Source organism: Neobacillus sp. NRS-1170, assembly GCF_050468025.1.
Map to the genome: position 1 here is coordinate 1 of NZ_JBITPF010000066.1, position 190,657 is coordinate 190,657.

194 protein-coding genes, 2 pseudogenes, 2 riboswitches and 1 other annotated feature are annotated in these 190,657 nt (G+C 38.4%); of the genes and pseudogenes, 39 read left to right on the forward strand and 157 right to left on the reverse strand.

Going from position 1 to position 190,657, the window contains the following annotated elements:
• Positions 1-140: 140 nt before the first annotated feature.
• The 15 genes from rpe to ACIFOT_RS24095 form a co-directional block, all read right to left on the reverse strand.
• Positions 141-785 (reverse strand): ribulose-phosphate 3-epimerase, encoded by a 645-nt coding sequence (gene rpe / locus ACIFOT_RS24025; RefSeq protein ID WP_430068828.1) that lies wholly within the window; start codon positions 783-785, stop codon positions 141-143.
• Positions 786-787: 2 nt separating this feature from the next.
• Entirely contained in the window at positions 788-1,669 is an 882-nt protein-coding gene (rsgA, locus tag ACIFOT_RS24030; RefSeq protein ID WP_430068831.1) for a ribosome small subunit-dependent GTPase A, read from the reverse strand.
• A 96-nt stretch (positions 1,670-1,765) separates the two neighbouring features.
• Entirely contained in the window at positions 1,766-3,745 is a 1,980-nt protein-coding gene (pknB, locus tag ACIFOT_RS24035; protein WP_430068834.1) for a Stk1 family PASTA domain-containing Ser/Thr kinase, read from the reverse strand.
• Positions 3,746-3,751: 6 nt separating this feature from the next.
• Positions 3,752-4,501 (reverse strand): Stp1/IreP family PP2C-type Ser/Thr phosphatase, encoded by a 750-nt coding sequence (locus tag ACIFOT_RS24040; RefSeq protein WP_430068837.1) that lies wholly within the window; start codon positions 4,499-4,501, stop codon positions 3,752-3,754.
• A 6-nt stretch (positions 4,502-4,507) separates the two neighbouring features.
• Positions 4,508-5,599, reverse strand: coding sequence for a 23S rRNA (adenine(2503)-C(2))-methyltransferase RlmN (rlmN, locus tag ACIFOT_RS24045; protein WP_430068839.1), 1,092 nt, complete (start codon positions 5,597-5,599; stop codon positions 4,508-4,510).
• Between the two features lie 3 nt (positions 5,600-5,602).
• Complete coding sequence (gene rsmB / locus ACIFOT_RS24050) at positions 5,603-6,952, reverse strand: 16S rRNA (cytosine(967)-C(5))-methyltransferase RsmB (protein ID WP_430068842.1); 1,350 nt, start codon at positions 6,950-6,952, stop codon at positions 5,603-5,605.
• A 1-nt stretch (position 6,953) separates the two neighbouring features.
• Positions 6,954-7,898, reverse strand: a complete 945-nt coding sequence (fmt, locus tag ACIFOT_RS24055; protein WP_430068845.1) for a methionyl-tRNA formyltransferase — start codon at positions 7,896-7,898, stop codon at positions 6,954-6,956.
• Positions 7,895-8,380 (reverse strand): peptide deformylase, encoded by a 486-nt coding sequence (gene def, locus ACIFOT_RS24060; RefSeq protein ID WP_430068848.1) that lies wholly within the window; start codon positions 8,378-8,380, stop codon positions 7,895-7,897. Before def (ACIFOT_RS24060) ends, fmt begins: the two co-directional genes overlap by 4 nt.
• 55 nt (positions 8,381-8,435) lie before the next feature.
• Positions 8,436-10,847 carry a primosomal protein N' gene (gene priA, locus ACIFOT_RS24065; RefSeq protein WP_430068851.1) on the reverse strand — a complete coding sequence of 804 codons (2,412 nt, stop codon included), beginning with the start codon at positions 10,845-10,847 and terminating at the stop codon, positions 8,436-8,438.
• 1 nt (position 10,848) lies between these two features.
• Complete coding sequence (gene coaBC, locus ACIFOT_RS24070) at positions 10,849-12,057, reverse strand: bifunctional phosphopantothenoylcysteine decarboxylase/phosphopantothenate--cysteine ligase CoaBC (protein ID WP_430068853.1); 1,209 nt, start codon at positions 12,055-12,057, stop codon at positions 10,849-10,851.
• A 139-nt stretch (positions 12,058-12,196) separates the two neighbouring features.
• On the reverse strand, positions 12,197-12,415 hold the full coding sequence (gene rpoZ / locus ACIFOT_RS24075; protein WP_430068856.1) for a DNA-directed RNA polymerase subunit omega: 219 nt from the start codon (positions 12,413-12,415) through the stop codon (positions 12,197-12,199).
• Between the two features lies 1 nt (position 12,416).
• Positions 12,417-13,031, reverse strand: coding sequence for a guanylate kinase (gene gmk, locus ACIFOT_RS24080; RefSeq protein WP_430068860.1), 615 nt, complete (start codon positions 13,029-13,031; stop codon positions 12,417-12,419).
• A gap of 11 nt (positions 13,032-13,042) precedes the next feature.
• Positions 13,043-13,306 carry an extracellular matrix/biofilm regulator RemA gene (gene remA / locus ACIFOT_RS24085; protein ID WP_223588583.1) on the reverse strand — a complete coding sequence of 88 codons (264 nt, stop codon included), beginning with the start codon at positions 13,304-13,306 and terminating at the stop codon, positions 13,043-13,045.
• A 60-nt stretch (positions 13,307-13,366) separates the two neighbouring features.
• Entirely contained in the window at positions 13,367-14,242 is an 876-nt protein-coding gene (locus ACIFOT_RS24090; protein WP_430068863.1) for a YicC/YloC family endoribonuclease, read from the reverse strand.
• A 102-nt stretch (positions 14,243-14,344) separates the two neighbouring features.
• On the reverse strand, positions 14,345-17,023 hold the full coding sequence (locus tag ACIFOT_RS24095) for a calcium-translocating P-type ATPase, SERCA-type (RefSeq protein WP_430068866.1): 2,679 nt from the start codon (positions 17,021-17,023) through the stop codon (positions 14,345-14,347).
• A gap of 161 nt (positions 17,024-17,184) precedes the next feature.
• Between ACIFOT_RS24095 and ACIFOT_RS24100 the strand changes: the two genes are divergently transcribed.
• On the forward strand, positions 17,185-18,897 hold the full coding sequence (locus tag ACIFOT_RS24100; RefSeq protein ID WP_430068869.1) for an Rqc2 family fibronectin-binding protein: 1,713 nt from the start codon (positions 17,185-17,187) through the stop codon (positions 18,895-18,897).
• Between the two features lie 158 nt (positions 18,898-19,055).
• Here ACIFOT_RS24100 and pyrE read toward each other — a convergent pair whose 3' ends face one another.
• The 48 genes and pseudogenes from pyrE to ACIFOT_RS24340 form a co-directional block, all read right to left on the reverse strand.
• A complete protein-coding gene (gene pyrE / locus ACIFOT_RS24105; RefSeq protein WP_430068872.1) occupies positions 19,056-19,688 on the reverse strand; it encodes an orotate phosphoribosyltransferase in 633 nt (210 codons plus the stop codon).
• Positions 19,685-20,401 carry an orotidine-5'-phosphate decarboxylase gene (pyrF, locus tag ACIFOT_RS24110; protein WP_430068875.1) on the reverse strand — a complete coding sequence of 239 codons (717 nt, stop codon included), beginning with the start codon at positions 20,399-20,401 and terminating at the stop codon, positions 19,685-19,687. The genes pyrE and pyrF overlap by 4 nt, the downstream gene beginning before the upstream one ends.
• 1 nt (position 20,402) lies before the next feature.
• The gene (locus ACIFOT_RS24115; RefSeq protein WP_430068878.1) at positions 20,403-21,314 is read right to left on the reverse strand and encodes a dihydroorotate dehydrogenase; all 912 of its coding nucleotides are present in this window, start codon (positions 21,312-21,314) and stop codon (positions 20,403-20,405) included.
• Positions 21,311-22,084 carry a dihydroorotate dehydrogenase electron transfer subunit gene (locus ACIFOT_RS24120; protein WP_430068881.1) on the reverse strand — a complete coding sequence of 258 codons (774 nt, stop codon included), beginning with the start codon at positions 22,082-22,084 and terminating at the stop codon, positions 21,311-21,313. Before ACIFOT_RS24120 ends, ACIFOT_RS24115 begins: the two co-directional genes overlap by 4 nt.
• Positions 22,081-25,294 (reverse strand): annotated as a pseudogene (gene carB, locus ACIFOT_RS24125) (carbamoyl-phosphate synthase large subunit). Before carB ends, ACIFOT_RS24120 begins: the two are co-directional and overlap by 4 nt.
• Positions 25,273-26,379, reverse strand: coding sequence for a carbamoyl phosphate synthase small subunit (locus tag ACIFOT_RS24130; protein ID WP_430068885.1), 1,107 nt, complete (start codon positions 26,377-26,379; stop codon positions 25,273-25,275). The pseudogene carB and the gene ACIFOT_RS24130 overlap by 22 nt, the downstream one beginning before the upstream one ends.
• On the reverse strand, positions 26,376-27,662 hold the full coding sequence (locus ACIFOT_RS24135; protein ID WP_430068888.1) for a dihydroorotase: 1,287 nt from the start codon (positions 27,660-27,662) through the stop codon (positions 26,376-26,378). The genes ACIFOT_RS24130 and ACIFOT_RS24135 overlap by 4 nt, the downstream gene beginning before the upstream one ends.
• Positions 27,622-28,566, reverse strand: coding sequence for an aspartate carbamoyltransferase catalytic subunit (locus ACIFOT_RS24140; RefSeq protein WP_430068890.1), 945 nt, complete (start codon positions 28,564-28,566; stop codon positions 27,622-27,624). Before ACIFOT_RS24140 ends, ACIFOT_RS24135 begins: the two co-directional genes overlap by 41 nt.
• Before the next feature lie 149 nt (positions 28,567-28,715).
• The gene (locus tag ACIFOT_RS24145; protein ID WP_430068893.1) at positions 28,716-30,026 is read right to left on the reverse strand and encodes a solute carrier family 23 protein; all 1,311 of its coding nucleotides are present in this window, start codon (positions 30,024-30,026) and stop codon (positions 28,716-28,718) included.
• 169 nt (positions 30,027-30,195) lie between these two features.
• Positions 30,196-30,738 (reverse strand): bifunctional pyr operon transcriptional regulator/uracil phosphoribosyltransferase PyrR, encoded by a 543-nt coding sequence (gene pyrR, locus ACIFOT_RS24150; protein ID WP_430068896.1) that lies wholly within the window; start codon positions 30,736-30,738, stop codon positions 30,196-30,198.
• A gap of 181 nt (positions 30,739-30,919) precedes the next feature.
• Positions 30,920-31,831, reverse strand: a complete 912-nt coding sequence (locus tag ACIFOT_RS24155; RefSeq protein ID WP_430068899.1) for an RluA family pseudouridine synthase — start codon at positions 31,829-31,831, stop codon at positions 30,920-30,922.
• Positions 31,803-32,294, reverse strand: a complete 492-nt coding sequence (gene lspA, locus ACIFOT_RS24160) for a signal peptidase II (RefSeq protein ID WP_430068902.1) — start codon at positions 32,292-32,294, stop codon at positions 31,803-31,805. Before lspA ends, ACIFOT_RS24155 begins: the two co-directional genes overlap by 29 nt.
• 86 nt (positions 32,295-32,380) lie before the next feature.
• Complete coding sequence (locus ACIFOT_RS24165; RefSeq protein WP_430068905.1) at positions 32,381-32,665, reverse strand: hypothetical protein; 285 nt, start codon at positions 32,663-32,665, stop codon at positions 32,381-32,383.
• 139 nt (positions 32,666-32,804) lie between these two features.
• Entirely contained in the window at positions 32,805-35,576 is a 2,772-nt protein-coding gene (gene ileS / locus ACIFOT_RS24170) for an isoleucine--tRNA ligase (protein WP_430068908.1), read from the reverse strand.
• Positions 35,577-35,647: 71 nt separating this feature from the next.
• Positions 35,648-35,889: a binding site (T-box leader), on the reverse strand.
• Between the two features lie 54 nt (positions 35,890-35,943).
• A complete protein-coding gene (locus ACIFOT_RS24175) occupies positions 35,944-36,459 on the reverse strand; it encodes a DivIVA domain-containing protein (RefSeq protein WP_430068910.1) in 516 nt (171 codons plus the stop codon).
• Between the two features lie 82 nt (positions 36,460-36,541).
• The gene (locus ACIFOT_RS24180; protein ID WP_430068913.1) at positions 36,542-37,315 is read right to left on the reverse strand and encodes an RNA-binding protein; all 774 of its coding nucleotides are present in this window, start codon (positions 37,313-37,315) and stop codon (positions 36,542-36,544) included.
• Between the two features lie 29 nt (positions 37,316-37,344).
• Positions 37,345-37,605, reverse strand: coding sequence for a YggT family protein (locus tag ACIFOT_RS24185; RefSeq protein WP_430068915.1), 261 nt, complete (start codon positions 37,603-37,605; stop codon positions 37,345-37,347).
• Positions 37,606-37,610: 5 nt separating this feature from the next.
• Complete coding sequence (locus ACIFOT_RS24190) at positions 37,611-38,072, reverse strand: cell division protein SepF (RefSeq protein WP_430068917.1); 462 nt, start codon at positions 38,070-38,072, stop codon at positions 37,611-37,613.
• An 11-nt stretch (positions 38,073-38,083) separates the two neighbouring features.
• Positions 38,084-38,761 carry a YggS family pyridoxal phosphate-dependent enzyme gene (locus ACIFOT_RS24195; protein ID WP_430068920.1) on the reverse strand — a complete coding sequence of 226 codons (678 nt, stop codon included), beginning with the start codon at positions 38,759-38,761 and terminating at the stop codon, positions 38,084-38,086.
• Positions 38,758-39,588 (reverse strand): peptidoglycan editing factor PgeF, encoded by an 831-nt coding sequence (pgeF, locus tag ACIFOT_RS24200; RefSeq protein ID WP_430068923.1) that lies wholly within the window; start codon positions 39,586-39,588, stop codon positions 38,758-38,760. Before pgeF ends, ACIFOT_RS24195 begins: the two co-directional genes overlap by 4 nt.
• A 69-nt stretch (positions 39,589-39,657) precedes the next feature.
• Positions 39,658-39,927: a YlmC/YmxH family sporulation protein gene (locus ACIFOT_RS24205; protein ID WP_430068926.1), complete on the reverse strand. Its 270-nt coding sequence runs from the start codon at positions 39,925-39,927 to the stop codon at positions 39,658-39,660.
• 89 nt (positions 39,928-40,016) lie between these two features.
• On the reverse strand, positions 40,017-40,796 hold the full coding sequence (sigG, locus tag ACIFOT_RS24210; RefSeq protein WP_040204876.1) for an RNA polymerase sporulation sigma factor SigG: 780 nt from the start codon (positions 40,794-40,796) through the stop codon (positions 40,017-40,019).
• A gap of 156 nt (positions 40,797-40,952) precedes the next feature.
• Positions 40,953-41,672: an RNA polymerase sporulation sigma factor SigE gene (gene sigE / locus ACIFOT_RS24215; RefSeq protein ID WP_223588615.1), complete on the reverse strand. Its 720-nt coding sequence runs from the start codon at positions 41,670-41,672 to the stop codon at positions 40,953-40,955.
• Between the two features lie 44 nt (positions 41,673-41,716).
• Positions 41,717-42,655 (reverse strand): sigma-E processing peptidase SpoIIGA, encoded by a 939-nt coding sequence (spoIIGA, locus tag ACIFOT_RS24220; RefSeq protein WP_430068930.1) that lies wholly within the window; start codon positions 42,653-42,655, stop codon positions 41,717-41,719.
• Between the two features lie 265 nt (positions 42,656-42,920).
• Entirely contained in the window at positions 42,921-44,057 is a 1,137-nt protein-coding gene (gene ftsZ / locus ACIFOT_RS24225) for a cell division protein FtsZ (protein ID WP_430068933.1), read from the reverse strand.
• A gap of 42 nt (positions 44,058-44,099) precedes the next feature.
• Positions 44,100-45,395, reverse strand: coding sequence for a cell division protein FtsA (gene ftsA, locus ACIFOT_RS24230; protein WP_430068936.1), 1,296 nt, complete (start codon positions 45,393-45,395; stop codon positions 44,100-44,102).
• A 119-nt stretch (positions 45,396-45,514) separates the two neighbouring features.
• Positions 45,515-45,877 (reverse strand): small basic family protein, encoded by a 363-nt coding sequence (locus ACIFOT_RS24235; RefSeq protein WP_223596025.1) that lies wholly within the window; start codon positions 45,875-45,877, stop codon positions 45,515-45,517.
• The gene (locus tag ACIFOT_RS24240) at positions 45,877-46,608 is read right to left on the reverse strand and encodes a DUF881 domain-containing protein (RefSeq protein WP_430068939.1); all 732 of its coding nucleotides are present in this window, start codon (positions 46,606-46,608) and stop codon (positions 45,877-45,879) included. Before ACIFOT_RS24240 ends, ACIFOT_RS24235 begins: the two co-directional genes overlap by 1 nt.
• Positions 46,609-46,659: 51 nt before the next feature.
• Positions 46,660-47,361 carry a DUF881 domain-containing protein gene (locus tag ACIFOT_RS24245; protein WP_430069315.1) on the reverse strand — a complete coding sequence of 234 codons (702 nt, stop codon included), beginning with the start codon at positions 47,359-47,361 and terminating at the stop codon, positions 46,660-46,662.
• 1 nt (position 47,362) lies between these two features.
• Entirely contained in the window at positions 47,363-48,136 is a 774-nt protein-coding gene (locus ACIFOT_RS24250) for a cell division protein FtsQ/DivIB (protein WP_430068942.1), read from the reverse strand.
• A gap of 232 nt (positions 48,137-48,368) precedes the next feature.
• The gene (murB, locus tag ACIFOT_RS24255; RefSeq protein WP_430068945.1) at positions 48,369-49,277 is read right to left on the reverse strand and encodes a UDP-N-acetylmuramate dehydrogenase; all 909 of its coding nucleotides are present in this window, start codon (positions 49,275-49,277) and stop codon (positions 48,369-48,371) included.
• A 61-nt stretch (positions 49,278-49,338) separates the two neighbouring features.
• Entirely contained in the window at positions 49,339-50,442 is a 1,104-nt protein-coding gene (gene murG / locus ACIFOT_RS24260) for an undecaprenyldiphospho-muramoylpentapeptide beta-N-acetylglucosaminyltransferase (protein ID WP_430068948.1), read from the reverse strand.
• A 134-nt stretch (positions 50,443-50,576) separates the two neighbouring features.
• On the reverse strand, positions 50,577-51,641 hold the full coding sequence (gene spoVE, locus ACIFOT_RS24265) for a stage V sporulation protein E (protein ID WP_430069317.1): 1,065 nt from the start codon (positions 51,639-51,641) through the stop codon (positions 50,577-50,579).
• Positions 51,642-51,783: 142 nt separating this feature from the next.
• Positions 51,784-53,136 (reverse strand): UDP-N-acetylmuramoyl-L-alanine--D-glutamate ligase, encoded by a 1,353-nt coding sequence (murD, locus tag ACIFOT_RS24270; RefSeq protein WP_430068951.1) that lies wholly within the window; start codon positions 53,134-53,136, stop codon positions 51,784-51,786.
• Positions 53,137-54,111, reverse strand: a complete 975-nt coding sequence (gene mraY, locus ACIFOT_RS24275) for a phospho-N-acetylmuramoyl-pentapeptide-transferase (protein WP_430068954.1) — start codon at positions 54,109-54,111, stop codon at positions 53,137-53,139.
• 1 nt (position 54,112) lies between these two features.
• Entirely contained in the window at positions 54,113-54,562 is a 450-nt protein-coding gene (locus tag ACIFOT_RS24280) for a hypothetical protein (protein ID WP_430068955.1), read from the reverse strand.
• 2 nt (positions 54,563-54,564) lie between these two features.
• On the reverse strand, positions 54,565-56,031 hold the full coding sequence (locus tag ACIFOT_RS24285; protein ID WP_430068958.1) for a UDP-N-acetylmuramoyl-L-alanyl-D-glutamate--2,6-diaminopimelate ligase: 1,467 nt from the start codon (positions 56,029-56,031) through the stop codon (positions 54,565-54,567).
• A 190-nt stretch (positions 56,032-56,221) separates the two neighbouring features.
• Positions 56,222-58,141, reverse strand: a complete 1,920-nt coding sequence (locus ACIFOT_RS24290; RefSeq protein ID WP_430068960.1) for a stage V sporulation protein D — start codon at positions 58,139-58,141, stop codon at positions 56,222-56,224.
• 119 nt (positions 58,142-58,260) lie between these two features.
• Positions 58,261-60,501 carry a penicillin-binding protein gene (locus ACIFOT_RS24295; protein WP_430068963.1) on the reverse strand — a complete coding sequence of 747 codons (2,241 nt, stop codon included), beginning with the start codon at positions 60,499-60,501 and terminating at the stop codon, positions 58,261-58,263.
• Positions 60,498-60,863, reverse strand: coding sequence for a cell division protein FtsL (gene ftsL / locus ACIFOT_RS24300; RefSeq protein ID WP_430068966.1), 366 nt, complete (start codon positions 60,861-60,863; stop codon positions 60,498-60,500). The genes ACIFOT_RS24295 and ftsL overlap by 4 nt, the downstream gene beginning before the upstream one ends.
• Positions 60,864-60,897: 34 nt before the next feature.
• A complete protein-coding gene (gene rsmH / locus ACIFOT_RS24305; protein ID WP_430068969.1) occupies positions 60,898-61,830 on the reverse strand; it encodes a 16S rRNA (cytosine(1402)-N(4))-methyltransferase RsmH in 933 nt (310 codons plus the stop codon).
• 65 nt (positions 61,831-61,895) lie between these two features.
• Positions 61,896-62,327, reverse strand: coding sequence for a division/cell wall cluster transcriptional repressor MraZ (gene mraZ, locus ACIFOT_RS24310; RefSeq protein ID WP_289982362.1), 432 nt, complete (start codon positions 62,325-62,327; stop codon positions 61,896-61,898).
• A 155-nt stretch (positions 62,328-62,482) separates the two neighbouring features.
• Entirely contained in the window at positions 62,483-64,117 is a 1,635-nt protein-coding gene (bshC, locus tag ACIFOT_RS24315) for a bacillithiol biosynthesis cysteine-adding enzyme BshC (protein WP_430068972.1), read from the reverse strand.
• Positions 64,118-64,205: 88 nt separating this feature from the next.
• Complete coding sequence (locus ACIFOT_RS24320; protein ID WP_430068975.1) at positions 64,206-64,601, reverse strand: DUF3397 domain-containing protein; 396 nt, start codon at positions 64,599-64,601, stop codon at positions 64,206-64,208.
• Between the two features lies 1 nt (position 64,602).
• The gene (locus tag ACIFOT_RS24325; RefSeq protein ID WP_430068977.1) at positions 64,603-65,502 is read right to left on the reverse strand and encodes a 2-dehydropantoate 2-reductase; all 900 of its coding nucleotides are present in this window, start codon (positions 65,500-65,502) and stop codon (positions 64,603-64,605) included.
• 219 nt (positions 65,503-65,721) lie between these two features.
• Positions 65,722-67,263, reverse strand: coding sequence for an acyl-CoA carboxylase subunit beta (locus tag ACIFOT_RS24330; protein ID WP_430068979.1), 1,542 nt, complete (start codon positions 67,261-67,263; stop codon positions 65,722-65,724).
• A gap of 20 nt (positions 67,264-67,283) precedes the next feature.
• On the reverse strand, positions 67,284-67,496 hold the full coding sequence (locus ACIFOT_RS24335) for an acetyl-CoA carboxylase biotin carboxyl carrier protein subunit (protein ID WP_430068982.1): 213 nt from the start codon (positions 67,494-67,496) through the stop codon (positions 67,284-67,286).
• A gap of 13 nt (positions 67,497-67,509) precedes the next feature.
• Positions 67,510-68,847 (reverse strand): acetyl-CoA carboxylase biotin carboxylase subunit, encoded by a 1,338-nt coding sequence (locus ACIFOT_RS24340; RefSeq protein WP_430068985.1) that lies wholly within the window; start codon positions 68,845-68,847, stop codon positions 67,510-67,512.
• 236 nt (positions 68,848-69,083) lie between these two features.
• Between ACIFOT_RS24340 and ACIFOT_RS24345 the strand changes: the two genes are divergently transcribed.
• Positions 69,084-69,554 (forward strand): N-acetyltransferase, encoded by a 471-nt coding sequence (locus tag ACIFOT_RS24345; protein ID WP_430068988.1) that lies wholly within the window; start codon positions 69,084-69,086, stop codon positions 69,552-69,554.
• A gap of 27 nt (positions 69,555-69,581) precedes the next feature.
• Here ACIFOT_RS24345 and ACIFOT_RS24350 read toward each other — a convergent pair whose 3' ends face one another.
• The 4 genes from ACIFOT_RS24350 to ACIFOT_RS24365 all read right to left on the reverse strand — a co-directional run bounded on the left by ACIFOT_RS24350 (position 69,582) and on the right by ACIFOT_RS24365 (position 71,922).
• Positions 69,582-70,211, reverse strand: a complete 630-nt coding sequence (locus ACIFOT_RS24350; protein ID WP_430068991.1) for an RsfA family transcriptional regulator — start codon at positions 70,209-70,211, stop codon at positions 69,582-69,584.
• Positions 70,212-70,297: 86 nt separating this feature from the next.
• Positions 70,298-71,053: an enoyl-CoA hydratase/isomerase family protein gene (locus ACIFOT_RS24355; protein WP_430068993.1), complete on the reverse strand. Its 756-nt coding sequence runs from the start codon at positions 71,051-71,053 to the stop codon at positions 70,298-70,300.
• An 87-nt stretch (positions 71,054-71,140) separates the two neighbouring features.
• Positions 71,141-71,314 (reverse strand): 50S ribosomal protein L32, encoded by a 174-nt coding sequence (gene rpmF / locus ACIFOT_RS24360; protein ID WP_066318102.1) that lies wholly within the window; start codon positions 71,312-71,314, stop codon positions 71,141-71,143.
• An 83-nt stretch (positions 71,315-71,397) separates the two neighbouring features.
• The gene (locus tag ACIFOT_RS24365; RefSeq protein ID WP_430068995.1) at positions 71,398-71,922 is read right to left on the reverse strand and encodes a YceD family protein; all 525 of its coding nucleotides are present in this window, start codon (positions 71,920-71,922) and stop codon (positions 71,398-71,400) included.
• 317 nt (positions 71,923-72,239) lie between these two features.
• On the opposite strand from ACIFOT_RS24365, the gene ACIFOT_RS24370 reads away from it, so the two are divergent.
• The gene (locus tag ACIFOT_RS24370) at positions 72,240-73,454 is read left to right on the forward strand and encodes a nucleotidyltransferase (protein WP_430068998.1); all 1,215 of its coding nucleotides are present in this window, start codon (positions 72,240-72,242) and stop codon (positions 73,452-73,454) included.
• Between the two features lie 199 nt (positions 73,455-73,653).
• Here ACIFOT_RS24370 and ACIFOT_RS24375 read toward each other — a convergent pair whose 3' ends face one another.
• Together ACIFOT_RS24375 and ACIFOT_RS24380 are read right to left on the reverse strand one after the other, a co-directional pair.
• Positions 73,654-74,673 (reverse strand): SepM family pheromone-processing serine protease, encoded by a 1,020-nt coding sequence (locus ACIFOT_RS24375; RefSeq protein WP_430069000.1) that lies wholly within the window; start codon positions 74,671-74,673, stop codon positions 73,654-73,656.
• A gap of 7 nt (positions 74,674-74,680) precedes the next feature.
• Entirely contained in the window at positions 74,681-75,460 is a 780-nt protein-coding gene (locus tag ACIFOT_RS24380) for a patatin-like phospholipase family protein (protein ID WP_430069003.1), read from the reverse strand.
• 209 nt (positions 75,461-75,669) lie between these two features.
• On the opposite strand from ACIFOT_RS24380, the gene ylbJ reads away from it, so the two are divergent.
• Positions 75,670-76,884, forward strand: a complete 1,215-nt coding sequence (gene ylbJ, locus ACIFOT_RS24385) for a sporulation integral membrane protein YlbJ (RefSeq protein WP_430069006.1) — start codon at positions 75,670-75,672, stop codon at positions 76,882-76,884.
• A gap of 39 nt (positions 76,885-76,923) precedes the next feature.
• Here ylbJ and coaD read toward each other — a convergent pair whose 3' ends face one another.
• A complete protein-coding gene (gene coaD / locus ACIFOT_RS24390) occupies positions 76,924-77,406 on the reverse strand; it encodes a pantetheine-phosphate adenylyltransferase (RefSeq protein ID WP_430069009.1) in 483 nt (160 codons plus the stop codon).
• A 13-nt stretch (positions 77,407-77,419) separates the two neighbouring features.
• On the reverse strand, positions 77,420-77,980 hold the full coding sequence (gene rsmD / locus ACIFOT_RS24395) for a 16S rRNA (guanine(966)-N(2))-methyltransferase RsmD (RefSeq protein WP_430069012.1): 561 nt from the start codon (positions 77,978-77,980) through the stop codon (positions 77,420-77,422).
• A gap of 347 nt (positions 77,981-78,327) precedes the next feature.
• Here rsmD and ACIFOT_RS24400 point away from each other — a divergent pair, with 347 nt between their 5' ends.
• Entirely contained in the window at positions 78,328-78,717 is a 390-nt protein-coding gene (locus ACIFOT_RS24400; RefSeq protein WP_430069015.1) for a DUF7147 family protein, read from the forward strand.
• Positions 78,718-78,748: 31 nt separating this feature from the next.
• Here the strand turns inward: ACIFOT_RS24400 and ACIFOT_RS24405 are convergent, their stop codons facing one another.
• From ACIFOT_RS24405 to ACIFOT_RS24425, 5 genes are all read right to left on the reverse strand, one after another.
• Complete coding sequence (locus tag ACIFOT_RS24405) at positions 78,749-79,024, reverse strand: YlbG family protein (protein ID WP_430069017.1); 276 nt, start codon at positions 79,022-79,024, stop codon at positions 78,749-78,751.
• 131 nt (positions 79,025-79,155) lie between these two features.
• On the reverse strand, positions 79,156-79,593 hold the full coding sequence (locus ACIFOT_RS24410) for a YlbF family regulator (protein WP_430069020.1): 438 nt from the start codon (positions 79,591-79,593) through the stop codon (positions 79,156-79,158).
• Positions 79,594-79,652: 59 nt separating this feature from the next.
• Complete coding sequence (locus tag ACIFOT_RS24415; protein ID WP_430069023.1) at positions 79,653-80,003, reverse strand: hypothetical protein; 351 nt, start codon at positions 80,001-80,003, stop codon at positions 79,653-79,655.
• 99 nt (positions 80,004-80,102) lie between these two features.
• The gene (locus ACIFOT_RS24420) at positions 80,103-80,342 is read right to left on the reverse strand and encodes a YlbE-like family protein (RefSeq protein ID WP_430069026.1); all 240 of its coding nucleotides are present in this window, start codon (positions 80,340-80,342) and stop codon (positions 80,103-80,105) included.
• An 18-nt stretch (positions 80,343-80,360) separates the two neighbouring features.
• On the reverse strand, positions 80,361-80,765 hold the full coding sequence (locus tag ACIFOT_RS24425; protein WP_430069029.1) for a YlbD family protein: 405 nt from the start codon (positions 80,763-80,765) through the stop codon (positions 80,361-80,363).
• Between the two features lie 149 nt (positions 80,766-80,914).
• Between ACIFOT_RS24425 and ACIFOT_RS24430 the strand changes: the two genes are divergently transcribed.
• The gene (locus ACIFOT_RS24430) at positions 80,915-81,397 is read left to right on the forward strand and encodes a PaaI family thioesterase (RefSeq protein WP_430069032.1); all 483 of its coding nucleotides are present in this window, start codon (positions 80,915-80,917) and stop codon (positions 81,395-81,397) included.
• 23 nt (positions 81,398-81,420) lie between these two features.
• A complete protein-coding gene (locus ACIFOT_RS24435; RefSeq protein ID WP_430069035.1) occupies positions 81,421-81,786 on the forward strand; it encodes a hypothetical protein in 366 nt (121 codons plus the stop codon).
• Positions 81,787-81,814: 28 nt separating this feature from the next.
• On the opposite strand, the gene ACIFOT_RS24440 is transcribed toward ACIFOT_RS24435, so the two are convergent.
• Positions 81,815-82,864, reverse strand: coding sequence for a CAP domain-containing protein (locus ACIFOT_RS24440; RefSeq protein WP_430069319.1), 1,050 nt, complete (start codon positions 82,862-82,864; stop codon positions 81,815-81,817).
• Positions 82,865-83,075: 211 nt separating this feature from the next.
• Positions 83,076-83,510: a CBS domain-containing protein gene (locus tag ACIFOT_RS24445; protein WP_430069037.1), complete on the reverse strand. Its 435-nt coding sequence runs from the start codon at positions 83,508-83,510 to the stop codon at positions 83,076-83,078.
• A 187-nt stretch (positions 83,511-83,697) separates the two neighbouring features.
• Here ACIFOT_RS24445 and ACIFOT_RS24450 point away from each other — a divergent pair, with 187 nt between their 5' ends.
• Positions 83,698-84,057, forward strand: coding sequence for a YugN family protein (locus ACIFOT_RS24450; RefSeq protein ID WP_430069040.1), 360 nt, complete (start codon positions 83,698-83,700; stop codon positions 84,055-84,057).
• 42 nt (positions 84,058-84,099) lie between these two features.
• Here ACIFOT_RS24450 and ACIFOT_RS24455 read toward each other — a convergent pair whose 3' ends face one another.
• The 7 genes from ACIFOT_RS24455 to cyoE all read right to left on the reverse strand — a co-directional run bounded on the left by ACIFOT_RS24455 (position 84,100) and on the right by cyoE (position 90,703).
• Entirely contained in the window at positions 84,100-84,564 is a 465-nt protein-coding gene (locus ACIFOT_RS24455; protein WP_430069043.1) for a DUF420 domain-containing protein, read from the reverse strand.
• A gap of 117 nt (positions 84,565-84,681) precedes the next feature.
• Positions 84,682-85,587, reverse strand: a complete 906-nt coding sequence (gene ctaG, locus ACIFOT_RS24460) for a cytochrome c oxidase assembly factor CtaG (protein ID WP_430069046.1) — start codon at positions 85,585-85,587, stop codon at positions 84,682-84,684.
• A 133-nt stretch (positions 85,588-85,720) separates the two neighbouring features.
• Positions 85,721-86,056 carry a cytochrome c oxidase subunit IVB gene (gene ctaF / locus ACIFOT_RS24465; RefSeq protein WP_430069049.1) on the reverse strand — a complete coding sequence of 112 codons (336 nt, stop codon included), beginning with the start codon at positions 86,054-86,056 and terminating at the stop codon, positions 85,721-85,723.
• Between the two features lie 4 nt (positions 86,057-86,060).
• The gene (locus ACIFOT_RS24470; protein ID WP_430069052.1) at positions 86,061-86,687 is read right to left on the reverse strand and encodes a cytochrome (ubi)quinol oxidase subunit III; all 627 of its coding nucleotides are present in this window, start codon (positions 86,685-86,687) and stop codon (positions 86,061-86,063) included.
• Positions 86,687-88,558 carry a cytochrome c oxidase subunit I gene (gene ctaD / locus ACIFOT_RS24475; protein WP_430069055.1) on the reverse strand — a complete coding sequence of 624 codons (1,872 nt, stop codon included), beginning with the start codon at positions 88,556-88,558 and terminating at the stop codon, positions 86,687-86,689. The genes ACIFOT_RS24470 and ctaD overlap by 1 nt, the downstream gene beginning before the upstream one ends.
• 31 nt (positions 88,559-88,589) lie before the next feature.
• Positions 88,590-89,648: a cytochrome c oxidase subunit II gene (gene coxB, locus ACIFOT_RS24480; protein WP_223595944.1), complete on the reverse strand. Its 1,059-nt coding sequence runs from the start codon at positions 89,646-89,648 to the stop codon at positions 88,590-88,592.
• Between the two features lie 116 nt (positions 89,649-89,764).
• Entirely contained in the window at positions 89,765-90,703 is a 939-nt protein-coding gene (cyoE, locus tag ACIFOT_RS24485; RefSeq protein ID WP_430069058.1) for a heme o synthase, read from the reverse strand.
• Positions 90,704-91,215: 512 nt separating this feature from the next.
• Between cyoE and ACIFOT_RS24490 the strand changes: the two genes are divergently transcribed.
• A complete protein-coding gene (locus ACIFOT_RS24490; protein ID WP_430069061.1) occupies positions 91,216-92,121 on the forward strand; it encodes a COX15/CtaA family protein in 906 nt (301 codons plus the stop codon).
• 34 nt (positions 92,122-92,155) lie between these two features.
• On the opposite strand, the gene pyc is transcribed toward ACIFOT_RS24490, so the two are convergent.
• From pyc to ACIFOT_RS24505, 3 genes are all read right to left on the reverse strand, one after another.
• Positions 92,156-95,599 carry a pyruvate carboxylase gene (gene pyc, locus ACIFOT_RS24495; protein WP_430069064.1) on the reverse strand — a complete coding sequence of 1,148 codons (3,444 nt, stop codon included), beginning with the start codon at positions 95,597-95,599 and terminating at the stop codon, positions 92,156-92,158.
• Positions 95,600-95,665: 66 nt separating this feature from the next.
• On the reverse strand, positions 95,666-96,874 hold the full coding sequence (locus tag ACIFOT_RS24500) for an FtsW/RodA/SpoVE family cell cycle protein (protein ID WP_430069067.1): 1,209 nt from the start codon (positions 96,872-96,874) through the stop codon (positions 95,666-95,668).
• 173 nt (positions 96,875-97,047) lie between these two features.
• Positions 97,048-97,329, reverse strand: coding sequence for a YlaN family protein (locus tag ACIFOT_RS24505; RefSeq protein ID WP_223596031.1), 282 nt, complete (start codon positions 97,327-97,329; stop codon positions 97,048-97,050).
• 157 nt (positions 97,330-97,486) lie between these two features.
• On the opposite strand from ACIFOT_RS24505, the gene ACIFOT_RS24510 reads away from it, so the two are divergent.
• Positions 97,487-97,984, forward strand: a complete 498-nt coding sequence (locus ACIFOT_RS24510; protein WP_430069070.1) for a peptidyl-prolyl cis-trans isomerase — start codon at positions 97,487-97,489, stop codon at positions 97,982-97,984.
• Between the two features lie 39 nt (positions 97,985-98,023).
• Here ACIFOT_RS24510 and ACIFOT_RS24515 read toward each other — a convergent pair whose 3' ends face one another.
• A complete protein-coding gene (locus ACIFOT_RS24515) occupies positions 98,024-99,352 on the reverse strand; it encodes a PhoH family protein (RefSeq protein ID WP_430069072.1) in 1,329 nt (442 codons plus the stop codon).
• A 160-nt stretch (positions 99,353-99,512) separates the two neighbouring features.
• Between ACIFOT_RS24515 and ACIFOT_RS24520 the strand changes: the two genes are divergently transcribed.
• Positions 99,513-100,103 carry a YhcN/YlaJ family sporulation lipoprotein gene (locus tag ACIFOT_RS24520; protein ID WP_430069075.1) on the forward strand — a complete coding sequence of 197 codons (591 nt, stop codon included), beginning with the start codon at positions 99,513-99,515 and terminating at the stop codon, positions 100,101-100,103.
• Positions 100,104-100,120: 17 nt separating this feature from the next.
• On the opposite strand, the gene ACIFOT_RS24525 is transcribed toward ACIFOT_RS24520, so the two are convergent.
• A complete protein-coding gene (locus tag ACIFOT_RS24525; RefSeq protein WP_430069078.1) occupies positions 100,121-100,576 on the reverse strand; it encodes a pyridoxamine 5'-phosphate oxidase family protein in 456 nt (151 codons plus the stop codon).
• 170 nt (positions 100,577-100,746) lie between these two features.
• On the opposite strand from ACIFOT_RS24525, the gene ACIFOT_RS24530 reads away from it, so the two are divergent.
• Positions 100,747-100,947, forward strand: a complete 201-nt coding sequence (locus tag ACIFOT_RS24530) for a YlaI family protein (protein ID WP_430069081.1) — start codon at positions 100,747-100,749, stop codon at positions 100,945-100,947.
• 41 nt (positions 100,948-100,988) lie between these two features.
• On the opposite strand, the gene ACIFOT_RS24535 is transcribed toward ACIFOT_RS24530, so the two are convergent.
• Genes ACIFOT_RS24535 through typA form a run of 3 tightly spaced genes read right to left on the reverse strand, consistent with a single transcriptional unit; the run spans position 100,989 to position 103,466 of the window.
• Positions 100,989-101,282: a hypothetical protein gene (locus ACIFOT_RS24535; RefSeq protein ID WP_430069084.1), complete on the reverse strand. Its 294-nt coding sequence runs from the start codon at positions 101,280-101,282 to the stop codon at positions 100,989-100,991.
• A gap of 15 nt (positions 101,283-101,297) precedes the next feature.
• A complete protein-coding gene (locus tag ACIFOT_RS24540; RefSeq protein WP_430069086.1) occupies positions 101,298-101,612 on the reverse strand; it encodes a YlaH-like family protein in 315 nt (104 codons plus the stop codon).
• A gap of 15 nt (positions 101,613-101,627) precedes the next feature.
• Entirely contained in the window at positions 101,628-103,466 is a 1,839-nt protein-coding gene (typA, locus tag ACIFOT_RS24545; protein ID WP_430069089.1) for a translational GTPase TypA, read from the reverse strand.
• A gap of 148 nt (positions 103,467-103,614) precedes the next feature.
• Between typA and ACIFOT_RS24550 the strand changes: the two genes are divergently transcribed.
• Positions 103,615-103,800 carry a YlaF family protein gene (locus ACIFOT_RS24550; protein ID WP_430069091.1) on the forward strand — a complete coding sequence of 62 codons (186 nt, stop codon included), beginning with the start codon at positions 103,615-103,617 and terminating at the stop codon, positions 103,798-103,800.
• 187 nt (positions 103,801-103,987) lie between these two features.
• On the opposite strand, the gene ACIFOT_RS24555 is transcribed toward ACIFOT_RS24550, so the two are convergent.
• Both ACIFOT_RS24555 and ACIFOT_RS24560 read right to left on the reverse strand, forming a co-directional pair.
• Complete coding sequence (locus ACIFOT_RS24555) at positions 103,988-104,788, reverse strand: inositol monophosphatase family protein (RefSeq protein WP_430069322.1); 801 nt, start codon at positions 104,786-104,788, stop codon at positions 103,988-103,990.
• A gap of 219 nt (positions 104,789-105,007) precedes the next feature.
• On the reverse strand, positions 105,008-105,202 hold the full coding sequence (locus ACIFOT_RS24560) for a hypothetical protein (RefSeq protein WP_430069094.1): 195 nt from the start codon (positions 105,200-105,202) through the stop codon (positions 105,008-105,010).
• Between the two features lie 179 nt (positions 105,203-105,381).
• Between ACIFOT_RS24560 and ACIFOT_RS24565 the strand changes: the two genes are divergently transcribed.
• Positions 105,382-106,017 (forward strand): YktB family protein, encoded by a 636-nt coding sequence (locus tag ACIFOT_RS24565; protein ID WP_430069097.1) that lies wholly within the window; start codon positions 105,382-105,384, stop codon positions 106,015-106,017.
• Between the two features lie 38 nt (positions 106,018-106,055).
• Here the strand turns inward: ACIFOT_RS24565 and ACIFOT_RS24570 are convergent, their stop codons facing one another.
• Positions 106,056-106,328 (reverse strand): UPF0223 family protein, encoded by a 273-nt coding sequence (locus ACIFOT_RS24570; protein ID WP_430069100.1) that lies wholly within the window; start codon positions 106,326-106,328, stop codon positions 106,056-106,058.
• A gap of 39 nt (positions 106,329-106,367) precedes the next feature.
• Complete coding sequence (locus tag ACIFOT_RS24575) at positions 106,368-107,327, reverse strand: NAD(P)H-dependent flavin oxidoreductase (RefSeq protein WP_430069103.1); 960 nt, start codon at positions 107,325-107,327, stop codon at positions 106,368-106,370.
• 186 nt (positions 107,328-107,513) lie between these two features.
• On the opposite strand from ACIFOT_RS24575, the gene ACIFOT_RS24580 reads away from it, so the two are divergent.
• Positions 107,514-108,986 carry an aminotransferase class I/II-fold pyridoxal phosphate-dependent enzyme gene (locus ACIFOT_RS24580; protein ID WP_430069106.1) on the forward strand — a complete coding sequence of 491 codons (1,473 nt, stop codon included), beginning with the start codon at positions 107,514-107,516 and terminating at the stop codon, positions 108,984-108,986.
• 53 nt (positions 108,987-109,039) lie between these two features.
• On the opposite strand, the gene ACIFOT_RS24585 is transcribed toward ACIFOT_RS24580, so the two are convergent.
• Both ACIFOT_RS24585 and ACIFOT_RS24590 read right to left on the reverse strand, forming a co-directional pair.
• Complete coding sequence (locus tag ACIFOT_RS24585; protein ID WP_223595202.1) at positions 109,040-109,162, reverse strand: GapA-binding peptide SR1P; 123 nt, start codon at positions 109,160-109,162, stop codon at positions 109,040-109,042.
• A gap of 165 nt (positions 109,163-109,327) precedes the next feature.
• Positions 109,328-109,627, reverse strand: coding sequence for a DUF3055 domain-containing protein (locus ACIFOT_RS24590; protein ID WP_430069109.1), 300 nt, complete (start codon positions 109,625-109,627; stop codon positions 109,328-109,330).
• A gap of 162 nt (positions 109,628-109,789) precedes the next feature.
• Between ACIFOT_RS24590 and ACIFOT_RS24595 the strand changes: the two genes are divergently transcribed.
• Positions 109,790-110,224, forward strand: coding sequence for a DUF1885 family protein (locus ACIFOT_RS24595; protein ID WP_430069113.1), 435 nt, complete (start codon positions 109,790-109,792; stop codon positions 110,222-110,224).
• A 30-nt stretch (positions 110,225-110,254) separates the two neighbouring features.
• Here ACIFOT_RS24595 and ACIFOT_RS24600 read toward each other — a convergent pair whose 3' ends face one another.
• The 6 genes from ACIFOT_RS24600 to ACIFOT_RS24625 form a co-directional block, all read right to left on the reverse strand.
• Positions 110,255-110,497 carry a hypothetical protein gene (locus ACIFOT_RS24600; RefSeq protein WP_430069116.1) on the reverse strand — a complete coding sequence of 81 codons (243 nt, stop codon included), beginning with the start codon at positions 110,495-110,497 and terminating at the stop codon, positions 110,255-110,257.
• 99 nt (positions 110,498-110,596) lie between these two features.
• Positions 110,597-112,012: a dihydrolipoyl dehydrogenase gene (gene lpdA, locus ACIFOT_RS24605; protein ID WP_430069119.1), complete on the reverse strand. Its 1,416-nt coding sequence runs from the start codon at positions 112,010-112,012 to the stop codon at positions 110,597-110,599.
• 3 nt (positions 112,013-112,015) lie between these two features.
• Positions 112,016-113,347 carry a dihydrolipoamide acetyltransferase family protein gene (locus ACIFOT_RS24610; RefSeq protein WP_430069325.1) on the reverse strand — a complete coding sequence of 444 codons (1,332 nt, stop codon included), beginning with the start codon at positions 113,345-113,347 and terminating at the stop codon, positions 112,016-112,018.
• 77 nt (positions 113,348-113,424) lie between these two features.
• Positions 113,425-114,402, reverse strand: coding sequence for an alpha-ketoacid dehydrogenase subunit beta (locus ACIFOT_RS24615; RefSeq protein ID WP_430069122.1), 978 nt, complete (start codon positions 114,400-114,402; stop codon positions 113,425-113,427).
• A 3-nt stretch (positions 114,403-114,405) separates the two neighbouring features.
• The gene (pdhA, locus tag ACIFOT_RS24620; RefSeq protein WP_430069125.1) at positions 114,406-115,521 is read right to left on the reverse strand and encodes a pyruvate dehydrogenase (acetyl-transferring) E1 component subunit alpha; all 1,116 of its coding nucleotides are present in this window, start codon (positions 115,519-115,521) and stop codon (positions 114,406-114,408) included.
• Between the two features lie 380 nt (positions 115,522-115,901).
• Entirely contained in the window at positions 115,902-116,561 is a 660-nt protein-coding gene (locus tag ACIFOT_RS24625; RefSeq protein WP_430069128.1) for a YkyA family protein, read from the reverse strand.
• Between the two features lie 158 nt (positions 116,562-116,719).
• Between ACIFOT_RS24625 and def (ACIFOT_RS24630) the strand changes: the two genes are divergently transcribed.
• Both def (ACIFOT_RS24630) and ACIFOT_RS24635 read left to right on the forward strand, forming a co-directional pair.
• The gene (gene def, locus ACIFOT_RS24630) at positions 116,720-117,274 is read left to right on the forward strand and encodes a peptide deformylase (RefSeq protein ID WP_430069131.1); all 555 of its coding nucleotides are present in this window, start codon (positions 116,720-116,722) and stop codon (positions 117,272-117,274) included.
• A 786-nt stretch (positions 117,275-118,060) separates the two neighbouring features.
• Positions 118,061-119,431, forward strand: a complete 1,371-nt coding sequence (locus ACIFOT_RS24635; protein ID WP_430069134.1) for an IS1182 family transposase — start codon at positions 118,061-118,063, stop codon at positions 119,429-119,431.
• A gap of 119 nt (positions 119,432-119,550) precedes the next feature.
• On the opposite strand, the gene ACIFOT_RS24640 is transcribed toward ACIFOT_RS24635, so the two are convergent.
• The gene (locus ACIFOT_RS24640; protein WP_430069136.1) at positions 119,551-120,321 is read right to left on the reverse strand and encodes a Cof-type HAD-IIB family hydrolase; all 771 of its coding nucleotides are present in this window, start codon (positions 120,319-120,321) and stop codon (positions 119,551-119,553) included.
• 27 nt (positions 120,322-120,348) lie between these two features.
• Positions 120,349-121,245: a DMT family transporter gene (locus ACIFOT_RS24645; protein ID WP_430069140.1), complete on the reverse strand. Its 897-nt coding sequence runs from the start codon at positions 121,243-121,245 to the stop codon at positions 120,349-120,351.
• 493 nt (positions 121,246-121,738) lie between these two features.
• On the opposite strand from ACIFOT_RS24645, the gene ACIFOT_RS24650 reads away from it, so the two are divergent.
• Positions 121,739-121,948, forward strand: a complete 210-nt coding sequence (locus tag ACIFOT_RS24650) for a DNA-dependent RNA polymerase subunit epsilon (protein WP_430069143.1) — start codon at positions 121,739-121,741, stop codon at positions 121,946-121,948.
• 3 nt (positions 121,949-121,951) lie between these two features.
• On the forward strand, positions 121,952-123,619 hold the full coding sequence (rnjA, locus tag ACIFOT_RS24655) for a ribonuclease J1 (protein ID WP_430069147.1): 1,668 nt from the start codon (positions 121,952-121,954) through the stop codon (positions 123,617-123,619).
• Between the two features lie 42 nt (positions 123,620-123,661).
• On the opposite strand, the gene ACIFOT_RS24660 is transcribed toward rnjA, so the two are convergent.
• The 9 genes from ACIFOT_RS24660 to ACIFOT_RS24700 all read right to left on the reverse strand — a co-directional run bounded on the left by ACIFOT_RS24660 (position 123,662) and on the right by ACIFOT_RS24700 (position 130,500).
• Positions 123,662-124,321, reverse strand: coding sequence for a potassium channel family protein (locus tag ACIFOT_RS24660; RefSeq protein WP_430069150.1), 660 nt, complete (start codon positions 124,319-124,321; stop codon positions 123,662-123,664).
• An 83-nt stretch (positions 124,322-124,404) separates the two neighbouring features.
• Positions 124,405-125,313 (reverse strand): DUF4349 domain-containing protein, encoded by a 909-nt coding sequence (locus ACIFOT_RS24665; protein WP_430069153.1) that lies wholly within the window; start codon positions 125,311-125,313, stop codon positions 124,405-124,407.
• Between the two features lie 111 nt (positions 125,314-125,424).
• Positions 125,425-125,880, reverse strand: a complete 456-nt coding sequence (locus ACIFOT_RS24670) for a TlpA disulfide reductase family protein (RefSeq protein WP_430069155.1) — start codon at positions 125,878-125,880, stop codon at positions 125,425-125,427.
• A 68-nt stretch (positions 125,881-125,948) separates the two neighbouring features.
• Complete coding sequence (locus ACIFOT_RS24675; RefSeq protein WP_430069158.1) at positions 125,949-126,497, reverse strand: peroxiredoxin; 549 nt, start codon at positions 126,495-126,497, stop codon at positions 125,949-125,951.
• Positions 126,498-126,776: 279 nt separating this feature from the next.
• Positions 126,777-127,901 (reverse strand): N-acetyldiaminopimelate deacetylase, encoded by a 1,125-nt coding sequence (locus ACIFOT_RS24680; protein WP_430069161.1) that lies wholly within the window; start codon positions 127,899-127,901, stop codon positions 126,777-126,779.
• Between the two features lie 58 nt (positions 127,902-127,959).
• Positions 127,960-128,670: a 2,3,4,5-tetrahydropyridine-2,6-dicarboxylate N-acetyltransferase gene (gene dapD / locus ACIFOT_RS24685; protein WP_430069164.1), complete on the reverse strand. Its 711-nt coding sequence runs from the start codon at positions 128,668-128,670 to the stop codon at positions 127,960-127,962.
• Between the two features lie 85 nt (positions 128,671-128,755).
• Positions 128,756-129,634 carry a LysR family transcriptional regulator gene (locus ACIFOT_RS24690; protein ID WP_430069328.1) on the reverse strand — a complete coding sequence of 293 codons (879 nt, stop codon included), beginning with the start codon at positions 129,632-129,634 and terminating at the stop codon, positions 128,756-128,758.
• 61 nt (positions 129,635-129,695) lie between these two features.
• Positions 129,696-130,148, reverse strand: coding sequence for a cyclic-di-AMP-binding protein CbpB (gene cbpB, locus ACIFOT_RS24695; protein WP_430069166.1), 453 nt, complete (start codon positions 130,146-130,148; stop codon positions 129,696-129,698).
• Positions 130,149-130,263: 115 nt separating this feature from the next.
• The gene (locus ACIFOT_RS24700) at positions 130,264-130,500 is read right to left on the reverse strand and encodes a YkuJ family protein (RefSeq protein WP_223595177.1); all 237 of its coding nucleotides are present in this window, start codon (positions 130,498-130,500) and stop codon (positions 130,264-130,266) included.
• Positions 130,501-130,543: 43 nt separating this feature from the next.
• Here ACIFOT_RS24700 and ACIFOT_RS24705 point away from each other — a divergent pair, with 43 nt between their 5' ends.
• Positions 130,544-130,633 carry a hypothetical protein gene (locus tag ACIFOT_RS24705; protein ID WP_430069331.1) on the forward strand — a complete coding sequence of 30 codons (90 nt, stop codon included), beginning with the start codon at positions 130,544-130,546 and terminating at the stop codon, positions 130,631-130,633.
• A 71-nt stretch (positions 130,634-130,704) separates the two neighbouring features.
• On the opposite strand, the gene ACIFOT_RS24710 is transcribed toward ACIFOT_RS24705, so the two are convergent.
• Positions 130,705-131,919, reverse strand: coding sequence for an EAL-associated domain-containing protein (locus ACIFOT_RS24710; protein ID WP_430069170.1), 1,215 nt, complete (start codon positions 131,917-131,919; stop codon positions 130,705-130,707).
• A 146-nt stretch (positions 131,920-132,065) separates the two neighbouring features.
• Between ACIFOT_RS24710 and ACIFOT_RS24715 the strand changes: the two genes are divergently transcribed.
• Together ACIFOT_RS24715 and ACIFOT_RS24720 are read left to right on the forward strand one after the other, a co-directional pair.
• On the forward strand, positions 132,066-132,893 hold the full coding sequence (locus ACIFOT_RS24715) for a C39 family peptidase (protein ID WP_430069172.1): 828 nt from the start codon (positions 132,066-132,068) through the stop codon (positions 132,891-132,893).
• Positions 132,894-133,040: 147 nt separating this feature from the next.
• Positions 133,041-133,916: a metallophosphoesterase gene (locus ACIFOT_RS24720; protein WP_430069174.1), complete on the forward strand. Its 876-nt coding sequence runs from the start codon at positions 133,041-133,043 to the stop codon at positions 133,914-133,916.
• A 37-nt stretch (positions 133,917-133,953) separates the two neighbouring features.
• Here the strand turns inward: ACIFOT_RS24720 and ACIFOT_RS24725 are convergent, their stop codons facing one another.
• Positions 133,954-135,876, reverse strand: coding sequence for a sensor domain-containing protein (locus tag ACIFOT_RS24725; protein WP_430069177.1), 1,923 nt, complete (start codon positions 135,874-135,876; stop codon positions 133,954-133,956).
• Complete coding sequence (locus tag ACIFOT_RS24730; protein ID WP_430069180.1) at positions 135,873-136,046, reverse strand: hypothetical protein; 174 nt, start codon at positions 136,044-136,046, stop codon at positions 135,873-135,875. The genes ACIFOT_RS24725 and ACIFOT_RS24730 overlap by 4 nt, the downstream gene beginning before the upstream one ends.
• A 262-nt stretch (positions 136,047-136,308) precedes the next feature.
• Here ACIFOT_RS24730 and ACIFOT_RS24735 point away from each other — a divergent pair, with 262 nt between their 5' ends.
• Positions 136,309-136,788 carry a YkyB family protein gene (locus tag ACIFOT_RS24735; RefSeq protein ID WP_430069182.1) on the forward strand — a complete coding sequence of 160 codons (480 nt, stop codon included), beginning with the start codon at positions 136,309-136,311 and terminating at the stop codon, positions 136,786-136,788.
• A 20-nt stretch (positions 136,789-136,808) separates the two neighbouring features.
• Positions 136,809-137,957 (forward strand): aminotransferase A, encoded by a 1,149-nt coding sequence (locus ACIFOT_RS24740; protein WP_430069185.1) that lies wholly within the window; start codon positions 136,809-136,811, stop codon positions 137,955-137,957.
• A 39-nt stretch (positions 137,958-137,996) separates the two neighbouring features.
• Here the strand turns inward: ACIFOT_RS24740 and ACIFOT_RS24745 are convergent, their stop codons facing one another.
• The 14 genes from ACIFOT_RS24745 to ACIFOT_RS24810 all read right to left on the reverse strand — a co-directional run bounded on the left by ACIFOT_RS24745 (position 137,997) and on the right by ACIFOT_RS24810 (position 151,379).
• Positions 137,997-138,176, reverse strand: a complete 180-nt coding sequence (locus ACIFOT_RS24745) for a hypothetical protein (RefSeq protein ID WP_430069334.1) — start codon at positions 138,174-138,176, stop codon at positions 137,997-137,999.
• Positions 138,177-138,237: 61 nt separating this feature from the next.
• Positions 138,238-139,134 carry an NAD(P)-dependent oxidoreductase gene (locus ACIFOT_RS24750; protein WP_430069187.1) on the reverse strand — a complete coding sequence of 299 codons (897 nt, stop codon included), beginning with the start codon at positions 139,132-139,134 and terminating at the stop codon, positions 138,238-138,240.
• Between the two features lie 158 nt (positions 139,135-139,292).
• Positions 139,293-139,766, reverse strand: a complete 474-nt coding sequence (locus ACIFOT_RS24755; RefSeq protein WP_430069190.1) for a hypothetical protein — start codon at positions 139,764-139,766, stop codon at positions 139,293-139,295.
• A gap of 89 nt (positions 139,767-139,855) precedes the next feature.
• Positions 139,856-140,641 carry an SDR family oxidoreductase gene (locus tag ACIFOT_RS24760; protein WP_430069193.1) on the reverse strand — a complete coding sequence of 262 codons (786 nt, stop codon included), beginning with the start codon at positions 140,639-140,641 and terminating at the stop codon, positions 139,856-139,858.
• A gap of 285 nt (positions 140,642-140,926) precedes the next feature.
• The gene (locus ACIFOT_RS24765) at positions 140,927-141,562 is read right to left on the reverse strand and encodes an FMN-dependent NADH-azoreductase (protein WP_430069196.1); all 636 of its coding nucleotides are present in this window, start codon (positions 141,560-141,562) and stop codon (positions 140,927-140,929) included.
• 110 nt (positions 141,563-141,672) lie between these two features.
• Positions 141,673-141,819, reverse strand: a complete 147-nt coding sequence (locus tag ACIFOT_RS24770; RefSeq protein WP_430069199.1) for a hypothetical protein — start codon at positions 141,817-141,819, stop codon at positions 141,673-141,675.
• A gap of 290 nt (positions 141,820-142,109) precedes the next feature.
• The gene (gene ptsP / locus ACIFOT_RS24775) at positions 142,110-143,822 is read right to left on the reverse strand and encodes a phosphoenolpyruvate--protein phosphotransferase (protein ID WP_430069201.1); all 1,713 of its coding nucleotides are present in this window, start codon (positions 143,820-143,822) and stop codon (positions 142,110-142,112) included.
• Entirely contained in the window at positions 143,822-144,088 is a 267-nt protein-coding gene (locus ACIFOT_RS24780) for a phosphocarrier protein HPr (RefSeq protein WP_223595154.1), read from the reverse strand. The genes ptsP and ACIFOT_RS24780 overlap by 1 nt, the downstream gene beginning before the upstream one ends.
• 310 nt (positions 144,089-144,398) lie before the next feature.
• Entirely contained in the window at positions 144,399-146,090 is a 1,692-nt protein-coding gene (locus ACIFOT_RS24785) for a glycerol-3-phosphate dehydrogenase/oxidase (RefSeq protein WP_430069204.1), read from the reverse strand.
• Positions 146,091-146,214: 124 nt separating this feature from the next.
• Positions 146,215-147,705, reverse strand: a complete 1,491-nt coding sequence (glpK, locus tag ACIFOT_RS24790) for a glycerol kinase GlpK (protein ID WP_430069207.1) — start codon at positions 147,703-147,705, stop codon at positions 146,215-146,217.
• A 65-nt stretch (positions 147,706-147,770) separates the two neighbouring features.
• Entirely contained in the window at positions 147,771-148,655 is an 885-nt protein-coding gene (locus ACIFOT_RS24795; RefSeq protein ID WP_430069209.1) for a hypothetical protein, read from the reverse strand.
• A gap of 341 nt (positions 148,656-148,996) precedes the next feature.
• Positions 148,997-150,193: a DUF58 domain-containing protein gene (locus ACIFOT_RS24800; RefSeq protein ID WP_430069212.1), complete on the reverse strand. Its 1,197-nt coding sequence runs from the start codon at positions 150,191-150,193 to the stop codon at positions 148,997-148,999.
• Entirely contained in the window at positions 150,190-151,140 is a 951-nt protein-coding gene (locus ACIFOT_RS24805; RefSeq protein ID WP_430069215.1) for an AAA family ATPase, read from the reverse strand. The genes ACIFOT_RS24800 and ACIFOT_RS24805 overlap by 4 nt, the downstream gene beginning before the upstream one ends.
• Positions 151,141-151,184: 44 nt before the next feature.
• Positions 151,185-151,379 (reverse strand): hypothetical protein, encoded by a 195-nt coding sequence (locus ACIFOT_RS24810; protein ID WP_430069218.1) that lies wholly within the window; start codon positions 151,377-151,379, stop codon positions 151,185-151,187.
• A 230-nt stretch (positions 151,380-151,609) separates the two neighbouring features.
• On the opposite strand from ACIFOT_RS24810, the gene ACIFOT_RS24815 reads away from it, so the two are divergent.
• A complete protein-coding gene (locus tag ACIFOT_RS24815) occupies positions 151,610-151,798 on the forward strand; it encodes a YkvS family protein (protein WP_289982512.1) in 189 nt (62 codons plus the stop codon).
• 52 nt (positions 151,799-151,850) lie between these two features.
• Here ACIFOT_RS24815 and ACIFOT_RS24820 read toward each other — a convergent pair whose 3' ends face one another.
• Positions 151,851-151,970 carry a DUF6254 family protein gene (locus ACIFOT_RS24820; RefSeq protein ID WP_430069221.1) on the reverse strand — a complete coding sequence of 40 codons (120 nt, stop codon included), beginning with the start codon at positions 151,968-151,970 and terminating at the stop codon, positions 151,851-151,853.
• Positions 151,971-152,080: 110 nt separating this feature from the next.
• On the opposite strand from ACIFOT_RS24820, the gene ACIFOT_RS24825 reads away from it, so the two are divergent.
• Complete coding sequence (locus tag ACIFOT_RS24825; protein WP_430069225.1) at positions 152,081-152,695, forward strand: CPBP family intramembrane glutamic endopeptidase; 615 nt, start codon at positions 152,081-152,083, stop codon at positions 152,693-152,695.
• A 30-nt stretch (positions 152,696-152,725) separates the two neighbouring features.
• Here the strand turns inward: ACIFOT_RS24825 and ACIFOT_RS24830 are convergent, their stop codons facing one another.
• The gene (locus ACIFOT_RS24830; RefSeq protein WP_430069228.1) at positions 152,726-153,775 is read right to left on the reverse strand and encodes a YkvI family membrane protein; all 1,050 of its coding nucleotides are present in this window, start codon (positions 153,773-153,775) and stop codon (positions 152,726-152,728) included.
• A gap of 189 nt (positions 153,776-153,964) precedes the next feature.
• Between ACIFOT_RS24830 and ACIFOT_RS24835 the strand changes: the two genes are divergently transcribed.
• Positions 153,965-156,115 (forward strand): AAA family ATPase, encoded by a 2,151-nt coding sequence (locus tag ACIFOT_RS24835; protein WP_430069231.1) that lies wholly within the window; start codon positions 153,965-153,967, stop codon positions 156,113-156,115.
• A 130-nt stretch (positions 156,116-156,245) separates the two neighbouring features.
• Here the strand turns inward: ACIFOT_RS24835 and ACIFOT_RS24840 are convergent, their stop codons facing one another.
• Together ACIFOT_RS24840 and ACIFOT_RS24845 are read right to left on the reverse strand one after the other, a co-directional pair.
• Positions 156,246-157,940 carry a M3 family oligoendopeptidase gene (locus ACIFOT_RS24840; RefSeq protein WP_430069234.1) on the reverse strand — a complete coding sequence of 565 codons (1,695 nt, stop codon included), beginning with the start codon at positions 157,938-157,940 and terminating at the stop codon, positions 156,246-156,248.
• Positions 157,941-158,035: 95 nt separating this feature from the next.
• Positions 158,036-158,476 (reverse strand): MarR family winged helix-turn-helix transcriptional regulator, encoded by a 441-nt coding sequence (locus ACIFOT_RS24845; protein WP_430069237.1) that lies wholly within the window; start codon positions 158,474-158,476, stop codon positions 158,036-158,038.
• Positions 158,477-158,606: 130 nt separating this feature from the next.
• Here ACIFOT_RS24845 and ACIFOT_RS24850 point away from each other — a divergent pair, with 130 nt between their 5' ends.
• Positions 158,607-160,115: an ATP-binding protein gene (locus tag ACIFOT_RS24850; protein WP_430069240.1), complete on the forward strand. Its 1,509-nt coding sequence runs from the start codon at positions 158,607-158,609 to the stop codon at positions 160,113-160,115.
• Between the two features lie 842 nt (positions 160,116-160,957).
• On the opposite strand, the gene ACIFOT_RS24855 is transcribed toward ACIFOT_RS24850, so the two are convergent.
• Positions 160,958-161,482 (reverse strand): hemerythrin domain-containing protein, encoded by a 525-nt coding sequence (locus tag ACIFOT_RS24855; RefSeq protein ID WP_430069243.1) that lies wholly within the window; start codon positions 161,480-161,482, stop codon positions 160,958-160,960.
• Positions 161,483-161,707: 225 nt separating this feature from the next.
• Here ACIFOT_RS24855 and ACIFOT_RS24860 point away from each other — a divergent pair, with 225 nt between their 5' ends.
• Positions 161,708-162,055 carry a hypothetical protein gene (locus ACIFOT_RS24860; RefSeq protein ID WP_430069245.1) on the forward strand — a complete coding sequence of 116 codons (348 nt, stop codon included), beginning with the start codon at positions 161,708-161,710 and terminating at the stop codon, positions 162,053-162,055.
• Positions 162,056-162,188: 133 nt separating this feature from the next.
• Here ACIFOT_RS24860 and ACIFOT_RS24865 read toward each other — a convergent pair whose 3' ends face one another.
• The 4 genes from ACIFOT_RS24865 to ACIFOT_RS24880 are packed head-to-tail and all read right to left on the reverse strand — an operon-like array spanning position 162,189 to position 165,651.
• The gene (locus ACIFOT_RS24865; protein ID WP_098526926.1) at positions 162,189-162,473 is read right to left on the reverse strand and encodes a ferredoxin family protein; all 285 of its coding nucleotides are present in this window, start codon (positions 162,471-162,473) and stop codon (positions 162,189-162,191) included.
• A complete protein-coding gene (locus tag ACIFOT_RS24870; protein WP_430069248.1) occupies positions 162,473-163,768 on the reverse strand; it encodes an FAD-dependent oxidoreductase in 1,296 nt (431 codons plus the stop codon). Before ACIFOT_RS24870 ends, ACIFOT_RS24865 begins: the two co-directional genes overlap by 1 nt.
• Entirely contained in the window at positions 163,761-164,789 is a 1,029-nt protein-coding gene (locus tag ACIFOT_RS24875; protein WP_430069251.1) for an electron transfer flavoprotein subunit alpha/FixB family protein, read from the reverse strand. The genes ACIFOT_RS24870 and ACIFOT_RS24875 overlap by 8 nt, the downstream gene beginning before the upstream one ends.
• A 37-nt stretch (positions 164,790-164,826) precedes the next feature.
• Positions 164,827-165,651, reverse strand: coding sequence for an electron transfer flavoprotein subunit beta/FixA family protein (locus ACIFOT_RS24880; RefSeq protein WP_430069254.1), 825 nt, complete (start codon positions 165,649-165,651; stop codon positions 164,827-164,829).
• 501 nt (positions 165,652-166,152) lie between these two features.
• Here ACIFOT_RS24880 and ACIFOT_RS24885 point away from each other — a divergent pair.
• Positions 166,153-166,382: pseudogene (locus ACIFOT_RS24885) on the forward strand (ZIP family metal transporter); the annotation flags it as partial.
• Here the strand turns inward: ACIFOT_RS24885 and ACIFOT_RS24890 are convergent.
• The 6 genes from ACIFOT_RS24890 to ACIFOT_RS24915 form a co-directional block, all read right to left on the reverse strand.
• Positions 166,372-166,614 carry a Spo0E family sporulation regulatory protein-aspartic acid phosphatase gene (locus tag ACIFOT_RS24890; protein ID WP_430069256.1) on the reverse strand — a complete coding sequence of 81 codons (243 nt, stop codon included), beginning with the start codon at positions 166,612-166,614 and terminating at the stop codon, positions 166,372-166,374. The pseudogene ACIFOT_RS24885 and the gene ACIFOT_RS24890 overlap by 11 nt on opposite strands.
• 366 nt (positions 166,615-166,980) lie before the next feature.
• A complete protein-coding gene (locus tag ACIFOT_RS24895; protein ID WP_430069259.1) occupies positions 166,981-167,514 on the reverse strand; it encodes a 1,2-dihydroxy-3-keto-5-methylthiopentene dioxygenase in 534 nt (177 codons plus the stop codon).
• A gap of 107 nt (positions 167,515-167,621) precedes the next feature.
• On the reverse strand, positions 167,622-168,251 hold the full coding sequence (locus tag ACIFOT_RS24900) for a methylthioribulose 1-phosphate dehydratase (RefSeq protein WP_430069262.1): 630 nt from the start codon (positions 168,249-168,251) through the stop codon (positions 167,622-167,624).
• Positions 168,245-168,916, reverse strand: a complete 672-nt coding sequence (locus tag ACIFOT_RS24905) for a 2-hydroxy-3-keto-5-methylthiopentenyl-1-phosphate phosphatase (RefSeq protein WP_430069265.1) — start codon at positions 168,914-168,916, stop codon at positions 168,245-168,247. Before ACIFOT_RS24905 ends, ACIFOT_RS24900 begins: the two co-directional genes overlap by 7 nt.
• A complete protein-coding gene (gene mtnW, locus ACIFOT_RS24910; protein WP_430069268.1) occupies positions 168,917-170,128 on the reverse strand; it encodes a 2,3-diketo-5-methylthiopentyl-1-phosphate enolase in 1,212 nt (403 codons plus the stop codon).
• 74 nt (positions 170,129-170,202) lie between these two features.
• A riboswitch (SAM riboswitch) is annotated at positions 170,203-170,311 on the reverse strand.
• A 78-nt stretch (positions 170,312-170,389) separates the two neighbouring features.
• On the reverse strand, positions 170,390-171,568 hold the full coding sequence (locus ACIFOT_RS24915) for a pyridoxal phosphate-dependent aminotransferase (RefSeq protein WP_430069270.1): 1,179 nt from the start codon (positions 171,566-171,568) through the stop codon (positions 170,390-170,392).
• Between the two features lie 195 nt (positions 171,569-171,763).
• Positions 171,764-171,920, forward strand: a riboswitch (SAM riboswitch).
• A 100-nt stretch (positions 171,921-172,020) separates the two neighbouring features.
• On the opposite strand from ACIFOT_RS24915, the gene mtnK reads away from it, so the two are divergent.
• Positions 172,021-173,205 (forward strand): S-methyl-5-thioribose kinase, encoded by a 1,185-nt coding sequence (gene mtnK / locus ACIFOT_RS24920; RefSeq protein WP_430069273.1) that lies wholly within the window; start codon positions 172,021-172,023, stop codon positions 173,203-173,205.
• A 36-nt stretch (positions 173,206-173,241) separates the two neighbouring features.
• Here mtnK and ACIFOT_RS24925 read toward each other — a convergent pair whose 3' ends face one another.
• The 7 genes from ACIFOT_RS24925 to ACIFOT_RS24955 all read right to left on the reverse strand — a co-directional run bounded on the left by ACIFOT_RS24925 (position 173,242) and on the right by ACIFOT_RS24955 (position 181,562).
• Complete coding sequence (locus tag ACIFOT_RS24925; protein WP_430069337.1) at positions 173,242-173,826, reverse strand: metalloregulator ArsR/SmtB family transcription factor; 585 nt, start codon at positions 173,824-173,826, stop codon at positions 173,242-173,244.
• Positions 173,827-173,997: 171 nt separating this feature from the next.
• On the reverse strand, positions 173,998-176,292 hold the full coding sequence (locus ACIFOT_RS24930) for a thiamine pyrophosphate-dependent enzyme (RefSeq protein ID WP_430069276.1): 2,295 nt from the start codon (positions 176,290-176,292) through the stop codon (positions 173,998-174,000).
• A complete protein-coding gene (locus ACIFOT_RS24935; protein ID WP_430069278.1) occupies positions 176,292-177,305 on the reverse strand; it encodes a 2-oxoacid:acceptor oxidoreductase family protein in 1,014 nt (337 codons plus the stop codon). The genes ACIFOT_RS24930 and ACIFOT_RS24935 overlap by 1 nt, the downstream gene beginning before the upstream one ends.
• Before the next feature lie 414 nt (positions 177,306-177,719).
• Positions 177,720-178,439, reverse strand: coding sequence for a LutC/YkgG family protein (locus tag ACIFOT_RS24940; protein WP_430069281.1), 720 nt, complete (start codon positions 178,437-178,439; stop codon positions 177,720-177,722).
• Positions 178,440-178,441: 2 nt separating this feature from the next.
• A complete protein-coding gene (locus tag ACIFOT_RS24945; protein WP_430069284.1) occupies positions 178,442-179,866 on the reverse strand; it encodes a LutB/LldF family L-lactate oxidation iron-sulfur protein in 1,425 nt (474 codons plus the stop codon).
• Between the two features lie 51 nt (positions 179,867-179,917).
• On the reverse strand, positions 179,918-180,634 hold the full coding sequence (locus ACIFOT_RS24950) for a (Fe-S)-binding protein (protein WP_430069287.1): 717 nt from the start codon (positions 180,632-180,634) through the stop codon (positions 179,918-179,920).
• A gap of 199 nt (positions 180,635-180,833) precedes the next feature.
• Positions 180,834-181,562: a FadR/GntR family transcriptional regulator gene (locus ACIFOT_RS24955; protein WP_430069290.1), complete on the reverse strand. Its 729-nt coding sequence runs from the start codon at positions 181,560-181,562 to the stop codon at positions 180,834-180,836.
• Between the two features lie 318 nt (positions 181,563-181,880).
• On the opposite strand from ACIFOT_RS24955, the gene ACIFOT_RS24960 reads away from it, so the two are divergent.
• Both ACIFOT_RS24960 and ACIFOT_RS24965 read left to right on the forward strand, forming a co-directional pair.
• Positions 181,881-183,575 (forward strand): L-lactate permease, encoded by a 1,695-nt coding sequence (locus tag ACIFOT_RS24960; protein ID WP_430069293.1) that lies wholly within the window; start codon positions 181,881-181,883, stop codon positions 183,573-183,575.
• A gap of 125 nt (positions 183,576-183,700) precedes the next feature.
• Positions 183,701-185,440 carry a B12-binding domain-containing radical SAM protein gene (locus ACIFOT_RS24965; RefSeq protein WP_430069296.1) on the forward strand — a complete coding sequence of 580 codons (1,740 nt, stop codon included), beginning with the start codon at positions 183,701-183,703 and terminating at the stop codon, positions 185,438-185,440.
• Between the two features lie 27 nt (positions 185,441-185,467).
• Here the strand turns inward: ACIFOT_RS24965 and ACIFOT_RS24970 are convergent, their stop codons facing one another.
• Together ACIFOT_RS24970 and ACIFOT_RS24975 are read right to left on the reverse strand one after the other, a co-directional pair.
• Positions 185,468-185,602: a hypothetical protein gene (locus ACIFOT_RS24970; RefSeq protein WP_430069299.1), complete on the reverse strand. Its 135-nt coding sequence runs from the start codon at positions 185,600-185,602 to the stop codon at positions 185,468-185,470.
• A gap of 1 nt (position 185,603) precedes the next feature.
• Entirely contained in the window at positions 185,604-185,765 is a 162-nt protein-coding gene (locus ACIFOT_RS24975) for a hypothetical protein (protein ID WP_166257651.1), read from the reverse strand.
• Between the two features lie 134 nt (positions 185,766-185,899).
• Here ACIFOT_RS24975 and ACIFOT_RS24980 point away from each other — a divergent pair, with 134 nt between their 5' ends.
• The 5 genes from ACIFOT_RS24980 (at position 185,900) to ACIFOT_RS25000 (ending at position 190,606) form a co-directional block, all read left to right on the forward strand.
• Positions 185,900-186,241 carry a DUF3905 domain-containing protein gene (locus ACIFOT_RS24980; RefSeq protein ID WP_430069302.1) on the forward strand — a complete coding sequence of 114 codons (342 nt, stop codon included), beginning with the start codon at positions 185,900-185,902 and terminating at the stop codon, positions 186,239-186,241.
• Between the two features lie 86 nt (positions 186,242-186,327).
• The gene (locus ACIFOT_RS24985) at positions 186,328-187,449 is read left to right on the forward strand and encodes a CdaR family transcriptional regulator (RefSeq protein WP_430069304.1); all 1,122 of its coding nucleotides are present in this window, start codon (positions 186,328-186,330) and stop codon (positions 187,447-187,449) included.
• A 103-nt stretch (positions 187,450-187,552) separates the two neighbouring features.
• Positions 187,553-188,965: a glycolate oxidase subunit GlcD gene (gene glcD / locus ACIFOT_RS24990; RefSeq protein WP_430069307.1), complete on the forward strand. Its 1,413-nt coding sequence runs from the start codon at positions 187,553-187,555 to the stop codon at positions 188,963-188,965.
• The gene (locus ACIFOT_RS24995) at positions 188,962-190,287 is read left to right on the forward strand and encodes a (Fe-S)-binding protein (protein ID WP_430069310.1); all 1,326 of its coding nucleotides are present in this window, start codon (positions 188,962-188,964) and stop codon (positions 190,285-190,287) included. Before glcD ends, ACIFOT_RS24995 begins: the two co-directional genes overlap by 4 nt.
• Positions 190,288-190,402: 115 nt before the next feature.
• Entirely contained in the window at positions 190,403-190,606 is a 204-nt protein-coding gene (locus ACIFOT_RS25000) for a small, acid-soluble spore protein, alpha/beta type (RefSeq protein ID WP_430069313.1), read from the forward strand.
• Positions 190,607-190,657: the final 51 nt, after the last annotated feature.

A 190,657-nucleotide genomic window follows, 5' to 3' on the forward strand; every position in this document is an offset into this window, starting at 1 on the left:
TTGGCGCCTGCGGGGTCTCCCCTGCCCCGTACTCCCGCAGGAGTCTTCGTGCCTTCCGCTCCAATCAACCGTGTTAAAAATCATTTACAAAGCCTTACAATAAGCAAAAAGCCGACTGAAATGAGCCGGCTTGTCTTTTATTATCCTCTTATTAATGAGATGGCTTTTGCGTAATCACTTTCATTGTAGATTGCGGAGCCTGCAACTAATACATTGGCCCCTGCTTCCATACATTGTTTTGCGGTTTCCGGATTTACACCACCATCGATTTCAATCTCGATACTTAAACCTTTTTGCTCAGCCATTTCTTTCACTTTTCTTATTTTTGGAAGGACTTCTGGAATGAATTTTTGTCCTCCAAACCCAGGATTAACAGACATTAATAATACCATATCAATATCCCCAATGATATGTTGGATCGTTTCAACTGGTGTAGCTGGATTTAAGACCACCCCTGCCTTTATACCTAACGATTTAATAGCTTGAATGGTTCTGTGCAAATGACGGCAAGCTTCCACATGGACTGTGATATAATCTGCTCCTGCCTTGGCAAAAGCCTCAATATATTGATCAGGATTTTCAATCATTAAATGCACATCAAGCGGCAGTTTAGTAATGGGACGAATGGCCTCAACAATGAGCGGTCCAATAGTAATATTGGGAACAAAATGGCCATCCATAACATCAACATGTATGTAGTCTGCTCCTCCTTTTTCAACTGCTATAATCTCTTCCCCCAATTTTGAAAAATCGGCTGAAAGAATTGAAGGTGCTATTTTCACCATGTTTAGTACCTCGGCTTTCTATCTTTTATTTCTTGGAGGAAATCAACATAATGTTCATAACGATATGCTGGAATTTCCCCAGATTCAACAGCTTGCTTCACACCGCATTTAGGTTCACTGATATGGAGGCAGCCGCGAAATTTACAATTTTCACTTGCCCGCTGTAATTCCGGAAAGCAGGATGTTAAATCCTCTGCTTCAATATTAATAAATTCCAAGGAGCTAAATCCTGGTGTATCGGCAACAAGACCATTTCCAATTTCAATGAGCTCCACATGCCTTGTCGTATGCTTCCCTCGACCTAAATGTGATGAGATATCATTTGTTTTTAATTCAAGATCGGGTCTAAGAACATTCAGTAATGAGGACTTCCCCACTCCAGACTGCCCGGCAAAAACAGAAATTTTATTTTCAAGGTGCGGATTTAGTTGTTCAATTCCTGTTTCTGTTTCTGAAGATGTAAGAATGACTTCATAACCAGCAGCCTGATATTCTGCTGCGTATTCACTAATTAAATTGTTTTGTTCACTGTTGGTCAAATCCATTTTGGTAATACAAATAAGCGGCTCAATATGATTAAATTCAACCAAAACAAGAAATCGGTCTAAAAGCACAGTACTGAAATCTGGTTCTACAGCTGAAAAAACAAGGATGGCCTGATCGACATTCGCTATTGGCGGACGGACCAATTCATTTTTCCGTTCTTTTACTTCAAGAATATAGCCTTCCAATTCATTTTCAGCTTGAAAAACAACCTCATCTCCAACCAGAGGGGTTACTTTATTCTTTCTGAAAACCCCTCTGCCACGGCATTGAATTAACTCATCATTATGAAGAACATAATAAAAACCACTTAACGCCTTAACAATTTTTCCTTCAGGCATAGTCACACTCCTTGCCCTTTAACTTACCAAACCAATTGCTTCTATTAAAATTTTTACGAGTGTCCTCATTTTTATGCAAATCGAAGCACCCATCGATTATTCGGTATCATCATAACTTATCGTTTCATCCGCGATAACCTGCAAATCACGCATAACTTTATAGCCGGCCTTTTTTCCGTATGGAATCAACAATTTAATTTGCTTTTTCGTCGTCTGGGTAATGGTGAATTTTTCAGCCGGATCAGTCATACTGTGCGTCATATCCTCTATATAGATTATGACCTCTTGTTTTTGGCCTGGCTCACCAGGTAAAGGTGGTTCATATTCGATGGTAATTTCTTTAATTACCTCTTTTGGCGGTTTTTGCTCTTTTCCTTTCGAAATAACGACCCTAACCTTGTCACCTTTATTCAATTCGGTTCCCTGTGCAGGTGATTGAGATATAACCATGCCTGCAGGTATATTTTCATCATATTGTTCTTGAGAGGCATCTAAGGTAAGACCCACTAAGGATGCATAATCCTGAGCGCCCTTTAGATTATATTGGGTTAGGTCCTTTAAGACAATTTTTTCAGGCCCCTTACTGACCTCAAATTCTAATTCAGTATCTTCTGGAACCACTTTTGTACCTCCAGGTGGGTTCTGGCTTAAAATAGTACCTGGTTCACTATCGTCATTTTTCTCTACTTTATTGATAGCTTTAAAGTTCTCCTGCTCTAATAAACGGACCACATCATCATATTGACGGTCAACATAATCAGAAAGATCATATTTTTCTTTTCCAGAGCTGATGTATATTGTAATCCCGGCATTTTCCTTAACTGTGGTCCCGGCCTCAGGGTCTGTTTTAATTACTTTCCCTTTTTTAATATCCTCATCTGGTATTTCAATTTGGTCGCTGACCTCAAGTCCTTTTAATTTTAGCTTAGATATCGCGTCATCTACATTCATTCTGCTTACATCTGGAACTTTGACGTCCTTTGCAGACAATAAATCAGGTAAAAATGTAAAAGTTAATATTCCTAGAATGGCAAGGATAAGAAAGGTAGATATTAAGATTATCGGCCACTTTTTCCGTTTTTTACTTGTTTTCTTTTCTTTATTTACTGTATTCTCTTGTTTAATTACTGGCTTTTCATTGCTGTGAACTAACGTTTCATCAAGGTTTTTTAACGGCTTATCATTCGTGATAACTGGAATTGCTTTTGTTGCCTCGTCGTCAATCGGTATAGAAAATTTAGGTTCATCCATCCTCTCAGGGTCGAGAGCTGTTCGCAAGTCCTCCTCCATTTCATCAACAGAGTTATAGCGATGGAATGGATCTTTGGCAGTTGCCTTTAGAACAATATTTTCGACACTTTGCGGAATTTTTGGGTTCCACCTTCTTACAGAAGGTGTTTCTGATTGCAGATGCTTCAAAGCAATCGAAACGGCGGATTCCCCTGAAAACGGAAGCCGGCCTGTCAATAGCTCAAACATAACAATCCCCGAAGAATAAATATCTGATTTTCGATTGGCCATTCCCCCGCGGGCTTGCTCAGGTGATAAATAATGGACAGAACCCAGGACGGAATTTGTCTGCGTGATGCTTGTTGCACTGAGTGCCATTGCGATACCAAAATCAGTAATTTTCACGTATCCCTCTCGGTCAATTAAAATATTATGAGGCTTTATATCACGATGGATAATATGATTTTGATGTGCATGGGAAATGGCAGATGTTAATTGCATCATTATGTCTAGCGCTTCTTCCACTCGAAGTGGTGATTGCTGCTGTATGTATTGTTTTAAGGTTTGCCCATTTACATATTCCATAACAATATAATATAGGGAATCCTCTTCACCAACATCGTAAATGCTAACTATATTCGGGTGAGCAAGACTAGTAGCTGATTGAGCCTCTCTATGAAAGCGTTTAATAAACTCCTCATCATTTACAAAATCAAGCCGAAGCATTTTTACGGCAACATCTCTATCTAAAATCATATCATGGGCTAGATATACATTTGCCATACCGCCTCCGCCAATCATTTCGAGGATTTTATAGCGGCCGCTTATTCTTTTCCCAATGATCATTTTTCATCACCCTCTTTCATTTTCATTAGCAAACTCTAGAATGATTAGGGTAATGTTGTCTTCACCGCCATTATCATTTGCCATGATAATGAGTGATTGAGCTTTTTGTTCAAGCGTAGTTTCATTCTGAAGGATTTGAACCATTTCTGTGTCACTAACTTTATTTGATAGCCCATCTGAGCAAATAAGGAGATAGTCTCCTTCCTCGAACATAATGGTTTTAATATCAATCTTTACATCCTGTTCAGTCCCTAAGGCTCGTAATATCCAATTTTTCCTTGGATGATGCTCCGCATCCTCTTTCGAAATTTGTCCTGTACGGACTAATTCATTAACCCAGGTATGGTCTTCCGTTAGCTGTTGAAAGCCGGTATCATTTAAAATGTAGCAGCGAGAATCGCCAACATGTGCAATCGATGTAAAATTGTCTGTAGCAATTACCGCTTCAATTGTTGTACCCATCCCTTCACATTCCTCATTGCTCCTAGCATGTTCATACAACAATCGATTAACCTCAAGGATGTTTGCTTTCAACCATTCTTCAGCTTGATCAGCAGTAGTTAACCCTATAGTCTGCTCCCATTTTTCCTGTAAATATGTAACGGTCATTTTACTTGCAACATCACCGGCACGGTGACCGCCCATACCATCTGCTACAATGGCCAGGCGATGTCCGTCCCGATTGACAAAAGTTCCACCATTATCTTCGTTATTTTGGCGAACTCTTCCTTGGTCCGTTTTAAAAACAGCCTTCACTATCTGTCACCTCGTCTCTTCCTTCCGCTCCTTTGCACGAAGTTGTCCACATGCTGCATCAATATCATGACCGTGCTCTCGGCGAATTGTCACATTAATTCCACGTTTCTTTAGGGTTTTTTCAAAAGCAAAAATTTTGTCTTTTGGTGTTCGGACATAATCTCTTTCGGGTACATAATTTACCGGTATAAGATTCACGTGGCATTTAATTCCTTTTAATAGGACTGCTAATTCCTCAGCATGCTCAGTTGAATCATTTACACCGCCAAAAAGACCATATTCAAAGCTTATGCGCCTTCCTGTCTTATCGATATAATACCGCACTGCTTTCATTAAGTCATCAAGTTTATAGGCTTTGTTGATCGGCATCAGCCTTGATCTTATTTCTGTATTTGGAGCATGCAGTGAAATCGCGAAATTGATTTGCATATTTTCATCAGCAAATTGATAAATCTTCGGAATGATTCCGCTAGTCGAGACGGTAATATGGCGGGCACCGATATTCAGCCCTTTATCATGATTAATAATTTTTAAAAATGAAAGCATATTATCGTAGTTATCGAACGGTTCCCCTATCCCCATAATGACAACAGAACTTACACGCTCTTCCGTTTCATCAAGGGCTTGCTGAACTTTGACCACTTGCGCTACAATTTCCCCTGCCTCGAGATGTCTTTTCAAACCACCTAGGGTTGAAGCACAGAAGGTACAGCCAATTCTGCAGCCAACCTGTGTTGTTACACACACCGAATTTCCATAATCATGGCGCATGAGAACGGTTTCGATTGAATAGCCATCATGAAGCTCAAAGAGAAACTTAATTGTGCCATCGGATGAAGTTTGTTGGATGACCGTCTTTAAGGGTGTAAGTTGAAAATGGCTTGATAGTTTGTCACGAAGGCCTTTAGAAACATTACTCATATCCTCAAAAGAGGTAATTCTTTTTTTATAAAGCCAATCAAAAATCTGCTCAGCCCGAAATGGCTTTTCACCATTCTCCGACAGCCATTCCTTTAATTCATGAAGCTCTAATGAATAAATAGAGCGCAGTTTTTCTTCTATTGTTGCGTTTGTCTCAGTTGTGTTTAATTGTTCCAACACTTACCCCTTCTTTCTTAATGCTGCAATATAAAATCCATCAGACCCAAAATCCTGAGGGAAAATTTGTAAATCAAAACCTGTAATCAACGGCTGGACGGCTTCAGGCATCCTATTTTTAAAAGAAAGATCCCCTTCGAATTCCGTATTATTTTCTAAAAATGTTTTGACTGTATTTTCATTTTCTTCCTTATCAACAGTGCATGTACTATATACCAGAATGCCGCCTTTTTTCAATAAAGGTGCAACGGATGTTAACAGATTTTGTTGAATGGTACTTAACCGTTCTAAATCTTTTTCGGTTTTCGTATATTTCATATCTGGTTTTCTTCTCATCACCCCAAGGCCAGAGCAAGGTGCATCGAGTAGAATTCGATGAAAGGATTCATCATTAAACTTTTCTTGTAAATGTCTTGAATCAGAGACATTTGTTTTTATATTTGATAACCCTAAACGGCGTGCATTTTCATTGATCAATTTCACTTTGTGCTGGTGAAGATCAACTGAAATCACTTCACCAGTATTATTCAACCTTTCAGCAATATGCGTACTTTTTCCGCCAGGGGCTGCACAAGCATCAAGGATAGATTCTCCTTCTGTTGCACCTAATGCATAGGTGGAGAGCATTGAGCTCTCGTCTTGTATCGTTAACATTCCATATTTAAAGGCAATGGTAGAAGCTAAGTTTCCCTTTAATGACCTGATCGCCTCAGGAATGATTGGGCTTTTTTCGATTTGAAACCCATCTTCCTCAAGGATTGAAACACATTCATCTCGAGAAATTTTTGTAAGATTAACTCGTGCTGTTTGCATTGGCGCCGTTAAGTTAATTTCACACATTTCTTTTGTTTTATCATAACCAAATTGATTCACCCATCTATTCACAAGCCAAAGTGGGTGGCTAGTTTCGAGTGAAAGACGTTCAATTGGATCAGCCACGTCACTTAATGCAGGGATTCCTTCTCTTTGAATGCTGCGGAGCACTCCGTTTACTAAACTGGCAATCCCTTTATGTCCGCGTTTTTTAGCAATTTCTACGGCCTCAAAGATTGCAGCTCGATCAGGAATTTTATCAAGATAAACCATTTGATAAAGAGTCATTCTGAGTAAATGATGAATCCAATCCGCTAATTTCTTGTTATCTTTGATAAATGGCTTTAAAAAGTAATCCAGGGCCATTCTTCTTTGCAATGTACCATATGTCAATTCAGTTAGTAATCCGACATCTTTAGGAGATAATTCATTTTTTACAATGGTGGTGTTTAGTAGCAAATTGCTATATGAATGATTTTTCTCAATGGATGTCAAAAGATCCATAGCGGTTTCGCGAACATTGTTTTTCTTTGATGTCATATTAATCTCCCAGTATGCTGCCTATTGAAATTTTTGAACCTGCTCCTCTTAAAAATTGTTCACTCATCATTTTCGTTTTTCCGGAAGGCTGAAGTTCAAGAATTTTTATAGAGGTATCATTCCCAGAACTCACTGTAATACCATCTGATTCTATATTTACTATGGTTCCAGGCACTTGGCTCTTTAAACCAAATACCTTTTCGGCACGCCAAATTTTTAATACTTGTCCATCCATCGTGCTAAAAGCAACAGGCCAAGGGTTTAACCCCCGAATATGATTATATATATCTTCCCCGGTTTTTCCCCAGTCAATCTTTTCCTGTTCCCGTTTAATGTTAGCAGCAAAAGTCGCTTCTGCATCATTTTGCGGAATTGGTTTAAGTTTTCCATCTAATAATAATGGTAATGTTTCTGAGAGAAGCTTTGCTCCCGCCTTACTTAACTTATCATGGAGCGTACCAACATTGTCATCTTCCGCGATGGGTACTTCGACTGACGTTAAAATATCTCCTGCATCTAGCTTCTCTGCCATATACATGATGGTTATTCCTGTTTTCTTTTTCCCTTGAATAATCGCATAGTGGATTGGCGCTCCGCCGCGCAATTCTGGAAGAAGGGAAGCATGAACATTAATACAGCCATGAGCAGGGGCTTCTAACAGCTTCTTTGGCAGAATTTGACCAAAAGCAGCCGTAACAATTAAATCTGGGTTTAGTGAGAGGATCTTTTGAAGCTCTTCTTCCTGACGGATTTTTTCCGGCTGAAAGACGGGAATTCCTTGTTTTAAGGCTTCCACCTTTACTGGAGGAGGTGTTAAAACTTTTTTTCTTCCTACCGGCCGATCTGGCTGGGTCACAACACCAATTACCTCATACCCATCCGCTAGTATTTGTCTAAGTACGGGAACGGAAAAATCGGGTGTCCCCATAAAAACAATCTTGGTCATTCACTTTCTACTCCTTTTAACTCATCTTCCTCAAGATATCTCGATACTTTTGTGGTGAATAGAATCCCGTCAAGATGGTCGATTTCATGTTGAATGGCTCTTGCAAGAAATTCCTCTGCTTCAAGAGTGTATTGTCTCCCTTTCCGATCGAGAGCTTCTATTTTTACATAATTTGGCCTGGTAACTTCACCATATAATCCTGGAAAGCTTAGACATCCTTCTGGTCCTGTTTGCTCTCCTGAGGTAGATAAAATCCGAGGATTAATCATTTCAATGGTTCCTAATTCATCATCAATATCAACGATAGCAATTCTAGCATTTAAACCAATTTGGGGGGCGGCAAGTCCTACCCCATCATATTCAATCATCGTGTCGTACATATCATCAAGTAATTTCGCCAGCTTTCGATCAAACTTGTCTACTTCCTGGCATTTTTGCTCGAGAATTTCGGCAGGATGAGTCACAATTTTTCGTATTGCCAAAGCTTTTCCTCCAATATTTATCATGGTTATGGTTTTTATTTTATTTTCGCCACTATTACATTAAGATAAACGGATTTACGTCAATCGAAACCTGAAGCCCTTTTACTGCATCTTTTTGATGCTGGTCAAGAACAATTTTTAGTGCCGCACTCAGGTTCGGTTCCCGCTTGTATTTTATCAGACATTGATAGCGATATCTATTATTTATCCTTGGTATTGGCGATGCTGCCGGCCCAAGTACAACTGCTTCTCTTGAAACCTGTGAACGGACATAGTTCACGATATTTTCCGTCGCTGATACGACAGTCATAAGCTGCTCATGACTGACAGTTATCAATGACAGATAATAAAAGGGCGGATAATGATGCATTTTTCGAATCATCATTTCACGTTGATAAAAAAGGTCATAATCTTGCTTACCGGCAAGTTCGATACTATAATGCTCAGGGGTATAGGTTTGAATAATTACTTCACCAGGCAATTGATGCCGGCCAGCCCTTCCGCTGACTTGTGTTAACAATTGGAATGTTTTTTCCGAGGATCTAAAATCCGGTAAATGGAGCATCGTATCGGCGGAAAGAACCCCTACAAGTGTTATATTGGGAAAATCTAACCCTTTGGCAATCATTTGGGTCCCTAGTAAAATATCGGCCTTCCCATCCTGAAAGTCCTTTAGTAACCGTTCATGCGACCCTTTTTTCCCAGTTGTATCGACATCCATGCGAATGACCTTTGCTTCAGGCAATATTTTCCCCAGTTCATCCTCAACCTTTTGTGTCCCTGTTCCAAAATAGCGGATGTACTCACTTGAGCACTCAGGACAGACCTTTGGGACATAGGTTTCATAACCACAGTAATGACATTTCATTTGTCCGCCGGCACGATGGTAGGTAAGGGAGATGTCACAGTTCGGGCAATTAACCACATATCCGCAATCCCTGCACATAACGAAGGAGGAATGTCCGCGTTTATTTAAAAATAAAACAGACTGCTGTTTTTTCTCGATTCGGTCTTTTAACATCTCAAAAAGCTTTCGAGAAAACATCGAACGATTCCCTGCACGAAGCTCTTCCCGCATATCAATGATCTCAACAGAAGGCAGTGTCTGCTTATTCATGCGATTTGGAAGCGTTAAAAGCTGGTACACCTTTTTTTGCGACCTGGCAAACGATTCGAGAGACGGAGTGGCGCTTCCTAATACGACTGGACAGTTATAGGTTTTTGCCCTTTCGATTGCCACTTCCTTGGCATGATAACGCGGCATTTCCTCTTGTTTATAGCTCGTCTCATGTTCTTCATCAATAATAATGATGCCAAGATTTTCAAAAGGAGCAAAAATGGCTGACCTCGCTCCGACCACCACCTTTACTTCTTTACGCTGAATTTTTCGCCATTCATCATATTTTTCCCCGGCAGACAACCCGCTGTGCAATACTGCAACCAAATCGCCAAATCTTCCTTTAAACCGATTTACCATTTGCGGTGTGAGAGATATTTCCGGGACAAGAACAATTGCTTCCTGACCCTTTTCTATTACCTGCTGAATCGATTGAAGGTATATTTCTGTCTTGCCGCTCCCAGTTACACCATAAAGTAAAAATACGTCATGGCTATTTGTTTCGATAGCATTCAGAACCGGTGTAATGGCCATCGCTTGATCCTCTGTTAATGGCAAGGGTTGAGTCCGTTCAAAAATTCGATTTTCATAAGGGTCACGATACACCTCCATCTCACTCTCAGTCAGCAGCTTTTTATCAATCAAGGCCTTGACAGTTGCGGATGAGATTTTAAGGTTCGCAACAAGTTGGTTTAATTCGATTGTCTTATTCTGTTCTAGAAAAAAGGCCAGCACTTGTTTTTGTTTTTCTGCATTACCAGGCAAACGGTCCATTTCTTCCTTTAATCTATCGGGGGGAACAAGTGGTTGAACATATTTCACTTGTTTTTTCTTGATCCTTTCCTTTACCTCATAAATAACCTCGAGATGCCTCTTTGCCGATTCCCGTTGAAGAATTGAAACGATTCCACTTTTTAAAGCTTCTTCCCAATTCAGCATTCCTTTATGTTCAAAATACGATTGAAGCCCTTCTGGTAAATCTGATAATATTACACCCGGAGCGAGCTTTACTTTTTTTTCATATTTGGCTTTTAATGCCGCTGGCAGCATGGCCTGATAGGCGAATATTTTAAAGCAAAGCGTATTTTCGGTTAACCAGTTTCCAAGCTCTAATAATTCTTGATTTAAAACGGGCTCCAGATCCATGGGCTCAATGATTTCCCGTAGCTGCTTAAATTCTGATTCAGCTTTTATTTCCGTAACAAAACCTTGAATATTCCTTGGTCCAAACGGAACAATGACTCTCATCCCAGGCCGGATTGTTTCCCTCCATCGCTCTGGAATCAGATAATCGAAGGATTTATCCGTTTGTTTAGTTGGAACATCAACGATTACACCAGCAATTTCCATTTCATTTCATATCCTTCAGAAGTGAAGTCGTTTCTTCAATAATTTTTTCGGCCACCGCTGTTTTTGTCATCATCGGTAATGTTGCAACTGAACCATCACGTTTGAATAATGTAACAATGTTGGTATCCGTTCCAAAACCGGCGCCTTCTGTTTTGACATTATTGGCAACAATCATATCCGCATTTTTCGTCGCTAATTTCTTGCGTGCATACTCTTCTACGTTATCTGTTTCAGCAGCAAACCCAATCAGCAATTGATGCTTCTTCCTTTGGCCGAGCTCAAATAATATATCCTTCGTTCTCTCTAATTCAATGCTCGTGTCTCCTGCCTTCTTTTTTACCTTATGGTCAAATGTGGTCTTAGGGCGATAGTCAGCAACTGCTGCTGTTTTAATTACGATATCTGCACGATCATAGAGGCTTATGACAGCCTCGTACATTTCTTCGGCACTTTCTACCTTGACTAAATTTACGCCAATTGGCGCTGATATTTGAACGGGCCCTGAAACTAAAATAACTTCGGCACCTTGTTTTCTTGCTTCTTCAGCAAGAGCGTATCCCATTTTACCACTTGAATGGTTTGAGATAAACCGGACAGGATCAATTTTCTCTCGTGTGGGTCCTGCCGTTACGATAACTGTCTTACCCCTAAGTGGTTTCACTTCTTTGTTTGTAAAAAACGCCCGAATCAATTCAACAATTTTCTCTGGCTCCTCTAGACGCCCTTTTCCTATGTAACCGCAGGCAAGATAGCCTTCACTTGGTTCAATAAATTGATAGCCGAATTCGGCTAATATCGATAGATTATTTTTCACCGCCGGATGGTCATACATATGTACATTCATGGCTGGGGCAATCCAGACTGGTGCCGTTGCAGCAAGCAGTGTAGTCGTAATCATATTATCGGCTATACCACTTGCAAGTTTTGCAATCGTATTAGCTGTTGCCGGAGCAACAAGGATAAGATCCGCCCAGTCAGCGAGGTCAATATGGGCGATTACTTGCGGATTTTTTTCGTCAAAAGTATCAGTATAAACCTCATTTCGTGATAATGCCTGAAAGGTTAATGGTGTAACAAATTTAGAAGCTGATTCGCTTATAATCACTTTTACTTGCGCCCCTGCTTGTACTAGCTTACTGGTCAACGCCGCTGCCTTATAGACTGCGATACCTCCGGTCACACATAATAGTATTTTTTTATCATTTACCACGTTTTAACCCCCACTTCTAATCCAACACATTTCATCTCTTTCATTATGCTAGAATATAAGCCATTTTTCAAAATAAAAAAGGCTGACCGTTAAGGTGTTAGCCCTTCCAAAGTCACGCCTTCATTGAAGTCTTCATTTTTTACTCAGCAGTTGTTTCCGCCTTCTTCGCAATCCGATAAGTCAGCTCGCCGCTGTAAATTTCCTCTAGTGCTTTTCCAACATGTTTATAGGAAACATACTTCGGTAATCTTTCATCTCTTGCTTGGGACATCGCGCGGGCACGCTTCGCGGCAACCGATACAAGAGAGTATTTTGAATCAATTTTTTCAAGCAATGAATCAATAGAAGGATATAACATTTTATTCAACCTCCAGTAATTTTTTATAGCGATGTTCGACTCGTTCTCTGCGGCAATGTTCGGCTATGACAATAGCTTTAACCCGTTCACAGGCAAGTTCAACTTGATCATTTTCAACAACATAATCGTATAATTCCATCATTTCAATTTCTTCTCGGGCAGACAGCATCCGATTTTGAATAATGTCTTCCGTTTCAGTTCCTCTTGTCACAATCCGGTTTTTTAACTCCGACAAGCTTGGGGGCATCAAGAAGATGAATAACCCTTCTGGAAATTTTTCGCGGACTTGCCGAGCCCCTTTAACTTCTATTTCCAAAAATACATCTTTTCCGGCATCCAAGGTTTCACGAACATAATCAACAGGAGTGCCATAATAATTTCCAACAAATTCGGCATACTCCAATAGCTTTCCTTGCTCAATTAAAGTTTCAAATTCTTCTCTTGATTTAAAAAAATAATCTACCCCATCGATTTCACCAGTGCGCGGCTTTCGGGTGGTCATCGAAATAGAATACTCAAATGCCGTATCCGGATGGGAAAAAATCTCTTTGCGAACCGTTCCTTTACCAACACCGGATGGCCCTGAAAGCACAATCAATAATCCTTTTTCCTTCATTAGCAAAAATCCTACCCTTCCTCAATTGATTCATCACGGTCCGTTAACCGATGTGCAACCGTTTCTGGCTGTACGGCAGATAAAATGACATGGTCACTATCCATTACAATCACTGCACGGGTACGTCTTCCGTATGTTGCGTCTATCAAAGACCCCCGATCCCTGGCATCTTGAATGATTCTTTTTATAGGAGCAGATTCCGGGCTTACAATGGAAATAATTCGATTTGCCGAAACGATATTTCCAAATCCAATATTAATTAACTTAATCGACATGGTAATCATCCAATCATCAATAATATATTTTGGCCGTGTCATACTGTTTCTAAACAAGGCCTATTCGATATTTTGAACCTGCTCTTTTAACTTCTCGAGTAAGCTTTTCATTTCAACAACCATTTTGGCAATATTTGAATCATTTGCCTTCGATCCAATTGTATTTGCTTCTCTGTTCATCTCCTGAACAAGAAAATCCAGTTTTCTGCCGATGGGTTCCTGTTCGGTTAAGGCTTGCAAAAATTGCTGGATATGACTTTTTAATCTTGTGATTTCCTCATTAATGTCAGCCTTATCAGCAAAAACAGCAACTTCCGTTAAAATCCTCGTTTCATCTAATTGTCCATTCACGAACTCCGCCATTCTTTTTGTTAAGCGCTCTTTAAACGACTGAACAACAAGCGGTGCAAATTTCTGAATTTCAAAAACAATTGATTCTAATTGGGAAATGATAGCAATTAAATCCTTTTTTATTTCTTCCCCTTCTGAAGTCCGCATTTGTTTTAGTAAAATTACGGCTTCCTCCGTTGCGGCAAGGACTAAATTTTCTAATTCCTCATTCCCAGCTTCACTTTCTTCAATATGTATAAGATCTTTACGATTTAGCAAATCCTGAAGTGTTACAGTACCTTCGATTCCATATTTTCCATGTGCTTCCTTGATAAATTGATAATATTCTTCAATTAGGTTCCAATCAACATGGAGTTTCCTGGTTACAGCACCCTCGCCCTCTAAGCTTACATAAACTTCTACTCTTCCACGGCGAATTTGCTGATTGAGCCTCTTCTTGATTTTATCTTCTATTTTTAAAAGCTGTCTTGGCATGCGAATATTCATTTCACAAAAACGATGATTTACCGTTTTTACCTCAACGTTCACTGAGAATGAACCTGAATCAGCCTTCCCTCTTCCAAAGCCTGTCATACTTATTACCATCAGTTGCACATCCAATCTTTGAAAAAATGATCGGTTCTATAAACTAGAATAAACACAAAAGGTAATAGAGGGATTCTATTACCTTTTGGATTATAACATACTTTATTTTGTTTTTCTTAACAAAAATGATCCGGCTAGTAAAAAAGTTGGTATTGATGATAACCCGACAATCAGCAGCCAGTCTTTTGCCGCGATCGGCAGCGTATGGAAAATTGGCTGCAATGGCGGATAGTAAATAACCACAAACATGAGGGCTAGAGAAGAAATGACTGCCCATACTAAATATTTATTTCCAAACGGGTTTCTTGATAGTACTGATTTTTCGCTGCGGCAATCAAAAACATGGATTAACTGTGCCATAACAAGTGTCGCAAAAGCTACCGTTTGTGCATATTTCAATTGGCTTGGATCATTATGATAAACAACGATAAAGGCAAGTAAGGTCACAAGACCAATCAGAAATCCACGAGAAACAACCTTCCATCCCAACCCGCGGGAAAAGACCCCTTCATTCGGGCTCCGCGGCCTCCGCTTCATCACATTTTCTTCCGGGCGGTCAAGACCTAGGGCCATGGCTGGCAATCCATCAGTCACCAAATTTACCCAAAGAATTTGAATAGGTACTAACGGCAAAGGCAGTGCTAAGATCATCGCAAACAACATGACCAATATTTCACCGACATTGGAGGCCAGCAAATAGCGGACAAACTTTCGAATATTCTCGTAGATATTTCGGCCTTCTTTAATGGCTGCTTTAATCGTAGCAAAATTATCATCCAATAAGACAAGTGCCGAAGCTTCTTTCGCTACATCAGTCCCGGTTATCCCCATGGCCACACCAATATCTGCTGCTTTGATAGCAGGCGCATCGTTTACCCCGTCGCCTGTCATTGCAACTATATGCCCTCTATTTTGCAAGGCTTTTACAATTTTCAATTTATGTTCTGGTGAAACCCTGGCAAAGACTGATACATCCTCGACGATGTCCTCGAGCTCCTCAACGGACATATCAGACAATGCTTTCCCTTCAAGAACCTTGCTTTTCTTCGTAAGGATTCCTAACTGTGAAGCAATCGCTTTTGCTGTGATAACATGGTCTCCGGTAATCATCACCGTTTTTATTCCAGCTTCTTTACATTCTTTTACGGCTGCTTTAACCTCAGGTCTTGGCGGATCGATCATTCCCTGAACACCGATAAAAGTTAATTTTTTCTCTGCTTCCTTTTCACTTAAGATAAGTGTATTGGCTGAAACGGGCTTAAAGGCAATGGCGATTGTCCGCAGTGCCTGAGAGGCAAGTCCATTAATAGCATCTTGGACCTTTACTTGCGTCTCCTTATTTAAATATTGAGTCCGCTCGTCCCAAAGAATGGATTCACTAATTCCTAAAATGACATCAGGCGCTCCTTTCGTGACGATGAAATGCCGCCCCTGTTTGTCCTTTACGTGAATACTCATCATTTTTCTGGCCGAATCAAACGGAAATTCGTTAATGATAGTAAATTCATCTAATAACTTCTTTCTTGCAAAGCCTGCTTTCATTGCACTAACGAGCAATGCTCCTTCAGTTGGATCCCCGTCAAGAATGTAATCATCATCCTTCATTACTAAATCCGAATGATTGCACAGCATTCCGAAAATCAGCATTTGCTGCAGGGCTCGCTCGTCTTTTGGGTGAACGGTTCTATCATTCCGATAAAAATTCCCTTGCGGCTGATAGCCCACTCCATCTACTGTCCAGGTATTTCCCCCGCTCCATAAGTGGGTAACCGTCATTTTGTTTTGCGTCATGGTTCCCGTTTTATCGGAACAAATAACCGAAGCACAGCCAAGTGTTTCGACCGCAGGCAGCTTCCTGACAATGGCATTTTTCTTTATCATTTTTTGCACACCAAGAGATAAGGCTACCGTCACAATAGCAGGCAATCCTTCCGGTATAGCCGCAACTGCCAAGGATACTCCAGCTAAAAACATCGTGTAGATGTCATGTCCCTGGATTACACCGACCGCCACTACAAGCACGGTCAAAGCTAGGGCAACTGTTATCAATATTTTTCCAAGCTGCTCCAATCGGCGCTGGAGTGGTGTTTCTTGTGATTCCGCATTCTGCAGTAAATTAGCAATTTGCCCCATTGCCGTTTTCATACCTGTTGCAATGACAACCCCGATTCCGCTTCCCCTGGTTATCATCGTTCCCATAAAGGCAATATTCTCCATATCCCCAATACCAGGGTTAGGATTCGTTAAACTCTCTATATGCTTGGAAACAGGCACTGACTCACCAGTAAGTGCTGATTCTTCAATTTCTAAGCTTTTTGATTCAATGATTCGTACGTCGGCGCCAATCCGGTCACCGCTTGAGAACTTTAAAATATCTCCGTTGACAATTTCTTTCGAAGGTAATTTAATCCACTGGCCCTCTCTGAGGACTGAAACTTGCGGCGCGGACAATTCCTTTAATGCCTCTAGCGATTTTTCCGCCCGCCTTTCCTGGAAAAATCCAAGAAAGCCATTTATGATCACGATTGCTATAATGGCAATTGCGTCAATATATTCACCTAACAATCCGGAAATCAGGGTCGCTGCAAGCAGCACTAAGACCATAAAATCTTTAAATTGACTAAAAAATAAGAGTAAAGCCGATTGCTTTTCTCCTTCTTCCAATTCGTTTAGTCCATACTCTGCGATTCTCCTTTTGGCATCTTCCTTTGATAATCCAGTTGAAAAGTCGGTTTCTAAGGCCTTTTCTACTTGTTTTATCTCCATCTCATGGAACTTCATCCGACCATCTCACTTCCCCCTTGTATAACATGTCTAAAGAAATCTTATTCAGGGTCGTCCAAAAAAATGCTATTATTAACATTCTTGCAAGGGGAAAATAAGACAGTTTTTATAGAAGTAGGATATAATTAAACATATGTTTGAAGAAAAGGATGTTTTCCATGTCATTTGATGGTCTATTTACGAAAGCAATGGTCGATGAACTTTCCCGTTCTTTAAAGGGCGGTCGAATAAATAAAGTTCACCAGCCCTATAAAAATGAAGTCATTTTAACAATTAGGGCAAATGGGGTAAATCAAAAGTTGTTATTATCTGCCCATCCCAGCTATGCAAGGGTGCAGTTAACGAATGAAGCATACGAAAATCCTAGTGAACCGCCAATGTTCTGTATGCTGCTGCGAAAGCATATTGAAGGCTATATATTGGAGGATTTATATCAAGTTGAAAATGACCGGATGATTATTTTTGAAATTAAAGGAAGAAATGAAATCGGTGATATCAGCTACAAGCAGCTCATTATTGAAATTATGGGCAGACATAGCAATATCGTATTAGTTGATAAAACGCGCAATGTTATTCTTGATAGCATCAAGCATATTAGTTTTGCTGTTAACAGTCATAGAGCGATTATGCCGGGCCAGCCATATATTTTCCCGCCTGAACAAAATAAATCTAATCCTTTTTTTATTTCTGAAGAAGATGTTTTAAAGAGAATTGATTTTAATAGCGGGAAACTGGATCGTCAGTTGGTCGAGCATTTTGCCGGCACTTCTCCGCTGTTTGCAAAGGAAGTCATTTTTCAAAGCGGGCTCGCGAACCGAACGACCGTTCCTCAGACTTTTGTTGGTTTGGTTACGAAAATCAAGCATAGCGAGCTATCTCCTTCTATCATGTCAGCAGGTGGCAAGGAAGCTTTTTATTTATTTCCGCTTGAGCATTTAAAAGGAGAAGTAAAAAGCTTTGAGAACCTCAGTGAAATGCTGGACCGTTATTATTTTGGCAAGGCTGAACGAGACCGGGTTAAGCAGCAAGGAAATGATATTGAACGGTTCATTTTGAATGAAAAAGAAAAAAATGAAAAGAAAATCGAAAAGTTGGAGAATACCTTAAAGGAAGCGGAAAAGGCAGAGCAATTTCAGCGTTATGGTGAGCTGTTAACGGCTAACCTTTATGCCGCAAAGAAAGGTATGAAGGAAATAGAGGTTCTCAATTATTACGATGAATTGGGTGGAACGATTACCATACCTCTTGATCCGCGTAAAACTCCATCAGAAAATGCGCAAAAATATTTTTCTAAATACCAAAAAGCTAAAAATTCTGTTGCCGTTGTGATGGAGCAAATTGAAAAGGCTCAGCTTGAAGTGGAATATTTTGATAATTTATTGCAACAGGTAGTGTCTGCGTCACCGAAGGATATTCAAGAAATTCGTGAGGAACTTGTCGAGGGCGCCTATATCCGCGAACGTCAAAAAAGGAATGGGAAAAAGATTCAAAACGCCAAACCGGTCCTAGACCACTTTTTATCCACTGATGGGACCGATATTATTGTCGGAAAAAACAATAAACAGAATGATTATTTAACCAATAAACTTGCAGCGAGAGATGAGATTTGGCTCCATACGAAGGATATTCCTGGTTCACACGTGGTCATACGAAGTAAGGAGCCATCGGAAGAAACCGTTCTTGAAGCCGCCAATTTAGCTGCTTACTATAGCAAGGCGCGGAATTCCAGCTCGGTTCCTGTTGACTTTACAAAGGTTCGACACGTTAAAAAACCGAGTGGTTCCAAGCCTGGGTTTGTGATTTATGATAATCAGCAGACTGTTTATGTTACTCCGGATGAGGAACTCGTGCTTAATTTGAAGAAAAATTAGTCAAGCCCCGGGGGTTCCGGGGCTTTTTTTTAGGTATTCTACAAATTTTAGGATGTTATCTACAAAATTTAGGACGTTATCTACAAATTATTGGATGTTATCTACAAATTTTATTAATTTATCTACAATTCATAGAAAAAATTGGAAACTACTCAATTTTATTCCCACTTCTTGCTCCATTCACCAGGATCCTTGCTCCAAGAAAGCAGACTCTCTTGATCATTTTGACCAATATATCCTTTTTCAATAGCCGACTCCACTAACGCAGCAAAATCAGTTAATGAAAAACTCGAAATTCCTTCCTGCTCAAAAGCCGCTTTTCCTTTATCCAGCCCATATGTAAAGATGGATACGACACCAAGTACTTCACAGCCAGCCTCTCTTAATGCCTGAACAGCTGTGATCACACTTCCGCCAGTTGAAATTAAATCTTCGACCACCACTACCCTTTGGCCTTGCTCTACTTTACCTTCGATCTGATTTCCTTTCCCGTGCCCTTTTGCTTTTGAGCGGACATAGCACATAGGCAAATCCATTAACTCGCTCACCCAGGCTGCATGAGGAATACCAGCCGTGGCAGTCCCGGCAATTACATCCACCGTACCAAAGTGTTCAACAATAAGCTTTTGTAAGCCGCTGGCAATTTCCCGCCGAACTGCAGGAAAAGATAATGTTAAGCGATTATCACAATAAATCGGAGAACGAAGACCAGAGGTCCACGTAAACGGATCTTGTGGTCTTAACGCAACCGCGCGTACTTCTAATAATTTTTCAGCAATTAAGTGTTTCATTGATGTTCTCCTCTCCATGCTTTCATCCAATCAATATAGCTTTTCAACGGGTCAGCGGACCTTGTTATCGAACGGCCGACTACTATCGAACTGACACCTGTAATCCTCGCAAATGCAGGGGTAGCAACCCGTTTTTGATCCCCTATATTATCTGCCTCCATTCGAATTCCAGGCGTTACAGTTAAAAAGTCAGATCCTAATTGTTCTCGAATTGCGTGAGCCTCCCAGGCTGAGCACACAACACCATCTAAACCAGCAGTTTTTGTTAACGAAGCATAGTGAAGAACGGACTCATTTAAGGTAACAGGAATCAGCTGTTCCTTGTTCATTTGCTCTTCAGATGTACTTGTAAGCTGCGTAACAGCGATACATTTAGGACGGTTCCGGCCGGCAGCAGTTCCAGCGTCTAATCCTTCAAGAGCAGCCTCCATCATTTCTTTACCACCAGCCGCATGAACATTAACAAGATCACATTCCAGTTTCGCAAGCCCCTTCATGGCACTCTTCACCGTGTTTGGGATATCGTGAAGCTTCAAATCAAGAAAAATCTGATGTCCCTGCTCTTTTAACATATGAATGATGGAAGGACCTTCCTGGTAAAATAGCTCCATACCAACTTTTACAAAAAGCTGCTCACCTGAAAATGGCTGTAAAAAACGACCTACTTCTGCTCCGTCAGCAAAATCAAGCGCGATGATAAGCGAGTTGTTCATGCTACTTCCAGCTCCTTCCTGTGCATTCGCTGATATGTTCAAAACCTAATTTTTCTAATAAAATCGGCAATTCTTCAATAATCGTCGGACAAACAAAAGGATCTACAAAATTAGCTGTTCCCACGGCTACTGCACTAGCCCCTGCATAAAAGAATTCAATTACATCTTCTGCCGACTGAATGCCGCCCATTCCAATGATCGGAATATTTACTGCTTGACTAACTTCATAAATCATCCGTATGGCAACCGGTTTAATCGCCGGGCCGGATAATCCGCCCGTACGGTTGGCCAAAATAGGTTTCCCTGTTTTTAAATCAAGGCGCATGCCAACGAGCGTGTTTATCATCGTCAAACCATCGGCACCGCCCTCTTCAACAGCCTTTGCCATTTCAACGATATTGGTTACATTCGGCGATAGTTTCACATAAACAGGAACTTCAGAAACTTCTTTAACCTTTCTGGTAAGTTGCTTTGCTACCTCTGGGACCGTTCCAAAGGCGATACCGCCGGTTTTAACGTTTGGACAAGAGATGTTAAGTTCAAGTGCATGAACGTTTGGAGCTTTAGATATTTCTTGTGCAACTTGTACATAATCTTCTTCTAAAGATCCAGCAACATTCGCGATAATCGGTACATCATATTGGGAAAGCCATGGAAGTTCCTCGGACATGACTTTGTGTAAGCCAGGATTTTGCAGGCCGATGGCATTTAACATTCCAGCACGTGTTTCCGCTACACGAGGTGTAGGATTGCCAAACCTAGGCTCTACGGTTGTTGCCTTAATCATAATCGCCCCAAGCTCACTCAAATCATAAAATTTGCTATACTCTCTGCCAAATCCGAAACAACCGGAAGCTGGCATGATTGGATTCTTTAAATTTAAGCCCGGTAAAGAAACTGTTAAACGGCTCATATCAGCACCTCCCCAGCACGGAAAACAGGCCCATCACTGCATACTTTTTTATAAGAAACTCCGGATGGATCATCTGCACTTCTACACACACAAGCAAAGCATGCACCCACACCGCAGCCCATCCGTTCCTCTAAAGATAAAAATACTTTTTTGTCCTGATATGTTTGTTCGATTGCCTTTAGCATCGGAGTGGGGCCGCATGTATAAATACAATCAAAACTTAAGTCCTTCATAACATCTGTAACAAAACCTTTTTTTCCATAAGATCCGTCGACTGTCGTAACATAGGTTTCGCCATTTTTCATGAATTCTTTTTCGTAAAAAACAGCAGACTTTGTTTGAAAGCCTAGCACATGGATGACCTTGACACCTTTAGCCGTCAATTGATTGGATAGTTCATAGAGCGGCGGTACACCGATTCCCCCGCCGACGAGGAGAGCCGTATCACCGGTTCTCACTTCCTCAACAGGAAACCCATTTCCTAATGGACCAAGAATATCTACTTCCATGCCTGCTTCCATTTTTGCAAGCAGGGAAGTTCCCTGCCCCTCTTTCCGGTAAATCATCGTAAATTCTTCGTTCGATTTATCATAAGAAGAAATGCTAATCGGCCTTCTTAAAAGGGGGTCCCAGGAATTTGAGATCCGAAGATGAACGAATTGTCCTGGTGCTTGTATGTCATGGGTGAAGCTTGCTTTTACAGTAAGCTCGAATATATCTTCAGCAATTTCGTGTTGCGCGACTATTTTGCACAATTCTTTGCGTATCATACAAAAACCGCCTCCTTTTCCGGAGCTTTCATCGCTTCAGCAGAAAAGTTCATCGATTCAATCACTTTGAGAATTGCATCTGCCGTATCCAGGGAAGTTAAACATGGCACCCCATTTTCAACGGCTTCACGGCGAATTCGGAATCCATCACTTTCCGGCTGTTTGCCTTTTGTTAAGGTATTGATGATAAACTGAGCTTCGCCTCCATGGATGACATCTAATAAGGTAGCACCCTCTGAGCCGATTTTACCGACAACTTTTACAGGAAGGCCTGCAGCTTCTAAGACAGATGCTGTTCCGCTCGTCGCCATTAATCGGTAGCCGATGGCGGCAAACCTTTTCGCAAGCTTTAAGCTTTAAGCTTTCAGCTTTATCCTTATCAGCAACCGTGAATAACACGGTTCCAAACTTGTGAATGTTCATTCCTGATGCAACTAAGCCTTTGTATAACGCTTTTTCAAGGGTGATATCCTTACCCATTACTTCACCAGTCGATTTCATTTCAGGTCCAAGGCTGATATCTACACTTTTCAGTTTGGCAAAGGAGAACACTGGAACTTTAACAAACACGCCATCCTTTTCAGGAATTATGCCTGCCCTGTATCCTTGGTCCAGTATAGACACTCCCAAAATAGCTTTTGTCGCAATTTTGGCCATAGGAACATTGGTTATTTTACTTAAAAATGGAACGGTTCGGCTTGAACGCGGATTTACTTCAAGAACATATACTTGATTCTCAGATATGACATATTGAATGTTTAATAGTCCGACAATATTTAAGCCAATCGCTAATTTCTCCGTGTATTCTACTAACTTTTGTTTAATTTCTGCTGATAAGGTTTGCGGCGGATAAACTGCAATGGAATCCCCTGAGTGAACTCCAGCGCGCTCAATATGTTCCATAATTCCTGGAATTAACACATTCTTGCCATCACAAATCGCATCAACTTCAATTTCTTTACCTGTTAGGTATCGATCGATTAAGACTGGATGTTCAGGATTGATTTTCACGGCGTTTTCCATATAACGGAGCAGTTCATTTTCTTCGTAGACAATTTCCATTGCCCGGCCGCCTAACACATAGGAAGGACGAATCAGAACTGGATAGCCGATTTCCTCTGCAATCAAACGGGCTTCCTCAACAGATAAAGCCGTTTTACCAAGCGGCTGAGGAATATTTAATTGCTGCAGGGCATATTCAAATTTATCTCTATCCTCTGCGCGATCTAAATCCTCAAGGCTGGTTCCTAAAATTTTTACGCCATATTCAGCTAGCTTTCCAGCTAGATTAATCGCAGTCTGCCCGCCAAATTGCACGACCACTCCGATTGGCTTTTCCAGGTCAATGATAGCCATAACATCCTCGATGGTCAGCGGTTCAAAATAAAGCTTATCAGAGATACTGAAATCCGTTGAAACGGTTTCTGGGTTATTGTTGATAATAATCGCTTCATATCCAGCTTCTTTAATCGCTTTGACAGAGTGAACAGTTGCATAATCAAACTCAATCCCCTGACCGATGCGGATTGGACCAGAACCTAGGACAACCACACTTTGTCTGTCGGTAACGATGGACTCATTTTCTTCCTCATATGTTCCATAGTAATATGGCGTTTCTGATTCAAATTCAGCTGCGCACGTATCAACCATTTTATAAACTGGAATAATTTGATTGTTTTTTCGATAGGTGTAAAGTTCTGTCTCCGTCATTCCCCATAGCTCTGCAATCTTTTGATCTGTAAATCCCTTTTGCTTTGCTTCCAATAAAATTTCAGCGTTTAAGGGATTTTCTAATAAAGTTTCTTCTAGTTTAATTATTCCTTCTAGCTTTTTAAGGAAAAATAAATCTATTTTACTCCATTCGTGAATCGTCTCAATCGAGGTTCCTCTTCTTAAACTTTCGGCAATGTAGAAGAGTCTCTCATCTCCAGCTTTACGAATTCGCTTCTCGACAAGCTCATCGGCGAATTCATTGGCACCATTCAACTCAAAGTTATAGACACCTGCCTCAAGTGAGCGGATTGCTTTTAATAATGACTCTTCAAAATTACGGCCAATCGCCATAACCTCGCCCGTTGCTTTCATTTGGGTGCCGAGTGAGCGATTTCCGGATTCAAATTTATCAAATGGCCATCTCGGTATTTTTGTCACAATATAATCAAGGGCTGGTTCAAAGCTTGCGTAAGTTTTTCCGGTAACAGGGTTTTTCATTTCATCAAGTGTAAGTCCAACGGCAATCTTTGCTGCAAGCTTCGCAATCGGATACCCTGTTGCCTTTGATGCAAGTGCAGATGAACGGCTTACGCGCGGATTCACTTCGATAATGTAATAATTAAAGCTATATGGGTCAAGGGCAAGCTGTACATTACAGCCGCCTTCAATTTTTAATGCACGAATAATTTTTAAAGATACATTTCTCAACAGCTGGTACTCTCGGTCGCTTAATGTTTGACTTGGTGCTACAACAATGGAGTCACCAGTATGAACTCCAACAGGATCAATGTTTTCCATATTACACACAACAATTGCACTATCATTAGCATCACGCATGACTTCATATTCAATTTCCTTGAAACCGGCAATACTTTTCTCCAGCAAACATTGGTGAACAGGACTATTCTTTAAACCGCTCGTCACGATTTCTTCTAATTCTTCTTGATTGTGGCATATACCGCCGCCCGTTCCGCCAAGAGTAAAGGCTGGACGGACAATTACTGGGAATCCAACCTTTTCTACGAAGGTTTTTGCTTCCTCTAATTCATGAATGATTTCACTGTCAGGTACAGGCTCCCCTAATTCATTCATTAAATTGCGGAATAATTCCCGGTCCTCAGCTTGTTTGATTGCTGAAAGCTTTGTTCCAAGAATTTCAACTCCACACTCTGCCAAAACGCCGGAATTCGCTAATTCCACAGCTAAGTTAAGCCCTGTTTGCCCGCCAAGAGTGGCTAATAAGGCATCAGGTCGTTCTTTTCGGATGATTTTGCTGACAAACTCCAGTGTCAAAGGCTCGATGTAAACGGCGTCGGCCATTTCTGTGTCCGTCATAATGGTTGCTGGATTTGAATTGATCAGAATAACACGGTAGCCTTCTTCTTTCAAAGCTATACAAGCTTGTGCACCCGCATAGTCGAACTCTGCTGCCTGCCCAATGACGATTGGTCCTGATCCGATTACTAAAATGGAGTTTATATCTGTACGTTTTGGCATGCTGCTGTTCCCTCCTGTTTTTCCGATTCAATCATGTTTAGAAACTGTTCAAATAAGCCGTTTGCATCCTCTGGCCCAGGGGATGCCTCTGGGTGATATTGAACTGTGAATGCTGGATAATCTATATGCTTCAAGCCTTCAATCGTATCATCATTTAATGCAATATGAGTTACCGCAAGCCTAGTATTTTTAAGTGATTTACTATCAACCGTATACCCGTGGTTTTGGGAGGTTATCGACACTTTCCCAGTTGAAAGTTCTTTTACTGGATGATTGGAACCACGGTGGCCGAACTTCATTTTGACGGTATCGGCACCGCAGGCAAGTGCAAATAGTTGATGGCCAAGGCAGATGCCGAAAAGCGGTACTTTCCCAAGCACTTCTTTAATCATATGAATGCCTTCTGGAACATCTTTCGGATCTCCAGGTCCATTTGAAAGCATGATTCCATCAGGACGCAGCTGGAGAATTTCTTCAGCGGTTGTATGGTAAGGGACGACGACAACATCACAGCCGCGTTTATTTAACTCCCTTAAAATACCGTGTTTCATCCCAAAATCAACGAGGACAATTCTCTTGCCTCTTCCTGGGCTCGGATAAGCATTTTTAGTGGAAACTCTTCTTACTTGGTCAATAGGGAGCCGCGTTTGTCTTAATTTCCTCAACACTTCATCCGCATCATTTTCAATGCTGCAAATAGCTCCTTTTAATGTACCTGTCTTTCGGATAATCCTCGCTAATTTACGTGTATCGATTCCGGCAATGCCAGGGATTTTTTTCATTTTAAAGTATTCGTCGATGGTAAATTCACTTCTCCAGTTTGAAGGGAAATCTGCGGCTTCTTTGACAATGAATCCTTTAACTGCTGGATTAATCGATTCAAAATCATCGCGGTTAATCCCGTAATTTCCGATTAAAGGATAGGTTAACATGACAATTTGTCCACAGTAGGATGGATCGGAAAGAATTTCTTGATAACCAGTCATACCTGTGTTAAAAACCACTTCACCAAAGGTGTCCATATGGCTTCCAAAACCTTCTCCGATAAAAATCGTTCCATCTTCTAAAATTAGCTGTGCTTTCATGCTGTTACACATCCTTTTTCCCAAACTATATTTCCAGCTGCGATCGTTAACTCTGGCCAGCCTTTACATTTCCAGCCGCCAAATGGAGTGTTTTTCCCTTTGGATAAAAACTCATCAGGATTTATTTCACGTTCTTCATTTAAGTTTAATAAAATGATATCTGCCGTCGCCCCTACCTCAATTTTCCCAAATGGAAGTGCAAAGGTTTCTGCAGGCTTTTGCGTCATATAACCAATAAGCTGCTCAAGTGAGATGATATTTTTTAGCACCAAGTTTGTATAGAGGAGTGGGAAGGCTGTTTCTAAGCCCACAATTCCAAAAGGTGCTAATTCCATGCCTTCACTTTTTTCTTCCTGTGTATGTGGTGCATGATCGGTTGCAATAAAATCAAGTGTTCCATCTAGAAGCCCTTCAAGTAAGGCCAACTTGTCTTCTGCATCCCTTAATGGAGGGTTCATTTTATAATTGGCATCAAGCCCTGGAATATCATCCTGAGTTAGTAATAAGTGGTGCGGCGTCACTTCCGCCGTTACCTTAATACCTGCTCGTTTTGCATCTCTAATTACGCGTACTGATTCTTTCGTACTGACATGGCAGACATGGTAATGACAGCCTGCTGCCTCAGCGAGCAGTACGTCTCTTGCAATTTGTACAGACTCACAAATGGAAGGAATGCCGTTTAATCCATTTCTTTTCGAAAAGCTGCCTTCGTGTACACAGCCTTTGTTGATAAGTGAATTTTCTTCACAGTGGGCAACAATCGCCATATTTAAATCTGCAGCTTTTTGCATGGCTTCAAGCATCATACTGGCCGTTTGGACCCCTACGCCGTCATCGGTAAAGGCAAAAGCACCAGCGTTTTTTAGCCCCTCGAAGTCCGTTAGTTCCTGTCCTAGCAATCTAGTTGTGATTGAGGCATATGGTAAAACTCTAACCTTTGCCGTTTCTTGAATTCGCCTTTGCACGTCCGCCATAATTTCTACATTGTCAGGGACAGGTCGAGTATTTGGCATGGCTGCTACCGTAGTGAAACCGCCTTTTGCTGCGGCAAGCGTTCCGGTTGCGATGGTTTCCTTTTTCTCGCCGCCTGGCTCACGAAGATGAACATGCAGGTCGATAAATCCAGGTGATACAAAGAGACCTGCTGCATCCACTTTACGATTTACGGATTCTTCAATCTTTTCCTCGATTTTCGTAATAATCCCATTTTCTATTAAAATATCAGATTGTTTATTTTCGCCATTAGATGCTGTGTAATTGGCGTTCTGAATAAGTATTTTCATTTGTATAGCCTCCCTTTATGCTTTCGATTGATCTTTTTAAAACCGCCATTCTGACATAAACACCGTTTTCCATCTGCTTAAAAATTCTTGAACGTTCACATTCTATCAGACTGTCAGCAATCTCTACGTTTCTGTTTACCGGTGCGGGATGCATAATAATGCTTTCTGGTTTCATTTTCTTTTCCCGCTCAAGTGTAAGGCCATATTTTTGATGATATTCAGAGGAAGTATAGCTTCCCTTTTTCTGGTGACGTTCATGCTGGACACGTAGGAGCATCACAACATCAGCCTCCTGAATTGCCTGATCAATCGGAATAAATCTTGTTGCATGAAGGCTATGATTATCAAACCATTCTTCTGGACCCGAGAATACAACTTCTGCTCCCAGCCTTGTTAAGGTGTCAGCATTTGAACGTGCCACCCTGCTATGCCGAATGTCACCGATGATGGCTATTTTTAATCCTGTAAAACGTCCATATTCTTGATAGATGGTTAGCAGATCCAAAAGGGATTGTGTTGGGTGGTGGCCGCAGCCATCTCCGCCATTGATAATCGGTACATTCACTTTTCCAACAAGTTCGTCAAAATAACGATCCTGGCCATGTCGAATGACAATGGTATTCACTCCGATAGATTCAAGCGTTTTTACTGTATCGTATAAGGTTTCTCCCTTTTGAACACTTGAGGTTTGCACTTCAAATGGGATGACACTTAATCCTAATTTTCTTTCAGCCAACTCGAAGCTGCATTTCGTTCTTGTGCTATTTTCAAAAAATAAGTTGGCTGAAAATAATTGTCCGTCCGGGCGCCATTCCATGCCATCAGCAAACCGCTGTGCATCGTTTAAGATTTGATAAATCTCTTCCACTTTTAATTCGTTCGTGGTAAGTAAATGATTTAGCAACTCGTTCCCCACCTTTTCCTATTTTTGCAAAAAAACACCCTGACTAAATGATCAGGGTGCATTAATTCCACACTTTATCCGCGCTAAATGCGATTCAAGTGATAACACCCTTATAAGCCTCTCTGGACTTCTTTTAAAAGGTTTATTTATTATGCAATTTTCTTGGTATCATTCGTTTGTTCAACTTCAAACATATTTTCATCGGCTTCTTGTCTTCCTGGTAGGATTAGATTTAACAACACTCCAATGATGGCGGCTAAAGCCATACCCTGAATTTGGATATTGAATGGAAGTTTTACAATGGCTCCTCCAATGCCCATAACCAAAATGACGGATGAAATGACAAGATTGCGTTTATCCCCAAAATCAATTTTGCTGTCTACTAACATTCTCAAGCCTGATGAAGCTATGATTCCAAACAATAGGATTGAAACTCCACCCATGACCGGTGTTGGTATAGTTTGGATTAAAGCTGTTACTTTCCCAATAAATCCGAAGATGATGGCAAGTACAGCGGCGCCAGCGATGACATACACACTGTAAACCCGCGTGATGGCCAAGACGCCGATATTTTCACCATAGGTTGTTTTTGGCGGGCCGCCAATTAGAGCTGAGATCATTGTTGCGGTTCCATCACCTAGAATCGAACGATGTAAACCAGGTTCTTTAATGTAGTCACGGCCTACAACTTTGCTTAATACTAGCTGGTGGCCAATATGCTCCGATAGAGTAACAACTGCAACTGGAATCATTAATGCGGCTAAATCCCATGTGAATTTCACTTTGTAGCTTACAAATGGAATAATGAATTCCGGCATTTCAAACCAATTTGCTTTCAATACTGGACTGAAATCAACAATCCCGACCATTAATGCGTAGAGATAACCAACTACAATTCCACCTAAGATAGGAATGATACTTAAGATTTTTTTTGCGTAGATGGAGAAGATAATCGTTGCTGCTAAGGTAACTAGCGCTACCGAGAAATGAAGCATGCTGTATTTTCCAGCCGGATTATTCATTGCCATACCTACGGCAGTACTTGATAGGGCTAAACCAATTACCATAATAACGGGACCTACTACAATTGGCGGGAGCAGATTCATAATCCAGCGATGTCCTGCTTTGCTAATGACAAGCGCTACAATCCCATAAACAAGGCCTGCTGTAAAAGTTCCAACCATCGCTGCGCCAGGGCCCCCTGCAGCTTTTGCAGCTATTACTGGAGCGATAAAGGCAAACGAAGATCCGAGATATGCGGGAACTTGAAATTTTGTAATTAGGAGAAATGCCAGTGTTCCAAGACCGCTTGATATTAACGCAATGGCTGGGCTTAATCCAACCAGATATGGTACAAGAATTGTTGCACCAAACATCGCGAACAAATGCTGCAAGCTTAAGGTAAGCCACTGGGCGGGTTTTGGAGTATCTTTTACGTCTAGGATAGGTTTGTTATTCATTTGATTTCCCCCAATTGTCTATATAAGTTATTAATATTTTTTGCGCATTTTCATAAAAAAACCCTCTAAGTCCATGGCAGGACAAAGAGGGTATGGAAAAGCCGTAAAATAATCCCGGCCTTTTCCCCTTTGTCAGCCTCACAGGACTGCATTTAAAAGGGCAAGCTATTTATTTGTCATATATGCTGACTTGATCAATCTGGTCCACTTCTACAAGCTCGACTACAATTTTTTCATCACTTGATGTTGGGATGTTTTTTCCAACATAATCGGCGCGAATCGGTAGTTCTCGATGGCCCCGATCCACTAATACGGCAAGCTGGATGGTTGCTGGCCGCCCTATGTCCATTAAGGCATCAAGTCCTGAGCGGACCGTACGTCCTGTATATAAAACATCATCAACTAGAATGACTTTTTTATCACTTATGCTAACTGGAATATCCGATCCTTTAACAAGCGGCTCTTGATTTTCCGTTTTCTTCGATAAATCGTCTCGATATAAAGTGATATCAATTTCCCCAACAGGTATTGGGCTTCCCTCGATTTCCTCGATTCTTGAAGCAAGCCGCTGGGCTATATAGATGCCTCTTGTACGGATACCGACAAGAATACACTCTTCAATACCTTTATTTTTTTCAATAATTTGATGGGCAATCCTTGTTAATGCACGGCCAATTGCCTGCTCATCTAGAACAAGAGCTTTTTGGTTCATAAGACACCTGCTTTTTATAAAATAAAAACCTCTCACCGATTTGGCGAGAGGTAAACGAGTCATTTCAACTAATAAGGGTATAGATTTCCCCTTAGTAGTTATCCGTTCCTTCTCAGCCTCACGGGACTGAATTTAAAGGCTTATTCAACTATAGTCATCTTACAATAATACTAATATAATGTCAACGGTTATTTCGAAGCAGGTCAAGCAGCCTTTCGAAATCTTCAGGAAGTGGTGCTTCAAACTCTAAATATTCATTTGTTCTCGGATGAGTAAAGCCAAGCACCCCGGCGTGCAGTGCCTGTCCATCAATATTAAGCGTTTTTTTCGGTCCATACTTAGGATCACCTGCAAGCGGGTAGCCGATATATTTCATATGAACTCGAATTTGGTGGGTTCTTCCCGTTTCTAATTGACACTCAACAAAGGTAAAATCTTTAAAGCGCTCGATCACATGAAAATGCGTAACCGCATGCTTCCCATTATCAACCACTGCCATACTTTGTCTGTCCTTTGTATCTCTTCCCAGCGGGGCATCAATCGTTCCAAAATCATGGGGAATAACACCATGAACAATTGCTTTATATTTACGAGTTACTGTTTTCTCAACTAATTGATTCACTAGGCTTTCATGAGCCATATCGTTTTTGGCGACCATTAATAGTCCGGAAGTATCTTTATCAATCCGGTGTACAATCCCCGGTCTTAACACTCCATTAATACCGGATAAATCTTTACAATGGGCCATTAAACCATTCACCAATGTCCCAGTCATATGTCCTGGGGCTGGGTGAACAACCATACCTCTAGGCTTATTTACCACTAGAACATCTTTATCTTCGTAATAAATTTCCAGGTCTAATTCTTCCGGAATAACATCCAGTTCTTCAGGTTCGGGAATGGTGATTTCAATTTCATCGTTCATACCGCATTTATAATTTGTTTTTACTTTTTGTCCGTTCACTAAGACATTTCCATCTTTAATCCATAGCTGGACTTGTGTTCTTGACCATTCTTCATTTAGAGTCGAGATGACTTTATCAATTCGATCCCCTTTTTGCATTTCAAGAATGGTGTGTTCCATTTTCTCCATAAGACTTCTCCTTCGATTCCTTCTCTTCTCGAAGCATTTGAATCATTAATAAAATTACTCCTATTACTAATGCTGAATCTGCAATATTGAAGACAGGAAAATTATAGCTAAAAATATAAGTATGGATAAAATCGACAACTTCTTTTCGAATTAATCGATCAATAAAGTTACCGATAGCCCCACCAAGCATAAATGCAAGTGAAACTCCCAATAGCCATTTACCTTTAGCTGCTTTGTAAAGATAATACATAATGCCGGCAATAACAAGAAGGGTTATTACATAAAAAAGCCACATCTGACCTTGCAAAATCCCCCATGCCGCTCCGCGATTGCGGTGGGATGTAATATACAAAATATTATCAATGATTGGTATGCTTTCTCCTAAGTACATATTTTTTACAATTAACCATTTGGTAAACTGGTCTAAAATAATTACAAAAAAAGCGATTAAGTAATAAAACACTAAAATCCCCCACATTTCGCCTAGACTTATCCTTAGAATTTTAGCATACTTAATCGTAAAACGACAATGTAACATCATAAAAATGACTAATGAATTGTTTTTTTACAAAATATCTCTAATAACTCTGAATCTTTTACTGTCTTTAAGGTAGGAATCATTTTTAATAAATCTTCCGGTATAAATTCCCCTGAAATTTCACATTGACCAAAAATTCCATCCTTTAGCTTCTGAATAGCACAATTAATGTCAGCCAATTCTTGTTCAAAAATGTTTGTTAACCAATCTTTATTCTGTTTGTTTTTTAATGAATTTTCAATTTCTTCTTTCGTTTGACGGAGTTCCAAAAACAGCTGTTCCTGCATTGCATTCATAGTTGTTACCTCCGTTTGGTCATTTGTTATATTATTTCCGCAAGCATTTTTCTGACACGGACAAACATTTGTCACAAACAACAACAATTAACGGAGAAGGAAAATATTAAAAGCCCCGTTTCCACGGGGCTTCATAATTTTATGCTAAATGTGAATAGTTTTCTTTAACAACTTGTGCACAGCGAGGGCAAAGTGTTTTATGCTCTTGGTCTTGACCTACTTCCGGTGTTACCACCCAGCAGCGTTCACAGGTTTCACCTTCTGCCTTGGTGACGACAATAGCAGCTGTTTCTAATTTCAGCGCATTTTCAGGTGCCTGATCGTATGCACCTGCAACTTCAAAGCCTGAAACAATAAATAATTGCTGCAGGTTTTCTTCAATCGAATCTAGAAGGGCTTTTGTATTATCATTAACGTACAAAGTCACCTTAGCCGTTAACGATTTACCAATAACCTTTTCATTTCGAGCTTCTTCTAATGCCTTTAGAACATCATCACGCAGCTTCATAAATGCCGTCCATTTTTCTTCTAAGCCCTTCGCCCCTGGAAGATCCACATATTCCGGAAAATCTGTTAATTGAACACTTTCCTCCTGAACTGCCGGAATGAATTTCCATACTTCATCAGCTGTATGAGAAAGGATAGGAGAAACCAGCTTTGAAAGCGCAAGCAAGGATTCATATAAAACAGTTTGAATCGCTCTGCGGTCTTGATGGTCAGAAGCCTCAATGTATAGAACATCCTTTGCAAAATCTAAATAGAAAGCACTTAAATCAAGGGTACAGAAATTATTAACTGCATGGTAAATCCCAGCAAACTCATAATTTTCATAAGCCTTATGAACATATTTGATGAGTTTATTTAATTTAACAAGCATGAATTGATCAACTTCACGCAAGTTTTCATAAGCAACTTTATTCACTGCTGGATCAAAATCTGCTAAGTTTCCTAATAGGAAACGGAAAGTATTACGGATTTTTCGGTAAACTTCAGCAACCTGCTTCAAAATTGCATCGGAGACCCTAACGTCTGATTGATAATCAACAGAAGCAACCCATAGACGAAGGATATCAGCACCTAGTTGATTCATGACCTTTGCTGGCACGACAACATTACCTAATGATTTACTCATTTTTCTGCCTTCACCATCTAGTGCAAACCCATGGCTTAATACCCCTTTATATGGTGCCTTGCCGGTCACAGCTACAGCTGTTGATAAGGAAGAGTTAAACCAGCCGCGATATTGGTCAGATCCTTCTAAATACAAATCAGCCGGACGAACTAAATCTTCCCGCTCAAGGAGAACGGCTTGGTGGGAAGAACCCGAATCAAACCAAACATCCATGATATCCGTTTCTTTTGTGAAGGTTCCATTTGGACTACCTGGATGAGTAAAGCCCGCTGGAAGTAAATCTTTTGCCTCACGCTCAAACCAGATATTTGATCCAAGTTCACGGAAAAGGTTAGATACATGATCAATTGTTTCATCGGTGATAATCTCCACACCATTTTCTGCATAGAAAACAGGAATTGGAACACCCCAGACGCGCTGACGGGAAATACACCAGTCGCCACGGTCACGAACCATATTGAATAGTCGTGTTTCTCCCCATGCTGGAACCCACTTTGTTTCCTTTACCGCTACTAAAAGTTCATTGCGGAAGTCTTTAATAGAAGCAAACCATTGAGCTGTAGCACGGAAAATAACCGGCTTTTTTGTTCTCCAATCGTGCGGGTATGAGTGGGTAATAAAAGTTAGCTTTAATAATGCTCCTGCTTCCTCCAGAGCCTGACCAATTGGCTTATTGGCCTCTTCGTAAAATAAACCTTCGAATCCAGGAGCTTCGCTCGTCATATAGCCTTTGTCATCAACTGGACAAAGCACATCTAAACCGTACTTTTGACCAACATGGAAATCATCTTCCCCATGGCCTGGTGCAGTATGAACGCAGCCAGTACCAGCATCAGTTGTAACATGTTCCCCTAACATGACTAAAGAATCACGGCCGTACAACGGATGAGAGGCAACAATATTTTCCAACTCCATTCCTTTGACCTTTTGGACTGTGGTGACATTTTCCCAGCCAATTTCTTTTGAAACAGCCTCTAAAAGGGCTTCAGCCACTAAATACTTGTTCCCATTAGTTGAAACCACTACATAGGCTAGGTCCGGATGAACTGAGATTCCAAGGTTTGCAGGAATGGTCCAAGGAGTTGTTGTCCAGATCACAATTTGTGTATCAGTATCAATGACGCCTTTTCCATCTTTGACTTTGAAACCAACATAGATGGAAGGGGAACGCTTATCCTGGTACTCAATTTCTGCTTCCGCTAAGGCCGATTCACTTGATGGAGACCAATAAACCGGCTTAAGACCTTTATAGATATAGCCCTTTTTCGCCATTTCTCCGAATACCTTAATTTGTTGGGCTTCGTATTCCGGCTTAAGAGTAATATATGGATTTTCCCAGTCTCCACGAACACCTAGACGTTTAAATTGTGTCCGCTGATTATCAATTTGCTCTAAGGCATAAGTAGTACATAACTGACGGAATTCAGCTACGGTCATTTCTTTACGCTTAACACCTTTATTGGTTAATGCCTGCTCAATCGGCAGTCCATGTGTATCCCATCCAGGTACATACGGAGCGTGATAGCCGCTCATTGATTTATAACGGACAATCATATCTTTTAAGATTTTATTAAGAGCATGCCCCATATGGATATCACCATTCGCATATGGAGGTCCATCATGCAAGACGAACATTGGCCGACCCTTAGTGCGCTCCTGGACTTTTTTATAAATATTCATCTCTTCCCATTTTGCCTGGATATCCGGCTCTCTTTGCGGAAGATTGCCCCGCATTGGAAATTCCGTTTGCGGCATCAATAACGTATCTTTAAATTCCATTTTCTTTTCCTCCTGATACTTTCATAAAAACAGAATAGCCAAATGACCAATAAAAAAACCCTCTCATCCCAAATAGGGACGAGAAGGTTTGATTCCCGCGGTACCACCCTGATAAATAGAACGAGTAAATTCGTTCTATCCTCTTTAGATTCGTAACGTGAATAACACGCCAAGATCTACTTTTCCATTAGAAGTTCGACCTTAGGACTCGAGGGTGATTTTCCAATTTTTCTGCTTTACCGGGCTTTCACCATCCCCGACTCGCTTAAAACAGCCTCATGAAAAATTGTACTGTCCCTTTCATCGTCAATTGCCATCTATTCAGTATAATCTGTTAAAAAATTATATGCTAATTTAACATCTTTCGTCAAGCTAATGAATCTTCTTCTTCATGGATTTTTAATTCTGTGGCATCCACTTCATATTCTAATAAGTGATCCCAATCATCTGTATTCAACATATCGAGCTGCGCTTCGATTAACATCTTAAAACGAGTTCGAAATACCTTAGACTGCTTTTTTAAATCCTCAATTTCAAGTGCAATCTTTCTTGCTTTTGAAAGGGATTCGTTCACGATTCTGTCCGCATTTTTCTCGGCTTCCTTAATAATGAGCTTCGCTTCTTTTTGAGCGTTACGTTTTACTTCTTCACCAGCTTCTTGAGCAATAATGATAGATTTATTAAGCGTCTCTTCAATATTTGTAAAATGGCCTAGCCGCTCTTTCATATCATTTAATCGTTCTTCCATCTCTTTTTTCTCTCTGAGAACTAATTCATAATCTTTGATCACTTGATCCAAAAATTCATTAACCTCGTCCTCATCGTAGCCTCTAAACCCTTTATTAAATTCCTTATTATGAATATCTAACGGCGTTAACGGCATGATGCCACCTCCATAAATCTGTTCTAATATATGTATAAGGAAGTATTCGACATGTTTTTCAAAAATCCTGCAAAAAAATGAATTATTTTTGTTTTCCGGCAGTAATTCGCCATTTCTCTTTTTTTGTTTTTCCGTCTAAAGACATAATTTTTACTCGTCCATATCCTCGAACCGAAATCATATCACCGGCTTGACATTCAAATGAAGTATTTTCGATTAAAGACCAATTAACTTTAACAAGCCCTTGTTGTATAAAAAGTTGTGATTTTTGCCGGGAGAGATGATGAATACTAGAAATAACCGTATCCAGTCGTAATGAAGATACAGTTAACTCCATTTTTTCCCAAAGTTCTTGAAGGCTAAGGGCATTTTCGAGCTTTGTTTCCACCAATTTTACCCCAGCCCTGCCAATTGTTTGCAGATTACTCTTAATATATTCGCTGATTTCCGTAGCAGCGAAAAATTGAATCTGGTCATTATTGGTTAAGATGTCACCAAATTTACCGCGCTTTAACCCTAAGGACATTAAGGTTCCTAACACCTGCCGATGCTCGATTGTGACAAACTTTTTCGGATAATCAATTTCAAACAGGCTGATCTGAAAATCAGCTTGTTCGGCAGTTAAATAATCAGGCAGTAATAACGCTCTTTTTCTTTCCACTCCATTGCTGCCCCCAAAAAGGGTATATTTTACATCGTTATTTTCGCCAATTAACATGGTTAAAATATACTGTTCTCTCGGGTCAAGAAAATCCGTTAGCTTTGGAGTATATTGTGTTTCCACATAATTTTTCCATTGTAATACCTGATCGATAAAGTCCCGTTCTTCTGGACGGAAATGCTGATAAATGTTCATTCTTGTTTACACAACCTATGGTACAGTATTTAAAAAAATGAAGATAAATATCGGAGTCCGCTTTGCGCAAAATTTAGGACTAAGAAAGCAACAATTGGCGAAATGTCCATCATCCCAATGGGAGGAATTATCTTTCTAAACGGCACTAAATATGGTTCACAAATGTTGGTGAGTATTCGGCCAATTGTTGTCTCCCTTGCATTTGGAAACCAGGACATCAATATATAAATAATTAATGCCCACGAATAAATCGATAATAACTGTGAAAGGAGACTAAAAATAAAATCCATTTATTTTACCACCTCGTTATTTGATTTTCAGAGTCAGGAAAAAGCTCCGATATATTTCCTGAAACCTCCACATTATCAGGGGTACATAAAAAAATGCATGTGCCGATTTTCTGGATATCCCCGCCAATGGCATAAACGGCACCGCTTAAAAAATCGATAATTTGTCTGCCTTGTTCATTATCGATGCGCTGCAAGTTTACCACTACCGCACGGCGATTTTTTATATGGTCCGCAATCTCGGTTGACTCAGCATAAGTATGAGGTTCAACTAATATTACTTTTGATCCTTTTGAAGGAGTGCTGGAACTAACAGGTTTTTGGACACTTTGCAGACTGACAACATTTTGAGGTTTAACAGGCTGCTTTTTTTGTTTTACTGGTTCAACTGCTTCTACATAATCTTCATTGTTATCATCATATTGTTCATCTAAAAAGAAAAATGTTTTTAATTTTGATTTAATCGTCATTTTTTTCTCTCCTAACCATCTTCACCGACAAGTGCTGTGCCAATTCTTACCATTGTTGCCCCTTCTTCAATCGCAATTGTAAAATCATTGGACATTCCCATTGAAAGCTCTGTGCATGGAGCAAATTCTAAATTGTATGCCTGAATTTGATCCTGAAGTTCTCTTAGTTTTCGAAAGCAATCACGCAGAACCATTTCATCATCCGTAAATGGCGCCATCGTCATTAAACCCTCTACAATTATATTTTCATATGGTCGGAGGGATTCAATAAACTCAATTGCCTCATCGGCAGTTAATCCATGTTTTGATTCCTCCTGTGACACATTTACTTGAACAAGACACTTTATTTTCCGTTTCGCACGTTTATTAATTTCTTCAGCCAGCGAAAGTCTGTCCAATGAATGAATATATTCAACCTTATCAATAATATTTTTCACCTTACGAGTCTGAAGTGTTCCAATAAAATGCCAAATAGGCTTGTCCTGAAGCACATCCCACTTTGCAAGAAGTCCTTCATCACGATTTTCACCCAGATTATAAATACCCGCATCTAATGCTTCTTTCGCTCTTTCCGTGCTGACATATTTCGTTACGGCAATCAGCTTTATTTCTTCGGGATCCCTATTTGCTTTTAGGCATGCCTCATTTATTTGTTGTCTTATTTGTTCTAACTTTGCTGCTACCTTCATAAATGATCGTTAGTCTCCTTCCAGCCAATAAAACTTAACATTCTTCCAGTTCTGCCTTGATCACGGCGATGGGAAAAAAATAAATCATGGTGACAGCTTGAGCAAAATCTTGTTACGCTAATATTTTTATCGGGAATACCTGCATTTAGAAGGATTTTCCGATTCACTTCACGTAAATCTAAAGAATATTGACCATCACTAATTAGATTATATGGTTTTCCTTCGACATCTTCTAGTGTATTTTCAACTAAGTTAATGACACGATCATCCACAATATAACATTTTTCGCAAATAGATGGCCCGACTGCGACAAATATCTGTTCAGGGTCTATCCCTTCTTTTTTCCAAGCTTCAATCATCTTTCCCCCTATTTTTCCAACTGTTCCCTTCCAGCCAGCATGAGCTGCCCCTATCATACGTGCTTCTGGAGCAATAAAAAAAAGAGGGACACAGTCAGCAAAGCAAAGAGTTAAAAGAATTCCCTCTTCATTTGTATAAAAACCATCCGTACCCTTGAAAGACTGTTCATAGGAAACAGCACCTAAACCACGATCTGCTTTTGAAACTTTTTTAATAAAAGTATCATGAGTCTGTTCGGCACCCACCCAATTATTTATTGAGAAATCAAGCAGGTCAGAAACTATTTCTCGGTTCGAACCTACATCATTAATATTATCGTTAACATGAAAGCCGAGATTTAATGTTTCAAAATCCCCTTTACTCGTCCCCCCGATCTTCGTTGTCATTCCTGCAACAAGTCCTGGATAATGCTCGGTCCAAGTGTCTATTAACAAAATTGAATTATTTTTTAAAACAAAAGGTTCCATGTTCATACCTCTAATGTTTTTCTTTAGTTTATCATGAATTGAAAAATTGGTCACCGCTAATGACAAAGCTCAAACTTCTGCTTCTTCAGAAATTCTTTCTACACTTCCTTTATGCCTTACCAAAATGACATCCTCACCAATTTTAATGATATTTTTCCATGGGATGACGATGTCTTCATCCTTCCCAAAAAAACCTAGTACTCGGCCGCTGCCAGAAATCACCACTGCTTCTATTTTTCCAGTGGTTAAGTTAATCTCAATATCGCCAATATTGCCCAATCTTTTACCATCGGCTACATTTACGACATCTTTTATCTGGAAATCCGAAATTTTAACCATACACATACCACTCCCAGTTCCTGTACTATAAAGAATATATGATTGTGATGGTCGATTTAGTAACAGAAAAAGCTGCCCCATTGGACAGCTTAGCTTTGGATATTCTTATTCATTTGTCTTATCGCTGCTTTTTCTAATCGGGAAACCTGCGCTTGGGAAATTCCGATTTCATCAGCGACTTCCATTTGTGTTTTACCCTGAAAGAATCTTTTACGCAAAATTAATTTTTCACGCTCGTTTAATCGACGCATTCCTTCTTTTAAAGCAATTTCCTCAATCCAGTGAATATCTTTATTTTTCTCATCACTTAATTGATCCATGACATAAATAGGGTCGCCGCCATCATTGTATATTGGCTCAAATAGGGACACTGGGTCCTGTATGGCATCGAGGGCGAAGACAATCTCTTCATGTGGCACCTCTAAAACCTTCGCGATTTCTTCAGCAGTCGGTTCACGTGAGGTTTCGCTCATGAGTCGTTCCCTAACCTGAAGGGCTTTATAAGCGATATCCCTTAAGGAGCGGGACACACGAATAGGGTTATTATCTCGCAAATATCTTCTTATTTCTCCAATAATCATTGGTACGGCATAAGTGGAAAACTTTACGTTTTGACCTAAATCAAAGTTATCAATCGATTTCATTAGTCCAATACAGCCTACCTGAAATAGATCGTCAACAAATTCACCTCGGTTGTTAAAACGTTGAATCACGCTTAATACAAGGCGCAAATTTCCATTTACGAGCTTTTCTCTAGCGGATATATCGCCCTCTTGCATTTGCTTGAAGAGAATTCTCATTTCTTCGTTTTTTAATACAGGAAGTTTTGATGTGTCCACACCGCAAATTTCAACTTTATTTCGAGTCAATTCTTTTCCCTCCTCACAGGAGCTGCTGTACAAAAAACAGTATTTCCTTGAGGAGGAAAAATATGCACCTATCCATACGAGTGGACAGGTGCATATTTGTCGAAAATTGCAATAAAATCACGAAACGATAGGGTTTTTTTGGTAGAAAAAAATTTCTTAAACCATCTTATTGAACTCTTTTCGTAATCTTTTAATAATTCTTTTTTCTAACCGTGAAATATAGGATTGGGAAATTCCAAGCATATCGGCAACATCCTTTTGCGTTTTTTCCTCGCCATTTGTTAAACCAAAGCGAAGCTCCATGATTTGTTTTTCACGATCGGTTAGCTGATGTAAAGCTTTAGTGAGCAGCTTCCGATCAACATTCGCTTCTAAGTCTTTGGTAATGATATCATCATCGGTGCCCAGTACATCTGATAACAAAAGCTCATTCCCATCCCAATCGATATTCAATGGTTCGTCGAACGAAACTTCTGACCTGATTTTATTATTTCTCCTTAAGTACATCAGGATTTCATTTTCAATACATCTGGAAGCGTATGTAGCAAGTTTTATTTTCTTTTCTGGATTGAAGGTATTAACCGCCTTAATTAAACCAATTGTCCCAATACTGATTAAATCTTCAATATTTATCCCTGTGTTTTCAAATTTTCTGGCAATATAAACAACTAGACGAAGGTTTCGTTCAATTAATATCGACCTTGCTGCCTTGTCACCGCCAGGCAGTTTTTTTAAGAGCATTTCTTCTTCATCTTTACTTAAAGGAGGCGGCAATGCTTCGCTTCCGCCAATATAATATACTTCATCTGTTTTTAAACCTAATTTTATTAAAATTTTATACCAATAGTAGGATAAGCGAAGTTTCCACTTTTTCATTCATGTTCCTCCTTCTAAAATATGTTTTTCTGAGTATAGTAATATTAACTTACCTTCACAGAACCTCCTTGCTGCTTCGGTCCTGTCAGCATTTTCGGATGGACAATACATTGAAAGGCATCATCAGCCGAAAGCTGCTGCATGGTGAAGGATACAAGACCCTTTTCGCATAAATACTGGTCACCATTTTGTTCGATTAATATTTTATCGGGCTTAATGGCCACAATGAGCTGATGCTCTTGTCCCACTACCCGGCAAGGAACAATTCTTAGTCTATTTTGCCATTCATCCGAAACCTCCCCGCTCCCCATTATCAGCGGTTCTGGGTCTGCGGCAATTTTCTTAATTTGCTCGGGATAAGCATCCAATTGATTTTTTATGGATACAAACATTACCGGGAGCCTTGACAACGGGTCATAAAGTTGATTGCCGCTATCAATTAATCCTTTAAAAACAAATGTTTCACTTCCGATTTTCAAGTTGACATTGACGATTTGTTCAAATTGGATTTTCGTCATTTCCATACCTTCTATATTTTTCTTTGAAAAGTGCCAGGCAACCGGGAAACCAATTAGGACGAATAACCAGCTGACTGGGTCACCAAAACCCTTCACACCCGACATTAACACCTTTGTGGTTAACTCCGGATCGTATTGGATGAAATAATGGGCACCTAATAAGGCCCCGCCAATTAAAAAGGTAGCAACATATAACGTCATTAACGCTTTGAGAAAATAAGACAACCGTTTATATCCAAAAGCTGCAAGTACCATCATGACGGAGCAAAACAGTTTTGCGATTGGATGATTTGAGTAGACATTTAATGGTGTAAAGGCTAATAGAATAATTAGTGAGCCAATAAATCCCCCAGCCAATAATCTCCAGATTCGTATGCTCCTTTTTAGAAAAATAGCTGTTAAATAAAGAAGAAGGCTATCAAAGAACAAATTAAGAGCCCAGATCACATCTAAATAAACAACCAAATAGCTTCCTCCTTATTGGCAGTTCTATTAATCTGTTACGAAAAAGTATAACGTAGTAGAGGACTAAAAGTGTGTCACTTTCTGTAATCAAAAAAACAGAAATTTTCACTATTCATTAAGGAATTTGTCAGATAATATTTTGAATAAATGTTCTTTTAATATGGCTGTTGATTTGCGCTCCAATCAACAGAGTTATATAATCAACATTTTTCTTTAACAGAGCAAAAAAAAAAGCATTGCCCAGAAAGGACAATACTTTTTTATATTAACGTCTACGATTCCGGTTACGAAGGAATGTAGGAATATCAAGTGTTTCTTCTTGAGAAGAGCTGTTATTGCGAACTGGTTCTTGATGGACTTCTTCGCGCTTTGGCTGTTCCCTCTTAATCGGATTTACGGGAGCTTTATTCTGTCCAAAAGTAGGACGGGTTACCTTTGGCTGAATGACTTCTTCATTAAAGCCAGTTGCAATAACGGTAACGATAATTTCATCTTTTAAATTTTCGTTGATAACAGAACCGAAAATCATGTTTACTTCCTGATCTGTTGCCGTTGCAACGATATCAGCTGCTTCCTGAACTTCGTAAAGGCTTAAGTTCGTCCCGCCAGTAATGTTCATTAAAACACCTTGTGCTCCATCGATTGATGTTTCTAATAAAGGTGAATTAATGGCTTTTTTTGCAGCTTCAGTGGCGCGACTCTCACCGGAAGCTACACCAATACCCATTAACGCTGAGCCCTTATTTGACATAATCGTTTTTACATCAGCAAAATCAAGGTTAATAAGACCAGGTGTTGCAATTAAATCGGAAATACCTTGAACCCCTTGACGAAGAACATTGTCTGCTTCACGGAAAGCCTCAAGCATCGGAGTGCTCTTATCAACAATTTCAAGAAGCCGGTCATTTGGAATTACAATCAAAGTATCGACTGCCTCTTTCATAGATCCAATTCCGCCAGAAGCTTGATTTGAACGTTTTTTGCCTTCAAAAGTAAATGGACGGGTAACAACACCCACTGTTAAAGCACCAAGGTCGCGAGCAATCTGGGCAATAACTGGTGCTGCACCTGTACCAGTTCCTCCGCCCATACCTGCAGTTACGAATACCATATCCGCACCACGCAATGCTTCCTCGATTTGCTCCTTACTTTCCTCTGCGGCTTTTTTTCCAACCTCTGGGTTCGCACCAGCTCCAAGACCTCTGGTCAGCTTTGCACCAATCTGCATTTTCACTTCAGCTTTTGAAAGATTCAATGCTTGTGCATCAGTATTTACTGCGATAAATTCTACACCTTGTACGCCATGCTCAATCATTCTGTTTACGGCGTTATTACCACCACCGCCAACTCCGATTACTTTTATGGTTGCAAGAGAATCTAAATTTGTATCAAATTCTAACATGACAAATCCTCCTAATTCGTCGATATTCCTTTTCGATTATGCCTATTCGAAAAAGTAACCAAGGAATTTTTTTACTTTTGATGACATCTTTTCTTCCGGATGTTTTTCTACTTTTGCTTTTGGTTGATGTTGTTTTGGTACTCTCTTTTCAATTGGCTCAGATACTGCTGATGAAGAGCTAATCGTACCACCTGGTAATCTAGCATTCTTATAGGCATATTTTATTAAGCCAACCGCTGCTGTATATTGAGGTTCTCTTACACCAATGTAATCTGGTACTGCAATCCGTACTGGATTTTGAAACATATCTTGAGCAAGCTCCAAAACGCCTTGCATATTGGCACCGCCGCCCGTTAAAACAAAACCTCCCGGCAGACTGGTTACGCCCAATCGCTTTAATTCATGGGCAACCAATTCAAAAATTTCTTCCATTCTCGCTTCAACAATATCAGAAATTTCCAATTGGTTGAATTGTTGGTGCTGATCACTGCCAATAATCGGAACACTGAACACTTCATCTTCTGATGCCTCATCATAAAAGGCATGTCCATGCTTCATCTTTATTTTTTCAGCGTCCTCAGTAGAAGTTCGAAGTCCGACAGATATATCTTTTGTGATATGGTCACCGCCAACTGGAATGACACTAGTTGCAGTAATAAAACCATCTTGAAAAACAGAGATGTTAGTGGAACCGCCTCCTAGGTCAATCAAAGCGACACCAAGGTTTTTTTCATCTTTGGATAAAGCATACTCGCCTGCTGCCAGCGGCTGAAGGATAATATCAGAAAAACTAAGACCAGCGCGTTCGACACAGCGGATTGTATTGGCTAAAACGGAATTTGAACCTGTAATCAGCGTTCCATCCATCTCCAAACGGACACCAATCATTCCCCGCGGGTCATTAATTTCATCTTTACCATCTAGGATAAATTGCCTTTGGATAACTCCCATGTTTCCTCGCTCTGGAGGGATAGATCCGACATGTGAAGCCTCAATGACACGAATAACATCTTCATTTGTAATTTCTCGATTTTGGCCAGAAACAGCTACAATACCGTGACAAGGTTGAAGCATAACATGGTGTCCTGGAATTCCAACGACAACTTCCCTGATTTCCATTCCCACCATTCTTTCCGCCTGCTCAATTGCCCGCTTAATAGAATGAACCGTATCATCCATATCGACAATCGAACCTTTACGAAGCCCTTCAGATTTTACATTTCCGACACCTATAATATTTAACGAGCCTTTTCCTGAATCATGAACCATTTCACCAATGATTACTTTTACACTGGATGTACCGATGTCAAGGCTAACATATATTTCATTGCTGTTCATTCTCTGGCACCTCCTTTAATTTCCTAAAATAGAACAACAATTTTCTTTGTCCAATTAATGTTCAAGTCATATCTTATAAAAATATTCGTCACAACTAAAATGATTCCCTTTAAAAATTTTCAACTTTTTTCTAATTTTTCTTTGTTTGTTGACCATTTCGTCAATAATATTCGACGAATTACAGCAATATTCTGAAACAATCTGACACCAAACGCAAAAACTGCTGCTAAATACAAGTCTACACCAAGATGAACACCGAGAAAAGCTAAACTTGCAGCAAGCAAAATATTAAAAAAGAAGCCCGATACAAACACCTTTTCATCATAGATATTTTGCAAATATGCGCGAATTCCACCAAATAACGTGTCGAATGCCGCTAAGACAGCAATCGACAAATAATTCGAATATTCTTCTGGAATTCGGATCTCAGTCAATAAACCAAGAATGATTCCAATTACAAGTCCCATAAACGGAAGCCACATTAGGTACCGACCCCTTCTTTAATCGGTTCCAAAAACCGAATACGAATTGGATTATCATAGGCAGGCACCTTAATGTTCGGAATAGGCGCCGAGACATTCAGCCTCAAGCCTTCAGTAAAAAATTCATCCCTTGCTTTTGATACTTTCATACGATTATATAATTTTTCAGCCGTGTTTGAATCAGCAACAGCTACCTTTACTTCGATTGGTAAACTTTTAATGGAATGGCCATCAATTTTTGTCTCTCTATTGATATCCCTGATAACGGTTGTATTAATTATTCGTTGACCGTCAATGGATACATATTTCGCTTCATACATATTTAATTCGTTCAATAATCTCTTTAACAATTCTGGTGAAACAACCCTCGTGACAGGATCTCCTAATTGAATATCTTCAACAACAGGTTCAATCTCTAATGTAATTCCAGGTCCTGTTACCTCGGTTAAACCAGCCTCAATCTTTAATTCCTGCAATGTATCCCTTAAGGCCTGTTCCTTGCTTTGCTTTCGCTTAGATTCATAGGCTGATAGTTTTTCTTCATTAGAACGAATTTCAGTCAATAAATTAGACTGCAGCTCTTTTTCTTGCAGCAGGGCTTCCCGGAGCTGCCAAATATCTCTAGTATCCCGTTCTTCAGGTTTTTTCACGGTTTGAAATTGAATCGCAATCATAAAACCCACAACCGCTGCTACCAAGGTAAAACTAATACTTAATTTTTGTTTGTCCACTTTTTTCACCTTACCTTTTTTGTTTTTCGTGGACAGCAAAATCCTGTTAAATCAGCTTCCTAAAATTGGATTGAGCGTAATGTCACTTTCTTTTTCTAAAGAAAAAATAATATTATCATTAACCAATTGATCCTTTACTCCGCCGGTAAGATTTAATGAAGACGAGAGCACATCTGGGTCGCCGATTGCTGTAATAATAAAAGGTGCAGGATGCTGAATCCCATCTACTGTAATAACCGGGCCATTACACACAATATAAGAATGACTTGTAAGTCTTTGCCCATTTATCGCAACTGCATCTGCGCCAGATATATAAAGTTCATTGACTACTTTAAATACATGATGCTCATGGACGAGATAATTATTAATGTTATCTTCTTTAGGGTCGTAAGCCCCGTCGCTAAGGGTAACCTTTACCCCGCTGCCTTTTACTTTTACCTTACCAAGATACATCCTGTATTTTTCAGCATCTTCTGCTAAATTTTGAAACACCTGGGCCTCTTTTGCGAGATTTTTTTCATTTTTTTGTACTTTATCCTGCTTTTGATTTAATTCCTTTTGCAGTTTTCGATTGGTCTCCTCTTGGGCAATCAATTGATTTCTAAGTGTAAGTGTTTTTTCATATTGCTTTCCTGATAAATTGGGCTTTTCTTTTTGTTTTTCGATTTGCGTCAAATGATAGGAGAAAGCAAGCATAAATCCTAAAACAAGGCAGACAAAAGACAGTATAACGTGTTTACCCTTCACCTTCATCCTATTCAACTTTCTTTTCCTCCACTTCTGCTTCAAAAGCCCTAAAATAAGACCCTACCTCTAAGTCGATAATTCCTTTTTTATTAGGATCTAATTGGCCAATAATAGAAGGATAGTGCACCATCTTTTCTGAAAAGCTTTTTAATGTGGCACTAACCTCAAAGCCATCATTCATAAATAAGGAAACGTGGTACCGGTCTGTTTTTTTGGGAGTGTAATGAATTTCAGAAATGGAGTTTGCTATTTCAATTGGAAGACTTTTCAGCTCCTTTACCATCTCGTTCATGGCTGCGCCTTCTTTAAAATCGAAAAGAATCGGAGAATCAACTGGGATCATTTCCGTTTTTCTATTTTTAAGTATCTGACCATTCTCCATTACTGGTAAGTAGGATTTATCCTTTTTTAAATAAGCGATTCTTTTATGCTCTTCTACTTGGATAAGAATCGTGTTTGGCCACTTTCTCTTTACATCAGCTTTCTTAATTTCAGTAAGCTGCTCCACTTTTGAAGCGACAGTATCCTTTCTAACTTTCCAAATATTCGTATTATTTGAAAGGCCGCTTTTTCGGATGATTTCATCTTTAGAATATATCTCATTACCTTTAATTGTAATCGTCTTAACATGACTTAATGGTGATTGTGTATAGGCTACCGCAACGATCATGATAAAAAACAAAATCAGCAAAAGCACAAGCCGTCTGTTTGCTTTACGCCTTCTTTGTTCTTTTAGTTTTGGAATACGATCCTCAAGAGCAACGATTTTACCATTTTCCATTCATAATTCCCCCAACATAAAAGCAGCTGCCCTAAAATAACAACAAATAAGCTTGTCCATTACTTCTTTAAATGATACCTTGAAAAGAGAAACAACGGCACGAAAAATCATGCCGTCATTCGTTTACTTAGAGAGTTCGCACCTATAATATTATCAGTAATTATACCACAATATTTGTCATTCGTAAGAAATTTATTACTATAAAAGTAAGGATAAATTTAGCATTTAATTTCTATTTTCTTCCAACTATTTCTACTTCTGTTTCCATTCTAATTTCATAAAGGTTATAGATGGTGTCCTTCACATGCTGGATCAATGCCAGCACATCTCCTGCTGTTGCATTGCCTGCATTGATAATAAAATTACCATGCATTTCAGAGATTTTTGCTCCGCCAATACTGAAGCCTTTTAATCCGGCTACTTCCACTAATTTTCCTGCATAATTGGGAAGAGGGTTTCGAAAAATACTTCCTGCACATGGGTAATTCCAAGGCTGCGTTTCTTTTCGATAATCCTTATTTTTTTGCATCTGCGCTACAATATTTCCCTTTTCACCTTCATCAAGCTGAAAAACAGCTTCGACAACTATGCCGGGACGCTTTTTCTGCAAGACAGAGGTCCTGTAGGAGAAATCCATTTCTTCATTTGACAGCCATTCCATTGTTCCATCTTCAAACAAAATATGGGCTTTCGTGAGGATTTTACTAATATCTGATCCATGTGCCCCTGCATTCATATAAACAGCTCCGCCGACTGACCCCGGGATGCCGCTTGCGAACTCAAGGCCCGAAAGCCCTTTTTTACTTATAAGTGTAGATAAACTAACAAGGGAATGACCACCGCCTACTGTGATTTCCGAACCATTTATATCAAGATGATCAATTCCTGATCCGAGTTTTATTATGGCTCCTTCAATCCCTTTATCAGAGACTAAAAGATTCGATCCTCTCCCTATGGCTCGCCAATTTACCTGATGCTTCTTTATAATATCCATTACTTTTTCTAAGTTTGTTACAGATGTTGGCTCTATAAAAATATCGGCAGGTCCGCCAATCTTAATTGTGGTGTGATGGGCAAGAGGTTCATTTTCCTTTACTTTCCCAATTTTTGAAGCTTGCAATTCCGCGACGATTCCGTCCAAATTTACCACCTAACTTTCCAAACATACGTATATTTTAGTCTATGCAAAAAATGAATACGGGCTACTTTTGTACACCCTTAACTAGCTGATCCATAACCTGGAACAGCCTGTTAGCGGAGTCAGGAACACCCATTTTTTTAGCTTTTAATTTCATTTCTTTAAGATTTTCGCTATTTAAAAGGATTCGATCAATATGTCCAATTAAACTTTTACTGTTTAACTCTTTTTCTAATAAAAGTTGTGCTGCTCCATGGTCACTTAATGAGCGGGCATTTTTTTCTTGATGATTATTTGTCACGTATGGGCTTGGTATTAGGATGCTTGGAATACCCAGTGAAGTAATTTCGGCTAAAGATGTTGCTCCTGCCCTTGAGACTACTAAATCAATACCGGCCAAAACTTCTGGCATATTATGAATAAACGGCTTTATCACGACATTTTGGGGATTCCCAACTAACTCCACTTCTTTTTTAACATCTTCAAAATGGACATCTCCAGTAACATAGAGAATCTGGTAAGGTTTTTCAGCAAAGTCCGATAAAGACTTGACAACAGCTTCATTGATTGGACGTGCACCGCGGCTGCCGCCAAAGATGAGCACTGCCGGCTTAGTTGTACTTAGTCCAACAGAAAGCCTCCCTTTAATTCCATCCTTGCCAATCACCTCAGAAGCACGGGGATTCCCAGTAAAAACGACCTTTTCCTTTGGAAAAAATTCTTTTGCTTCATCAAAACATATTGCTACCTTGTTTACATAGCGGCTTAAGAATTTATTCGTCAGACCAGGGACACTATTTTGTTCGTGAATAATCGTTGGAATACGCAGCTTAGAAGCAGCATAAACGACAGGTCCACACACATACCCGCCAGTCCCAATGACAATGTCCGGTTTAAACTCTTTTAAAATTTTTTTACTGTCCTGAACCCCTTTAAGAAATCGAATAACCGTTTTAACATTTTCAAAGGAAAGCTTCCTTTTAAAACCCGTAATATGGATGGATTTAAAAGCAATATTTTCTCTTGGAACAATTTTACTTTCCAAACCATTAATAGTGCCTATGTATAAAAACTCAGCTTCTTTGTTTTCTTTTTGGATTTCTCTAATGAGGGCGAGTGCAGGATAGATATGTCCGCCAGTTCCCCCGCCGCTTACTACTATTTTCATTTTTCCACCTCATTAACGATTTAAAACCTGAATGCATACCTATCTTACTATAAAAACCGAATAAAGAAAGCAAATGACAAAAGAATGTTATCTAATTGTAAAATAAAAAGAACCCTGCCACCACAGGGTATCCTTTAATATCTAGAATAGCGGCTAATATTTAAGAGAACACCTATTGCCATCAGCATCAAGGTAAGTGAGGATCCTCCATAGCTTAAAAATGGCAAGGTAATGCCTGTAACCGGCATCAGACCTGTCACAACCCCGATATTGATCATGACTTGAATGGCTACCATTGCAATAATCCCCACCGCGAGAAAGCTGCCGTATAAATCAGGTGCCCCTAAAGCGATTCGGATTCCTCTCCATAATAAAAGGGCAAATAAAAGCAAGATAAATGAGCCGCCAATAAAGCCTAATTCTTCTGAAAGAATCGCAAAGATAAAATCCGTTTGCGGTTCAGGTAAGTAAAAAAACTTTTGCCTGCTTTCACCAAGTCCGAGTCCGAATAAACCTCCAGGACCTATCGCATAAAGTGATTGGATAATTTGAAACCCGCTCCCCAGCGGGTCAGACCAAGGATCTAAGAAAGAAGTAATCCTTTTAATACGATACGGTGCGGAGGCAATCAAACCAACAAACCCTGCCACCCCTAATAATCCCAAAAAGGCAAAATGGCTTACCCTGGCACCTGCAATAAAAATCATCACCACGCAAGTACCAATCATTACTGTTCCAGTGCCCAGATCAGGCTGCAGCATAATCATTGCAAATGCGACAAAGGCAAGTCCTAATGAGGGCACAAGCCCTTTTTTAAAGGAGGTAATCAATTTCTGCCGTTCAGACAAATACTTGGCTAAAAAGGCAATCATCGCAAGTTTCATAAATTCAGAAGGCTGGATGGAAAATGCGCCAACTCCTATCCAGCTACGTGAACCATTTCGTACATTTCCGATTCCCGGAATTAAAACCAAAATTAACAAAACGAAACAAACAATTAAAATTGTTTTCGCCCATGTTCTCCATGTCCAATAGTTAATGTTCATAATAAAAAACATGGCTGCAATCCCTACCCCTGCAAACAGGGTCTGCCTTTTGGCAAAGAAAAAGGAATCATTGAATTTATACTCCGCCCAAATAGCGCTTGCACTGTATACCATAATAAGCCCAATTGCCAGCAGTGTAAATGTAACAATCATTAGAATAAAATCAGGAGTCGTTCTCTTTGTCGGCACCACTAAACACCTCAACTGCAAGTTTTAGGGCATTTTGTTGAGTCAGAAATAATTGTGTCCAGCTATAGCGCCAAGGCGCTTCCGCTTTTCTTTGTAAGACAAGCCCTTACTTAAGCTTATGCACCGCTTCGATAAAAATGTCTCCCCTGACTTCAAAAGTTTTGTATTGATCCCAGCTGGCACAAGCAGGAGATAACAGGATGACATCACCTGAATTTGATAAACCAAATGCTTCAGGCACGGCCTTAGCCACATTATCGACATGCTTGATTACTTTTATTCCTGCCTCACGGCCAACCCGTTCAAGCTTCTTTGCTGTTTGCCCGAAGGTGATTAATGCTTTTACATTGTTTAGATACGGCTTGAGTTCATCAAACTCGTTGCCGCGATCAAGCCCGCCTGCAAGTAAAACAATTGGCGCTTCAAAGGCAGCCAAAGCATTAATAGTTGCTAAAATATTAGTAGCTTTTGAGTCGTTATAAAATTTTCTGCCTTCAACTTCGTTAACATATTGTAAACGATGCCTTACCCCGGTAAAGGTTCGAAGTACTTCCTGAATCGCACTATTCTCCACACCGGAAAGCTTTGCAGCAGCCATTGCACATAAAATATTTTCTAAATTGTGTACTCCAGGTAAAGCAATTTGATCAATTCGCATTACTTTTTCATCATTAAAGTTAATCCATCCGTCACGGATAAAGGCACCTTCAGCCAATTCCTTCTTCGTGGAAAAAGGAATTATTTTTGCCTTAGACTCACGGGCAATTTCAAAGGTTTCATCCTGATCGGCATTGATAATCAAATATTCCAGTTCAGTTTGGTTTTTCGTGATATTCGCCTTCGCTGCTATATATTCTTCCCTAGTCCCATGATAATCCAAGTGGGCATCATAAAGATTGGTAATAATCGCAATTTTAGGCTTAAAAGTTTCAATCCCCATAAGCTGAAAAGAGGATAACTCGATCACGATTGTATTATCCTTCGTTGCCTTTTGAGCAACACCTGACGCAACTGTTCCAATATTTCCGGCAATTAATGGCTTTTTGCTGCCTTCATTCAACATCTCATAAACTAGTGTTGTCGTCGTTGTTTTACCATTTGTACCGGTAATTCCAATAAAGGAAGCTTCAGAGATTTCATAAGCAAGCTCAACCTCTGTAATAACCGGAATTCCCATATTAACTGCCCCTTCAATCATCGGGTTGTTATAAGGAATCCCTGGATTTTTTACAATCAACTCAAAACCCTCATCAAGGAGCTCAACAGGATGATCCCCGCAAATCACCTTAATCCCCTGTTCAAGTAAGCCCTGTGCTTCCGGATTTTCTGATAGCGGCTTTTTATCATTCACCGTTACAAATGCTCCAAGCTTATGTAATAAAGCTGCAGCGGTAACCCCGCTTTTTGCCAAACCAAGAACAAGAATTTTTTTATGATGATATTTTTCAATCTGCTTCACTTACAACCACACCTCTATATAGATTCCTAGTATTGCAAGTATTAATCCAACACTCCAAAAGGTTACAACAACTCTCCATTCGGACCAGCCGACTAATTCATAATGATGATGAAGCGGGCTCATTCGGAAGATTCGTTTACCAGTTGTTTTAAAGGAAGCTACTTGCAGAATAACTGATAATGTTTCAATCACAAATACTCCACCAATAATAACAAGCAATAATTCAAGCTTTGTCAGAATCGCAATGGTGGCAATCGCACCGCCAAGAGCAAGCGAACCTGTATCTCCCATGAAAACCTTTGCTGGATGGGCATTAAAAACGAGGAATCCTAAAACAGCACCCACAACAGCCACAGAAAATATCGCTATTTCCATTTGGGATTGATTCCATGCAAGTACAGCAAAAGCACCAAATGCAACGGCTGCCGTTCCTGATACTAAGCCATCAAGTCCATCTGTTAAGTTGACAGCATTGGAGAATCCGACAAGCCAAAATATAATGAAAATGATGAAAAACCACCCTAAATCAATGGAAGCGTCCGTAAATGGAATACTTACTTCAGTCGAAAAACCATTTTGTTTATAAACTAAATAAAAAATGACGGAAATGATAATTTGACCTAAAAGCTTTTGTTTAGAAGTTAATCCTAAATTCCGTTTCAATGCCACTTTGATAAAATCGTCTAAGAAGCCTAGTAATCCAAATCCAAGGGTTACAAGCAAAAGCAAATAGGTTTTTACGGTTGGCTCAGAAAATTTCCCGGTCATGACGATTGTTGTGATGACTATCGAAAATAAAATCATAATTCCGCCCATTGTCGGCGTACCGGTTTTCTTTTGGTGTGATTTAGGACCTTCTTCCCGAATGCTTTGTCCAAATTTCAACCTTCGTAAGAAGGGAATAAAAATTGGAGAAAGCAATACGGTAACGAGAAAGCCCATTATGATTGTGAAAAAAATAACTTGCTCCAGCATTTTATTCCCTCCCTTCAGAATCAGTATCATGTTGTTTTGTTAACTTTTTTAGCATCACAGCAATATCATATGTTTCTCTATTTTTATTAAGAAGTTCTTTATTTGAAAATTTAAAGTTAGTTATCTCCATTGTCGCTTCTATTTCTCCATTTATTTTTTCAAGATAGTGTTGTAATAGTTTTTGTATTGCTTCAACACTATCAGAAGTAAAGAATACCGGAAAATGATTGGGTGTATAATGCGGCAGTCTTTTTCCACGCTCCCAAATAGCTGCTATTGCGCCATTTGCAATTGCTTCCGAAAGTTCCTCAGCCCCGTCATTTACCGGAACGAACAGGCCTTTTGGCTGAATGACATTCGCTTGGTCTGTAACCGTATAAATCAAATGTTCATCCTGCACGCCTTGATGATCTATAAACAGACCGGACAAGTCAGTTAAAGCTAAAAACATACTTATCTCCCCTTAATTGCATCAAGTGCCACTAGCCGGTCATCAAAATCATAAACATGTGTTCCAATGATTTGATAGGTTTCGTGGCCCTTCCCGGCAATTAAGACCACATCACCAGCATCTGCCTGCTGTATTGCACTTTTTATTGCTTCTTTTCGATCAGGTTGGATGGTATAGGAGTATTGGGCATGCTGAACCCCTGCTTCCATATCTTTTAAGATAGCAAGCGGATCTTCACTCCTCGGATTATCTGAAGTAAAAATGGGGTCCGTTGCCAATTTACACGCAATCTCTGCCATTAAAGGGCGTTTTGTCCGATCCCTGTCTCCACCACAGCCAACTATAACGAAAATCTTTTTCTTTGCAAAGTGCTGAATTGTTTTTAATACATTCTCAAGGCTGTCTGGTGTGTGGGCATAGTCTACAATGACCGTAAAATCCTGCCCGGCATTGACCAGCTCAAATCTTCCGGAAACGCCTTCTACATTCTCAATTGACTGTATGATTTCACCTAATGGTATTCTTGAAACGTAACCTGCTGCAATGCTCGCCAAAACATTATAAACACTGAATTTACCGATTAACTTCATGTTAATCGAATATTTGCTCATCCCTATTACAAGTTCAAAATTTGTACCAGCAGATGTCATCTGAATGTTTATTGCCTGGAAATCTGCTTTTTCCTCAATACCATATGTTATAACATGAGCAGCCGTTGACCTTCTAAACATATCTGAAGCCGGATCATCTGCATTCAAGACTGCAAATTTAGGCTTATCGCATTCATATGTATTGCCCAGCTGAGCAAACAATAAGCTTTTTGAACGCTGATATTCTTCCATTGTTTTATGATAATCCAGATGGTCTTGTGTTAAATTGGTGAATACCGCCACATTATAGTCACAGCCATGGACCCTCCCTAAATCAAGCGCATGGGAAGAAACCTCCATTACTGCTGCTTCGACACCCTCATCAGCCATATGCTGAAACGTCTTTTGCAGTGTTAAACTTTCCGGTGTGGTATTTTTTGTCTCGATTACCTTATCAGCGATCTTGGTATACATTGTTCCAATCAGGCCTGTTTTCTTCTTTTGGTCTGAAAATATTTTTTCAATTAAATGACTTGTCGTTGTTTTTCCATTCGTTCCTGTTATACCAATCAAATGCAGTTTTTTTGTCGGCTGGCCGTAAAAGGCATCAGCAAGTACTGCCATTGCTCTGGTTGTATCCTGAACAACGATTACTGGAACTTTTAATGGCAATGGACGTTCAGCAAGTATGGCCACTGCTCCTTTTTCTACAGCCGATTCCGCAAAATCATGACCGTCCACGGTGTAGCCTTTAATACAAATAAATAAGCTCCCGTTTTGCACCTTACGATTATCATTTTCAATTGAAATAATATCCGGGTTTTCACCCTTAATAGGGTTTAATAGGTGCAAATTTTCAAGTAGCTTGTGTAACTTCATTGATCTCAAATCCTCTCATGCCCCTGTATACAATTTTGCCAGTATTTATTTCGTTTAACCTACTGACGAAAGTTCCATCTTATTTTACATTAAAATATTTTATTTTGCTATTTAGTAATCAAAGCGTAAAGAAAAATTAGGCGGCGGAAAATTTTCCGGCCGCCCAAAGGGTTGGTTTTCAATCTTCCTATTATTCTTCCTTACCAAAGTAAAGTCGAATTTTTGACCCTTCTTTTACTTTAGTTCCTGGTGCAGGAGACTGCCTGACAACCACATCCCCTTCACCGCTGGCATCAACTCTTAAATTAATAAGCTGCTCATTGAGTTCTAATTTGGATAATCCTACAAAATCAGGCAGTTTTATTAATGGGGTATCCGGCCATTTTATTTTTTTTTCTATTTGATCTTTTCGTGGAGGCACTCCCAAGGCAGTTAATCCATCTTTCATTATATTTCCCACAATTGGCGCACTAACGGTTCCACCAAAAGCTGTTACTCCTTTTGGGTTATCGACTGCTACATAAACAACAATCTGCGGGTCATCGGCTGGAGCAAAACCAATAAACGAAACGATAAAGTTATTTTCTAAGTACCTTCCGTTTTGTGCTTTTTGGGCAGTACCTGTTTTTCCCCCGACACGATATCCATCTACAAATGCCCTGCCGCCAGTACCTTGTGCAACAACACTCTCTAGGGCTTGGCGAATTTCTTTCGATGTTTTTTCAGAAATGACCCGTCTTTTTTCAACCGGAGAATTCCTCATTACAACTTCTTTTGTAACAGGGTCAATTAACTCCTTTGCAATAAAAGGCTTGTATAAAATACCGCCATTGACAGCCGCTGAGACAGCAGTAACCTGTTGAATTGGTGTAACGGACACACCCTGTCCAAAAGCAGTGGTCGCTTGTTCAACAGGGCCAACACGGTCTAAGTTAAATAAAATCCCGGTACCTTCTCCCTGCAAATCGATCCCTGTTTTTTGCCCGAAGCCAAAATCCTTAACATATTTAAAAAGCTTTTCTTTTCCTAACCGTTCCCCTAATTCCACAAATCCAGGGTTACAGGAGTTTTGTACAACCTCTAGAAAAGTTTGGCTGCCATGACCTCCTCTTTTCCAGCATTTTAATCTTGCTCCTGCAATTTGGACAGATCCAGAATCATGAAAATGTTCTTTTTCTAAATTCACTTTACCTTCATTTAATGCGGCAGCCAAGGTGATGATTTTAAAGGTGGAACCGGGCTCATAGGTTGACCAAACAGGCAGATTGCGATTGTACACTTCTTGCGGTACATTCCGGAAATTAGCAGGGTCAAACGTTGGTCTGCTTGACATCCCTAGGATTTCCCCATTATTGGGGTTCATGGCAATCGCTATAATGCCATCCGGATTATATTTAGCCTGGGCGTTATCTAATTCCCTTTCCATTATGGTTTGGATTTTTGAATCGATTGTCAGCTTTAAATCTAAACCGTTAACAGGGTGCTCATAATCATCCGCCATGCTATTCATTCGTTCACCTTTAGCATTCGCGTAAAATTTAACTGCTCCACGTTCACCACTTAGTTCTTTATCATAATATTGTTCTAAACCCATTAATCCCTGGTTGTCCACTCCAGTAAAACCTAAAACATGAGAAAGATAGCTTCCATATGGATAATAACGTTTGGAATCTTCACCAATATATACACCTTCAAGACCTAAAGCTCTGATTTCCTTTGCCTTTTCATGCGAAATTTTTCTTCCTTCTTTAATCCGGACCGACGAGGCTTTTTTGGTAATTTCCCGATAGGCATTTTCTTTTGGCATATTCAACACCGTAGCAAGCTTTTCTGCCGTTGTTGCCGGATCTTTGATTTGTCTAGGGATTACATAAACGGTTGGTGCACTGATATTGGTTGCAAGTGGTACCCCATTGCGGTCGACAATTTGGCCCCGTTCGGGTTCAAAGGGGATATTCCTGCTCCAGGACCCTTTTGCTCTGTCAGTCAACGTATCGCCTAGAAAAAATTGAACATATCCAAGCCGGACATCAATAATTAAGAAGGTTAGAATCCCAATGAATAGTGCAATCATTAGTCGTTTTCGAACAGTTACATTTGACACACGCATAGTATGAACGATCCTCCTTTTCTTATCGTTCATTTATATGCTTGTACTTATATGATTAGACCGCCAGACAGACATGATTTCGAGAGTCAAAAATCCCGCTTTATTAGCGGGATTTAAAGCTAATCCTTTACCTTTTCTTCTGGTTTTTCCTCTTTTGTTCCTTGCTCGTCTTTTTTAGCGTTTTCCTCAGATTCCCATTGTTCTTCTGGTGTTTTTAAATCCACAATAAGGAAATCGCCCTTTTTCAGTGGGGTTTTTGGTTTGATATTTTGCTGGTCGACATAACCTTTGCCCTTCGAATTTAGTTTCAACCCAGCAATGTTGGCTATTTTCATTACATCTCTTAAGGACCAGCCTAGCATATCTGGTGCCATAGACTCCCCATCCGTTTGAATAATAATTTTCTCACCTTCTAAAATAGTGGTTCCTTCCTGAGGCATTTGATTGACCACTTCATTGCCATTGCCTATAACAACGGGTTCTAGCCCTTGTGATTTGAGCGCTTTTACCGCTTCATCAACCGTCTGACCCTTGAGGTTTGTTATCTTATTGACAGTGGTTTTTTCAACTGTGGATGGCTGGATATTTAAATAGTGCAGACTATTTTTCATAACTGGGTTAAAAATCTCAGATACAGGCAAAGCCCCTTGACCGGTTCCATCAAGATCCGGCTGCTGAACAGCCACATAAACAATGAGCTTTGGATCATCCTTTGGTGCCATTCCTAAAAACGAGAACATATAATTGTCTGCACCTTTTAAATATTTCCCGTCTGGACCAGGGATATTGGCAGTCCCTGTTTTTCCGGCAACATCGTACCCATCTATTTTATAGCGAACTCCTGTACCTTTAGGTGATGTTACAACCGTTTCCAGAATGTCGCGGACCTTTTTTGCTGTTTCTGCAGAAATAGGAGTTGACACCACTTCCGGAGATTCCTGTTTAATTGTTTCTCCTGTATCATGATTGACAATTTTTTCGATTACATGCGGCTTCATCATTTTCCCGTTATTGGCGATTGCTGTAGCTGCTTGAATTTGTTGAATCGGTGTAATTGCTGTTCCCTGCCCATATGCCGTTGTAATCTTTTCAATTGGATAAGTGTATTGAATTTTCCCTGAAGTTTCATCCGGCAATTCAATACCTGTTGGTTTATCGAAGCCAAATTTCGTTAAGTATTCTCTAAACTTTTCAAAACCCAATTTTTCCTTTGCTATTTTTGCAAAGGCAACGTTTGATGAACGCTGGACACCTTCAAGGTATGTGATTGTCCCCCACCCTGACCCATTATGGTCGTGGATGGCCTTATCTTTGTTGGTTACCTGATAGGAACCAGACTTATATTGTTCATTAGGATTAAATTTATTTTCCTGAACAGCAGCTGCGAGTGTAAAAATTTTCATCGTGGATCCAGGTTCAAAGGAAGTTTCAACGGCTTCATTATGCCATCCATCCTCAATTCCTTCTTTTGTTTTTGGCTGGAACGATGGCCGTTGACCCATCGCTAGAATTTCTCCAGTTTTCGGATCAGCGACAATTGCAATAATTTTTTTGGGTTTATAATCTTTAGCTGCTTTATTCATCGCATCTTCTAAAAAGGTTTGAATCTTTTGATCGATGGTTAAATAAATATCATTTCCATTTTGTGCAGCTTTGATTTTTTCTTTCCCATCCGGGAGTATATATCCCCACAAATCGCTTTCATAATTGATTTCGCCATTTTCCCCGGTCAAATTCTCATTATATTCTTTTTCAATCCCCATTTTCCCAATCGATTTATACGTCCCATCCTTCTGCTCAATCCGGTCAGTATATCCAACTAGATGTGAAGCAAATACTCCGTTAGGATAAAATCGTTTCGAATCGCGGGTAAAAGTAATTCCCGGAAGTTTTAAAGCTTCAATTTTTTTCTTTGTTTCATGGGAAATATCTTTTCCGTACCGGCCAAACTCCACCTGAAACCGTTTCTTTTTTTTCCCGTCCGCTAAAATCTGATAAATATCTGATTCATCCAAGTTAATGTATTTAGCCAGTTCCTCTGCTGTTTTATTAAGATCTTTTACATGTTTCGGTTCTTTTGGATTCGTAGTCATTTTTTTATCGAGAATGGCAATTAATTTATAAGCATTCGTATCTTCAGCAACAACCTCACCATTGCGGTCAAATATAGTTCCCCTTGAAGCTTGTAAAATTCCATTCCGGCTATATTTTTGCTCCGCCTTTGCGGCGAGAGCTTGACCATCCACTTCTCCGGTAATTTGAATTGAAAAGAACCTGAATAATAATACAAAAAAGAGCAGGCCGAAGAATGCAAACAAACAGGCTGCTCCTAAATTCATATATGGCTGTTTTTTGTTCATTTATTCTGCACAACCTTGACGTCATTTTCATTTATTAAAAGACCCATTTTCTTTGCCTTTTCAAAAATCCGTTCGTATGAACTTAATTCACTGACTTGGTCCTGTAGATCTCTGTTTACCTTTTGCTGCTCTTCTACTTTCGTTTCAACCTTTTGAATATCCTGATTAATATCGTAAATTTTAGCTTGGTTTGAAATGAGGTGGACGGCACCGAAACACACTAACCCTGCAAAAGCCACCCCAATAATTTTTTCCCCTGGGGTGAGCCAGGATTTTTTTATTTTTATTTTTATTTGACTCCTGTCTTGGACTGTTTTTTCGACACGCTGCTGTTGCTCTAAACTCCTGGCAAGATTACTCATTCTTTCCCCTCCGGATTATTTTTTGTAAGTTTCTTTATAGTTTCTCTGCAATACGAAGCTTTGCAGACCTGGCACGATTATTTTGTTCTAATTCTTCATCTGATGGAAGAGTTGGTTTTCGAGTAACCAGCTTTAAAATGGGCTTGTACTCTTCTGGAATAATTGGTAAGCCTGGAGGTAAATCAGGGGTTTCACTTGCCTTTTTAAAGGCGGCCTTGCAAATCCTGTCCTCTAGGGAGTGAAAAGTAATGACACTTATTCTCCCTTCAGGGTTTAACAATTCTATCGCTTGGTTAAGTGATTTCTCAAAGACAGCCAATTCATCATTTACTGCAATTCTGATTGCTTGAAAAATTCGCTTGGCAGGATGACCGCCTTTTCTTCTGGCAGGTGCAGGGATTGCATCTTTAATCAGTTCAACCAACTCTGAAGTTGTTTCAATTGGTTTTACCATTCGGGCAGCTTCGATTTTTCGAGCAATTTGCTTAGAGAATTTTTCCTCTCCATATCGAAAAAAGATGCGAACCAAATCTTCATATGACCAGTGATTTACGACATCATAAGCTGATACTTCAGCTTCATTGTCCATCCTCATATCTAACGGGGCATCATGGTGGTAGCTAAAGCCTCTTTCCGGTGTATCCAGCTGTGGTGAGGACACTCCTAAATCGTAAAGAACTCCATCTACTTTATCGATCCCACGACTTTCTAGTTCTTCCTGTAAATACAAGAAATTGCTTTTAATAATGGTTAATTGTTCCCCGTATTGGGACAGCTTCTCTTTTGCATTTGCTATCGCTATATCATCCTGATCAAATGCAAACAGCCTGCCTCCTGCTTCAAGTCTTGAAAGAATAAGAGAGCTATGGCCTGCCCCGCCTAAAGTACAATCAACATAAATACCATTTGGCTTAATGTTTAAGCCGTCAACAGCTTCATCTAATAACACAGTTGTATGTTTAAACATATACGTACCACCTTTTCCAATCAAACGATTATCTGGACAGAAAATATATTAATATAACTTATCCATTATATATCAAAGCCAATCATATTTTCTGCAATTTCCGCAAAAGATTCTTCTGATTCTGAAAAATAATCTTCCCAAATCTGCTTGCTCCAAATTTCAATTCGATTGGAAACACCCAAAATCACACATTCTTTTTCCAGCTTCGCATATTGCAAAAGTGGTGCAGGGATATTGATTCTTCCTTGTTTATCCAATTCACTCTCGGTTGCACCAGAAAAGAAGAATCTAGTAAAAGCACGGGCATCTTTTTTTGTAAGTGGCAAGCCTTTCAGCTTTTCTTCAATCAGCTCCCACTCCGATAATGGGTATCCAAACAAACATTGATCCAAACCTCTCGTGATGATAAACATTTCACCTAGTTCATCACGAAATTTGGAGGGCACGATAAGTCTGCCTTTGTTATCAATGCTGTGATGGTATTCACCCATGAACATACCCATTACCCCCACTTTCTATAAAAAATGTACCACATTCCCCCACTTTTCACCACCTATTTTTAACTATTCGTTTTAAAATCATGAAATTCCTTTTTAATCCAATTAATTTTTTACAAAAAAAAAGAAAAACCCCACAAAAGAGTGAGGTTCTTCTACATTCTAATAACCTTATGGGTGCCGTCAAATACAAAATAGCCTGTCATGAGGTCATTAATAAAGTTCATACCATATCGATTTAAATAATAAAAAACATTCCAAACTCGTTCCTGAGGGTGGCCATCCGGTCTTAATGCAAGGTCGACACGAGTAAATTTATTTAAAATAACTTCATGTTTTAATTTAATGGCGTCTTCTAGTCTAGCTTGCATAAAACTAATTTCTTTTAACAAGTAATTTTCATTTTTCTTAAGGAGCGGCAGAAGGCCGCGATCCAGCTCAACTGTTTTCTCTTCTATTAACTGATATTGATTTTTTAGCTGTTCCATTGTTTGTAAAAATAATTCATCCATCTCTTTGTCTTTAATGGAAGAGAGAAAATGATCTTTTTCAAAACCTGTTCCACGCTGTAATATATCAATTAAATTTAATTTTAAATCTTCTAAATCAGTTTCAACAGAACGATCTAACAAGGTTAAATTCAATCTTGGAACAATAGGCGGCATTTTAATATTAAAATGCTCGAAAACAAGCTTCAATTCTGCCCAATAGGAAATTTCACCAGGGCCAGCAATGAAAGCAAGAGTTGGAAAAAGCCATTCCTGCATTAGGGGCCTCGTCACCACATTATTGCTTAATTTTTCAGGATTTAGAGCAGCAATCTCCATTAATTCTTCTCTTGAAAATGAAATTCCGCCACTTTTCCCCACAAATCGGTCTGCTCCACAATCAAATTCAAGCAAAATCCGTTCAGTTAATTTTTGATCATAGTAAAACAGATTAGCGTTATCTTCACCAGCTTCAATGGTAATCGGATACCCTTTTTTTCCAATTTCTCTTTGCTGTTCCAATAAAGAGAAAGTAATTGAATCATGATGAACGATTTGATTTTTAAAGAATTCTTTCTGCAGCATGCGAAAATCCTTGTCACCGGAATCGACTATGAGCAGTCCAAAATCCTTAAATAATTCCATGATAATTTGAGCAAAGAAATCGACAAAAGTTGTTGACTTCCTAATTTTTTCTTCCGCAAAGGCCAATAAATCATTACTATGATCCGTTTCACCGAAGTTCTCAATTAAATTCTTAACCCATTCAAGACAAGTATCCCTGTTTAATTGGATATCAGACACCATTTTCTTTTGAATTACTTTTTCCGGGTAGGTCCATTTATCCGCTTTTTGGTTAACTTGAACATACACATGGTTTACTTCTTGGAAATCATGGTCCTCTCCAGCAATCCAAAATACAGGAATAACAGGAATGCCAAGCTGCCTTTCCTTTTGCTCCGCCAATTTTATAATGGAAATGACTTTATGTATTGAATAGAGCGGTCCAGTAAGGATTCCGGCTTGCTGACCTCCAATAACCACTACGCTTTCATTTTGCTTCAGCTTTTCAATAGAGCTTTTAACCGCATCTGAAGATGGAAAACGCTCCATAAAGCTCTCAATATGAGCAGCAACCAGATGACGGGGGAATGACCTGTTCCTTAATTCATCTACCCTTCTCTCATCATCGCTTGATTCATTATACCGATAATGGAAAAATGGCTGAATCTCAGCAGATTGTTCCAAATAATTTGAAGCAAAGCGATTGGTTGCTGGTAAAGAGAGATTTAAAATCTCCATTTATGTACTCCCTTTCTGATCATCCAAATTCATTCTTTTACGAGTATACCACTTCCCACCATAATAAAAAAAAATATTTGCTTAATCTTTAGGTAGAAAAAGTAAATGTCAAGGCACGATGAATTAGCCCATATAATGTTAAGCTGATATAAAAAAAGAAAAATAAAATAAAATTAAAACGCCAAAAACCCTTCATTACTTTTTTGATGATAATTTCTTCCTTTACTTTCCAATGAACAAGAACAAACATCATCGCAATGACTATCATTAACAGTATTATTAACCAAAACAGTGATTTTCCCCAGATTGTTATGATTAAAAAATGGACTGAAAAGATGAATAATATGGTTGTATAATCCAATGCTTTATGTACTGATTTCCGCGTGTTTTTTGTCACCAATTTAAAAATTAAAAAAGTGAGCAAAAAACCTAAAAACGGCAGAGTAATGAAAAGGGTTAATATTGTTGAAATGATGCTGCTCAAATTAACACTCTCCTTTTTTCAATTCTTTCCCTTTAATCAAATAATATAAAATCTCTACTTGTGGGGCCGTCTTATTTTGTCTTTTCGCTTCCTCTAATAGATACCCTAGAATGGCATCAATCTCTGTCGGCCTGCCGGCTTCAATATCTTTTAGCATCGAGGAACGATTATTGGCGGTATTCTTACAAATATTAATGATTTGTTCGAAATATGGTTCTTGTTTTTCTATATTCAAAATTGATGTGACTTCTGTTAAAAGGTTTTTCATTGTCATATAAAAAAAATGATTTTGAATTAATTCTCCGTTTTTGACTCGCAAGATGGCTGTTAAGGGATTGACCACCACGTTTACAATTAATTTTTTTAAGAGCATATCGTGGTAATTTCTCTTCATGACCAGAGGAAAATCCTCTGGGGCAGTCTCTATTAATAAACCTAATGGTTCTGAATTCCCGTTGTATACAGCAACATTTGTTACACCATCACCATTATGTGTGACTGTATGTGAATTTTCTCTTAAGGCTCCATGCTCAATAGAACCGACAAAAATATTATGAGCACGAACTTGATCAAGCAGCTTTAAATGCCCCATCCCATTTTGAAGGAATAAAAGGTTTTTGGGGGTTTCTGGTAATTGATTAACTTTTAAAATAAGCTCAGGAAGTTGATATTGTTTCACAGTAATAATGGTAAAATCCTCTAATCCGCTCCATTCATCTATAGGAAAGGCTGGAACGAAAGACACCTTTCGTTCAAATCCTTTTTGAACTTCAATACCAAATTTGTTTATCTCAAATGCTTGCTCAGGTGTTCTTGTGTAAATTTTCACCTCAAAACTTTTGTTTAAGGAAGCAGCAAATAACAATCCAATTGATCCCGCACCGATTATTCCAATTTTCATAAGAATCCCTCTTTTTATCTTCTTTATCCAATTTTATCAGATACTGATGAAAGTCTGTTAGTAGCATTTTAAAAAAATTGGCGCTATTAACTTGGCTGTTGATTTGCGCTCCAGGCGCGAGCGGTTCGCTACAATCACCAGTCACAAAAACAACAATCCTTTAACAGAACATAAAAAAATAAACCCCTTTTCGACATTAATAGAAAAGGGGTTTATTTTTTATACAGGGTAAACAGGATGCTTACGCACGCTAAAGGTTAATTCTTTCGTTTCATAGTACGCAAAGCGTTGAATCAGAACATCTCTTAATTCTGACGGCGCCACGATTTCATCGACTATCAACTCGGAAGCAAGCTTATAAATATCAATATGCTCTTTATATTCTTTGTGTTTCTCTTGGACGTAAGCGATTCTTTCTTTTGGATCAGCAATTTCATTAATCTTATTGGAGTATACAGCATTAACGGCTGCTTCAGGCCCCATGACGGCAATTTGTGCTGTTGGCAAAGCAATACAGCAATCTGGTTCAAACGCCGGGCCCGCCATCGCATAAAGACCTGCTCCATAAGCCTTACGAACAATGACTGAGATTTTCGGAACAGTGGCAGAGCTCATTGCAGCAATCAATTTAGCGCCATGGCGGATAATGCCTGCACGTTCTACTTTTGTGCCAATCATGAATCCAGGTACATCTGCCAGGAACAATAGTGGAATATGGAAAGCATCGCAAAGCTGAATGAATTTTGCCGCCTTATCCGCAGAATCGACAAATAGAACTCCGCCCTTCACCTTCGGCTGATTGGCAATAATACCGACAGCTCTTCCATCAATTCTAGCTAATCCAGTTATAAGCTCAGGTGCAAATAACTTTTTAATTTCATAAAAACTAGCATTATCAACTAGTCTATCAATACACTCGTACATATCAAACGGGGCATTTTGGTTTTCCGGAATAATCGCTTCAAGTTTACGGCCTTCCTTCGCTTCAGTTCCATTCACCAATTTTGTTTTTTCTTTGAAGCTTGCCGGAAAATAGCTGATGTATTTCTTGGCAGATTCAATCGCCTCTTCTTCACTATATGCCAGGACATCACCGCAGCCGCTTACAGAACAGTGCATCCGGGCTCCGCCCATTTCCTCAAGTGTAACCTTTTCCCCAATTACTTTTTCCGCCATTCTAGGTGATCCAAGGTACATTGAAGCATTTTGATCAACCATGATGACGATATCGCAAAAGGCTGGAATATACGCTCCACCCGCAGCAGATGGCCCAAACAAAATACAAACCTGAGGAATCATCCCGGAAAGCTTTACTTGATTATAAAAAATCCTTCCAGCTCCGCGGCGGTTCGGGAACATTTCTAATTGATCAGTGATTCTCGCCCCAGCGGAATCGACAAGATAGAATAGTGGGACTTTCAACTTTTCAGCTGTTTCTTGAATACGAATAATTTTTTCTACTGTACGCGCTCCCCAAGAACCTGCCTTGATGGTAGAATCATTGGCCATAACACATACAGTCTGACCATGAATTTTTCCGATCGCTGTAACAACACCATCTGCTGGAAGATCTCCTGCTTTAAAATTAGCGAACTTCCCATCTTCTTCATACTTTCCGTCATCAAACAATAAAGCCAAGCGGTCGCGGACAAAAAGCTTTTTTTGCTCTTTGGCCTTCTCATGATATTTCGGATGGCCGCCAGCTTCGATTCTTTTTCGATTTTCATTTAATTGCTCATTTAACGTATTCGTTGTTGTCATTTAAGCTCCCCCTTAGAACCCTATTCTAGGACGATTAAAACGTCGCCTTCATTTACAAAGTCACCGATATTTACCTTTAATTCCTGAACTGTACCAGCTGATTCGCTCTCAATTGGGATTTCCATTTTCATCGATTCAAGCATTAATACCTCCTGGCCGGCATTAACCTGATCTCCTGAAGAGACAAAAACATTTAATACTGTACCTGCCATTGATGCTGTGATTTCTTTCATTCTCTAACACTCCTTATTTGACTAATTTTTTTGTTAAAAAGCTTGTGGTATAAGAACCATTTTGAAAATCTTCATTTGCGAGAATATTTAAGAATAAAGGGGCATTCGTTTTAATCCCTTCAATTTGTACGTGTTTAAAAAAGTTTTCCGCTGAAGCTAATGCTTCTTGACGGGTGTCTCCATGGAAAATACATTTTGCAATCATGGGATCGTAAAATGGGGTAACCGTACCGCCTTCCTCATAGCCTGAATCGACCCTCACATCTTCTGTTTCATTCCAGTTTAAAGTAGTAATTTTCCCTGGTGAAGGCAAAAAGCGAACAGGATCTTCAGCATACAATCGGAATTCAATCGCATTTCCTGACGAGTTAATTTCAGTTTGCATTAGCGGCAAAGTCTCACCTCTAGCGACGAGAATTTGCCATTTAACTAAATCAAGTCCTGTGATCATTTCGGTAACAGGATGCTCTACCTGCAGACGAGTATTCATTTCAAGGAAGTAGAAATTTTCCTGCTCATCAACAATGAATTCAATCGTACCTGCATTTACATAGTCTACAGCCCGAGCAGCTTTTACAGCTGTTTCAAACATTTTATTACGAACCTCGTCTGAAAGGAATGGCGATGGTGACTCTTCAACAACCTTTTGGTGCCTTCTTTGAATCGAACAATCCCTTTCAAAGAGATGAACAATGTTCCCAGTCTGGTCGCCAAACACTTGTACCTCGACATGGCGGCTCTCTGCAATATATTTTTCTATAAATACTTCTTCTGAACCAAAATAGGCCATTGCCCTTGATTTTGTCGAATCATAGGACCTAATGAGCGCTTGCTCATTTTCACACATCACCATGCCAATTCCGCCGCCGCCGCCGCTCGCTTTTAGCATAACAGGGTAGCCAATTTCATCAGCAAGTTTACATGCTTCATCAACCGTCTTAAGACCAAAACTGCTTCCAGGGACGACAGGAACACCTGCCTTCTCCATCGTTTGACGGGAAACAATTTTATCACCCATTAATTCGATTGTCTTTGACTTGGGTCCAATAAAAATAATTCCTTCATTCATTGCCTGTTCTGCAAATTTGGCATTTTCAGACAAAAAACCATAACCAGGATGAATCGCATCTACTTTTTCACTTTTCGCGATTTCTAAAATTTTATCAGCCTGTAAATAGGATTTGTTGACAGGAGGTTCTCCAACGCATACTGCTTTAGTTGCCGCTTTTACGAAAGGCATTTCTTTATCGGCATCGGAATAGATTGCTATCGTTTCAATGCCCATCTCATGGCAGGTTTTAATAATGCGAAGTGCAATTTCTCCCCTATTAGCAATTAATATTTTTCGCACATTTTTTCCCCTTTCATACCCCTATTCTTCCTCCAGTTATTAAATTTCTACATCATTCTCTGTTTTTCCTGCAAATTATGAAAACGGTTTCTCGTGTTTCTTAGAAGAATTTTTTTGATTTTTGTTATATAATGAGATTAACTCATTTGAATAATGCAAAAATTATTACCCTTTGTGTGTTCAGATATTATTGAATGTATACGAAATAGACGGTTATCATTTTAGGAGGTACGACGATGGCAGCAAAAGTGGAAAGACTAAAAGTTAATTTTAAAACGCTAGAAGAGTTTAAAAAATTTAAAGAGTATGGGATTCAAGAGTTATCCATGTTTGAAGACCTTGAAGCGAATATGGTTGATAATGATAGTGACTCACCATTTTACGGTATATATTATGGGGACAAACTAGTAGCCCGAATGAGCCTATATCAAATAGATGCTAAATTTGACCGCTATTTCTATCCGCCGCAGAATTATTTAGAATTATGGAAACTAGAGGTCTTACCTGATTATCAAAGTAAAGGCTATGGAAAACTTTTAGTTGAGTTTGCCAAAAACTTCGGTTTGCCAATTAAAACGAATCCAAGAGTAAAATCCAGCGGATTTTGGGAAAAAATGAACTTCAAAAATGTAGAATATGATATGGAACGTGACCGCGGAGAAAATCCATTAGTTTGGTACCCGGAAGGCGTAGAGGCGCAACATTAATAAAAGCGGACGTGTAGTCCGCTTTCTCTATTTTTCAATTCTTTCTAGATTACCGTTTTTGTCCATTTGAAATTTCACTTTTTGCTGGCGGTCCTCATCCTGTAATACAACCATTTTACGAGCTCTTTCCATAATTTCAATTAAAGAACGGTAGTCCTCTTCAATTGCCTTCAAATTTTTTGACAGTCTTTCATTTTCCGCAGCCAAATAATAAGTTTTCTTTTCCAACTCTTTGATTTTTTCAATAGATTTGTTTCTATCCTCTTCTACAGAGGATGATTGCTCCACTTTATTATGGAGTTCCTCTAAGAAATGAATCACTGCTGAAAAGGTAATCGGACTTTCTTGTTCGTTACTATGCGCTGATGATACGCTTTCGACTAGATCGAGATCCTGAATTGGCGTACCTTCACTTTCGACAGCTTGTATTTTCATTTCTTTTCTCTGTTTCTTCGCAAGCTCAATACCAGTTTTATATTGCTTTCGAACATACGAATTCCAGCGGAAACCACAGGCTGCTGAGGTCCTGGTAAGCTGTTTTCCTACCTCTTCAAACGCTTGCAGCTGTGTACCGCCTTCACGAATATGTCTTAACACCACTTCTGCGAGCAGCAAATCCTCGTCCTGAGACCACGCATCTTGTCGAGTTGGTGACATCAGAATCCCTCCTAGTGTTTTTATAATACATATGCATCTACTAGAAAAGATAGACTTAACAAGAGTGGTGTTTTATTCTTTATTTATTATTTTTTCCTTAAAAATTTTTGTACATATTCAAGATGGGCATCACTTTCCCATAGTACAGCACAATTTTTAACTTCTTCCTCTATTCTTTCTCGAAGATTAGTTTCCTCCCACTTCCTAGTCCACACTCTTTTATACGATTGTAATACCTTCCCTTCGTTGGATAATAGCTTATCTAGGAAGCGTTCACAAGCCACTAGCGGATCATTTTCAAAAAGCGCATCTATAAAACCATGATTGTTAAGATATTCTGCTGTTTGGAGCTCTGCCTCCATTAATAATTTCATGGCAAATGAGGCTGGAAGCTTTTCCGCAAGTATAGTTCCACCTCCCCAACCGGTGGTGATGGCCTGCTTCCCTTGAACAAACCCTGCTTTAACCCCTTTACGTGCCAATCGAAAATCACAGGCTGTTGCAAGCTCCATACCGCCGCCTACAGAGGACCCATTCATTAAAGCGACTGTCGGAATCGGCAAACTTAGCAATGAATAGAGAATATTGGACATTTTTGAAAGCATTGGATAGGCTTCCTCCTTGGTATGAAGAGAATGAAAGACCGATAAATCCCCTCCTGAACAAAAAGCGCGTTCACCATCACCAGTGATAACTAATGCCTTTATATCCCCCTGCATGGATTTTTTTATTGCTTCAGCTAACCCGTCCATTACTTCAAAATTTATGGCATTTCTTTTTTCATTTCTTGTAATGGTAAATAATAAATAACCCTTTGCCTGTTTTTCAATTATGTATGACATCTACAACATCCCTTCTTTGGAGGTAAGCTTGAAATGACAAAAGCACAAGGGCATGAGCGCTCCTTGTGCTTTTTATCGAAGTTGTAATTAGTCGTTAACTACGTCTTTTCCTTTGTATGTTCCGCAAGCTTTACATACGCGGTGAGCAAGTTTCATTTCACCACAGTTTGGGCAAGCTACCATACCAGGTACGTTTAATTTAAAATGAGTACGACGCTTTCTTTTTGCAGTTTTAGAAGTTCTTCTAAAAGGTACAGCCATTCTTCCCACCTCCTTAAAGAGTAATAAGAAAGTAATGAAGGCCAGGAATGCTGGTTCTTCACTTTGCTTCTTAGATTTGCCGATTATGAATCGGAAGAATTGTTTTCGTCAAAAAACTTGGCAAGCCCTGCTAGTCTCGGATCAATCTTTTTAGTCTGATCTTCTTCGTGAATAACTTCCCAATCCTTACCGGATTGAGGGGCAGCTTCATCACTATCGACATCATCACAGAAAACTTGCATTGGAACCTCAAGTAACAGGATTTCGCGAATGATTGGTTTTATATCAATCATATCACCCTTTACTTGATGTGATTCCTCTTCGGTTTCATATTCTGATCCTTGCAAGAGGAACGTTTCAGTTGTTTCGACATTAATCGGGAGTTTTACATCCACTAAAGTACGAGAACAAGGAAGAATTAAGTAACCATCTATTTTTAAATGAAAGGTCACTTTCGTTGAATCAATATCCCCCCGACCAGTAATATGCATCGGTGAGACTTCTCGAATGGATGGATCTGTTTCTTTAATCTCATCTACCCGAATAATTTCATCAATCAGAAAATCCTTGTTTCGATATTTTTGTAACTGACTTAATGTCCATTTCAAATGAATCACCCCAAGGCAACAAAGGTAATTATAGCCTTCGATAATATTTTTGTCAATGTTTTTTCTTTACACCTTATTAGGTGATTTTTACTAATAAGAATTTATCTTTACTAGTGTGTCCATTACTGCTTTTTACAAACGTCTTCACCATCTTAACATAATATTTGATTGGTTTCCTTATAATTTTGCTATAATGATAATAAATTTGTTATTAAGAATTTAGCTGTGTTAAACTTCTCTGTTGATTTGCGCACTAATCAACAGAGTTTCAAAAACACAATAACCTTTAACACAGCCAAGAATTTAGGTGGAATCAGATGAAAGCTGTTGGCTTAATTGTCGAGTATAATCCTTTCCATAATGGGCATGCCTTTCATTTACAGGCTGCTAAGGAAGCTTCGGAGGCGGATGTGGTGATTGCTGTTATGAGCGGGGATTTTTTACAAAGAGGAGAACCTGCTCTAGTATCAAAATGGCACCGAACACAAATGGCTCTCTTAAATGGAGTTGATCTCGTTTTTGAACTTCCTTACCGTTTTGCCGTACAAAAGGCTGAAACTTTTGCAAACGGTGCAGTCTCTATTTTGGATGCAACTGGCTGTGAGTCGCTATGCTTTGGAAGTGAAAGCGGAGATATTACTTTATTTCATCAAACAGTTGATTTCCTTGAAGAAAATCAAAAGGTCTTTGATGAAAATATAAAACGTTTTATCAATACTGGTGTCAGTTATCCAAAGGCTTTAGCAATGGCATTTGGGCATTTATCAGATTCAGAAAGTTATTTAGATTTGGCAAAGCCAAATAATATTCTCGGATTTCAATACATAAAAGCGATTCATAATCAAAAAAGTTCAATTAGACCGTTAACTGTGGCTCGAAAAAATGCTGACTATCATGACGAACATTTTGCTTCTGAAACGATAGCCAGTGCAACGAGTATAAGAAAGGCGATTTTTTCAGAAGAAGTCCGTAAGGCGGATATCAGTCAATATGTACCATTACCCACAAAACAGCTGTTAATCGACTATTTTCAAAAATATCGCCTGTTTCATCAATGGGAGAATTACTGGAGCTATCTGCAATTTCAGCTTATTCAAGTTACACCTGAACAGCTAAAAGAAATATATGAGGTAGAAGAAGGGCTTGAAAACCGACTGATTTCTGCAGCGATAGAATCCAATAGTTTCCATGAATTTATGCAAAAAATAAAAACTAAGCGTTATACATGGACAAGACTTCAAAGGCTTTGCGTCCATATTTTAACCAATACAAAAAAGACAGAAATCGCTGGACTATCAGATAAAGCACAATATTTAAGGCTCTTAGGCATGACGGAAACAGGAAAAGAATATTTAAATAGGAAGAAAAAACAATTCAGCCTCCCCCTTGTTTCTAAACTATCTTCCTATAAGGATAAAAACATAATTAATGATATTAAAGCAGCCCGTATTTACTCCATGGTGATTCCTGATTTCAACAAAAGTGAGCTGTTCCACGAAGAATTTAAAAAGCCGCCAATCTACATTAAATAGGCTGTTGATTTGCGCTCCAGGCACTTCGCTTTCCGCGGGCGGTCCGGGGAGACTCCTCGGCGTTAAAACGCCTGCGGGGTCTCCCCTGCCCCGTCCTCCCGCAGGAGTCTCGTGCCTTCCGCTCCAATCAACATCGTTTTTATTCAACAACGCCCTTTAATATGGCGAAATATAAAAAAGATGGTTTTCACCATCTTTTTTACTTTTCTGGAAGCTTTTCTAAAAAGGCAACGGCTTGATCAAATGTATCTATTGGAACTATTTTCATTTTGGTATGGATATCACGCGCTGTTTTTACTGCCGCTTTATAATTAGAATCTTTTGCACCTTTTTCATTCGGGGCTAAAAAGATTTCAGCACCAGCCTTGTCGGCAGCTACAATTTTTTGTTCAATTCCGCCGATCGGACCAACAGTTCCATCAACATCAATTGTCCCTGTTCCTGCTATTTGGTACCCTTTGGTTAAGTCTTCTTTCGTTAACTGGTTATATATTTCCAATGAAAACATCAGTCCTGCAGATGGACCGCCAATTTCGTCTGTTCTTACCTTTACATTTGGATTGACCTTAATTTCTTTATCATCCACAAGAGAAATTCCGATGCCTATTTTTTTCGGGTCCTCTTTAAATGGCTGCAGACCCACTTTTGCTGTTTTCGTTTCTTTGTTTCTTAAAAAGGTTACGGTAATCTCTTCCCCAGCAACTTTTTTACCCACATAATCAATAAATTTTTCCGATGATGAAAACTCGTGCCCATCCACCTTAAATATCCGGTCTCCAGCCTGTAATTTTCCTTCAGCAGGCATACCTGGCAGGACTTGCATAACATAAATCCCTTTATATTTATAATGTACTGGTAATTTAGCTTTACGGTATGCCACTTCAATGGCATTCAATTTCGAACCAGCCATTAAATGAAGCTGTCTTATATTATATTCCTCTTCTGTTTCTTTTTTGTTTAAAATCAAATCCACAGGGTAAATTTCTTCATATTTTCTGATTTTTGCCTCTAAATAAGAGTAAATATTAGCCCGGCCCATCCTAACCGTAGTCAGCATGAAGTTTCCTTCATCCTTATAACCATTATCAACCGATATGATTGGAGCAAGTTCTTTAGCCATCCCAGGCTTTGAAACATAATAAGGTAATGAATAATACATACCACCAATTAATATAAAAATAAGCAATAAGAACGATCCAATATATATTTTTTTACGCAAGCCAAATTCACCCCTTCCATTGTTCAATTTCAGTTTTAATTTGGTGTAGATGCTTTTTTGTTTCTTCTTCTCCCATTTTAATAATCTCTTCGATGTTGGTAAATGCACGGGAACTGTAATTTTCGACGGGCGGGCGAATCATAATAGTCGCAGCAATCTCTCGGCTGTTGACAATTTCAGCCTGCATAATATCAATACTTTGCATGATTACATCATAAATAGAGGTTATTTCAGCGTTACGCTTTACTCTTGAAACATCGACAGCAATGACGATATCTGCCCCCATTTCTTTAGCTACAGAAACCGGAACACGGTCAGAAACTCCGCCATCGACAAAGATTCTTCCATTATATTTTTCAGGGACGAAGATTCCCGGAATAGAAATGCTGGCTCTTACGGCTTCAGCGACTGCTCCCTGCTTGAAAACAACTTTTTCACCAGTTAATAAATCAGTTGCAACAATACCAATCGGTATCGATAATTCCTCAATATTTTTTCCATGAGTAAAAAGCCTGATAAATTCCTTTACTTTCTTTCCTGAGATTAAGCCCATTTTCGGAACGGTAAAATCTAAAAAATATTTCCGCTTAAATGCGGTTGATATTTTAAATAAACGGTCCAGGTCAATTCCAGCCCCATAAAAACTGGCGACAAGAGCACCCATACTGCTGCCTGCAATCAAATGAATGGGAATGCCAGCCTCTTTTAATGCCATAATGACGCCTAAATGAGCAAACCCACGCGCACCACCTGAACCCAGTGCCAAGCCTATTTTCGGGTGCTCCATATCCGTACCTCCTATATAAAAAAATGAATAATTTCAATGACCATAAAAATAGAAACTCGTTCAATCTTATGGTCTAAATTAGCGTTCTATGAGTATATTTGAGTTATATGGGACAAGGCATTTAAGAAGGAATTATTCCTATTTTATCATTCAAATCCTGGATTGGACAGTATGAGCATAAACAAACTCAGGGAAGGAGGGCCATACCATTGTTTCGTTCGAAACTTAAAACAGTCTTTTTATCTGTTTCAGTTACTATATTAGCAGCTTCACTTATTTCTTTCCCACAAGAATCCTTTGACGCCTCCATTCGCGGACTTAATATGTGGTGGGAAATTGTCTTTCCATCGCTTTTACCCTTTTTTATTGTTTCTGAAATGTTGATTGGTTTTGGGGTTGTTAAATTTATTGGAGTACTGCTGGAGCCCCTGATGAGACCGCTTTTTAAGGTACCGGGTGTTGGCGGTTTTGTCTGGGCAATGGGAATGGCCTCAGGATTTCCTGCCGGGGCAAAATTTACGGCAAGGTTACGCCAGGAAGGGCAGTTAACACAAATTGAAGCAGAAAGACTTGTTAGTTTCACAAATTCATCTAATCCATTATTTATCTTTGGAGCCGTTTCAATTGGCTTTTTTCATAATACCCATTTGGGAATTCTACTTGCACTCGCTCATTATTTAGGAAATATTTGTGTCGGGCTTATCATGCGCTTTTACGGAAATGAAACACCTGAGGAGGAAGCGAAGAAACGGAATAGCTCTAAAATAAGATCAGCTCTTTCCGCCCTGCATCAAACAAGGTTAAAAGATAATCGGCCCATTGGTAAACTTCTTGGTGATGCCGTCAATTCTTCCATTCAAACCCTTTTAATGGTGGGGGGCTTTATTATATTATTTTCCGTGGTCAATAAACTGCTTTATCATTTACATATTACTGCGGTACTGGCAAAAACGGTTGAGTTTCTTCTTTCCTCATTGTCTTTCCCGGAAATGCTAAGCATCCCGTTTATCTCAGGAATATTTGAAATCACCTTAGGAAGTCAGCTTACTAGCCTTGTTCATGAGTCAACATTACTGCAAAAGGCAATGATAACTAGCTTTATTCTTGCTTTTAGCGGTTTTAGTGTACAGGCACAGGTTGCCAGTATTCTTGCTCAAACCGATATCAGATTTAAACCATTTTTTATGGCTAGAATCCTTCAAGGAGTATTCGCAAGTATGTTTGCACTTGTTTTATGGAAACCCATCTATATCCGTTTTACAAATAACGAGCAGCCCTCCAACGCTTTACCAGTAGCTTTCTTCGGTGAAGGTACATGGACAAATCATTTTTACCATCGTTTAATAGAAATTGGACCGTTAATTACTATTTTTTCCCTTCTATTATATGTTTTGCTATTATTTTTCAGATTAAAGAAAAATTAATAATTAAGAGCTAGGCAAAGCCCAGCTCTTTTAATTTAGTTAAGCATTAAATTTTTTGTGCAATTCTTTTTCAACGATGGGCGGGACAAGCTCGGTAATCTTGCCATTGTATTTGGCTACCTCTTTCACAATACTCGAGCTTAAGAAGGAATATTGGTTGTTCGTCATAACAAAAAAGGTTTCAATATCCTCATTCAATACCCGGTTCATCGAGGTTATTTGCATCTCATATTCAAAGTCTGAAACCGCACGTAAGCCGCGAAGAATAGCGTTTGCATTTACGTTTTTTGCATAGTCTATGAGTAATCCCGAAAATTCTTCTACTTGTACGTTTGGTATATCCTTTGTAACTTCTCGGATTAGCTCAATCCGTTCCTTAACAGTAAATAGCGGATGTTTTGCTATGTTATTTAATACTACTACATAAACCTTGTCAAAAACTTTTGCCCCTCTGCGAATAATATCTAAATGGCCATATGTAATTGGATCAAAACTTCCTGGACAAACGGCAATACTTGCCAAAATGAATCCCCCTTCACTCTTCATTAATTTTTGAATAAATCGTCACTGCAATAATCCCATATTTTTCATGTTTAATTTGTGTAAAACTCCCTACCTTTTGAGGTAATTCTACGTCAAAACTATGCTCACAAATAATATTTCCATTTGTTTTGACTAATTCCTGCTCATCCATTTTTTCCATTAAACTGACAAGCTGCTGTTTTTTGTAGGGCGGGTCTAAAAATATATAATCAAAGCTGATTTCTCTTTTTATTAGGGCTTTCATAGCTCTATCTGCATCATTTCGATAGACCTCAGCTTTTTCTTCAAATTTACATGCCTTAATATTTTCGTGAATAACTTGGATTGCTTTCGACTCTCGGTCAATAAAGATAACCTTGTCCAATCCCCTGCTAAGCGCTTCCAAACCTAATCCACCGCTCCCTGCAAAAAGATCCAATCCCATACCACCGTCGAAATAAGGACCAATCATATTGAATATTGCTTCTTTGACCTTATCCGTAGTCGGTCTGGTTGAACTACCTGGAACTGCCTTCAAGGGTCTTCCTTTACAACTGCCTGACACCACTCTCACAAATATATCACCACATTTTTATCAGATAAATAATCTTTTTCCATCCTATCATATTTTTTGCCTGAATTGAAATTTTATAAAATAATACGTATAAGCTTTTTGGTGTTGGAAATAATGATATTAACAACATCAATTCGAGGATGTTGTTGCCAACCGCGGAGAAGACTTACGTTTCCCCATAAGTTCTTCCTCCGGTTTCTCCTCTCCCTTTGCCTTCTATCCTATTGTTAGGATATAGAAGGACCCTGTAGAATTTTTTCTACAGGGTTTTTTTCTTTTATCATTCAAAAAATAGACAAGAAGTGATAAAGTATTGATGAAATTAATTGTATAAAGGAGAGTTTTTATTGATTCAGCGCTTTATTGAACTTGGTGAAGGGTATTCTGATTTATATGAACTAATAGAGCTTGCCAAAGCAAATCAGCATCGCCTGCAGCTTATGATGGCACTCCACACTAAAATTGAAGATAAGGAAGTTACCTCCTTGGTTGTTGGATTAAAACCTACAGACCCAGGAAAATTTCAAGCACTTTATATCTGCCGGGAAGGAATCCCCAATCCCAACTATACAGAAAACAAAAGATATAATCTTTTTGCACAAACGGCTAGGGAAATTGGTAAAGAAATATATCAATTGTCAGTAAAACCTTCTTCTCTATTTCATGAAAAAGATTTATTCTATCAGTATTTAATTGGAATCCTTAGATTGAATCATTATATCGTTCCACTTCAATAAGAAAGGTGAGGCAAACTAATGCCTCACCTTTTTAAATGCCCATTTTATAATCATACTCTTTTGCTTTATCTGGAGAAGAATTCTCAAATTCCATTTTTAAAAATGGCTTATAAGAAGGTTCTACCCGCTTTACAAATGAAAAAGAATTCAGCTTTTCCATAATTCCTTCTACATCTTCTAGATTGCAATATAGGACGACATATTTAAGCTTCTTTGAAACGTAATGTACATTTCCGAAGCGTCTTAGCATTTTAGCCTGTTTTAAAGAGTATAGCCAAACCACTAATCCTTGTCTTTGAACAAACATACTTTTTACCCCTTCAGATAAACCATCATTTTACATAAGTCTAGCATATTAAAACATTATATTTCAATTTAAACTTTTCAAAAAGCTTTGTAAAAGGGAAAAAAAATCAGCTCCATACAAAGCTGATTTTTTCATCCGCAACCACAGCTTCCTCCGCCGCCGCAGCCGCTGCCATGGCCGCTATCAAAAAACGGATTGCCTGTCGGTACCTTGATATGTTTGGACACTGAACCGCCAATTAACATGCTAATTTCATCCAAAATAGCTTGCAAATCATTCTCTGCTAACTTGAATTCTGCAACCAGCGGGTCTAAATCCATTTCCCTTTTGTATTCACGAATTTGGGTCATGACCCTTTTATAGTCAGGATGGTATTTCCCAAATCGCTGTACCTCTTCATATAGCTCCTTTAAGTTGACAAAGCGATTAATTTTCCGCTGTGTCTCCTTATTGTTTTGCATTTTATATAAACAAATCTGATAATGTTCTACAATTTCGGATTCTAACACCATTTTGGCTAACTGGTCTGCTTGATCCAATAATTCAATTCTCTCTAAAGTAGCAAGCATTTACGCTCACCTCCAAAGCCATTTTACCATGAATGATTGGAGAAAGACAAAATTTCCGTTTATTTAGGGATATTTACCATAAATTCCTTGTCTAAACCGTATGGATCATTATTTAATTTAACGACTTCAAGCTTAAATGTATGGCTGCCAGGAGAAAGATTTTTTATGATAAAGGCTGCAGAGGCGATTTCTAAATTCTTTTTTCCATCAACCCAAACCACCATTTTGCCCACTTTTTGCTTCTTATGGTCTGATTCTCGAAAACTAATTCCTGTCACGATACACTCGACCATAACTTGATTTCCTTTTGTATGGTGCTTGACATAAAGGGATGGAATTTCTTGTTTATTAAACCCTAGTATAAATACGCTCAATAACATAATTAGTCCTAGTGGAATAAATCTTTTCACGCCTATCACTCCTTCTATTCCTGTATTTTTCGCCTTCTTATCATTTTTTAGTCTTGAAGTAGAAAATAAAAAAACCACACCATTTGCATGTGGTCTTTGTTAGTTTTGATTTTTCATTGCCTGAAACATGTTATACATCATTGAAGCCATTTGTACACTGTTCGAAAACTTTTCAACCTGGTCAGGAATCGTCTTTCTAAAATAATGTAATGACGCCACCTCAAGTGCCTGCACGTCATAAGGATTTCTTGACAGCTTTCGGTACCATTGCGGCTGCTCTCTAACAAATCGTTTTAAATCCTTTTGACTTTCTAAGTATTCAAGAACATCTTTACGCATACCTTATCGTCACTTCCTTTAATCTTTTCTAAATGAAAACGGATGTTTAGGACCTTCTGAAGGCTTCGCTGAACCAGCTGCAGAACCATTTCCTTGGAATTGTGAAATTACACCTTGAATCGCACCGAGTGCCTGACTTAAGTTATTAATGTGATTTTGCATTTGATTTGGATCCATTTTCTTCACCATGCCGATAACACTTGACATCCAGTCCCCCTTGGAATCCGAACTTGCTTCAGGTTCGGGGCTTTTTTCTATACCAGATGTTTCCCACCGTTTATCTTCTTCGCCCAATAAGTACCAGTCTTCATATAACTCCTGCCAAGTTGCTTTCCCATTCCTTACCTCTTGAATGATATTTGGATTGTTTTTAACAAATTCTTTAAATTTTAATACGGATGGGTGCAAATTTTTTTGCGTCATATTTCTCACCTCTGCCCATAATCATCGCCAATAATACAATATGAAAAATAATTTAAAATGTGAAACCTCTTATCAAGGTGAAAATATTTATTAATATGCTTGTAAGTGGTAATATGACTTAAGAAAAAGATTTGAAAGAGGTAACAAGTATGAAAGATGAACTGCGTCAACTTTTAGAAAACTGCATCGAAACGGGATCAGAGGAAGATTTAAAAGCACTGTCTTTCCTAATGGAAGGAGTTCAACGGAAGATTAATCGCCAAAACAAAATCTATCTGGATGGGATTCTTCATATGGAAAGGAAAATAGACAATCAATCTTGTGAAATAACTATTCCACTTAATCCTACGCTACATAATAACCTGGAAATTGTCCATGGCGGAATAACTGCCACTGTAATAGACACTTCGATGGGAACCTTGGCAAATTATCTTCTCCCTGATGGATATGGTGCTGTGACCAATCAGCTTAACATCCATTATATTGCTCCAGGTCTCGGTGAACAGCTTCGCTGCAGAGCCGAAATTGTTCACTATGGAACAAAAACAATAGTGATTTCGGGAGAGGCTTACCGTAGTGATGGAAAAAAAATTGCCCATGCTACAGGGACCTTTTTTATTATTAAAAAATAATCGTGTGGGGAGATTGATTAAAAATGGTTACCGCCATTCTCATTCCGATTATTTGCCTTTATTTTTATTGGCTTACACGGAAAGAAAGGAAAGAGCATGACAAAAAATGGCTTTCCATGAGCCATGTGCATCCAGAAGCGGTTATAACGGGGAAAATTAAAAGCATTGTTGAGGAGAAACAGCGCTTTTATTACCACAGATACATTTTTGTACAGATCCTTCAAATCCAAACAGATACAAAATTAATTACGGCTAAAAAAATAACCCCCATTACACAAAGTGTCATTACCGAATCATCTTTTCAAATTGGAGAAAAAATTCGTGTATTTGGAAAATGGGACGGGAATAAATTTTTATTTAGTCAATTTGAGAAACATGAAGAAAGGTGACAAGCGATTGTCACCTTTTTTTGGTAGTTTATTGTTCAACCTTTTGAATAAAGTTTTGGGTATAGTATTTCTTATAAACACCTACTCCAAGATGTGTATAGTCTTTATTTAATAATGATTCACGATGTCCCTTACTATTAAGCCAGCCTTCCACTACTGCAGGTCCATCTGTATAATTGAAAGCAATATTTTCTCCAGCCGATTGGTAGGCAACTTTTGCGGTTTTAAGCCGATTAGAAAGGTCTCCGAATTTCTTGGATGTATGGGAGAAATCATTGTTATCCGACATATCCTTACTATGACCAAAAGCCACCTCTGCCGTCGGAGTATCCCATTTTAAAGGTTTTAATTTGTGTCTTAAGCGCAATACATTGGTAAGATCAAAGATCTCTTGTTCATTACCGCGTTCGATCTCTTTCCACTTGTTTTCATCAGGTGTTGGAGGTTCGATTAACTGCCCGCGGTAAACAAGTTCATAAGGACGCTGCTTTATAAGCGTGTCCGCATTTATAAACCTTACACTTGAAAGATTTCCTGTAAACTTATCGATATATAGTTGGGCATAGACATTCCCTAACTGAACAATGGGCCTTAGATTTAAATCTGTATCATTTAATTCGAAACGGTATGAATTTCCATTTAGATCGATATTAATATTTGTATCAATATATTGGGTATTAAATATTTCCTCTACTGGCTGACCTATCTCAAAAGGAGCGACATCCAGATTTTCACCAATTGCATAGATGGTCACAACTTGTTGATTTTCAACACCTATTTGTAAATACTTATTATAATCCTGGTTATAGATATACCATTGATAGCCATACAGTGTTTCATCAATTCGAGCTGGTTTCCCTAATTCATTTTCAAGGGAAGAAATATCCTTGCCTATTAATAATGCCAATCCTTGTTTAGGCATTTCAGAAGCTGTTTTATTACTTGGCTTAGTATCAGGATTCTGTTGTAACCCCGATTGTTTCATTTCAGATGTATGATCTTCTTTTATCAGAACCTTATCTTTAGGTTTATCATTAATACTGGCATAGAATCCAATTGTTAAGAACACTGCTGACAGTACTAAGATCCTTAACAGAGCTTTCAGAGGCTTTCACCCTCTCTATTACTTTTTCTATCATTATATGTATTGATAAAATAATTATATCATCAATAACATGTTAAGTAATAGTTATTATCATAAATGTCTGATAAATGAACATTAAAATAAATAAAACAGGTACAATAGTACCTGTTTTATTATCAAATTTCTATTTTTGAAAATAATATTTTTAATGCTGTACCCCGTTATAGTTTTGTTCGGAAATTTGCGTGAGAGCTTCCTTCGCCTGATCATCCGTTAATGCATGAATAGCAAAATCCCCTAGTGAGACAATTCCGACTAGTTTTCCATCCTCAACCACTGGAAGCCGGCGTATTTGATTCTCCGCCATTAACTTAGCCGCATCATTGCTGGAGGTTTCCGGAGATACAGTGATAAGCTTGTCGCTCATGATATCTTCCACTTTAGTTGAGCCCGGGTGCTTTTCTGCTACTCCCCGAATTACAATATCACGGTCTGTAATCATACCGACAAGTTTTTCTTGATCCACAATTGGAATGGCTCCAACATTTAGTTCTTTCATTTTTACCGCAACTTCAAAGATGTTATCTAATAATGTACAGCATTCAATTTCATCTGTCATAATATCACGTATTTTTTCCATTTTCTCGCCCCCATGTATTTTTGCTCGGAACATAATGTAGGTTGTCCAATAGAGAATGATTTATTCGTTGAATGTATCCATTGCAAGTTATCTGATTTTCCTCTATTATTAAGAATGAATTAAACTTGCTATAATACCAATACTGAATCTATAGGGGCATGGCATTGTTTTTTAGGAGGGATTAATTGTGAAATTCGAGAACACTGGAATTGAAAAATTTAAAGCTGAAATTAACCGTTTGGATGAAGTTATGCATGATCACGGTTTAATTCGCGCTGGTCAATGGGACTACGACCGTGTTACATATGACCGCAAGTTTGAAATGAAGGAAGGGGTTTTTTACCTTCGTGTTCAAGGCTATGCGGTTGAAGGTGATGTCGATACTTTTAAGGCAACTATTCAATTAATGACACCACTATTAGGTAAACATTATTATCCTCATGGGGTAGAATATGGCGAGGGTGAAAACTTCCCAGCTTCCCTTGTTACCCAGTGCAAAAAAATTCTTGATGAAGTAAAGAATGAAATTAGTAAATTTGCTGAGTAAATAAGATAAGACGCGTGAAAATATTCACGCGTCTTTCTTTGTTTAAAATCCAAGAATTGCTTTTATCATGGAAGTGGTTTCTCCACCGCGATAAAAAACGTAAAGTAACAAGTAAACTGCTACACCAGTAATCGAAGTAAAGAACCAAACAATACTTGTAATAGGGCCTAACCGGCGATGAAGAGCAAGCTTATTTTTATTACCCGTTATTAAAGAAATAACACCTAATACTGCACCAACGGTGGCTAATGTGATATGAAATATTAAAAAAACAGTGTAATAAATTTTAATATTATCTGGGCCGCCAAATGAAGTATTCCCTATAAAAATGGTTCTAGAAGCATAAATAATAAAGAAAATTAGGGCAAATAAGCTCGCCATGAACATTGTCTTTTTGTGAGCCTCTATTTTTTTTTGCTTTATTTGCCACCAGCCGATAGCAACTGTAATCCCGCTTAAAACAATAAAGGTTGTACTTATTGTTGGTAAAATCGGTAAGGAATTCATAAACAATCCTCTCTTTTAACATTTTTCTATAATAATAGTAGTGTATTTCCCCATTGTTTTCAATCTAAATCCATTATTGAAGCCTTCCATAAAAAAATCTCCCAAGTTTTTGGGAGATTATTTAATCAGCGATGGATTCAACGATTGCTTCAATTCCCGGTCAGATTCAGCCTGGTCTTTTCGGTACCATTCAAAGAAAACATGCCCAAGCATCAAGCCATAAATGATTTCTTGAATAATTTTCATTAACACCCCGCCAAGCTGTTGGTCATGAAGTAATGACATCGAACTAAACAGCTCAGGACCGCTTAAATTTAAGCTATCAAAGTTGGCGGTTCCCACACATAGGCTCATGACCTGTCCCCAAACATGCGGATCAGAATAAGTAGCATAAATAGGTGTATCAGCAAAAATAATAAGCGCACATGCAGGGGTTAATAGAATACCATCCGCAAATATATAGCCGACCTTTTTCAAACCACTTAAGTTTTGATGTTCTGGCATTTGGTTAATTAATGGCCACCACATAAAAATGGCAACAACAAACAAAAGAATGGAATAACCCGCATGCAGCCAAATATTCTGCATAACATGATCGAAAATAATCGGAACATGGTAAAACGAAAAGAATCCATTAAATAGGATTAAAGCAATAAGTGGTTTTGTAAAAATCTTAAACAAAGAGTTGATTACTCTAACACTAAATAGCTTCCTCCAAACCCAAGTAGGTACACCATAGATAAAAATGGGCGGCACGATTAATACTAGGGCAGCCATTTGAATCATATGCACCCAAAACATTAGATGGGCAAGTAAATCAATAGGAGAACCTTTGATGGCATAAAGAAGAACCATCGATACAAAAAATAATAAACCCTGTTTCTTTGATAAGGGTTCACTGCCAGGAAATAAACTCCTGAATTTAGTAGTCAGGATAAAAAATCCCGCAGTTAAAACCGCCAATATTACTAAAAAATAAGGGCTCCAAAGTGCTTTAAAACCAAATATGTCTAAAGAAAGCACTGCATATCACCTCAGTATAAATTAAAAATAGTACAGCTTCATTATACCCTTGGCCTAATTGAGAAGCAAAGCGATGATATTTTCCAATTTTAAAAAAGAAAATCGGCCAAAGCCGATTTTCCTTTTTGTTTATTTACCACCAAATAATTGTTGAAAAAGCTAATACAGTTATCGCTCCTACTAATACACCTGAATACAAGAAAAGCGATGGAGCTTCATGGCCTTTATGGCTCATATGCATGAAATAATAAAGCTGAAAAATTACTTGAACAACAGCTAAAAGGATAATAAATGGAACTGTAAACCAAGAAGTAAATCCTTTAATAGCTACAGCCGCAAATGCAATTAAAGTCAAGAAAATCATTAACGCAAAGGAAACTACCTGATATCTCATCTCTTCTGCACTTTTCCGGCGTCGATATTCAATGTCAACTCTTGGATTACCAGAATTTAATTGTGGATTTGCCATCTTTTTATCCCACCATTCCCATTAAATATACTACGGTAAAGATAAAGACCCAAACAACGTCGATAAAGTGCCAGTATAAACTAAATACATAGAACTTTGGCGCATTGTAAAGGTTTAAACCGCGTTTTGCATTGCGCATCATTAGGGTAATACACCATAACAAACCAAATGCAACGTGTCCTCCGTGGAAGCCAACTAATGTATAGAAGGCAGATCCAAACGCACTGCTTGTGAATTTATGACCTTCATGAACATAATGGCTAAATTCATAAACCTCTAGGCCTAGGAATCCGGCGCCTAATAAAGCCGTAATTCCAAGCCAAACCATCATTTTGCTAAAAGCAAAGTTTTTCATGTGATACATTGCGTAAACGCTTGTTAATGAACTCGTTAATAACAGCATAGTAGCCACAAATGTCAGCGGTAACTCAAATAAATCCTTTGCTAAAGGCATGTTTGTATTAGGTACTTTATCCTTCAATGCAAGATAAGTTGCAAAGAGTGAGGCAAAAAGAACTGTCTCTCCTCCTAAGAAGAACCAAAAACCTAAGAATTTATTTTTTGCTTCAAGGGTTGATTTTTCCGGCGCAGCAGGCCATGTTTCATATGTGAATTTTTCTTCAGCGTGCATTATGCCTTAACCCCCTTATCATCTTCGTCTAAAAGCTCTTCCTTGTGAATATGGAAACCATGATCATCTTTAACTGAACGCATGAACATTGCTCCAAAAGTAATAAGTAAGCCTAAAATCATCACTGGCAAAGCCCATGATTCTTTATCAACATGATACATTGCACCAAATGCGGCAATGAATAATCCTAAAGCCATAACAAACGGTAAAAATGATGAATTAGGCATATGGATATCACCAAGCGGTTCTGCTGGTGTCATACCATTTTTACCTTCCATTTTTTCGATCCAGTAAGCATCTAAACCACGTACCAGTGGAAGCTGTTTAAAGTTATAGAATGGTGGAGGTGAAGGAATCGCCCATTCAAGCGTTCTGCCGTCTCCCCATGGGTCATTTCCAACTCGAACATTTTTAACTGAAGTCATGATGATATTGATTAACATAACAATAACACCTACAGACATAAAGGCTGCTCCAAGTGAACTAACCGCGTTCGCTGTCTCGAACCCTTGACCTGGAAGGTATGTGAATACACGTCGTGGCATACCCCATAGGCCTAAAAAGTGCTGGATAAAGAATGTCATATGGAAACCAATGAAGAAAGTCCAGAATGTAATCTTACCCATAGTTTCATTCAACATTGTACCAAACATTTTTGGCCAATAAAGATGTGTACCAGCCAGTAATGCAAACACTACACCACCGACAATAACGTAGTGGAAGTGAGCGACAACAAAATAAGTATCATGATATTGATAGTCAGCTGCTGCAGCGGCAAGCATTACACCTGTTACCCCACCGGCAACAAAGGAAGGTATAAAGGCAAATGCATAGTGCATTGGAGTCGTGAATTTCACACTTCCTCCCCACATTGTAAACAGCCAGTTAAAGATTTTAATACCAGTCGGTACACCAATTGCCATTGTTGCTACAGCGAAGATGGCATTGGCAACTGGTCCTAAACCTGTTGTGAACATATGGTGTGCCCAAACCATGAATCCTAAGAAACCGATTAACACGGTTGCGAACACCATTGAGGAATAACCGAATAAACGTTTTCTTGAAAACATCGAAAAGATTTCCGAGAAAATACCGAACGCTGGAAGTATTAAGATATAAACTTCAGGGTGTCCGAAAATCCAGAAAAGATGTTCCCAAATAACTGTATTACCACCCATTGAAGCTTCAAAGAAATGGGATCCAAACATACGGTCGAACATCATTAACACAAGTCCTACTGTTAACGGCGGGAAAGCAAATAAAATAAGCGCTGAGGTTACAAATGTTGTCCATGTAAACAATGGCATCCTCATATAGGTCATACCAGGTGCGCGCATATTAATGATGGTTACTAGGAAATTAATACCACCCATCAACGTTCCAAAACCTGAAATCTGCAAACCTAAAATATAGAAGTCAACACCATGCCCTTTTGAAGCAATGGCAAGTGATGCATATGATGTCCACCCTGCATCAGGTGCGCCTCCTAAAAACCAAGAAAGGTTAAGAAACACTCCTCCGAAGAAGAACAACCAAAAACTAACGGCATTAACAAATGGAAATGCAACGTCACGTGCGCCAATTTGAAGCGGCATTACCGCATTCATAAAGGCGAATACCAATGGCATGGCAGCTAAGAATATCATCGTAGTACCGTGCATGGTAATAATTTCATTAAATAATCCTGCACTTACAAAATCATTGTTTGGCACTGCAAGCTGGATGCGGATAAATACTGCCTCAAGTCCGCCAACTAAGAAGAATAATCCACCAGCAATGAGATATAGGATGGCAATTTTTTTATGGTCAACTGTTGTTAAATAGTCCCATAAAGTTGCGCCAAATCCCTTTTTTTGAGCATAGGTACTCACAATTTTACCTCCCTTTCAACCAATTCCCCTTTTATTCCTGAACCTTTAATCCCATTAAGTAGTCTGCTAAAGCATCAATTTGATCATCGGACAGGTTACCATATTTACCAGTCATCAAGTTACCTGGCTTATACGTTTCAGGATTTTCAATCCACTTTTTCACATTTTCTTTATTATGTTCCATAATACCCGCTACGCGAGAACGGTCACCAAAGTTTGATAAGTTAGGTGCGATTCGTGCAGTATCAGGCATTTTGTTAGCAGGTGTAACGGCGTGACAGCCGATACAGCTCTTATTAAAAATTTCTTGTCCTTCTGAAGCTGCTGCAGTTGACGCTTTTAACGGTTCTTTTACATCTTGCATTGCCGTTACCCAAGCATCGAACTTATCCTTGCTAATTGCTTTTACTTTAAAGTCCATTAAAGCATGGGATGGACCGCAAAGCTCCGCACATTTACCATAGAAAAGATTTCCTGCATCGTTTGCTTTTTTATCATCGAACTCAAGCCAGAATTTATTGACATTTTCAGTATTGACATCCATCTTTCCGCCAACAGCTGGAATCCAGAATGCGTGTTTAACATCTGCTGACTTTAAGTTGAAATATACTTTTTCATTAGTAGGAACAACAAGTTCATTACTTGTTACAATTTTCTGTCCTGGGTATTCAAAATCCCACCAGTATAAATGCGCACGAACGTTAACCACAAGTGCCTTAGAATTCTTCTTGTCCATCGGTGATACATCTGCAAGCTTAAATGTTGCTGCCACAGTTGGAACAGCGAGAACTAAAAGTAAGAGAATCGGAATAACTGTCCAAATAATTTCTAATTTATGACTACCTTCAACTTGCTTTGGAATTGTCTCGTCCTTTCTTCTAAAACGGATAAAAACCAAAACGAAAATAACCATTACTACAATGATTACCCCAACCATTATCAATGTACTAAGCTTCATTAAATCATATTGCATGTCTGCAACTTCACCGGCAGGATTCAACGTAGAAAGGTACGGTTCACCACATCCGGAGAGTACAAGCGCTAAAATCGCAAACAACGATATCAAACGCCACTTTGCAAGCCTTTTCATAGCTTAATCAAACCCCTCTTTCGCTTATAAATTCTTAAATTTTTTTTTGACCAAAGAAGTATGTAGGATGATTCTTCCCTATTTAATTGTTCACAGGAAAGAATCGTTTAGCAAAACTAAATTAATGTAACTAAAACCATCGCTACAAAAATAATAGTTAAATATTGCAATGAATAAACAAACATTAGTTTTGCCCACTTTATGTCATCTTTGATCTTATATCCATAAATCCCTAACACCAGCCAGCCAATATTTAATATGGTAGCTAGAATTAGAAATGGGATTCCTAATTTAGTTAGAAAAATTGGGATTGGCAATAAAAGAGCCACCCAGATTAAAATATGAATTTTTGTGGTCTTAAAACCTTTAACCACAGGAAGCATTGGAATTCCCGCTGCTCTGTACTCCTCAACCCTTCTCATGGCAAGTGCATAAAAGTGTGGCGGCTGCCAAACAAACATAAGGACAAATAAGGCCCATGCCATTGGATCAAGATTTCCATCTACTGCTGCCCAACCAATTAATGGCGGAACTGCTCCTGAGATACTCCCGATTATTGTGTTCGATACCAATTGGCGTTTTGACCACAGTGTATAGAGGCAAACATAACTAAAAACTCCAAGCAGTCCAATTACTGTTGCAGTCCAGGTAGTAAAGAATAAAAACAGTGTTCCCAGTCCAATAAGTAAAATACCCAAGCCAAGAACTTTTATCGGAAGTACCTTCCCTGTTACTGTAGGCCTAGCCTTTGTTCTATCCATCAAATGGTCAATATCCCGATCCACGTAATTATTAATTGCACATGAACCAGCAATAATGAGTGAGGAACCTGCTACTGTAAAAAATACAATATCAAGGTTATTTAAAAAGCTTTGCCCTGAAAAATGCAGCGCCAGCCATAAACCCGAAAAGGTGGTAATAAGATTAGAATTCACAATTCCAATTTTTATTAGTGCCATAAAATCTTTCCAAACAGAAGTTTTTTCTGTATCAGCATGAAGGCTTGAAGTACCATTCTCAAGGGTGGCATCTCCATAAGCCTTTGGGTTGGACATATTTTTTCCTCCTAATCCTTAATAACCAATATTCACTAACAGAAGCGTATCAATTCTACTTTTATTTTTTCTATTTCCATTAATTTCATTTTAACAACACTTTCTCTGTATATTAAATCACACTTTGCGATATTTTTGTGAACTTTTTTTGAATAATTTTTGACTAATTTGTGTCAATGGCAATTCACTACTTATTATACTGCACTTTTTAAAATCTAGTTAAAAAATAATATGTATTTTATATGTATTTTCTAATCCTCCATTATAGTTCTAACAGACTCCAAATAGAGTTTCAACGTTTTTCACTATAATAATAGTGTAAAATAAAAATTATTTATTAGGATACTTAGAATAAAAAATTTACCTTAAAAATCTTGACTGAAATTCTGTTCTTTTTCCTATTTATTCGTTATGATGGGATAGGTACTTTTAATCTTTCTACTTTTTTCATTCATTATACTGTCAAGGAAATTCTTTGACAAATGTTTGAACTTTCTTAAGAGGTGAATTTTTTGCGACGCTCTTTGAAGTGGTTGGCTGTAGCCACTACAATCGGAATGATCTTTATATTAATTGGAGGAGCCTTAGTTACAAAAACTGGTTCAGGAATGGGATGCGGCCACTCTTGGCCATTATGTCATGGGAAATTTCTCCCTTTAGAAATATCTCCCAAATTAATCATTGAACTTGCCCATAGGCTTGTCTCAGGTGTAGTTGGAATCATGGTGTTAGTTCTTTCTATTTGGGCATGGAAGGAAATTGGTGATATAAGGGAAACAAAATTTCTTTCTTTTCTTTCATTCTTCTTTTTACTTCTGCAGGGATTAATTGGCGCTGCCGCTGTGAAATGGGGCCAATCTGATTTTGTGCTTGCCTTGCATTTTGGGATTTCACTCATTTCGTTCGCATCTGTATTTTTGTTAACACTGCTTATTTTTGAGGTTGATAAAAAATTTGAAGCAGATAAACTGGTAATTGACAAGCGAATGAGATTCCATATTGTAGCTGTATCTATTTATAGTTACCTGGTGATTTATTCCGGAGCTCTAGTACGCCATACAAAATCAAGCCTTGTTTGCCGGGATTGGCCTTTATGCTTAAATGATGCCCCTGCCCTTCCTAGTAATATGTACGAATGGGTGCAAATGGGACATAGGGCAGCAGCAGGAATCATTTTTATCTGGATTGCCTACATTACTCTTTTCGCCGTTCGCCATTATAAGGACCAAAAAGTTCTATATTGGGGTTGGATTATTGCCTTCGTCCTTGTTTGCTTACAAGTGATTGCAGGAGCATTGATTATTTTTACCAGCTTAAATCTTTATATCGCTTTGCTGCATGCCTTCTTTATTACGTGCCTGTTTGGCGTTTTAAGTTACTTTATCCTTCTATATTCTAGGACTAAAAGGGACCACTAAAAGAGTTGCCGAAATCTTTTCGGCAACTCTTTTTTTAAGCCTTATTTAGTTCAAGCAATAAATCACCTGTCTGAATTGCATCTCCGTTTACTACATAAATATCCTTTAATACCCCTGTAAATGGTGCTTGCACAGTTGTTTCCATTTTCATCGCTTCCGTAATCATTAAATGATCACCGCGTTCTACCCTTTCCCCCTTCTCCACTAGTACCTTAATAACTGTTCCTGGCATAGAGGCTGAAAGATGGAGTTCATTTTTTGGATCGGCTTTTAACCTCGATAATACCGTGGCTTTAATACTTTCATCTTTAATAACCACTTCACGGGACTGTCCATTCAATTCAAAATAAACAATTCTTGTTCCATCTGCTTGGGGCTGACCAATCGAGACAAGCTTTACAATCAGTGTTTTTCCTGTTTCGATCTCCACTTCAATTTCTTCACCCAGGCGCATACCATATAAAAATGTTGGGGTGTCTAGTACAGAAATATCTCCGAATTGTTCAACCGTCTTGGTATATTCCATTAATACCTTTGGATACAGTGCATAAGAGATAATTTCAAAGGTAGTAACTTGTCTGCCGAGTTCTTGAAATAACTCATTCTTAAGCTGTTCAAAATCAATTGATTCTAATAGCTCACCCGGTCTGACCTCTAAAGGTTTTTTTCCTTTTAAAATCACTTTTTGCAATTCCTCAGGAAAACCTCCATGAGGCTGACCTAGATATCCCTCAAATAACTCAATAACAGAATCAGGAAAATCAAGCGACTGCCCCTTTTGTAACACATCTTCCTCTGTCAGCTCATTTTGCACCATGAATAATGCCATATCTCCGACAACCTTTGAGGAAGGCGTAACCTTTACAATGTCACCAAACATTTTATTTACTCGGGTGTACATGTTTTTAACTTCATCCCAATGTTCTCCCAGCCCGACTGCTTTTGCCTGCTGCTGAAGATTACTGTATTGCCCCCCTGGCATTTCATGCTGATAGACTTCAGAATGCGGAGATAATATCCCACTCTCAAAATCCTGATAATACTTGCGGACATCCTCCCAGTAATAGGATAATTTTTCAAGTGCTTTGATATTAACAGCCGGTTTCCTGTTTGACCCTTCTAGAGCGTAATGTAAAGAATTAGCACTTGGCTGGGAGGTTAAGCCCGCCATTGTACTTAGGGCCGTATCCACGATATCTACACCACCATCTATGGCACGTGCATAAGTGAAAATTCCGTTTCCACTGGTATCATGTGTATGGAGATGGATTGGAATATCAACCGCTTCTTTTAATTCTGATACTAGCCTATAGGCTGCTTCCGGCTTCAATAAGCCTGCCATATCCTTTATTCCTAAAATATGAGCCCCCTGCTTCTCTAGTTCTTTTGCCAATGTTTTATAATAGGCCAGATTATATTTGGTTCTTGTTGGGTCCAAAATATCACCGGTGTAACAAATGGATGCCTCCGCAATTTTTCCTGTTTGTCTAACGGCATCAATAGCCGTTTCCATTCCTTTAACCCAGTTTAAGCTGTCGAAAATCCGAAACACATCAATTCCGGCAGAAGCCGATTGCTGAACAAACTCTTTTATTAAGTTGTCAGGGTAGTTTTTATAGCCGACGGCATTAGCACCGCGTATCAACATTTGAAACAAAACATTCGGAATTTTTTCACGTAGTGTTAATAAACGATTCCAAGGATCCTCTTTTAAGAAACGATAAGAAACATCAAATGTGGCACCGCCCCACATTTCAAAAGAAAATAACTCTGGTAAAAGTTTTGCTGCAGGTTCGGCAATTTGAACAATATCTGTTGTCCTCATGCGAGTCGCTAATAAGGATTGATGAGCGTCCCTAAAGGTCGTATCCGTTAGTAAGACCTGCTTTTGATTTTTAACCCAATCCATCAGCCCTTGTGCACCATACTTATCTAGTATTTGCTTGGTTCCTTCTTGGAAAGGCATGTCATATGGTAAGGCTGGGATTCTTGGCTTCGAAAATACGGGTCTTTTCTTTTTTTCAATGCCAGGAAAGCCATTTACGGTAACTGTTCCAATATAGCTAAGCATTTTCGTTCCACGGTCTTTACGTACCGGAAACATAAACAGCTCAGGGGTCGTGTCAATAAAAGACGTATCATATTCACCATTTCTAAACTTCTCATGTTTGACGACATTTTCTAAAAAGGGAATATTTGTTTTAATTCCTCTTATTCTAAATTCCTGTAAATTCCGAACCATTTTAGATGCAGCTTGTTCAAAAGATAATGCCCATGTTGAGAGCTTAACAAGCAATGAATCGTAATATGGTGTAATTACCGCACCTTGAAAGCCATTACCAGCATCTAATCGTACTCCAAATCCTCCTCCAGAACGGTAAGCCATTATTTTTCCTGTATCTGGCATAAAATTATTTAGGGGATCTTCTGTGGTAACACGTGACTGAATGGCATATCCATTCAGCTGGATTTTATCCTGCTCAGGAATCCCAATAATCGGACCATGGAGGTCATGACCCTCGGAAACTAAAACCTGCGTTTGCACGATATCAATCCCTGTTACCATTTCCGTTACGGTGTGTTCAACTTGTACGCGCGGGTTTACCTCAATAAAATAAAAGTCATTTCCTGCGACAAGAAATTCTACAGTACCAGCATTTATATAGGAAACATTGTTCATTAATTTTACGGCTGCATCGCATATCCTGCCCCGCAATTCATTAGAAATGGAGACACTTGGAGCAACCTCGACTACTTTTTGGTGTCGCCTTTGTACAGAGCAATCCCTGTCAAATAGATGGACTATATTCCCGTGTTTGTCACCAATGATTTGCACTTCAATATGCTTCGGTTTTTCAATTAATTTTTCCACATATACTTCGTCATTCCCAAATGCTGCTTTCGCTTCAGATTTAGCACGGTTAAATGCTTCCTTAACCTCTTCATGGCTCCTGACGATTCTCATCCCGCGGCCACCACCGCCGAGTGAAGCTTTAATAATAATCGGATATCCATGCCTCTCTGCAAAATCCTCTACTTCGGCAAGATTATTTACAGGACCATCACTTCCCGGAATGACGGGAATTTCCGCTAACTCTGCCTGCTGTCTTGCTTTAACCTTATCGCCAAACATATCAAGGTGTTTCGAGGTCGGACCAATAAAAATGATCCCTTCTTCTTCACATCGTTTGGCAAAATGAATATTTTCAGACAAAAATCCATAGCCCGGATGAATGGCATTGGCTCCACTTTTTTTAGCAATAGCAATGATGCCATTAATATCCAAATAGGCGTCAATTGGTTTTTTGCCTTCTCCAACTAAATAAGCTTCATCTGCCTTATAACGATGATACGCACCAGAATCTTCCTTTGAATAAATCGCAACAGTCCGAATATTCAGTTCTGTACAAGCGCGAAAAACCCTAATTGCTATTTCTCCCCTGTTGGCAACCAACACTTTATTGATTTGTCTAGTCACTAGTAGCACCTCAAATTCTATGTATTTTTAAAAACGCGAGGATCTTAAAAGGCCCCCGCGTTTTGATTAAAGATAAAAAACATTTCCATCACGATTCTGTTGTTTTTTGTCAGCTTGTTCTTGCTTATTTTTATATTTTTTTTCATATTTGACAAACATCGAAACATTAACAAGTATTCCAGTGGCGGCAGCAAGCATTAACAGGGATGAACCGCCGTAGCTAATATATGGCAGCGGCACACCAGTAAGCGGTATAATTCCTGATACACCAGCTAAATTGATAAAGGATTGGATCCCAATCATGCTGGATATCCCAATAGCAAGCAGACTTCCAAATGGGTCTTTACATTGTACACCAATATAAATTCCTCTCAATACCACATAGGCCAATAATAGAATGACGAAGCCCACACCCCAAATTCCTAGTTCTTCTGCAATAATAGCCATAATAAAATCTGTATGTGATTCCGGTAAATAGCCGAGTTTTTGAATACTCTTTCCTAAACCAAGTCCATTAACCCCTCCAGAGCCAATGGCTATGTATGAGTTTGCTAAATGAAAACCAGCATCCTGGGCATCAGCAAAGGGATTTTTTAGAACGTGAAAACGGCTCATTTGCTCCGCAGAAAATAATCTTCCAGTAGCCCATAAGACTAAAATCACCGGAATAAGAATGATAAGAGCCGATATTACTAATTTACCGATACTTTTAGGACTCATCCCAGAGGATAAAATGATAGTAGCTGCAATAAGAGCAATGATAAATGCCGTACCAAAGTCTGGCTGAATTATAATAAGAAAACATACTACAAACAGATATACCAAGGGCGGAAGGACACCCTTATTAAATTGATTGATATAGGCTTGCTTTTTTGCATAAACACTCGCTAAATAAATAATCACAGCCAGCTTTACAAACTCAGCGGGTTGAAATAAAAAACTCCCTAGTTGGTACCAGCTCTGTGCATTGTTCTTTGTTTGTCCAAATACAAATAAACCAAGCAGGGTAATTATTGAAGCAAATACCATTGGCACCTGAAACCATTTGGTAAACTGCATCATTTTATATGGAATGATAGCTGAAATAATAAAGATCAAAGCAAAAACTAGCAAAAATATTTTTTGTCTTTGATAGAAAAAATCGCTGGCAACTTCATATCTTTGGACCGCATAAGCCATACTTGCACTATAAATCATAACCAGACCAAAAGCACATAATAGGATTATGGCAATTATCAATGTATAATCATAGGATTTTAATATCTTTTTAACCATTTTATATTTCCTCATTTTCAAAATTAATTTACACATATTATTATAATGGATTCTGCAGTTCATTACTTGAGGAAATGTTACCGTTAAGATATTCATTCAATAGAGAATATTCTGAATAGGTTAATTAATAAAAAACCCAAACAATTCCACTCCATTGTTTGAGTTAATGACGTTTATTTTCTTAAAGATGCGTCATGCAAGGCAGATAATTCTCTTTCTAATTTATCTAAGATCGCCTTTCCATCCTTACCATCTATTAAGCCTAATCGAACAGCAAAGTCTATTTCTCTTGAAAGGCCAAACATTTGCGTATCCAACACCTCTTCATATAGAGGGCATTGAGGGGCCGTAAGATTGTCCATTTGCACTTTGATAAGCTTTAAAATTTTTTCAGCGTCAGCCTGCAATAAAGCAAAGGCTTTTTCCTGGTGATTCACGATCATTTCAGACGCCAACATTCATCCCCCCAATTCAGAGCGATTATACAACTTATCTATAAATTTTACCTTTTACTATCGAAAATTGCAAGAACAATAAGGTGTACTGCATGGATTATGACATTCCTATAAAAAAAAGCTATACTTAGTATTGTGAACTTTAGGGGGTAAAACAATGGAAAATATTATAATGATTACAGGAAAAGTGAAATATACGATAACTCTTGATCCTAGTGTCTGGATTTTCGACGACCGCCGCGTTGATTTAAACACGTATTTTTCGAATGAAAAAGAGAATGTGAATGCATTGGAAGAGTATACAAAAACTGTTTCAAAGCATTGGGATCGTGAAATTACTGAAGGAGCAATCTATCCGCCCACTTTAAAGACAGAGAAGAACTTTGAAAAAGTAAAAGTTATGACTGGCACCTTTGGAATTCCTTTTAAGCCATTCTTGCAAAATGCCGAACCAGCTGATGATGCCAGGGCTCTTGTCGTGCAATGTTCTGACAAGGACTATGAGTTTCCTCTAGATGAGGCCTATGAGTTAATCCTGGGCTTTTCTAAAAACGGGAAACCATTATCCCTTGATGGTCCTGTTCATGTATATTTAGGAAATGGCTCTAATCAGGAAAATCCTATTAAAGATGTAACAAAGTTCAAGGTTAAATAATAAAACGGGTGCCAAAGGGCGCCCGTTTTATTTTTTTAATTATAGTAAATCCGCGGCAAGCCTTGCTAAACCTGATCTTTCCCCTTTTAATAGTTTCACATGGCCTGATATGACCTGGTCTTTAAACCGTTCCACAACATACGTAAGACCATTGTTATAGGCATCAAGATAGGGATGATCGATTTGTTCCGGGTCACCCATTAAGACAATTTTACTTCCCTCTCCTACACGAGTTAAAATCGTTTTTACTTCATGTTTTGTCAGGTTCTGCGCTTCGTCAATGATAATAAACTGTTTTGGTAAACTTCTGCCGCGAATATATGTTAACGCCTCAACCTCAATTGAGCCCATCCCTGCTAAAATTGCATCTAATTCACCTGGTTTTTTTGTATTAAATAGAAATTCTAAATTGTCGTAAATAGGCTGCATCCACGGCCGCAGCTTTTCCTGCTTTTCTCCCGGCAAAAACCCCAAATCCTTTCCAACCGGTACGATGGGCCTCGCGACCAAGAGCTTTTTATATTCCCGGAAATCCTCTGTCTGCATTAAACCAGCAGCAAGGGCCAGCAAGGTTTTTCCAGTTCCTGCCTTTCCAATTAAGGTGACAAGTGGTACATCCTTTCGCAACAATAGTTCAATTGCCATCGTTTGCTGGACATTCCTTGGATGAATTCCCCAAACATGTTCTTGATTTAAAACCAATTTCTTCACTTTTTTACTGGTTTTATCGACCATCCCTATTGCTGAAGCTGAAGTGCCATTGGAATCTTTCATGATGAGAAACTGATTTGGATAAAAAGGATGATTCGCTATTTCTGAAAGAATTAATTCTCCTTTTTCATAATAGCGGCCCAATAACTCAATTGGTATAAATACCTCATAGAAACCCGTATATATATGGTCGATTTCCACAACACGGTCATTTAAAAAATCCTCTGCATCTAAGCCAATCGCATCTGCTTTTACCCTGACAAGAGCATCTTTACTGACAAGAATTACCGGTTTTCCATTTTCCTTTGTTTGCTCTTCTAAGTATAAATTTTTGGCCACCGCAAGGATGCGGTTGTCATTTGTTTTTTCGATAAAAATGTCTTGAAGCTCATGAAAGGTGCGATGATTTAACTCGATTCTGATTGTCCCCCCATTTTCGAGTGGAATCTTTTCATGAAGCTTGCCTGAGGCCCTAAGACCATCAATTAATCTTGATACATGTCTTGCATTTCTCCCGACTTCATCCATGTACCTCTTCTTTGAGTCCACTTCTTCGAGAACGACTGCAGGAATAACAACTTCATTGTCTTCAAAGGAGAAAATGGAATACGGGTCTTGTAGCAAGACATTTGTATCTAACACGTATATTTTGCTCAAAGCGACGCCTCCGCTTCACTTGGTGTAAGGCTTGTTAAATATGGATTAAACAAACCTTTTGCTAGATTGGACTTTGGTAAAATATATGTTTATTGGAATAAAGATAGAAGACGTTCCGCACAATAAATGTTAACAAGACTTTCTTTAAGGTGGGGTTAAAATGAAGTATTTTTTGATGACATTTACTATCTGTTTACTTCTTGGCGGCTGTAATCCCGATAATAATAAAGAAACAGCAAAAAACGGAAATCAGTCGTTAGTAAATGTTAAAAACAGTTATATTGAAAATGTTGATCGTAAAACAGGACAGCAAATATCCAAGCGGTTGGTCAAGTTGGCAACCAGTATACCTAATGTAAATGATGCAACTGCCGTTGTTTTGGGTAAATATGCGATTGTCGGAATTGACGTGAATTCAAAAATTGATCGTTCTCAGGTAGGCTCCATTAAATATTCCGTTGCTGAGAGCTTAAAAAAGGATCCTTATGGGGCGAATGCGGTTGTCGTGGCTGACGCTGATACAACCCAGCGCATAAAAGAAATACAAGCAGATATAAATAAAGGAAGACCTGTTCAAGGTATTATGGAGGAGCTGGCAGATGTTGCAGGCCGGCTAATGCCAGAGATACCAGGAGACTTAATTACACCAAGTCCGAAAAACGCAACGGATAAACCGGACAAAAAGTTGCCATCAGACGAAGAAAAAAAGCTTAACAAGGAACAGGAAGATCAATCCAATCATTATAAATGAAAAAAGCTTAGGATTTCCTAAGCTTTTTTCATTGCTTCCATAACCTGTCGATCTAATTTTTCTGCTGCATTTTTATCATATGTTTTATCGTATTGTACTTCTGTGACTATTTTTGATCCGTAAAACATTACATCTCTTACTTCTTTAATAGTTATTTCCACCAAAGCCAATTTTAACGGGACATCAGGAAGTCTTTCTTCTTTAATGATTGCTTCTCCCTGAATCGAATATGTAGATTCGTTAGCAATTAAATTAATGACTGCTTTGTTATTATTTTTAATATTCTCGAGAATTCTCGAACGGTTATCGACTGCAAAGTAAATCGTACCTTCATCTTTCGCTAGTACCCAGGAAATTGCACTAACATTAGGGCCTCCCGTTTCATGATCAATTGTGGCTAATGTAACGAATCTTTCCTTTTGCAGTTCATCATATAAAGGCTTTATTAGTCTTTCTTCAACCTGATTTGCCATTCTTACAACCCCTTCATTATTTCCAAATATCTATTTTAAAACAGATATTCTCATATTACTACTATCCCTTTTTTTTAACAACCTAAACACTTATTTTACGTAACGCCCTTTGAACTGGTATAGTATAATAAAATTATTCCATTTTGATAAATAAATTAAGAGGTGCTTTAATGAGAGTTAAATGTGTAATTTGCGATAAAATTGAAGCGATTGAAGATGAGTCATTAGCCGCAAAGAGGCTCCGAAATCGACCAATCCATACATACATGTGTAAAAGCTGCAGCGAGAGAATTGCTAAGAAGACAAATGCCAGAATAGATACAGGTAATTTTAAGTTCTATAGGGCAAAATCCGAGAAAGATGAATGGTAAAAAGGATGAAGGCATATCCCTTTCGGGATATGCCTTCTTTTTTATTCTTCGGTTGGGTAGTTCTCATACTTTTCTGGCTCTTGATTAATTTGATTGAGCATTACCTCAATTAATTCACGGGGATACCGTGTTTTTTTATTTTCCCCGTTTTGTTGATAAGACAAATAGTACATCATATCATCGGTTGTGATTTCTATATTCGATACATGATGCTGTGAGGTTAAAATATCATCAAAAAGATCTAGCGTTTCTTTAGCGGCTGAATCATCGGGACGCGCATCGCTGACAATCTTTATCGTAAGCCAATTATACAGTTCATCCTGTAAGGATTTCATTACTTTTAACCCCCGTTACTTTGCTTCTGTCTGCTGTTTCTTCGATTGGTGTAAGCGGATTTTATATATAATTAATATTAAAGCCGCAACAACAAGTCCTTCGGCAACAGGCAAAAAGATGCCCAAAAAAGTAAGAATTGTACATCCTACACATAAAAAGATGTAAATGATAATTGATTTACCAAGCGGCAGCTTTTTGGCAAAACCCAGTTTATATACAACAATCGAAAGTGCAACAATTGTTAGATATAAAAGCCACATTCCCACTTTGGGCTGTTCGCTTACCTTATAGAGTGCAGCAAAGAATGAGAGGCGTTCTGCAACATCCACGATAAAACCTCCTAATTAACTCATTTCAGCGTATTTCTTCTTTTTCGCCATTTTTTCACGTTCATTTTTATCAAGAATCTTCTTCCGAAGTCGGATTGATTCAGGAGTTACTTCGCAATATTCGTCATCATTTAAATACTCTAATGATTCCTCTAATGTCATGATTCGAGGTTTCTTAATGACAGATGTTTGGTCTTTATTAGCAGAACGAACATTCGTTGCTTGTTTCATCTTCGTAATATTGACAGTTAAGTCATTTTCACGAGTGTGCTCTCCGACGATCATGCCTTCGTAAATTTCTGTACCTGGTTCAACGAAAATCGTGCCACGGTCTTCAACCTGCATGATACCATAGGTGGAAGCTTTTCCAGATTCCATGGAAACAAGTACACCTTGATGTCTGCCGCCAACATTCCCTTGAACCATCGGCTGATAGCTATCGAAGGTATGATTAATAATTCCATAACCGCGTGTCATTGTTAAGAACTCTGTAGTATAGCCAATTAAACCTCGAGCAGGAACATTAAAGATCAAGCGAACCTGTCCAGTACCGTTATTTATCATATCAAGCATTTCACCTTTACGGGCACCGATGGATTCCATCACTGCACCGGTATGCTCTTCTGGAACATCGATTTGAACTCTCTCAATCGGTTCGCATCGAACGCCATCAATCTCCTTCACAATTACTTCTGGTTTAGAAACCTGAAGCTCATACCCTTCACGGCGCATATTTTCAATCAAGATAGATAAATGCAGCTCTCCACGGCCTGAGACAATCCAAGCATCCGGTGAATCGGTATTATCAACACGCAAGCTAACATCTGTTTGTAATTGAGCACGAAGTCTTTCCTCAATTTTTCTCGAGGTTAAATACTTACCTTCTCTTCCAGCAAATGGGCTGTTATTAACTACAAAAGTCATTTGAAGTGTCGGTTCATCGATTCTTAAAATCGGTAATGCGTCCTGATGTTCAACAGGACAAACCGTTTCACCAACATTAATATCTTCCATACCGGAAACAGCAATTAAATCTCCAGCTTTTGCTTCTTGAACTTCTTCGCGTTTTAAACCAAAGAAACCAAAAATTTTGGTAACACGGAATTGTTTTACAGATCCGTCTAATTTCATCAATGCAACTTGCTGTCCAACCTTCATTGTTCCACGGAAAACGCGGCCAATTCCAATTCTTCCAACATAGTCATTATAGTCTAGAAGTGCTACCTGGAATTGAAGCGGCTCGTCGCGGTTATCAATCGGTGCTGGGATATGTTCAACAATGGCATCATACAAGGATTGCATGTTTTCGTCTTGTTTGTCTGAATCAGTGCTGGCAGTACCATTTATAGCTGAAGCATAGATAACTGGGAACTCAAGTTGGTCCTCTGTTGCATCAAGCTCGATAAATAAATCAATTACTTCATCGATTACTTCTGCAGGACGCGCAAAATCACGGTCAATTTTATTGACCACAACAATTGGAGTTAAGTTTTGCTCTAATGCTTTCTTAAGAACAAAACGAGTTTGCGGCATACATCCTTCGTAGGCGTCAACCACAAGCAATACCCCATCAACCATTTTCATAATACGCTCAACTTCTCCTCCGAAGTCTGCGTGTCCAGGTGTATCTAAAATATTGATTCGGGTATCTTTATATTGAATCGCCGTATTTTTCGCAAGGATAGTTATTCCGCGCTCTCTTTCCAAATCATTCGAGTCCATCGCACGCTCTTCCACGTGTTCATTCGAACGGAATGTACCTGATTGTTTTAACAATTGGTCAACCAACGTTGTTTTTCCATGGTCAACGTGGGCTATTATCGCAATATTACGAATATCTTCTCTAATTTTCAAAAATTTCCACTCCTGCCTATATTCTATAAAAAATAAAACTATTTATAGTTTCCCATTTACAACTAAAACATTATACCATAATTAAAGTGGAAACCTAATAGCATTTTATGTAGAATGAAAATAAATATAAATTTGAGGGGCAAAAATAATGAAAAACATTAAATGGCCATTACTGATTTATGCGATTTTAGCTGCAGCAAGTATTATGGGGATTGGCGTTGCCATAAGTGAAAAAAGCTTGCTTGGGATTATCGGCTGTATACTGGCAGTGATTGTTATAATGGGACTAGGTTTTTCCACAAAAAAAAGAATGCGCGAAAACGGTAAACTATAAGCAAAGCGCAAGCGCCTTGGTCAGCCCCGACAAGCATAAGACGGTCCCAAAAGGAAGGCGCTTTTTGCCTTCATTTTGGGAGTGGCTTATGACCTCGAGGGGCTAGGCGCTGGAGCTAGACAATTCTCGAAGACGAAATATTTACTTTCTTATCAATTAAAAAAGAAGCCATTTGTTTTGGCTTCTTTTACCATTTTCCATCCTTTAAATATTCCTTCAGTATCGTCTGGTGGAGACCTGCTTTGGCAGCGAAAAGGGAATCCTGGGTTAGAAAATCCAGCTTTTCTCCTCTTAAATTTGTAACAATCCCGCCTAATTCCTCTATTATGACCACTCCAGCAGCATAATCCCATGGCGATAACCTCATGGAAAGGTATGCATCCACTCTTCCCGTAGCCACAAACACCAGTTCAAGGGCAGCTGTCCCATATGACCTTGTTCCTCGGGCAGCCCGTACTAATGGTATCATTAAATTATGATCGATTCGACGATTCTCCATAACCCATGTCGCATTCAAGGCAATAATCGATTCTTGTACGGTCGTTTCCTCTAAGGGAGGAATAGGGATTTCATTTAAATAAGCCCCTTTGCCATTAAATGCATGATATAACTCATTATGGACCACATCATAAATAATCCCAATTTTTCCTATACCGTTTTCATATATACCAAGGGAAATGGCGAAATTCCTTTGCTGATGAATAAAGTTCATCGTTCCATCAATGGGGTCAATGATCCAAACGATACCTTCAAGGCTTGTCAGTTTGTCTCCAAAACCCTCTTCCCCCATGATTTTATCCTCAGGGTAAACCTCTTTTATTTTCGCAATAAAAAATTGTTCAATTTCCTTGTCCATATTCGTGACTAGATCATTGGGGTTTGATTTCGACTGAATATTTAAAGTTTTATCAAAGGAGGAACGGATCCTGTCACCAGCTTCTAATACCCATTCCTTTGCGTTGGCATAAATGCTTTCCCAATTCATGATTCCCCTCCAAAAATAAATGGATTATTTTTCGAAATTCCTATGTAGTAGTAGTATTTATAGCTTAATCAAAATAGTCATGCATATCAACTTTTGTTCCGAATTTTATTATCGCTGCACAATAACAAACGAACTCCCCTCACTGTTTGGAGTTCGTTTTAAATAAGTAGTATTTCAATCTTCATTCTAACTTGTTACCCCTTAGAAATAGATTAATCCCAATTAAAATGCTTTTAATCGTAATAATTCTTGGCGGATTTTTTCTAACTTTTGTTTACATTCCTTCATTTTCTTTTCATTTTTTTCTTCGATTGCCTCAAATAATACAGCTAATTCATAATCCATTTCCAATCTTAACACTGCTGCTCTTTCTTTATCGCTTGCTTTTTTTAATGAAGTATTCATCAATTGTTTCACACTTCTCCTCCCCTTCCGAAGATTTTTTTCAATTTTTCAGATTATTTTTTACTGTATAATATGAGCCAGATTGTTATGTTGCAACAAATATGTGCTTTAACCTAGAAATGCTTCAAATTTCTTGTCTTTTCCCTGATATGCTACAATAAATGACAAATGGCTGGTTGGGGGTAAAAGAAATGGTGGATTTCAAAGGATTTACAAATGAAGATTTTGATGTCTTTTTAATAGATGGTTTAGAGGCTAGAATGGAGGCACTAAAAGAAACTATTCGTCCTAAATTAGAAAAATTAGGAGAATATTTCGCACCAACGTTATCACAAGTAACAGGGGATGAAATGTTTGTCCATGTTGCAAAGCATGCCAGAAGGACAATCAATCCGCCAAAGGACACTTGGGTCGCCTTCGCAAATAATTCCCGCGGTTATAAAATGCTTCCCCATTTTCAAATAGGCTTATGGAACACTCATTTATTCATTTGGTTTGCAGTTATTTATGAAGCTCCACAAAAAGAAGTGATTGGGGCTAGGCTTGCTAAAAAGATAAATAAACTTTTCAAAGAAACTCCTAAAGACTATGTATGGTCAGGTGATCATATGAAACCCGATGTTGTTATACATGGGGACATGACAAAAAAGGATCTGCAATCCTTATTCGACCGTTTTCAAAACATAAAAAAGGCAGAATTATTATGTGGGTATACAATTGGCAGAGAAGCTGTAATCGAAATGGGGTCAGATGGACTATTACAAAAAATTGATGAAGTTTTTAATCAAGTGGCCCCGCTTTATAAAATCGCACAAAACATTAAATAAGAAAAAGCTCCTGAACAAAATTCAGGAGCTTTTCCTATTTACCTCATTAATATACGTTCTCCAGATGGTGCTTCTTTTGCCTTTTTTATAGTACGGTAGGATGAATAACCGCTTATTTCTTCAAATTCTCCACAAAGCGTTTTCTCCTGCGCTTTGCTTGGGACAATCTCTTTAAAACGGCGGTAAATCATCATTACCTCATCGCGTTCAATTCCTTTTTCATAAGCCCTCTCAATTGCTTCAAAAAAGTTAATGACCTCGACGATTTCATCAGTTGTCCAGCTATAATCAATCGGGTATTGGTACTCCATTTCTTCACCTTCTTACTAATCATTCAAGAGTATCATACCTTATTTTCCCCATTTGGTACGAATTTGTTCCGCATCGTTAATCATTATCTCGAAAAGTTCTGCTACTGTTGGTACATCCTTTATAAGGCCCATTACCTGTCCAGCCCATGCAAAGCCTTCATCAACAGTACCCTCATAAATATACCGTTTATTAGCCATTCCACTAATAAAATCTTTTAACTTATCATAATCACCCTTATTTTTTTCAATTTCGAGGATTTTTTCAGTCCAGCTGTTCGCTAGCGCCCGGGCAGGTGCGCCTAAGGTACGTTTAATAACCACCGTATCGGTTTCTGTTCCTTCTACTAGTGCTTGTTTATATACCTCATTTGCATGAATACATTCTTTTGTGGCAATAAACCTTGTTCCCATTTCAATTCCTTCTGCCCCTAAACTTAGTGCTGCCATCAACCCTCTGCCATCACCTATACCCCCGGAAGCAATAACCGGGATAGAAACACTATCAACAACTTGTGGAATTAGCACCATTGTACCGATGTCGTCACGTCCAAGATGCCCTCCGCCTTCCTGCCCCACTACCATGACCGCATCGGCTCCCAGCTCTTCCGCTTTAACCGCTTGTCTCCTTGCTGCCACAAGTACGAGTGTTTTTATAGATGTTCCTTTTAATTGTTCAAAAATAGGCGCTGGATTGCCGCCTGTCATCGAAATGACCGGTACTTCTTCATCAATGGCAACCTTCAGGAAGTCAGAGAATGGTCTGCCATGCTGACCAATGGCAAAATTAACCCCAAACGGATTATTAGTTAATTGCTTTACCTTCCTTATTTCTTCCCTAAGCTGCTCTGGATTAGCTAAAGACATCCCGGTGATTTGACCAAGTCCCCCAGCATTTGAAACCGCTGCTGCTAAATCGGAATACGCTAAGTATGCAAGTCCCCCTTGAATAATGGGATAGCGAATGTTAAGTATATCTGTAACCCTTGTTTGCCACTTCAATTTAATTTCCTCCTAAAAATTTTCATTCTTTCTTATTTCGTTATAAAAGGGTAATTTTCCTGTTAAAAAGGAAAACTAAAACAAATAAACCTATGCAAGGTAAACGATTAGTGCTATAATGCTTTTGTTTTATGTTTATAAAATGATAAAATGAGTATTTTTTTCATAAAGAGGTGTGGTTATAAATTGTCGCAAAATCAAACACCGTTATTTAGCGGGTTATTAGAGCATGCAAAAAGAAATCCAATACAATTCCATATTCCTGGCCATAAAAAAGGGGCTGGAATTGATCCAGAATTTCGAAATTTTATCGGTGACAATGCACTGTCTATTGACTTAATTAATATAGGACCGCTTGATGATTTGCATTCACCAAAGGGGATGATCAAAGAAGCTCAGAATTTAGCAGCTGAGGCCTTTGGGGCAGATCATACTTTTTTCTCAGTACAAGGTACAAGCGGGGCCATCATGACCATGGTTATGGCCGTATGTGGTCCAGGTGAAAAAATTATCGTTCCTAGAAACGTCCATAAATCCGTCATGTCTGCAATCGTTTTTTCTGGGGCTATTCCAGTATTTATACATCCAGAAATCGACATAGAACTAGGTATCTCCCATGGAATAACAACTGAGTCTGTTGAAAGAGCTCTCGAGCAGCACCCTGATGCAAAAGGGGTTCTCGTTATAAATCCGACCTACTTCGGCATTTCTGCTGATTTAAAGAAAATAGTTGAGATTGCCCATTCTTATGATGTTCCTGTCCTTGTTGATGAAGCACATGGCGTCCATATTCATTTTCATGATGAACTGCCGCTTTCCGCTATGCAGGCTGGCGCGGATATGGCAGCCACTAGTGTCCATAAACTGGGCGGCTCACTGACTCAAAGCTCCATCTTGAATGTAAAAGAAGGTCTAGTTTCAGTTAAACATGTTCAATCCATTTTAAGTATGCTGACAACAACCTCAACATCCTATCTATTGCTTGCTTCACTTGACGTGGCACGAAAGCAGTTAGCAACAAAAGGAAAAGAATTAATTGATAAGACAATTAGTCTAGCCCAGTCGATACGAAAAAGCATTAACGAAATTGACCATATATATTGCGTCGGCGAAGAAATATTGGGTTCAAAAGCCACCTATGATTATGATCCGACTAAGTTGATTATTTCTGTAAAGGATTTAGGTTTAACGGGTTTTGATGTTGAAAAATGGCTTAGAGAAAAACATAACATTGAAGTTGAATTATCAGACCTATATAATATCCTTTGCATCATTACATTAGGGGACACCGAGTACGAAGCAGATCTTCTAGTTACTGCCTTAAAAGATTTAGCTGAAGAATGCGCACACCGTGCTGAAAAAGTAGAACCGCTAGAAGTCCTGCTGCCTGAGATCCCTGTGCTTGCTTTAACACCAAGAGATGCCTTTTATGCGGATACTGAAGTGATTCCATTTGCAGAATCAGAAGGAAGAATCATTGCGGAATTTGTTATGGTCTACCCACCTGGTATCCCAATTTTTATTCCTGGTGAAATAATTACAGAAGAAAACCTTTATTATATCAAGAAAAACCTAGAAGTTGGCCTGCCTGTTCAGGGACCAGAAGACGATGAACTAAAAACGATTCACGTAATAAAAGAATATAAAGCCATAAAATAAAAAGACAGGATTCCAAATACGGAATCCTGTTTTAATTTTATAAGGACAATTATTTATACTTCTTCGTGGCTGTGCTGGTCTTCGCAGCAATTGCACTTAGAATAAAGCACTGTTACTTTTTCATCTTCAAAATGATCAATAGTAGAGTTACAAGTTTGGCATACTAGAGTACCCATCTTTTCAATCCCCTTTTCATTAATTGAATAATTAACATTTTGAAAGCGTTTAAATATCCCTTAAGACAATAATAATATATCACATTTAAATTTTCAAGCCCAAATTGTATGTCACATTTAAAAAAATAAACATAAAAAAGACCCCTAGAGGCCTTTTTTATTTCTTTATTCATACTGGGTGATGAAAGGAATAGCCGGTAATGCTTCACTAAAAAATTCAGCCAAATCAGTCGCTTGTTGTTTGTCAGGGATACGGAATACGGTTTGAAGGTAATCAATATCTTCAATATCTTTGGGGTCGAGGAGAGTTGAACGGCCAGTTTGCATGCAGATGACCAGAGGTTTTCCGAAAAACATATTTGTGTAAATAATGCCAAAGTCGTAGCGGGTATGTTCTGTTGTAAAGCCGATAAACCTCACTTTTGCATTTTCGTGCTCATCATAGAGCTTGTCAAATAACTCCATTTGACTCCTCCTTTTTCTTAGAATATTTAGAATATTATTATAATTTATTTTTGGTAAATTGACAAGAATTCTTGACATTTTATTTGTAAGTGTTGTCATCACTTTTTGTTCAGTGCTAGAATAGAAGGGCATATATTAACGGACTAGTGAGGGGGAATGATGATGGCTGAAAATGCATTTATTAAACTTGTGCCTTCATCTGCGAAACAAACTATATCTATTGAAGAGGTAAAGGAATTATTTCATTTTTATAAAGACATTACAGCTAAAACAGGGGATCAACTAAACTGGCAATATGGCGAATCTGCTTTCCCATATGAAATAAAGGAAACCGAAGAAGGGAAAGGCTTCTGGTTTTATTTACATTCTGACAATGACCGTTACAAGGCTATTTTATTGGGTATCGACAAGGAAACCATTCGAGAGGAAAATGGGCAAGAACGAGAACAATCTTACATACAAGTGACTCTGCCTGAACAATCCACCTTCGGAGATAAAGGGAAGGCTAATGAATTTTGTAAATTCCTTGCAAAAAAGCTTCAAGGTGAACTGCATCTTTTTAATGAAAGAATCATGTATTATTATCCTAGGAAATAAACTATGAAAGCTCCATTATGGGGGCTTTTTTTAATGGATAAAAAGAGCCATTGTATAGTGAATGGAAGTATAAATGACTAAGCTTAAGGTTGTAATGAAGAGCGTTTTCCGTGCTGATCTTGTTACTTGATTGCCAATTAAATATGCTAAATAAAAAAATATAAAGAACATTATAACCTTATAAATTAATTGATCATGTTTTGATAACCATTCAATAAAGGTATATCCACTCCAAATGATAAATTGCAGCATCATGACAATATAGACCCTCACATTTATCACCACACCAAATGCATTTATCTATATATTTATTCGCTAAAAAAAAATAAAGTCCTTTCCTTTATGACAAGGAGAAGGACTTTATTTATACTTTTACTTCATAATATGGATTGGGCTTCCAAGTGCAACCTCAGCTGCTTCCATTGTTATTTCACCAAGTGTAGGATGCGCATGAATGGTCATTGCAAGGTCTTCAGCAGTCATTCCTGCTTCAATTGCCAGACCAAGCTCGGCAATCATATCTGACGCACTTGCACCAGCAATTTGTGCACCAATGACAAGGCCGTCTTCTTTACGTGTAATTAATTTTAAGAAACCATCACTGCTATCGAGTGATAAAGCACGTCCGTTTGCCGCAAATGGGAATTTTGCCGCAATCACTTCAATGCCTTCTTCTTTAGCCTGTGATTCAGTGTATCCTACTGAAGCCAATTCAGGATCAGAGAAAACAACTGCTGGAATTCCTAAGTAATCAATTTCAGAAGGGTGACCGGCAATCGCTTCAGCCGCAATTTTTGCTTCATATGATGCCTTATGTGCTAGTTGAGGTCCGGCAACAACATCACCAATCGCATAGATATTACTAATATTAGTACGGCATTGCTTGTCAATTTCAATAAGGCCGCGGTCAGATAATTGTACACCAACTTGTTCAAGTCCCATTTCATCTGTGTTAGGACGTCGCCCAACCATGACAAATACATAATCAGCTTCAATTTTCTTTTCTTCACCTTTTGTTTCAAAAGTGACAACCACACCAGTTTCAGTTTCTTCTACACCCTTGGCTAACGCTTTCGTATAGAATTCTGCACCCTTTTTCTTCATGGTGCGCTTAACAAGTGCTGCCATTTGCTTATCAAATGTGCCGAGACCTAGAATTTCTTCAGCACCTTCTAATACTGTTACTTGACTGCCAAAGTTTGCATAGGCTCCACCAAGTTCGATTCCAATGACACCGCCGCCAATGACAACGATTTTTTCTGGAATTTCATTTAAATTTAAAGCACCCGTTGAGTTAAGAATACGTTTTGAATATTTAAATGCTGGCAGCTCAATAGGACGGGAACCAGTTGCAATAATCGCATTCTTAAAGGTATATGTTTGAGCTGAATCTTCATTAATTACCCGTAGTGTATTGGCATCAACAAAATACGCTTCACCACGGACAATGTCAGCCTTATTACCTTTTAATAGTCCTTCTACACCGCCAGTTAACTTTTTCACGATTCCTGCTTTAAATTCTTGAACCTTTGAAAAGTCAACCTTAACATTTTCAGCAGTTATTCCAAAGCCTTCTGAATGTTTGGCTGTTTCATAACGGTGTCCTGCAGCGATTAATGCTTTAGAAGGAATACATCCTACATTCAGGCATACCCCGCCGACATATTCTTTCTCAACAATCGTTACTTTTTGTCCCAGTTGAGCAGCACGAATGGCTGCGACATATCCCCCTGGGCCTGCTCCGATGACTATAGTATCTGTTTCAATTGGGAAATCTCCAACTACCATTTATTACGCCTCCATTAATAATAGTTCTGGATCGTTCAACAATCGTTTGATGTGATTTAGAGCACTTTGTGCTGTAGCACCGTCAATCATACGGTGGTCAAAGCTTAATGAAAGTGCCAATACAGGTGCAGCAACAATTTCACCATCTCTTACAATCGGCTTTTCAGCAATTCTGCCTACACCAAGGATGGCTACTTCAGGGTGATTGATTACCGGAGTAAACCATTGCCCGCCTGCAGAACCAATATTAGAAATCGTGCATGATGCGCCCTTCATTTCGTTTGGAGCAAGCTTTCCATCTCGCGCTTTTGTTGCCAATTCGTTAATATCATTTGAAATGGAGAAAACTGACTTCCGATCTGCGTCTTTAACGACAGGAACCATCAAGCCCTTTTCTGTATCTGCAGCAATTCCGATATTATAGTAATGCTTATGAATAATCTCGCTTGTTGCATCATCCAGAGATGTATTTAATGCTGGGAATTCACGCAATGCGCTCGTTAAAGCTTTTACGATATATGGTAAGAAAGTCAGCTTGATACCTTTTGCTGCCGCAACTTCTTTGAATTTCTTACGATGTGATACAAGCTTTGTAACATCCACTTCATCCATTAACGTTACGTGTGGAGCAGTATGCTTGGAATTCACCATTGCTTTGGCAATAGCTTTTCGGATTCCGCTCATTTTTTCACGAGTTTCAGGGTATTCTCCCTGTGGAATTGGAGCTGCTGCTTTTGGTGCTTCTGCTGCCTGAGTTTCTGCTTGAACAGGAGCCGCTACGGCAGCTTGTGGTGCTGGTGCTGCTGCTTGTGCGCCGCCAGATAAGAAAGTTTCAATATCTGCTTTCATAATCCGCCCATTTTTTCCTGATCCTGCAACTAAAGCAATGTCCACACCTTTATCACGTGCAAATTTTCGAACAGATGGCATCGCAATAATACGGCGGTTTGGATCTACTTCTACTTGTGGCTGAGCTGGAACTGGTGCCGCAGCAGGAGCAGCTTGAGGTGCAGCTTCAGCCTTTGCTTCTGGCGCAGGCGCCGGTACTGCCGGTGTTTCCGCTGGAGCAGGTGCTTCATCACCATGATCGCCCTTAAATTGTAAGTTTTCATATCCAGGTGCATCAAAAGTTACAAGGACCTGTCCAACAGTTGCTACAGTTCCCTCTCCAACTAATACTTCTAAAACAGTTCCCTCAACAGGCGAAGGAATTTCAACGACTGCTTTATCATTTTGGATTTCACAAAGAACATCATCTTCCTGAACTTTATCACCTGGTTTAATAAACCATTTGACAATTTCCCCTTCGTGAATACCCTCACCAATGTCAGGCATTTTAAATTGAAATGTGGTTGCGGTTGCGCTCACTTGGATTCATCCTCCTATTTTAGTTAGATTTCTGTAGAACAGAATTAGAATGATAAAACTTTTTTCGCTGTCTCAATAACGTCTTTATAATTTGGCAGCCAAACAGATTCTGCTTGAGAGAAAGGATAAATCGTATCTGCTGCAGCAACACGTAATACAGGAGCTTCTAAGCTTAAAATAGCCCGATCATTGATTTCAGCAACCACGTTTGCTGCTACTCCCGCTTGCTTTTGTGCTTCTTGAACCACAATTGCCCGTCCTGTTTTTTCAACCGACGCAATAATTGTGTCAATATCAAGAGGACTAATTGTTCTTAGGTCAATAACTTCGACAGAATGCCCCTCTTTTGCTAATTCATCCGCTGCCTTTAATGATTCATGAACCATTGCTCCGTAAGTAACAATGGATAGATCTGTACCTTCACGCTTTACATCAGCCTTCCCAAGAGGAATTGTATACTCTTCTTCAGGAACCTCTTGACGGAATGCACGATATAATTTTAAATGCTCAAGGAAAATAACTGGGTCATTATCACGAATGGCAGACAACAATAATCCTTTAGCATCATATGGTGTGGATGGAACAACGACTTTTAAACCGGGTGTTTGGGCCATTAAACCTTCTAAACTGTCTGAATGAAGCTCAGGTGTATGAACACCCCCGCCAAATGGAGAACGAACAGTTATTGGCATATTATAGCGGCCGCCTGAACGGTAGCGCATACGAGACATTTGACCGGCAATGGAGTCCATAACTTCAAAAACAAATCCAAAGAATTGAATTTCAGGGACTGGACGGAAGCCTGTCAGCGCCAAACCGATCGCCAATCCTCCAATTCCAGATTCAGCAAGAGGAGTGTCAAATACACGGTCCTCTGTAAATTCTTTTTGCAAGCCTTCAGTTGCACGGAATACACCGCCGTTTACACCAACGTCTTCACCAAAAACCAATGTATTTGGATCATTCCGAAGCTCCGTACGCAGTGCATCGGTTATAGCTTGAATCATTGTCATTTGAGCCATGACTTACTTCGACTCCTTTGCTTTATAGATTTCATATTGCTCTTTCAAGTTATAAGGCATTTCTTCAAACATCATGGACATAAGGTCAGTAACCTTTTGCTTTGGAGCAGCGTCAGCTTTTTTGATTGCTTCTTTAATATCCTCTTTTGCTTGTTCGATTACTTGATTTTCCTTCTCTTCATTCCATAATCCTTTCTTCTCAAGGAACTTACGGAAACGTACTAAAGGATCTTTCTTTTCCCATTCATTATCAAGATCAGCCGTACGATAACGGGTAGGGTCATCACCGGCCATAGTATGTGGACCATAGCGATAAGTTAAAGTTTCGATTAAAGTTGGCCCTTCACCGTTGACAGCACGTTCACGTGCATCACGAACTGCTGCATAGACAGCTAATGGATCCATTCCGTCAACTTGAATGCCAGGGATACCTGCCGCAACCGCTTTTTGAGCAATTGTTTTTGCAGCTGATTGTTTTTCAACTGGAGTCGAAATAGCAAAACGATTATTTTGCACAATAAAAATCGCTGGTGCTTTAAACGCGCCTGCAAAGTTAATTCCTTCATAGAAATCCCCTTGAGAAGCACCGCCGTCACCAGTGTAGGTAATAGCAACAGCTTTCTTGCCACTCTTTTTATATCCTAAGGCAACTCCTGCAGCTTGAATATACTGTGCGCCAATAATAATTTGCGGTGATAGGACATTCACACCCTCAGGAATTTGGTTACCTTGGAAGTGTCCACGTGAGAATAAAAATGCTTGGTATAACGGCAGTCCATGCCAAATTAATTGTGGTACATCACGGTATCCAGGTAATATAAAATCTTCTTTTTCAAGAGCGAATTGAGATGCTAATTGTGATGCTTCCTGCCCTGCGGTTGGTGCATAAAATCCTAGTCTGCCTTGACGGTTTAGAGAAATCGAACGTTGATCAAGGATACGTGTATATACCATGCGGCGCATTAGTTCCTGAAGCTGGTCATCCGTTAGTTCCGGCATTGCCGCTTCGTTAACAACTTCGCCTTCTTCATTTAAAATTTGAAGAGTTTCAAATTGATTTTCGACAGTCTCCAGTGCGTTCTTCGCATTGAGCTCTGCATTCTTAAGTTTTGAAGCCATTTGATCACATCTTCCTTTCTAATCAAAAGATAAAATAAAAATAAAATCCACTAAGTTAGATTACCCAAAAAACACGAATAAAAGCCTGATGTGTATTTGACATCATTTTTTTATTCTCTAATATCTTATTCTGTATCAGTTTTTTATGTAACTATAATAATACAACAACTCAACCCATATTCGAGTTTACACCATTCATATAAACCCGTCAAATCCTTTGCGTAATAATTTTTCACCATCAAGATAATACTAATTACAATCACTCTAATTACCACTGTACTAATATTTCAACTGTATCTGTTATATAAAATTCCACCATTTTCAACCGTGTTATAATATAGAAAAAAATCGGCCCATGGCCGATTTATAGGATGATAATGTTATTTTGTTATTAATTCAGCCTTTTTATAAAAGGTAAGTTTCTTGTCATTATATTGTTCGGTTAGCTTATTAAAACTTTCATTGGCCTCAAAAACTTTTTTATATGAATCATTTAGTTTAACTACCTGTCCTTCTAGATCCTCCAGCTGCAGGTTCTTATTTTTAAACATTTCATATAATTGTTGGTCACTTTTTAACGCCTCAGTATAGGCAGTGTACAGCACATCATGGGCCTGATATCTTTCCATCATAATATCATAAAGTTCATTTGCTAATTTTTTTAGTGACGGATCATCGATCTGTCCTTTTATTTCAGCTATTTTTTTAAATTCTTTTTCAGATTCCTTAATGCTTTTTGTTTCTTGTTCCATATGCTCTTGTCGTTGATTTGCCAGGTCCAGCGCTTCATCTGAAAGCTTAACAATCTCGTCATATTCCTTCATCCCAAGGCCGATTATTTGGTCATATAATCCTTTTTCTTTCTTCTCTAATGTTACTAGTGGTTCTTGCTGCTCTTCAAACACCTTTTCTTTAGCTGCTACATTTTCTAGAGTTTCATACATTTTTTCGAGAGAAGACTTTTTATTATTACATCCTGTTAAAATTACGAACATTGCTAAACAAAATAAAAGTAACCTTTTCTTACTGGTAAAAAACATTAATGAAACCTCCTATCCATAACAATTCCTACTATATCTGTACTTTTTTGGTTTGACAATATAAATGGATGTTTCGGTAAACAATTGTTAACATTTTATACATTGTTTGATAGACTATTGTTACACTTAATTACATTTAGATTCAGGAGTGAATGTTCATGTTAACGATGGAGGATATCATTCGAGATGGCCATCCTACTCTTAGAAAAGTGGCTGCAGAAGTACATATGCCGCCATCAGAAGAGGATGCACAAATTTTAAGAAGCTTATTAGAATACGTTATTAACAGCCAAAATCCCGAAATCGCGTACCAGTATGGCCTGCGGCCAGGAATTGGGTTAGCTGCCCCACAGATTAATGTATCTAAACGGATGCTTGCAGTTCATTTAACGGACGACAAAGGGGTTCTTTACAGTTATGCCTTGTTTAATCCGAAAATAATTAGTCACTCTGTAGAAATGGCTTATTTAACCTCAGGCGAAGGCTGTCTTTCAGTGGACGAACCCATACCAGGTTATGTTCCGAGATATGCGCGAATCACTCTTAAAGGAATAAACCTTGATGGTGAAGAGATAAAGCTTCGTTTAAAAGGACTGCCTGCTATTTGCTTTCAACATGAAATTGATCATTTAAATGGTGTAATGTTCTATGATCATATCGATAAGCAGGAACCGTTAAAAGAAATCCAAGGAGCAATACCAATCGAAAGATAAAGAAACTCGCCACATGGCCAGTCAGGCTGTCGAAAAACTCTTTCGATGGCCTTTTATTTTACCCATTACTTTTAACTACACAGCGTTAATTCATTTATAATATTATTTATATTTAGGTCTTTCAACATGTCTGTTGATTTGCGCTCCAGGCGCTTCGCTTTCCGCGGGCGTGCCGGGGAGCCTCCTCGTCGCTTCGCTCCTGCGGGGTCTCCCCTGCCCCGTACTCCCGCAGGAGTCTTCGCGCCTTCCGCTCCAATCAACAGAGTGTTTTTCAATAAAGAACTTCTAATATTTTTTAATAATATAAATATGTGGTGAATTCAATGGTTTAAGCCAACAGAAACTAGCCAAAGTGAATATGAAATAGTTCCAGATAACGGACGCCATACTGATCCACTTATTCTTTTAAAAATTATCATTATTGGTTATCTTTATTAAAAAGATTGCCACTCATTTTTCGATGCTATTGTGTGTTGCACTTCTTTAAGTTAATTTGCCTCCCTGTTGATTGGAGAGGAGGGCACTCGACTCCTGCGGGATAGAGAGGTCACTGGAGACCCCCCAGCGCCAAAGCGCCGAGGAGGCTCCAGGACCTACCCGCGGAAAGCGAGTGCCCGGAGCGGAAATCAACAGGCCAGATAGCAGAACACAATCAATTAATTAAACATCAGTATAGATTCAGACAAAAAAAACTCGCCACATAGGGGCTGTTGACAATCTAATAGGAATTTTGAAAACCTGTGTAGAATTTTAATCTATACAGGTTTTTTATTGGGGGAATTTCTTATGATGGGTCGTAAAGATGATTATCAAAGTAAAATGGAGTTTATTGACTTAAATACCTTTGTTCCTTCAAATCATATTCTCCGCCAAATTAATGAAAAAATTGATTTTTCTTTTATATATAACAAAATGGAAATGTATTATTCAAAACTTGGCAGGAAATCCATTGATCCTGTGCTTTTGTATAAGATGTTACTCATTGGTTATCTTTTTAATGTTGATTCCGAACGAGAGCTGGAACAAGAGGTTAATTTAAATATTGCTTATCGATGGTTTTTGGGGCTTGACCTAACTGACCCTGTACCTGACCACTCTACATTTAGTCAGAATCGACGTAGAAGATTTAAGGATAGTACAGTTTTCCAAGAAATTTTTGATCATATAGTAAAACTTTGTATGGAGAAAGGATTAGTTACTGGAGAATTCATAGTAACTGATTCTACTCATATCAAAGCTAGTGCTTCAAAGAGTAAAGTTGAAAAAGTAACTGTGGAAAAGACACCATCTCAATATTTAAATACACTTGAATTGGAAGCAAAGAAAATTGAAGAAGAATTAGAGAAAAAAAGGAAAGAAACTGGAACGAAAAAACGGGGACGAAAGCCAAAAGGTCCACCGACTGAAATAATCTCCGTTGTAAAAACGGATCCTGATGCTGGTGTGTTAAGTCGTCCTGGAAAGCCGAATGGTCCCCACTACTTAGCTCACACCAGTATTGATACAAAAATCGGAATTATAGTAGATATTCATCCAACCCCAGGAAACATAAATGATTGTGAGCCCTTCGTTGAAAGATTAAAAGTTATCCAAGACAAATTTGATTTAAATATTAAAAGTGTTGGAGCCGACCGAGGATACGACACAACTCCAATTCATCATGGATTAAAAACTCTTGAAATAACTGGCTATATAAGTCCAATAAAGTATGACACTGCTTTTGATACAACTTCCTACCGTGATTTTATTTATGACAGAGAAACGGATACATATACTTGCCCTAATCAAAAAGAGCTTACCTTTACTCATTTAATGAGTAAGGGAGAACATTATTATAAGACATATTCTGCGAAAACCAAAGACTGCAAAGTCTGCCCTTTTAGAGAAAAATGTTTTGGAAAGACTGCAAGTAGAAGAACCATTTCTCGTCCGATTGCACATGAGTTATTAGAGGAAAATATACAGAGGACAAAAACAAACGAATACAAACTTGTTCAAAAGTTAAGAAGAGTTTGGTGCGAAGGTTCCTTCGGAACCATGAAAATTAAACACAATCTTTATAAAACCAATAAAAGGGGCATTGAAAAAATTCACGAGCAATGTCTCTTTTCCGCGTTGGCATTAAACCTAAAACGGATTATAAAGGTAATGAATTAGTATCAAAAGTTGAAAATAAAGTGGGAGATAAACTAATAAATATTGATTAAATAGACAAAATGGGGAGGGAGCGAAGCTCCTTCCCCGTTTTGTCAACAACCCCACATAGCGAGTTTTTTTTAAATGAGCTGTAATTCTTTTAAACCATTCCAAATACCATCTTTGGCGACATCCGTTGTAATTAAATCGGCATGCTGTTTTGCTTCTGGAACACCATTACCCATTGCCACACCTGTCCCTACTTCCCTCAGCATTTCTAAATCGTTTAAACCATCGCCAAATGCATAGACATCCTTTAGTTCAAACCCTAATTGATCAATCATTTTTTTAATTCCCTCTGCTTTTGATCCGCCTTTTGGCAGGACATCAACAGAATATGGATGCCATCTAATAAAATCAAAATCCGGGAAAGCATCTAAGTATAATTGTTCATCATGGCTCTCACAAAAAAGAAGCGACTGATACAATTTTCGATTCACATAAAAATGCGAATCCTCTTCCGGATGTAAAAAATTTAGGCTTCCCATACTGGTTTCAATAAATGGATGATGTTTTACACTCGACTTCATGGTTTTTTCGGTCATAAATACTAAAGGGTGCTTATTGATCTCTGCTTTTTGATAAAGTTTTTCCATCCCGCTTTCATTCAATGGATTCTCGTATATCGCCTTTTTTTCAAAGACCACATATTGACCATTGAAGCTTACGAAGGAATCTATATCAAGCTCCTCACGCAGCCCTTCGAACATGAATGGAGCCCTTCCTGTAGCAATTGCGACAAAAACTCCATTTTCCTTTAGTAATTGAATGGCATTTTTCGTACTGACCGGAAGCTTCTTTTCATGATCTAGCAAAGTTCCATCAATATCAAAAAAGACAATTTTTTTCATATTCCATATTCTCCTTTAATCAAACACTTATGCGGCATGTGTTACATTTGATTTTTCTTTTGGTTTGATAGAGGCAATATAAACGCCAATAAAAATCACTGCTAAGCCAATGATCATTGATAGATGAATTTCCTCTCTTAAAGCAATTGCTCCCCAAAATAGAGCAGAAATTGGTACCAGATAGGTAACAAGTGAAGCAAATTCAGGGCTTCCTTTTTTAACGAGATAATAAAACAATAGATAGGCTATCCCTGAACCAAGTGCTCCTAAGCCAATAAAAGGGCCCAATGTCTCAGTAGTTATAATAGAGGCAATAGATCTTGGATTCGCAAACAAAACAATAATAAAGCTCATTATAGTGGAAATTAATAGCGTTAAGAATGAAGTTTCCAACACCGTTAATTGGGCTAAATGTTTTTTCGTTAAGTGTGATGCCAACCCATAACAAAATGTGGCACCGGTCATTAGCAAAATACCTGTTAAATTACCTGAATATAGATCACCTAATTTGACATCAGATAAAATAAAAATCCCTATAAAGCCAACGAAAATGCCAAACCATTGACTTTTTCTTAACGTGGAAGAAAACAAGAAAAAACCAATAATCAATGTCCAAATAGGTGTAGTTGCATTAATAATTGAGGCCATACTCGAGGTGAGTTTCGTTTCACTTGAACAAATTAACAACCATGGAAGCACGTTATTAGTTAAGGCAATAAGGACCAGCTTAAACCAAGGCATTTTCTTAAGGTTTATTTTTTTCTTTTTCACGATAATAATAGCAAAAAGCATTATCGTTCCAAAAAGGCAGCGGCCAAGTACTATTGAAATCGGCTCCAAAGAAGTTAATAGCACTTTAATAAATAAAAAGGATGTTCCCCAAATAAGGCTTAATCCAATTAAAGCAGTATATAATTTTCCCATTCCCCTTAATTCCTTTTCCTTTATCTCTTTCATTTATTCCTTTAAAACACTAAACCTTCTCAAAGTAAATGTCAATTTGTTTCAACTTTTGTAATTCCATGTTTAACCATGAAAGAATCAGCATTTTCATCATATAATAATAGTAAAAAAACTATCATTTAAAAAAATTTCAATTATCTGCCATTGCTTGCTTTACTTTGGACAAGGAATGTTTAAAATAAGTATTAAGGAGATGATCCACTATGTTAAAGAAGCTAAGGAAAAAGCTTTTAAAACAGTGGAAAGATTTGCTGCGAAAAAAATCCATTGCCTAAATTTTTTTTGAGCCCTTCTAACTTGCGGAGGGCTCCTTCGTTATTGTAAATTGTAAAAACAGATTCTTTTTTTTACATACTTTTCACATTAGCCCATGCTTTCTAAGAAAATAAATGAAAAAGATGAAAATGTTTTATATAATAGAAAAAGTTATGATTTAGTGAGGAGCGATTTTATTATGCTATTTAAAGTTTACTATCAGGAAAGCATTAAAGAAGTCCCAGTCAGAGAGAAAACAAAAACTCTCTATATTGAGGGAGAGTCCGTACGTGACGTCCGTACAAAAATTGCCGACCGCGGCTATAATGTTGAATTTGTACAAGAAGTTAAAGGCGCCTATTTAGAATATGAAAAACAAAATGAAGACTTTAAAGTATTGGAGATATAATTTATGAAATTTGTAAAAAATGATCAAACTGCTGTTTTTGCCCTGGGAGGTTTAGGGGAAATTGGCAAAAACACATATGCAGTTCAATTCCAGGATGAGATTATTTTAATTGATGCTGGAATCAAATTCCCTGAGGATGAACTATTAGGTATTGATTATGTCATTCCTGATTATACCTATTTAGTTAAAAATGAAGAAAAAATTAAGGGGTTATTCGTTACACACGGACACGAAGACCACATCGGCGGTATTCCTTATTTATTACGTGAAGTCAATATCCCTATTTATGGAGGAAAACTGGCACTCGGTTTAATAAAAAATAAATTAGAAGAGCATGGTTTATTAAGGAATGCCAAATTAATTGAGATAAAAGAAGATGATGTGATTAAGTTCCGAAAAACATCGGTGACATTTTTCCGAACTACCCACAGCATTCCTGACTCCTATGGTATAGTCGTTAAAACTCCTCCGGGTCAAATCGTTCATACGGGGGACTTTAAATTTGATTTTACTCCTGTAGGTGAACCTGCTAATTTGACGAAAATGGCCGAAATTGGAAAAGAAGGTGTACTTTGTCTACTTTCTGACAGTACAAATAGTGAAATTCCGGATTTTACGATGTCGGAACGCAGAGTAGGTGAAAGCATTCACGATATTTTCCGAAAAGTCGATGGCCGAATTATTTTTGCAACGTTTGCTTCGAATATTCATAGGCTGCAGCAAGTTGTAGAGGCAGCTGTGGAAAATGACAGAAAAGTAGCTGTATTTGGTCGAAGCATGGAAGCAGCCATTAATATAGGCCTTGAATTAGGATATGTTAATGCACCAAAAGAAACATTTATTGAAGCCAATCAAATTAATCGCTTACCTGCCGACAAAGTTACAATTCTTTGTACCGGAAGCCAAGGTGAACCAATGGCAGCTCTCTCAAGAATTGCAAATGGCACACACAGACAAATTCAAATAATACCTGGGGATACTGTTGTATTTTCTTCATCACCTATTCCTGGTAACACGATAAGTGTCAGCCGAACAATTAACATGTTGTATAGAGCCGGTGCGGACGTCATTCACGGAAAACTAAGTAATATTCATACCTCTGGACATGGTGGACAAGAAGAACAAAAATTGATGCTGCGACTAATTAAACCTAAATTCTTTATGCCAATCCACGGTGAGTACCGGATGCAGCGCATGCACTCAAAACTTGCAGTGGACTGTGGTGTCGATGAGGAAAATTGCTTTATTATGGACAATGGTGAAGTACTAGCTCTTTCGGAAAATTCAGCGCAGGTAGCTGGGAAAATTCCATCAGGATCTGTCTACATTGACGGCAGTGGTGTAGGGGATATTGGAAATATCGTCTTACGTGACCGTCGAATTCTTTCTGAGGAAGGGTTAGTTGTTGTGGTTGTCAGCATTAATATGAAGGAATTCAAAATTGCTTCTGGACCAGACCTTATTTCACGCGGCTTTGTTTATATGAGAGAATCAGGTGATTTAATCAATGATGCACAAAATTTAATTACAAAGCATTTAAATAAGGTTATGGAGCGAAAGACAAGCCAGTGGTCAGAAATTAAAAATGAAATTACTGATACATTAGCACCTTTCCTTTACGAAAAAACAAAACGCCGTCCAATGATTTTACCTATCATTATGGAAGTTTAATTTTAACAAAGCGGAAGCACCTTTAGGAGCTTCCGCTTTTCTTTAATCCAATACCTTTTTTTCAAACCTGCTGATGTCGTTAGTGTTTCCAATTACTATTAATACATCTCCAGTATGAATCGTTTCTTTTGCCTGAGGAGAAACTATGATTTCTTCACCTCTTTTTATCGCCACGATATTTAATCCATACTTTTTACGAACATCCAAATCCATGATTGTATTGCCGCCAAGTTTTCCATTACCCACAATTTCAACGATACTATGTTCATCTGAGAGCTGAAGATAATCAACAACATTACTGGATGTCATATTAATAGCAATCCTTTTCCCCATATCTCTTTCAGGATGTACAACGTGATCTGCTCCAATCTTTCGCAGAACCTTTTCATGATAATCATTTTGTGCTTTGGAGGTAATTTGCCCAACCCCTAATTCCTTTAAAATTAGCGTTGTTAAAATGCTGGATTGAATATCATCGCCAATCGCCACAATCACATGATCGAAATTGCGAATCCCTAAACTTTTCAAGACATTTTCGTCTGTTGAATCTCCCACAACTGCATGGGAGGCAATCATGGCATATTCATTAACACGCTCTTCATTTACATCAATAGCTAAAACTTCCATTCCCTCATCTGTCAGTGTACGGCAAATACTGCCCCCAAAACGGCCTAACCCAATGACTGCAAAGCTTTTCTTCACAAAAACTCCCCCAGCAAATACAATTTCTGATATGCCCCCATTTTAGCATTGATAACCGTTATATATATAGTATGAAATACCGCTTATTCACCATTTCTATTTTTCTTCTTTCGATATATTAGAACTCCTACAAAACCTAAAATAGCTAGTATCACAAGAATCGGAAGGTTCCCTATTATAAAGACTACTAAACCGGACACAACGCTTATTAACATGTTTATACTTTTCATAAATTGCTTTTTCGTTTTTTCCCATGTATTAAGTTTGTCTCTCTCGATATCGGGAACAATTACCTTATTTTCATAAAGAGTAATCGTTATGGTTGAAAAGGAAGTTTGATTTTCTAAAAATTTCATTTTCCCCTCGATTGTTTCTATTTCTTCTTGTACGGTGGCTAAATCGGCGGAAATTTTTAATAGATCCTCCGTTTTCGTTGCGGTTTTCATAAATGATAATAATCGTTCTTCTACAACCCGTTTAGATTTTAATCTAGATTCAAGATCGACATATTCCTCTGTTACATCCTGCCCTGTAATATTCCGCTGCAGGACTTCGGCAGCCTGCCCCTCTGCATCATGCAAAAAAGCCTGAAAATTCTTTTGCGGTATTCGGATGGTAATACTGCCACTGACCTGCTCTTTTCCTTCCCTGGTTACATTAGATGAAGCAATATACCCTCCATATGTCTCTGCCTTTTCTTCAAGTTTTTTGACCGTTTGTTCAAACTTTTTGACCCTCAGGCGCAAATCCGCTTGATAGATAACCATCTTGTTAGGTACTTTCAGTATTGATTGCTCCTTTGGAGCGCTCGAATTATCTGTTTCACCAGAGTATACTGAGGCCTTCTCTCCATTACTCGACGTTGAAGAATCCATTGCAGCTGTATTGTCCTTACTCATTTTTGCGTCCTCATTACTACTTGAACTACATCCTGTAAAACCCAGCATTAAAACAATGAAAAAAATAGGGAACACTTTTTTTACCTTTTTCAATCCATGACACCCCTTTTTCTCTCTTTATAAATACGGACGATTAAATGAATACAAGGTTACAAAGAAGCAATAAAAAACTGCTCGCCCATAAAGACGAACAGTTTTTATTAATTATTCCGTTTTTTCCAATTCATCTAAAACACGGTTTACTCGCTTTTCAAGCATTTTCATGCCGCTGCCGCCTGCTTGGAAATGACGAAGCTTTCCCTCACGGTCAAAAACATAGTAAGCAGGTACATACTGATTTTCAAATGCTTCTGTTAGCTTATGGTCGCTGTCAACAAAAATAGGCTGGTTAATTCCATGCTCTGCAGCCACTTGCTTGATCTCTTCTAAATTCAGATCGTTTTCCGATCTTGGCATATGAACTGCAACCACGTTTAATTTGTCTTTAAAATCATCACGAAATTGGTTAACTTGAGGCATTGCCTCTTTACAGAGATGACAGCTGATCGACCAAAAATGAATCAAAGTTGGTTTTTCACCAATTAATTCATCTCTAGTTACTTCACCGTTTAACCATTCCGTTGCACCGGTTAATTCTGGCATTGACTCACGTAATTTCACCCGAGATTCCTCCTATTAAAAAGACCTAACGCTTTTAAAGAGTTAGGTCTATCTTGTTTGATTAATAATTATACGTTAAGCGTAGCTTGTCCAGGCTTCCAGTTAGCTGGGCAAAGGCCGCCAGTTTGTAAGGCTTGAAGGACGCGTAGAGTTTCATCTACATCACGGCCGATGTTGTTGTGGTTAACAACAGAATACATTAATTCACCTTCAGGGCTAATGATGAATAGTCCGCGCAGAGCAATTCCTTCTTCTTCAATTAAAACGCCATAATCACGAGAAACCACGTGATTTGTGTCAGCTGCTAATGCATATTTCAAATCACCAAGGCCATTTTCTTTGCGATCTGTTTTAATCCATGCTAAGTGAGTATGAATTGTGTCAGTTGAAACACCGATAACCTCTGCATCAAGGTCTTCAAACTCATCGTAACGGTCAGATAAAGCAGTAATTTCAGTTGGACAAACAAACGTGAAGTCCATTGGGTAGAAGAATAATACTGTCCATTTATCGTTTTTCATATTTTCTTCAAGGCTTACTTTCTTAAATTCTTTGTTTGGCATAACTGCATCCATTTCAAAGCGTGGAGCTTGCTTACCTACCATACGTTCTGGCATTTGAATCCCTCCAAAATAATCAATAATTAGTAATAGCAATTCTCATTTGCTATCCTTCTGACAGTTCTCATTATAGGACAAATCTACTTTTGAGTCAATATTAAATTATAATTAATTTAAATAAATATTAATTATCAATTATAACCTAAATTTCCCCTTAATAAGTTTCTCCCTAAATAATCTAGAATAAACGACAATATGTAACAATATTCCTTTAATTCACTATAATTTTACCATGATTATCCTTAGTAATAAAATAATAAGCATTTTCATTACAGCTTACATATTATTACCTTTATACGTTAAATAGCTCGTTATCACCTTAACGGCCACGTCAATTGCCTCTTCTTTTGGATTCAGCATGGCATGATGCAGACCATATGGGGAATCGACACCGAGCCAAAACATCAATCCGGGTATTTCCTTAAGCATATACCCATAATCCTCACCAGTCATCGCTTCCTTGCATTCAATCACCTGAACATCTGTATCTTGTTGGATATAATTGATAAAATCTCTGGTAATAGATTCTGTGTTATAAACTTGATGGTACATTGAACCATAATCAATCACAGCTTCACATTCGTAGCCTGCTTCAATTCCTCTTACCAACGCCTCAATGCGGTGCTTTACCTTCTTCATCGATTCCGGCGACAAAGTGCGTATCGTCCCTTCGAGCTTTGCTTTTTCAGCAATGATATTCTGAACAGTTCCACCGGTAATTTTTCCAATTGTAATTACAGCACTATCTAACGGGTCCACATTCCTCGAAATAATCGATTGCAGCTGCGTGACAAGTGTACATGCCGCAATCACCATATCATTCGTTTCGTGAGGTCTTGCCGCATGACCGCCTTTCCCCTTCAAATCGATGAACAACTCCGATGTATTAGCAAATAAAAGACCTTCTTTCACTGCGATTGCCCCAACAGGGTACTCTGGAGCAATGTGCAGGGCAAAGATTAAATCCGGCATCCATGCCTGCATTTCAGCTGATTTCAACATTGGTTCGGCTCCGCCTGGCCCCTCTTCGGCAGGCTGGAAAATAAATAATAGATCATCCTTGATTGGATTTTCTACAAAATAGGTGAGCACACCTAGAGCAATGGTCATATGGAAATCATGGCCGCAGGCATGCATTCTTTCCTCATGGGTTGACGAAAAAGAAAAGCCAGTTTCTTCAGTAATCGGCAAACCATCTATATCCGTTCTGTACCCAATAGTTTTTTCAGGCATTAACCCATGAACCTTGACAAATAACCCTGTTTTCCATTTTTTAATTGACAGCCGTTCTTGATGCAGCCCTTCTAAATAAGCCAATAAATAGGCCTGCGTTTTAAACTCTTGAAAACCCAGTTCAGGAATTTGATGAAGGTCGCGGCGAATTTTGATTAATGAGTCCATCTAAAGACTCTCCTTTCTATAAAACAAGCGTGGAAAAGGCTCCACGCTTTTACATTTCTTATAGTTGACGTAACTCTTGCATAATCTCAGTTTTTGACTTTGTCTTTTCATCAATATCTTTAATTTTACGTGCTGGCATGCCGGCTACGACCGTATATGGCGCTACGTCCTGAGTAACCACTGCTCCTGCAGCGACGACGGAGCCTTTACCGATAGTTACTCCTTCTAAAACAACGGCGTTCGCACCAATTAGAACATCATCTTCAACGACTACTGGTTTTGCGGATGGCGGTTCAATAACGCCTGCTAAAACGGTTCCTGCGCCGATGTGACAGTTCTTCCCTACTGTTGCTCTTCCGCCAAGGACAACACCCATATCAATCATCGTTTTTTCGCCGATAACAGCTCCGATATTGATAACTGCCCCCATCATAATGACGGCATTGTCGCCAATTTCCACTTGATCACGGATTGTTACCCCTGGTTCAATACGGGCATTAATATGCTTAGTGTCAAGTAACGGAATAGCAGAATTACGTCGGTCATTTTCAACTACAAAATCTTCAATTTTACCCTTGTTTGCCTCTAGAGCTTCACTAATTTCTGCCCATTCTCCGAAAACAACACCAGTATTTCCATTAACAAATGCCTTAGCACTTGCCCCAAAATTGATTCCTTCTAATTCTCCCTTTAAATAAACTTTAACCGGAGTAGATTTTTTACTATTTTGAATAAAGGAAATAATTTCATGTGCATCCATCATTTTCATAACTGTTTACCCCCTAATTGTATGTACTAAAAAATAATTTACCAAACAAAGTAACTGAAAACAAGCAAAACAAGCGTAATACTTCCTAAGATTCAGAAATATGTTCTTTAATGAGTTCGACAAACGCCTGAACCTGTTTTAATTTAAAGGAAGACTCATACCCTAATAGCCAGGTATCCCGCTTTAGCGGTTCATTATTCTCATCTAAAAGGGGTATTTTGAAAATATCCCGTTCTGCTTTTGTTAACGTAATTCCAGGCAATATGGCATAACCAATACCATTAAAGGCCATCTGTTTACATGTCTCAATTTGGTCAACAAGCACTGTCCTTTTCGGTGAGGTTTTAAAGTTCCGCATCCACCAATCTTGTATTTCTTGATAATAATTCGAGTCACTTTTAAATTGGATAAAAGGCCGGTCAACTTCTAAGACTTGTTCCGGTCTCATAATTTCTCGATCAACCAAATAAAGCGGATCATCAAAAAGATGGACCTTTACCCCCTTCCAATCAGGAGTGCCGCGGATAATTCCAATATGTACCTGATCATCATATAAGCATTTTAGGATTTCACTGCTCCAGCCAGTAATAAGTGAAATCTTTGCTTGTGGATACTTATCAATAAATTTCTTTAATACTTGAGGAAGCCAGTTTTGACCCACGATTGAGGCTACTGCTATTTTTAAGGTACCCGACACCCCGGATTGCAGCGAATAAATCGTTTCGCGAACCTTTTCTTGCTTATTGAGTACGTCATTAACAAATTCAATAACATGTTCTCCAGCGGGAGTGAGGGCAAGCCCTTTTTGCGAACGAATAAATAACTTTGTTCCCCAATCTTTTTCAATGGTCTGTAAGCGCTGAGAAAGGGCCGGCTGTGACACAAACAACCGTTCCGATGCTTTACGCATATTCATTTCCTGAGCTAAGACTGATAATAATTGATATTCCGATAATGAGGACATGTCATCACCACCTTCAAAAATATCCAAAAAAATATGCCCCCATTTAGGGAGCCTGGTGCAATCATTTATTATTTTTTTTAAATCGTTTTACTTGTTTATTTAATTGATTTAATACTGTGCTTCTTGGCACTATCCCCTCAAAAAAGCCTTCTTCCGTCTCAACACATAAAAAGGGATGATTGACAAGTATTTCCAAACACATATTAAGTGAGGCCGAAATTTTAACCCGTGGAATCGTCTTTTTCATAACTTCTTCTACACGTTTTTTTTCAAGGGTTTCAAACTCTATTCTTTCGAGACCGAGGATAGAGTCCATGATAATTGGAGTGCTAATCAGCCCATGGAGCTTATAATGCGGGTCTAGAACTGGAATGGCGGTATAGCCGCTTTTTGTTAACACTAATAAGGCATGCTCTAGATTGTTGCCAATTTGCACATGTGCCACCCGTTCGGATGGGATCATTAACTCTTTAATGGTTAATTCTAAAAATTCCCCACTGGGAAGACTAATCATCGCCGAAAACTCCTCAATGTATGTTTTTCTACAGACTTATTCTATCATAGTTTTCGGAGGTCTGTGTGAATTTAAATACCGTTTTCACAAGGAAAAGAAAGGAACCAATTGGTTCCTACTGAATTAAATCAAAAATTTCAATTGTGATCATATCAATATTATCAAATTGATATCGTTTAGGTTTTTCCTTTTCATTATAAACCTCTAATTCATACGTTACCGTCTTTGGATGAAATGTTACTTGACACTTTCTCTCTCCATTAACTTCAAAATAACGTTGAGCTGGCTCACCGCTGTTAGCTTGTTCCTGAAGATTTTTTAATCTTGTTAATATACCTTGAAGCTGTGACATCCGTTTTATCTCCTTTCAAACACAAAAAAACTTCTACTTTTATATTTCACAATTGGCCTGTTTCTATCCTTATTGGATTATTTACCTAAAAAAAATCCAATTTTCTTATGCCAATATTAAAAGAATAAAATAACTGAAACTATTTGTCCAAGCAAAAATGAAAAAATTGACTATTTTTTTTAAAATGCCAATCCAAAACCTAAACTACAGTAATTGCTCGTGTTCGAATAAGTATTGGTAAGAAATGTCGATAAACAAATAATCATTTCCGTTAATTGGATAGGAGAAGGTTCTAATATTCTCCCCTGTTTCAATATCACGATATAAATCAGATAAAATTCCTTTTCTCTCGTTTCTCATTTTGATAATATTTTCTAAAAAATATGGCCGCCAACTCCAGTTCTTGTTTTTATATTCAGCTTGAATATTCCAGCCATTTTTTTCTTTAAAAATGTTTGCTGATTTTTGAACCCCATCTTCATCACAAATATACATACGAAAAGCAATATGCTCCAGTTCTTTTACTAACGTTTGCAAAAGCTCTTCAAATCCTGCCTTTTTATTTTTCATGACAATTTCTTGAACCATTGAATGGAAAAATTCTGAAGCTAAATAAACACCCTCTAATTTTCTTTTTTCATAAGAAATAAAATCGTGAAACTTTTCTTTTAATCGGTGTTTTAAAAAATCTCTTTGAATAAATTCTGCTGCAGGGGGATATAAATAAAACCCTTGATAATAGCGGCCTCCGTTCTTCCAGGCAAACTGCAGCTGATAACTCATTTCAATATTTTCAAACATAAGGGTTGCTCCAATTTTTCTTGCTAAAAGGGACAGGGTAAATAAAACATCATGGAAGTTCATTCCAGTTGCCGTAGATTTAAGCGGTTCTAAATTTATTTTTAAAATATCCGGCTCAAGCTGTCCAATTCTCTCAAAATGATAACTTTCACTGTCTATGCTAGAAACAGCAATTTTGATCCCAAATGTCCGATAATATTGTAGCAGGTGATCAAATTGATCGATATCACCTAGATATTTCCTCTCCGAAATTTCAAGGACAATTCTGCTTAAATTAAACCCTTTTTTTTCAAATTCTAAAAGCTCCTGCAAAAAGGGCTCACCATGCCCATACATTAATAACTCGGCATTACGATTCAAAAATATACAAATATCATCATCGTCAAGCTTAATTGCTTTTTCAAGGGCTTTCCTAACTAACAGCAAATCAACCTCAAATTTATACTCATCAGGAATTTGATCATCTTGAAAAAAGGGCCCTAAGCTTAGGATAATATCCCCGGTCTTATATCTTCCCAAAACTTTATAAGCAATGACCTGTTGTTCATCCGCACTAAAAATCGGTTGGAAATAAGGAAAAACATGTTCAAGATCCGATAGAATTTCCAAGGCATCCATCGAAGTACCTCCAAAAAAAGATTTACTCATAATACCATACGTTTACTTGCCGCAGCCCGTTCGTTCATTACCAAAAGGATACCATTATAGCCCCTAAGAAACAATCAAACAATATGGTTAAGCTCTAATCAAAGGGGGAAAAGTTTTTGAGAAAACTTTGCTTATTAGCCTCGATCCTTCCCATGTTTGGATGCAGCCACTTTAATGATGATTCAGATGCCAGTTCAAATCTTATTCAAAACAAGCCCGCTTCATCATATCGAGTGGAAGATAAGCCTAAAAACACAAACTACAACATAAACGATCTTACTGATCAGGTGATTTACGATAAAAAAATAACCAACCAAGGTAGTCATGTAAGTACAACTGCCAAGAAAAATTCTGCTATGCTAAATGTAATCCTAATTAGACAAAACCCGGAGCTGCGATATGGTTGTGAAGTGACCAGCCTAGCCATGATGTTAAATTACGCGGGTGTCAAAACGAGCAAAATGGATTTATACAGGCTGATTCAAAAGGATCCCGATCCGCTCATCAAATCTCCAAAGGGAGATATTTTACGATGGGGCAATCCTGCAGATGGATTCGTTGGGGATATGACAGGAAGACGAGCTGGGTATGCTGTTTTTGATAAGCCGATGATAGCATTAATTAATCAAAAGCTTCCAGGCAGAGCTGTCAATTTAACCAATCAGCCATTTGACCGTGTATTGGAGCACGTTTCAGCAGGGCATCCTGTTGTTGTCTGGACAACTGGGGATTATCGCCTTCCTGACCGCTGGGAATCCTGGTATCACGGAAAACAATATATTAAAACCCCCTTGGATTTACACGCCGTCGTTCTTGTTGGATTCGACTCCAATCATGTTTACTTAAATGATCCACTTTCAGGCAGAAAACAAGTAAGAGTAGACAAACAACAATTTATCGCTTCCTGGAATGCACTAAAGAACCGCGCAGTGAGCTATCGTTAACATAAGCAGCCCTACAAAGGCTGCTTTTTCATGAATTTTTTTAAACTTTTTCGAATAAAAATTAATAATAACATTTTACTTGCAAAAAGTGCTTTTTTTACCGAAAATACATATGGAAAGTAATTCAAAGATAGGTTGGTAGAAAATATGCCTAAAAAACTAAAAAGGAGAACATTTCTGAAACGAACAATTGGTTCATTTCTAACCGTTCTCGGATTAAGTTCGGGGGGCTACTTTTATGCCAATCGTATTGAGCCCTCATTACTCGATATTCAAGATCTTGAAATTAAGCACCCTTTAATACCCAAAAGTTTTAACGGTATAAAAATCATCCAGTTCTCTGACACCCATTTAGGTTTTCATTATAACCTTACCCAATTTTCCAAACTAGTCGAAAAGATCAATGACTTAAAACCAGACATCATTTTTTTTACAGGCGATTTAATAGATGAACCAAATAAATATTCAGAAATTAATAAACTGATTCCCCTTTTAGAATCCTTACGCCCCCCTCTTGGTAAATTCTGCATTTTCGGTAACCATGATCACGGAGGCTATGGTTCAGACATTTACCGAAATATTATGGAAGCAACCAATTTCACTGTTCTACTAAATGAATCGGCCCCAATCAAATTAAAAGACGGGAGCAGGATTCATTTATTAGGGATTGATGATGCAATGTTAGGAAAACCGGATTTGCCCTTGGCCTTAAAAAATGTCCCGCAAAACCATTTTAAAATTTTATTATCCCATGCACCAGATCTTGCTGATGATGCATCAAGATACCCAATTGAATGGCAAATAAGCGGTCATAGCCATGGTGGACAAGTAAAATTACCTTTTATTGGTGCCCTTGTCATTCCTCCTTTTGCCAAAAATTATCCTGAAGGTCTTTATTCTATCGGTGACCAAAATCCATTAACCCTATATGTTAATAGAGGAATCGGAACTACCCGTTTGCCTTTTCGATTTATGGCAAAGCCAGAATTAACAGTCTATACTCTAAGACCTGAAACAATATAAAAAAATCCTTATCCAATTTTAAAAGATAAGGATTTTTTTATTTAAAAAAGCGATTTTGGAGTTCGTTGACTGGAATTGGCTTTGAGTAGTAAAAGCCCTGTATTTTATGGCAATTGGCATTAATAAGAAATTCAACTTGTTCTTTTGTTTCTACACCTTCAGCTATCACTTCAAGGCCCAGGCTTTTACCTAGATGGATAATTGTGGTTGTAATGGCTGCGTCCTTTTCATCAACCATGATATCTCTAATAAAGGATTTATCAATTTTTAAAACATCAATAGGAAGCTGTTTTAAATAATTCAATGATGAGTAACCGGTTCCAAAATCATCCACTGAAATAGAAATCCCTAATTCCTTTATTTTCCTTATAAGAGGGATTGTTTCTTTCGTATCACTCATGACACCTTCCGTAATTTCAATTTCTAAGGAAGCTGGATTAATTTTATACTTATCGATCATTGATTTAATGAACTGGACAAGATTTGGCTGCTGAAATTGCTTTGGAGAAATGTTTATAGCAACTCTAATATCATCATAACCCCTATCATTCCATTTCTTTATTTGACGGCACGCATGTTCAAACACCCAATGACCAATTGATATAATAAGACCTGTATCCTCGGCCAAAGGAATGAAGTCACTTGGTGGAATATTGCCAAATTCGGAATTTTTCCATCGGAGCAGCGCTTCGAAGCTTTTCGCTTTTCCAGTTCCAAGATCAATTTGCGGTTGATAAAACAAGGAAAGCTCCTTCTTGTCGATTGCCTTCCGTAGATGAGTTTCCAATGTAACTGAATTGGAATAAACATTATTCATTTCTGACCGATAAAATTGAAAATGTGCCTTTCCTCTCTCCTTTACTCGAAAAAGAGCCTCATCAGCATTTTTAATTAACATTTCTGCATCCTTTCCATCATGAGGATACATACTTATTCCAATACTGGGCGAGATAAAATACTCATGTGAATTAAAGTAAAAGGAATGTGAAAACGCTGAAAACATCTTGCGAACAAATGTACTTGCTGCTTTTCGGTCTGACTTTAGCAGCAATATATTGAACTCGTCTCCTCCTAATCGATAAATAAAGCAGTTTTCGTTTTGAAACTGCAAAAGGCGGCGGGCAACCTGTTTTAATATTTCATCTCCTACCAAATGCCCGAGTGTGTCGTTTAAATGTTTAAACCGATCCAAATCAATAGAAATGAGAGCAAAATATGTCTTTGAAGGGGAATAAATGTGTTCGTTTAAATGATCTATTAATGATCTCCTATTTAATAATCCAGTTAGTTGATCATGGAAAGCCATAAATTTTAACATTTCCATATTTTTTGCCTGTTCCGATAAATCCTTTATAATCACATAAAGACCTATTATTTCTCCATGTATCACAATGGGCACCGTTTTAATATGAACAAACAAAAGTTGTCCTTTATTATGAATAAGCTTACAATCTAACGTTTCTAATGCATATCCTGAACATGTTTTTTCTAGAAGTTCTTTAAATTTTTCTAAATCAGGATCATTAATTAAATCGTAAATGGATCTATTTGACATTTGCTTTTCCGAGTGCCCAGTCAGCATTGCTGCAGCAGGGTTTGCTTCAAGTATTTTCCCTTCTGGACTAATCGTAAAAATAGCATCCAAATTATTATCCACAATAGAACGATACTTTTGTTCACTTTCGATTATCCTTTTTTTCTCTATGTACCACTCTGTTACGTCCCTTGTTACGGCAACAATGTAACCTACCGTATTATTTTCAGAAAAAATCGGGGTTAATATCGTTTCACCATAGACTTCAAACTCATTATCGAAGGTAAAATGATCGTCATACATCACAATATCTTTTCTTCTTAATAATTTCACATACTCCCGTTGGAGTGCTTTAGCAACATCAGCAGGCAGGACTTCTTGAAGTGTTTTTCCAAGAGCATATGGAGAAAGTTTAGCTTTCCTCATCCCCGATTCATTGACAAACAAATTCGAAAGCTTGGTCCTTTTTCGACCTTCATCACATAAACCATATCTTGAACATGTTGAAAAATGATATCGAAGATTATTTTTTGTATTTTGTTACTGGCTTTGCCAGAAGCTAGCTCGCTGGCCAATAAATTACGTAAATGATTCATTACATCATCCTTCAGACCAAAAAGTTCTCAATTTTTTAAAATAATGTTTTTCAATCTATCATTTCTATTTTACAATGAAATTAACTGAAAGGAAGCAATTTATTGAAAATAATGATTATTTCACCAAAATTTTCTTTCATAGTATAGCCGAAAACTAAAGTCGTCTCGCATTTAAGAATTAATAGATTTTATGTTATATTTTAATTTCAGTTAATAAAAGGTATAATGGAGATGTTCGAAAAGATAGAAAGGAGAACATATTTTGAATCCCGATCAGAAAAATCCCCAAAGAAATGGAAATTTAACCATTGAAAACCTCGCTCAAGCAGTCTTTATTGTGAATCGCCATGCAAAGACAGCGACTAACCCCAAATTTTTGTACAAATTAAAACAAGAATCATTAAAAAAATTAATTGAAGAAGGTAAAGCCAAGAAAGTAGGTCTTCATTTTTCTGAAAACCCAAGAAATAGTCAACAGCAATCCGACGTCCTAGTGGAATGCGGCAGATTTACATTCCATATTCCTCCTACCAAATTGGACTTTCATCAACTTCCGCACTTGGGTAAATTAGATAATCATATAAGAAACCCTAAAGCCGTACTTTCACTTAATGCTGCAAAAGCAATATTACAGTCCTATACAGGAATTTCCGAGGAAGGACCTCCTCCCTCAAATCAACGAAGAAACCAACGAACTTATCAAAAACCGATATTCAAAAAATTAGGTGAAAGATATTCTTAAATGTGGAAGGAAGAACATAAGTGGAGCATTTGATTAATCAACGAGTTAAAGATATCGAGATTTCAGGAATCAGGAAATTCTTTAATATGGTATCCCATATAGATGACCTAATTTCTTTTACCATAGGTCAGCCTGATTTTCCCACCCCCGAACATGTGAAACAAGCGGGAGTAAATGCAATTGAAAAGGACTTTACCTCTTATACTCATAATGCTGGGACGATTGAATTAAGGAAGGCAGCAAGTGAATTTGTCGGAAAGAAATATGGTTTACACTACAAACCTGATTCAGAGGTAATCGTTACTATGGGGGCCAGTGAAGCCATTGATATCACCTTTAGGACTATTCTCACTGAAGGCACTGAGGTTATTTTACCTGGCCCAATTTATCCTGGCTATGAACCAATTATTCGGATGATGGGGGCAGTCCCTGTCCATGTAGACATTAGAGAAAACCAATTTCGGTTTACCTTAGAGATGATAAAACCCTTTATTACTGAAAAAACCCGCTGTATAGTCCTTCCATACCCTTCAAACCCTACAGGCGTAAGTCTTTCAGAAATGGAGTTAAAGGAAATTGCCGACTTTTTAAGTGATAAGGAAATTTTTGTTCTTGCCGATGAAATTTACAGTGAGCTTACTTTTGACCGGAGCCATAAATCAATTGCAAGCTTTTTAAAGGAAAAAACAATCGTTATTAATGGGTTATCAAAATCTCACTCGATGACAGGATGGAGAATTGGCTTTTTATTTGCACCAGAATCCATTACCAAACATATTCTAAAGGTCCATCAATATAATGTTTCATGTGCAAACTCAATCGCCCAAAAAGCGGCTTTTGAAGCCTTAACGGTGGGAATTGATGATGCTCAAAATATGAAAAAAGAATACGAACGCCGAAGGGACTATGTTTATGAGCGATTGACAACAATGGGGCTTGAGGCCGTGAAGCCTGATGGCGCATTCTATTTCTTTGTCAAAATACCCGCCACCATTCCATTGAATAGCTTTGAATTCGCTTTGGAGCTTGTTCAAAAAACAAAAGTTGCCGTTGTTCCCGGCAGTGCATTTTCTGACTATGGGGAAGGTTATTTCCGTTTATCTTTTGCCTGTTCAATGGAAACTTTAGAACTAGGACTTAACCGTATTGAAGAATTTTTAATAAAATAAACGAAGCCCTCACCATGTAGCAGGTGAGGGTTTCGTTTTTTATTGACCTTGATATTTTCCGTTGTTTTTAGGGGCTTTTTCTTTTTTAGCCTTATCCTTATGGATTTTATTTGTAGCTGCAGAACCGATTTCATGAGCAAATTCTTCATTTAACTTTGAAGAATCAAAACCCTTCTTGTTTTTTTGCTCCGCATCATTCTTTTTCGTACGTTTCGCCATCAAAAATTCCTCCCATCAATTTTTCTATTTTAGTTTCTGATGAAGAGAGGAAATTATTCGATTAGTTATTCCAATATTTATAAAGCGCCTGAGTCCCGCTATTTCCTTCGCCTTTTTCTGCCAATAGATAATAAAGTGATTTGGCTAAAGACAATCCCGGAAACTCTATTCCCATTAGCTCTGCTTCGTCCAAGGCGATTTTCATATCCTTAATAAAATGCTTTATGTAAAAGCCAGGTTCAAAATCCCCATGTAACATTCTTGGTGCAAGATTACTTAATGACCAGCTGCCAGCTGCCCCGGTAGTAATGCTTTTTAACACCTTTTCAGGATCTAGGCCAGCTTTTTCTGCATAAACGATGGCTTCACATACCCCCATCATATTAGAAGCGATTGCGATTTGATTACACATTTTTGTATGCTGACCAGCTCCTGGATTCCCTTGATAGACAATATTAGTCCCAAGATACCCAAGCAACGGCCGCACCGCTTCAAAAGTCTCCTTCGCACCGCCAGCCATAATTGAAAGCTTGGCCTCCCTGGCGCCTATATCACCACCCGAAACAGGTGCATCGATAACGTGAATTTCATGTTTTAAAGCCTCTTCATAGATTTTTACTGCAAGAGACGGTGCAGAAGTGGTCATATCAATAAAAAAGCTTCCCCGCTGGCCATGTCTAATTAAACCGTCTTCACCAAGATATATTTCTTCTACATCGTTTGGGTAACCTACCATCGTAAAAATAACTGAAGCCTTTTCCGCCATTTCCTTTGGTGAATTAGCCCACATAGCCCCACTCTCTAGTAATTCAGCTGCCTTTTCTTTGGTCCTGGAATATACCATTAAAGGGTATCCTGCCTTTAATAAATGCCCGGCCATACTTTTACCCATAACACCTGTTCCAATAAAACCAATAACCGTATTTTCTGGAGTAAGCAAAATGATCGTTCCTCTCATTTTTATTTACCTTTATTTTAGCACTATCGTATTATATATTGGGGGAATTTACAAAAAAAGACCGAAACGTCTCAGTCGTTCCGGTCCTTTGTGCTCCATCTCCAAATTTATGCACATACTAATGTTGTCCATTTACTTGAAAAAAACTCACTTTATTTTTACAATTCAGATGAAAAATTTGTCAAGTATACTCTTCCAAATACTTCCTTATCATTAAATACTTCAATCGAAACGGCGTTGTTTTGCTCAATCATTTTTTTTAGTTCTTCAATATGTAAATCCTGTTGTAATGGTATGGGATCCATAAAAATATATTTCTCACTTTTTCCTTTTACTTCTAAATATTCTCCGTTTAGTACTTGGTCTTCACCATATATGATTTCCCTTTTTCCGATTGCTGCAGCTAATTTGTCATCGTGAATGGTTACTTTTACCTTATATAATTGGTGAGCTTCAAGGATTTCATTGTTAATCCTGAAACGAAATTGTAGTTCATTATTTTTCGTCAGCAGCGCATCCGCATAACGATTAACGATTAGTTCATTAGAAAACAAAATTCCACAACCGCTTAGTAGAAATGAACAAAAAATTCCTATAACCAAAACAAATATCATTCGAGTATTCCTGCGCATCTGTAACACTCCTTTATATTTTTTACCATAACCAAAAATTCGTGGTAATAAACGTAAAGAAAGGTTAATTAAGGGAATTAATATTCTAGTTAAATTGATTTTATCATGCCGCCGTCGACAAGAAATGAACTGCCTGTCATATAAGAATTTGCGTCTGACAGCAAGAAAACAGCTACATTGGCAAATTCTTCAGGTGTTCCATATCTCTTCAAAGGAATCCCCGCTTTAGCCTGTAATTCAACGGTTTCTCTGTCCAGTCCCAGCTTATCTGCGTTTATTTGATCCAGGTGCTTTACACGGTCAGTCGCAATTCGGCCGGGCGCAATTGTATTAATAATAATGTTATCGGGAGCAAGCTCAGATGCCAGAGTTTTTGATAGTCCGATAATCCCAGTCCTGAAGGTGTTTGAAAGTATTAATCCTGGTATTGGTTCCTTTATCGAAGAAGATGCAATGTTAAGGATTTTCCCTCCCTGTTGTTTTAAATATGGTAAAACTTCGCGGATCATTCTCACATAGGATAATAGATTTAATTCAAATGCTGCTTGCCATGCTTCATCGGTTAAATCCTCAAAAGAACCAGCTGGAGGTCCACCAGCATTATTTACAAGCATGTTTATTCCGCCAAAGGTTTCTGCTGTTACTGATACAAGCTGCTTAATGTCTGCATGTTTAGTAATATCAGCTTTTTGGTAGGCCACTTTTCCAGTTCCAATTACTTCTAGTTCATAAGCTTTTTGTTTTAGTTTTTCATCGTCCCGGCCGGAAATCATCACATTGGCCCCTTCTCTTACAAGCCGCTCCGCAATTGCAAACCCTAATCCTTGGCTGGAAGCAGCAATTAGCGCTGTTTTACCATATAAATTCAATTCCATTATTTGTTCATCCCCTTCTTGAAGTTCTATTTCTATTATACAAAAAATAAGTAGAAAAAGTTGGTAATGTATTTTGACAAAAAAAGAGTCAATTTTTATTTTGTCTGAATCTAAATTAACGATGTTGATTGTCTTTGCTATCTGGCCTGTTGATTTCCGCCCAAACAACAGGGAGGCAAATTGACATAAAGAATTGCTAATTAATAAAGAAAATAAATAAAAGGCTGTCGAAAGTTTTTCGACAGCCTTAGGCAGACCATCTGCCTCATTAATTGCTTGTTTCATTTAGAATGTATGTGCAAAATCCTTTGCACGCGCTATTGCATTTTCTTTGATTTCATTGGCTTTATCAGGCATCGCATTATGGCCTTCAACAAATAGTCCTTCCAATGTCGGAACTCCAAAAAAGCTCATCATCACACTAATATATCGGTGCCCCATTTCCATTTGGGCGGCTGGTCCCTCAGAATAAAATCCACCACGTGCTTGTATGTGCAAGGCTTTTTTATCCGTTAAGAGACCGATTGGGCCATTCTCAGAATATTTAAAGGTTTTTCCGGCAACGGAAACAGAATCCAAATAAGCTTTCATGACAGGAGGAAAAGAGAAGTTCCATAATGGTGTGACAAACACATATTTATCAGCTGCCACAAACTGTTCACTTAATTCACCAAGACGGCTTACTTTTGCCTTTTCTTCAGAAGTCAGCTCATCGAATGCTTGGCCGGAGCGAAGCTTTCCCCACCCACTAAATACATCCGCATCAATATGGGGGATGTTTTCTTTGTATAAATCTAAATGAACAACCTCATCATTCGGATTAACCTGTTTATAGCTCTCAATAAAGGCTTTACCAACTGCCATACTATACGACATTGTTTCATTATGAGGGTGGGCTGTAATATATAAGACCTGTGCCATTTTAATCACCTTTCTTTTTACAAATATATGACATTTTAGTTTTAGTCAAAAAGCCCTAAAATAATCAAAAAGGATTTGTCAATTTGACAAATCCTTTTACTACCTTTTTATTATTCGTTTGAATCTAGTGAATAAGGATTGCGACCAATGCTTTTTCTCATTTCATCAGTCATTAGGAATGGTTCATTTACCACTGACTCATCTGCTGCCTGACTTGTTAGAGAACTGCCATCATAATGTACAGGTTTTTGTTCCATAATTCCTTTCACCTCCACCAATTCCTACTTTTTAGTTATTCGCATATGTAATCCAGGTCTTTCTGACTATTATTGTACCAAATATTTCATAAATTTTACATAATAATATGAATAAAATATTAGTAAAATTTACACAAAAAAAGGTTCTGTTAAACTTAGCTGTTGATTTACGCTCCAGGCGCGAGCGGTTCGCGCAATCCGCTTCAATCAACAGTGTTAAAAATCAACAATACCCTTTAACATAGCCAAAAAAACCGACTATTTTTAAAGTCGGTTTTTTTTAATGTTTATTATTTAGTTGCCGCGTTTACCGCATCTATTACCTGACTGGTTGTTTGCATATTTAAAACTTCACTTGCAAGCTTTTCCATGTCAGATTTTTTCAAATTCTTAATGAGAGAGCGAGCCTTTAATATTGAGGTTGCACTCATGGAGAATTCATCAAGCCCTAGACCTAATAGAACTGGAATTGCTGTTTCATCCCCTGACATTTCACCGCACATACCTGCCCATTTTCCTTCTGCATGTGCTGCATCAATCACCATTTTTACTAAGCGTAAAATCGATGGGCTATAAGGCTGATAGAGGTATGAAACCTGCTGGTTCATGCGGTCTGCAGCCATCGTATATTGAATTAAATCGTTTGTGCCGATACTGAAGAAGTCAACTTCCTTTGCAAATTGATCAGCAAGTACAGCAGTAGATGGAATCTCTACCATAATCCCAAGTTCAATCTTTTCTGCTACTTTTTGACCTTCAGTAACAAGCTTTTGTTTCTCATCTTCAAGAATTGCCTTTGCTTCACGGAATTCATCCAAAGTAGCAATCATTGGGAACATAATTTTGAGGTTTCCATAGCTGCTTGCTCTTAAAAGGGCTCGAAGCTGGGTACGGAAAATCCCTTGTTCCTCCAAACATAAACGAATCGCACGGAAGCCTAGGAAAGGATTCATTTCCTTAGGTAGGTCTAAATAAGGCAGTTCTTTATCGCCGCCGATATCTAAGGTACGAACAACGACAGGTTTTCCGGCCATACCTTCTAAAACAGCTTTATACGCTTCAAACTGCTCATCCTCTGTTGGAAGCTGATCCCTGCCCATGTAAAGGAATTCGGTTCTATATAAACCTACACCTTCGCCGCCATTTTCAATTACTCCTTTTAAATCATTAGGAGTTCCGATATTAGCAGCGAGTTCAACGTGGTGTTCATCAGCAGAAACGGTAGGCTCATTGACAAGCTTGGCCCATTCCGATTTTTGAACTTCATATTCTTCATGTGTTTTACGGTATTCAGCAACAAGTTCTGGCGTTGGGTTAATATGTACTTCCCCTTTGAGTCCATCGACAATAACTAAGTCGCCATTATTAATTTCCTCAGTAGCAGTTTTTGTACCAACTACAGCTGGAATTTCCATCGACCGAGCCATAATCGCGGAATGGGATGTACGGCCGCCAATATTAGTTGTAAAACCTTTGACAAATTGGCGGTTCAATTGTGCTGTATCAGACGGTGTTAAATCCTCTGCTACAATGATTACTTCTTCGGCAATCATGCTCGGATTAACCAATTGAACTCCTAGTAAATGCGCTAATACACGTTTTGTTACATCGCGGATATCAGCAGCACGTTCCTTCATGTATTCATTATCCATTTGTTCAAACATCATAACGAACATATCCGCCGTTTCTTTAAGAGCAGACTCTGCATTTACTTTTTCAGACTGAATTTTATCCTCGATTGGTGCATTAAGCTCAGGGTCACTTAGGACAAGTAAATGCGCTTCAAAGATTGCGGCTTTATCTTCACCAAGGTCAACCTTCGCCCGGTCCCGAATTGCTTCCAGTTCAGACTTAGATTTAGACATAGCCTGACGGAATCGTTCAATCTCAGCAGACGGTTCGTCAATTGTCTTTTTCTCAAAATTCAAATCCGGTTCAACCAGTCGGTATGCTTTTGCAATCGCAATACCGTTTGATGCTGCAATACCATTTAAAAAAGTCATTATTCTGCCAATCCTTCTTTTTTCAATGTCTCTTCAAGGCTATTTAGAGCATCTGCAGCGTCGCTGCCTTCAGCTGAAATTTTTATGTCTGAACCTTGACCGATTCCTAAGGACATAACACCCATAATTGATTTTAAATTAACAGTTTTTCCTTTGTATTCTAAATTGATTTCTGAATCAAATCTGCTTGCAGTTTGCACTAAAAGTGTTGCTGGTCTTGCATGAATTCCTGTTTCTGCTGTTACTTTAAATTGTTTTTCTGCCATTTAAAATCAAACTCCTTTTAGTTTAAATGTAGTAAAATGATGCTTATGATAACCCTTACAATATATTCCTTTTAGTCATTTTTCTTACAAATAGACCTGTTATATTTTCCCCTAAAAGGAATTTTAGTATGTAAGCTTTAAGCCTCATTTATGGTTAATAATCTTAATACAATTGCTAGAATAACACGTTCAAACAATACAGACAACTTATAAACTAGAATGTAAGCGCATTAAAAAATGATAATTTAATTTTTTTTACAAATTTCATGAAATAGACATAAAAAGCTGTCATACTAGACAGCTTTCATGCTCAATTTCCATTTACTGCATGTGGATATTCTTCTTGATCGTCAACAGGAATAACAGTATTTCTTAATGCATCTTCTAAGGATAATTGATATTTTTTCTTTAGTTCCTCTGTCCAGGAAAATTTGTCTGCCATATATTCGATTACTTGGTTCTTCCACATTTCGACTAATCTGATATTAAATAAAATTGCGCTGGTTCTACGATTAAAGAAATCCAATGGTGTTGCTGCCATTTCGCCCTCAATTGCATAAACCAATTTGGCAAATAAATCTATTGGGAGTTTATATTTCACCAAATCTTCCTTGTTCTTTTTTAAAAGTTGATAAACAGAATTTATGTTTGAGCCGTACATTTTTGCTAACTGTTCTGCTTCCTTATGGGTTAATCCCGCTTCAACACCCTTGTTGATTTGATTCGTTACAAAGGCAGCGAATTTCTTTGAACCCCCGACATTACCGCCAGAAATTGGTAAATTCTTCGTTTGTGATAAAGGAAAGCTTCGGTTTTCTTCAAATTGAAATTTTTCAACTAATAAATCAACAATGGATTCTGCCATTTTTCGATATCCTGTTAATTTACCTCCCGCAATGGTAATTAAACCCGAATGAGACTCCCAAATTTCATCCTTCCGGGAAATTTCTGAAGGGTCTTTCCCTTCTTCGTAAATAAGCGGCCGAACCCCAGCCCAGCTGGATTCAATGTCTTTTTCCGTAATTTGGACATCGGGGAACATATAATTGATTGCACTAATAATATAATTTCTATCACTAACTGTCATGTTTGGATTGACAGCATCTTCATTGTAGAAGGTATCTGTTGTTCCTACATAAGTTTTTTTGTCCCGTGGGATAGCAAAAACCATACGTCCATCTTGAGTATCAAAATAAATGGCTTGTTTCAAAGGAAATCGTGATTGGTCGATGACTAAATGGACTCCTTTTGATAGCTGCAGTGTTTTTCCCTTTTTTGATTTGTCCATTTCACGAATCGTATCAACCCATGGGCCGGCGGCATTCACAATTTTTTTCGCATGGACTTCATATTGTTCTCCCGTTAACTGATCTTCGACAAGAATACCAACCACCCTGCCATTTTTGTAAATAAGTTTTATGACCTTTGTATAATTTAAAGCGATTGCTCCTTTTTCGACAGCCGCCTTCATGACTTCAATAGTCAAACGGGCATCATCTGTCCGGTATTCCACATAATAGCCCCCTCCTATTAAACCATCTTTTTTAACTAGAGGTTCCTTTGCTAACGTCTCTTCTAGGGACAGCATAGTACGCCGTTCAGAATTCTTTACACCGGCCAAAAAGTCATATACCCATAACCCAATTGAAGTACTAAATTTACCGAAGGATCCGCCTTTGTGCATTGGGAGCAGCATCCACTCCGGTGTTGTTACGTGCGGCCCATTTTCAAAAAGAATAGCCCGCTCCTTTCCAACCTCAGCTACCATTTTTACCTCTAACTGTTTTAAATAACGCAGTCCCCCATGGACTAATTTAGTTGATCTGCTTGAAGTCCCAGCCGCAAAATCCTGCATTTCAACAAGTGCTGTACTCATGCCGCGGACTGCAGCATCAAAGGCAACGCCGGCACCTGTGATACCTCCGCCGATAATTAAAACGTCAAATTGGTCGTTTTTTAGCTTATTAACAATTCTGTTACGATATAAATTTGAAAATTTCATTTGAAATACCTCCTAAAAAAGAGCCGTATTATTAAATATGCAACTAGGGTTTAAGAGGAAATAAAAAAAGACCACAAAAGCCATTACCTTTAAATGATAATGTTTTTTGTGGTCTTTTCGAGTTTTATTTAAAAACGATTGCCGCTTTAACTGCTTTTTTCCAGCCATCATACAAATTTGAGCGGGTCTCTTCGGTCATTGTCGCATTAAATTGCCGCTCTATCGCCCATTGCTTTGAAATTTCTTCTTGGTTTTTCCAATATCCTACCGCAAGCCCTGCTAAATAGGCAGCTCCCAAGGCAGTAGTTTCATTAATAATAGGTCTTTCAACTGGAACATTTAGAATATCGCTTTGGAAATTCATTAAGAAATTATTTTTCACTGCCCCGCCATCTACTCGTAGTGTTTTCAGGTCAATACCAGAATCGGCCTCCATGGCAGATAAAACATCTTTTGTTTGATAAGCTAGTGATTCTAGCGTTGCCCGAACGAAATGTTCCTTTGAAGTTCCGCGCGTTAAACCAAAGACGGCACCACGGACATCACTATCCCAGTATGGTGTACCTAATCCAACAAAGGCGGGAACCACATATACCCCATCTGTAGATTCAACTTTTTCAGCATACCCCTCACTGTCCTTCGCGTCCTTCAATATTCTTAAGCCGTCACGAAGCCATTGAATTGCTGAGCCTGCTACGAAAATACTTCCCTCTAATGCGTATTCAATCTTGCCATTAAAACCCCAGGCAATCGTTGTAAGTAATCCATGTTCCGATCGGACTGCTTTTTCACCTGTATTCATTAGCATAAAGCACCCAGTGCCATAAGTATTTTTCGCCATTCCTTTTTCAAAACATGCCTGGCCGAATAATGCCGCCTGCTGATCGCCCGCAGCACCGGCAATAGGCACTTCCTTACCAAAGAAATGATAATCTATTGTGCTGGCGTATATTTCTGACGAAGGACGAACCACAGGGAGCATTGATTTTGGTACTCCCAGGATTTCTAATAATTCGTCATCCCATTTAAGCTCATGAATATTAAACATTAATGTACGGGAAGCATTCGAATAATCAGTGACATGGGCAACTCCCCCAGAAAGCTTCCAAATTAACCAAGTATCAATTGTGCCAAACAATAGTTTCCCTTGTTCAGCTTTTGCACGCGCCCCGTCTACATGATCCAATATCCATTTCACTTTTGTCCCTGAGAAATAGGCATCAATTAATAAGCCTGTCTTTTCACGGAATAATGGATCATGGCCTTTTTCTTTGAGAGCATCACAAATTTCGCTAGTTTGTCTAGACTGCCAAACAATGGCATTGTACACTGGTATTCCTGTTTCTCTATCCCATACTACTGTTGTTTCTCTTTGATTAGTGATTCCAATCCCCGCTATTTGGTCTGCATTTATGCCCGATTCGGATAGCACCACAGCAATGACTGATAAAATGGAACCCCAAATTTCATTTGCATTATGCTCAACCCAGCCAGGTTTCGGAAAATGCTGTGTAAATTCCTTTTGTGCAGTATGGACAATTTCCCCGCTTTTATTAAAAAGAATGGCTCGAGAGCTGGTTGTTCCTTGGTCTAAAGATAAAATATACTTTTCCATTTATATACACCCCTAGAAAGCGCATTCATTAAATATTATAACAGAAGCAGGTAATATATTCTGATTCATTGCCTCCGAACCCTTTCCTTTGCTTTCAGCCCATTTTTATGAATTTCTTTCAGTTTCTGCTTTATCCGGTGAACATCATTTCTTATCGTGTTTTGGTCCTCCATTGAAGATAAAAGCCCCCCATAGCGGACTTTTTCATAGATTTCGATTATTTCATTTGATTCTGTTATGCCCGTTCTATTAAACCATTCCTGTATGTTTTCAAAAGGAAATCTTCCTAACTGGAGCTTTTGGGCAAATTTCTCTAATTCAAATATTTCCTTTCTTATAATATCCTCTGGCGGTCTCTCCCTCTTGCGAAGAAAAGATGTAAGCTTTCGCGAAAACACACCTTCAGAAACTTCTACTAAATTCGAGGGATTTCCTGAAAATGTTTGTAATTTTAATTTTCTTTTATAAATGAGATAAAAAATAAACCCAAGTAAAGCTAATATGAGAATGAGATACAATATATTTTCTGTCATTCCAAATGTCTGCTCTTGATATTTGCCTGAATCAAGCTCGATTTTGATTTCTTTATTATTTGGTTTATACTGTTTATTTTCATATGAACTTAAAAGATATTGGAACAAATTTAATAAAGGTTCTGCCATCCTGCTAAACATCAAAATGCTTAAATGTAAAATACCAAAAAAAGCTTCTTGAATATATTTCAGTAAAAAAGTAAGTATGAAACCTCCTAAAGAAAGCCCAGCGAGAATTTTTATATAATATAATGCAAACCTCAATTTATCCCCATGAATCGCATTCCATTTCCTAAATAAGTTGGCAGCTAGCACTAAAAAAAACTTAACTATAAGAAGAATGATAATTTGATTTTGATAAGCATAGTGGCTCATAGCTGAGTAAATTATAGCAACTATTCCGATAAAAAATGACAACAGTAACATAAGAACGTCCGAACGGCCAGAAAAATCATCATATAAGATAATCCCGCGCCAAAAAATAAACACACTCATAACCATCCATAAAGAAATTGGCAGCCCTGTTTGATAGCCAACGATTAACAATAAAGGAAAAACGGTTAAAAAATAAATCCATTTTCCTTTATTTTGGTATTGATGGAGGAGAATAATAAAAAAGACTATGCCCCCTAAACAAATTGGAAACAAAAAGAAAAAAGGAGGTAACTCTTGTTTATTTATAAAGTATAAAAATACTAAAAGCATTCCCAGCATTAATTCCAACGTAAAATGGTAAGAGACAGCCACTACACGATTAATCATATCGAAAGCCTTCTCTCATTCCTATTATCCAATCCCCTTAATACGCCCTGATCATCCTCAATAAATAGTTCAAACAATCGTATCCCTCTTTTGCTCATATTAAACAACAATCTATTCGTAGTATCCTTCCGAATTCCTGCATGAATAAAAAAGGGTTGTTCTGTTAAATGGTTATTGAAAAACGAAAGCAATTGGTCATAAGGCAAGCTTGTATTTTGCAGACTTATCGAAGAAAGTGTTTCTAATACCTTTTGCAAATGCTCTTTACCTGCTCCTTTTGCAAGATATAGAAAAGGGGTGTTTCCGGCTGTTCGAACGTTAATGCATATAGAATAGGGGATATTCCTTTTATATGCATGATAGGCAAACTCCGTTATACCACTGAGCAATTTTTCAAGGTTGCCTGTAATGGAATGCCCATCAGAAACATTTAAGGCAATATTCCAACCTATTTCCGAGATGGTTTCATAGATTTTAGTTTGTAATGTTTGGTTTTTTGCACTGGCTTTCCAATGGATCTTGTTAAAGCTGTCAGTTGGTGCATAATCCCTTGTTCCAACCGGTCCGAGGCGGTCCTCATAAAGTGATTGAGGTAGAGCATTTGTCCCTTGAAGAATGGACATTTGCTCAATTAGGCCCTTTACTGGTATTGGTTCTGGATAAACAATTGCCAGCTGTTTGAGAAAATACTTGGATTCCATGATAGATTCCCCGAAACCAAAAAGGCTTGGTATATGTATTTCAAGCTTCCGAATTTTTGCTATACCTCTCATTTTCGCCGTATAAGGGATCCTAATTTGTTTGGTATTCTGCATGTAGATGGAAAAAGGGACAGAAATTTCATATATATAAAGATTGGATTCTAACTGGCTGCTCTCCGGTGCAACAAAATGATCGAAGAAAACCTTTAACTCCCCTTTTAAAATGGGAAACCCGTCGTTTTGAATGGTTATTGTCCATTCGCCTTTTCCATTAACAAATAGTCGTTTTTTTTCGGGTATATTATCGATTGAAAGCCCTTCCCCAACTCTTTTTAAATAAAACTGATTAGCAATGCTGACAGCTAAAAAAAAGACCGCTAAAAACAATACTAATTTTGACTGCATATAAAGGCTCACAAAGATTAATATAATGGCTGCTCCGTTAATACCCTGAATTTTCCGTTCTTCCACTAGATGCTTGTTCCAAATCATCCATTAGCCCCCGCTTCAACTGGAACAGGAGTTGAATCAAGAATATCCGCAATAATAGTTTCAGGTGTTTTGGTTAATGACCCTTCAATGGACAAGTAAATCCGATGACCTAGCACAAACGGTGCTACTTGCTTCACATCCAAAGGGGTAACATATGTACGGCCGTTCAACAATGCTTTTCCCTGCGATGCCCTCATTAAGGCTAAGGTTCCTCTTGGGCTCACTCCTAGTTCAATACTATTATTCTCTCTCGTTTTTAGTATAATTTTAAGTAAATAATCCTCCATTTCACTTGATATATGGACTTTATTGATGGACACCTTTAATTCTTCTATTTCTTCATTTGAAAAAACTTGTTCAATAGCGTTTAGTTTCTTATCGCCACGATGAATGTGCATGATTCTTTTTTCATCTTCATAGTCAGGGTAACCGATTTTTATTTTGATAAAAAACCGGTCCATTTGCGCAACAGGCAATGCAAAAGTTCCTTGTTGTGATTCGACTGGATTTTGTGTAGCAATGACCATGAAGGGCTCCGGTAATGGAACCGTTTCACCATCGATTGTTACCTGTCTCTCTTCCATTACTTCTAATAAACTGGACTGTGTTCTTGGTGTTGCTCGATTAATTTCATCGGCTAAGACGATATTCGCCTTTATAGGACCATGACGTAATTCAAACTCTTGCACCTTCGGATTGAAAAATTGAATCCCAGTTACATCACTTGGTAAAACATCCGGGGTAAATTGAATTCGAGAAAATTCCCCGCCAATTGCTGTTGCGAAACTCTTAGCAAGCAATGTTTTACCAGTCCCAGGCACACTTTCAAGCAAAATATGCCCATTAAATAATAAAGATATGGCCATTAATTCTATTTCCATATCCTTTCCAACAATCACTTTGCTGATTTCATTTTTTAATTGACCTATTTTTTCAGTTAAAGCCATTCCTGTCTCTCCTAAAAAATCTCTGTATTTTTTGAATCTCCTGCTTAACTTCTTGGTTCTTTTAAATATTGATATAAAACATCCCCGCCTCTTTGGCCAATGCCGCGGAAATGTTTAAAATCCTTCCGTTTTACGAGGACTTGGCGAAATTCCATAAAATCTTCATTTTTGACGTAGTACTCAGACAAATCTCCTGTCATCAAGCGATCTAAAATTTCAGTAATCATTTCATCCTTCATTTCAAAATACACCACCTTTTATCTCTATCTATTTTATCGTATCTGGGATTTATTAAGTCAAAATTGAGAGCGTTTTCAATTATTTTTTCAAATTTTTCTAGATATAATCAAATACTTACAAAGAATTAACGAAATTGTCAAATAAAGGGCTTTACGAATTAAGGAAAGTAGTGCAAACTGTTATTTAAATGGATTTCATATAACGCTTTTAGGCAAAGGAGAGAGACTAAATGAAGAAAGCAGAAGTAGGAAATATTATTGAATTCCGTGGTGGTTTACAAGGAATAGTAGAAAAAGTAAATGAAAATTCTGTTATAGTCGACCTAACATATATGGATAATTACCGTGATTTAGAATTAGACCAACGTACCGTTGTCAATCATAAAAATTATAAAGTTGTAAAAGAAAGCGCTTTTTAATTTGATATTTTAGTAGAAAAGGCAGTCTACCCACTGCCTTTTCTTTTTTGTACTATTTACCCTGTCCTGTTTCTTTCGATAATTGTTTTAATGATTTTACTTTTCCGTGAGGATTTTGATCCTGTTTTCTAACAGTCCATTCCCTCTCTTGCTGACTTTGCGATTTACTCATATCTCTCACTCCTTTCCTGATTATTTTTTTCAATTTTTTATGTTCTTATTATAGGATTTGGATAAAATGTTTAATGATAATAAATTTATTGAAGATCAAAGGAGTTTACAATGATTAAGAACATCTTCTCGGACATGCGCCTCGTGATTGGAATATTAATCGCTCATTTACTTATTTTCTTTTCTTTCCACGATAAAGCAATATTTTGGTATATCTTTTCTGGTTCTTTACTAATATTAATTGTTTATGCAATGTTTCAAGGAGATGTTGATGATAAAGCATCCTTTATTAAATATATCTTTTTTGGCGCCGTATCTGGGGTTCTATTATATGCTGTTTTTTGGCTGGGTTATCACACCCTTGACTTCTTACATTTTCCTTTTAAAAAAGGATTGAATAAACTCTATAAATGGTTTGCCCCTTCATTATTTTGGCAATATCTTGCCCTGGTTTTCGTTGCTGCACCAGGAGAGGAATATTTTTGGCGTGGATTTGTTCAAAAAAGATTATCGAAGCATTTAGGACCGATTATCAGTATTTTAACAGCCTCTTTATTGTATGCCTCTGTACATATTTATTCAGGGTCCTTTTTATTAGTTTTTGCCGCATTTATAACTGGATTTGTTTGGGGCTGCTTATATTTTTGGAAAAAAAGCATGCCACTGGTAATTGTATCGCATATCATTTTTGATATAATGATTTTCATTATTTTTCCCCTGCAATAGGAAGACAGCTATTCAGTGTCGAATAGCTGTCTATTTTCTTTCATTTGCCGTAAATGGCTTCATCCAAAGTAATACAAAAAAGGTCATACAAATATACCCAAACAATGGATATAGATATGATAACAGCGTACTGTAATTTACCAGACTTATGAGATAAGAAATGGCAAAAATGCCGGAAACTGATGCAATTGTGGGAATATTCATATATTGTTTCAGTTGACGGTCAAGACCAAAGACATTTCCAATGACCGAAGTAAAAATTTCTCCGTAGATAACGACAACAAAAATCCAATAAAAAAACGGGGCTAAATTTTTCATGATAATCGCCATCGGGATGTCATACAATTCAAGGTTTGGCAGCATGATCAACGTAAAATGGCTTGCTATTAATATTAGAGTCAGCGCAAGACCACCAAGAATTCCTCCCCATTTAATCGTCCAATCATCTTTTATCTCAGTTGCTACTGGCACCAACACAGCCTGGGCTAACCCCAGATTCAAAGCCACATACGAAAATGGAGCCACGACACTCTTCCAGCCATCGTCAGCATGGGGAATAAATAAAAATTGACTCAAAAAATTCGGCATTCGTAATGAATAAACCATTAATATTAAGCTGAAGGAAATCATTAACGGAACGACAAATGTATTCACAGCAAAAAGACCCTTTGTGCCAATTAACATGACCATAAAGGAGAGAAAAATCGTTAGAAATACCCCAACTGTTTTAGGAATCCCCAGCTGTTCCTCAAATACTGCCCCAGCCCCTGCGAGCATAACCGCACTTACCCCAAGCAGCATCAATAGCATAAAAACATTGATGAGCCGGCTCGGCCATTTACCAAATAGGTATTCATTAAACTCCTGGTAGGATTTTGCCTCAATCTGAGCAGCCATTCGCATCATCTTAGAGCCAATTGCCACAAAGAAATAACCGCTCATTAATATACTTATAAAGCCAAAGAAACCAAATCGAGAAAAAAATTCTACGATTTCTTTTCCTGTGGCGAAACCTGCACCAACAACAGTCCCTACATAGACCGCTGCAATTTGAAAGGCCGCTGCCCAATTCCGCTTCACACCATCCCCCCCTTATCACCAATATATGTATGGAGGGACAAACTAAGACGAGCTTTTTCTGCAATTGTTAACATTTACTATAAGCAAACATCTTGAAAGTCAAAAATGGTCAGAGTATACTATGCTCATAAGGTCAAAGATAGTCAAAGTCAAATTGGTAAAAGCTAAATAACAAGGAGGTTATTACTTATGCTTTGTCAACGATGCAATCAAAACAACGCAAACGTACAATTATCTCTTAATATTAATGGACAACGTAAGGATATGAAGCTCTGTCACGAATGTTATGCAACTGAGAAAAAGGCAATTGGGGCAGGCTTTGGGCCGAATATGAATGCTTTCCCAGGTTTCTCAATTGAAGATTTGTTTAAGGCTAAAAACTTCTCACAAAATTTAAATTCAAATGGTCAATTTGCGACCCAAAGTACAAGAAAACATAACGGTTTTATTGATCAATTTGGGCGAAATTTAACGCAAATGGCTAAAGCCGATTTAATTGACCCAGTAATCGGCCGTAATGACGAAGTTAAGCGCGTCATTGAAATTTTAAACAGAAGAAATAAAAATAATCCTGTATTAATCGGGGAACCCGGTGTCGGTAAAACGGCCATAGCTGAAGGTCTTGCCCTTAAGATTGCTGAAGGAAATGTACCAGGAAAGTTACAAAATAAAGAGGTTTATCTACTTGATGTTGCTTCCCTTGTAGCTAATACGGGTATACGTGGTCAATTCGAGGAACGAATGAAACAGTTAATTACAGAATTACAAGAAAGAAAAAATATTATCCTGTTCATCGATGAAATACATCTACTTGTTGGCGCCGGTTCTGCTGAAGGATCAATGGACGCTGGCAACATTTTAAAGCCTGCCCTTGCCCGTGGTGAGTTGCAAGTGGTCGGTGCTACAACATTAAAAGAATATCGTCAAATCGAAAAGGATTCCGCATTAGAGCGTCGTTTTCAGCCAGTCCATGTTCTAGAGCCTGATAACGAAGCCGCTATTAATATCCTAAAAGGAATCCAAAAGAAATACGAAGACTACCATGAAGTAACCTATACTGATGAAGCAATCCATGCTTGTGTCCAATTATCACAGCGCTATATTCAAGACCGCTTTTTACCTGATAAAGCGATTGACGTATTGGATGAAGCCGGTTCAAAATTAAATCTTGCTTCTGAATACAAAAGCACTGACCAAATTGAAGCACGTCTAAAAGAACTTGCTGCTGAGAAGGAACATGCTTTAAAAAATGAACATTATGAAACAGCAGCCAAGCTTCGTGATGAAGAAGCAAAACTTGAAAAGGCATTAAATACTGCAGCAAGTACAGAAAGACCCGTTGTCACTGTTTCACATATCCAAGAAATCATTGAACAAAAAACAGGTATTCCTGTTGGAAAACTGCAAGAAGATGAACAGCTAAAAATGAAAAATTTAGAAGTAAATCTAAATCATAAAGTTATCGGACAAGAAAAAGCCGTCCAAAAAGTGGCAAAAGCGATTAGACGCAGCCGTGCCGGCTTAAAATCAAAACACCGTCCAATAGGTTCCTTCCTATTTGTGGGTCCGACAGGTGTCGGTAAAACAGAATTAACGAAAACTTTAGCAGAAGAATTATTCGGCACGAAAGAATCGATGATCCGCCTTGATATGAGCGAATATATGGAGAAACACAGTGTCTCAAAATTGATTGGTTCACCTCCAGGCTATATTGGTCACGATGAAGCAGGACAGCTTACTGAAAAGGTCCGCCGAAACTCGTACAGCATTATTCTGTTGGACGAAATAGAAAAGGCGCATCCAGATGTCCAGCATATTTTCCTGCAAATTCTCGAGGATGGCCGTTTAACAGACAGTCAAGGCAGAATCGTAAGCTTTAAAGACACTGTAATTATTATGACAAGTAATGCCGGGGTCGGACACAAAACGGTTCATGTCGGCTTTGGTACAAATGAAGCGGTTGAAGAGGCAAGTATTCTTGATTCACTGGGAAGCTTCTTTAAGCCTGAATTCTTGAATCGTTTTGATGGGATCATTGAATTTAATTCATTGGGCAGACAACACATTTTGACTATCGTTGACCTAATGATTAATGAATTACTAGAAACACTAAAAGAACAAGACATGGAATTAACGATTACCACTGACGTTAAAGAAAAATTAGCTGAGTTAGGCTACCACCCTTCTTTCGGAGCTCGTCCACTTCGCCGGGCCATTCAAGAACAGCTGGAGGATAAAATTGCAGATTATATTCTTGAACAGCCTGATGCGAAAAAGTTAACAGCAGTAATGGAGGGTGCAGAATTACGTGTTGTGTCAACAGTGAATGCAGTTTCTTAATGAAAAACCTGTGTTAAATGGTATTGTTGTTTTTTATACTCTGTTGATTGGAGCGGAAATCAACAGACAAGTTAAACAGAGCCAATGACAAAAGCGAAGCCCTAACACGGCTTCGCTTTTTAACGTAAAATTAAAGCTTTTTATCTTCAATAGAATTCAACCATTTTTCAATTTCACTAACGACAGATTCCACACAGCCGTTTTCAAATGGTGAAATTAAATGAGCAGCCTCGACAAGCTTAGTAAAAGACATGCTTCCGCCAAGCTTACAAAGGTTTACATAATCTTCCCAGGCTTCTTCTTGATTTTCTCTAGAACGCTTCCAGAATTGGAACGCACAAATTTGTGCAAGAGTATAATCGATATAATAGAAAGGTGAATTATAAATATGACTCTGACGCTGCCAGAAGCCGCCCTTTTCTAAATATTCTTGACCATCATAATCTTTATGCGGCGTATATTTTTTCTCAATTTCCCGCCATGCCTGCTTCCTTTCATCTGGTGAAGCTGTCGGATTTTCATATACCCAATGCTGGAATTCATCCACGGAAACACCATAAGGCAGGAATAATAATGCATCACTTAAATGAGAAAACTTATACTTATCGGTATCTTCTTTAAAGAATAGCTCCATCCACGGCCAGGTGAAAAATTCCATACTCATCGAATGAATTTCACATGCTTCGTAGGTTGGCCAATAATATTCAGGTATTTCAAAATGACGGCTTGAATAAACCTGAAAGGCATGGCCTGCTTCATGTGTTAGAACATCAATATCCCCTGAGGTTCCATTGAAATTAGAAAAGATAAACGGCGCCTTATAATTTTCTATATACGTGCAATAGCCCCCGCCTGCTTTCCCTTTCTTAGCAACAAGGTCCATTAAATTATTTTCCTGCATAAAGCTGAAAAATTCTCCCGTTTCTTTCGAAAGGTCTTCATACATTTTTTGCCCGTTTTCGATAATCCATTCCGGGCTTCCTTTTGGTTTTGCATTTCCTGTTTGATAAATGAAATTTTCATCATAATATTTTAATTGTTCAAGACCAAGACGCTCCTGCTGTCGCTTTTTCAATTTAGTTGCGATTGGAACAATAAAATCTTTTACTTGATCACGGAAATTTGCAACCATCTCCGCGTTATAATCGGTTCTCATCATTCGATAATATCCAAGTTCAACAAAGTTCTTATAGCCCAGTGTTTGGGCAATTTCTGTTCTTACCTTTACAAGATCATCAAAAATGCGGTCTAATTCAGCTTCATGTTCAGCTAAAAAACTAAATTTCGCTTCATTGGCCTCTTTTCTCGTCTCGCGGTCCGTAACCTGAGTAAAAGGCTCCAACTGAGCAAGTGTTCTTTCTTCCCCATCAAAAACAATTTTTGCGGAAGCTATTAGCTTCGTATATTCAGTTGAAAGTCGATTTTCCTTCTGAAGCAGTGAAACAATTTCAGGTTTAAAAGTCTTAAGCTGGCCTTCAGCAAGTGCAAAAAGCTGTTCACCAAGTTTTTCTTCAAGCTCTGTTCGGAATTTGGAATCCACTAATGCCTTATAATACTTGGATACCAAACCTTCAACCTCAGGCTGAACTTCATCCATAAAATCCTGTTCTGCCTTATAGTATTCGTCATCTGTATCAATCGAATGGCGGATATAACAAAGATTGAACATCGTTCCCAGGTCATTTCTTAATTGATTAATGTTGTTCATTTCCTTGATTTGTTCTTCGGCAGACACAGCATTTTTGAAGCGCGCCAACACAGTATCAAATTTTACTGTTACTTCTTCTAAGTTCGGACGAACATATGTATAATTTTCAAAACTCATTGAAACATCTCCTTTGTACTAATTTTCCAGCAATATTCAATTCGACACTATTCAATAATATTCCTTTATAAAAAAAAAATACGGCAATAGCCGTATTAAAATTTCCCTGCAGGGATTCCTAATTTTTTCAAGAGTTCAATTGCTTGAAGTTTCTCTTCACCAGAAAGACTAGACATAAGCTTATCAATTTCCTGTGCATGCTCAGGAAAAATATCTTGAATAAATTTTTTCCCTTCATCCGTTATTTGTGCATAGGTGACACGTCTGTCCTTGGGACAAGCAATTCTTTTCAGCAATCCTTTTTGTTCAAGTTTATCAACTACATAGGTAATGCTTCCGCTCGCAAGTAGAATTTTCCCGCCAATTTGCTGCATAGGCTGATCGCCTTTATGATATAGAAGCTCTAAAACAGCAAATTCTGTTGGATTTAAACCATTTGCTTGTATAGCCTTATTAACATGCTCATTTATAGCTTTATAGGCTCTTGAAAGAACAATAAATAATTTTAATGAAGTAGAAACTGAATCGTTTTCCATAGAAACTCATCCTTTTAAATTATCTCGATTTCAAAATTATTATAAAAAATTTTTGAGGTACTGTCAAATTCCCTTTTAATGGTATAATGATTTCGTTAAGAAAGATAACTGAATTATTTGAGGTACATTCATGAAAATTCACAAAAGCAATTTACTTACTTATTTAATCGTTGTGGTTATTCCAGTTTTCCTTTTTTGTTTATATTTTTATAATGATATTTTAAAAGAAATTGATAGCAGCAGAAAAGAGAATGCTAGTTGGATCGCATCTATTTACCAGAAAAACTGGGACCAATTCATTAGCGAAACCGTGACTAGTTTAAAAATATTGTCGCTATCAGCCGAGGATACCCTGTTCACACCACAGAAAATGGAACCGCTCCTCAATAAAGTGAACCAAAACGATCCAAGGTACAGTGGACTCTATTTACTTGATACGACTGGAAAAATTTTAACAGGTACGGTTTCATTACGAAATGAAGCTGATTTTTCCAAATTAGACTTTATTCAAGAAGTAATCAAAACGAAGGACATTATTATTTCTGAACATGAGGAAATTCTAAAAAATAACCAAAGAGTCATCGGGTTAGCAACACCAGTTCTTGATGCAGATCACAATTTAAAGGCCATTCTTGTTGCTGACCTCAGGATTGATTATATGAGGAACGTGATGAAGGTTCTTACTCCGGATACCAAACTTTATGTTGTGAATGGTGCCGAAAATCCCCTCATTGAAATAAATGTGAAGCGAAAAGATATGATAGATACCACAAACTGGGTCACTACACCAATGGATCGTTTGCCATGGAGCATAAAAGTGAAAATGGCCGACCGAAATGGAAAACAGATTGTCAATGAAATAGGAGAAAATTTATTTTTCATTCTTATCATCACACATATTCTCTTTTTGCTAATCAAATATATCTTGTTAAGAATTCATACCGGTCGAGAAAGAAAACAGAATGAACTCCAGAAGCTTGAATTAGTGGGTACATTGGCTGCTAGTACTGCACATGAAATCCGGAATCCACTTACAGGTGTTAAAGGGTTAATACAACTTCTAAGTGAAAAATATACGGAACCCCATGACCGCTATTATTTTAATGTTATTAACTCTGAGCTTAAACGAATAAATGAAATCGTCAGCGAGTTTTTAATATTAGGTAAGCCGACTGCACAACTTATCGATAATGTAAATATAAATGAAATCATTCATGAACTGAGTCCATTAATAGTATCTGAAGCAAATTCTCATAATATAGAGTGTATATGGCGGATTTCAGAGCAACCGGTGATAGTAAAATGTGTAAAGGACCAAATTAAACAGGTAATCTTAAATATTACCAAAAATGCCTTAGAATCATTTGAAAGCACTGGGACGCTTGAAATTGCACTACAAAAAATGGCAGATGTTTGCAAAATTAAGATTATTGATAATGGTAAAGGGATTCCAAAGGATGAGTTAGAAAAAATATTTCGTCCGTTTTATACCTCCAAAGAAACAGGTACAGGTCTTGGCTTGGTTATCTGTAAACGAATCATCAACTCTTTCGAAGGGACTATCGAGATAACCAGCGCAGAAAAAATAGGCACTACGGTTGAAATAACATTGCCGATAGCAAAGGAAAAACGAGACTAATCCGTCTCGTCAGATTGTCGAGAAAGGTAATTTTTCTCGGCAATTTTATTTTGTCTGAATCAAAATTATTGATTTTTTATGAATTGATTGACTCTGCTAACTGGCCTGTTGATTTCCGCTCCGGGCACTCGCTTTCCGCGGGGAGGTCCTAGAGCCTCCTCGGCGCTATGGCGCCTGCGGGGTCTCTAGTGACCTCTATATCCCGCAGGAGTCGAGTGCCCTCCGCTCCAATCAACAGGGAGGTAGATAATCCAAAATTATAGCAACACACCTTTTCCAACCTTGCTAAATGCGGTGCAACCTAATTTGTATAAAGGTAAGGTTAAATGTTTATCTAAATCGGGAAAATGCTTTATAAATTTATAAAGGGGAAAATTGAGCGAAGATTCACCGACTCAAAAGAGCTACACAGGCTTCGGGGATTAAAAAATGTGGTTCTCCTGAATTCAGCATGCAAAAATACACAAATTCATATTCATTTGGCTAGTTTCTTTTGGCTTAAATTAACCAATTTTTCATATTATTTAATAGGTTAGTAAGTTCTTTATTGAATAACACTCTGTTGATTGGAGCGGAAGGCGCGAAGACTCCTGCGGGAGTACGGGGCAGGGGAGACCCCGCAGGAGCGAAGCGACGAGGAGGCTCCCCTGCACGTCCGCGGAAAGCGAAGCGCCTGGAGCGCAAATCAACAGACCAGTTTAATAGCCTATATTATAATACTATTATAACGAATTAATACAGTGAATTATTAAAGGGAACAAATGAAATAAAAGGCTATCGAAAGTTTTTCGACAGCCTGATGAGACTAATCCGTCTCGTTTTTTTGCTCTATTTGTTCCCATTTACTTAATTTCTTGAATTTTACGGTATAATTCTAATTTTTCTTCATCAGAAAGCATTCTCTCTGCTATGGGGAATAGTACATTTTCTTCTTTCGCAAAATGTTCTGTTAAAATGTAGTATGCGTTTTGTATTAGTTTGGCAAATGTTTTCATTTCTGAAGATGATGACGGCACGTTTAACGATTTTTCAAGAAATGCTTTGATATTTGCTTTCGCCTGATCATGCTCATATTCCATGACCGCAATTGGACCGGATGTTGTACCAATATAAACACCCATCATTGGAAAAAGAATTCCTTCTTCCCGTTCTGAATGAGGATCTAATGCTGCTTTAAATTCCTTTACTTTCGTAATTAATTCATTAAAATTCTTTTCAAGCTCTATTTCTTGATCAATTTTTTGTGTTAAAGTAAATAATCCCTCTAATTGTGCTAATAATGGGGGATGTTCACCCTTTAATTGTTTAAGTCCTTCACTTAATTCAGCCTGCGGCATTCCTCCGAAAGCACTCATACATCCACTCATAATCTTTTTCACCTCTAACCAATTTATTGCCTTAAGTATAAAAAGAAATAACCGTTTATGTAGTGACTAAGGTCACATCTAATAATTTTCCAGGTTGATCCGTCATTTTTTTGTCGAATTTATGAAAACGTTTTATATTTTTTAAAAATTTTAACATTTATCACTCAAAAATCGTTAATAGTTTCATATAATATAGTTAAGAAAGACAAAGGAGGGCAAAATCCCATGAAAACGCCAAATTATCACGATTTTTACGAAAAGGCATTAATCCCGATTGGTTTGAATGACCTTAGCTCCCTAAAGGATACGGAAGCTCATTGCCCTATTTCCCCCTCAACTCACTGGCTCATTGCAGTAGAAGGAGTGCAGCTGGCACAGCCAAAGATATATTATCATTGGAAAGTGAGTGTTTATCCTGCTGACTGCGAAGGGGATTTCAATTGGAAAACGCCATATTATTGTTCTGCAAACATGGAGTCTATAGACTCTGCAATAGCTTTTGCCAGCTCATTAATAAGTTCTGGCAAAAAAGATGAACTTACCTCCTCCACGATATTAGAGAAAATCAGCTAATCCTCATAAATTTCTTCCTTAAGCTTCACCTTCTTTTTATCCCTACTTGTGAAATAACATACATATAGTGTTTTTCTATATCTTTCAAAATAAAAAAGTGCTGTTTGCAATGTTTGCATACAGCACTTTTTTATTAGGCTAAACGGAAGACAATACCGTGTCCGCCCTTCGGATATTCCCATTTAATGTTCTGGTATGGACATCCGATACGGCAGCTACCGCACTCATGGCAGCCTTCATAGCCCACTTGCATCCTGGTCCCTTCCCATTTGTATACCTCGGCAGGACAAAAGACGGTACAAATTTTGTCAGGACATTTCGTCATGCAAATATCATGATCAAGTACGGTCAAATGAGATTTCGTGTCACACTTAAAACGGAGAAGATACTGTTTTTCTTCGATATTTTTAGTTGACATTATTTCACCGCCTTCCAAGCTCGATAAATATCTTGAATTACCCGAAGCGTTCCTCTTTCTGATGTCACACTCTTCATGATTTGTTTCTGTTTATCGCGTTTTGGTGTTCCATCTACAGTAAAGAATTTGCTCATTGCTTTGTTCATCATTGGTACATACTCTTTGAAGTATTGTGGATATTTTTCAAATGTGTGGGCAGCATCTTTATATTTCTCTAAATCTTTAATAATAAAACTATCATAAAGCTTCTCACGATAGAGATTTAAACTGGCTTCAGAAAAGTCTCCCCGATGTTTAGCCTCGATAATGGATTCTGCTGCTAATAATCCTGAATGCATCGCCATGTTCGAACCTTCACGATGAATGGCATTGACAAGCTGTGCTGCATCACCTACAACAATAACACCATTACCTGCCACCTTTGGTACAGAACGATAGCCTCCTTCAGGAATGAGATGGGCAAGATATTCGGCTGATTCACCGCCGGTAATCAACGGTTTTACCATTGGGTGATTTTTCAGGTAATCAAGCAGCTCATATGGCTTCATTTTCGCATTAATCATACTAGATAGGGTCGTTCCTACTCCGATATTTAAGCTATCCTTATTGGTATAAAGGAATGCAGTTCCAAGGTTCCCCTTAGTGGAGTCACCAAATATTTCAATCGTACAGCCTTGATTATCTTCTAAATTAAATCGGTCATTAATTTTTTCTTTTGGCAGATTAATAACTTCCATGACTGTTAAAGCTACTTCATCGGGACGGAATTCTTTATGGAACCCCAACTGTTTGGATAGCAGCGAGTTTACACCATCCGCAAGGACAACGACATCTGCGTAGACCTCACCATTCGGACGGTCGGTGCGAACTCCAATCACCTTACCATTTTCAACTATACATTCGGTTACAACGGTTTCGTTGATAAGCAGTGCACCTGCTTCAACAGCTTTCCCAGCAAACCATTGGTCAAACTGTGCCCGAAGTACGGTAAAGTTATTATATGGCTCTACTGCCCATTCAAGACCTTTATAGCCAAAGGAAACAACAGATTCCTTATCCATCATCCAAAAACGCTGTTCTATTACAGGTCTTTCAAGTGGAGCTTCCTTCCAAAATTCAGGGATGAGCTCTTCCATTTGCTTACGATATAATACACCGCCCATGACGTTTTTAGCTCCAGGGTATTCCCCTCTTTCAATAAGCAATACGTTTAAGCCGCTTTTTGCACAAGTATAGGCACAAGAAGTACCCGCTGGGCCTGCGCCGACAACGATAACATCAAATTTTTCAGACATAGACCATTTCACCGCCTTTTTCCGCTTTAAGCTTCTTAAATTGTGCGATTAGTTTAGGGACAATTTCCATTGCGTCCCCAACAATCCCATAGGTTGCGACATCAAATATCGGTGCATTCGGATCCTTATTAATGGCAATGATGAACTCAGAATTTTTCATACCAACCACATGCTGAATGGCCCCTGATATTCCGATTGCAAAATAAATTTTCGGTGTAACCGTTTCCCCTGTTTGACCAACCTGCTGTTCGTGCCTTAGCCATCCGGCTTCGACCACGTCACGTGTACCCCCAACACTTGCACCTATCGTGTCAGCCAATTCATGAATGAGCTGGAAATTTTGCAGATCCCCCATTCCTTTTCCGCCGCAAACGATTACGTGTGCATCGGCTAAATTGGCTTTTTTTGTTACATCATTCACAATTTGAAGGACTTTTGTCCTAATTTCTTCTTCTACGGTAATTTTCTCTTCGATAATTTTACCAAGCCTGCTTGCTTCTGGCTCTAATGCCTTCATGACCTTTGGTCTCACTGTTGCCATTTGTGGGCGGTGCTTTTTACAAAGAATGGTTGCCATAATATTACCGCCGAACGCAGGTCGGCTTGCTTCTAGTAATCTGCTATCTATATCTACATCCAGCATGGTAGTATCTGCGGTTAATCCGGTGCTTAAGTCAGTTGCCACCGCGCTTGCTAAGTCTTTACCGTTTGGTGTCGCTCCATATAGGATGATTTCAGGCTTATATTTTTTAGCTAAGTGCATAACACCCTTCATATATGACTCTGTTCGGTAATGTTTTAAGACTGGATGATCAATAAGATACACGGTATCTGCGCCGTAAGCTATAACCTCTTGGGCTAAAGGCTTAACTTCATGGCCAAGCAAGAATCCCGCCAATGGAACTTGCAATTTATCAGCAAGCTTTCGCCCGGCACCAAGCAGTTCAAGTGATACACCTTCAATTTTTCCGTCATTTTGTTCGATAAATACCCAGACACCACGATAATCGTCCAGATTCATGTAAACCCCTCCCTGCGGCAAAAAGATTTAGTCTTTGTTATTTGGATGGTTGTAATGTAAACAGGTCTTTTTTCTCCATTAATACTTCCATGAGCTGGCTAACTTGGTCATCAGAAGAACCTTCAAGTTTTTTTCCACCTTCAGGTCGTGGGGGTGTAAACATTTTTCCAACGATTGTTGGAGAACCCTTCAGTCCCAGCTGTGCCAGGTCAACATTTTCTAGGTCGCTAACTGCCCAAATAGTTGGCTCATACCTAGCGGCTTCAATCATGTTAGGCATTGGCGAATATTCGATATCATTAATTTCCTTTTCAATAGTTAACAGGCAAGGAAGCTGCGACTGAATTAATTCATAACCGTTTGTCAGTTTCCGTTTTATCAAAACCGTTTTTTCCTTCTGATTAACTTCCGTAACTTCGATAACATTTGTTACAGGCGGGATATCCATTCTTCTGGCAATCCCGGGCCCAACTTGTCCTGTATCACCATCGATGGCATGTTTGCCACAAATAATCATATCTACAGGGTGATCCTTGTTGATTCTTTCTAATGCTTTTGATAAGGCGTAACTGGTTGCTAGAGTATCTGCTCCTGCAAAGGCACGGTCAGTAATTAAATACCCTCTATCTGCACCTATTTCAATACTCTTTTTAATCACTGCAGTTGCTTGCGGCGGCCCCATTGATAACACTGAAATCGAACCGCCTGTTATTTCCTTAATTTTCACAGCTTCTTGAACCGCATGTGCATCGTAAGGGTTTAAGATTGCCGGGGCACTGCGCCGGTCGAGTGTGTTTGTTTTTGGATTAATTTTAATGATTTTTGTATCGGGTACTTGTTTGACACATACGACAATGTGCATGTAGGACTTTCCCTCCTCCATATAGTCTAAGAATGTTGAAAGCGTTTGCCTTCTTTGGTTATTTAAAATGCTTTTATTAACGATATATGTATCGAAATAGAAGCATATTACCCAAGTTTGATAGTTTTCTTTTTTTCCTACATGTTTAAACTAAATTTTAAAGTCATTTGGACAGTTTTCTAGGGAGTAATAACAAAAGCAGATGAAGACTTATAGATGCAGTAATGTGTGTAGAGAGTCATGATGAAAGTGTTTATTACAAAATAGTACTAATTTAACTATAAGAAATATTGAGATATAGACAATGATAAAAATCACATTAACCGTCTAATATTGTAGAAATAAATGGTTTCTTTTTTATGGGATTTTTGTTAGGAGGATTTTATGTTTGAAGTTTTTTTTGGCAGCGTTCTTTCTGCTTTATACTTCATAATAAATCTGAAGGATTATCAAGGGCTTTAGCTGCGCCTCTTTAGGAAGGAGATACCGGGAAATTAATTGTTGGCAATTGGCGCACAAAATGCGCCCGAAGGCCTTCTTGCCGCATTATTTTTAATCAATCAGCGAATTAGTAAACTGAAGGCCTTCCTTCTAGCAACCTTAACAGGTGCAATTGAAATTGTTGCTTCCTTTTTATGATATTTATTGACTTCTGTTGTTAAAGGCTTGTCCTATAGGGTTTATCATTTTCCGCAAGAGCTATGTTGTATAATATATTCTTTATACTAATACTCTTGGCCAAATCATGATCATTTGTTGAAAGGCAAATTTAACCTCTTCATTTGGCCGTGGAGTTTTTCCCATGATTTTTTGGTACTCATTGATCAATTCATCTAGTTCCTGGCTGTATTTTATCGTTTCTTCACTAGTAAAGCCCTGTGTATTGGCACTATTTATCATTAATTCCCTTTTTGCTTTGATTTCCTCAATCATGTCGGATTGATTATTACTATACTTGTACAATGTTATCCCCCTGCCTCTTACATTATTACTGTAAACTGCTAAAAAAGTAGACTACTTGAAGAATTATGACAAGAATTTTTATAAAAGTAAATACATTCGCAAAAGTAGACAAAACAATCTATTTATCTTGATATTCGACATGATTCTCGATTGATTTCTCCTTTTTTCGACAATTTACTCCACAAACGACCAGGAAATGATTCAGTTTATTCAAAAAAATCAAAGTACCTTTTTTCCTATTTTTCTAACATTTTCTATTTGTTTAATATTGAAAGGGTTTTCATTATTTTATCAAGATATTTTTTAGTATATAATTCCTATTTTATTTCATAAAAAAACTGGCTCGCTGCAGCCAGTTTTTTAACATTATTTATTTACTTTTATTTTTTCATAAATTGGCACCCAGCCTTCAGTTGTCACAAAGATACGCACCGCGACTACTTTACGATCTGCCTCTAAAGTAAAATAATGTCTTGTATTTTCAGGAACTGAAATCAAGTCTCCTGGATTCAAATGGACTTCAAAAAACTCACCATCTTTTCCTTGGATGACAAAAACACCATGCCCGCTAACAATGAAGCGGACTTCATCATCTGTATGATGGTGCTCGTTCTTAAAGTTTGTCAACAATACATCAAGATTAGGTGTATGTTCTGATAAGGAGATGACATCCTGAGCTTTATAGCCTCTTCTCGTGGAAATATCAGCAATTTCTCCTACAAAGGTATTTAAAATTTCTTCTTTTTCTTCATCACTTAATAAATACTTTTCCACTAGTGATGAAGGAAGTTTGCTAATATCCCAATTTTCATAAATTACTTCCTGAGACGCAAGAAAGCTTGAGACCTCCTCATGTTCGCGAAGTTGGTCCAGTTTGTTTTGAAATGTAATATATGCCATTTTTCATCTCTCCCCTTTAAAATATTGGCAGTGTTAAACTAGTCTGTTGATTTCCGCTCCAATCAACTGGGTAAAAAATCAACAGGAACCTTTAACACTGCTAAATATTAAACGACTTTAAATAATTGATATGGTTTATGTTCTAGCAAGCGTAATTGATAGCGAAATAAGAATTCGGAGGCTTCAAGTATTTTCTTAGCTTCAAAAGCGTTTCTTCCCCAAACTGTAATGCCATGGTTTCGGATTAAGACGGCGCCAGTATCGCCGGAAACATGTTCGGAAAATTCATTTGCAAGCATTGGGATATGGGCATAATTCCGAATAATCGGTATTTTCAGGACAGCATCCTCTTCCCATTTATCAAAAGCCTTTATCAGTTCTTGCCCTTTTAAGGTTACTTCGCCATTGTCACCATATACTTCTGAAATGACATTATTATCAATCGTATGGACATGGAGACTGCAGCCTGCATTAGTCTTACGGTATATCTCAACATGAAGCAAGGTTTCCGCGGAAGGCTTTAAATGGTTTTCTTCTACTGCATGGCCAAATTCGTCAACGAGTAAGAAATCCTCGTCTGTCCGCTTGCGCTTATCTTTCCCACTTGCTGTTACCAAAAATCGAAGCGGGTGATCACTAACCTTAATTGCCAGGTTTCCACTTGTCCCCATAAACCAATCCCGCTCAGCTAATTCATCCTTTACATCAGCTAATTCATTCCATCTTTCCTTTAGCATGATATTTCACCCACCTCAATTCTTTTTTTTATCTCCTCAATACAATCAAAGAACGTATGAAATTCCCGGTGGTTTATCCCCCACTCTAGGCATTTCTCCTGTAACAAATCTCTTGCCAATACAAAATCGGCATGCTTTGCAGCTTCAAGATCCGTTACGGAGTCTCCGATGACAATCCTAAAGCTATTTTTATGATTCAAATGACGAATGATGCTCGGTTTACAGCAGCCGCAATCATTTTTACATAAAGGATCACAAGTATGCGGCCAAAGAATCTGAATTCCTTCTTCAGAAAAATCAGATTTGTTGCAATATACTCCTGTAAATGGCCCATAATCAGCTAGAATTGGATAAATAAAGAAGTCGATTCCACCACTTACAATATAGAGGGGAATTCCTTCCTCATGTGCAAATGCAACAAACTCTTTAAAACCTGCACGAATTTTCGCATTTTCAATCGCAAATTTTGTTATTTCATCTTTTCTATCACTTGGTAACAGAGAAAATAACTTACCTACACCTTTGCAAATTGAAAATTGACGGGATAGAATCTGATTTTTTATTTCCTCCCATCCTGGAGGTGCAAATTTTTCCATGATGGCAATGATATTATCACTTTCCGTTATCGTCCCATCAAAATCACAATAAATGACTGGCATGGCCATTTACACTGTCACCTCGGCATTCCCCCATAACTGCAATGCCTTTTTGAGTTCTGGGAACTGTTCAGCTCCTTGGGCTAACAGTTTCCCTTGGAGGTTTGTTTCGATTGCCTGACGGAATGCTAAGCCTCCGCCACGTGCACCATCTGGATGACCATGGACGCCGCCGCCTGCGTTAATGACTGAATCGATACCAAAGTCACGAATTAATAATGGAACGAGTCCTGGGTGGATTCCAGCGGAAGGAACCGGGAATGCCCTTATGAAGGTATCCTCTTGCGTTAATTCGCTGGCAATCGCGAGCGCAGATTTTTTTTCCAATGCTACAGTTCCATATGGAGATGGAAATAGTGATAAATCTGCACCCGCATACCTTAGCAGCTTACCAAGCAGCAAGGAATGGGATAATCCATATTCAAGAGACGATGTTAAAGCCCCGCTGACTGCTGGATGGGCCATAAGCGGAAGACCTATTTCATCGTCCTCTCTTAATTCTTGAAGAACATCGAGCCCATATGAAAACACATTAAAAAGTAAAAGGTCTGCTCCAAGTTCTGCTGCCTTCCTTGCTTTATCCCTTAACTGAGAAGTTCTGCCTGTCAGATTAACAGCGTAAAGCGTTTTTTGGCCCGTCTCATCATAGACCTCTTTTAACACCTCTTTCCCTGCAGCGATTCTTTTTTCAAATGGTGTTAGTGTATTTTCAAAAAGAATTTCGTCATCTTTAACAAAATCGACACCACCAAGTGCCTGCTGCCTAAGCTGTTCGGCTAAAAAAGAAAGATCTTTACCAAGAACTCCTTTAAAGATGCTCATTAATAGCGGTCTATCATATACGTTTAATTTCGATCTAATCCCCTCAATCCCAAATTTCGGTCCTGGGAATAAACGCTTTATATTTTCGGCAAACTCTAAATCCAGTAATTTTATTTTTCCATCCAAAGAAAGTTTTCCAAAAACAGTTGTTAAAATCGCCGGTATATCATTTGAAAAATTAAGTGTCGGATAGGCAATACGAATCAAGGATTGATTTTCTTTTTCCGAGTGAATTCCCTCGATGGAAACGACCCTTCCCTTATGCTTTCGTAATTGGTTTTGTTCGAGTTCGGGCAAATTTGTCCATGAACCCACTGTCAGTCCTAGAGCAATTTCCTCTGCCTTTTTGTCTGGATTTTTTTCATCATGCAGTAAATATTTAGCGATTAATTCGGACATTATTACACTTCCTTTCGTAAAAACATAAAAAACCTCTTCGAAAAGAAGAGGTTAGCGGTTACCAAACTAACATCTTCTCATCTATCAGCTGCTCGCTGCAAGAATTAGCACCGTGCTTAAAAATGATTTAAGTCGGTTGCCGGGCTTCATTGGGCTAGTCCCTCCGCCTGCTCTTGATAAGAAAACGATTCGTAATATTCATTATTTTCACATTGGTTAACTTTAGTTTGGATTATCCCAAGAAAGAAATAAAATGTCAACCTATTTTTCAAAAATTTCTAAACAACTAATTCTTCTGACAGCTTCCCTTAGCCGCTCCTCCGTTGATAATAGTCCAACACGGACAAAACCTTCTCCATATTGACCGAAGCCAATACCTGGAGCAACCATAATATGTGCCTGTTCTAGAAGAATGTTAGCGAATTCCTCTGATGTTAGTCCATTGGGGACCTTTAACCATGCAAAAAAGGAGCCTTTAGGTGCGGTAACATCCCAGCCTAGTGATCGCAATCCGTCAATTAGGACATTCCTTCTTCTCTCATAAAGCTGATTTAATTCCTTTACACAATCTTGTGATGCAGTTAAGGCTTCAGCTGCAGCCTCCTGGACAGCACCAAATAAACTTACATATAGATGATCCTGCAAAAGCTCGATGGCCGAAATAACACTTTCATTTCCTACAGCAAACCCTACTCGCCAGCCGGCCATATTATAGGTTTTGGAAAGTGTATAAATTTCGATACCCACATCTTTTGCTCCTTCCACCTGCAGAAAGCTGATTGGTTTTTTTCCGTCAAAACCTATTGCCCCATAGGCAAAGTCATGGACAACGCAAATATCATTTTTACTGGCAAGCTTAACTGTGTCCTCAAAAAATTCAGCCGTAGCAGTTGCTCCTGTCGGATTATTAGGATAATTGAGGAACATTAATTTAGCACGAGATAATATTTCCGATGACAGTTCCTCATAATCTGGTAAGAAATGATTACTCTCTCTTAATGGCATCATCGCCATTTCAGCTTGGGCAAGGGCAACACCAGACCAATAATCGGGATAGCCTGGATCTGGGACCAGAATGGTATCACCAGGGTTTAACAAACACTGAGGTGTTTCTACCAGGCCAGCTTTGCCACCAAAAAGAATGGCGACTTCTTTATCGGGATTAAGGGTAACTCCATATTCTCTCAAATAATATTCTGCGGCAGCCTGTTTTAAATATTGATGTCCTTGGAAGGGCGAATATTTATGGTTGATGGGATTGGCTGCTGCTTCCTGAAGCTTCGCAACAATATGCCCGGGTGTAGGCTGGTCAGGATTTCCTTGTCCTAAATTAATAACATCATAGCCTTGTTCAAGATATTGACCAACTTTTTTCACAAGGGAGGCAAAAAATTGTTTTGGCAGACTATTTAAAAGATTTGATGACGGAAATTGTTTCAATACTCTCACCTGCTCTAACTAATTCAATTTTAGTTTGAAATTCTAGTCACAAATGATATAACTTTTATATTTACTTGTAAAGTAAAAATTCCGAACTTTTCAAAGGGCAATACAAATAATTTTCAAAAAATATTGACACTTATCTTTTTATCCTGTTATAGTACTTATCAGAATTATAAAATTTAAAAGTAGATACTCTTATCATGAGCTGGCTGAGGGATTTGGCCCTTTGAAGCCCAGCAACCGACCATAATGCCATTATAAAATGGGGCGGATTTTTTCGCCGGGTAAAAACCCTACTAAGGCACGGTGCTAATTCCAACAGAAGGATAGTCTTTCTGAAAGATAAGAGGTGCGAGAGACAAATATTGTCTTCAAAGCCTCTTTCAAAAAAGAAAGAGGCTTTTTGTGCTCCAAGCACAGCCAAGCCTCCGAAAAAGGAGAATAAAATAATGAGCCTATTAAAACAACAAACCTATCAACCATTAACCGAAGCTGCAGCAATTGATCTAGCATTAAGCTTAAATGTATTGCCTAAAAATGCGGACCTTACCTGCAAGGAAATTGGTGATGGCAACTTAAACCTTGTTTTTCATATTGTCGATAAACAGTATGATAAAGGCATCATTATCAAACAGGCCCTTCCTTACGCAAAGGTAGTTGGGGAAAGCTGGCCTTTAACCCTAAAAAGAGCAAAGATTGAAGCAGACGCCTTAAAAATTTTTGGACAAATTGCCCCTGATTTTGTACCTAGGGTTTATTACACTGATGATGTACTCGCAGTAACGGTCATGGAGGATTTGTCTCACCTTTTGATTGCGAGAACAGGCTTTATCAAAGGAGAAGCCTATCCATTAATTTCTCAGCATCTTGGAGAATATCTCGCTAAAACTTTATTTTACACCTCAGATTATGGTTTAGGTCCTGCAGTTAAAAAAGAACGGGTAAAGCAGTTTATCAATCCTGAACTGTGCAAAATTACAGAGGATTTAATCTTCACCGATCCATTCTATGATGCAGAGACAAATAATTTTGAAGCTGAATTAAGGTCGGCTGTTGAAAAACTTTGGCAGGATGAGGTATTGAAGCATCATGTTAATATTTTGAAAAAAAGCTTTTTAACCGATGCAGAAGTTCTCCTTCATGGTGACCTCCATACTGGAAGCGTTTTTGCCGATCATTCGGAAACAAAAGTAATTGACCCTGAATTTGCTTTTTATGGTCCTGCCGGATTTGATATCGGACAAGTATTTGCCAACCTTCTCTTCCAGGTCATTGTGAATGATAAAAACCGTGATATCTTTATCAAGCATATTGAAACAGTTTGGAATGTATTTGAAAATCAATTTTCTCATTTGTGGGAACGAGAGAATAAGGAACCTCTAGCAAAAACATCTGAATTCTTGGAATATAATTTATCTAAATTTTTCGATGACTCTCTAGGTTTTGCCGGCTGTGAATTAATTAGAAGAACAATCGGTCTTGCACATGTTGCTGATTTGGATTCAATCGAAAATAAAGAAATACGAATAGCTGCTAAACTAAAGGCATTGGAACTTGGTAAAAACCTTATAAAACTTCGAAAAGAAATCAAAGACCTGAAAGAGTTTATTCATGTAGTTGAAACGGTAATTTAGTAATGAAAAAGCAATCCGAAGGTTCGGATTGCTTTTTCATTCAGGCTTTGCCCACATTTCTTCTGGATTTAATTCATAAATTCCATTTTCCCGATACATATAATGATTAATGATGAATTCCCGGCGGATGGTCGCATAATCCTCGTGAAATTGTTTAATATACTCATTTATTTCTTTTTCTTCATATTTTTTTCCTTTTTTTAATCCCTGTACCATATGCTCAAACACGATTAATTTCTTTTTCCGCTGTGCAGGAATATTTTTTAATTTTCCTTCTTTAGTATAGAAATTCTCAATTATTTTTTGCCTTTCAAGACTATCTTCCACCATATTCTCCAGTTCCTCCCCCCTTTTTTCTAATAGCTGTGAGAGTACTTCTGCCTGCTGTTTGATCAAAGAACTATTTAAATAAAAGTAAATAGTATTTTTATCTCTTCTTTCATAAACCAGATGAACCTCGCGCAATTTTTTTATGTGATGGGTAATTGTTGGTGCGGTTAAGCCAAGCTTTCCTGCAATCGCTTGTCCATGTAGAGGTCCTTTAGCTAAAAGTGAAACAATTCTAACCCTTGTTGGATCCCCCATCGTTTTATAGAACTCAACTAAGCGGTTTAGCTGCATCAAAGATATCAACCTTTCGAAATTTGATATTCATCTAATTAGAAATATATCGAATTTATTTAATTCTGTCAAACAAATAAAACACTTCCTAATTGTGGAAGTGTTTTATTCTCTCTTTTTATGGCCAAGCGTAAAGTTATATGAAAAATGGATTATTATTATCTACAAATATTATAACATTGGGTTATCATTCTTAGCTTTTAGACGCTGCCATCTCTTTTCAACTTCTGCTTCAAATTCTTCTAATAATGGTTTATTTTCTTCCTTAAGAAGATGCTTGGTTTTACCCATATATTTCAACCAGTCAGAAAGTGAAATCCGTTTGTTCTTATCTTCAGGATTGTACGTAATCGTCGTTATTCCTTGCTCCACTTCATAAAGCGGGAAAAAGCAAGAATCAACCGCTGCTTCGACAATTTTTGTTCCGTAACGGTCATCTGATTTCCAGTTAAGCGGACATGTGATAAGTATTTTCCCGTAAACAGTGCCAACATTTTGAGCATACCACTGGGCCTTTGCACCTTTTTTCACTAAGTCTTGGGGGAATGCCTCTGAACCTGTAAATACATAAGGAATGTTGGTTGCCGCCATGATTTGTGCGGTATCCTTATGATGGAATGCTTTTCCCCGCTGGGCTTTACCAACACCAGATGTACTTGTCATATGCCCAATTGGAGTAGAATAAGACATTTGCGAACCAGTATTCATATACCCTTCATTATCATACTCAAGCATGATTAACTTATGTCCACGAAGAGCCGTACCAATTGCAGACCCCATACCTATGTCCATACCGCCATCACCAGTAATCATCACAAACGTCGCTTCATCAGAAACCTTGATTTCACCACGGCGTTTTAATTCCATGAATGCTTCAACTGTACCTGATAAGGTAGCGGCACCGTTTTGGAACAGGTTGTGTATCATCGTTTGCTTATGTGATGTGCTTGGATAACCCGTTGTCGTTACATAAGCACAGCCAGTTTGGAACAGAGTAACTATATCGCCCTCAATTCCTTTAAAGAAAAGTTCTAATCCAGCAAAGATCCCGCAGCCTGGACATGCCCCGTGACCAGATGCAATCCGTTTTGGCTTACCAGTAAGCGCACGTAGAGGAGGAATTTTCACTTTTAATTTATTGGTCTCTTCATCCATTTTTACATCGATTAAACCCGTTTTAAATACATCTCCATGCTGTGGCAAAATAACTGGCTTAAGAATTTTTTTAGGATTGCCTGGAATATGGCCATAGTAATCAAAAGGTTTTTCAGCATAGCCTTTTTCCATTGCGTCGATCGCCATATCAAAGAAAGCCTGGGCATCACTTGCATAGAAATCCTTACCGCCAAGACCAAAAACACGACTTAAAACGATTGTTTTATTGTTCTTGTCATCTTGAAGCGCTGATTTCACTTCATGTGTTAAGTTTGGCCCATTTGCGCCGTATGAATCTGCACGTTCACCAACTAATAATGTTTTTACATTCTTAAGTGCTTCGCGAATTTCCCTCGCAGGGAATGGCCGGATTATATTCGGGCTGATGACACCTGCCTTAATCCCTTTTTCCCGAAGCTGATCTACAACATCCTTGGCTGACTCTGCAGCTGAGTTTAAGAGGAATAATGCCACTTCTGCATCTTCCATTTTATATACGTCGAGAACAGGGTATTCTCGACCGGATAGCTTTGCATATTCTTCAGAAACTTCTTTAAATACTTCACCAGCATTATATATTGCTTCAGATTGCTGGAAGTGATTGTTAATGAAATCATCACCGCTCATATGCGCCCCAATTGTTACTGGCTTGCTTAAATCCCTGACAAAGTTGTAATCAGTTGGACATTCGCCAACAAATTGCTGAACAACACGACGATCCTTAAAGAATTCAACTCTGCGTTTTTGGTGGGATGTAAAGAATCCGTCATAAGCCACAATAACTGGCAGGCGTACTTTTGAGTGCTCGGCAATCTTTAATGCCATAATATTCATATCATATACGGCTTGGGGCGTTTTAGCCGTTAAAATCACCCAGCCAGTATTCAATGCATAATAAAGATCGGAGTGATCACCGCGAATATCAAGAGGCCCGCTGACTGCACGAGTTACTAGATTCATAACCATTGGAAAACGAGTACCTGATTGGACTGGCATTTGTTCAAGCATGTATAAAAAACCATTGGCACTTGTTGCATTAATAACACGGGCCCCAGTCGCAGCAGCACCATAACAAATACCAGCCGAACCGTGTTCTCCATCAGCAGGAATAAGCTTAATATCATGCTCGCCGCGTGTTTTCATCTGGTCTAAAAATTGGGCGACCTCTGTTGATGGGGTAATTGGAAAATATCCCATGATATGATAATTAATTTGCGCTGCCGCCATGGCAGCCATTTCATTTCCTGACTCAAATGTAGAAATTTGTTCTGCGGTTCCTTGTGTAGTTAACTTATCTTCTAAAATAGCCATTAAAGAATCCCCCCTGCAATATAAGGAAAGTTTTGCTTCGCGCGGTTTTCGTCTGCATATCCAAGCATTTCACGAAGGTCACCAAGTGCATCTGTGGGACATGCTTCCACACATTTTAAGCAGCCTTTACAATATTGATAGTCAATTCCTTTAAGAAACATTTGCTTTCTGCCGCGCTTATCTTCTCCTTCTTCCCAGACAAAACAAAAATCGGGACAAACATTATCACAGGCAGCACAATGAATGCATTTTTCTTGTTGGAACTCCGGAAGAAATCCCTGGCGTGATCCGCTTAAATCTTTAAATATACTATTTGCTTGTGAAACCATAACCCCGCCGATTTCCTGCGTCATGTAGCCAAGCTGTGGAAGCGGACGTGTGAATGCCTTGCCCTCAGCTCCTTCCGGCACTTCATATTTTTTAAATTGAACTTCATGATACCCGCGGTCAAACGTTCGAATATTGGGTTCAACTAGATGAGGATATTTCTTAGTAAACGTTTTCCGAATTACATCTCTCATTGAATCAGGATCAAGAAAATCACAAATACGATATAATGCACCAAGCATCGCTGTATTTACCTTTGTTTTTTCCTCAACAGCAATGGATAAAGCATCTACAATGGCAAGTGTGCCATATTCTAGCTGTAAATCCTTTTTAACATCATCAAATTCTCTAGCTGTGTTTACTAAAACAATTCCATCAGCATTCAATCCGCTGACAACATTAACCGTTCTATATAATGCTTCATGGAAAACACCTACAACATGCGGCTGTTCGATCGGACTATGATCTCTAATTTCGACATCAGGATCACAAAAACGGATAAAACTCTTAACCGGAGAACCCTTCTTTTCAGATCCATATGATGAAAAATTGGAACCTTTTAAGCCAAGACTAAAAACGCCAGCTTCTGCTAACATTTTTCCAGCTAAGTTTGCACCAAGCCCACCGATTGATTCAAGACGGATTTCAAAAAATCCTAATTCATTTTTCGTTGGTAAAATAGACATAATGTCCCTCCCATTTTAGAAATGCGGAAGCACCTTTTCCAGGGGCGACAGGCATAAGACAAGCCGGCGGGAGGTTGTTCTTTAACCTTCTCGTCGGATTGTCTTATGACCCCGAGCCTCTAGGCGCTACAGCTAGACAATTTTTTCGTTCAAAAATTTAACAAGAAAAAGACATAAAAACTTAACTTCCCCAAAGTTATTGTAGAGCATCACTTTTTTTTTAGCTGTGACAAAAGTCAAACATGGGAGTAAAAATTTTATAACACCTTGAATCATTTCCCCCAAACCGTTAATGCGTATGACTTGAAAGGGTTTACCTTTTTATATAACAGAAAAACATTTGTATTATAACAGTGGTTATTCCAAAAAAATAAGGTCTGCCTTTAGTATGTAAAGGCAGACCTTTTCTAAAAACTATAAATCATTAATAACAATATAAGATGCTTTAATTGGACCATGTACTCCGACAACAAGATTTAACTCAATATCTGCTGAATTACTTGGTCCAGTAATAAAATTGATGCATGATGCCACGTGTCCAGTCTTCTGATGAATTTCACGCATCTTTTTTGCCGCTTGTGTAATACGGGGAACTAAACTGCTTTTTGGAATTAAGGCAATATAGGTCGCCGGTAAAAAACTGATCGTTCTTCCTTTATTCTCATCACTAAACAAAACAACCGTTCCAGATTCTGCTAATGTAATCTCACTGATCGTAATACCAACATTCGCCTGTTCCGCTTTTGCGATGTTTTCTTCCCCTTTCGTATAATCCCATTTGTATACATCGATGCTCTGTTTAGGCCAGTCTTCGTTCATAAGTTGATCTAGACCCCACATAGTATAACGTGCGTCTTTCCAAGCCACAATCGGTCCCCCGCCATACGAGGTTACAACTTCATCAAGAGTTGAAGCTAATCCCTTTAGGTCAGTTGTATATAGCTTCGTATGAATTTTCTTACACTGCTCTGTCAAGACTTCTAACAATTCATCCTGTGAGGCATCCTTTAAAACCTCATGCTGCGGCTGGAATGCCCATTTGGGCCTTTCAACCACTCCGGTAATTCGCGGACGGTCAAGGCGGCTGGCAATTTGATTTAAAAATTTCTCCCGATTTTGTATCATGCCTGACATGTTTAGTTACCACCTTTATCGCGATTTTTAAACCAATCTCTAAATCTTTCTTTATTAGGAGCTGGAAATTCTCGAATATCCGTCCATGCCTTGAGGGGACCGGGACCTTTTGAGATTTTATCTCCTACGGTAAACGGGTTCATGGCTGCCGGTGCCATTTTAGTGCCGAGCTTATACAATGTCGGAGAGGCCGCTCCTAAACCGAACGCTTTCATCGCCAGCTTTTCAGAAATGGGTGCTTTCCCTTCTTTTTCGACAATGATCTCCCTGTGTTTATGAAGGAGATTGTGTAACGGTATTTTTACTGGACATACCTCTGTACAAGCTCCACAAAGTGTGGAGGCATAAGGTAATTCTTTATATTCTTCATATCCTCCAAGTAATGGTGATAATACGGCTCCAATCGGACCGGAATAAATGGAACCGTACGAATGGCCCCCTACATGACGATAAACAGGGCAGACATTTATACACGCAGCACAGCGGATACATTGCAAGACTGCCTGGAATTCCCCACCTAGTATATTGGACCTGCCGTTATCGACAATGACAAGGTGAAATTCCTCCGGACCATCAACGTCTAATTCCTCTCTTGGACCTGTTAAAACCGTAATGTAACTTGTCAATTTTTGGCCTACCGCGCTTCTTGTTAAGAGGCTGACAAGAACCTCCATCTCTTCAAAGGTTGGAACAATTCTTTCCATTCCCATGACAGTAATCTGTGTTTTCGGTAATGCCGTTACTAAATCAGCGTTTCCCTCATTCGTAACTAAGCTAAAGGAGCCTGTTTCAGCAACAGCGAAGTTACAGCCCGTTATTCCGATATCGGCTGATAAGTATTCCTTACGAAGCATTTCCCGAGCATGTGCGGCCAATTCTTCTGGCTTCGATGTTTTTGTATAACCTAATTTTTCTTTGAAGACATCGCGAATTTGCTCTTTATTTTTATGCAGCGCAGGAACCACGATATGGGATGGCGGGTCATGATCATCGACTTGAAGAATGTATTCTCCCAGGTCCGTTTCAATAACCTCACATCCCTCTTGCTCGAGTACTGCATTTAAGCTAATTTCTTCGGTGACCATCGATTTAGATTTAACGATTTTTTTAGCGTTTTTCTTTTGAACAATACTGCGAATATATCCATTCGCCTCTTCTTTTGTCTGAGCAAAAAAAACATGGCCGCCTCGTTTTGCGACATTCTCGCTTAATTGTTCTAAATAATAATCTAAGTGCTTTAGAACATGCTGTCGGATTTCTTCACCATGTGAACGCCAATTTTCCCAGTTTCCCAATTCCTCAGTTGCTCCCCGTCTTTTTACACCCATTCCATCCTGTGCTCCAGCCACAGCACCACGCATAAAGGAATTATGTATTCCTTTCTCAACACGATCCTTAAATTGATCGGTGCCAATCTTCATTGCCATTTGAATTCCCCTCCACACTTAGATTGAATCCACATTCTCTCAGCGATTGATTTACAGGCTATTTAATACCTCAGCTATATGCAGCACTTTAATTGGCTTTCCTTTTCTTTCAATTCGACCGCCAATATTCATAAGACAGCCTGCATCTGCACCGATTAAATACTCAGCTTCGGTTTCTTCTACATGGCGCACCTTTTCATCGACCATTTGCTCGGATATTTGCGCCATTTTAACTGAAAAGGTTCCTCCAAATCCGCAGCATTGTTCCTTGCCTGGCAATTCTGTAAACTTTAGCCCTTTTACATTTTTTAAAAGAATCATAGGTGCATCTTTTACACCTAATAATCTCGTCATATGACAAGAAGTATGGTAAGTTACACTCGCTTCAAATTTAGCACCGACATCTTCTATTTTTAAAACATCAACAATAAATTGTGTTAATTCAAATGTCTTTTCAGCCAGTTTTTTTGCTTTTGGTCCCCATACAGGGTCCCCCTTGAAAATATGCTGATATTCATGGAACATGAACGCGCAGGATCCGGAAGGGGACACGACGTATTCTGCATCCATAAAAGTTTCAATCATACGTTTCATCGCTTCACTTGATTCTTTAACATAACCGCTATTAAATGATGGCTGCCCACAGCATACCTGTGATTCCGGAAAATCAATTTCACACCCCAGCCTTTCAAGTAATTCTACCGTTGCTTTACCTACATTGCTTTGAAATAAGTCTACTAAACAAGTTGCAAAAAGAGTAACCTTCATGTGTTTCTCCCCTTTTTATTATCTAATATATTAGCTGCTACTGCACAACCGGTTAACCGGTCATCTGATGACTGATACAAAAAATAAGAATGTTCAAATTTTATATTAATCATATTACTATAAAGTTGCCAAATATAAAAAGGGCTTTCAATAAATTTTTATAAAAAAACGATTCTAATGGTTAGAATCGTTTTTAAACTTAAAGTGCTAAATTATTATGTTGGAGATACTTTTGAAGAATTTCCTCAACGTTTTCAAGGTGCTTCAACATGGATTGTTTAGCTCTGTCCTCGTTTTCGTCCCTTATGGCTTCATAAATAGCCACGTGCTCCTCGTATAACCGTTCTAATGTTGTCTGCTTAGAATATAACCAAACCCTTCTCGTCTCTTTCATTGTTTCACCCATTAAATCGGAAACATGGTTCATTAAGCTAAGTAAAAGAGGGTTTTGTGATGCTTCTGCGATGGATAAATGGAACTGCAAATCTGCTTTCTCACCAAGTTCCTCATTCCCTTGGGCCTCATTCATATCTTTCAATGCGCTCACCATATTCTTTAGGTGGTGATCCGTTCTCTTTTTCGCGGCTGCCCCAGCTGTACCGACTTCAATGATCTTCCGCACCTCTAAAAGATGGGTGATATCATCCTTATTCATTAAAATGGCGGTTGATAATGGGAAGGTTATTTGGTCTGATTCAAACTCGTTTATATATGTTCCTTCCCCCTGCTTCATTTCAATTAGGCCCATTGCCCTTAATGATGTTAACGCCTCGCGAATAGCAGAACGTCCAACTTGGAAGTTTTCCGCGAGCTGTTGGACAGAATCCAGTTTATCACCAGGCTTTAACTGGCCAGTTCGTATCATTTCATATATGGCTTCAGCAACTTCTTCGTATATTTTTTTTGGTTTAATTTTTTTATATTTCATCTATGACAACCCCTAACAAGCAATCAACATGTAATTAACTATTATCATACATTTTTTTCAAACAAAGTGCACCCAAACTAATTCATAACAGGTGTAGTTTAATTCATTTTCGGATTAATTTATTTTCAATTTATATAAAATTTTTAAAATTTTCTATTGAATTTTATTAAAATAGTCCCTTATAATTCTTTACAGATAGAAACATCGAGTCATCTGATGACCAAATCATCATTTGAAAGCGTTTGCCAGCAAAACATTAAGAGAGGAGCTCTTTTTAGCAAAAAAACTATTTAAAGCTAATTCAGGGGGATTAAGCTAATGACATTTACGCAAAATTTTACCGCAGTGGGAGATAATCTCGCACTTTCCGCAATCGTTGCACTCATTCCAATCCTTTACTTCTTCTGGGCTTTAGCAATAAAACGAATGAAAGGCCATATTGCCGGGTTATCAACACTAGCTATTGCTTTATTGGTTGCGATCATCGCTTATAAAATGCCAGCGGGCATGGCATTTATGTCTGCAACTCAAGGAGCTGTTTATGGTATTCTGCCAATCGGCTGGATTATCATAACTTCAGTATTTTTATATAAACTCACTGTAAAAACAGGTCAGTTTGATATAATCCGAAATTCAGTATTATCAATTACCGAAGACCGCCGTTTACAGGCATTATTAGTTGCGTTTTCATTTGGTGCATTTCTTGAAGGTGCTGCGGGATTCGGTGCTCCAGTCGCCATTTCCGCTGCTTTACTAGTTGGGCTGGGCTTTAATCCTTTATATGCTGCCGGTCTTTGCCTGATTGCAAATACAGCACCAGTTGCTTTCGGTGCAATTGGAATTCCGATTATTGCTGTAGAGGGTCCAACTGGGGTTCCAGCAATCGAAATTTCGAAAATGGTCGGACGGCAGTTACCATTCTTATCTGTTTTTATTCCATTTTATCTCGTTTTCATCATGACGGGCTTCAAAAAATCGATGGAGGTTTTACCTGCAATTCTAGTTTCAGGTGTTACCTTTGCTCTTACCCAGTATTTAACTTCTAACTTTATTGGACCAGAACTTCCAGATATTTTATCCGCTCTTGTTTCTTTATTCGCTTTAGCGATTTTCTTAAAATTTTGGAAGCCGAAAAATATTTTTCGCTTTGCAGCAGAACAAGAATTGGCTGCATCTTCTACAGCTAAAAAGCTTCAAAGTAAACAGGAACACTATTCCGGAGGACAAATTATCAAAGCTTGGTCTCCATTCCTTGTATTAACTGGAATTATCTCTGTTTGGGGAATTCCAACCATTAAGCTTGCATTAACGGGACATTATGAAGGTACAAATGCTATTTTAAAAGCGATTAATTCCATTGGCCACGCGTTGACATTTATGCCGGAAGTGCCGCTGTTAAACAATAAAATTCTAAATAGTGCAGGTGCTCCTATTCCTGCCGTTTATAAGCTTGAAGTACTTGGTGCAGCTGGAACTGCCATATTAATTGCATGTATCATTACCAAATTCATTGTCGGCATCTCTTGGAAAAACTGGGCGATTACTTTTGGAGAAACACTAAATGAGTTAAAGTATCCAGTTATCACAATTGGTTCTGTCGTCGGGTTCGCATATGTAACTAATGCATCTGGAATGAGCACAACTCTTGGCATGTCCCTTGCCAAAACAGGTTCTGTCCTGTTTCCATTCTTCTCGCCTTTCCTTGGCTGGCTGGGAGTATTTATTACTGGTTCTGATACATCCGCAAACTTGTTATTTGGCAACCTTCAAAAGATTACAGCAACCTCCATTGGTATGGATCCTGTATTAGCCATTGCAGCCAACTCCTCCGGAGGAGTAACTGGAAAAATGATTTCGCCTCAATCCATTGCAGTTGCTTGTGCTGCGGTAGGACTTGCCGGAAAAGAATCAGAATTATTCCGTTTCACCGTTAAACACAGCTTCATCTTGGTCATCTTAGTAGGAATTATGACCTTCTTACAGAGTCATGTACTGACATTTATGATTCCGTAAATGAATCAATCCTTAAGACCCGCGCTTCAAAAGTGCGGGTCTTTTTCCATGGTTTGCTTCTATCATTTTTGTTTACAATAGACTATAATAAAATATTGTTTTATTTTAGTAAAAGGAGTATTTTTATGAAGGTTATTTGCTCTACCTTGAATGCCAAGTATATTCATACAAACCTGGCAATCCGATACTTGAAAGCCTATGCTTCGCCAGAATATCACATACAAATTAAAGAATACACGATAAAGGACCCCATTATGAACATTGTTTCAGACCTTTATCAACAAAAACCATCCGTAATTGGTTTCAGCTGTTACATTTGGAATATTGAAGAAACGCTAAAAGTTGTCAATATGCTAAAAAAAATAGATCCTTCTATTACAATCGTCTTAGGGGGTCCTGAAGTTACTTACGATACGATTCATTGGATGGAAAACTATCCAGAGATTGATTTTATTGTGATTGGTGAAGGTGAACAAACCTTTAAACAGTTGCTAACAGAATTAGAGACGACTCAAAATTTATTGAATGTCCATGGCGTAGCCTATCGGGAAAATGGTCAAGTGAAGTGCACACCACAGCGAAATAAGCTTGATTTGAAGGAACTGCCCTCACCATACCGATTCCCGGAAGATATTCCCCATTTGGGAAAGCGGGTTTCTTATATTGAGACAAGCCGCGGTTGTCCGTTTAGCTGCCAATTCTGCTTGTCTTCTATTGAGGTTGGCGTACGCTATTTTGACCGCGAAAAAATAAAAGATGATATCCGTTTTTTAATGACAAATGGTGCAAAGACAATTAAATTTGTTGACCGTACCTTTAATATCAGCAGAAGCTATGCCATGGAAATGTTCCGATTCCTCATTGATGAACATCTCCCAGGTACGGTATTCCAGTTTGAAATTACTGCAGATATTATGCGCCCTGAGGTTATTGAATTTTTAAATCAAGAGGCACCTGAAGGCTTGTTCCGTTTTGAAATCGGCGTCCAGTCAACCAATGACTATACGAACGAACTTGTTATGCGGAAGCAGAATTTTGCAAAACTAACCAGAACAGTCACCATGGTTAAAGAAGGCGGCAAAATTGATCAGCATCTTGATTTAATAGCTGGGCTTCCGGAAGAAGACTATGCCTCTTTCCGCAAAACCTTCAACGATGTTTTTGAAATGAGACCAGAAGAATTGCAATTAGGTTTTTTAAAAATGCTGCGTGGAACAGGTCTCCGTCTTCGTGCTGCTGAGCATCAATATGTATATATGGATCATTCACCGTATGAAATCCTAAGCAATAATGTTCTTTCCTTTGACGATATCGTAAGGATTAAACAAGTAGAAGATGTTCTCGAGAAGTATTGGAATGACCACCGAATGGATCACACGGTTGAATATTTGGTAACGAAGGTTTTCCCTTCACCATTTGATTTCTTTCAAGAATTTGGATCCTATTGGGACGAGCAAGGCTGGTCAAGAATTGGACATCAGCTTGAAGATTTATTCCGCCGCCTTCATTCCTTTTTGGAGCACAAATCGATAGAAAATCTAGATGTGGCCGCTGGTCTGATGAAGTATGATTACCTAAAACATCATAAGTACAAGCCGAGAAAACCGTGGTGGGAAGCTACCTTTAATAAAAATGAGCGGACACAAGTGTATAAACAAATCGCTGAAAATCCTTCTTTATTAGGGGAAACTTTTATTAAGCTGGAACTTAATGAAAAGGAATTATATAAGCATACAATGCTTGAAAAGCTTTCTTTTGATTTATCAAGTTATTTAGCAACGGGTGAGATAAATAAAGTTCCTTCCTATCTATTGGCCTATTTCGATCCAGCCAAAAATCAGACACTTATTTTTCCCTATAGATGAATGAAAATAAGCCGGGTTTTTCCCGGCTTATTTTTCTTTCTTTGCCCCTTTTTGCTTAAATATCTTTTTTATTTCATACAACTTAACCCCATTAATATCGCCAATTTCCATACTGAAATCCTCTGTAGGAATACGCGGTGGGATCTTACGACGGCCTGCCATTTTAACTTCTTCCTTTTTTTCCTAGTTTTGAATTCCGGTTTTGAAATCGAATAGCATTGTTATTATCAGTGAATTCTGCAGAGAATTCACTTTCCTGTACATTTTTGTGCGGGGTTTTCGTATATTTTTCTACAGCATCAAATTCCGCTTTTCGCTTCGCCATGGTGTAACTCCTCCTAATAATTAATCTTACAGTTTTAGTTTTTTCATTTATGACTCAATCATTCATTTCCTTATTTTTCATTCATAAAATTACTCGCTTGAAAGAAAATAAAATAAAAATGGAGTGGTGAAAAAATGACAAAAGAAAATAAAGAAAAAGTAACCATTAACGAAACCATGCCCCACCAAATTAACGCACCCAGTTTTGAAGGTACTGGTATTAAGATGGAGGCTCCCTTTACCAATGAACATGGCGTAGTCATTGGAGACAGCCTGTATGCATCTGAAAACTCGCCATTGGAAAACTGGTCAAAAGAAACCGATCCTGCCATTATGTCAGGGGACCAGTGGGTTCATCCCACCAATGATATTGGCTGGAACACCGCCGAGAACCGTGAGCTTCTCGAAAGCAAAAGAAAGCCTAAAAGCTATCCATTTATGCATCCTTCCAAAGACGTCAGCCATGGAAGCGACTGAATGTAAGATACTCTGGGACTATGCCTCCCAGAGTTTTTTATTTGCATGATATAATAAAAAGGATAGCTTTTTGAGGGGGACAAATCATGTTAATACCTGAACTCGCTGAGAAAATTGTAAAAGAAGTGAGAAAGTTAATTGGCGAGGATATTATCGTCGTGAATAATGAGGGGTATATCATTGCAAGTACCGACCTTGAACGAGTCGGAACCTTTCATGAAGGGGCACTTATTGCTTCTCAACAAAAAAGAAAGTTGATTATTACAATAGAAGATCAAACTAAACTTATTGGCGTAAAAGCAGGTATTAACTTCCCGATTTTTTTCCAGAATAACGTAATTGGTGTAATCGGTATTACGGGAGACCCCACAACAGTAACTCCTTTTGGGGAAATTATCCGAAAAATGACCGAGCTTTTAATCAGTGAAAATTATTATGCTGAGCAATTTGATTGGCATTCCCGTGCTCTTGAATCTTTTGTGATGGATTGGGTCCAAGCCAAAGATTGGAATGAAGCTTTTATGAATCGCGCGAGGCTGCTTAACATCGATATGGAAATAAAAAGAGCTGCAGTGATCATTGAATTTTCTGGACTTACCTCCCCTATCACCCGGGAAGCATGGTCCTCGATTTTTAAAAAGTTTCAGAAAAATGATAAGGAAGTTGTCGCCCGTTCAGGAAATGAACGAATCATTCTCTTAATCAATTGCACAAAGGGTGCTTCTCGAGAGAGGATAGAAACGCGCTTAAAACAATTTTTTCTTTTTTTATCGGATAATTTTAACATTCATGCAAGTGCAGGTGTCGGCCAGCCAGCAGACCCTAAAGAAATCAAGGTCTCCTACTCTCAAGCTGAAAGATGTTTAAAAATCGTTAAATCCCCCAGCAGTATTGCATTTGATGAGGATCTAACCCTTGAAATGCTCTTAGAAGAAATCAGTCAAAAAACAAAAGCTGATTTTATAAAGCGAACGCTTGGTCCTTTAATACAGGAAAATGAACTAATTGGCACCATCAAGGAATTATTTAAACAAAATCATTCATTAAAAAATACAGCAAAAAATTTACATATCCACATCAACACTCTCCATTACCGTTTGAAGAAAGCGGATGAGTTAACCGGATTAAATTCGAATAATATCCATGATTTATTAACCATGTATCTCGCAATCCTCTTTTTAGATGAACAAACAAAAACCAACCAATAAAATGATGATTTTTTGGATGTTTATCCATAGCAGGCGAATGCCTGTTTTTTTTATACTTATATTAGTTAACTTTGTAAGCGGTTCACTAAAAAGGAGGAACTTTATGCTTTCGAGTATCGTAAAAGAAAAATTAGTCTCTGTTGTAACCAGTGAAAACTTTGATGATAGCAAGGTTGAAAGACTTTCCTACTCCTATGATTCAACGCCAAACTTTCAATCCCTTCCCGATGCGGTTGTTAGCCCAAGAAATACTCAAGAGGTATCTGAAATCGTAAAAATTTGTAATGAATATAAAATCCCGATTGTCCCGCGAGGATCAGGTACGAATCTTTGCGGAGGTACGTGCCCAACAGAGGGTGGAATCGTTATTCTATTTAAGCATATGAACAAAATTTTAGAAATTGATGAAGATAACTTAACTGTAACGGTTCAACCTGGCGTCATTACCCTTGAAATGACAAATGCAGTGGAAGCTAAAGGTCTTTTTTTCCCACCTGACCCTGGTTCCATGAAGATTTCTACCATTGGCGGCAACATTAACGAGAACTCAGGCGGGCTGCGTGGACTTAAATATGGAGTCACCCGGGATTATGTTATTGGACTCGAAGTTGTTGTTCCTAACGGTGATATTATTCGCACAGGCGGCAAACTGGCTAAGGATGTAGCAGGTTATGACCTTACTCGGCTCATGGTCGGATCTGAAGGAACTCTTGGCATTGTTACAGAAGCAACTTTAAAGCTTATTCCAATTCCTGAAACAAAAAAAACCATGCTGGCCTTATATCAAGATCTTGAAGCAGCGGCCAAAACTGTATCGAAAATTATCGCTAATAAAATTATCCCAGCAACACTTGAGTTTTTGGATCAGCCAACCTTAAAGGTTGTCGAAGCATTTGCGCAAATCGGCCTGCCAACAGATGTGCAAGCGGTTCTTTTAATTGAACAAGATGGCCCTCCTGAAGTAGTAAACCGAGATTTAGAAAAGATGGCTGAGATTTGTAAACAGGAAAAAGCAGTCTCTGTTCAAGTAGCGGCAACTGAAGTAGAAGCAGAAGCGTTACGAACAGCACGACGCACTGCCCTTTCAGCTTTAGCCCGTTTAAAACCGACAACGATTCTTGAGGATGCAACCGTTCCACGATCCGAAATAGCGAAAATGGTAAATGCCATAAATGAAATTGCCAAAAAATATCAACTCGATATTTGTACGTTTGGTCATGCTGGTGATGGAAATCTCCATCCAACCTGTCCAACGGATTCCCGTAATCATGAAGAAATGGAACGTGTAGAAATGGCTTTTTCTGAAATATTTAAAAAGGCTATTGAATTTGGCGGCACCATTACAGGGGAACATGGTGTTGGAGTTATGAAGGCTCCATACCTTGAGTTAAAACTCGGTAAGGAAGGAATTGCCGTCATGAGGGCAATCAAACAAGCATTGGATCCTAATAATATTATGAACCCTGGCAAGGTTTTTGCAAAAGACAGCAGGAAGCGCGTGGTGGTTGGGAAATGACAACAGTGAAAGATAGAGAACTCCTTCAAGAAAAATTTAAGGAACAAATGAATAAAGATGAGTTACTAAATTGTATGCGGTGTGGGTTTTGTCTACCTTCTTGCCCGACCTATATTGAATCAGGTTATAAAGAATCTCATTCACCAAGGGGTAGAATTGCCTTAATGAAGGCTGTTGTGGATGGGCTAATTGAACCAGATGAGGATTTCGAACGCTCACTCGTCCTCTGCCTAGGCTGTCGAGCATGCGAACCAGTTTGTCCTTCCGGTGTTAAATATGGACACCTTTTAGAGGATGCACGGGATATCATCAATCAAAACAAGAAATTTTCCATGCCAGTTAAAGTAGTACGAAAAACGGTATTTGAAGGCTTGTTCCCTCATCCAAATCGAATGAAAAATTTAACCGGATTAATTGGATTTTATCAACGCTCAGGTATTCAAACGATTGCCAGAAAAATTGGCTTTTTAGGACTATTGCCGGAAAGTTTAGTAACAATGGAAAAGGTGCTTCCGAAAGTGCCGACGTTGAAGGAAATGAAAAACCGTCCAGATTACTTCCCATCGATTGGAATACAAAAGCATCGCGTTGCATTCTTCAGCGGCTGCTTAATGGATACAATGTTTATGAAAACAAATGATGCTACATGCAAATTATTACAAATAGCGGGTTGTGAAATTGTCATCCCGCCAAATCAAACCTGCTGTGGTGCCCTTCATGGACATAGCGGTGAAAAACAATCAGCAAAGGATTTGGCCAAAAGAAATATACAAGCATTTGAAGAATTGAATGTTGACTTTATTATTACAAATGCAGGCGGATGCGGTGCGTTTTTAATTGACTATGATCATTTATTAAAAGACGATCCGGAATGGAGTGCCCGCGCAAAAATATTCGTCGAAAAAATTCAAGACATATCGGAAATTTTAGTATCGATTGGTTTTCATCAAAAGGTAAAATTAGAACTTCCTAAGCAAATTATTACCTTTCAAGATTCATGTCACCTGCGAAATGTCATGAAAACCGCTTCTGCCCCAAGAACACTGTTAAAGTCCATAAAAGGGGTTGAATATGTGGAAATGAAAGATGCGGACCGCTGCTGTGGGTCTGCAGGAATTTATAATATAATTGAATCGGAAATGTCAATGAAGATGCTGGATTATAAAATGATTCAAGCAAAAAATACTCTCGCCTCAACAATTGTCACTGCTAATCCTGGTTGTTTGTTACAAATGAATGTTGGAATCGAACGAGAAGGACTCTCAGGTAAGATGAGAGGAATCCATATTGTTGACCTCTTATTAGAAGCAATAAATGATTAATATAAACAAGTATTCCATATCCGAAAAACATTACCACTCATGAAAACTAAGAAGCAAAAGAATAATAATTGCTACAGAGATAAAAATCTCTGGAGAAAAAAAGGAGTTGAATGAGATGGCTAATAGCAGCAATAAATTATTAGTGCCTGGAATTGAGCAGTATTTGGATCAGGTAAAATATGAAATTGCCCAGGAATTTGGAGTTAATTTAGGTTCAGATACAGTTTCAAGAGCCAATGGTTCTGTTGGCGGCGAAATTACCAAAAGACTTGTTCAGCAAGCTCAAGCCCAATTATCGGGTAATTTTACAAACCAATAATTTAATAACATGGAAAAAAGTCCGGGGTTTGTGGACTTAACCCCGTCAAGT

Bases quoted from the DNA above. Each gene is read 5' to 3' on its own strand.
- ACIFOT_RS24090 (WP_430068863.1), bottom strand. From the start codon at position 14,242: ATGGTAATAAGTATGACAGGCTTTGGAAGAGGGAAGGCTGATTCAGGT.
- ACIFOT_RS24180 (WP_430068913.1), bottom strand. From the start codon at position 37,315: ATGAACATTTATCAGCATTTCCGTCCAGAAGAACGGGACTTTATCGAT.
- ACIFOT_RS24550 (WP_430069091.1), top strand. From the start codon at position 103,615: ATGAAAAACATTAAATGGCCATTACTGATTTATGCGATTTTAGCTGCA.
- ACIFOT_RS24965 (WP_430069296.1), top strand. From the start codon at position 183,701: ATGAAGGTTATTTGCTCTACCTTGAATGCCAAGTATATTCATACAAAC.
- mraY (WP_430068954.1), bottom strand. From the start codon at position 54,111: ATGCTGGAGCAAGTTATTTTTTTCACAATCATAATGGGCTTTCTCGTT.
- ACIFOT_RS24455 (WP_430069043.1), bottom strand. From the start codon at position 84,564: ATGAATTCCTTACCGATTTTACCAACAATAAGTACAACCTTTATTGTT.
- ACIFOT_RS24755 (WP_430069190.1), bottom strand. From the start codon at position 139,766: ATGCGCAGGAATACTCGAATGATATTTGTTTTGGTTATAGGAATTTTT.
- ACIFOT_RS24350 (WP_430068991.1), bottom strand. From the start codon at position 70,211: ATGTCACCAACTCGACAAGATGCGTGGTCTCAGGACGAGGATTTGCTG.
- rsgA (WP_430068831.1), bottom strand. From the start codon at position 1,669: ATGCCTGAAGGAAAAATTGTTAAGGCGTTAAGTGGTTTTTATTATGTT.
- ACIFOT_RS24595 (WP_430069113.1), top strand. From the start codon at position 109,790: ATGGCTGAAAATGCATTTATTAAACTTGTGCCTTCATCTGCGAAACAA.
- ACIFOT_RS24895 (WP_430069259.1), bottom strand. From the start codon at position 167,514: ATGGCATATATTACATTTCAAAACAAACTGGACCAACTTCGCGAACAT.
- remA (WP_223588583.1), bottom strand. From the start codon at position 13,306: ATGTCGATTAAGTTAATTAATATTGGATTTGGAAATATCGTTTCGGCA.
- ACIFOT_RS24825 (WP_430069225.1), top strand. From the start codon at position 152,081: ATGATTAAGAACATCTTCTCGGACATGCGCCTCGTGATTGGAATATTA.
- ACIFOT_RS24820 (WP_430069221.1), bottom strand. From the start codon at position 151,970: ATGAGTAAATCGCAAAGTCAGCAAGAGAGGGAATGGACTGTTAGAAAA.
- pgeF (WP_430068923.1), bottom strand. From the start codon at position 39,588: ATGGAACCTTTTGTTTTAAAAAATAATTCAATTTTGTTAATAGACACT.
- ctaF (WP_430069049.1), bottom strand. From the start codon at position 86,056: ATGGCAAATCCACAATTAAATTCTGGTAATCCAAGAGTTGACATTGAA.
- ACIFOT_RS24945 (WP_430069284.1), bottom strand. From the start codon at position 179,866: ATGGCAATGAAGATTGGCACCGATCAATTTAAGGATCGTGTTGAGAAA.
- ACIFOT_RS24730 (WP_430069180.1), bottom strand. From the start codon at position 136,046: ATGAATCATTTACGTAATTTATTGGCCAGCGAGCTAGCTTCTGGCAAA.
- ACIFOT_RS24975 (WP_166257651.1), bottom strand. From the start codon at position 185,765: ATGGCGAAGCGAAAAGCGGAATTTGATGCTGTAGAAAAATATACGAAA.
- ptsP (WP_430069201.1), bottom strand. From the start codon at position 143,822: ATGACTTTTTTAAATGGTATTGCAGCATCAAACGGTATTGCGATTGCA.
- ACIFOT_RS24925 (WP_430069337.1), bottom strand. From the start codon at position 173,826: ATGCAGCTAAACCGCTTAGTTGAGTTCTATAAAACGATGGGGGATCCA.
- coxB (WP_223595944.1), bottom strand. From the start codon at position 89,648: ATGAAAAGGCTTGCAAAGTGGCGTTTGATATCGTTGTTTGCGATTTTA.
- ACIFOT_RS24840 (WP_430069234.1), bottom strand. From the start codon at position 157,940: ATGAGTTTTGAAAATTATACATATGTTCGTCCGAACTTAGAAGAAGTA.
- ACIFOT_RS24165 (WP_430068905.1), bottom strand. From the start codon at position 32,665: ATGAATGCAATGCAGGAACAGCTGTTTTTGGAACTCCGTCAAACGAAA.
- cbpB (WP_430069166.1), bottom strand. From the start codon at position 130,148: ATGATTAGTCTTCCCAGTGGGGAATTTTTAGAATTAACCATTAAAGAG.
- ACIFOT_RS24980 (WP_430069302.1), top strand. From the start codon at position 185,900: ATGACAAAAGAAAATAAAGAAAAAGTAACCATTAACGAAACCATGCCC.
- ACIFOT_RS24425 (WP_430069029.1), bottom strand. From the start codon at position 80,765: ATGACGCAAAAAAATTTGCACCCATCCGTATTAAAATTTAAAGAATTT.
- ACIFOT_RS24970 (WP_430069299.1), bottom strand. From the start codon at position 185,602: ATGGCAGGCCGTCGTAAGATCCCACCGCGTATTCCTACAGAGGATTTC.
- mraZ (WP_289982362.1), bottom strand. From the start codon at position 62,327: ATGTTCATGGGTGAATACCATCACAGCATTGATAACAAAGGCAGACTT.
- glpK (WP_430069207.1), bottom strand. From the start codon at position 147,705: ATGGAAAAGTATATTTTATCTTTAGACCAAGGAACAACCAGCTCTCGA.
- ACIFOT_RS24610 (WP_430069325.1), bottom strand. From the start codon at position 113,347: ATGCCTGACATTGGTGAGGGTATTCACGAAGGGGAAATTGTCAAATGG.
- rpe (WP_430068828.1), bottom strand. From the start codon at position 785: ATGGTGAAAATAGCACCTTCAATTCTTTCAGCCGATTTTTCAAAATTG.
- ACIFOT_RS24155 (WP_430068899.1), bottom strand. From the start codon at position 31,831: ATGGAGAAAATGGAACACACCATTCTTGAAATGCAAAAAGGGGATCGA.
- ACIFOT_RS24420 (WP_430069026.1), bottom strand. From the start codon at position 80,342: ATGCGTAAAGATGTTCTTGAATACTTAGAAAGTCAAAAGGATTTAAAA.
- pknB (WP_430068834.1), bottom strand. From the start codon at position 3,745: ATGATCATTGGGAAAAGAATAAGCGGCCGCTATAAAATCCTCGAAATG.
- sigE (WP_223588615.1), bottom strand. From the start codon at position 41,672: ATGAAAAAGTGGAAACTTCGCTTATCCTACTATTGGTATAAAATTTTA.
- ACIFOT_RS24380 (WP_430069003.1), bottom strand. From the start codon at position 75,460: ATGGAGCACCCGAAAATAGGCTTGGCACTGGGTTCAGGTGGTGCGCGT.
- ACIFOT_RS24865 (WP_098526926.1), bottom strand. From the start codon at position 162,473: ATGTCAACTAAAAATATCGAAGAAAAACAGTATCTTCTCCGTTTTAAG.
- lpdA (WP_430069119.1), bottom strand. From the start codon at position 112,012: ATGGTAGTTGGAGATTTCCCAATTGAAACAGATACTATAGTCATCGGA.
- rpmF (WP_066318102.1), bottom strand. From the start codon at position 71,314: ATGGCTGTACCTTTTAGAAGAACTTCTAAAACTGCAAAAAGAAAGCGT.
- ACIFOT_RS24940 (WP_430069281.1), bottom strand. From the start codon at position 178,439: ATGTCAGGCATGATACAAAATCGGGAGAAATTTTTAAATCAAATTGCC.
- ACIFOT_RS24950 (WP_430069287.1), bottom strand. From the start codon at position 180,634: ATGAAGGTTACTCTTTTTGCAACTTGTTTAGTAGACTTATTTCAAAGC.
- ACIFOT_RS24875 (WP_430069251.1), bottom strand. From the start codon at position 164,789: ATGAATCTGGACGATTATCGTGGTGTCTGGGTATTTATCGAACAAAAT.
- ACIFOT_RS24520 (WP_430069075.1), top strand. From the start codon at position 99,513: ATGAAGTATTTTTTGATGACATTTACTATCTGTTTACTTCTTGGCGGC.
- ACIFOT_RS24235 (WP_223596025.1), bottom strand. From the start codon at position 45,877: ATGTGGCTTCCGTTTATGGGACTTGTAATTGGAATCATTCTTGGTTTA.
- ACIFOT_RS24770 (WP_430069199.1), bottom strand. From the start codon at position 141,819: ATGGAACAAAAACCTGTACATTATGATGGCAGTTCTCTAACAAGTCAG.
- cyoE (WP_430069058.1), bottom strand. From the start codon at position 90,703: ATGTCCAACCCAAAGGCTTATGGAGATGCCACCCTTGAGAATGGTACT.
- ACIFOT_RS24325 (WP_430068977.1), bottom strand. From the start codon at position 65,502: ATGAAAATTGGAATAATCGGTGCGGGATCAATTGGATTGTTATTTGCT.
- ACIFOT_RS24765 (WP_430069196.1), bottom strand. From the start codon at position 141,562: ATGGCACAGGTCTTATATATTACAGCCCACCCTCATAATGAAACAATG.
- ACIFOT_RS24700 (WP_223595177.1), bottom strand. From the start codon at position 130,500: ATGTCACAGCTTCAAGGTATATTAACAAGATTAAAAAATCTTCAGGAA.
- ACIFOT_RS24985 (WP_430069304.1), top strand. From the start codon at position 186,328: ATGTTAATACCTGAACTCGCTGAGAAAATTGTAAAAGAAGTGAGAAAG.
- def (WP_430069131.1), top strand. From the start codon at position 116,720: ATGTTAACGATGGAGGATATCATTCGAGATGGCCATCCTACTCTTAGA.
- ACIFOT_RS24725 (WP_430069177.1), bottom strand. From the start codon at position 135,876: ATGAGGAAAGCTAAACTTTCTCCATATGCTCTTGGAAAAACACTTCAA.
- ACIFOT_RS24405 (WP_430069017.1), bottom strand. From the start codon at position 79,024: ATGTTTGTTCAAAGACAAGGATTAGTGGTTTGGCTATACTCTTTAAAA.
- ACIFOT_RS24530 (WP_430069081.1), top strand. From the start codon at position 100,747: ATGAGAGTTAAATGTGTAATTTGCGATAAAATTGAAGCGATTGAAGAT.
- ACIFOT_RS24710 (WP_430069170.1), bottom strand. From the start codon at position 131,919: ATGGATGCCTTGGAAATTCTATCGGATCTTGAACATGTTTTTCCTTAT.
- ACIFOT_RS24345 (WP_430068988.1), top strand. From the start codon at position 69,084: ATGGCAGCAAAAGTGGAAAGACTAAAAGTTAATTTTAAAACGCTAGAA.
- ACIFOT_RS24370 (WP_430068998.1), top strand. From the start codon at position 72,240: ATGAAAGCTGTTGGCTTAATTGTCGAGTATAATCCTTTCCATAATGGG.
- ACIFOT_RS24720 (WP_430069174.1), top strand. From the start codon at position 133,041: ATGCCTAAAAAACTAAAAAGGAGAACATTTCTGAAACGAACAATTGGT.
- spoVE (WP_430069317.1), bottom strand. From the start codon at position 51,641: ATGATTGTTACATTTACACTGCTGGCAATTGGGCTTATTATGGTATAC.
- ACIFOT_RS24500 (WP_430069067.1), bottom strand. From the start codon at position 96,874: ATGGTTAAAAAGATATTAAAATCCTATGATTATACATTGATAATTGCC.
- ACIFOT_RS24195 (WP_430068920.1), bottom strand. From the start codon at position 38,761: ATGAAGGTAGCAGCAAAGTTAGAACAAATAAGACAACAAATAAATGAG.
- dapD (WP_430069164.1), bottom strand. From the start codon at position 128,670: ATGAAAATGATGGATGCACATGAAATTATTTCCTTTATTCAAAATAGT.
- ACIFOT_RS24960 (WP_430069293.1), top strand. From the start codon at position 181,881: ATGACATTTACGCAAAATTTTACCGCAGTGGGAGATAATCTCGCACTT.
- ACIFOT_RS24335 (WP_430068982.1), bottom strand. From the start codon at position 67,496: ATGAAAGAAATCACAGCATCAATGGCAGGTACAGTATTAAATGTTTTT.
- ACIFOT_RS24780 (WP_223595154.1), bottom strand. From the start codon at position 144,088: ATGGCAGAAAAACAATTTAAAGTAACAGCAGAAACAGGAATTCATGCA.
- ACIFOT_RS24870 (WP_430069248.1), bottom strand. From the start codon at position 163,768: ATGTCTGAAAAATTTGATGTTATCGTTGTCGGCGCAGGCCCAGCGGGT.
- ACIFOT_RS24330 (WP_430068979.1), bottom strand. From the start codon at position 67,263: ATGACAACAACGAATACGTTAAATGAGCAATTAAATGAAAATCGAAAA.
- ACIFOT_RS25000 (WP_430069313.1), top strand. From the start codon at position 190,403: ATGGCTAATAGCAGCAATAAATTATTAGTGCCTGGAATTGAGCAGTAT.
- ACIFOT_RS24445 (WP_430069037.1), bottom strand. From the start codon at position 83,510: ATGGAAAAAATACGTGATATTATGACAGATGAAATTGAATGCTGTACA.
- ACIFOT_RS24905 (WP_430069265.1), bottom strand. From the start codon at position 168,916: ATGGCCATGCCAGTCATTTATTGTGATTTTGATGGGACGATAACGGAA.
- rsmH (WP_430068969.1), bottom strand. From the start codon at position 61,830: ATGTTTAAACATACAACTGTGTTATTAGATGAAGCTGTTGACGGCTTA.
- ACIFOT_RS24650 (WP_430069143.1), top strand. From the start codon at position 121,739: ATGCTATTTAAAGTTTACTATCAGGAAAGCATTAAAGAAGTCCCAGTC.
- ACIFOT_RS24860 (WP_430069245.1), top strand. From the start codon at position 161,708: ATGAAAACGCCAAATTATCACGATTTTTACGAAAAGGCATTAATCCCG.
- ftsZ (WP_430068933.1), bottom strand. From the start codon at position 44,057: ATGTTAGAATTTGATACAAATTTAGATTCTCTTGCAACCATAAAAGTA.
- ACIFOT_RS24855 (WP_430069243.1), bottom strand. From the start codon at position 161,482: ATGAGTGGATGTATGAGTGCTTTCGGAGGAATGCCGCAGGCTGAATTA.
- ftsL (WP_430068966.1), bottom strand. From the start codon at position 60,863: ATGAGTAATCTTGCCAGGAGTTTAGAGCAACAGCAGCGTGTCGAAAAA.
- ACIFOT_RS24205 (WP_430068926.1), bottom strand. From the start codon at position 39,927: ATGGTTAAAATTTCGGATTTCCAGATAAAAGATGTCGTAAATGTAGCC.
- ACIFOT_RS24690 (WP_430069328.1), bottom strand. From the start codon at position 129,634: ATGTCCTCATTATCGGAATATCAATTATTATCAGTCTTAGCTCAGGAA.
- ACIFOT_RS24590 (WP_430069109.1), bottom strand. From the start codon at position 109,627: ATGGAGTTATTTGACAAGCTCTATGATGAGCACGAAAATGCAAAAGTG.
- ACIFOT_RS24470 (WP_430069052.1), bottom strand. From the start codon at position 86,687: ATGCACGCTGAAGAAAAATTCACATATGAAACATGGCCTGCTGCGCCG.
- ACIFOT_RS24250 (WP_430068942.1), bottom strand. From the start codon at position 48,136: ATGGAAAATGGTAAAATCGTTGCTCTTGAGGATCGTATTCCAAAACTA.
- ACIFOT_RS24120 (WP_430068881.1), bottom strand. From the start codon at position 22,084: ATGATACGCAAAGAATTGTGCAAAATAGTCGCGCAACACGAAATTGCT.
- ACIFOT_RS24570 (WP_430069100.1), bottom strand. From the start codon at position 106,328: ATGGAGTACCAATACCCGATTGATTATAGCTGGACAACTGATGAAATC.
- ACIFOT_RS24355 (WP_430068993.1), bottom strand. From the start codon at position 71,053: ATGTCATACATAATTGAAAAACAGGCAAAGGGTTATTTATTATTTACC.
- ACIFOT_RS24955 (WP_430069290.1), bottom strand. From the start codon at position 181,562: ATGAAATATAAAAAAATTAAACCAAAAAAAATATACGAAGAAGTTGCT.
- ACIFOT_RS24565 (WP_430069097.1), top strand. From the start codon at position 105,382: ATGGTGGATTTCAAAGGATTTACAAATGAAGATTTTGATGTCTTTTTA.
- ACIFOT_RS24130 (WP_430068885.1), bottom strand. From the start codon at position 26,379: ATGAAAGCACAGCTAATTTTAGAAGATGGAACGATTTTTATCGGAGAA.
- ACIFOT_RS24285 (WP_430068958.1), bottom strand. From the start codon at position 56,031: ATGAAGTTACACAAGCTACTTGAAAATTTGCACCTATTAAACCCTATT.
- ACIFOT_RS24930 (WP_430069276.1), bottom strand. From the start codon at position 176,292: ATGGCTATTTTAGAAGATAAGTTAACTACACAAGGAACCGCAGAACAA.
- rsmB (WP_430068842.1), bottom strand. From the start codon at position 6,952: ATGACATCAAAGAAAAACAATGTTCGCGAAACCGCTATGGATCTTTTG.
- ACIFOT_RS24880 (WP_430069254.1), bottom strand. From the start codon at position 165,651: ATGCACATTGTCGTATGTGTCAAACAAGTACCCGATACAAAAATCATT.
- rnjA (WP_430069147.1), top strand. From the start codon at position 121,952: ATGAAATTTGTAAAAAATGATCAAACTGCTGTTTTTGCCCTGGGAGGT.
- murG (WP_430068948.1), bottom strand. From the start codon at position 50,442: ATGAAAATAGTAGTAAGCGGCGGGGGAACTGGCGGACATATCTATCCT.
- ACIFOT_RS24135 (WP_430068888.1), bottom strand. From the start codon at position 27,662: ATGAAAATACTTATTCAGAACGCCAATTACACAGCATCTAATGGCGAA.
- ACIFOT_RS24675 (WP_430069158.1), bottom strand. From the start codon at position 126,497: ATGCCAGAACGTATGGTAGGTAAGCAAGCTCCACGCTTTGAAATGGAT.
- ileS (WP_430068908.1), bottom strand. From the start codon at position 35,576: ATGGAATTTAAAGATACGTTATTGATGCCGCAAACGGAATTTCCAATG.
- ACIFOT_RS24625 (WP_430069128.1), bottom strand. From the start codon at position 116,561: ATGTTTTTTACCAGTAAGAAAAGGTTACTTTTATTTTGTTTAGCAATG.
- ACIFOT_RS24785 (WP_430069204.1), bottom strand. From the start codon at position 146,090: ATGAAATTTTCAAATTTATATCGTAACAGAATTGTTAATAAGCTAAAA.
- ACIFOT_RS24805 (WP_430069215.1), bottom strand. From the start codon at position 151,140: ATGGCTTTAACTGAAAAAATAGGTCAATTAAAAAATGAAATCAGCAAA.
- ACIFOT_RS24535 (WP_430069084.1), bottom strand. From the start codon at position 101,282: ATGAAATCCTTACAGGATGAACTGTATAATTGGCTTACGATAAAGATT.
- ACIFOT_RS24510 (WP_430069070.1), top strand. From the start codon at position 97,487: ATGGAAAATATTATAATGATTACAGGAAAAGTGAAATATACGATAACT.
- ACIFOT_RS24190 (WP_430068917.1), bottom strand. From the start codon at position 38,072: ATGACGATTAAATCAAAATTAAAAACATTTTTCTTTTTAGATGAACAA.
- ACIFOT_RS24995 (WP_430069310.1), top strand. From the start codon at position 188,962: ATGACAACAGTGAAAGATAGAGAACTCCTTCAAGAAAAATTTAAGGAA.
- ACIFOT_RS24850 (WP_430069240.1), top strand. From the start codon at position 158,607: ATGAAAATTCACAAAAGCAATTTACTTACTTATTTAATCGTTGTGGTT.
- ACIFOT_RS24645 (WP_430069140.1), bottom strand. From the start codon at position 121,245: ATGGGAAAATTATATACTGCTTTAATTGGATTAAGCCTTATTTGGGGA.
- rpoZ (WP_430068856.1), bottom strand. From the start codon at position 12,415: ATGTTATATCCTTCTATTGATTCATTGCTTGAAAAAATTGATTCAAAA.
- ACIFOT_RS24615 (WP_430069122.1), bottom strand. From the start codon at position 114,402: ATGGCTCAAATGACAATGATTCAAGCTATAACCGATGCACTGCGTACG.
- bshC (WP_430068972.1), bottom strand. From the start codon at position 64,117: ATGGAGATTTTAAATCTCTCTTTACCAGCAACCAATCGCTTTGCTTCA.
- ACIFOT_RS24680 (WP_430069161.1), bottom strand. From the start codon at position 127,901: ATGGACTCATTAATCAAAATTCGCCGCGACCTTCATCAAATTCCTGAA.
- ACIFOT_RS24280 (WP_430068955.1), bottom strand. From the start codon at position 54,562: ATGTTTTTAGCTTTAACTGACTTGTCCGGTCTGTTTATAGATCATCAA.
- ACIFOT_RS24745 (WP_430069334.1), bottom strand. From the start codon at position 138,176: ATGGCGAAACGTACGAAAAAGAATGATGCGGAGCAAAAAAACAAGAAG.
- gmk (WP_430068860.1), bottom strand. From the start codon at position 13,031: ATGAAGGAAAAAGGATTATTGATTGTGCTTTCAGGGCCATCCGGTGTT.
- ACIFOT_RS24525 (WP_430069078.1), bottom strand. From the start codon at position 100,576: ATGGCAAATCAGGTTGAAGAAAGACTAATAAAGCCTTTATATGATGAA.
- mtnW (WP_430069268.1), bottom strand. From the start codon at position 170,128: ATGTCCGAATTAATCGCTAAATATTTACTGCATGATGAAAAAAATCCA.
- ACIFOT_RS24115 (WP_430068878.1), bottom strand. From the start codon at position 21,314: ATGAGCCGTTTAACAGTTTCTTTACCGGGCTTAAATTTAAAGAATCCA.
- pyrR (WP_430068896.1), bottom strand. From the start codon at position 30,738: ATGAACCAAAAAGCTCTTGTTCTAGATGAGCAGGCAATTGGCCGTGCA.
- ACIFOT_RS24175 (WP_430068910.1), bottom strand. From the start codon at position 36,459: ATGCCGTTAACGCCGTTAGATATTCATAATAAGGAATTTAATAAAGGG.
- ACIFOT_RS24100 (WP_430068869.1), top strand. From the start codon at position 17,185: ATGTCATTTGATGGTCTATTTACGAAAGCAATGGTCGATGAACTTTCC.
- pyrE (WP_430068872.1), bottom strand. From the start codon at position 19,688: ATGAAACACTTAATTGCTGAAAAATTATTAGAAGTACGCGCGGTTGCG.
- mtnK (WP_430069273.1), top strand. From the start codon at position 172,021: ATGAGCCTATTAAAACAACAAACCTATCAACCATTAACCGAAGCTGCA.
- priA (WP_430068851.1), bottom strand. From the start codon at position 10,847: ATGGAAATTGCTGGTGTAATCGTTGATGTTCCAACTAAACAAACGGAT.
- ACIFOT_RS24245 (WP_430069315.1), bottom strand. From the start codon at position 47,361: ATGAAGGTGAAGGGTAAACACGTTATACTGTCTTTTGTCTGCCTTGTT.
- ACIFOT_RS24295 (WP_430068963.1), bottom strand. From the start codon at position 60,501: ATGAACAAAAAACAGCCATATATGAATTTAGGAGCAGCCTGTTTGTTT.
- ACIFOT_RS24835 (WP_430069231.1), top strand. From the start codon at position 153,965: ATGCTTTGTCAACGATGCAATCAAAACAACGCAAACGTACAATTATCT.
- ACIFOT_RS24435 (WP_430069035.1), top strand. From the start codon at position 81,421: ATGGTTACCGCCATTCTCATTCCGATTATTTGCCTTTATTTTTATTGG.
- ACIFOT_RS24095 (WP_430068866.1), bottom strand. From the start codon at position 17,023: ATGAAGTTCCATGAGATGGAGATAAAACAAGTAGAAAAGGCCTTAGAA.
- ACIFOT_RS24410 (WP_430069020.1), bottom strand. From the start codon at position 79,593: ATGCTTGCTACTTTAGAGAGAATTGAATTATTGGATCAAGCAGACCAG.
- ACIFOT_RS24290 (WP_430068960.1), bottom strand. From the start codon at position 58,141: ATGCGTGTGTCAAATGTAACTGTTCGAAAACGACTAATGATTGCACTA.
- fmt (WP_430068845.1), bottom strand. From the start codon at position 7,898: ATGACCAAGATTGTTTTTATGGGGACACCCGATTTTTCCGTTCCCGTA.
- ACIFOT_RS24845 (WP_430069237.1), bottom strand. From the start codon at position 158,476: ATGGAAAACGATTCAGTTTCTACTTCATTAAAATTATTTATTGTTCTT.
- ACIFOT_RS24585 (WP_223595202.1), bottom strand. From the start codon at position 109,162: ATGGGTACTCTAGTATGCCAAACTTGTAACTCTACTATTGATCATTTT.
- ACIFOT_RS24430 (WP_430069032.1), top strand. From the start codon at position 80,915: ATGAAAGATGAACTGCGTCAACTTTTAGAAAACTGCATCGAAACGGGA.
- pdhA (WP_430069125.1), bottom strand. From the start codon at position 115,521: ATGGCTTCAAAACTTAAGAATGCAGAGCTCAATGCGAAGAACGCACTG.
- ftsA (WP_430068936.1), bottom strand. From the start codon at position 45,395: ATGAACAGCAATGAAATATATGTTAGCCTTGACATCGGTACATCCAGT.
- ACIFOT_RS24800 (WP_430069212.1), bottom strand. From the start codon at position 150,193: ATGATTTGGAACAAGCATCTAGTGGAAGAACGGAAAATTCAGGGTATT.
- ACIFOT_RS24900 (WP_430069262.1), bottom strand. From the start codon at position 168,251: ATGCTAAAGGAAAGATGGAATGAATTAGCTGATGTAAAGGATGAATTA.
- ACIFOT_RS24935 (WP_430069278.1), bottom strand. From the start codon at position 177,305: ATGTCTATTTTACCAACGAAAAATGAATTAGGATTTTTTGAAATCCGT.
- ACIFOT_RS24760 (WP_430069193.1), bottom strand. From the start codon at position 140,641: ATGGAATTGAATTTATATGGTAAAACAGCGCTAATTGCTGCTTCCAGC.
- ACIFOT_RS24185 (WP_430068915.1), bottom strand. From the start codon at position 37,605: ATGGATTTTATTTTTAGTCTCCTTTCACAGTTATTATCGATTTATTCG.
- glcD (WP_430069307.1), top strand. From the start codon at position 187,553: ATGCTTTCGAGTATCGTAAAAGAAAAATTAGTCTCTGTTGTAACCAGT.
- ACIFOT_RS24635 (WP_430069134.1), top strand. From the start codon at position 118,061: ATGATGGGTCGTAAAGATGATTATCAAAGTAAAATGGAGTTTATTGAC.
- ACIFOT_RS24640 (WP_430069136.1), bottom strand. From the start codon at position 120,321: ATGAAAAAAATTGTCTTTTTTGATATTGATGGAACTTTGCTAGATCAT.
- ACIFOT_RS24750 (WP_430069187.1), bottom strand. From the start codon at position 139,134: ATGAGAGGAACGATCATTTTGCTTACTCCAGAAAATACGGTTATTGGT.
- ACIFOT_RS24810 (WP_430069218.1), bottom strand. From the start codon at position 151,379: ATGAAGGATGAAATGATTACTGAAATTTTAGATCGCTTGATGACAGGA.
- ACIFOT_RS24145 (WP_430068893.1), bottom strand. From the start codon at position 30,026: ATGAATAACAAACCTATCCTAGACGTAAAAGATACTCCAAAACCCGCC.
- ACIFOT_RS24815 (WP_289982512.1), top strand. From the start codon at position 151,610: ATGAAGAAAGCAGAAGTAGGAAATATTATTGAATTCCGTGGTGGTTTA.
- pyrF (WP_430068875.1), bottom strand. From the start codon at position 20,401: ATGAACAACTCGCTTATCATCGCGCTTGATTTTGCTGACGGAGCAGAA.